A 230,686-nucleotide genomic window follows, 5' to 3' on the forward strand; every position below is an offset into this window, starting at 1 on the left:
CGCGGGCCCTTCGGCCCAGTGCGCGCCCCGTCCCGGGAGCGGACCGTGGGAACAGGCCGGCGAAAGGGGACGGACATGCCCTGGGAGACCATCCACAAGGACGCCGCTCCTCGCGTGCCGCCGCATCTGGACGACTACGGCAAGGCACGGGCGGCCTTCTCCTGGTCCGCGGCGCGTGCCGCGCTCGACGGGCTGCCCGACGGCCGGGGGCTGAACATCGCCCACGAGGCCGTGGACCGGCACGCCGCCTCGGCGCACCGGACGGCCGTGGCCCTGCGCTGCGTGGGCCGCGACGACTCCGTCACCTCGGTGACGTACGAGGAACTGGCACGGTCCACGTCCCGCTTCGCGAACGTGCTGCGCGCCCTCGGAGTCGGCCCCGGCGAGCGGGTGATGACGCTCCTGGGGCGCTGCCCGCAGCTGTACACCGTGGTCCTCGGCACGTTGAAGAGCAAGGGTGTGCTGTGCCCGCTGTTCTCGGCGTTCGGTCCGGACCCGGTGGCGCAGCGGCTGCGGCTGGGCGACGCGCGGGTGCTGGTCACCACCGCCGACCTGTACCGCAGGAAGGTCGCCGGGCAGCGGGACCGGCTCCCGGGCCTGGATCATGTGCTCGTCGTCGGCGAAGGCGCCGACGACCTGCCCGGCACGCTCTCCTACGACGCGCTGACGGCCGCCGCGCCCGACACGTTCACGATTCCCCCGACCTCGCCCGACGACATGGCTCTGCTGCACTTCACCAGCGGCACCACCGGCACCCCCAAGGGGGCCGTCCACGTCCACGAGGCGGCCGTGGCCCACCACGCCACCGCGCTGTACGCGCTCGACCTGCATCGGGACGACGTGTTCTGGTGCACCGCCGACCCCGGATGGGTGACCGGCATGTCCTACGGCGTCATCGCGCCGCTGATGCACGGTGTGACGGTCGTGGTGGACGAGGGCGACTTCGACGCCCGCCGCTGGTACCGGATCCTCGCCGAGCAGCGCGTCGGTGTCTGGTACACGGCGCCGACGGCGCTGCGGATGCTGATGCGGACGACCCCGCGGACGGGACCGTACGACCTGCCCGCCTCCTTCGACCTGAGCGCGCTGCGGTTCATCGCCTCGGTCGGTGAACCACTGAACCCGGAGGCAGTGCTGTGGGGGCGGGACGTGCTCGGTCTCCCGGTGCACGACAACTGGTGGCAGACCGAGACCGGCGCCATCATGATCGCCAATTTCGCCGGCTGCGACATCCGCCCCGGCTCGATGGGCCGTCCGCTGCCCGGTGTGGAGGCCGCGGTGCTGCGGCGCGGGGAGGACGGCCGGGCGGACGTCACCGACGGCCGGGTCACCGTACTGGACGAGCCCGGCGCCGAGGGCGAACTGGCGCTGCGGCCCGGCTGGCCGTCCATGTTCCGCGGCTATCTGCACGACGAGGAGCGGACCGCGGCGGCCTTCGCGGGCGGCTGGTACCTCACCGGTGACCTGGTCCGGCGGGACGCGGACGGCTGGTACTGGTTCGTCGGGCGTGCCGACGACGTCATCAAGTCGGCGGGGCACCTCATCGGGCCCTTCGAGGTGGAGAGCGCCCTGATGGAGCATCCCGCCGTCGCGGAGGCCGGGGTGATCGGGCGGCCCGACGCGGTCGCCGGGAACATCGTCAAGGCGTTCGTGTCGCTGCGGCCCGGTTTCGAGCCGAGCACCGCGACCCGGCGGGAGCTGCTGGCGTTCGCCCGGCGCCGGCTCGGCCCGGCCGTCGCCCCGCGCGAGATCGCGTTCGACCCGCATCTGCCGCACACCCGCAGTGGCAAGGTGATGCGCCGCCTGCTGCGGGCCCGGGAGACCGGCCTGCCCGAGGGCGACATCTCCACCCTGGAGGGAACGGAGGGGTCCGCATGAGCACGACCCGCACCCCGCGCGCGAGCGCGTCCCGGTCACGGTCCCGGTCGCGGCCGGACCGGCAAGCGGCGCACCGGCGGGACCTGCTGCACGGCATGCTGCGCGTCCGCCGGTTCGAGGAACGCTGCGTGGAGTTGTACAGCGAGGCGCGCATCCGCGGCTTCATGCACCTGTGCATCGGGGAGGAGGCGGTGGCCGTCGGCGTCACTGAGGCGTTGACCGCGGACGACGCCGTCGTGTCGACGTACCGCGAACACGGCCACGCGCTCGCCCGGGGCGTTCCGGCCGACGCGGTCATGGCGGAGATGTTCGGCAAGGTGACCGGGTGCAGTCGCGGGCGCGGCGGCTCCATGCACCTGTTCGACGCGGGCCGCCGCTTCTACGGGGGCAACGCCATCGTCGGCGGCGGTCTGCCGCTCGCCGCCGGTCTGGCCCTCGCGGACCGCATGACCGGCCGCCCGCGCGTCACCTGCTGCTTCTTCGGCGACGGCGCGTTCGCCGAGGGCGAGTTCCACGAGACCGCGAACCTGGCCGCCCTGTGGGGGCTTCCGGTGCTGTTCGTGTGCGAGAACAACCTGTACGCGATGGGCACCGCGTTGTCCCGCCACCAGGCGCAGACCGATCTGGCGCTGCGGGCCGCCGCGTACGGCATGGTGTCCTGGGCGGTGGACGGCATGGACGCGGCGGCCGTCGAGGACGCGGCCCGCCGGGCCGTCGAGGGGGTGCGTGCCGGGAGCGGTCCGCACTTCCTGGAGATGCGGACCTACCGCTTCCGTGCCCACTCCATGTACGACTCCGACCGCTACCGCGACAAGGCCGAGATCGAGCGCTGGCGGGAACGCGACCCCGTCGAGCTGCTCGCCCGGCTGATGCGGGAGCGGGGGGAACTGCCCGACGAGACGCTCACGGGCCTGGAGGACGAGGTCCGCGCGGAGATCGACGACGCCGTCCGGGCCGCCGAGCAGGCACCGGAGGAGCCCGTCGAGGATCTGCTGACCTACGTCACCAGCCCGCCGGCGGAGGTGAACCGGCCATGACCGCGACGAAGACGCCGCACGCCGATCCCGCCGAGCGGAAGACGACCTACCGGGAGGCGCTGCGCGAGGCCCTCAGGGACGCGCTGCGCGCCGACGACCGGGTGTTCCTGATGGGCGAGGACGTCGGCCGCTACGGCGGCTGCTTCGGCGTCAGCCTCGGTCTGCTGGAGGAGTTCGGCCCGGACCGGATCCGTGACACGCCGTTGTCGGAGTCCGCGTTCGTGGGCGCGGGCATCGGTGCGGCCCTGGGGGGCCTGCGGCCGATCGTGGAGATCATGACCGTGAACTTCAGCCTGCTCGCCCTGGACCAGATCCTGAACAACGCGGCGACGCTGCTGCACATGTCGGGCGGGCAGCTCCCGGTCCCGATCGTCATCCGGATGACCACGGGCGCCGGCCGGCAGCTCGGCGCCCAGCACTCGCACAGTCTGGAGGGCTGGTACGCGCACATCCCGGGCCTGCGGGTACTGGCCCCGGCGACCATCGCCGACGCCCGCCACCTGCTGGCGCCCGCGCTCGCCGATCCCGACCCCGTGCTGATCTTCGAGCACGGCGGGCTGTACAACACCTCCGGCGATCTGCCGGCCGACGCGGGCCCCGTCGGCCTCGGGCAGGCGGCGGTGCGCAGGCCCGGCACGGACGTCTCCCTGATCACGTACGGCGGTTCGCTGCCGAAGGCACTGACCGCCGCCGACGAGCTGGCCGGCGGCGGCATCAGCGCCGAGGTGGTGGACCTGCGCAGCCTGCGGCCCCTGGACGACGCGACGATCAGCGATTCGGTGGCGCGCACGCACCACGCCGTCGTCGTGGACGAGGCCTGGCGCAGCGGCAGCCTGTCCGCCGAGATCTCCGCCCGCCTCACCGAGCACAACTTCTACGACCTGGACGCCCCCGTCGAGCGGGTGTGCAGTGCGGAGGTGCCCATGCCCTACGCGCGCAGGCTGGAGGAGGCGGCGCTGCCGCAGCCCGGCACCATCGTCGCCGCGGCCCGGCGCGCGGTCGGCGACGCACCCGACGACGGGAGGGCGGACTGAGATGGCCGAGTTCACCATGCCCTCGCTCGGCGCCGACATGGACGAAGGGGTGCTGCAGGAATGGCTGGTGGCCCCCGGCGACCGGGTCGGCAAGGGCGACGCGGTCGCCGTGGTGGAGACCGACAAGGCGGCCATCGAGGTCGAGTGCTTCACCTCGGGCACCGTGGGGCGGCTGCTCGTCGAGCCCGGCACGCGGGTACCCGTGGGGACGCCGCTGGCGCTGATCGACACCGCGCAGGCGCCGGCGGCGCAGGCCGCCGAGAAACCCACGGCCGAGGCGCGGGCGCCGGGTGCCCGGACGACGCGCACGCGCGGTACCGGTGGCGCGGGGGCCGCCCGGAAGGGCCGTGCGGAGACACCCGCGGGCCGGGCCGCCGTCCACGCGCGCGTCCGCGCGCCGAAGGCCGCGGCCGTGCCGGAGGGGCTGCCCGCGCCGGAGCCCACCGAAAAGGCAGCGCCACCGCCCCCGTCGGCCCCACCGAGCCCGCCGCCCGCGCCGGCTCCGCCCAGCCCACCGTCCGCCGCCGGGGAGCCGGCCGCCGCCGTCGGTCCGCTGGTGCGCCACCTGGCGGACGGGTTGGGCGTCGACCTGGGATCCGTGCACGGCAGCGGGCCCGGCGGTCGGGTCACCCGCGCCGATGTCGCGCAGGCCGCCCGTCCGGCCCCGGCGCGGCGGCGCGTCACGCCGTACGCTCGTCGTCTCGCCCGTGATCTCGGTGTGGACCTGGAGGGCGTGCACGGCACCGGTGACGGCGGTGCCGTGCGGGCCGCCGACGTGCGCGCCGCCGCGCGGGCCGCGCAGGCCGCACCGGAGCGCTCCCGTCCCGCGGTGCCGGTCCGCGCGCGGGACGGCGGGCATGTCCCCGCAGCCGAGGCCGCAGCCGTGTCCGGCGAGGGCGCGCGAGACGACGGCCGGCAGCGCGAGGACGCGATGCGCCGTGCCATCGGTGAGTTGATGAGCCGTTCCAAGCGGGAGATCCCGCACTACTACCTGTCCACGGTCATCGACCTGGCGCCGGCCCAGGAGTGGATGCACCGGCGCAACCGGGGACGGCCGCCCTCCGCACGGCTCGTGACGGCGGCCCTGCTGCTGAAGGCCGCGGCCCTGGCGGCGCGCGAGGTGCCGCAGCTCAACGGTCACTGGCAGGACGGCGCATTCACGCCGGGCACCGGGGTGCACCTGGGTGTGGCGGTGTCGCTGCGCGGCGGAGGGCTGCTCACGCCGGTGATCCACGACGCCGACACGCTGACGCCGGAGGACCTGATGGCCACCCTGAAGGACCTGGTCCGGCGGGCTCGCCAGGGCCGGTTGCGTGGCAGTGAGCTGTCCGGGGCGACCCTGACCGTCACCAGCCTGGGCGAGCAGGGGGTGGAGGCCGTGTTCGGTGTCATCCACCCGCCGCAGGTGGCCCTGGTGGGCTTCGGCGCGGTCGTGGAGCGCCCGTGGGCCGTGGGCGGGCTGCTCGGTGTGCACCCGGTGGTGACGGCCACCCTGTCGGGCGACCACCGCGCCACCGACGGCGCGATCGGGGCGCGCTACCTCACGGCGGTCGACCGGCTGCTGCACGAACCCGGGGACATGCCCGGGTCGACGATCGAGGAACGCGAGTGAGCGACGAGGAAGTGCCCGAGGAAATGGAGGAGCCATGAGTGGGACGAGGTCCTTGGACAGCGCCGAGGCGCTGACCGTCGTCCGGGAGTCCATCACCGCGGTCGTCCCGGACGCCGACTTCACGCGGGTGCGCCCGCACGACAGGTTCCGCGACGTGCTGGAACTCGACTCGCTGGACTTCCTGAGCCTGGTGGAGATCCTCTCCGAGCAGGCGGGCGTACCGATCGACGAGGACGACTATCCGCGGCTGACCACCCTCGCCGACTCGGTGGAGTTCCTGGTGGAACGGACGAAGCAGTACGAACAGAGCCGCCGGTAGCCGTGGCGGTGCGTTTCGCGGGCAGGGCCGCGCGCCGGGGGACGGGGAAGCGCGGCCGGGGGACGGGGAAGCGCGGCGGAACGGGCGGCGGCCGTCACGGGCGCGGGCGGAGAGGGAAGGGCCGGCGCGGGAGGCGACCGGGGCGGGTGGGCCGAGAGCGGGGAAGGGCGCGGAGGCGCGGGAGGCAGTGGTGCCGCGGGCACGGGCAGGGCGGCGCCCGGACACGCGGGTCGCCCGCCCCGCCGACGAGCGGAGCGGGCGATCGTGGGCCCGGCCCGGAAGGTTCCGTCCCGGCCGTCCCGGGTCCCGGCCCGGCACGCGCCCGCGGGTCACACCGCGGTCAACCGGTCCTCCACCCCGGTCACGTCCGGAATGTCGGCCACGGCCCGCGTCAACCGCGGGATCAGTGCCTCGTCCAGCGAGCCGGTGAGCGTGACGGTGCCGTTGCGGACACCGACGGTCACCCGCGCGGGGTCGATGAGCAGTTCGTCGCGCAGGACGCGCGAGCGGATCTCCGCCCGGATCGCCGCGTCGTCGCGGACGAGCGCCTGGAGCAGCTCGTTGCGGCTGACGACCCCGGCCAGCCGGCCCTTGTGGTCGACCACGAACACCTGCCTGACCCGGCGGCGGGCGGCCATGCGCGCCGCGTCGACCACGCCGGTCCAGGGGTGGACGGTGAGGGGCGGTGTGGTCATCAGGGACGCGGCCGTCGTGCCCTCCGCGCCGGGGTGCTGCCGCCGGCCGAGCAGCCTGCCGAACAGGCCGGGCTCCTCCTCGGGGCCCGCGAGGGATGCGACCCGGGCGAGGAGATCGGACTCGGCGACGACACCGACGACGCGCCGGTCGTCGTCGACCACCGGCACGGCGCCGGTCCTGCGGCGGGCCAGCATCCGGGCGATGTCCGGCAGCGGAGTGTCCGCGGTCACCGTGACCACCGAGCGCCGCATCAGATGGTCGACCTGGAGTGCCGTGCCCGTCCGCGCCCCTTCGGCGGCGCGACGCGCCGCGCCGGCACCGGGCTGCCCGGCGGGCGTCGGTGTCGCGGTGTCCGCCGTGTGCGACGCCATCGCCTGGAGGTAGCGCACCATCAGCTCCTGGCGGAACTCGTCGGCCGGTCCCGGCGTGAAGGAGGGAAGCGCCCGGCGGGCCTCGACCGCCGCCGTGCCCCGTTCCCGTGTGTCTCGGTCGTCCATGGCAGCCTCCCTCGAAGCGGGCCGCTCCGGGCCCACCTCCACCATGGCGCCGCCCCGGGGACGCGGACAGGGCCGCCCGGCCCCGCCGCCAGGTCGACCGGCCCTTACCCGCTGCTCGGCGCCCTCCGTACGGTGAGAGGACGCCACCGCGGACACGTCGTCGCGCCGGGAGGTCCCATGCCTCGGTTCCGCGAGTTCCTCTCCCGCTTCCGGCCGGCCGGCTCGCCCGGCGCAGCCGTCGCGGGAGCCGTTCCCGCCGACCGGTCCGCCGAGCTCGCCGCGGAACTGCAGCCGGTGCTCGCCACGCTGGACGACGCCGTGCGGGAGGCGGCGGACCTCCGCGAGACGGCGGCCCGCGAGGCCACCGCGCGGACCCGGGCCGCCGCGGAGGAGGCGGACCGCATGGTGCGCACCGCACGGGCACGGGCTCCCCGGGTCCGGGAGGAGACCGCGGCCCGCCTCGCCCGGGCAGCGGAGGAGGAGACCCTGCGGGCGGAAGCCGCCGCCCGGACGGCCGTGCGGGAGCTGCGCGAGCGGGCCCGCGAGCGGACCCCCGACCTGGCGGCCCGGCTGGTGGCGCGGGTGGCCGGCGATCCGGCCGGTGACCGGACACCGCCCCCGAGCACCCCGGTGGACGCGCCGACCGACACGCCGCCCCACCCGGCGGACGGTCCGCCGGGCGACACGCCTCCCCACCCGGCCGACGGCCCACCGGCCGGCACGGCACACGACGCGCACGACGAGGTGGGGGACGTGGGCGGCGCCCGGGCGGCGGACGCACCGGGCGTCCCGCCGGCCGGCCATCGGGCGGACCCGGCGAGCGGCGCCCCGACAGATGCGGCCGGCTCGCCTCCGGACACACCTTCGGACCCGCCGCCGGACACGGCGGCCGACCCGCCGCCGGACCCGCCGTCGGACCCCGCCGCCGACCCGCCCGGCCACGGGTCGGCCGGGTCCCCGTCCCGGGAGGCGCCGTGGGCGCACGATGGGCCGCCGGAGTGACCCGGGCCAGGGCGATGGCGGCCGGGCGGGCCGGGGCCGAGGCAGCGCGGCGGATGGCTGACGGCCCGGCCCTGGCGGACTCCCTGCGCGCCCTGGCCGGCACCCCCTACCGTCGGGATCTGGACGTGCGGGCGGAGGCCGGCGAGGCCGCGCGGGCGGTCACCGCGTCCCTGGTGTGGCAGCTGCGGGTACTCGCCGGCTGGCAGCCCCGTCCCGGTGCCGCCGCCGTACGCCTGCTGGCCTCCCGGTTCGAGATCGACAACACCCGGGACCATCTGCGGACGCTGGACGGAACGCCGCAGCCGCCGCCGCTCCGGCTCGGAGCACTGTCGACGGCCTGGCCGCGGCTGTCCCGGACGACGTCCGCGGCGCAGGTGCGGGGCGTACTGGCGTCCTCCGTGTGGGGGGACCCCGGCGGCGAGAGCCCGGCGGCGCTCCTGACCGGGATGCGGCTGTCGGCTGCCGCGCGCACCGCGGCGAACGTACCGCCGGCCGCCCGCTGGGCGGCGGGTGAGGCGGCCCTGCTGACGGCGCGGGAGGTCTTCGTGAGCGGGGGCGTGCTGACCGCGGCGGCCTCCGCGCACGCCTCCCGGCTGCTGGGCCGCGCCGCGGTGCGCGCCGCGGACTTCGACGGCTTCCGCGGCCGGCTGCCGTCGGCGGCCCGCTGGGCGCTGGCGTCCGTCGACCGGCCCGAGGACCTGTGGCGGGCCGAGGCCCGCTGGTGGACGGAGGTCGAGCGGGACGGGCTGCGGCTGCTGCACGGGGCCGGCCTGGACCCGTCACCGGTGGTGGGAGCCACTGCCGTGCTGAGCGCCGACGCCTGGCGGGTGCGCGCCGCTCTGGAGTGCGCCGCACACGGCGGCCGGGCGCGGGAGGCGTTCGATGAACTCCTGGGCTGACTCCTGGACACCGACGCGGATGCGGCGGGTGGCGGTCGTCGCCCCGCGCGGCTCCCTCCGGGACGTGCTGGTGCGCGTCGCCGACGCGGGCTGCGTCGAACTGGACGGCGCCGGGGCCACCGAACGGGAGGGGCAGGGCCCTGCCGCCCGCCGCCTCCGCTCGCTGGGCACCGCGGCCGCCGGACCGCTGCTGTCCCCCGCGGCGCCCGACCTGGACGCCCTCGGAGCGGACGGCCGCGCCGATCTGCTGGCGGGCGAGGCCGAACTGGAGGCCTACCGGGACGCCGCGGTGGAGCGCGGCCCCCTGACGGCGCTGGCCGGCTGGTGCCCCGCGGCGGAGCTGCCGCGGCTGCGCGCCGTGTTGGCGGGCACCGAGGGCGCCGTCGTCACGCTGCGGGCGCCGCGCGGCATCGACCCGCCGACCCGTCTGCAGGACCGGGGCCCGGTCCGGCGCTCCCTGGTGCCTCTGGTGCGGACCTACGGGACCGTGCCGTACACCGACCTCGACCCCACGCTGCCCGCCGGTCTCGCCTACGTCGTGATGTTCGGGTTGATGTTCGGCGACGCGGGGCACGGCATCCTGCTGCTGCTCGGCGCGCTGCTGCTCCGCTCGGGGCGCCTCGCCCGATGGCCCGGCTTGCGTCCTGCCTGGCCGTTCCTCGCCGGTGCGGGCGTGGCGAGCATGCTGGCGGGTGTGGCGTACGGCGAGTTCTTCGGCCCGACCGGTGTCCTGCCGGTGCTGTGGCTCTCCCCGCTGGACGAGCCGCTGCGGCTGCTGGGCAGTGCCGTCGCGTTCGGGGCGGTGCTGCTGGCCCTGTCGTATGCGGCGGGCATCGCCAACCGGTGGCGCGAGGGCGGACCGGGCCGGGCACTGTACGCGGCCTCCGGCATCGCCGGTGCCGCGGTCTTCCTCGGGCTCGCGGCCCTCGCGGGCGGACTGGCGCTGCGCGCCCCGGTGCTCGCCGTGGCGGGCGCGGTGCTCACGCTGACCGGACTGGCGCTGGCGGGGACCGGACTGTACGCGGCATCGGGCGGCGGCGGGGCCGGGGTCATGCAGACCGGCGTCCAGCTGTTCGACGTGGTGGTGCGGATCGGTTCGAACACCGTGTCCTTCGCCCGGCTCGCAGCCTTCGGGCTCACCCATGCGGCGCTCGGCGGCATCGTCTGGCAGGGCACCACGGCCCTGGCCGCACACGGTCCCGCGGCGGTCGTCGCGGCGGGGGCCGTGTTCCTCCTCGGCAACGCGCTCGCGTTCGCGCTGGAGGCGCTGGTGGCCGGGGTGCAGGCACTGCGCCTGGAGTTCTACGAGCTGTTCTCCCGGGTCTTCGACGCCGAGGGCCGACCGTTCCGGCCCTGGCACGTGCCCACCTTCCACGGCACAGAGGTGACAACATGACCACTTGGCTGATCGCGCTGCCGATACTCGTCGCGGTCTTCGCCGCCACCCGCCTGCTTCTGCGGCGCCGCAGCCGGGCCGTGCTGCGGTCGGTCCTCGCAGTGGACGGCGTCCTGTTCGCCGGGGCCCTGGCCCTGCTGCTCGTCGCCCTCGACGGCGGCCCGGCCCAGGCCGACGCCACGGTCGCCGCCGCACAGAGTTCGGGGTCGAACTCGGCGGCCCTCATCGGCGCCGCCATCGCGGTGGCCGGGGCGTCCATCGGCGCGGCCATCGCCGTGGCCTACACGGGCGCGGCGGCGCTGGCGGCGCTCAGCGAGCGTCCCGAACTGTTCGGCCGGGCGATGGTCATCGTCGGTCTGGCCGAGGGCATCGCCATCTACGGTCTGGTGGTCGCCATCATCCTGATCGGGAAGGCCTGACCGTGGCCGGTGTGGCGGCGATCGGCGAACGGCTTCGCGTCCTCGGCCTGACGACGGCCGGTGTGCTGGTGCTGCCGGCCGAGGACCCGGACGCGGTGCGCGCGGCGTGGCGGGGGCTGCCCGGGGACACCGGGCTGGTCCTTCTCACCCCGGCGGCGGCCGATGCCCTCGGCCCGGAGCTGGTGGACGCCGGGCCCGTGCTGACCGCGGTGATGCCGTCATGAGGACCGCCCTGCCACCGCAAGCCGCCGCGGCGCTCGGCCCGGTGCGGGCCGGGCTGGTCCGGGACGCCCGCGCCGACGCCGAGGCACGGCTGGCCGCGGCGGACGAGGAGTCGGCGGCGCTGCTGCGCGAGGCGGAGTCCCGGGCGGCGGAGATCCTCGCCGAGGCACGGCGGCAGGGCGCGGCCGATGCCGACGCCGCCCGCGCCGCCGCACGGGTGCGCGCCCGCCGGGCCGCCCGGGCCGGGGAACTGGCGGCGCGCCGGGAGTGCTGGGAGGAACTGTGCCGGCAGGTCGTGCAGGGTGTGCAGGCGCTGCGCGGCACCGAGGCCTACCCGGCGCTGCGGGACCGGCTCGCCGAGCACGTGCGGCGCGAGCTGGGCGACCGGGCGCAGATCGTCGAGGCGCCCGGAGGAGGGGTGACCGGCCGGGCGCCCGGCCGCCGCATCGACTGCAGCCTGGCCGCGGTGGCCCGCCGGGCGCTGGAGCACGCCGGGGTGGAGGTGGAGGAGCTGTGGGCGCCTTGACGCACACGCCGCACGGCACGGGCCGCATCCTGCGGGTCGCGGGCCCGCTGGTGGAGGCGGAGGACGTGGGCGGCACCGCGATGCACGACCTGGTGGCCCTGGGCGAGGCGGAGCTGCCCGGGGAGGTCGTGGCCATCCGCGACGCGCAGGTCACCGTCCAGGCCTACGAGTACACCGGGGGCCTGGTGCCGGGGATGCCGGTACGGCCGCTGGGCAGGCCGCTGTCGGCCCCGCTGGGGCCCGGCCTGCTGGGCGGGATCTTCGACGGGCTGCTGCGTCCCCTGTCGAACGCGGGAACGTGGCTGGAACCGCGACCGGTCGGCGGGGACGCCGCCCCGGCGGACGACTTCGCGTACGTGCCCGTGGCCGCCGCGGGAGCGGTCGTGGAGCCGGGCGACGTGCTGGGCGAGGTCCGCGGCGCCGGCCCCGTACCGGTGCGGATCCTGGTGCCGCCGGGGTGCGCCGGGCCCGTCGGGAGGGTGGCCGGCGCCGGACGGCACCCGGCGGACGCGGTGGTGGCGACGGTGGCGGGCACCGAGGTCCGGATGACCGCGCACTGGCCGGTCCGCACGCCGCGGCCGGTCCGGGAGCGCCAGGGCGCCGGGCGGGCGCTGCACACCGGGCAGCGGGCCATCGACCTGCTCTTCCCGGTGGCCCTGGGCAGCACGGTCGCCGTGCCGGGCGGCTTCGGCACCGGCAAGACGATGCTGCTGCAGCAGATCGCGAAGTGGTGCGACGCCGACGTCATCGTGTACGTCGGCTGCGGCGAGCGCGGCAACGAGATGGCCGACGTGATCGACGAGTTCGGGGCGCTGACCGATCCGCGGACCGGCGGGCGGCTCGCCGACCGCACGGTGATCATCGCGAACACGTCGAACATGCCGATGATGGCGCGGGAGGCCGGCATCCACACCGGGGTGACCGTCGCCGAGTACTTCCGGGACATGGGGCTGGACGTCGTCGTCATCGCAGACTCCACCTCCCGCTGGGCGGAGGCGTTGCGGGAGTTCGCCTCCCGTACCGGCGACCTGCCCGCCGAGGAGGGCTACCCGGCGGGCCTGGCCTCGGCCGTCGCGGCGTTCTACGAGCGGGCGGGCGTGGTGACCACGCTCGGCGGACGCCGGGGTTCGGTCACCGTGATCGGTGCCGTGTCCCCGCCCGGCGGCGACATGGCGGAGCCGGTCACCGCGCACACCCAGCGCTTCGTGCGGTGCCTGTGGACGCTCGACCGCGACCTCGCCTACGCCCGGCACTATCCGGCCGTCTCCTGGGCGGAGTCGTTCTCCCGCGACGCGGAGAACCTGGGCACCCACCTGGCCGCCCACGGCGACCCCGCCTGGCCGGGCCGGCGGGCCCGGGTCGCGGCCCTGCTCGCCGAGGCCGACCGGCTCGCGGACCTGGTGGACCTCCTCGGCATCACCGCCCTGCCCGACCAGGAACGCGTCAGTGTGCTGGGCGGTCGGCTGGTCCGGGAGGGAGTGCTGCAGCAGAGCGCCCTGTCGGCCCGCGACGCGCACAGCGGGGCGGGCAAGACGGCGGCGCTGGCGGAGGCGGCGCTGGCGGTGGTCGACCGCTGCCGGGAGCTGGCGGACGCGGGCGTCCCGGCGGCCCGCATCGAGGAGGTCGACTTCTCGCCCGTGCTGCGGGCCCGCGAGGAGGCGGGCCCGGACGATGCGGCGGCGGTGGTGGCGCTCGGCGAGACCATGCTGGCCCGTCTCGGGGAGGTGGCATGAACGCGGACGGCGGGACCGGGGCCGTGGATCCGGGCCGGGTGGAGTTCACGTCGGTGCGTGAGCTGCGCGGCCCGCTCGCGGTCGTCGACAAGGTGGAGGGCGTGGGATGGGACGAGTTCGTGGTCCTCACCTGCGAAGGGGCCGGGCAGCGGCACGGCGTGGTGCTGGAGGTCGACCGCGGCACCGCCGTCGTGCAGGTCCTCCAGGGCACCGCGGGGATGGACCCGGCCCGCACCCGGGCCGCGTTCACCGGGTCGCCGCTGCGCATCCCGGTGGGCACCGGCTGGCTGGGGCGGGTGTGCAACGGGCGCGGCGAGCCCCTGGACGGCGGTCCGCCCGTCTTCGGGGCGGTCACCTCCGCGGTCGGCGGGAACCCCCTCAACCCGGTGCGCCGGGAGCCGCCGGCCGAGCCGGTGCTGACGGGCGTCAGCGCGATCGACGCGCTCACCACGCTGGTGCGCGGGCAGAAGCTCCCCGTGTTCTCGGCCGCGGGCCTGCCGCACCTGGAGCTCGCCGCCCAGATCGCGGCGCAGTCCACAGCGGGCGGGGAACCGTTCTGCGTGGTGTTCGCCGCCATGGGCGTCACCCACGCCGACGCCGGGTTCGTCCGCGACGCGCTGGAGGAGCGGTCGGCCGCAGGCGAGCTGGTGCTGCTGCTCAACACCGCCGACGACCCGGTGATCGAGCGCATCCTCACGCCGCGGATCGCACTGACCGTCGCCGAACACCTGGCCTTCGCCCTGGGCCGCCACGTCCTCGTCGTGATGACCGACATGACGAGCTACGCCGAGGCCCTGCGGGAGGTGTCCGCCGCGCGCGGCGAGATCCCCGCCCGCCGCGCCTACCCCGGCTACCTGTACAGCGACCTGGCATCGCTGTACGAGCGCTGCGGCCGGGTCCGCGGACTGCCGGGGTCGGTGACGGTGCTGCCGGTGCTGACCATGCCGGCCGGCGACATCACCCATCCCGTGCCGGACCTCACGGGCTACATCACCGAGGGCCAGGTGGTCCTCTCCCGCCCTCTGCACGCGCGGGGCGTGTATCCGCCGGTCGACGCGCTGTCGTCGCTGTCCCGTCTGATGCGCAAGGGCGCGGGGCCCGGCCGGACCCGCGCGGACCATCTCGACGTGGCGGCCCAGCTGCTGTCCGCTCTGGCACGGGCCCGCCAGGTCAGGGAACTGGCCGACCTGGTCGGGCTGGCGGCGCTCAGCGCCACCGACCGCCGCTACCTCGACCTCGACGAGGCGTTCGGCAGCCGGCTCGTGGACCAGCGGCGCGACGAGTCACGCACGCTGGAGGAGACCCTGGAACGCGCCTGGCAGGTGCTGCTGACGCTGCCGCGCAGCCAGCTGACCATGCTGCCGGCCGGGCTGCTGGACGCGCACGACGCACCGGAGAGCGGGTGATCCCATGGCGGACCTGCGGGTCACGCCCGGCCGGGCCGGCCGGATGCGGCTGCGCCGCAGCCTCGACGCCGCCACCCGCGGCGCGGATCTGCTCGACCGGAAGCTGCGCATCCTGCGTGCCCGTCACGAGGAGCTGCTGCGCGCCGAGCGCGACTGCGCGGAGCGGTGGCGGCGGCGGTTGCGGGAGGCGGAGGTCTGGCTGCGGCGGGGCCTGCTGCTGAGTGGGGAGGACGCGCTGGACGTGCCGGAGGCAGGACAGCATGCCACGGTCGACGTGGCCTGGACGTCCACGATGGGTGTGCGGCATCCGCTCTCCGCCGTGTGTGTGGTGCCGGAGCGGGACTCCGCGGCACCGGCACCCGCGAACACCGCGCTGGCCCGCGCCGAGTCCGCCTACGCCGACGCGGTGCGGGCCGCCGCGGAGTACGCCGCGGCCCGGGCCGCGGCCCGGGCGCTCGGTGAGGAGATCCTCACGACCCGGCGCCGGACGCGCGCCCTGCGGCGCCAGTGGATCCCCCGTCTGGAGAACGCCCTCGACCGCACCGACGCCCTGCTGGAGCAGGCCGAGCACGAGGACGCGGTCCGCCGACGCTGGGCCGCGGGGCTCTCCGACACGGACGGGACCTGAGGGTCCCGGGGGCGCTGCGCCGCCCGTGGCGGCGGCCTCGGGAGAGCGGGGTCGGGGGTGCTGCCGACCCGGAACCGGGGGCCGTCCCGGGTGACACGGGACGTGCCGGGAGACACGAGGAAGTGCCGGGAGACAAGGGGATCTCCCGCGGCCCCGGGAACAAGACGGCCTTCGCCGGCGCTGTCCCTGATACCCCGTCGGGTATGCCGGTCGCCGGTCGCCCACCGGGGACCACGATCGACCGGTACAGGAGCGTGAGAGTGATGACTGCCCGCGGACATGACCGGATCCCCTCGGACGGGGACGGCTCCCTCGTGACCACGTGCGGACGCAGGATCGCCGTGCGCTGCCTACGGCTCGCCCCCGCGGAGCGACCCATCGGGCGGGTCGCCCTCGACGTGGGCCGGGACCAGGGCGACGAGCCGGGCGTGTGGGCGTCGCTCACCGCCGGTGAGGCCCGTGACCTGGCGCGACTGCTCCTGGTGCAGGCAGGCTTGGCCGAGCGCGGCCCCGAACCTCCGGGACCGGCGCGGGACGGCGCTCCCGCCGACACCGACGGCTGACCCCCGCAGGCCGCGCCATGCGACGTCCGGCGCCCGACCCCCACCGGCCGCCGCGCGCGGGTTCCCCAGGAGGTTCGACCCCCACCGCCCGCGGCATGCGGTTGCCGCAGCCCCCGCCCTGGACCGCCCGCAGCATGCGGGCCTCCGGGACCGGCGCGGGACGGCGCTCCCGCCGACACCGACGGCTGACCCCCGCAGGCCGCGCCATGCGACGTCCGGCGCCCGACCCCCACCGGCCGCCGCGCGCGGGTTCCCCAGGAGGCTCGACCCCCACCGCCCGCGGCATGCGGTTGCCGCAGCCCCCGCCCTGGACCGCCCGCAGCATGCGGTTGCCGCCCCGGCCCCGGGCTGTGCCGAACGCCGTGTTCGACGCCATCGATCCGGGCGCCCGACGGCGGGCCGTCGAACAGCGGCCCGTCGTACGGCACCACGCCGCCCGTCCGGCCGCGGCGCCTCGCGTGCGGATCTCCCCCTCGGCCGTCCGGCCCCGCGCGGATGCGCCCCGGCACCCGGGCGGAACAAACCCGGCCACGCGGCGGTTGAACCGAGCAGATACCCCACCGGGTATAGGGAAGGAGAGGGAGCGCCATGCCGACCGTGGAACTGACCAAGGAGAACTTCGAGGAGACCGTGACCGGCTCCGAGATCGTGCTCATCGATTTCTGGGCCGCCTGGTGCGGGCCCTGCCGGATGTTCGGCCCGATCTACGAGAAGGCGGCCGAGGGCCACCCGGACATCGTGTTCGGCAAGGTCGACACCGAGGTCCAGCCGGAACTCGCCGGGGCGTTCCAGATCTCGTCCATCCCCACCCTCATGGCGATCCGCGACCGGACGGTGCTGTACGCGCAGCCGGGCGCCCTGCCACCGCAGGCGCTGGAGGATCTCATCGCCCGGATCCGGTCGGTCGACATGGACGACCTCCGCCGGCAGGCCGCCGCGGGAGCGGCGGGGCGGGGCTGACGCTCCGGCCACACGCGTCAGGGCACCCACGCGCATCGCGTGGGTGCCCTGACGCGTGCGTCGGACGCCGGGGTCAGCGGTCGCGCAGAGCGGCGAGCACCGTCTGGAGGTCGGCCGCGCGGGGGCGGTTGTGGGGCAGCTTGCCGAGGACGGCCGCCATGCCGCAGGTGTCGGTGAGGGCCGAGAAGACCAGGCCGCCCGCCACTCCTGCCGACAGCAGCTGGAACGCCGGATGCACGAGCAGGCCGAGCACGAGCCCGAGGATCACCAGGGCGCCGGCGGTGAAACGCACCTGGCGTTCCATGCTCCAGCCGGCCCGGGTGTCACAGGCCACGGGCCGGTGCAGGTCGTGGCCCGCGGCAGCCCAGGCTCCGGTGCCGCCGGTGAGGGTGGCGGTGGCGATGCCCTGCCCCGCCAGGACCCGGCAGGCGTTCTCCGAGCGGGCGCCGGAGGCGCAGACGACGAGGACGTCACCGAGCCCGGCGGCGTGCCGGATCTCCGGCAGGGCCCGGCGGAGGCTGTCGAGGGGGATGTTCAGAGCGCCGGGCAGGTGCCCGGAGGCATACTCGGCAGGCGTGCGCACGTCGATGACGGTGAGTTCGTGCAGTCGCGTACGGGCCTGGTCGGCACCGAAGGCGACAGGGGTGGGTGCGGGGGTCATGGCAGGTGTGATCCTTGTTGGTCGACGGCGTCCCGAACCGGGACGTAGAGTACCCCTCGGGGTATTTTCGGAGGAGTGGTCGTGGAACTGGAGCTCGAAGGCGCGAACCTGAAGGCCGTGCTGAACCGTTTGCGCCGCGCGCAGGGTCAGATCTCCGGCGTGATCCGGATGATCGAGGAGGGGCGTGACTGCGAGGACGTCGTCACGCAGCTCGCCGCCGCCTCCCGTGCGCTGGACCGGGCCGGTTTCGCGATCATCGCGACGGGGCTCCAGCAGTGTGTGGCGGACATCGAGTCCGGCCGCAAGAACGGCGAGGACAGCGAGGAGATGCGGGCACGCCTGGAGAAGCTGTTCCTGTCCCTGGCGTGAATCATGCGGGGCGGGTCCCTCAGGCCACCGCGTCGACGAGCATGAAGGCCGCCACGGCGAGCAGCACCAGGGCGAAGATCCGCTGGAGTGCGCGCCCGGACAGCTTGGTCGCCAGCCGCTTGCCGTCCCAGGCGCCGAGGATCGCGGCGCCGACGAAGGGGGCGACGACCGCCCAGTCGACGCCGTCGGCCGCCCCGGCGCGAGTCGCCAGCGCGGCCAGCGAGTTGACGGTGATGACGAGCAGGCTGGTGCCCACCGCCTCACGCATCCGCATGCCGAGGACGTTCACCAGCGCCGGTACGGCGAGGAAGCCGCCGCCGACGCCGAGGACGCCGGTGACGGCGCCGAGTCCGGCGCCCGCCGCCGCCGCGCGACCCGGCCGCACGGTCACGGGTTCCTCGGCGACGGGGCCGGATCGCAGCATGCGCAGCGCGGCGACTCCGGCGAGCAGGGCGAAGGCGGCCGTCAGGATGCCCGCCGGGATGCGGCCGGCGAGCGCGCCGCCCAGCATCGCCGGGCCGATGCCGGCCGCGGCGAACAGCAGCCCCGTACGCCATCGCACGTTCCCGTCGCGGGCGTGCGCGGCGAGGGCGGTGACCGAGGTGGCGGTGACGATGAGCAGGCTCGCGGTGGTGGCCGCGACCGGGGTGAAGCCGAGCAGGTAGATCAGGGCGGGGACGGCCAGGACACTGCCGCCGCCCCCGAGAGCGCCGAGGGCGAGGCCCACGACGGCTCCGGCGGCCAGGGCGAGGAGAAGCACGCTCACGCTATGGTGCCCGTCCCGCCGCGCCCGTCGACCACCGGCAGTCCCGCCGCGGCCCAGTCGCGCATGCCGCCGATCACGTCGACGGCGTCCGCGCCGCGCGCCACGAGCAGCTCCGCGGCTCGCTTGGAGCGGTTGCCCGAACGGCAGATGACCACGACGGGGCGCGCCTGCGCCTCACCGGGCAGTCCCGTCCCCGCCGCCAGTGCCGCGAGCGGCAGGTGGACGGCACCGGGAACGTGACCCGCCTGCCATTCGTACGCTTCCCGGACGTCGAGCAGGACGGCGTCCGCCCCCTCGACTGCGGGCTGCCCGTGGCCGGTGCGCGCGGCGGCCTCCTGGACGGTCACCCGCCCCGTTCCGCCCGTACGGCGTCGGAAGATGCTCATGGTGTTTCTCGCTCCTGTCGTTGTTGTCGTCGGGTGAGCCGCGGTGGGCGCCTCACGGGGTGCGGAGGGCGAGGCCCGCCTCGGCGGCGGCGTCGAAGGAGTCGTCCACGGCGACGACGTCGCGGGCCGCGGCGTCCAGGAGGCCGGCTGCGACGGCGGCGCGCATGCCGCCCGCGCAGTGCACCCACACCTCGCCGTCGGGGATCTCGTGCAGCCGCCGGGGCAGGGCGTGGATCGGGATGTGCACCGAGCCCTCCACGTATCCGCCCGCGCGCTCCGAGTCACGGCGGACGTCGAGCACGACGACGTCCTCGGCCTGCTGCCGGCGGGCGAGGTCGGCGAAGGTGCCGCGCGGGAAGGAGGCCGGGCTCTCGCCCGCCGGTACCCAGTCGGCCGGACCTCCGGTGGCCGCGGCGGCCGGGCGGTCGATGCCGACGCGCACCAGCTCGCGCTGAGCGGCGGCGAGCTGCTCGGGCGACTCGGCGAGCAGGGTGACCGGCCGGCCCCAGGGAATGAGCCAGGCCAGGTACGTCGCGAGTTGTCCCTCCGCCTCGAAGTTGAAGGACCCGGCCACGTGGCCCTCGGCGAAGGCGACGCGGTTGCGCAGGTCCACCACCCACTCCCCCGCGGCCAGCCGGGCGGCGATCTCCTCGGCGTCGGCGACCGCGGGCGGGGTGAGGTCCACGGGGCGGGGTCCGGCGGCGTTGACCGGGCCCATGTGGGCGTAGTAGGCGGGGATGTCGTCCAGACCGGCCAGCAGGTCGGCGACGAAGGTGTCCACGTCCCGGGTGAGGGCCTCGTTGGACACCTTCTCCTTGCCGATGGTCGTGGCGCTGCCCTCGGCCTGGGCAGAGGAGCAGAAGCTGCCGAAGCCGTGCGTGGGCAGCACCGCGGTCTCCTCGGGCAGTTCGTCTGCCAGCCGGTGGGCGGAGGCGTGCTGGGCCCGGGCCAGCTGCCGCGTCAGCCGCGGCTCGACGAGGTCGGGGCGGCCGACGGTACCGATCAGCAGCGAACCGCCGGTGAACACCGCGACCGCCGCGCCGCGCTCCTCCAGGACGTAGGACGTGTGGTGCGGGGTGTGGCCGGGCGTGGCCACCGCCCGCAGCTCCAGTCCGGCGCCGGTGTCGATGTCGGCGCGGTCTCCGTCGTGCACCGGCACGCGCGCGAAACCCACTCGGGCCCCGGCAGGGACGAGGTAGTCGGCGCCGGTGACGCGGGCCAGCTCCAGTCCGCCGGTGACGTAGTCGTTGTGCACGTGGGTCTCGACGACGTGGGAGATGCGCACACCGCGCCGGGCCGCCGCCGCGATCACCTGGTCGATGTCGCGGGGCGGGTCGACCGCCACGGCCGTCCGCTCGCCGCCCGCCAGATAGCTGCGGTTGCCGAGGCCCGGCACCTCGATCGTGTCGATGAAGAACACGGAGTACTCCCTTCCACTGAAAGATTACCCCGGGGGGTATGTCTTCGACGGTAACATGATTACCCCGGGGGGTATTTTTGCGGTCCGGGAGAGCCCCGGAGCACCTGTGAGAAAGGCCGTCACCATGCGTTACGACCGCACCGTCCGCCTCGACGCCGACTTCGCCACCGCCGTGGCCCGCACCCGCGACGCCCTGGCCGCTCAGGGCTTCGGGATCCTCACCGAGATCGACGTGACGGCCACGCTGAAGGCCAAGCTCGACCACGACATGGAGGACTACGTCATCCTGGGCGCCTGCAACCCGCCGCTCGCCCACCGGGCGCTGGAGGCCGACCGTTCCGTCGGCCTGCTGCTGCCGTGCAACGTCGTCGTCCGTGCCGACGGCGCCCGGACCGTCGTCCAGGCCCTCGACCCGGACACAATGGTCGCCCTGACCGGGATCGAGGCGCTCCGCCCGGTCGCCGAGGAGGCCACCCGCCGCCTCGACGCCGCCCTGGCCGCGCTCACCGCCGCGGACACGCAGGACTGAGACCGCGCCGGGCGGCCTCGGGCGCCCGGCACGCCGCCCCGGCACCCGCACCCGCCTGCGCACGGTCTCTGCCCGCGGGCCCGCCACTCGTCAGCGGTGGGCCGTCAGGAGGGGCTTGACGTCCAGGACGGGGGTGGCGTCCAGGGCCTCGAGGCTGCGGACGTGGACGCGGGTGCCGGCGATGTCGAGGATGTGGACGGTGTGCAGGCCGATCGGGTTGGGGCGGTCGGGCGCCCGGGTCGCGAGGACACCGGTGAGCGGCCGGCCGGTGTCACCGCGCGGGTGCACGGTGAGCGTGTCGCGGTCGGCGCGGTCGAGCCAGGTCAACACCAGGACGTCGGTGCCCGCGGCCAGACCGTCCAGGGCGGGCGCGTAGCGGTCGTCGAAGACGAGCCAGGCGTCGGGTGCCCCCTCGTCGGGCTGCCGGGGCGCCGCGGCGCGCTCGGTCAGCGGCGACTCGACGCGCCCGATCGGGCGCAGCATGTATGCGGTCATGGTGTCCGGCCCCTTTCCGGATCCGCGTCCGGTCACGTGTCGGCGGCGACGACGCACTCGTGGCCGGCGTCCGTGACCACGGCACACCTGTCGGCGGCGCCCGGAACCCCGTCGTCGGCCTCTCCCACCACCGTGCCCCCGATCCCCGCCCCGTGTCACCACCGTCGGCCCGCCATGTCCCGCGTCCCCGACACCACATCTGCGGCCACCGCCGACCGGGCCACCCGGTCACCGAGGCACCGTCGACGTCGCACGGCCGGTCGGCGAAGGGGGCCAGGTCGGATCGACGCGCCGGACGCCGCTGAGGAGGCTCCCCGTCACGGCTCGTCCCGGGCCACCGGCCCCACGCTGTGGTCCCCCGGCCTGCGCAGCCGTGCCGAGCCACCCGTAAGGTAACCGGCGAGACGTCCGCAGGCCGTGTCGAGGGGGGCTTCGCATGGGAACGACCGGGGCAGTGTGCGCCATCGCCACCGCGGTGCGGTTCCGCGCCGGGCTGCCGCGATGCCCGGACCGGAATCCGGACACCAGGACGCGGCGCACGTGACGGTGCCGCACGGCGGCCCGGAGCCACGGGACCGCCGTGTCCGCCCCGCAGCCTTGCGCCCACGCCATGCACCGAGAAGGGGAATGACGCACGCATGATCACGCTCACCAAGGAAGACGGTCCTGCGGACCTCGACGGAGTGACCCATCTGTCCATCGGAGTGTCCTGGGATCCCACCGCGGGCAGCAGCGGCGGGGTGCTCGGCAAGCTGCGCCAGAGGACCGGTACCGACCTCGACCTGATCGGCATCGCCATGCAGGGCGGGGATCCGGTGCGGCTCGCGGGCCTCGACTCGCTCGACCCCATGGGCAACGGCTCGCTGGTCCACAGCGGCGACAACCAGACCGGGCACGGGGACGGGGACGACGAGACGATCACCGTCGAATTCGCCCGCATCCCGGCGCACATCACGTCGATCGTGTTCGTCGCCGCCGCGTACAAGAAGGGCAGTTCCTTCCAGAAGGCGCGCAACATCAGCTTCAAGGTCTACGACGCGACCGGGGGAAGCACGCAGCAGGTCGCCGACATCTGGCCCAGCCTGCTCACCCAGGACAACGGCTGCGCGGTGGCCAAGGCGGTCCGCGTCGGCGGGTCGTGGAAGCTCGAGGTCATCAATGTGACGGGCCGTATCAAGCAGGGCGACGAGCACGCCCTGATGCGCTTCGCCGTCAGCAAGTAGGTTCCCGGGCTCCGTCGGGCCTCCCAAAGGCTCGCCGGAGCCCGACGCGCCCGCCGGCCGAGAGGGCGACGGTGCCGCGGGCGCGGCGGAAGGGGCCGGTTGGGGCCGGCTGCCCGCACCCCGGCTCCCGTGACCCGGATCCAACGCTGCGGACCGGCGCGCGGGCACGCCCGCTCCGCCGGCCGGTCGCCGGTCGCCGGTCAGGAGGGCGTACTGTGCGCGGTCTCCCGCGGCACGCCGACGACGACCGCGTAGCCTCCGACACCGAGAATGTCGGCACCCGGGATCTGCTCCTCGTCCGTCAGGAGGTGGCGGACGTCCCCCGACTGCTCGTCGAACTCGACGTCGATGACGGTGCCCCTGCGCAGGCCCGTCTCGGTGAACACCGCCTTGCCGAGGGGATCGTGGTCCGTGTGGGTGGCGTCGCCGCGGTCGGTGTCCTTGGCGTCACGGATGTGCCCGGCCTCCTCGACGGCGACGGCGTCCGGTCCGAAGGACGCGACGTGCGCCCAGTCCAGCGTGTCGTGTCCGCGGCCCCGGGTCTTCAGCCGCAACGCCGTGATGCGGGCCGGGGACGGCGCCACGGTGACCGCGGCGACCGTACCCACCGTCTCGGCGGACGTCAGCTCCATGACGGCCCGGCCCCGGGCCTCGCTGAACAGCATCGCCGTCAGTCCTCCTCGGGCTCGTGCCGTAGGCGGTCGCGCAGGCCTTCCGCGGCGGCTCCGAACCCTTCCAGATCGCCCGCGGTGTAGCGGGCGGCGGCGTCCGGAACCAGCATCCGATCCCGGGAGACGGTGACAGGACCGGCCACCGGCAGCAATACGCGGCGGTGCTCGGCGGTCTCGATCTCGTAGCCGGCCACCACCGGCGTCCTGCCCGTCTCCACGACCGCGTCGGTGACGGTGCCCAGCGTGGTGCCGCTGCGGGTGGTGACCTCGATGCCCAGGACGTTGCCCCCGCCCCGCTCGTCCGCCTCGGGCTGGGCGGCCGTGTCGTCGTCCTCCAGCGCGGACGCGTCGCGCACCATGACCGCGTCCGGCCCCAGGGCGTGGACGTTCCGCCACAGCAGGGCGCGGTGCAGCGGTCCCGCGAGCAGTCCCCGGCCGGCCAGCGTGAAGCATCCGATGCTGCCCGTCGACGGATCGAAGACGATGTCCTTGACCTGGCCCAGGTCCTCGCCCGCCAGGGTCACCACCGGCTTGCCGGTGATCTCGCCGGATCGCATACGGCCCGTCACGACTGCCGCCCTCCTCCCCCGCGAGGCCGACGGCCCTGCGCGATGACGCCGCCGGAGCGGCGCCGTGCCTGCACGGACATCAGGGAGGCGGCGACGCCCACGACGATCGCGACAGCGATGACGAGCCAGATCCACCAAGCCATCTCCGTGCCCCTTTGCTCACGCCGCCCCCTCTTCAGCTCCCGGAGTTCCCTGACTCGCCCCGGGTATGCACGGCACGTGCCGGCGAACCCGTCGCCCGGGCCGACACCGGACCACCGGTGCGCCGGATGTGCCGGGTCACCGTGCCGAGTCGGGCAGCGCCTGCTGGTCGGCGAGCGCGATGGCCAGTGCCCCGGCGGCCGTCGGATGCAGCGGTGCCCGGCCCGCCGACCCCTGCACGTACGGCTGCGCGCTGCACAGCCCGTGCCCGGAGAAGTCCGGGCGCGCGGTGGTGAACCCGGCCTCCTCGGCCCCCTGCCGCAGCACGGTGTTGAGCGCCGTGAGCCGCGAGCGCAGGACCTCCGCCTTCTGGCGGGTGATTCCTTCCTTGCGGAGGCAGTCCACGTCGGGGCCGAAGGGGTCGTAGTACTCGTTGACGAGGACGGTCGGATGCTGCGGAAGGTCGGACAGCTGCCGCAGGAGTTCCCGGTAGTCGAGGGCGAATCCGGCGAGACGGTGCTGGAAGAACGCGGTCGAGGCGCGGTCGTCGCAGGTCGGGGAGGCCGCGCAGAGCTTGACCAGGTCGGCCCAGCGCACGTCGTTCGCCCCGACGCCGACCACGACGACCGACGCCTGCGTGGCCCGCTGCGCCTGGGCCAGCTGCGGCGGGGCCACCTGGTCCCCGAGGATCTGCACACCCAGCAGGCCGTCGTGGACCGTGGCTCCCGCGCACGCGAGATCGAGCACCCGCCAGTCGTTGGTGCGGGCCAGGATCTGCGGGTAGGAGTCGGCGCTGCGCCGGCACGCCGTGTCGAGCGGGGTAGGGTCGGCCAGGGGACGGTTCCCGGTGCCCGCGGCGGTGGAGTCGCCCAGGAACACGGCCCGCACGTCGCCGAGGGCGGGCCCCTCCGCGCGGGGCACCGGGGCCAGGGTGCTGTGGCCGAGCAGGTCCTGCAACGACCGGACGTCGCTCAGTACCCGGGGCGTGTCGAAGGCCAGGAGATAGAAGCCCACGGCGTTGATCGAGGCGACCAGCACGACGCCTCCGGTCAGCACGAGCACGGTCCGGCGCACCGGCATGCGGCGCCAGCCCGTCCAGGCGGCCAGCGGCAGCAGGACCAGTCCGGCCGCCACAGCGGTCTCCCACGCGCCGTAGCGTGCCCAGCCCACCGCCAGCTTCCGGCCGACCTCCAGGGTGAGCCGGTCGTGTTCCCCGGACCGCAGCAGGCCGGCCACCTCGGCGTCCTCCTGGATGTGGGTCAGTTCCAGCCGGGGCCGGATCGGACCGTCGAAGAGGGGCCGGGTGGGGATCCGCTGACCGAACAGGTCGAGCTGCCCGGGACCGGAAAGGCTCCACTTCAACGGCGCGGCGCCCACCCGCATGGTCTGCCCGGCCGCCGACACCGATTGCAGCGGAGTGATCTGCACGGCCAGCGCGATCGCCGCCAGCGCCAGGGCCAGGAGCCCGAGGACGTAGGCGGCGGCGACCGCCAGCCTGCGCCGTAGATCTCCGGGTTCTCCTCGCAGCGGCCCCGTCCACCTCACCTTCGGCTCCCGTCGCTCGGCCCGTCCCGGGGCACGGCCGTCACCACCGGCCCCTGGTATGCATCATCCGCCCACATCACCGTCCACGGCGCGCGCCCCGCACGGCGGCGTACGCCGGACACCACCGGCGCGCTCACCCCTCCAGGCGCGGACAGAGGGACAGCAGGGCACCCGTCCGCCACGATGGAAGGGTCGGCCCCCGTCGCACCGGCCGACCGGTGCCGCCCGGCGTGACGCATGCCTGCCCATGCCCGTATCCCCCCTCACAAGGGAGAGGTATGACCCAGACCGACCCCGACGGGACCAGCAACGGCCATCGCCCGGAACGACGGGAGCGCGGCCCCGGCGTCGCCGACCTCAGGCGGGTCGGGGTGCACCCCGATTTCTGGTACCCGGTCGCGCTGTCCCGGAACGTCCGCGGCGGACGGGTGATCGCGGCCGCGTTCGCCGGTGAGCGCATCGCCCTGTACCGCGGCCGGAGCGGTGCCGTGCACGCGCTGGAGGACCGGTGCGCCCACCGCCAGGTCCCGTTGAGCATGGGCGTCGTGGAAGGCGACACGCTCCGTTGCTGCTACCACGCCTGGGCCTACCGCGGCGACGGACGCATCTCGCAGATCCCCTACCTGTCCAAGGGCGACGCCCGGCCGCCCCGGGGCGTGCGCGGCTACCCCGTCCGCGAGGCCTACGGCATGGTGTTCGTCTTCCCCGGCGACCCGGAGAAGGCGGCGGCGACCGCGCTGCCCGACCTGCCCGCCTTCGGCTCACCGCGCTACCGGACCATGACGTTCTCCCGGACGGTCCACTGCCACTACTCGTTCATGCACGAGAACCTGCTCGACATGAACCACCAGTTCCTGCATCGCGGCGTCGTCGGCAAGCTCCACCCCGAGCTGCTGGAGTACCGGACGAGCCCGCAGTCGGTGGAAGCGCGGTACCTGTTCACCCACACCGGGGGGAAGCGGAACCGCGGCGCCGGACTGCTGGCGTCCGAAGGCCTCACCGGCCGCGACAGCGCGGACGTCATGACCATCCGCACGGAGTACCCCTACCAGACCCTGGACCTCGTCCCGGAGCAGGCCGAGCGCCCGGCCTTCCGCCTCTGGGTCGCGTACGTGCCGGAGGACGCCGAGCAGCGCCGGTGCCACGCGTACGGCCTCCTCATGATCGAGAAGCCGCGGTTCGCGGGCGCCCTGCACCTGGCGTGGCCCCTCATCAGGCGCTTCACGGAGCGGGTGTTCGCCGAGGACCGCATGGCCGTCGAGGCGGAGCAGCGGGCGTGGGACGAGCAGGGCGAGGACCGCAACCACGAGGTCTTCCCGCTGATCCTGGACGTGCGCGAAGTCCTTCGCTCCAACGGCGTCCCGATCCGCCCCCGGGCGGCCGCCTGCGGCCCGTTCCCCGGCGTCGACGGCGTGGCGCCGCGCCACGCGTCCGCGGGAGCGGCCGCCCCCACCGGTGTCGAGGCCTCCGCCGAGCCGCCGGACGGGTGACCACCGGACGCGGAGCCGCGCCGCACGCGGCACAGGTGCACGCGGTACGGCCGGCTTGCACCGGCCGCGGCGGGCGGCGTCCCGCGGCCGTCACCGCTGGCGGCAGGACGCCCCCGGTACGCGCGAGGTGGAGCGGCGTCGCGCTCCTACTCCTCCGGTTCCCATGCCTGGAGCAGGTCGAACAGCCGCCGGTCGCCGTCGAGTTCCAGCGAGTCCAGCGGAACACGGCCGTACAGGGCGAGGACCAGCTCACCGGCTGTGCCCCGGACGGAGGCGTCGGCCGGGCCCGGGTCCTCGCCGGGAGCGGCGGTGGACACGGTGCCGGCCGCGGGGAGACGGGTGACCCGAGCGCCCTCGGCGGAGACCGAGAGGCGCCAGGAGCGGCCGTCGGTGGCGTGGAAGCCGACGGTCGCGGGATCGTGCGGCCAGGGACTCGTCGTGCAGCAGGTGGACAGGAACTCGTCGATGCCGTCGAACGCCACCTCGTCCGGCAGCGGTTGCGGGAGTCCCAGGGTGAGGTGGGCGTCGTAGGTGTGCACCGCGATCTCCTGCAGTTGGTGCCGGGCGACGGCACCGGCCGTCCGCGGTGACTGCGAGGTCCCCCACCACGTCCAGCAGCCGCGGTCCGGACCGGACTCCCGCAGTGCGCCGAGCAGGTGCTCCGTCGACTCGGCCAGCCAGGCCGACAGGGCCTCGCGCTCTCGGGGCGCGGCGGGCGTGTCCTCGCCTCCGGCCTCGGGCGGAGGCGCGCCAGCAGGCCCCGCTGCGACGGTCGCGGCCCAGAAACGGCGCACCTCGCCCAGATGGTGCACCAGGTCGAGCAGCGTCCACTCGGGGCAGGTCGGCACCTGGACGTCGAGGCTGGGTGCCGCGGTGACCGCGTCGCGGAACGCGATCGACCGTTCCTCGATCAGCCGCAGCAGGGCAGGGAAGTCAAGGGCGTTCTCCACCCCGGCTGTGTATCACCGGGCTCCGGTCACAGGACAGCGATTTTCACCGCCGCCGTGGCGGACGCGGAGCGGGCCCCGGCGACCCGAGTCGGTACAGGGGCAGAGGAACGAACGCTCGTCGCGGCAGGCACGGCCCGTGGGGGCACCGTGTCACGCCCCGTTCACGACGACACCCGTCGCGTCGGCTCCGTCCGCGTGCCCCGAAGGACTGCCGGCGGCGTACCCGCGCCCTTCGACGTCGCGGCCCGGCTCCCCACGGCGCCCGCGCCGACGTCCCCCCGCGGGGCATCGAGAGGCGGGGCGGTCCCGCCGTGACCGTGCGGTGGGACCGGGCCCGTGGCGGCACGGCGTGTTTGCGCCGCCGCTCGGGGGTGACCCCGGCTGGGAGAGGCCGCACCCTGACGGAGGAGTTCCCGCCATGGCCCGGTCCGCCCGTACCGCCCGCGCCTTCGGCACCAGGTCCGCAGGCCGTGCCGCACGGCTGATGGCCCCGTGGCTGGCGACGCTGCTCCTGGCGGGCTGCTTCGTCGACACGGGGGGCGCGTCGGGCGGCTCGGCGAGCCCGTCGTCCACGACGCAGGGACGACAGGTCCGGCTCACGGTCGTGGAGAGCGACGGGCAGGTCCTGGCGTTCGTGCCGGTGACCATCGACGGGCAGGGCCCCTTCCGGTTCGTGCTGGACACCGGTGCCGCCTCCAGCGTCGTCACCACCGACGTCGCGCGGTCGCTGGACCTGCCCCGTACGGGCGAGCGCCGGCTCGTCACCGGCGTCGTCGGCACGGAGAGGGTGCCTGTGGTGACGATCGACGACTGGAAGATCGACAAGGTCGCTCTCGACCCCGCCGACGCCGCGGTCGTCACCCTGCAGAACTCCGGGAGCGACCCGAACATCCAGGGGCTGCTCGGCTCCGACGTGCTGAGCCGGTTCGGGCAGATCTCCCTGGACTACGACCACGAGCTCCTGCGGCTGCCGTCCGGCTGACCCCCCGCTGCCGCCGCAGCCCGGCGCACCCCGCGGACTCCCTGCCGGTCGGCCGGTGCCTGACACGGGGGCCGCAGGCGGCCGGGGGCCCCGGCAGCCCGGTGCCGACCGGCGGCGCCCGGTCCCCGGCCGTTCCCTGCCGCCGACGGCAGCACGACGACGGCAGGCGGGTGAGCGGCCGGTCCCGTGGAACCCGGAGCCCAGTGGCGGAAGGGAAAGAGGCGTATCCGCGGTGAAGGCGACCTTCTCGCTCGGACACGTGGCCGGCATCCGGATCGGGGTCCACTGGAGCGCCCTGGTCATCACCGTCGTGGTCGCCGTCGGGCTCACGGACCGGCTCCCCGGCGCCCTGCCGGGGAGCCCGGCCTGGGAGTACTGGCTCATCGGCGCACTGAGCGCGGTGGCCTTCGTGCTGTCGCTGCTGGTCCACGAGCTCAGCCACGCGCTCGTGGCACGCCGCAACGGTGTGACCGTGGACGACATCACCCTGTGGCTCCTGGGAGGCATCGCCCGGCTGCGGGGCGAGGCTCCGACCCCCGCCGTCGAGACCCGGATCGCCGCGGTCGGCCCGCTGGTCAGCCTGCTGCTCGGCGGTCTCTTCGCGGCCCTGGCGGCAGTACTCGACACCCGGGCCCCGGGAGCACTCGCCGTCGACGCGCTCGCGTCCCTCGCGGGCCTCAACGTGCTCCTGGCCGTCTTCAACGCGCTGCCCGCCGCCCCGCTGGACGGCGGGCGGTTGCTGCGGGCGCTGGTGTGGCGCAGGACGGGCAGCCCGCTGCGCGGGACCGCGGCGGCGATCCGCGCCGGACGGGCGCTGGGATGGGTCCTGATCGGCGCCGGGCTGCTGCTCTTCGTGGTCGGTGCGTTCTTCAGCGGCTTCTGGCTCGCCGTCGTCGGCTGGTTCCTCGTCGCGATGGCCGGTGCGGAGGCCGGCCCGGCGCGGACGCGGAGGCTGCTGAGCGGGGTACCTGTGCGTCAGGCGATGACGCCCGACCCCGTCACCGTGCCGGCCTCCCTCACCGTGGCCCGGTTCCTCGCGGCGCCCGAGTTCCGCCACCGGCACTCCGCCTTCCCCGTCGTGGACGAGGAACTGCGCCCCGTGGGGCTGGTGCGGACGGCGACCGCGGCCGACGCCCCGAGCACGCGGCGGGACCTGCCCGTCACCTCGGTGATGATCCCGATCGACGAGATCCCCACCCCGCACCCCGACGATCCGTTGACGGGCCTGCCGGCCGCGCTGGACGGCAGCCCGGCGCACCGCGCCCTGGTCGTGGAGGACGGCCGGCTCGCGGGCATGGTCACTCCCTCGGACATCAGCCGGGTCTCCTCCTGGCTGGCGTCCTCGGCCCCATGGCGCCACCGGGCCTTCTGAACCCCCACGACCTGGGCTTCGTCTCCCCCCGCGGGGAGAGGGAGCGGTACGGACAGGACGGACGAGGGGTGTCCGGTCAGACGACGGTCTCGGGCCGCGCCGGATCGAGGTGGTGCACGGCGGTGCGGTCGGCGTGCGGGGCGAGCAGGCCTCGCAGTTCACCCGCCGCCGCGTCGAGAAGGTGCCCGTCGCGGGAGGCGATGACGGTTTCGAGCAGGAACAGGACGCGGGTGGAGTCCTCGGTGACACGCGTGCGGTGGGCGTCGCGGTGGTTCCAGTGGCGCGTGAGGACACCGGTCGTGTCGCTGTAGACGATCTCGCCGATCCCGGGAGTCTCGACGGTGCCGGGCTCGCCGAGCGGGGTGAAGGACTCGGTACCGTCCGCGCGGTGGATGACGACGTCGCCGGTGACCCGGTCCAGGTCGAAGGCGCCGGCGGGCAGGGCGTGGCGAACGGAGACGGCGTTGTACGAGTCGACGGCCGGGTTGATACGGGGCAGGGTGCCCTTCTTGGCCATCCGGCGGCCGAGCGCGTCGACGCTGGGGCGGACGCGGCGGGGGTTGGTCCCGAAGGAACGATAGGCGGAGTGCCACGCCTCGATCCGCGGGTCGGTCTCGTCGGCCGGCTGCCAACTGCCCTCCGCCAGGCACCGTTCCAGGTCCGCCAGGGCGGCAGCGGTGTGCGGCCAGGGTTCGCGGCCGCGCAGCCCGGTGGCGGTGACCAGGGCGATCAGCGTGTCGGGGAAGGCGTCGGCGACGGCCGGCGCGAGGCTGAGGGCGGGCATGGGCGGGACTCCGTTTCCGGTCGGCGGGTGCGGGTGCGGGTGCGAGTGCCGAGAGTACGTCCGAGCCGGATCGTGATCCCGGACCCCCTCGCACAGCGCCTTGACCCACGTCCGTGTCCCGGGCCCCGGAGGCGGCGCGGCGGCAGGCCCCGTCCGGCCGTCGGGCGGCCGGACTCCGGTCGCCGGATCAGCTTCGGGGCCGCAGCGGGACAGGAACGGCGTCGGCCGGAGCAGCCGCGGACCGGCCGTGAAGTCGCCGGTCGGCCGGACGTCCTAGAGGTCCAGGACGGCTTCCGTGACCGGTTCGCTGCAACAGACGAGGACGGTGCCGGCTTCGGGGGGCTGGAGGGGTGGTGTGGTGTACGTGACGGCGCCGGACACGAGAGGGGTGATGCAGGTGTGGCAGACGCCGGTGCGACAGGCCCAGCGGGTGGGGACGTCACAGGCCTCGGCCAGTTCGAGGAGTGAGCCGTGAGCCGGTGACCAGGGGGTGGTGATGCCGCTCCGGGCGAAGGTGACGAGGGGGCCGGTGCCCTGGGGTCCCGGGGGTTGGTGCGGCCGTGTCACGGCGGCGGGTGCGACGCCGGGGTTGATGGCGGGCAGGGCGCTGAACCGTTCTGTACGGATCTGCTCGGGGCGCAGGCCCTGATCGCGCAGGAGGCCCCCGAGGTCGTCCATGAAGGCGAGGGGCCCGCAGAGGTAGGCGTCGGCGTCGGCGGGGATGCGCATCGCCCGGACCGATGTCGCCGTCGGGCGGCCCCGGGTGATGTGGGGCTCGTCGGGACGTGGGGTCTCGGAGGTGTAGTAGATGTGCTCATGTGCGTGGGGGAGCTGCGCAAGAAGTGCGTGGGTCTCCCCCGCGAAGGCGTGGTGGGCGCGGTCGTGGGCCGTGTGGATCCACCAGACGGGGCGTGGGTCCCGTGTGGCGGCGAGTCGGTGCAGCATGGCGAGCAGGGGCGTGGCACCGATCCCCGCGGAGACGAGGGCGATCGGCCGGGTGCTCTCCTCGAGCACGAACGTTCCGTGGGGGCCGGCGATGTCGACGAGGTCCCCGGGGCGCAGCGCGGTGTGGATCCGGCTGCTGACCTTTCCGTGGGGCTCGTGCTTGACGCTGATGCGGTAGCCGCCGGCGGTGGGTACGGAGGACAGGGAGTAGGAGCGTACTGCCGGGGCGGCCTCGCCGACGGCGAGGCGGAGGGCGAGGTTCTGGCCGGGGAGGGCCTCGGGCAGGGGTGTGCCGTCGATGGTGTCGAGGTGGATCGACGAGACGGTGGGGGTCTCGGGGACGATGCGGGCGACGCGCATCGGTTTGAAGCCCGGCCATGCCGGTTCCGGCCCCGGCTGCTGGGTGCCGGGCCGTCCCGGTTCCTGTACGGGCAGGCGGGCGGCGGCGAGTTCGCGGAAGGACTGCTGCCATCCGGGGCTGAGGGCGGGGATGTTCAGTGCCTTGCGCAGCTTCGCGGGGTCGCCGTCGGGGAGGTAGAGCAGGGCGTCGGCCTCGGCGACGCTGAGCCCTTCCGGGCCCTTGCGGGTCAGGACGATCGCGTCGCCGGCCCGGACCCGCCCCTCGGTGATCACGCGCAGGTAGAAGCCGGGGCGGTGGTGGGCGACCAGGAGGGAGGCCATGGTGGGTTCGCCCAGGCGCATGCCGACGCGGTAGCAGGTGACGCGGGGCTGGGTGACCTCGAATTCGGCCTCGCCGATGCGGTACCGGTCGCCGATGCACACCTCGTCGTCGGGCAGGCCGTCGACGGTGAAGTTCTCCCCGAAGATCCCGAAACTCAGGTCGTCGCGGCCCAGCTGCTTCCGCCAGTACCGGTAGGACTGCAGCTGGTAGACGAGGACGGCTCGGATCTCGCCGCCGTGCCCGGCCAGATCCCCTTGACCGTCGCCCTCGACGTTCAGCCGCCCGACCAGGCGCGGACCCTGGACGGGGGACTTCCAGATTCCGGTGTGGACGGTCCTGCCCTGCCAGGGGACGTCCTTGGGCATTCCCACGTTGACGGACAGCAGCGTCGCCATTGCGGACCTCCTGCGGGACGGTCGGCCGGGGGCAGCCCCTCATGGCTCTGTGCTCTGTGCTCTGTGCTCTGTGCTCTGTGACTGAGCCTAGTTCTGCGCGGGCACCGGCGCATTCCGTGATCACGAAGCGGGGCGGAGGTGCGGCAGGAGCGCCGCCACAGGTGCCCGCAGTCATCCGGCCCCCGGGGACGCCGGTACGGCGAACGCGCATGCGGCCCCGCCCGGCCGCACGCGGGCGGCCGGGCGGGGCCGCTTCCGGACGGCACGTCACCCGGGCGGCACGGATGATCAGTTGTTCCCCCCGGTCAGCGAACCCTTCCCCGCGGCTTCAGGGGTGTCGCCGGCAGCGCGGGGGCGGGCAGCGGATCGCCGTCGTAGCCCTTCACCTCTCCGAACCGCGAGCCCTCCGTCCAGTCCCGGCGGGCCTGCTCGATCTCGTCTTGGGAGCGTCCGATCCAGTTCCAGAACATGACCAGTTCCTCCTCGAACGGCTCTCCGCCCAGAAGCATCAGGCCCGTGTCCGACTCGGCACGCAGGGGGAGTTCGGTGCGTCCGCAACCGAGGTAGAGCATCGATCCGGGCAGGACCGGGACGCCGTCGACGTGGGCCTCGCCGGACATGGAGAGGACGGCATACTCGAAGTCCGGCTCCAGCGGCAGGCGGACGTCCGCGCCGCGGGTGAGGGCCAGGTCGGCGCCGACGATCGGGGTGTAGGCGGTGCCGGGGGAGGTCGCTCCGTCGAGGGTGCCGAGGATCAGCGTCGCCGTCAGGCCGGGCGCGGTCACCGCGGGCAGGGCGGCGTGGTGTTCGAAGCGGGGCTCGGTGTGCCGGTGGCTGTCGGGCAGGGCGACCCACAGCTGGGCGCCGTGCAGGAAGCGCGCGTGGGAGCGGGGGCTCTCCTCGGAGTGGCTGATCGCCCGGCCGGAGGTCATCAGGCCCAGCTCGCGCGGGCGGATCAGCTGGAGGCTGCCGGTGGAGTCTCGGTGCAGCACCTCGCCCTCGTGCAGCCAGCTCACCGTCTGCAGGCCCATGTGCGGGTGCGGCGGCACCTGCATGCCGGGCTCGTCGGCGATGTCGTCGGGACCGTAGTGGTCGACGAAGCACCAGGCGCCCACCATCCGGCGGCCCAGGTTGGGCAGCAGGCGGCGCACCTCGGTGGACTCTCCGAGCGGGACGCGGCGGGGGCTGAGGAGTTCGCGGACCGGTTCCGCCACGACGAAGCCGCGGCCTCCGCACACGCTGGGCACCGCCTGGCGGTCAAGGTTGCTCATACTGCTCAACCTAGCGCCGCCCCCTTGCCCATGGCAGGCCAACTCCCCGGCCGTTCCTCCGGGCCGTCCACGGGCCGTCGGCCCCCGGACAGGTGCTGGAATATTCAACTGAGCTGCCGGGTTGCCGCACGCGAAGGAGGTTCCCCCCAGTGGAGACGACACACGAGACCGGCTACTACGCGCAGGGCACGCTCGCCGAGCGGTGGGACCGTGCGCGGCTCTTCTTCGCGGCCAAGGACTACGCCGGCGCGGCCCGGGTGCTGGACGGCCTGGTCGAGGAGGTGCCCGAGCAGACGGGACCGCGGCTGCTGCTGGCGCGTTCCTCCTACCACTCGGCGCAGTTGCGGCGGGCCGAGGCGCAGTTGCGTCTCATCGTCGAGCGTGACCCGGTGGAGCACCACGCGCGGCTGATGCTGGGCCGCACCCTCGAACGCCAGGGCCGCAAGGAGGAGGCCGGGACGCATCTGCGGATCGCCGCGGCACTCGCCGGGGACTTCGATCAGGACTGACGCACGACCGCGGCGACCGCGGCGACGGCCGGGCCCGGTCCCCTTCCGGGACCGGGCCCGGCCGTCTGCCCGCCCGTCGCCCGGTGGTGTCCCGGTCTCCCCCGCACCCCGCACCGGTCGCCCCACCGCCCCTTCGACCCGTGGGCCCCGCGGACCTCGTGGGCCCCATGGCCCCGTGACCCCGTGGCCCCGGTCGTCACGCCGCCCCGCCGCCCCGCCGTTGCCGTCCCGCCGGCCTGTTGCCCCGGTGCCCCCGCGCCCCGGTGGCGGAGTCCGTCCCGCGAGGTGGTCGCCGGTGGGCGGCGTGGCATGCCGGCGCGATGGCATCTCCCCCTGATCGTGCGCCGCTGACCGACCGGGTCGAGGAACTCCTCGCCGACGGCGGCCCGCTGGCGATCGTCGCGGCCGGCGATCCGGTGCCGCGTCGCGGCACCGAGCGCTACGACGGGCAACTGGGCCCGGACCTGCTGGCCCGCTTCGTGGCGGCCCTGCGGCTCACGATGCGCACGGCGCCCGGCGTGGGCCTGGCCGCCGTCCAGGTGGGTGTGCCGCTGCGGATCGCGGTGCTGGAGGATCCGGCGCCGGTGCCGCCGGAGGTGCGTTCGGCCCGGACGCGGGTGCCGCAGCCGTTCCGGGTGCTGGTCAACCCGTCGTACGAGCCCGTCGGGACGGCCCGTACCGGCTTCTTCGAGGGCTGCCTGAGCGTCCCCGGGTGGCAGGCGGTGGTGGCGCGTCACGCCGAGGTGCGGCTGCGGGGCGAGGACGAGCACGGCCGTCCGCTCGACGAGGTGTTCTCGGGGTGGCCCGCCCGTATCGTGCAGCACGAGACGGACCACCTCGACGGCCTGCTCCACCTCGACCGTGCGGAACTGCGTTCCCTCTCCTCGAGTGAGGCGATGACCGACCGCTGGAACCGGCCCACGCCCCGTGCGGCGGCCGGGGAACTGGGCTTCGACCTGCCGGAGTGAGCCCCTGCCGGCGTTCTGCGCAGGTCAGCCGCGGTAGGCCTCCAGCAGCCGCAGCCACACCTCGCTGATCGTCGGGTAGGACGGGACCGCGTGCCACAGCCGGTCGATCGGGACCTGTCCGGCGACGGCGACGGTGGCCGAGTGGATCAGTTCACCGACGCCGGGGCCGACGAAGGTCACCCCGCGCAGGATCCCGTCGTCCAGGTCGACGACCATCCGGGCCTGTCCCCGGTATCCGTCGGCGTACAGGCCCGCGCCGGATACGGAGGACAGGTCGACGTCGACGGCCCGCACGCGGTGTCCGGCCTCCTCCGCCTCCGCCAGGGACAGGCCCACCGCCGCGGCCTCGGGGTCGGTGAAGACGACTTGGGGGACGGCGTGGTGGTCGGCGGTGGCGGCGTGCGCGCCCCACGGGTCGGTCTCCAGCAGCGGCACCCCGGCGGCCCGGGCGGAGATGGCGGCACCGGCGATGCGGGCCTGGTACTTGCCCTGGTGGGTGAGGAGGGCCCGGTGGTTGACGTCGCCGACGGCGTACAGCCAGTCGGTGCCCGGTACGCGCAGGCTGTCGTCGCTCTCCAGCCAGGAGCCGGGTTCCAGGCCGATGGTGTCGAGGCCGATGTCGTCGGTGCGCGGGGCGCGGCCGGTGGCGAAGAGGATCTCGTCCGCCTCCACGGTGTCGCCGCGGTCGGTGACGGCCACCACGGTGCCGTCGACGCGTCGTACGGACTCGACGACGGTGCCGGTGCGGACGTCGGCTCCGGCCTCGGTGAGCCCGTCGGCGACCAGTTCACCGGCGAACGGCTCCATGCGGTTGAGCAGGCCCTTGCCGCGGACCAGGACGGTGACCCGGCTGCCGAGGGCCTGCCAGACGGTGGCCATCTCGGTGGCGACGACCCCACCGCCGACGACGATCAGGCGTGCGGGTACGTGCTGGGCGCTGGTGGCCTCCCTGCTGGTCCAGGGCCGTACGTCGGCGAGGCCGGGCAGGTCGGGCAGGCGGGCGCGGCTGCCGGTGCAGACGGCCACGGCGTGGCGGGCGGTCAGCACGTGCCGAACGCCGTCGGCGTCGGTGACGGCGACGGTGCGCGGGCCGGTGAGGCGGCCCTGGCCCCGGTAGAGGTCGGCGCCGATGCTCTCCAGCCAGCGGACCTGGCCGTCGTCCTGCCAGTGGGAGGTGTAGTCGTTGCGGTGAGCGAGGACCGCGGCCGCGTCGAGGGGGCCCTGGACCGCCTGACGCAGCCCCGGTACGCGGCGGGCGTCGGCGCGGGCGACGACCGGACGCAGCAGGGCCTTGCTGGGCATGCAGGCCCAGTACGAGCACTCGCCACCGACCAGTTCGCTCTCCACGACCGCGGTGGACAGGCCGGCCGCGCGGGTGCGGTCGGCGACGTTCTCCCCCACAGGCCCGGCTCCGAGCACCACGACGTCGTACGCGATGGATTCCGTTTCCGTCATGGGGTCAGTCTTCCGGGTGGTGTGCCGTGAGGGCCACATGGGTACGCGCGCCGGATATCGACGGAATAGCCGGTGGCCGGGCCGTGTTGTGCGGACGGCTACACCCCCTAGCCAGGAATGAGGATGCATCCGATGAGCAGCACCGTGGAGCTCACCAAGGAGAACTTCGACCAGACGGTCACGGACAACGGGTTCGTCCTGATCGACTTCTGGGCGTCCTGGTGCGGGCCGTGCCGCCAGTTCGCGCCGGTCTACGAGAAGGCCGCGCAGGACAACCCCGATCTGGTGTTCGGCAAGGTGGACACGGAGGCGCAGCCGGAGCTGGCGGCGGCCTTCGGCATCCAGTCCATCCCGACTCTGATGATCGTCCGCGACCAGGTCGCCGTGTTCGCCCAGCCGGGTGCGCTGCCCGCGGAGGCGCTCACGGACGTCATCGGCCAGGCTCGCAAGCTGGACATGGACGAGGTGCGGCGGACCATCGCCGAGCAGCAGGCAGCGTCCGGGCAGGACGGCCAGTAGTCGAAGCGTCCGACGGGCCCGCTCCCCTGCGCCGCGGGGAGCGGGCCCGTTCGTGTCCGCGACCGGGTTCGGCTCTCTTCCCCGCGGCCCGTGCCGGTGAGGCGGTTCGTGCGGGCGGGTGAGCCGTCCCGCGCGCCGGAGAGCCTGGCGGGTCGGCCCGTTTCTCAGCTGGATTCCCGGTGCACCACCGAGGCTCCCAGGACCGCGTGCGTCTCGGGTTCGGCGCCGGGGTTGCGGACCGCGCGGTCGACCAGTTCGGCGAGGTCGCGCCCGGAGGGCAGATCGATGTGGACGGTGCTCAGCCGCGGGCGCAGGAGCCGGCCGAGCACGAGGTCGTCGGCGCCGATGACGGCGGTGTCCTCGGGGATGCGGACGCCCGCGTCCTGGAGGGCGCGCATCAGGAGCATCGCGTACTCGTCGTTGTAGGCGAACACGGCGTCGAGGCCGAGGTCGGGCCACTGGGCGGCGAGCCGGGTGGCGGACTCCTCCTCGTAGGCGAGGGGCAGCGCGGTCACCTCGGCGCCGGTGCCGCGCAGAGCCGCGCGGGCGCCTTCGAGGCGGGGCCGGGAGAAGGTCTCCAGGCCCGCCTCCTCGGGGACCACGACCCCGATGCGGCGGCGGCCGCGGATGTGCAGGTGGGAAGCCGCGGCGTGGCCGACGGCGGTGTGGTCCATGAGCAGGGCGTGCGCGCCCTCGACGGACTCGGGGCCGAGGGTGACCACGGCGCGGGCGCCGGACCGCTTGAGGACGTCCACGCCCTGCGGGCCGAGCCCGGCGCCGGGCACCAGGACGGCCACCGGCCGCAGTTCGGCCCAGGCGCGGGCCGCCTCGTCGCCCCGGAGAGCGACGGTGCCGTACTGGACGACGGTGTAGTCGAGGCGGCCGAGGGCCCACTGGAGTTCGTTGATGAACGCGCTGTACAGCGGGCCGACGGGGATGGCCGGCGCGGGCATCAGCACCATGCGGCTGTGCCCGGCGCGCAGGCTGCGGGCGGCGGCGTGCGGGACGTAGCCGAGTTCACGGGCGGCCTCGTGGACACGGCGGCGGGTGGCCTCGCTGATCCGGACCGCGCTGGTGTTGTTCAGCACGTAGGAGACCGTCGCGCGCGAGACGCCGGCCAGGCGGGCGACATCGGCGCTCGTGGGCACGGAGCGGGGTGCGGGCGACGCGGACGGCGGCGTGTTCGGTATCTGCACCATGACACTGCGCATCTTGGCAGAAGCGAGGGACGGAATTCCGGTCGGGTGGGACAGCAAGCGCGCACTGTGGCGGACGAGATTTTCACGAACCCGTTCGCAAGCCGCGGTCCCTCTCGGGCAAGCCGGCTGCGGCGCGCCGGGCACGTGCCGGGCGACCTCGCCATGACGAACATGTTCGCCACGTACTTGTTCGTGACGAACATGTTCGCTACGGTCGACGCATGACCGCACAGCCCGATTCCCCGCGCAGCCGCCGTGAGCGGCCCGCCAAGCCGGCCCTGACCAGAGAGGGCATCGTGGCCGCCGCGCTGGGCGTGCTGCGCGCCGAGGGACTGCGCAAGGTGACCATGCGGCGCCTGGCGCAGGAGCTCGACACCGGTCCGGCCTCCCTGTACGTCTACGTCCGCAACACCGACGAACTGCACGCCGCCGTCCTGGACGAACTGCTCGGCACGGTCGCCCCGGCCCCGGCCGAGGGCACCTGGCGGGAGCGGCTGGAGCAGGTGCTCACCTCGTACACCGCGATGCTCTTCGCGCATCCGGAACTGGCCCGCTCCGCACTCACCGCCCGCCCCAGCGGCCCGCACTACCTGGACCTCGTCGAGACCCTGCTGGCGCTGCTCGACGAGGGCGGGGTGCCGTCCGCGCAGGCGGCGTGGGGCGTGGATCTGCTGCTGCAGCACGCCACGGCGACGGCCGCCGAGCACAGCGGCCCAGAGGCGGATCGCCCGGACGACCGGGACGCCCTCGCCCGCGCCCTGCACGACGCCCGCGAGCAGACCCACCCGCACATCGCCGCCCTCGCCGGCCCCCTGCTGTCCGGCCCGGCCGATACCCGCCTGTCGTGGGGGTTCCGGGTGCTGATCAGCGGCATCGGACAGACCGCCGTACCCGCCGGGGACGATGCCCCCGGGGCCGGGCCGGCGGAACCAGCGCAAGGAGACACGCCATGACAGCCCCTGCGGCACCCCCGCACCACCCCGTCGCCGTCGTCGGCGCCGGACTCGGCGGACTCGCCCTCGCCCGTGTCCTGCACGTGCACGCCGTCGAGGCGGCCCTGTTCGACCTGGACCCCTCCTCCTCCGCACGCACGCAGGGCGGCATGCTCGACATCCACGACGACTCCGGCCAGGAGGCACTGCGCGCCGCAGGACTGCACGACGCGTTCCGGGAGCGGGTGCACACCGGCGGCGAGGCACTGCGGGTCCTGGACCGGGAGGGCAGGGTGCACCGCGAGGAGACCGACGACGGGACCGGCGGGCGGCCCGAGATCGACCGCGGCGATCTGCGCGACCTGCTCCTCGGCTCCCTTCCCGCCGACGCGGTCCGATGGGGCGCGAAGGTGACCGGCGCCCGGCCGCTGGGCGGCGGACGGCACGAGGTGTCGCTCGCGGACGGCTCGTCGTTCACCACGGACCTCCTGGTGGGCGCCGACGGCGCGTGGTCGCGGATCAGGCCCCTGCTGTCCGACGCCGAGCCCGCGTACACGGGAGTGTCGTTCGTCGAGGCCGACCTGTTGGACGCGGACGTCCGGCATCCGGTGAGCGCCGAGGTGGTCGGCCCCGGGATGCTGTTCGCACTCGGGGCTGGTCGCGGCTTCCTCGCACACCGGGAGAGCGACGGGAGCCTGCACGTGTACACCGCCGTGGAGGCCGCCGAGAGCTGGCTCGACGGCATCGACTTCACGGACCCCCGGACAGCCGGGGCGGCCGTGCTGGAGCAGTTCGCGGACTGGGACAAGAGCTTGCGGGCGCTGATCGCCGACGCCGACGGCCCGCTGGTGCCGCGCCGCATCCACGCGCTGCCGGTCGGTCATCGCTGGCCGCGCGTGCCCGGGGTGACGCTGCTGGGCGACGCGGCCCATCTGATGTCGCCGTTCGCGGGCGAGGGTGCCAACCTCGCGCTGCTCGACGGCGCGGAACTGGGACTCGCTCTCGCCGCGCACCCGGGCGACACCGAGGCGGCCCTCACGGCGTACGAGGCGCGGCTCTTCCCGCGGAGCGAGGCCGCGGCGGCAGAGTCCGCCCGCGGCGGCGCGCTGCTGTTCCGGGACGACGCTCCGCGGGGACTGCTGGAGATGTTCGCCGCCCACGACTGACGGCGTCCGCCCCGCAGTCGCCCGGCGGAGCGCCTCAGCGCCGACCCGGGTGTGGTCGGCTCAGGTGCAGCCGGCCGGGCCGCGCGGTCCGGTCCCCGTGATCCGTGCGACGAGGTCCGCCCAGTTCGCCTCCAGCCGTTCGAGAGGCATCCCGCACTGACGGACGAGGTGGTGGACCAGGGCGGGGCCGAGCTGGGCCATCAGCACATGGGCGAGCAGGTCGCAGTCCGCGTCCGGGAGAGCCTGCCGCAGCAGGAGCACGACATGGCGGTGCTGGACCCGCCAGGCCGGCACGCCGAACCGGCGGTCCGGCCCCGGCTCGGCCGCCAGCTGCAGGTCCAGTTCCTCCACGGTGCGACGCAGCAGCGCGCAGCCGAAGGCGTGCAGCCGCTCCACCGGTGGAGCACCGGGCCCGAGCGGGGGCGGGCCGCCGAGGTAGGCGGCCTGGAACTTCCGCTCGGAGTGGTCGAGCAACGCCGTCAGCAGTCCGGTTCGGTCGCCGAAACGACGGAACACTGTGCCCTTGCCCACCTCGGCCGCGGCCGCCACGGCCTCCATCGTCACGCCGTCGGCGCCGTGCTCGGCGATCAGGCGGGCCGCGGCCTCCAGCAGCTTCGCCCGGTTGCGGGCGGCGTCGGCGCGCAGGCAGGAATCGTCCCCGGCGGTGCCGAGCTGGATCAGATCGGGGCCGAAGAGCTCGCTGTCGGGGGGCGGGAACGGCGGCTGGGCGGCGGGCATGAGGCCAGCGTAGAGCATCGGGAACAAAACTGGACCGCGGTCCGGTTACCTGGTACAAACTTAAACGGACCTCGGTCCGGATCGTATCGGCCCTGTTTCAGCCCTTGGAGTTCTCATGTCTGCTCGTATCCTCGCGCTCGTCGGCAGCCTTCGCGCCGGATCGCACAACCGCCAGCTCGCCGAGGCGGCCGCCAAGCTCGCCCCCGAGGGCGCGGAGGTCGTGCTCCACGAGGGCCTGGCCGACGTTCCCTTCTACAACGAGGACATCGACGTCGAGGGCAGCGTCCCGGCCGCCGCGGCGCGGCTGCGCGAGGCCGCTTCGGCCGCCGACGCCTTCCTGCTCTTCGCGCCCGAGTACAACGGCACCATTCCGGCCGTGCTGAAGAACGCCATCGACTGGCTGTCCCGCCCCTACGGCGCCGGCGCCATCGCGGGCAAGCCCGTAGCCGTCGTCGGCACCGCGTTCGGCCAGCACGGCGGCATCTGGGCGCAGGACGACGCCCGCAAGGCCGTCGGCGTGGCCGGCGGCAAGGTGATCGAGGACATCAAGCTCGCGATCCCCGGCTCGGTGACCCGTTTCGCCGAGAGCCACCCGGCGGACGACGCCGAGGTCGCCGCGCAGCTGACCGAGGTCGTCTCCCGCCTCAAGGGGCACGCCGGCGAGGCTGTGGCCGCCTGAGCCGTCCGGCCCGGCAGTCCGCCCGTGCACGAGGGGGCGGAGCGTTCGCGCTCCGCCCCCTCCCGGCTGTTCGCGGCCCTGGACGACGGCGGTACGGAAGCGACGCGCCCCGTCCGCCCGCGCCGTACTACCGGGCGCCCATCCGCAGGGCGCCGTCCATGCGGATCGTCTCGCCGTTGAGGTAGTCGTGCTCGGCGATCATGGTGACCAGGCGGGCGTACTCGGCCGGCCGGGCCAGGCGCTGCGGGAAGGGCACGCTCGCGCCGAGGCCGGCCCTGACCTCCTCGCTGAACCCCGCCATCATCGGCGTGTCCACGATGCCGGGGGCGATGGTGACGACGCGGATGCCGTGCTGGGCGAGGTCCCGGGCGGCGGTGACGGTCATGCCGGCGACGCCGGCCTTGGAGGCGGCGTAGGCGATCTGGCCGATCTGGCCCTCGAAGGCGGCGATGGAGGCCGTGTTCACGATGACGCCGCGCTGCCCTCCGTCGTCCGGCTCGTTGCGGGTCATGGTCGCAGCAGCGAGCCGCATGATGTTGAAGGTGCCGACCAGGTTGACGTCGACGACTGCGCGGAACAGGTCGAGGTCGTGCGGGCCGCGACGGCCGACGACCCGAGCGGAGGGCGCGATGCCGGCGCAGCTGACGGCGAGGCGGAGCCGGGCTCCGTCGGCCTCGATGCGGGCCAGCGCCTCCTCGACGGGCTCCTCACGGGTGACGTCGGCGGGCAGCAGCGTGACGCCGTCGGGCTGCGGGCCGGCCTCGGCGACGGCTTTCTCCAGGTCCAGGCCGTAGACGGTGGCGCCGCGGGCGGCGAGTGCGGCGGCGGTGGCGGCACCGAGTCCGGAGGCGGCGCCGGTGACGAGGGCGGCGGATCCTGCGATGTCCATGGAACTCCTCGGCGGTGAGGGGGCCGATAGGGCAAGGGTGGGTGGTCGGGCGCGGGGGCTCGTCAGGCGGCGAGGCCGCGGCTGATGACCAGCCGCTGGATCTGGTTGGTCCCCTCGAAGATCTGCATGATCTTGGCCTCCCGCATGTAGCGCTCGACCGGGAAGTCCCGGGTGTAGCCGTACCCGCCGAGCACCTGCACGGCGTCGGTGGTCACCCGCATCGCGGCGTCGGTGCACACCAGCTTGGCCACGCTGGCCTGCCGGCTGAAGGGCCGGCCGAGGTCGCGGCGGCGGGCGGCGTCCAGGTAGGTGGCGCGGGCGGAATCGACGGCGGCGGCCATGTCGGCGAGGAGGAAGCCGAGACCCTGGTGGTCGATGATGCGCCGGCCGAAGGTGGTGCGCTCGTTGGCGTAGGCGACGGCGGTGTTCAGGGCCGCCTGGGCCAGGCCGGTGGCACAGGCGGCGATCCCGAGGCGCCCGCAGTCGAGCGCGCTGAAGGCGATCTGCAGGCCCTGCCCCTCGTCGCCGATGCGCCGGTCCGCGTCGAGGAACGCCCCGTCCCAGTAGGCGGCGGCGGTGGGCACGGCGTGCAGGCCCATCTTGCGCTCGGGGGCGCCGAAGCCGAGCCCGTCGACGGCACCGGGGGCCAGGAAGCAGGAGATGCCGCGGCTGCCCGGGGCGGTGCGGGCGAACAGGGCGTAGAAGTCGGCCTTGCCGCCGTGGGTGACCCAGGCCTTGGTCCCGGTCACCCGGTAGCCGCCCTCGACGGGTTCGGCCTTGCAGGACAGGGACGCGGCGTCCGAGCCGGCCTGCGGCTCGGACAGGCTGTACCCGCCGATCTGCTCGCCCGCCAGCATCGCGGGGAGCCAGCGGTCCTTCTGCTCGTCCGTGCCGAAGGCGTTCAGGGGGTGGCAGGCGAGGGTGTGCACGCTCGTGGCGACGGCGACGGCGGCCCAGCGGGTGGCGAGCTCCTCCAGGACCTGGAGGTACACCTCGTACGGCTGGCCACCGCCGCCGTACTCCTCCGGGTAGACCAGGCCGAGCAGGCCGGCCCGGCCGAGGGTGGCGAAGAGCCCCTCGGGATAGGTCTCCGCGTTCTCGTGCTGCTCGACGCGGGTGGCGAGCTCCTTGTCGGCGATCTCCCGGGTGAGGGCGATCAGATCCGCGGCCTCCGGGGTGGGGAGCAGGCGGTCGACGTCCACGGTGACTCCAAGTGGTACTCAAAGAGGTACGTCAGTACCGCTTAGCGTAGCGCAAAGGTGGGCCTTGGAATACTGGCCGGGTGATCGAGACGTCAGCCGCCGAGAGCCCGAAGCCCACCGGTCGGGGCGCAGCACGCCGCTCCGAGCTGTTCGAGGAGTTGGTGGGCCTTCTGGTACGAGACGGTTTCGCCCATCTGACGCTGGACGGTCTCGCCGCCCGGCTGCACTGCTCCAAGCGCACCCTGTACGGCCTGGCGGGCAGCAAGGAGCAGTTGGTGCGGGCGGCCGTGGTGCACTTCTTCCGGCGGGCGACCGAGCACGTGGAAGCGGCCCTGGCGGCGGAGACCGAGCCCGCCCGGCGGCTCGCCGCCTACCTGCGCGCCGTGTCGGCGGAGCTGGCACCCGCCTCCGCCCGGTTCTTCGACGACGTGGCGGCCTTCGAACCGGCCGCCGAGGTCTACGACCGCAACACGCGGGCGGCGGCACGGCGCGTCCAGCAGCTCATCGAGGAGGGCACGGCGGCCGGCGCCTTCCGCGAGGTGCATGTCGCCTTCGCCGCCGACGTCATCACCTCGGTGATGGTCCGCATCCAGCGCCGGCAGGTGGCCTCCACGACCGGCCTGACCGACGCCCAGGCCTACGCCCACCTCGCGGAACTGCTGCTGCACGGGCTGACCCGCTGAACCGGACGCGCACGCCGGAGCGGGCAGCCGGAGCCCGCGCTCACCTCGGGTCGACGAGGGCAAGGCCGAGATCGGGACGGTAGGGGGCGGCGTACACGCCGGGCACCGGGGCAGGCACCGACGGCCGGGGCTGCCGGCGGGGGCGGTGGGGTGGGGCGGGACCGGGCCCCGCTGAGAAGCCCAGGGGAAGGACGGCGGGCGCACGCCGAGGAACGCGGGCCGGCGTGCGCGGACCGGCGCTGGCGGACCGGCGCTGGCGGACCGGTCGCTCAGCGCGCCGTGCACTGCAGGACGAGCAGGGCGACGTCGTCGACGCGCGGGCCCCGGGTCCCCGTGTTCGCCACGAGGGAGTCGATGAGCGCGTCCAGGTCCCGTTCGCTGGTGCGGGCCAGTTGCCGTGCCAGGTCGGCGATCGAGTCGTCGAGGTCGACGCCCGGCCTCTCGATCAGGCCGTCGGTGTAGAGGGCGAGCATGAGGCCGGGGGTGAGCGGGATCCCGGTCAGCGGGAAGTCGGCGTCCGTCTCGATGCCGAGAAGCGGCCCGGGCGGCATGTCGACGGGACGGGCCTCCCCTTCGAGTCGGCGCAGGATCGGCGGCGGGTGGCCGGCACCGGCCAGGGTCATGCGGCCGGCGGCGAAGTCGAGGCGGGCGTAGAGGCAGCTGACGAAGAGGTCCGCGCCCAGGTCGGTGAGGAGCCGGTTGGTCCGGGCCAGCACCTGGTCCGGAGTGGCGTCGAGGGCCGAGTGGGCGCGCACCGCGGTGCGGACCTGCCCCATCAGAGCGGCTGCGGCGACGTCGTGCCCCTGGACGTCGCCGATGACGGCGGCGACCGCGGTGTCCCCGAGGGGGATGAGGTCGTAGAAGTCGCCGCCGATGTCCATGCCCCGGGTGGCGGGCAGGTAGCGCGCGGCGACCCGAAGCCCGGGGACGGGGGGCAGGTTCCGCGGGAGCAGCGCCTGCTGGAGGCCGTGGGCCAGACCGAGTTTGGTGTCGTAGAGGCGGGCTCGGTCCAGGGCGTGGGCGACGAGGCCGGCCAGCGAGGTCAGCACGGCGCGTTCCTCTGCCGGGAAGGGGTGGGGGCGGTCGTACGACAGGATGCAGCAGCCGACGGGCCGGCCGGAGACGATCAGCGGCAGGAACGCCCAGGCCTGCTTGCCGCTGACCAGGGCCGCCTCGGGGTAGAGGCGCCGCATCTCCTCCAGGGTGGCGAAGAACGCGGGGATGCCGCTGGCGAGGACACGTCCGGCCGGGGTGAATCCGGTGTCGAGCGGCAGGCCGTCCAGGCGCTCGATGGCTGCGGGGGTGTAGCCGCGGTGGCCGGTGATCCGCAGCCGCCCGGCCTCGGCGGTGGACAGGACCAGGCCGTGGGCGCCGAAGGCGGGCATGATCTGGTCGGCCACCAGGTCGATGACGTCCTGGACGCCGACCACCTCGGTCAGGGCGGCGGCCAGGTGCGTGAGCTGGTAGAGACGGCCGGCGCGGGCCGGCGCCCCGGCGCCCGAGGTCCCGCGGGACACGGGTCCGGACGGGAGGCGGTCGCCGCTGGGCACGATCCGGACGCTGATGCCGCTGGCGTCGGGATACAGGTGGAAGTCGAGCCAGGTGTCGGGCGGGCGGCAGGCGGTGAAGACGACGTGCTGCCGGCTGATCACGGCGGCGCGGTAGCGGTCCTCGTAGGCGGGGTCGTCGAGCCAGCGCAGGGACTGCCACGGCAGGGTGCCCACGAGCCGGTCGGCCGCGCGGCCGAGCAGCTCGCAGGCGCCCGAGCTGAGGTAGGTGAAGCGTCCTGCCAGGTCGAGGGCGCAGCTGCCGCCCGGCAGCCGCTCGGCGAAGTCGGCGGCGGCCGACATCGGTCCCGCGGACGGGCCGCTCGGTCCGGCGGGCAGCACACGGGGCCGGTCGCCCGGTGCCGGGAGCGCGCCGTGGTCGGCGGACTCCTCCAGGAGCCGGGCCAGCCGCCCGCAGCTGGAGGCGATGTGTCCCCGCTCCCGCCGGGTCATGTGCGGCGGGCGGGTGGCCGGCCACACCAGCAGCAGGGCGCCCCAGCTGCGAACGCCGGTGATCGGTGCGGCGGCGAGCGCCAGCGGGTACGGCAGTGCCACCGCGGTGCGCGGATAGGCGGCGGCCAGCTCCTCGTGACTGCCCACCCACACGATGCGGTCCTCGCGGGCGGCGTCGGCCACCGGTGCCGGGGCGTCCACCGCGACCTCGGTCCACGGCGCGGCGAGTTCGGACGGCACCCCGTACAGGGCCTCCAGGGTCAGATGCCGTCCGTCGGGCGCGAAGAGGTAGAGCGCGCCGGTGGACGCGCCCGTCCGGCGCACTGTCTCCGCGAACGCGGTGTCCAGTGCTTCCACGTCCGTCGCCCCCTCGTGCACACCGGTCACGCTGCCGCTCCTCGTGCCGCGTACGTTGCCGGGTTCCCGCCGAACGAATTCGGCCACACCAGGACGGTACGCCCGTGCGCGGAGTGCGGCGCCCCCTGCGCCCAGCCGGTCGCCGAGGCCGCCGGACGCGGACCGGGGCGGATCACGCGCGACCGCCCTGCCCGCCGGCCCCGGGACCTACGGGGGTTCCGGTAGCCGAGGGACCACTGGGACCTCCGCCCCCCAGGACCTCCGGGGTCTCCAGGACCTCCGGAAACCCCGGGAGGACGCACCTGCCGACGCACACCCCAGGACGCGGCCCGGCGCCGTGTGGCCCCGTACCACCGGCGCGGCGTGTGCAGCCGGCCTTGTGCAGCGGTGGGACGGGCCGGGTCGCCCCGGGGACCGCCAGGTCCTCCGGGGGCCGGGATCGATTCCGGACCCCGGGCTCTCTCCGGCCCGGGCAGGGCGGCCCGCTACGGCTGCGGCTGCCGGCCGAGGAGCTCGGCGAGGCCGCGGCGGGTCGCGGCCAGGACGACACGGTCCTCGGGCTTGAGGACGTAGCCGGGGTGCAGGTCCCACACGAGGTTCGGGGTGCGACCCCCCGCACCGCGCACGGCAGCGGCCAGGTCGGGCAGCCGTTCCCCGGGGGCGGCGGTGTCCAGGGCGATGACGCGCCAGGACCCGGGCCGGAACGCCTCCGCGACGGTACGGCCCTGCAGCTGCGGGTGCCCGGCCACGTCCAGCGCGGCGAACAGCAGGACCTTCCGCTCGACGGGAACGGCCCCGAGGACCTGGCGCCCCATCATCGCCCCGGCGAAGGCGGGCGCCGCCAGGTGGGAGACGCTGCGGCTGCGGGTGAGGGCGTCGGGGTGCGCGGTGCGCAGGGTGCGGAAGACGGCGGTCGCGAACTCGTCGTCGTACAGACGCAGGGAGACCCGCAGGGCCGGGCCGAGCGAGCGGGCGTAGAGGGTCGCCTCCAGGTTGGTGGTGTCGGAGCTGGTGAGGGCGAGCAGCGCCTGGGCCCGGTGCACGCGCGCCGACTCCAGCACGCCCTCCTGGGTCACGTCCCCGAGGACGACCGGCACCCGCAGGCGGCGGGCGAGGGAGATGCCGCGCGCCTCGGGGCTCTCCTCCACGCACACGACCGGGATGTCCAGCTCGTGCAGGCGGGCCAGGACGCGGGTGCCGACCTTGCCCAGGCCGAGCAGCACCACGTGTCCGGACATGCGGCGGGAGACCCGTCCCAGGGCGGAGGCGGAGCGGAAGGTGCCGAGAGCCTCCAGCAGTCCGGCCACGAGCACCGGCAGCAGCAGGAGACCGGCGAGGCCGGCCAGTATCTGGAGGACCTTGCGGGTCGCGGGCTCGCCGATCGCGGGGTCGTTGATGGCGAAGATGTCGAGCAGGATCGTGTAGGCGGCGTGCAGCGGGTGGTCGTCGAGGGTGAGCATCGAGGCCACCGTCAGGGCCAGCACCGCGCCCACGACTCCGCCGATCGACCACCACAGGCGGCGGGAGAAGAGCGAGACGAGCGGTGTGAGGGCGGTGTCGAGTCGGCTGACGCGCGGTGGCGGCCCGGCGTACGTGACCGTCTCCAGCGCGATGGTGCCGCGGTCGCCGGCCGCCGCGACCTCCTCGTCGTCGGGCAGCAGCTGCGGCCCCTCCGGCCCGCTGTCGTCCGAGCCCTCCATCCCGGCCGGATTGCTGGCGGTGGAGGACAGCAGGGCGAGCGTGCACAGCCCGGGGTCCGGAACGCGTCCGTCGCCGGGCGGCGGGTGCTCGACCGCGCGCAGCAGCATGCCGTCCGCCTGAACGACCTTGCTGGTGCCCGCGACGGCCGTGGCGGCGAGCGCCGGCGCGGCCGTGTCCGCGTCCGACAGGACGGTGGTGGAGGTGTCCAGCGCGGCGGGGTCGACACCGGGTGTGGCCTGGTCGAGCAGTTGGGCGAGGTGCTGGCCCAGCTTGCGGTTGTAGAGCCGGATGACCAGCCGGAGCCGCGGGTTGAGCCGGCGGGCGGCCAGGGCGGCGCGGACGTTGGTCGCGTCGTCCTCGTACACCAGCGCCAGTGCGCTGGCCCGGCCCACGCCGGCCGCGTCGAGCGCCGTTTCGTCGGGGACCGGCGCCGACACCACGTCCAGGTCGTCCCCCGCGGCAAGGCCTTGGGTGCCGGGCGCGCGCTGCGCCGCGAAGGGGACACGCCCCAGAAGGGCCGAGGCGAGGGCGGCCGCGCGGGTGGGAGCGCCCGCGCCCTGTGTCTCGGGGACGACGAGGACGACCCGTTCCCGGTACACGTCGCGCAGCTCCGCGGCCAGGCGGCGCGCCAGGGCGTCGTCACCACAGACGACCATGTGGCCACCGGGGAACGGGGGTTGAGGCTGATGAGGGATGAAAGACACGTGTCACAGCCTGCCGCACGCCGCGCGACGGGTCGTCACCGGCGCCCGTCCCGCACCGGATCCGTTCCGCCGCTCCCACCACGGACGTCCCACAGGGCCGTCCCACGCTGCTACTGCCGCCGGGGGCACGACCATCCGGTGGAACTTGCGGGCAGCGGCCGTTGCGCTGCGCCGCCCGGGCCGTGGCGGCGACCATCCTGCTGTCTCGTCCGGGGCGCCGCCCGCCCTCCGCTTCGCCGTCGGGAAGAGGCCCAATGGACATCCTCCTCGTCGCCAGCGCCTTCAACAGCCTGTCCCAACGGGTGTACGCCGAACTCTCCGACCGCGGGCACCGCGTGGAGGCCGTGCTGGCCTCGCACGGTGACGACGCCGTCCGCACGGCGGTGCGGGAGACCGCTCCGGATCTGATCGTGGCGCCGATGCTGAGGACGGCGGTGCCCGAGGACGTGTGGCGCGAGCACACCTGCCTGATCGTCCATCCGGGTCCGCCGGGCGATCGCGGTCCGTCCTCCCTCGACCGGGCGGTCACCGACGGTGCCCGGCGCTGGGGAGTGACGGTCCTTCAGGCGGAGGCGGGCCTGGACGCCGGGGACATCTGGACCTCCGTCCCGTGCGCGCTGCCGCCCGTCGGCAAGAGCGACCTGTACCGGGGCGAGGTGGCCGACGCGGCGGCGGCCGCCGTCCTGATGGCGGTGCAGCGCTTCGCCGACGGCTCGTTCAAACCGCAGCCGCAGAGCGACCCTTCGGTCGAGGTGGTCTGGCGGGGCGCCTTCCGGCAGGAGTCGCGCCGCATCGACTGGCGGGCGGACTCCACCGAGACGGTCCTGCGCAAGCTGCGTGGCGCCGACTCCCGTCCCGGGGTCCTCGACACGGTGCTGGGCCGGGAGGTCTTCCTGCACGGCGGGCATCCCGAGGACACCCTGCGGGGCCGCCCCGGGGAGGTGCTGGCCACCCGGAACGGCGCGGTCTGCCGGGCAACCCCGGACGGCGCGGTGTGGATCCCGGAGCTCCGGCCGCGCCGCGGTTCCGGTGATCCCGCACCTTTCCGGCGGCCCGCGGCCGATGTGCTGGGCGGGCTGCTCCGGGACGTGCCGGAGGCGTCCGTGCCCGTCGATCTGCCCGCCGAACGGCGCACCTGGGCGGACGTCCGCTACCGGGAGCGCGGTGACGTCGGCTTCCTGGACTTCTCCTTCCCCGGCGGGGCGATGAGCTCCGCCCAGTGCCGCCGCCTGCTGGTCGGCTACCGCCACGCCCTCACCAGGCCGACGTCCGTGCTGGTCCTGGGCGGCGGGCGGGACTTCTTCTCCAACGGCATCCACCTCAACGTCATCGAGGCCGCGTCCGACCCGGCCGGCGAGGCGTGGACCAACCTCAGTGCCATGAACGACCTGGTCGAGGCCGTGCTGCGGACGACCGACCGGCTGGTGGTGGCCGCGCTGGGAGGGAACGCGGCGGCGGGCGGCGTGATGCTCGCCCTCGCCGCCGACGAGGTGTGGTGCCGAACCGGGGTCGTGCTGAACCCGCACTACATCCGCATGGGCCTGTACGGGTCGGAGTTCTGGACGTACAGCCTGCCCCGGCGGGCCGGGGAGGAGACCGCCGCGCGGCTGACCCGGCAGGCCCTGCCGGTGAGCGCGCACGCGGCCCACCGGACGGGGCTGGTCGACCGCCTCGTGCCGGCCTCCCCCGGCTGCTTCTCCCACGACGTCGACCGTCTGTCGGCGGCACTGGCCGGGGTGCCGGATCTGCACGAGCGGATCGCGGTCAAGCAGGCCGCCCGGGAGCGGGACGAGGCGCGGCAGCCGCTGGCGGTGTACCGGCGCGACGAGCAGGCCCGGATGCGCCGCATCCTCTTCGACCCCGCCGCCCCGTTCCACGCACTGCGGTCGGCCTTCGTACGAGGGCTTCCGGCCGGTTCCCCCCGACCGCTGGCGCCGCCCATGCCCTAGGTGCCGGCGGGCGAGCGCACCGTGCCCGCGCCCGGTTGTCGGGGCCCGCCGAGGCGGCCGGCCGCGCGCGGGCGCCGGACCGGCCGCAGCCCCGTCACCCGCCCGGCCGCCCGAACCGGCCCCCCGTCCGTGCGCGAACCGCCCCGCGCCGCGTCCGTCCCGACCCTGCCGCAGGAGAGTCCGTTGGCATCCACCCGTCTGCTCGTGGCCGGTATCGGCAACATCTTCCTCGCCGACGACGCCTTCGGCCCCGAGGTGATCTCGGCACTGCGCGAGGATCCGCTGCCCGCCGCCGTCGAGGTGCGGGACTTCGGTATCCGCGGCCTGGATCTGGCCTACCAGCTCCTCGACGGCTACGACGCGGTGGTGTTCGTCGACGCCGCGGCGCGCGGCCACCGCCCCGGCACGCTGTCCCTGGTCGACCCGGAGCTGCCCGATGCCTCGCGCGCCGCGCCGGAGGCGCACGGCATGGACCCGGTGAAGGTGCTGGCGCTGGCCGCGCGGCTGGCCGAGGGACCGCTGCCCCGCATCGTGCTGCTGGCGTGCGAGCCGGAGCACCTGCCCGAGGACGACACCGAACTCGTCGGCGGTCTCAGCGCCCCGGTGTGCCGGGCCGTGGCGGCGGCCGTGCCGCTGCTGCACACGGTGGTGCGGCAGCTGCTCGCCGACCCCGCCGCCCCGCTCGCGCTGGGCCGGCCGGAGGAATCCGCGGAACACGGCCCGGCCGGTCCCCCGGGGAACGCTCCCGCGTCCGACGAGGATCACCGCAATCGCCCCTACGCCAGCAAGGAGCACACATGATGTGCCGGTCCGTGGACGTGCAACAGGCCGTCATGGCGAAGAACGACTCACTGGCGGCGGCCCTGCGCTCCGACCTCGGCCGGCGGGGAGTCACCACCGTCAACCTGCTCTCCAGCCCCGGCAGCGGCAAGACGGAGCTGCTGACCGAGGTGCTCGGCCTGGCCGTGCGGCGCGGTGTCGCGGCGGCGGCGCTCACCGCGGACCTCGCGACGGAGAACGACGCCCGCCGCCTGGCCCGCTCGGGCGCACCCGTCAAGCAGCTGCTGACGGGAGGGCTGTGCCATCTGGAGGCCCGTCAGGTGCGCGGGCACCTGGAGGGATGGATGCCGCGGGACACCGCGCTGCTGTTCGTGGAGAACGTGGGCAACCTGGTCTGCCCGGCCGCCTACGACCTCGGCGAGACCCTGCGCGTGGTCCTGATGGCCGTGACGGAGGGCGAGGACAAACCGCTGAAGTACCCCACCGCGTTCGGCTCCGCCCACCTGGTGGTCGTCACCAAGACCGACCTGGCCGAGGCGGCGGGCTTCGACGCGGCCGTCTTCGCGGAGAACGTCGAGCGGATCAACCCGGGCGTCGACGTGGTGGGCACCAGCGCCCGCCGCGGCGAGGGCGCCGGCGACCTGCTGGACCGTGTGCTCGCCGTCCGGAACGGCACACCTCCGCACCGACCGGCCCTGACGGCATCGGCACACCACGAGCACACGGCGTCATGACGGCCCCCGCCACAGCCGCGGTCCGGCGCCGGATCGGCGTGCGCGGTGTGGTGCAGGGGGTGGGGTTCCGGCCGTTCGTGCACCGGCTGGCCACCGAGGAGGGGCTGTCCGGCTTCGTCACCAACCACTCCGGCGGTGTACTGGTCGAGGTGGAGGGCCCGCCGGACGGCGTGGAACGGTTCTGCGCGAGGCTCACCCGGGAGACGCCCGCCCTGGCCGCCGTCACCGGTGTCGACAGCACCGACCTGCCCGTCACGGGCGCGGCGGACGGCTTCACCATCCGCGCCTCGACGACGGGCGGCGGACGCACGGTGCTCCCGCCGGACACCGCCACCTGCGTCGACTGCCTGCGCGAACTCGCCGACCCCGGCGACCGCCGCCACCGGCACCCGTTCATCACGTGCACGCACTGCGGCCCCCGCTTCACGATCGTGACGGCACTGCCGTACGACCGCGCGAGCACCACCATGGACACCTTCCCGATGTGCCGGGCGTGCGCGGCGGAGTACACCGATCCGGGTGACCGGCGCTTCCACGCGCAGCCGGTGGCGTGCCCCGCCTGCGGCCCCCGGCTGCGTCTGGTGCCCGCGGCCGGCTCCGGAGTGCGGCCGGCGCGGGACGCCGAGGCTCTGGCCGCTGCGCGCGGTCTGCTGGCAGCGGGGCGGATCGTCGCCGTCAAAGGCGTCGGCGGCTACCACCTGGCCTGCGACGCGACCGACGCCGAGGCCGTGACGCGGCTGCGGTCCCGCAAACTGCGCGGGGGCAAGCCGTTCGCGGTGATGGCGGCCGATCTCGCGGCCGTCGACCGGATCGGCGAGGCCGGCCCCGCGGAGCGGGCGGAACTGACCGGCTCGCGCCGCCCCATCGTGCTGCTGCCCCGCCGCGACGGCGGCCCGCTCGCAGCCGGGGTGTGCCCCGGAAGCCCGCACGTCGGCGTCATGCTGCCCTACACGCCCGTGCACACGCTGCTGTTCGGGCTGCCCGGCGACCCGCCCGGACCGCGCCTGCTGGTGATGACCAGCGGCAACCGCTCCGGCGAGCCCATCGTCACCGACGACGGCGAGGCCGTGGCCCGGCTGGCCGGGCTGGCGGACGCCTGGCTGGCCCACGACCGCGCGATCTCCTCGCCCTGCGACGACTCCGTGCTGCGGGTCCGCCCGGACGGCTCCCGGCAGGTGCTGCGCCGCTCCCGCGGGTACGTCCCCCGGCCGCTGGCGCTGCCGTTCGAGGTGCCGCCGACGCTCGCGGTGGGCGGCGACCTGAAGAACGCGCCCTGCCTCGGCGCCGGCAGAGAGGCGTGGTTCGGGCCGCACATCGGGGACCTGGGCGACCTGGCCTCGCTGGACGCCCTGGAGTGCGCCGAGGCCACCCTGCGGCGTCTGACCGGCATCGGGCCCGAACGGATCGCGGCCGACCGGCACCCCGGCTACCACTCGGCGCGCTGGGCGCGGCGCCGGGCCGGCGGACGGGACCTGCACCTGGTGCAGCACCACCACGCGCACGTGGCGTCCGCCATGGCCGAGCACGCGCTGCCCGACGGCGCCCGCGTCATCGGGGTCGCCTTCGACGGCACCGGGTACGGCGACGACGGCACCGTGTGGGGCGGAGAGGTGCTGCTCGCAGGCTACGACGGCTTCCACCGCTACGCCCATCTGTCCCCCGCTCCCCTTCCGGGCGGGGACGCCGGCGTGGCCAACCCCTGCCGCCTGGCCCTGGCCCGGCTCCGTGCCGCCGGGCTGCCCTGGGACGCCGACCTGCCGAGCACGGCCGCCTGCACCGCTTCGGAACGCGCCCTGCTGGCCCGTCAGCTGGAGCGGAACGTGGCCTGCGTGCCGGCCTCCGGCATGGGGCGCCTGTTCGACGCCGTCTCCTCCCTGGCGGGCGTGTGCCACCGGGCCGGCTACGAGGCGCAGGCGGCGCTGGAGCTGGAGGCGCAGGCGGCACGGGCGTGGGGCGCCGACACGGGCGCGTACTCCTTCGGCACGGCCCGTGGCGACGGGGACGCCCTGCTGCTCGACCCGACTCCCGTGCTGCGCTCGCTCATCACGGACCTGCGCCGCGGCACACCCCGCCCGGTGCTGGCGGCCCGCTTCCACCGGGCCGTGGCGGCGGCGGTCGCCGAGGTGTGCCGCCGGGCACGCCGCGACACCGGCGCCGGCACGGTCGCCCTCACCGGCGGGGTGTTCGCCAACGCGCTGCTGGAGGGGGCCTGTTCGGCCCTGCTGGCGGCCGACGGGTTCACGGTGCTGCGGCACACGGAGGTCCCGCCGGGCGACGGCGGGCTCGCCCTGGGCCAGCTCGTGGTCGCGGCCCGCCGCCCATCCCCCGCCCACAACCCGGAGTGACCCATGTGTCTGGCAGTGCCCGGCCGCGTCCTGGCCATCGAGGACGGCACCGACCCCCTGACGGGACTGATCGACTTCGGCGGCGTGCACAAGCGCGTCTGCCTGGAGTACGTCCCCGACACGCAGGTCGGTGAGTACGTCATCGTCCATGTCGGCTTCGCCCTCCAGCGGCTGGACGAGGAATCCGCGCAGGCCTCCCTCAAGCTCTTCGAGGAACTGGGCCTGCTGGAGGAGGAGTTCGGTGACGCCTGGGGACGGGCGGCGCAGGAGGCGGGAATGCCCGAGCCCGCCGGCCGGGAAGGCGTGACCGCCGCGGAGGAAGGAGCCCGATGAAGTACATCGACGAGTTCAACGACCCCGAGCTGGCGCGGAAGCTGCTGGAGGACATCCGGGCCACCGTCACCCGGCCCTGGGCGCTGATGGAGGTGTGCGGCGGTCAGACGCACTCCATCATCCGGCACGGCATCGACCAGCTCCTGCCGGACGAGGTCGAGCTGATCCACGGCCCCGGCTGCCCGGTGTGCGTGACACCGCTGGAGGTCATCGACAAGGCGCTGGCGATCGCCGCGCGCCCGGGGGTGATCTTCTGCTCGTTCGGGGACATGCTGCGGGTGCCGGGCACGGACCGGGACCTGTTCCGGGTCCGGAGCGAGGGCGGCGACGTCCGCGTGGTCTACTCCCCCATGGACGCGCTGGAACTGGCGCGCCGTCACCCCGACCGCGAGGTCGTGTTCTTCGGCATCGGCTTCGAGACCACGGCGCCGGCGAACGCCATGGCGGTGCACCAGGCGCGCCGCCTGGGCCTGGCCAACTTCAGCCTGCTGGTGTCGCACGTGCGGGTGCCGCCGGCGATCGAGGCCGTCATGACCGCCCCGACCTGCCGGGTGCAGGGCTTCCTGGCGGCCGGTCACGTGTGCAGCGTGATGGGCACCGCCGAGTACCCGGACCTGGCCGAACGGCACCGTGTGCCCCTCGTGGTGACCGGCTTCGAGCCCCTGGACATCCTGGAGGGCATCCGGCGGGCGGTGCGCCAGCTGGAGCGCGGCGAGCACCGGGTGGAGAACGCCTACGCCCGTGCGGTGCAGGAGGACGGCAACCCGGCCGCGCGCCGCATGATCGAGGAGGTGTTCGAGGTCACCGACCGGTCCTGGCGCGGCATCGGGCGCATCCCGGACAGCGGCTGGCGGCTGACCGAGGCCTTCCGGGCCCACGACGCCGAGCACCGTTTCGACGTCACCGGCATCCGCACCGAGGAGCCCGCGGTCTGCCGGAGCGGCGAGGTCCTCCAGGGCCTGATCAAACCGACCGAGTGCCCGGCGTTCGGTACGAGCTGCACCCCGCGCACCCCGCTGGGCGCCACGATGGTCTCCAGCGAGGGCGCCTGCGCCGCGTACTACCTCTACCGGCGGATGGACACCACCACGCGCAAGGAGATGAGCCCCGTTGGCTGACTCGACCGCCACCGCACCCGTCGACCCGGCGAACTGGTCCTGCCCCGCCCCGCTGCGCGACCGGCCGGTCGTCGTGATGGGCCACGGGGGCGGCGGCGCCCTGTCGGCGGAGCTCGTCGACGGCGTCTTCGCGCCGGCGTTCGGCAATCCGGTCCTGGCGCAGCTGGCCGACTCGGCGGTGGTCCGGCTCGGCGCGGCGCGTCTGGCGTTCTCCACCGACTCCTACGTGGTGCGTCCGCTGTTCTTCCCCGGCGGCTGCATCGGCGACCTCGCCGTCAACGGCACCGTCAACGACCTCGCCATGAGCGGTGCGGTGCCCGCGTTCCTGTCCACGGCCTTCGTGCTGGAGGAAGGCGTGGCGATGGATGTCGTCGAGCGGGTCGCCGGGGCGGTCGGCGCGGCGGCGCGGGCGGCCGGTGTCACCGTCGCCACCGGCGACACCAAGGTCGTCGAGAGCGGCCACGGCGACGGCGTGTACATCACCACCTCCGGCATCGGCCTGGTCCCGGACGGGGTCGACATCCGGCCGCAGCGGGCCAGACCGGGCGACGCCGTCCTGGTGAGCGGGCCGATCGGCCTGCACGGTGTGGCCATCATGAGTGTCCGGGAGGGCCTGGAGTTCGGGGTGGACGTCGCGAGCGACACCGCGCCGCTGGCCGGACTGGTCGAGGCGATGCTGCGGGTCACCCCGGACATCCACGTGCTGCGCGACCCCACGCGGGGCGGGCTGGCGGCGTCGCTGAACGAGATCGCCCGCGCGTCGGGCACCGGGGTGCGGTTGACGGAGCGGGCGGTCCCGGTACCGGACGCCGTCGCCAACGCCTGCGCCTTCCTCGGCCTGGACCCGCTGTACGTCGCCAACGAGGGCCGGCTGGTGGCGTTCGTGGCCCGCGAGCACGCCGACGCCGTGCTCGCGGCGATGCGGGAGCATCCGCAGGGGGCGGGGGCCGCGCTCGTCGGTGAGTGCGTCGAGGACCATCCCGGCATGGTGGTGGTGTCGACCGGGCTCGGCGGCACCCGCGTCGTGGACATGCCGCTCGGGGAGCAACTGCCGCGCATCTGCTGACGGCGAGGGGCCCGCGGCGTCCGCCCTCCCCGGGGCGGACACCGCGGGCCGTTGCGTGTCCGGATGCCGTGCACGAGCTGCGGATCAGGCGGCGAGCAAGCCGCCCGTCGCTTCTGGTCGAGGAGTCCCCTCGCCGAGCTGCCCGGCCGCGGTGCCGGCGTCTCCTCCCTCCACGGCGTCCCGACCCGGCCTGAGGGGCGATCTTGTCCGGGCGCGCGGAGAATGGGCGCGAGGGATCCTGTCGCGGCTGCGGTGGGACACGTGGTTCTGCGGTCCGCAGGTCATGGGACGTGGGATGGGTGCGGTCATGACGATCGAAGAGCGGACTTCTCCCGTCGCAGGCCTTCCCGTCGAGGGCTTGTGTCACCGCCCGGAACCGGTGGAGCGCACTCATCCGGCCGTGCCGCCGGACCTCCCGTCACATGGCTCGCAGGACGAACTCGTGTCCGTCCGGATCATGATGGCGCGGCTGCGTGCCGCCTGTCCCTCGGTCGACGCGGTCACCGTCGAGGCGACGGTCAGGACCGCGTACGACTCGTTCCACGGGGCCAGGGCCAGGGCCTACGTCCCGATCCTGGTCGAACGCCGGTCCCGCAGGGTGCTCCATGCCGCCTGCCGCACCGCCCCGGGTCAGGCCGTCGACGGCGGCACGGCACCCGGGACGCGCCGTGCTCACGCCGGAGCAGCGGAGGGCTGATCGTGATGTCGGACGAGAGAGCCGAAAGAATTGCGGATTTCGTCGCGCCCCTCCGGGTGAAGCCAGGGTCGAAGGTGCGCCTGGACCGCGGCTTCGATCCCCGTTTCAAGGCCGGTCTGAAGAAGCGGGACGGGAAGGAACTGCTGCGGGCCGGAGTGTCGCTGCTGGCCGAGTACCAGGAGCGGCTGGCCGCCCAGGACACGTACGGGGTGCTGCTCTGCCTGCAGGCGCTCGACGCCGGAGGCAAGGACGGGACGATCCGTCATGTGATGAGCGGCGTCAATCCTCAGGGCGTACGGGTCAGCAGCTTCAAGGTGCCCTCCGCCGAGGAACTCGACCACGACTACCTGTGGCGGTACGCCCGGCGGCTGCCCGAGCGCGGCGAGATCGCCATCTTCAACCGCTCGCACTACGAGGAGGTTCTCGTCGTGCGGGTCCACCCCGAGAACCTGGCCCGGCAGCGACTTCCGGCCGACGCGCGCGGACCAGGCATATGGCAGCGGCGCTACCGGGAGATCAACCGCTGGGAGCGCTACCTCACGGACAACGGGTTCAAGGTGGTGAAGATCTTCCTGAACCTGTCCGAGGAGGAGCAGCGCACCCGCTTCCTGAAGCGGATCGACCGGCCGCAGAAGAACTGGAAGTTCTCCGCGGCCGACGTCCGGGAGCGGCGCCACTGGGACGAGTACCAGGACGCGTTCTCCGAGATGCTGTCGGCCACGAGCACGACGTGGGCGCCGTGGTACGTCGTGCCGGCGGACCGGAAGTGGTTCGCGCGGATCTGCGCGGCCGCGATCCTCGCGCACACCCTGATGGACATCGATCCGCAGTACCCCGACGTGGGGAATGCCGCACGGAGGGAACTGCTCGTCACCAGACGGGAGCTGGAGCGGGAGGCCCCCGCCGGGGCATCGGCCGATCCGTACGCCGACCGGCATCCGTCGGCCAGGAAGAAGCGCGGCTGAGACCCGTCGAACGAGCGCGCGACCGGCCGGGACGCATCCGCGGCCACGGCGCGGGGCACGGGGCGCGAGGCACGGACCGGAGGCAGAGAGATGACGGTGCGTTCGAGTTCCGCGGGAGACCGGCCCCGGGCTTCGCAGGACGAGTGGTACGCGCACGCCCCCGAGGAGGTCCTGGCGGCGTTCGACGTGGATCCGGCGGTCGGTCTCTCCACGGCACGGGCCGAGCAACTCTTGGCCTCGCACGGCCCGAACGCGCTGCCCGAGGAGAAGCGGCCTCCGGCCTGGCGCCGGTTCCTCGCGCAGTACCGCAGTTACATGCAGATCGTCCTCGTGGCCGCGGCGGTCGTGTCGCTGTTCGTCCAGGAGTGGGCCACCGCGATCCTGCTGTTCGTCCTGACCCTGCTGAACGCGGTCGTGGGTCTGCGCCAGGAGGGCAAGGCCGAGAGCGCGATGAACGCGCTGCAGTCGATGATGAAGGCGACGGCGCGGGTGCGCAGGGACGGCGCGGAGGCCGAGATCCCCGCCGAACGGATCGCCGTCGGCGACATCGTGCTCATCGCCGCCGGGGACCAGGTCGCGGCCGACGGACGCATCATCGAGGCCAGTGCCCTGCAGATCGACGAGTCGGCGCTCACCGGCGAGAGCGTCCCCGCCACGAAGGACGCCGGCACGTCGGCGGGCCCCCTCCCCTCGCCCGGCGACCGGACGAACATGGCGTTCAAGAACACCCCGGTCACCCACGGCAGCGGCGTACTCGTCGTCACCGCGACCGGCGCCACGACCGAACTCGGCAAGATCTCCGGGATGCTGTCGGCCACCGAGAAGGAAGTACCGCCGCTCACCAAGGAGCTCGACACCCTGACGCTGTGGATCATCGGGGCTGCGGTCCTGACCATGATCGTGATGTTCGCCCTGGGACGGCAACGGGACCAGGCTTGGGACGTCCTGTTCGTCAGCGCGGTCTCGCTGGCCATCGCGGCCATCCCCGAGGCCCTGCCGACCGTGACGCAGGCGATCCTGTCCGTCGGCAGCCTCAACCTGGCGGAGCGGAACGCCATCGTCAAGGAGTTGCCGTCGGTCGAGACCCTGGCCTTCACCTCGGCGATCAACTCGGACAAGACCGGCACCCTGACCATGAACCAGATGACCGCCGTCGAAGTCGTCAGTCCCACAGACCGGTACACCGTCTCGGGTACGGGCTACGGGCTCGGCGGGAGGATCCACCACGCCGCGGGCACGTCGGGTTCCGCCGCGGGCGTCGAGGACGCGATCTTGCCGTACGTGATGGCCAGCGACGCGAAGTTGGTGGACGGAGAGGTGGTGGGCGATCCCACCGAGGGCGCCCTGCTGGTGCTCGCGCACAAGGCCGGGCTGGACATCGACGCCACCCGCGAAGCCCTCCCCCGGCTCGCCACGCTGCCGTTCGACCCGGACTACAAGCTGATGGCCACCTTCAACCGAACGATCGGCGCCTCCGGACGGCCGGTCGTCCGGTGCTTCGTCAAAGGCGCGGTCCCGGCCGTGGTGGCACGGGCAGCCACCGCGCTCGCGGCAGGCGAGACCGTCCCGTGGAACGCCGAACTGATCGCGCGCGCCGACGCACAGACCCGGCGAATGGGCGGCGAGGGACGCCGGGTGATGGCCGCGGCCGTCCGTGATCTGGACCCGTCCGGCTTCGACCCGGACGGCGACCTGCTCGCGTACGTCACCGAGCTGCGGATGACCAGTCTCGTCGGCATGGTCGATCCGCCCCGCGAGGACGCCAAGGCAGCCGTGGCCGGCGCGCAGGCGGGACACATCCGGGTCCGCATGGTGACCGGTGACGACGTCACCACCGGTGCGGCGATCGCCCGGCAGCTCGGCATCCCCGGCGAGGCGGTCCTCGGCGCCGACTTCGCCGCCATGAGCGAGGGCGAGCGACTCGCCCGCATCGACGGCATCGGTGTGGTGGGCCGCGTCGCGCCGGAGCACAAGGTGCTGCTCGCCGACACCCTCAAGAAGAAGGGGGACGTCGTGGCGATGACCGGGGACGGCGTCAACGACGCGCCCGCCATCAAAGCCGCCGACATCGGCATCGCCATGGGCAGCGGCACGGACGTGGCGAAGAACGCCGGTCGCATGATCCTCTCCGACGACCGCTTCGCCACCATCGTCTACGCCGTCGAACAGGGCCGGCGAATCTACGACAACCTCACCAAGTACATCCGATTCGTCCTGCTCCTGCTCGTCGCCTTCGTCCTGACCTTCCTCGGGGCCACCGTCCTGAACATCGCCGCCGGTGAGCCCTTCACCCCACCGCAGGTGCTGTGGATCCACTTCGTGGTCAATGCCTCCTTCGGCTTCGCGCTCGGCTTCGACCGGGAGAGCCCCGGGCTCATGCGACGCAGGCCGCGTCCGCGCGGGGAGTCCGTCCTCACCCGGCCCGTACTGGTCACGGTCGGACTCGGCGGGCCGGCGATCACCGCCCTCCTGCTCGGACTGGTCAGGCTCGGTCAGGCCCGCTTCGACAGCGTCGAGACCGGTCGGTCGATCGCCTTCACCGCGTTCGCCCTCTGCCTGATCGTGGCCGCGTTCGAATGCCGCAGCGAGACGGACTCGGTGCTGACGACGTCCACCTTCGACAGCAGGCAGATGAACCGGGTGGCGCTGACCCAGTTCGTACTCGCGGTGCTGGTCACCCAGATGGACGCCTTCCGCCGCATCCTCGGCACGACCGCGATCAACGCGCGGCAGTTCGGCTGGGCCCTGCTGGCCGCCCTCGCGCTCCTGCTGCTGTGGGAACTGGGCAAGTTCCTGGCCCGTCGCTCAAGAGACACCTGAAGCCGAGAGACACCTGAAGCGTCGGCCCTTCACAGCCCGGTAGCGGAGGGGGCTGCGGCCCGGTCAGCCCGGTGCGTCGGCGGGCGCCGCGCCGAGGGGGCCGGGGCAGGCCGGTGCGTCGGCGAGTTCGACTCCCGTGATCTGCAGTTCCCGTCCGCTGCGGAGCCCTTCGGAAGGCCGGTCGCAGCGCGGGCACCAGAAGAACGGAGGGCTTCCCACCGGGAAGTCCTCGTCGCAGGGGCCGCAGTGGGCCACGGCGGGGATCTCCTCGACGACCAGTTCGGCCGCCGCGAGCGCCGTCCCGTCCCGGGCCACCTCGAAGGCGAAGGCCAGGGCGTCGGGGACGACCCCCGACAGTTCCCCGATGCGTACGTGCACGGCGGAGACGGGACCCGGGCCGTGGGCCCGGGCCACCTCGTCCGCCTGGTCCACGATGGCCGTGGCGATCGACAACTCGTGCACGGGCGTCACCGGGGGTGGCCGGAGCGGGACCGCACTCCGACCATCCGCCAGATCCTGATCTCCCGTACCAGCCCCGGCATCTCCCTGATCAACAGGGCCAGGGCCGCTCCTGCCAGGAGGGCCGCCTGAGCGGTCAGAACGCTCCGGCCCGTCAGCTGTGCCATCTGTGCTCCTCGTCTGCCTCATCCCGGAGGGATGTTCGGCATCACCTTCAGGATCGCGTTGTGCTTCTTGCTGTGGATACCGGTGGAGCGGCGCGCGTCGGCGGTGCCGTCCTCGTGGTGCCCGGCCTGGCATGCGTAAGGCCCCTTGTTGCCCTGGTGCAGGCCGAAGACGTGGGTGGGGGTGTCCGGCTTCACATCCGGGTGTCCGACCCTGATGGTTCCCATGGAGTGCTCCCTGTGCTGGTCAGGTCCGCGAAGAACCCGTCGACTGCGGGCCACACACGCGTGCCGCCCGACAGGCCGCGCCATTCCCGCCGTACGAGGGCCACCAGGCGGAAGCAGTCGTCGACGGGGACGATCCAGTGGTGCCGGGCGTCGCGTGCGGTGTTCATCAGCAGTGCCTCGACATCGGGGGTCACGCTCTCCACCAGTGGACACCCTGCGGCTACCTCCCGCCAGGCGGAGGCCTCCACCTGCCAGCGGACCGCACCGGCCGGCCCCGGGTAGTGGGCCGTGACGGTGCCGTCGGGATGGGGCACGAAGAAGGCCAGGCCGACGGGCACGCCCAGGGGCGCGGTGTCCAGGGGCGGCAGCCGCAGGCGGCGCTCGGGGACGAGCCGGTAGTGGCCCTCGCTCGCCTCGTCGCGCACGAACAGCAGCGCGCAGGGGCGGCACGCGCAGAGCACCTCCTGTCGCTCGCCGTCGTACACATGGCGGTGCTCCCCGGCGACGGGCGCCGCACACAGGTCGCAGCGCTCCTCGTCCGCGGCGCGCCGGTCGGCGGTCGAGCGGATGACCCGGGCGAGGGCGCCGCCCCCGGTCACGGCGCCCCCTGGGGCTGCGCCGCGGGCCGGGTGAGGGCGTCCAGGGGCACGAACGCCACCCCTTGCCCGGCGTCGGGTTCGCGCCGGACGTCGTCGAGTTCGGGGGCCACCGCGAGCAGCCTCTCGCGGACGGCGTCCAGCACGCCGGAGGCGGCGGAGCCGCAGCCGCCGGCGGTCAGGCGGACCCGGGCCACGCCCTCGTCCACGCCGGCCAGCTCGATGTCGCCGCCGTGCCGCCGCAGTTCGTCGCGCAGCCGTCCCACCGCGCGTTCCAGCCGGGGCAGCAGCGGCTCGGGGTGCACGTCGTGCAGGATCAGCAGGTGGCCGATGAGATCGTCGTCGGCGAGGGCCTCCGCCAGTGCCGGATCGGCGCGGTCGACGACGCGGGCCAGCGCCTCGCCGTAGACGTCGGTGAGGTCCCGTACCGCCTGCACGGCGTCCCGGGCCGTGGGTCCGGGGCTGTTCTCCAGGCGTTCCAGCAGGTCGTCGATGCGGGCCAGCCGCGCGCTGACCGCGGTGTCGTCGAGCCGCTCCGCGTCAGCCATTGCCGGCACCGTAGGTCGGCGTGTGCATCGTGGTGATCTCCTTGCCCTTGCCGAGGTACATGTGGACACCGCACGGCAGGCAGGGGTCGAAGCTGCGCACGGTGCGCATGATGTCCACGCCCTTGAAGTCGTCGGGGCCGTTCTCCTCGAAGATCGGCTGGCCCTGGACGGCGTCCTCGTAGGGGCCGGGCGTGCCGAAGCTGTCGCGGGGGCTGGCGTTCCACGGGGTCGGCGGGTAGGGGTGGTAGTTCGCGATCTTCTTGTCCTTGATCACCAGGTGGTGGGAGAGGACGCCGCGCACGGCCTCGTGGAAGCCGCAGCCGATCGCCTCGTCGGGCACCTCGAAGTTCTCGAACGTCTTGACCTCGCCCGCCCGGACCAGCCCCATCGCCTTCTCCACGAAGTCGAAGGCCATCGCCGCCGCGTAGGCGACGAAGTACGGGCGGGCCCGGTCGCGCTCGATGGTGTTGCTCCAACGGGGGATCTTCCACTCCAGCGTCTGCTCGGGCAGCTTCTCGCTCCTGGGCAGAGTGATGCGGACGCTGTTCCCGGTGGCCTTGACGTACGGCGTGTCGACCAGGCCGCTCAGCGCGGTCGACCACAGCCGGGCCAGGGGGCCTCCGCCGGTGTCCAGGGCGAGGTGCTGGTCGCTCTGCTGGTGGTACCAGCGCGGGCTCATCACCCAGCTGTACTTGTCGTCGAGCTTCCGCTTCTGCGGCACCGGGACGGTGGTCTGGTTCCACGGGTGGCGCATGTCGACGGGGTTGCCCAGCGGGTCGTGGGTGACGAACGGCTCCTCGTTCGCCCAGTCCTCGTAGTAGGAGCTGCCGAGCATGATGCGCATGCCGAGGTTGATGTCGACGAGGTTGTTGGTGACGAGCTCGCCGTCGACGACGATGCCGGGCGTGACGAACATCGCCTTGCCCCAGTCGTTCATCGTCTCGTAGCGGTAGTCGCAGACCTCGGGGTCCTGGAAGGCGCCCCAGCAGCCGAGCAGGACCCGGCGGCGGCCGACCTCCTCGTATCCGGGCAGGGCCTCGTAGAAGAAGTCGAAGACGTCGTCGTTCATGGCGACGGCCTGCTTGATGAAGTCCAGGGTCTTCATCAGCCCGGACAGGTAGTCGGTGAAGAGGGTCGGGGTCGGCACGGTGCCGACGCCTCCGGGGTACAGGGTCGACGGGTGGACGTGCCGCCCCTCCATCTTGCAGAACATCTCCCGGGTCAGCCGGCTGACCTTGAGGGCCTCCTTGTAGACCTCTCCCTCGAAGGGGTTGAACGCCCGCATGATGTCGGCGATCGTCCGGTAGCCGTGGATCTCCCCCCGGGGCGCGTCCGTGCGCTCGGCGCGGGCGAGCACGCCCGGGTTGGTCGCCTTGACCATGGCCTCGCAGAAGTCCACGAAGACCAGGTTGTCCTGGAAGATGGTGTGGTCGAACATGTACTCGGCCGCTTCGCCGAGGTTGACGATGTGCTCGGCCAGCATCGGCGGCTTGATGCCGTAGGCCATCTGCTGCGCGTAGTTGGAGCAGGTGGTGTGGTTGTCGCCGCAGATGCCGCAGATCCGCGAGGTGATGAACCCGGCGTCACGGGGGTCCTTGCCCTTCATGAACACCGAGTAGCCCCGGAAGATGGACGAGGTGCTGTGGCACTCGACCACCTCCCGGTTGGCGAAGTCGATCTTCGTGTAGATGCCCAGGTTGCCGACGATCCGGGTGATCGGGTCCCAGGACATCTCCACGAGCTGCCCGGGTTGGCGTGTCCCGGCCCGGTCCTCGGTCTGTGTCATGTCACTTCCTGCCCTAGCTCGTTGGGGGTGTGATGCGCCTCAGGCGCGCCAGTGCGGGTCGTATCCGCTGCTCAGTGCGGGCTCGTTGTGCCGCCACTTCGGTTCCCGGTTGACGGCGGCGCTGGTGATGCCGCGCATCCGCCGGATGAACGACCCGTAGGGCTTGATGAGGATCGACGACAGGCTGCCGCCCGTGGGCTCGTCCATGAACGGCATGAAGGCGTCGGGGAAGCCCGGCATGGTGCAGCCGATGCAGATGCCTCCCACGTTGGGGCATCCGCCGACGCCGTTCATCCAGCCCCGCTTGGGGACGTTGCAGTTGACCACCGGGCCCCAGCAGCCCACCTTCACCTGGCACTTGGGGGCGTTGTAGTCCTTGGCGAAGTCGGCCTGCTCGTAGTAGGCGGCCCGGTCGCACCCCTCGTGGACGGTCCTCCCGAACAGCCACTGGGGGCGCAGCATGTGGTCGAGCGGGGGCGGCGGGGCGGCGCCGGCGGCGTGGTAGAGGACCCAGACCAGGGTCTCCATGAAGTTCTCCGGCTGGATCGGGCAGCCGGGGACGTTGACCACGGGCAGCGCGCCCTGGCTCTTGTAGTCCCAGCCCAGGTAGTCGCACAGGCCCATGGAGCCGGTGGGGTTGCCGGCCATGGCGTGGATGCCGCCGTAGGCGGCGCAGGTGCCGGCCGCGACGACCGCCCACGCCCTGGGGGCGAGCTGGTCGATCCACCAGTTGAGGGTGTGGGGTTCGCCGGTCTCGGGGTCGTTGCCGAACGACGTCCAGTAGCCGTCGCCCTCGATGATGTTCTGGTTGGGGACGGAACCCTCGATGACGAGGATGAAGGGCCCCAGTTCGCCGCGGGCCGCGGCCCGGTAGGGGGCGAGGAAGTCCTCGCCGCCCAGGCTGGGCGAGAGCACCTTGTTGTGCAGGTTCACCTTGGGCAGGCCCGGCACGAGGCCCAGGACGAGGTCCTCGATCGAGGGCTGTCCGGCGGCGGTGAGCGAGACGGTGTCGCCGTCGCAGCTCATGCCCTCCGAGATCCAGAGGATGTGGACCTCGTCGAACCCGTCGCGCTGCTCGGCGCTGCCGGTGTCCTGGCTGACGTCGGTGGTGCCGCTGTCGGTGGTCATGTCATCGGCCTCCGTTGGATGCGGTCCCGGAAGCGGTCGTAGGCCGCGGCCAGCGGTCCGGCCAGGGTGAGTGCGGGGGGCTGTTCCGGGGCGTTGGGATGGGGGCGGGTCGGGGCGCCGTGCCCGGCCTTCGCCAGGTGCTGCCCGAGCCGGTCCAGTTCCTCCTGGGACACGGCCGCGCGCAACCGGGGCATGAACTCCTCTTCCTCCTCGCGCACGTGGTCCTCGACCTCGGCCCGTAGTTCGGCCACGAGGTCGTCGGTCCGCTCGTCGCCCGCGGGCAGCCGGTCCAGGGCGAGGAGGGTCTTCTTCAGAGCCATGTGGTCGGCGAGGTGCCGGTCGATCTCCTGTTCCCCTTCGGGGATCGCCTCCCTGGCCAGCGGATAGACGAGCATCTCCTCCAGGGCGGCGTGCCGGGACAGCTCACGGATCATCAGCTCCACGACGGCCCGCCGCTGCTGGTCGGACGCCGCGGCACGGTAGTTGCGGAAGAGCTGCTCCGCCCTGCGGTGGTCGTTGACCAGCAGGTCAAGGCCGTCCATCGCGCCCTCCGTCGTGGGTCGGGGTCAGGGGGACGAGTTCGTTTGGGCGGAAGTAGTGGAAGCGGCCGTACCAGCCGTTGAGTTCGGCCGCGGGGTCGTCGTCGAGGGTGACGGCGACGTGCATGCTGCCGTCCACGTCGTGCAGGACGGCCGCGACGCGGGCGGTGCGCCCGTCCAGGAACATGTCCTGGGCGTCGGCGCCCCGCGCGGCGGGGCGCAGTCGTACGGCACTGCCGGCGGCCACCGGGACACCGTCCACGAGGACGGTGTCGGTGGTCGGGGACAGCCCGTCGTCGGCGCCGTCCCCCCACCAGGGCACGCCGGCGGCGGGCCCGGGGGACGCCGAGTCGGCGGCTTCGGGGAAGGGCCCGCCGGGACCGTGCGCGGCGGACCACGCCGGTGCCCGCGCGGCAGGTCGGCCGAGTGGCTGGGCGGCCGGTTGCGCCAGTGGCTGTGCGGCGGGTCGACCAAGTGGCTGTGGTGCGGGGCGCCCGGGCGGCTGCGCCGCGGGTTCCAGGGAGCGGATGGCGCCGTGCAGCCGGGCGAAGATCTCCGGCGGCATCGACTCGACGCGGTCGAGGATGTCGGCGGCGCGCCGGTCGGTGGCCCGTGCCTCGCGTTTCTCCTCGTCGGTCAGGAGGAGGGTGCGCAGGGTGAGGATCTCGTCGATCTCGGCGGCGTCGTGGAGGTCGCCGGGACTCTCGGGAGCCACCTGCGGATGGTCGGGCAGGAGGATCGGCGACGACAGCACCACTTCGCCGCACCCGGGTTCGCCTCCGAGGACGGGGAAGGTGTGCACGTTCCGGCACGCGCGGGCGTGCTCCTCGCAGTCGTCCGGCGGGTCGGTGAGGGAGACGAACTCGACTCCCTCACCGCCGATCAGCGTGTGGGTGGCCATCAGCGCATGGGCCAGCGCCTCGCCGCGGGGTGCGGTGGCGCCGCAGCGCGCGGGCCCGGTGTTCTCCGTGCGCACCCGGAGCCGGTGGAGCGCGGGGGCACCCGGCGGGCCGTCCCGCAAGGGCTCGGCCCGAACGGTCGTCACGGCGTCCACCTGCTCGCGGCGGCGCACCACGCGTCCGGCTCCACCGGCCACGCTCTCGTGCTCCTCCCCCGGTGCCGACCCGGCCGGCAGGCACAGATCGCCGGTGAGGAGCCGGTCCAGGGCGACGGTGGCCTCGACCTCGCGGGGCACGGCCTCGTCGAAGGCGAGATGGACGTCGTCGCCGTCCGCCAACGACTCGACCTGCCGATGGGCCCCGTCGGGCAGCAACTCCTCGACCTGCTTGCGCTGGAGGTGGAGGTAGCGCACCCGCACCCGCAGCACGGCCCCCGGCACGGCGCGCACCAGGCATTCCGTCTGCTGGTACCAGGCGTCCACCGCCCCGGACAGGCCTTCGGCCACGGGGCCGTCGTGTTCGGCCCATTCGCGCGGGGCGAGGACGCCGAACTGCCAGCGCACCCGGTTCTTGGCGGAGGAGCGACGGTAGGGGTAGAGGAGGTATCCCTCGTAGAGGACGGCGTCGGCAACCGCGCGCAAACGCTCGAAGACGTCGTCGGGGAGCACCGTCCCGTTGGCGCATCCCTCGTGGGCACCGACCGCCATCTCGCCTCCTCGTCCGGCTGGCAAGGCCTACGTCCGCCATCCGTTCCACCACGCTCACACGGTTCACACCGCGGCGCCTCTTGTGGCGGAACGGGGATGCGCCGACCGGGGGTTCCGCTCAGGGCCCGGCGGCGGGAGGCGCGCGGGCCCGGTGAGGGGCAAGCAGGGGCCCGGGACGTGGAGCGGGGGTGGCGGCTCCGGCCGGGGGCGGCAACTCAGGCCGGGGCGGAGGCCTCGGGGCGTCGTCGTGCGTGTGCCGTCAGGCCGTCGGCGGCGAGCCGAGGCACTCCAGGGCGGCGGTGACCGTCCTGCTGAGCTCCTGCGCGTCGGCCCCGGCGCGTGAGCGCAGGTTCACACCGTGGGCGAGCAGCGCCAACACGTCCGCCGCCGTCGCGGGAACGGTCCCCGGGCCCAACTGGCCGCGGGCCTCGGCCGTCACGAGCGCGGCGTGCATCGCGTCGCGCAACTCCCGGTGCTGCGCGTCGAGGACGGCACGCACGTCGGCGTCGCCGGCCTCCGCGCCCGCCTGCGCGTTGGAGACCATGCAGCCCCAGCGGGCGTGAGCTCCCGAGCAGCGGTCCCGGATCAGGCCGTCGAAGAACTCGGCGACGGCGGGCAGACCCCGCTCGTCCTCGGCGAGTCGGCGCAGGACCGGCCGGGAGCGCTGCTCGACGTAGTGGCGCAGGGCGGCCCGGTAGAGCTCCTGTTTGCCACCGAAGGTGGCATACAGGCTGGAGCGGTTGAGGCCGGTCTCGCTCACGATGTCCTGGATCCCTGTCGCGGCCAGGCCCTGCCGCCAGAAGAGCCCGACCACCGTGTCCAGGGCCGCGTCCGGATCGAAGTGCTTGATGTCCGGCATGCCTCGTCCCGCTGTCTTGGAATCCCTGTTCCAAGATACCTCCGACCCGGTTAACCTGGAACGATCGTTTCAAGATAGTGGAGGGGGAACACCCCCCACGCCTGTCGCCATCAGGAGGAACCGCGGCATGACCAGCCTCAACGCCGAACTGCGCGCCTTCCACGAAGCCCGCGGCCAGGAGATACCCGCCGAGATCCGGCAGATCATGCAGCGCGCCGGCCGGGAGCTCGCCGACTCCGGGCAGGCCGAGCGCGCCCTCGCCGCCGGCGACTCGGCGCCCCGCTTCCGGCTGCCGTCGGCGACGGGCCGCACGGTGGCCCTGGACGACCTGCTGCACGACGGCCCCGTCGTGCTGACGTTCTACCGCGGTGCCTGGTGCCCGTACTGCAACCTCGCCCTGCACGCCCTCCAGCAGCACCATGCCGCCGTCACCGCCCGCGGCGCCCGTCTCGTCGCCGTGTCCCCGCAGGTCCCCGACGAGTCCCTCACACTCACCGAGAAGCACGGACTCGCCTTCGACGTCCTCAGTGACGTCGGCTCCGACACCGCCCGCCAGTACGGCCTGGCCTTCGACCTGCCCGACGATCTCGCCGCCGTCTACGACACGCTCGGCTTCGAGCTCCAGCGCGTCAACGGCGGCCACCCGCGCACCCTGCCGCTGCCCGCGACCTACGTGCTCGACGGGGCGGGCACCGTCCGCTGGGCGTTCGTCGACGCCGACTACACCGCCCGCGCCGAACCCGCCGACATCCTCGACGCCCTCGACGCCCTCGGCTGAACCGCCCGAACCCGCGGCCCGGTCGACACGGCGGGGCCCGGACCGCAGGCCGGACCCGGAGTGCCCGGACCGACGCCCTGGCCCTGCCGTCGGGCACCCCGGCACAGGTCAGGGCATCGACGACGCCGACCGGCCGGGCGAGCGGCGCGGGCCCCTGCCGGGGACGGCAGCGCAGCCGGGCCGCGGCCGGGCCCGCCCGGCGGCCGCGTCACGGGGCGGGTTCGATCACGGTCTTGACGTCGTCCGGCCGCCGATCGAAGGCCTCGGCCGCCCGCGCGAGGGGCAGGCGGCGGGTGAGGAGGCGGTGCAGCCAGGCGTGGTCGGCGCGGGCGAGGGCGTCGGCGGCCTGCCGGTAGTGCCGCAGGTTGGCGTTGACGGAGCCCACCACGACGTCGTTCTCCAGGACGATCTCGCGGTTCACCGTGCCCGCGTCCACGGTCAGCCGGCGGCCGCCGGGCGACACGCCGGTGAGGCAGACCACCCCGTAGGAGGCGGTGCCGCGGATCGCGTCGACCACCACCCGGCCTGCTCCCGTCGTCTCGACAACGACATCGGGTCGTACGGCGTCCAGCACCTCGTCCACAGAGTCGCTGTGGTAGGCCGCCCCCAGCTCCCTGACCAGGTCGGGCTTCGGCCCGTCCGTGACGCGGTCGAGGACGTGGACGTCGAGGCCGCGCTGACGGCCGAGCAGCGCGGCCAGCAGCCCGATGGGGCCGGCGCCCGTGACCAGGACCCGCTGCGGCTCGAACCAGGACCGGGAGCCCACGCGCTCGATCTGCTCCCAGGCCTTCGCGACGACGCTCGTCGGCTCCGTGAGGACGCCCGCGACGCCCAGTGCGGCATCGACCCGGACGGCGTATCCGGGGTCGACGCACCACAGCTCGGAGCCGTAGCCGTCGAGTTCCTTGATGCCGCGCTCCCGGTACCGGCCGTTGCGGCACATGTCGAATTCGCCGCGCGCGCACGCACCGCACGGCTCGGGATCGGGTCGCCGCACGACACCCGCGATCAGGTCGCCGGCCTCGAAGCCGCTGCCCTCGGGGGCCTCCTCCACCCGGCCCAGCGACTCGTGGCCCAGGATCAGCCGGTCGCTCCCCGTCGGAGCCCGGCCGTATCCGCCGGAGGCGATCTCGCGGTCCGTACCGCACACCCCGACGGCCAGGCCGCGGACGAGGAGGTCGGTGGCGGCCTGTTTCGGCTCCTCGACCTCACGCACGTCGAGGGAACCCTCGTGCCCGGGGCGGACGTTCAGTGCGCGCATACCTCATCCTCTCCATGGGTCGACGGGCGGCACGCCGCTCCCCTGCGGCGCGACCGCCGGGTGTGGAGTACCGCGGGACGGCGCGGTCACACCGGGCGCTGCACGGGCGAGCGGCGCCGAAGGGGAGCACAGGCCGGTGGGACGGCCGGAAACGCGTGCCGACTCGGCCCAACCCGTGAACCCCTGAATCGAAAGCCCACCGCGGGGACCGGGGCGCCACGGGGTTCCGGGGCCGGCGGGGAGCGGGGACGTCCGGCCGGGAACGCGCCCGATGCCGGGCCGGAACCGCACGGGGTTCGGGGCGGTGGACGGGCCGCGTGCCGAGTGCGCGCCGGTCGCTGCGCGGCGAGCGGGGAGCGCGACATCAAATTGGACAAAATGCCCGAAAAGTGAATAAAGGACACGTGAAGGGGACTCGTTGCACAAGGCACAAATCACTCCCGGAGAGGAGACGACGGCCATGTCGTATCCGCAACACACCGGCGAGATGGCTTCACATCCCGAGATCGCCGAGATGCGAGAGCGTCTCGAACGCACCGCTTCCAGCGGCCAGGCCATCGCCGTGGAGGGTTTGATCCTCCTCGCGGGTGTCTACATCGCGATCTCGCCGTGGGTCGTGCATTTCACCAACGAACCGAACATCACCGTCAACAACCTCGTCGTCGGCATCACCGTCGGCCTGATCGGCCTCGCCCTGACCCTCGCACCGGAGCGGATGTTCCGGCTGGCCTGGGTCGTGGCGCCGCTCGGCCTCTGGCTGCTGCTCTCGCCGTGGGTGGTGACGGCGAGCCACAGCGCGCGGGCCGGCATCGTCTGGAACAACTGCTGGGTGGGCGGTGCCACCATCGTTCTGGGCCTGGCCGCCATGGGACTGACCATCGGGGTCACCCGGCGCAGCGGCCAGCGCTGAACCGGGCCGGCCCCCACCGGGCCGGCACCAGCGCGGGCGCGCCTCGCCGCCTCGCCGGAGCGGGGCGAGGGGCGCCCGCAGGATCCGCGGTGAGCACGATGTCCGACGGCGGCCGAGAAGCGGTCGGCGTCATGAACGTCGATCCGACGGCCAGGATCCGTGTGCACCACCGTCCGCGCGGACGGCTGCCGTGCCCGGCTCCGCCGGCCGGCAGGCGCCCCCACCCCTTGCCACCCGAACCGACCCGGAGCCGGTCCTCACGCCGCCCCGGGCATACCGATCGGTATGCTCGGGGCGGCCGGCCCTCCGCCGAGGGCGAGGATCTCCGTGAAAGGGGTGTTACGTGGCCGTCGACCCCACGGGCGCCGATCTCAAGCGCCTGCTCGCCGAGGACCCCGGTGGCCCGGTGGTCATGCTCAACCTGCTGCGCTTCGCACCGGGCGGCAGGAGTCTGTATCAGGAGTACGCCGGTCACCTGGAGAAGACGTTCCTCCCCCGCTACGGCGGGCAGGTCCTGTACGCAGGTTCCGGCGCCACCGCGCTGGTGGCCGGGGACGGACAGGCCTGGGACGCGGTGATCCTCGTGCGGTACCCGAGCCGCGAGGCGTTCAGCAGGATGGTGGCCGATCCCGAGTACCAGAAGGTCACCGAACTGCGCACCAGGGCGCTGGAGGAAGCCGTGCTCCAGCCCACGACGCAGTGGCATCCGAGCACCGAGGCCTGACCGGCGGGCGCGCCGCAGCCCGGACGCGCACACAACTGCGCCCGGCACCGCGCGATCACCACGCGCGCGATCATCACGCCCCCCGGCGGAACGCCCGGGGGCGTCGCCGTTTCCGTCGAGCGCTGCCACCGGGTAGGCGCAGCGCACCCATCGGCCGAACGCCCGGACCCGTCCCGGGGCCCGGGCGCCCCGTCCCCGGCCTCGCCGCACTCGGCGTACATCGGCCCGGGCACCGGCCGGTGCGGTCGCCTCGACGGACTCCGTGCTCTCGGTGGGTTCGGGCGGCACGACGGTGGGGCCTGGTTCGGGAATCGAGAGACCCCCGCCGATCACCCGGACGGCTCCGACAGCGGGACCGTCCGGGTGATCGGGCCCCCGGTCGACGTTTCACCTCGGCGCAGCGGGTGACTTCACCACCCGAATCGGTGACCGGGGCCCGTCCCGGCCAACGGCTCGACGCCACACCGGCAACCGTGTGCGGACCGTGCGCACGGAAACGGCAGCCGCCCACCCCGAAAGGGCCCTGCGACCGGAACGGTCGCACGTCGACGAAGGGTCTGCTCGCAGGTGTGTTCTGCCGGTCCTCCGCCCCGCCGACACACCCGAGGTCATGTATCCCGCAGCCACCCCCACCGAGCCGCCGCCCGACCGCGCCGCGCCCCCGGCGCCGTCCTCGGATCACATCGACGCGTTGATGCGCAACCTCGCCGCACTCCCCCCGGGCCCGCACCGCCGGGCGGAGCGGGAGCGGGCGATCGGCCTGCTCGTACCGCTGGCCCGCCGTCTGGCCCGTCGTTTCCACGGCCGCAGTGAGGACGCCGACGACCTCGTGCAGGTCGCCTCCGTCGGGCTCATCAAGGCAGTCGACGGGTACGACCCCGGTCTCGGGCACGCCTTCCTGTCGTACGCGGTGCCCACGGTGGTCGGCGAGATCAAGCGGCACCTCAGGGACCGGGCGGGAGTCCTGCGGCTGCCCCGGCGGTACCAGGAGGCCCGCGGCCCCGTCCTGCAGGCCGTCGAGGAGCTCCAGCAGCGCAACGGGGGGCACTCGCCCACGCCTCAGGAGATCGCGGAGCACACCGGGCTGGAGCCGGACCGCGTCACCGGCACACTGCAGGCCGTCCACGCGTGCCGTCCGCGGTCCCTCGACGCGAAGAGCGACGTGGGCGGCGACCGTCCGCTGCTGTCCCTGATCGGCACCGAGGACCGGGAACTCGACCGGGTCCTGGACTCCCTGGCTCTGGCCTCCGCCCTGGAGCGGCTGTCGGAGCGGGACCGGCTCGTTCTGCATCTCAGGTTCTACCAGGACCGGACCCAGCAGCAGATCGCCGACGTCATCGGCGTCTCGCAGATGCAGGTCTCCCGCATCCTGGCGCGCTGCCTGCGGCAGCTGCGCGAGATGCTCGTGGCGACCGAACCCGAGCAGGAACGCGCGGCGCCGAAGACCGCGGACGCCGACGTCCTCCGGCCACCGGAGCCCGCCGAGCGGGTACCGCCCGAGGAGCCCGCCGACGGGGCGCAGACGCGCCGAGCGGCGCCCACGGGGAGCGGGGCCCGTGGGCGCCCGGCCCGCGTCCGGCGCCCGCCTCGCGCCCTCACCGCCGGGCGGGAGGCCCGGCGGCCCGGCGGGTCGGCTCCCTCCCGCCGCGGTGGCCCGGGCCGGTTCCGGGCCTCGGTGGGGAACCGCCGACCGCTCGGCACCCCGCCCCCGCGGCGGCGTGCGTGCCGCGCGGGGGCGTGCAGGCCCGGCCGGACCCTGCGCGCCCCCTGCTCCACGGGGTGCGGCGACCATGAACGGCACATGTCGCAGCCACGTCCGCCGCCCCCTCACCTCGCCGCACAACACCCCACCTCCCCGGTGAACTTCGCGCGCCCGCACGCCATGAACGCGGCCATCTCCTCATACCCCACCTGCACGAACTCCGGCTCTCCCCCGCAGCCCGATCGAACGCGCCCAGGAACCCGTTGATCCCGTCCCCCGGGTAGCCGTACACCCGCTCCACACCCCACTCGGTCAATCGCTGCAGCACATAGTCGGCGACGTCGGTCATGGGAGCCTCCCCAACGGTGGTCGCGAATCGGCGGACGGGTGCTGGGTAGCCAGGGTGGGGGCGGGGTGAACAGGCCGGTCCCCGTCGGACGAGGCGACCCGGGCGGTGAGGGCGCGGGCCTGCCGGCCGTCGGAGGCACGTTCACCCGGCGCCCGGCCGGCCGGTGCCGCAGCGCCGGACGTGCACGCCGGGCGGGGAGCGCGGCGAGGCTTCCTCCGGCGGCAGGCGGGCACGCCCCGGCGCCCCGGCGCAACGCGCGGGAGGCTTCGCCGTCGAGGGGGACCGAGTCCCGCTGCGGGCGTCAGTGCGGGACGCCGCGCAGTTGACGGGCCAGGTCGGTGAGGTCCGTCGCATCCCGGTCCGCGGCGTGCATCGAAGTGGGCCGGGGCAGGTCCGTGCGGTGCACCCAGGCGGTGCCGAGACCGGCCCGCGCGGCGCCGTCGACGTCCCATGGGTGGGCCGAGACCAGCATCGCGTCCGCGGCGTCGACCTCCGCGGTGCGCAGGGCGTGCGCGTAGGCGTCCGGTGCGGGTTTCCAGCGCCCTCCCGCACCCCGCACGTCGAGGTGCGTCTCGAAGTGTCGGGCGACGTCCGCGCGGGCCAGGGCCGCGCGCGTGGTGCCGGACGAGCCGTTGGTCAGGGTGAGCAGGCGGAGGCCCGCCTCGTGCAGGGCCCGGACGCCGTCGGGGACGTCGGGGTGGACGGGCAGGGCGGGGAGCGCGCCGAGGACGTGCCGGACGGCCCGTTCGGGGTCCGGCCCGTCCGGCTGCCCGACGGCCAGCAGCGCGCGCAGGCCGTCGCCGGCCACAGCGGCGAAGGGGGCGGGCGCGCCGGCCAGGGTCAGGGCGATGCCGTCGCGCAGGACGCCGGCGAACCAGACGGGCAGCAGGCGGGCGTGCAGTCCGACCTCCTCCAGACAGGCGCCGAGCGGCGCCAGGTCGATGAGCGTCTCGTTGACGTCGAAGATCAGCACCCGTGGGGTGTCGGCGGGCATGGGGTCCTCCTGTCCGCCCCGGCGTGCCGAGGACGCCGGTGGGCCGTGCGTTGCTCCACCTCCCGGAGTGCCCCCAGGTCCCCCGGCCACGCGTGTGCCGAAGCGCCCTGTGCGGGTGCTCCCCGGGCGATCGGCGACGGCCGGGCCGCACTCCCGTCGGACGTCCCCGCCGGGCCCGGGCGGCGGAGAGCGGCGCCGGCGAACGGCGGCCGACCGGTCGTTCCGTGTTTCCCGGGGGCCACATGCGGATACCCCGGTTGCTGCCCGAACCGCCTGTGAGGTGATCATGCGTCTGCTGCTCGTCCACCCCAGCGCCCTGATGTACTCGGAGATCTTCCTCCGGCTGGAGCCGCTCGGGCTCGAACGGGTTGCCGGTGCCGCCCGGGAGGCGGGGCACGAGGTCCGGATCGTCGATCTCCAGGTGCTCGACCGGCGCGAGCTCGACACGGAGATCGGCGCCTTCCGTCCCGAGGCCCTCGGGATCTCCCTCAACTACCTGGCCAACATCCCGGAGGCCATCGAGATCGCCCGCCGGGTCAAGGCGGCCGTGCCGGGCTGTTTCGTCTTCTTCGGCGGGCACAGCGTGTCCTTCGTCGCCCCGGACGTGCTGGAGCAGGCCGAGGGCGCAGTCGACGCGGTGGTCCGGGGCGAGGGGGAACCCGCCGTCGTCCCCCTGCTGGAGGCCGTCCGGGACGGCGGTGTGGACGACGTCCCCGGCGTCGTCACCCCGCACGGGCGCGGCCCCGCACCGCTGCTGATGCACGGCATCGACGCCCCCCGCCCGGCCCGGGACCTCATGCGGCGCCGCAACCGGTACTTCATCGGGGAGCTGGATCCGTGCGCCTCGATCGAGTTCACCCGCGGCTGCCCGTGGGACTGCTCCTTCTGCTCGGCCTGGACGTTCTACGGCCGCAACTACCGCAAGGCGTCCCCGGAGGCCGCCGCGGAGGAACTGGCGGGCATCCGCGAGCCCAACGTGTTCGTCGTCGACGACGTGGCGTTCATCCGCCCCGAGCACGGGAACGCGATCGCCGCCGAACTGGAGCGGCGGCGCATCCGCAAGCGCTACTACCTGGAGACGCGCAGCGACGTCCTGCTGCGCAACTCCGAGGTCTTCGAGCGCTGGGCGCGGCTGGGGCTGTCGTACATGTTCCTCGGCATGGAGGCGCTGGACGAGGAGGGGCTGGACCAGTTCCGCAAGCGGGTCAGCCCGGACGACAACTTCCACGCCCTGGAGGCCGCCCGCCGGCTCGGCATCAACGTGGCGATCAACCTCATCGTGGATCCGGACTGGGACGCCGACCGGTTCCGCCTGGTGCGGGATTTCGCCCTGTCGGTGCCGGAGATCGTGCATCTGACGGTGATGACGCCGTATCCGGGCACGGAGATCTGGCACACCGAGTCCCGCCGTCTGACCACCCGCGACTACCGGCTCTTCGACATCCAGCACGCCGTGGTGCCCACCCGGCTGCCGCTGGAGGAGTTCTACCGGGAGCTGGTGCGCACCCAGGCCGTGATCAACCGCAAGCACCTCGGGCTGCGCAACGCGATCGGGGCGGGCCGGGTGCTCGGCCGCAATCTGCTGCGCGGGCAGACCAACTTCGCGCGGATGCTCTGGAAGTTCAACGACGTCTACAACCCGCGCCGTCAGCTGGCCGACCACCGGCGCCCGGTCCGCTACGAGCTGCCACTCCCCCAGCCGATCGACGTCGGGGACCGGCAGCAGCTGTACATCCACGCCCGGCCGTCCCGCGACCGCGGCTGACCCGCCTCGGCCGTCCGCCGGGCCCGCGGCGAGCCCGACCGGGCGCGACGGGCATCCCGGGCGCTCCGGGTGGTACCCGGGGGATGTCCGGCGGCTCCCGCCGGGCTCGGTCATCGGGAGGCGCCATGGAGGCGCTGCGTCGGCTCGACGCGTTCCAGAGACGGCACCACTGGCTGGGCATGCCGCTGGGTGTGCTGTACAAGTTCGCCGACGACCAGGGCCTGTTCCTGGCCGCCCTGATCGCCTACTACGGCTTCGTGTCCCTCTTCCCCCTCCTGCTGCTGCTCGTCTCCGCCCTGGCGGTGCTGCTCCAGAACGACCCGGCGCTTCAGGAGCAGGTCCTGAACTCGGCGCTGCGGAAGTTCCCGGTGCTGGGCGACCAGCTGAGGGAGAACATCCACTCCCTGCGCGGCAACGGAGTGGCCCTGACCGTGGGGGTGCTGGGCAGCCTGTACGGCGGTCTGGGCGTGGCGCAGGCGGTCCAGCACGCGCTGAACAAGATCTGGGGCGTGCCCCGCCACGCGCGGCCCAATCCGCTGCACTCCCGGGTGCGCGGGCTGATGTTCATCGGGCTGCTGGCGGTCGGCCTGTTCGTGACCAGCGGGGTGCTGGCCACGGCCTCCTTCGACGAGGTGTTCGGACTGCGGGTCGGGAGCATACTCCGGCTGGTCGCGGTCCTGGCCGTGATCGTGGTGAACGCCGCCCTGCTGGTGCTCACGGTGCGGATCCTCACCCGCGCCCAGGTCACCCTGCGGTACGTGTGGGTACCCGCGCTGGGCGGGGCCTGCGCCTGGCAGTTGCTGCAGTGGGGCGGCACGTACTACGTGCGGAACTACGTGAGCGGTGCGGGCGCCACGTACGGCATGTTCGCCATCGTGCTCGGGCTGCTGGCCTGGCTGTACCTGGGAGCCCTGGTGTTCGTGCTGACGGTGGAGACCGCGGCGGTCCACTCGCACCGGCTGTGGCCGCGCAGCCTGCTCACACCGTTCACCGACGACGTCCGGCTCAGCCACGCCGACCGCCGCGCCTACCGGTCGTACGCCATGGCGGAGAGTTTCAAGGGCTTCCAGAAGGTCACCGTCGAGTTCCACACCGAGCCGTTCCCGGGTACCAACACCACGGACGGGCCTCCCGCCGTCGACGGCACGGGTCCGCCGGACGACCCCGCACGGCCCGACGCCGGTTGAACCGGCCACCGCACACCCACTGGAGCCGAGATGTGGAAGCCGTGGAAGCGCTTCAAGGGCGCCGCCCAGCAGCGGCCCGTCCCGCTGGAGCTGTGCGATCTGTGCGGCACGGCCTTCCCCGAGGCCGAAGCGGTGACCGCGGACGTCCCGGACTCCTCCTGCGCGCATCCCGCACACGACGGGTACGACGGGCTGCGGCGGATCACCGCCTGCGGTACGGAGCACGTCGAGGTCCTCCGGGAGGAGTACCTCCGGCGCCCGTTCGTGCAGGAGGAACTCTGGGCCGCCAAGATCGTCCGCGCGTTCGGTTCCGGTCCGCCCGTGCGCGGCCTGGAGGAGCTCGGCCGCCGGACGGGCCTGCACGGGCCGGAGATCCGCCGTGCGATCGCCTGGCACAACGAGCGGCTGCGGCGCATCGGCCCCGGCGGCCCGGAGGGCACGGCCGGGAGGAGGGGCTGCGGACGCTGAGGGTTCCGGGCACTGTCCCGGGTGGCCGCGGTGCGGGCGCCCGGGTGTTGCTGCCGGCGGCGGCGAATCCCCCACTGGACACCGCCCGCCTCGACGTCGTCCCGGCGGGCCTGTGGGGCAGGTCGGAGGCCGCGCGCACGCCGGTACGGTCCGGCTCCGAGTCGAGTGCTCCCCTGCTGTTCGGGGTCCTCGCCGCACACGTGCTCGGGGGAGACGGGCCGGCCGGAGGGCTGCAGGACGCGTTCCTGGTGTGCCTGGTGCCGCTGGCCGCCGCAGGGCTGCTGACCCTGGTGGCCCTGCGGACGTACCCGAGGGACGTGCACACGGCACTGGCGTCGAACCGGTACGCACGGCGCTTCGGGGAGAGCGAAGCCTCTTCCCGGCGCTGAGGGAAGCGGAGGGACAGCCGGGCACAGGACGGGTGACCGGATGCCGTTTGGGGAGGCGGGGGCCGGGTCACTCAGCCGGATGTGCGCGAACCCGGGACCAGCACCGTCGGGCGCCGCCTGCTGCGCGCCGTGCGCAACGGGGCCGGCTGGATCGGTGCCCACCCTCTCGTCAGGCGTGGCCGTGACCTGGAACTGATGCACCGGGCCACGGGCTTCGCCACCCTGGCCCTGGTCACCCTGGCGCCGCTGCTGATCGTGGTGGCGGCGGCCGACCCGTTGGGCCGCGGTGGCTTCGCGGCGTGGCTGGCGGACGGGATGGGGGCGTCCGGGAAGTCGGCGCAGAACCTGACCGGCATCATCAGCCCGCCGCCCGACGTGGTCGGCACCACCAGTGTCTGGGGCGGCATCGCGCTGGCGGTGTTCGGCGTGGCCCTCGGCGGCGGCGTGCAGAACGGCTACGAGCGGATCTGGGAAGTGCCCCCGGGGCCGTGGCACCGCGTCTGGCGGCAGGCCACCTGGCTGGTGATGCTCACCGGGTACCTGTACCAGGAGGTCCAGACCCGCAGCGCGCTCGCCGGACCGCCGCGGATCGCCCTGTCGTCCGCGACGGGCGTGCTGTTCTTCTGGTGGGGCCAGCGCTTCCTGCTGGGCGGCCAGGTCCGCTGGCGGCGGCTGTTTCCCGGCGCGGTCGCCACCATGGCAGGCCTGGTGGGCCTTCGGGGCTTCTCGTCCCTGTTCTTCACCCCGCTCATCGTCGACAACGCCATCAGCTACGGAACGGTGGGCATCGTGCTGGTCGTCGAGTCGTGGCTGATCGGCGTGGGATTCGTCGTCTTCGGCGGGTCCATGCTCGGCCGGTGGATCAGCGAGCACCATCTGCATCGGCACGAGGACGACCGACGGTGACGATGCTCGTGGTGACGCCGCCGGCGGGCCTGGCCCATCGACTGACTGACGTCTCGGACTGTGCCCGCTCCTGCGACTCGGCGTCCATCGGAGCATCCCCCCGAAGGGCCGCCCGGCAGCGCGGTTCCGGGCCGCCCGGGCCGGCCGCTCGGACCGTCCGGTCCGTGGGCACCAGGGGGCGTGTTCGGGTCCGGGCGGGCCAGGTGGGCGGGCCGGCCCGGGTGCGCCCCGGGGCACACCCGGGGTGTCGCTCCCCTGCTCCCAAGTGAGGCCCGGCGGCCCTGCGGCCCCGGGAGGACCGTCGCCCGCGCGCACGCGGGACAGGGCGGTTTCAGCCGGTGGCCCTGGCGGCCCGGGCGGCCTGCTCGACGACACGGAGCACGGCGTCGTCGTCCCGGAAGGCCGCGTGTCCCCGTGCGACGGCGCGGTCCCGGTCCGGCCCGGGCGCGGTGAGCCGGTGCAGGACGGAGAGCAGACCTGCCGTGTCCCGGGCGGGCCGGGTCAGACCGAGCGCGGCCATGGCGGCCACGCCCTCGGCGCCGTGGCCGGGCAGCGGGCGGTACGCCACCACCGGCAGTCCCGCGGCCAGGGCCTGGACGGCGGTCTGCCCGGCCGCGTTGTCCACCAGGGCACCGGCCGCCGCCATCAGCCCGGGCATGTCCTCGACCCAGGCCGGCGCGAGGACGCCGGGCACCGTCGACAGACGGCGGCGCAGGCGCTCGTTGCGGCCGCAGAGCGCCACGGGGAGGAAGCCGCCGTGCTCCGCCAGCAGCCGCGCGGTCTCGACGGGGCGCGAGGCCGCGCCCCAGGCCCCGGACGACAGCAGGACGGCCGTCCGCCCGGGAGCCCGCCCGTCGAAGAGCTCCCGCCAGCGCGGAGCGCCCCTTGCAGGGCGGAGGAACCCGGGGGCGACGAGCGGGCCGGTGACGTCGGCGGGCACACCGAGGTCCTGGCGCACCACGCGGGCGGCGTCCTCGGTGAGGCAGACGTAGTGGTCGTTGCCGGCGTGCAGCCACTGGCGGTGCACGGCGAAGTCGATCACGAACACGACGCTCGGGACCGTCAGCCGACCCCGTTCCCGCAGGTGTCCGGTCAGCTGCGCGGCGAGATGGAACACGGGCACCACCACGTCCGCGCCCGTGCGGTCGGCGATCTCCGTCAGGGCGTCGGCGGCGAGCCGGGCCAGCGGGACGCCGCTGGGGCGGTTGCCGGTGCCGCGGCGCAGGAAAGCGCGGTACAGGCCGCCGTAGGCCCAGGGGAAGTGCCGCACGGACGCCCGGTAGAAGTCGTGCAGTGCGCTGCCCAGGCCGTACGGCAGCAGTTGCAGGACGTCCGCGACGTGGGCCCGGTGGCCCGCTTCCCGGGCCCGGCGGGCGAGTTCGGCGGCCACCGTGTCGTGGCCGGCTCCCATGCTCGCACTGACGATCAGGACGCGCACGGGGCCGCCGGCACGGCCGGGCCGGGGGCGGTGCGAGGAGGAGGGGGCAGCCACGCACGCCCAGGTGTCCGTCCACGAAACCGCCCAAACGTGCGTCACCTCGCGTTTCGGGCGCATGCTGCAGGGATACTCCGTGCCTGCCCCGTCCTCACGATCCGGAAGGCGTCGCGCATCTGCTCGTTCCCGGAGTCCGCCGTCGCAGCCGAGGTCACCCACCATGTCGCACGCCCCGTTCTCCGCCCGGTCCGCGCTCGCACCCGGTTCGGCAGCGCCCGCCCCCGTCGCCGTCTCCCGCCGGGAGGCGGACGGCTCGGTTCCCCCGAGGACCGCCCTCGTCACCGGCGCCTCCTCCGGCATCGGCGCCGCCGTCGCCCGCCGGCTGGCGGCCGAGGGCCGCTGGCATCTGGTGCTCACCGGGCGCGATGCGGACCGACTGGAGCAGGTCGCGCCCCCGGGCCGAACCGCGCTGTTCCCGGCGGACCTCGCCCGGCGCGGCGCCGAGCAGGAACTGGTGGACTTCGCCCTGGACCGTGCGGGCGGGCTGGACGTGCTGGTGGCGGGCGCCGGCGTGGGCTGGGCCGGCGACTTCACCGCCATGCCGGGGCCCGCGATCGAGGAACTCGTCGACGTCGACCTGCTCGCCACGCTGCGCCTGGTGCGTTCGGCCGTGCCGCACATGGTGGCGGCGGGATCCGGGCGCGTGGTGCTGATCGGTTCCCTCGCGGGCTCCGTCGGGGTGCGCGGGGAAGCGGTGTACTCGGCCGTGAAGGCTGCACTCGGGCCGTTCGCCGATGCCCTGCGCTACGAGCTGCGCGGCACCGGCGTGGGCGTCACCCATGTGGTCCCGGGTGTGGTGGACACGCCGTTCTTCGAGCACCGCGGGGTGCCCTACCACCGGTCGAGGCCCCGCCCGATGCCGCCCGAGCGGGTGGCGGAGGCGGTCCGGGACGCGGTGCTGCGGGGCAAGGACGAGGTCTACGTACCCGGCTGGCTGCGGCTGCCCGTCCGGGTGCGCGGGGCGGCTCCCGGACTGTACCGGCGGCTCGCCGGCGTGTTCGGATAGGCGCCGCGTGCCCGGCCCCACCGTCGTCCTGGCCCTGCTGGCCGCGCTGTCGAACGCCTCCGCCTCGGTGCTGCAGCGCCGGGCCGCCACGGACGGGCCCGCTGGGGGCAGGGGGGCGCGCTCCGCACTGCGCCGGCCGGCACACGTGCCGGCCGGGCCGGCGTGGCCGGCCGGTGCCGCGCTGCTGGCCGTGTCGGCCGTGCTGCAGGCGTCGGCGCTCGCCGTCGGCGGTCTGTCACTGGTCCAGCCACTGCCGGCGAGCGAGCTTCTGTTCACCCTCGCGGTGGGCAGCGTGGTCTTCCGCCGGCGGCCGGGCGGACACACCTGGTACGCGTTCACTGCGCTGGCCGTGGGCATGGCGCTGTTCCTGGCGACGGCGGCGCCCGCCGAGGGCCGCTCCACGGCGCTGCCCGAACGCTGGCTGCCGGCGGGCGGGGCCCTGCTGGGGGCCGTGGTGCTGCTGCTCGTGGCCGCCCGCCTCGTGCGGGGCCCGCCGCGCGCCGCGCTGCTCGGGCCGGCGTCCGCGGTGCTCTTCGCGGGCACGGCTGCGCTGCTCAAGGAGGTCATGGGCAGGCTGCCCCAGGGCGTGGGGACGGTGCTGTCCCCGTGGCCGCCGTACGCCACCGCGGCCGTCGGGCTGCCGGCCTTCCTGCTGCTGCAGAGCGCGTTCCACGCCGGGAGCCTGACGGTGTCGCAGCCCGCGCTCACCCTCGGGGACGCGCTCACCGGCGTCGCTCTGGGGTGGGCGCTGTTCGACGAGCACGTGATGCTGGGGGCGCGGCTGGTGCCCGAGACGATCGGGGTGGCGCTCATCGGCCTGGGCAGCGTCGGTCTGGCCCGGGCCCCCTCGGTGGGCGGCGGGTGGGACGCCGCGCCGGCCGGGCCGCTGGATCCGTACACGGGTACGGCACGGGCGGCTTTCCCGGAACCGTGACGGCACAGCGGAGAGGCAGGGTGATGGCGAGGAGGTCCGGCCCGTCGGCGACGCGGCGTGCGGGGGCGGTGCTGGTGCCGTGCGCGGCGCTGGCCGCCGCCCACATCGGACCGGCGGCCACCTGGCTGCCGGCGGTGCGCCGCTGCTGCTTCCCGCGTCTGGCCGGGACGGGACGCCCGGACCACGTCGCGCTCACCTTCGACGACGGGCCCGACCCGGTGTCCACGCCGCTGTTCCTGGACGCACTGGACGAGCTCGGGGTGCGGGCGACCTTCTTCCTCCTCGGCGAGGCCGTCGTACGCCATCCGGCCGTCGCCCGGGAGACCGTCCGGCGCGGGCACGAACTCGCGGTGCACGGCTGGAGTCACGACCGCCCGTGGCTGCCGGCGCCGGCCCGGGAGCTGCGCGGCGTCGCGCGGACGGCCGATGCCGTGCACGACCTGACCGGCCGGCGCCCGTGCTGGTACCGCCCGCCCTACGGCATCCTGACGTCCGCCCGCTGGGCAGCCGCCCACCGGGTGGGGCTGCGGCCGGTGCTGTGGACGGCATGGGGCCGGGACTGGCGGGCGGACGCCACGCCTGCCACGGTGGAGGCCACGGCCGCGGCGGATCTGCGGGGCGGGGGGACGCTCCTGCTGCACGACACCGACCGCACCTCCGCGCCCGGCAGTTGGCGTGCCGCGCTCGGAGCGCTGCCCGGCCTCGTCGCGCACTGCCGCGCCGCGGGTCTGTCGGTCGGCCCGCTGGCCGAGCACGGGATTGCACGGATCCCCGACACACCTAGTTTGCACTGTGCAATGATGCCTCCGGGGGAGTCGGGCCGACGGTCGGCCGGACCGCTCGGCGTCCAGGAGTGAACGCGGCAGGGATCACCGGAGCGAGCGGCACGCCGGCCGTCGGCCGCTTCCACCGCCCGCCCGCGCCTCGCTGCCGACGACCGCCGCGCCGGGGGCCGTCGTGGCGGAGCGGGCCGTCGGCCCGGCAGCGGATCCTGCGAGGACCGGTGCCCCGCCGCGCAGGCCGCACACCGCCACCGCACCCACCTCTGACGCAACGCCCGGACGCAGCCCGGGCCGCCTCCCCCGTCGGGCGTCACCACCGCCGGGCGTTCCGATGCCGGGCCGGGGCGACGGCTGCGGGCACCCATCGAGATGTGCTGCGCCGCCGGGTGGCGGAGACTGGAGGGGGCAGCGCCTCTGCGCGTCGCACGTACCGACCGAGGCGCTAACGCATACCGCACACGCCCCGCCGCCCGCCCGGACGCGCGCCCCGCTGCCCCTCCGAGACCGTCTCTCGACAGGGGTGTTCGACCATGAGCGGCATCGACGACACCGCGCTGCAGAACCTGCGCGACACCATGCGGGGCCCCGTCCTCGCCCCCCAGGACCCGGGCTACGACGAGGCCCGCAGCATCTACAACGCGATGATCGACCGACGGCCGGCGGCCGTCGCCCGGTGCGTCGACGCCGCGGACGTCCGCACCGCCGTCGCCTTCGCCCGGGAGCACGGGGTGGAGCTGTCGGTGCGGGGCGGCGGCCACAGCGGTCCGGGGCTGTGCCTGGTCGACGGCGGACTGGTGCTCGACCTGTCACCCATGCGCGGGGTCCGCGTCGACCCCGAGGCGCGGACCGCGCAGGTCGGAGGCGGCAGCCAGCTCGGCGACGTCGACCACGCGACCCACTCGTTCGGCCTCGGCGTGCCGGCCGGCATCATGTCGACGACCGGCGTGGGCGGACTCGCCCTCGGCGGCGGGCACGGGTACCTGACCCGCCGGTACGGCCTGACGATCGACCACCTGCTGTCCGCCGACGTCGTCCTCGCCGACGGCACGTTCGTCACCGCCTCCGCGGAGCGGGACGCGGACCTCTTCTGGGCGCTGCGGGGCGGCGGCGGGAACTTCGGGGTGGTCACCTCCTTCACCTTCGGGCTGGAGCCGGTGGACACCGTCGGGGTGGGGGTGACCGTGTGGCCCGTCGACCGGACCCGGGACGTGCTGCGGTGGTACCGCGAGTTCCTGCCGGCCGCGCCCGAGGAGCTCTACGGCTTCTTCGCGTTGCTGGTCGTCCCGCCCGGGCCGCCCTTCCCGGAGCCCATCCACGGGCAGAAGATGTGCGGCGTGGTCTGGTGCTACACCGGTGACCCCGAGCAGAAGCCCCTGGAGGACGTGCTGACCGTGGTGAACGAGCCGGGGCCGCCCGCCTTCCACTTCACCACCCCCATGCCCTACCCGGCCCTGCAGAGCATGTTCGACGCCCTGATCCCCAAGGGCCTCCAGTGGTACTGGCGCGGAGACTTCTTCGACGCGATCCCCGACGAGGCCGTCGCGGTGCACGAGAAGTACGGCGAGAACCTGCCGACCGACCTGTCGACCATGCACCTGTACCCGGTGGACGGCGCCGTCCACCGGGTGGGCGCGGACGAGACGGCCTGGGCCTACCGGGACGCCGTCTGGTCGGGCGTGATCGGAGGCATCGACCCCGATCCCGCGAACGCGGACCTGATCCGCCGGTGGTGCGTCGACTACTGGACCGACCTGCACCCCACCTCCATGGGCGGCTCCTACATCAACTTCCTGGGCGAGCAGGAGGGCCCGGAGCGCGTCCAGGGCACCTACCGCGGCAACTACGAGCGGCTGGCCGCCGTCAAGCGCGCCTACGACCCGGACAACTTCTTCCACGCCAACCAGAACATCCCGCCGGCCGCGTCCTGAGCCCGGCCGCCCCGGACCCGGCCCGCGTGGAACGGGCGGCGGCGCGGGCCGGACCCGGGCCGCCCCTGCCCCGGCGCGTGGCGAGTGGCGCGGGCGCGCCGAGGGGTCGGGTCCGTCCCGGCGGCTGCCGGGACGGACGGCGCCGGGGCGCGGTCAGGGGGGACGTACCGAGGTGCGCGGGGTGGCGCCCCGGACGCCCCCGGTCACGGCACCCGCACCCAGCGGGCGACGGACGGCGTGCCCTGGTCGTCCGTGACGAACAGCATGTACCAGCCGGCCGGGACGAGGTCGCGGTTCTTCGGCACGGTGACCCGGATGCCCTTGCCGTCGGCCGTCCTCTTCACGCCGAGGGCGATGGAACGCTGCTCGACGTCGGTGACGTGTGTGGTGGAGCTGGGGTGGATCAGGCGGGCCGTTCTGATCACCGAGGCGTGCGGGGTCGAGAAGGTGGCGGTGGATCCCAGCCGGACGGTGGTGGGACCGCCGGTCAGTGACGGGCGCGCGTCCCGGTACAGGTAGGGCGGGGTGTAGATCTCCAGGCGCTGTTCGAACGTCCCGGGGCGGGTCTTGGCCCGGTCGGCGAAGAGCGAGTCGCCGCCGAAGGTGATGACCCGGCCGTCGGGCAGGAGGATCGAACCGGAGTGGTAGTTGCGGCCGACCTCCGGATCCGCCACCCGGCGCATGCGACCGGACCGCGCGTCGTAGATGCGCGCCTGGAGGATGTTCTCGGCGGCGGGGCCCCGGTAGTCCTGGGAACCGCCCGTGATCAGCACGGTGTCGTCGGGCAGGATCGACAGCTCCGGGTAGCGGGTGCCCTTGTCCAGTTCCGGGCCGTCCACGAAGGAGGGGCGGGCCTGTGAGAGGTCGATGACGCGGGTCTTCCTCGACGCCTTCGTCGATTCCCCGACCCCTCCGCCGCCGACGACCATGAACCGCTCGTCCTGGGCGGGCGGCAGCATCACCGTGCCGGAGGTCTCCATGAGGTCGGCGTCGTCCAGGCCGGGCAGTTCGGTGAACGTGTTGGTGTCGAGGTGCCAGATCCCCGGCGTGCGGCCCACGTCGTCCGGTCCGTATCCGGCGTTGGAGCCCGAGTAGAAGAACGAGCCGTCGGGCAGCTGGAAGACCGCCGGGTAGGTGGGGAACTGGCGGACCCTGCCGCTGTACGTCCAGGTCCGGGTCGCCGGGTCGTAGATCTCGCTCTTGCCCGGCACCACCTGGCCGATGTCGTCGAGGCCGGACAGGGCGAGCACCCGGCCGTCCGGGAGCCGCGTCAGGGTCGGGTACCAGCGGGCCTCGTGCATCGACCGGACCTTGGTGAACCGCTCGGTGGCCGGGTCGAACTCGTAGGCGTCGCGGATGCCCTGGAAATCCTTCTTGTCCAGGCCGAGCTTGTTGGCGATGCCGTAGACGTTGCGGGCGTCGGTGCCGGTCAGGCCCTTGACGCGGTAGTTCTCCTGGGTGCCGGTCTCGTACCGCTTCCCCCGTCGGGCGGCCTCGACGTAGACGCGGTCGACACTTGCCTCGGTGCGCAGGAACCGCCCGGTCCCCTTGTCGAAGACCTTCTTGGCCGGCGGGACGTGGGCGGCGTCCTTGGCGATGAACGTCTTGTGGTTGTCCCGGCCGACGAAGGCGGTGCCCGCGGGCAGGTCCACCGCCTTGTCGGGGTCCTCGTTGTGGACGATCATCAGGCCGCCGGCCTTGGTCACGTCACCCTTGAGCTTCTCGTAGCGCTTGGTGCCGCCCGCGAAGAGCAGCCTGCCGTCGGCCAGGTGGATGTGACCGGTGCAGAACAGGTCGTTCGGGGTGTGGATCTTCTTGAAGGTGTTCTTCACGGGATCCCACACCACGCTGGTGAAGCGCTTGGCGTCGAAGTTGTCGAGGTTGTTTCCCGACCCCGCCACCAGCAGCACCTTGCCCGTGTTCAGCAGGGCCCCGTGGATGGTGTTCTGCCGGAACTCCTCGGGGACGTCGACGACGTCCCAGTGACCGTTCGCGGCCTTGTACTCCGATCTGTTGATCTCGTACTGGTGGTACTTCTCACTGCCGAAGCGGTACAGCCACGGCCCGTTCGTCCCCGCCAACGCAAGGACGACGACCCCTGCGACGGCGAGACGTCGTGCGCGACGGCGCGCGACACGGTCACTCATGCCCCAGATCCCCCCGGATCGATTGCGTCATGCGCCGCCATCGTATTTTGCATGATGCAAAGATGGGTTCAAGTCCCGGTAAGAACAGGGAACTCACCCCTCGAACACCCTCTCGTCGAAGACCTCTTCGCCTCCCCGGCTCACTCGTGTGGCCCAGCCCCGGCGGGCCCCCGACTTGACTCGTTTTGCATAATGCAAAAGTAAGGGAGGAGAACCGATGACTGCCACACCGGCAACCGAGGACACGACCCGTGGGTTCACCACAGCGAGCGACAACGACATCCCACCCCGCCGCCGACTCATGGATTCACTGCGCGGTGCGCCCTGGGGACTGATGGTCTTCGCCGTGGTGATCGGCGCCGGAGCAGGCGCGGGGTCGATCGTCTTCCGCTGGTGCATCCAGACGTTCACACGCGTCTTCTCCGGCCACGAGGACTACGCCGCAGCCCCGGGCTCCGCCCATCCGAGCGTGCCGTGGCTCGGGCCGTACTTCGTACTGATCGTGCCCGTGCTCGGTGGCCTGCTGTACGGGCCGCTGGTGCAACGGTTCGCCAAGGAGGCCCGCGGACACGGCGTGCCCGAGGTGATGCTCGCGGTCGCCCAGCGCGGCGGCCGGATCAGCCCCAAGGTGGCGGTGGTCAAGACGCTGGCCTCCGCGCTCACCATCGGCTCGGGCGGCTCCGTCGGCCGCGAGGGCCCCATCGTGCAGATCGGCTCGGCGCTCGGCTCGACGCTCGGCCGGATGGCCCGGGTGACCGAGACGCGGATGAAGCTGCTGGTCGCGTGCGGCGCGGCGGGCGGCATCGCCGCCACGTTCAACGCGCCGCTGGCGGGGGTCTTCTTCGCCATGGAACTGATCCTCGGCACCTTCTCCGCCGAAGCCTTCGGCGCGACGGTGCTGGCCAGTGTGACCGCGAGCGTCATCGGCCGCGCGGCCTTCGGCGACACCGCCTTCCTCGAACTGCCCGACTTCCACGTCGACCACATCGCCCAGTTCGGCCTGTTCGCGCTGCTCGGTGTGATCGCCGCAGGCGTCGGCGTCGGCTTCACCCGCCTGCTGTACCTGATCGAGGACGCCTGCGACTGGGCCTGGCGCGGCCCCGAGTGGCTGCGTCCCGCGGTCGGCGGACTGGCCCTGGGCGTGGTGCTGCTCCTCCTGCCGGAGATGTACGGCGTCGGCTACCCCGTCCTGCAGAAGGCCACCGAGGGTGGGTACGCGGTGGCCTTCCTGCTGCTCCTCCTGGTGGGCAAGGTGGTGGCGACCAGCCTGACGATCGGCATCGGCGGCTCGGGCGGCGTCTTCGCACCCGGCCTGTTCATCGGGGCGATGCTCGGCGCCGCCTACGGCGCGGGCGTGCAGGAGGTGCTGCCCCAGCAGGCCGGCCCGGTCGGGGCGTACGCCCTGGTCGGCATGGGTGCCGTCTTCGCCGGCGCCTCCCGGGCACCCATCACTGCCGTGGTCATCCTCTTCGAGCTGACCGGCGAGTACTCCATCATTCTGCCGCTGATGCTGGCCATCGTGCTGGCCACCGCCACCAGCCGCCTGCTGTCCCGGGACACGATCTACACGCTGAAGCTGCGGCGCCGCGGCATCGACCTGGAGGGCCCGGCCCCCGGCGCCCGCATCGGCGGTCAGCGTGTCGAGGCGGTCATGGAACCGCTCCCCTCCCCCCTGTCCTCCACCACCCCGCTGACCGACGCCGCCGACCTGCTGAGCCTGTCCGGGCACGGTGCGCTCCCCGTGCTCGACGCGTCCGGCCGCTACCGCGGCGTCGTCACGGCGCAGGCGGTCGCGGAGAGCCTCGCCGAGCAGCCGGACGGTGCTCCGCTGGACGTCGGGCGGCTCGCCGACGTCCCCCAGCCCGTCACCGCGGACGAGCCGCTGGCCCAGGCCCTGCGCCAGCTGGTCACGGCGCCCGGAACCGGTGTACCCGTCCTGGACGGCCCCGGCGGGAAGCCCGTCGGCTGGCTCAGTCACCAGGCGGCGCTGCGCGCCCTGCACACGACAGGGTCGGAGCCGTACCGCAGGCCGTCCGTCCGCCGGACCCCCGCCCGGCAGGTGCACGGCACCGTCTGACGTCCCGGGGGACGCGACCCGCGCTCCGCTCCGGCCCCTCGGACCGCTGCCTCCCCGGGCGCAGCACGACGCCGCGCCCGGGGAGGCAGCGCTCTTCGGGCACCACCGGCACGCCGAAGGCGTGGGCACGGGAGGCCGGCGATGCCGCGCGGAGGCAGGCGCGGCAGGGGCAGCAAGGGCAGGAGGTCGGCGAGCCGGCGGGTGCCACGGGAGGGCCGCCCAGGCGCGGCGGCACGGAACGGCACGCGCCGCGCACGGGGCGGAGGCCGGGGTGACACACGCCGAACGCCCCCGGGCGGCGCAGGAACGCCGGTGGGCGCACCCTGCGGGCGGCGCAGGAACGCCGGTGGGCGCACCCTGCGGGCGGCGCAGGGGACCGGCGCCGCAGGAGGCCGCCAGGGCAGACGCCGCGGGCGGGCCCGGACCGCGAGGGACGCGGGCGCCCGTGGACGGCGGGCTGAGGTGCGTCAGAGGGCTGCGCACGAGACGCGGACGGCACACGCAGGCACAGAAGGCGGCCGACACACCCGACGGGCCGTACGGGCGCCACCGGCCGCCGGTCGCTCAGCCCGGCTCGGCCGGTGTGATCCGGCAGGATCGGACGACCGCGAGCACGCAGGCGGCGACCAGAGCGCCGGTCGTACCCGCCAGGCCCCTCAGCGGCCCCCGCCAGGACAGGTCCCCGCCCACTCCGCGCGGCGGGATCCGGCCCTTGGGGTCGTAGACCACGGCGACGGTGTCTCCGGGCCGTGTGGCGTCGTCGCAGCCGCGCCAGATGTGGACGTCCAGGGCGACTCCGCCGTCGGACACGGAGCAGAAGGTGCGTCCGTGTGCCGCCGTCACGCCGGGGCCACGCTGCACGGAGGTCACCTCGACCGCCTGCACGCGTCCACGTTCGGCCAGGACCACCCCGGCGGCGGCCTGGGGTGCCTGGAGGGCGAGGCAGACACCGAGGACCGCGGCGATACCGATCAGGGCCCGCCCCGCGCCGATCAGGGCCAGGTAGAGCACCGTCGCACCGGCACACACCAGGGCGCCCTCACCGGAGGCGAGCGACGGCAGCGCGTACCAGGCGCCCGCGACCGTCCCCCCGACGATCGCCGCCGCGCCCAGCAGTCCGGTCAGCAGCCCCTCTGCGACCAGTCGCCACGGGGGTGCCCCGACGAACTCCGCGGGTCCCCAGACGGTCTCCCTCAGGTGCGCCAGCAGATGCGGGGCGACCGTTTCCGGCCGTCGACGCCATCGGCGCATGCCCGTTCCGTCCTCACCGTCGTTCCGTCCGTGCAAGCCGCCCCGTCGTCACGACTCTCTTGCATTATGCAAAAGCCTCAGGCGGCCGCAGCGGGCGCGTCCTCGCTCCCGCCGTGGCGGTGGTAGCGCAGCAGCAGCATGGCGGCGTCGTCCCGCGGCGGTCCGCCGCAGTGCCGGACCACGTCCGCGCGCAACGCGTCCAGGGCGCTGCGCGCCTCCGGGTCCTTCAGCAGGTGGGCCCGCTCCTCCAGCGGGTAGAACACGCCCTCGGCGTCCCGGGCCTCGGTGACGCCGTCGGTGTACAGCAGGAGCTGATCGCCGGGCCGGAAGCCGACGCGGTACGGGTGCGGGGGCTCGACTCCGTGCGCGCCGAGGCCGAGCGGCAGCGCGCGGGCGGGTGGCTCGGGGTACTCCGCGGTGCCGTCCCGGTGGACGAGCAGCGGCGCCGGATGGCCGTGGTTCAGGAACACCACCTCGTGGCCCGACCGGACCTCGGCGAGGACGGCGGTGACGAACCTCTCCCCCTCCAGTTCTCGGGCGATGCTGCGCTCCAGCCGCTCGCCGACCCCCGCCAGTTCCGGTTCGTCGTGGGCGGCCTCCCGGAAGGCGCCGAGTACGACGGCGGCCGTCTCGACCGCCGCGAGACCCTTGCCCTGCACGTCACCCACGATGACGCGCACCCCGTGCGGGGAGGCGACCACCTCGTACAGATCGCCGCCGATCCTGGCATCGGCCACGGCCGAGGTGTACGACACGGCCGCGTGCAGCGGGCCGGCCGTGCGCGGGACGGGGCGCAGCAACACGCGCTGGGCGACCTCGGCGATGGAACGGACGTTGGCCAGCTCCGCCTCGCGCCGGCCCCGCATCACGGCGGCGGCGACGCCGGCGCAGGTCACCCCGGCGACCGAGGCCATGGCGGTGACCGCCCGCCGCCCCTCCAGCAGCCCGTCGTAGGCGCCGAGTGCCAGGCACAGCAGCAGGGCCGCCAGTCCGATGATCGCCGTGCGGCGCCATCCGCCGACCAGTCCGGCGAAGGCGGGGCCGAGGGACACCAGGGGAAGGAAGCCGATCTCGGGCCCGGCCAGGAGATCCACGCCGGCCACGACCGCCATGACACCGATCGGCATCCAGGACAGCACCTCGGTACTGGCCGGCTGTTTCTTCTCGGTCATGGCGTACTCCAGCACTCCTCGGGTTCCAGGAGCCGCCACCCGCTCGTCGAGCGGGCACCCCTCCCCTTCCTTTAGGCTATGCAAATGTTTCTGCAGGTCCGCGGCAGGCGCTCGGTCCGTTACTCGATCGATTCCTGCCGTCGGGGCCGGTGACCGGCGGAGGACAGATGGCGCCAACCGACACCTCGCACCACCGCCGCCCGCGGCTCCCCCGCGGCTGGCGCAGGACCGCCGCGCGCCTGCCGATCCTGGCGTTCCGGGCGGGGCTGGCGCCGCTGTTCCGGCAGCGGCTGCTGCTCCTGCACCATGTCGGACGCACGACCGGCATCGACCGGCAGGTGGTGCTGGAGGTCGTCACCAGGGATCAGGGCGGCGCGTCGTGGACCGTCGCCTCGGGGTTCGGCCCGTCGTCGGACTGGTACCTCAATCTCCGTCGGCAGCCGCACACGCTCATCCAGGTCGGCAACCGCCACATACCGGTGACGGCGCACTTCCTCTCCGCCGACGACGGCGCCGAGACCATGGCCGGCTACGCGCAGCGACATCCGGGCACGGCCCGCCGGCTGTGTGCGTTCATGGGGTTCCCGGTCGACGGCGGCGCGGCCTCGTTCCGCGAGGCGGGTCGGCGGATCCCGTTCGTGCGGTTGGCGGCGGCGGTCGGACACCGCCCGGCCTGACCGGCGCGGGACACCGACTCGGCACCCAGGAGGGGGACGGTTTGAGCACGAGAGAACCCGGCCGCGGCGACGATCCGGACAGGCGGGATCCGGTCCGAGGTCTGCCGGACGACCCGTGGGACCGGTTCCTGCGGGAGTGCGCCCACCCGCGCGGGGGCACGGCGCCCACCGAGCCGTCCGCCCGGGCCCGCACCGAAGGTGCGCCGGTGCGGCCGCCGTCCGCACCCCGGCCCGAGGTTCTGCGGCACCCGGTCGGCGACCTCTGGGAGCCGCACGAGACCCCCGTCACCGCGTGGCGCGACCTGGACGGTCCGGCCCGCCGGCGGCGTCTGGTCCGGGTCTGCGGAACGGCAGCGGCCGTGACCCTGCTGCTCGTCCTGTGGTCGGGTGCGCCCGTGGACGGGCCGGAGGAGTCGGGCACCTCCGCGGACGCCACCCCGAGGCAGTCGGAGGTGGCCCCGCCGGCTCCTCACGCGACCGGCCCCGCGGCGCTCCCCTCGGCGGACGGCTCCGCCGCCGCACCGCAGCCCGACTGAGCGGGCGTGGCACGGCGGCGCGGCGCGGGCCCGGTCGTCAGCCGTCGCGCCTGGCCGCGGCGTCCGCCCAGCCCAGCGGGAACATCTCCAGATCGTCGGCGGCCGGGACGGGCGGCTCGCCGCCGACCTCGTTGAACGCGGTCAGGGCCTCGACCAGGGCCGCCCGCCGGTCGGCGTCCAGCCGCTCCACGATCGCGGCGATCTCGGCCCGCCGCCGGGCGGTGACCTCGGCGACGGTGCTCCGCCCCTCCTCGGTCAGCTGCAGCAGCGTCTCGCGCCGGTTGTCCGGGTTGACCTGCCGGTCCGCCAGCCCGGCCGCGATCAGGCGGTCCACCATCCGCATGGCGGTCGACGGCGCCACCTGCAGCAGCTCCGCCAGCGCCACCAGCTTCGTGGCGCCCCGCGTCGACAGCACCACCAGCATCCGGAACTGCGGAAGCGTCACGCGCTCCTCGACGGCGGCCAACGACCGCGCCGACACCGCCACCAGCAGCCTGGACGCCGTCAGCACCGCACGGGTGACCGCGTCCACATCATCCACGCCCTCGGTCAGGGCCTCATGCTCCCGCATGACTCCTTTCTATCGCGCCGACGGGCCGATGCACGCGCCCCTGATGCAGCAACTGCGGGTCATGGTCATGACGCCGGCCGGATCGTCCCGGAGTGAGCGAGCTCCCGTTCGTACGAAAACGCCCGAGTCGGGCCCGATCCGCGCCGTGCGCCCATGTCTGCTCCTCCCCGCGGCAGCGGCGGGCCCGGGACGGCGAAGGCCGCCCCTCCCGGCCGTGGACGGCCGGGAGGGGCGGCCTCGCGGGTGGTCGTCAGTGGCTGCCGGCGAACCGGCCGGCCAGCTTCTCGTGCATCTGGGCGCTGGGCTCGTTCAGGCCGACGATGGTGACCTTCTTGCCGCGCTGGGCGTACTTGGTCTCGATCGCGTCCAGGGCCGCGACGGAGGAGGCGTCCCAGATGTGGGCGTCGGACAGGTCGATGACCACGTCGTCGGGGTCGTCCCGGTAGGCGAACCGGTGGACGAGGTCGTTGGAGGAGGCGAAGAAGAGCTCGCCGGTCACCGCGTAGACGACCTGGTTTCCGTCCGGGTCGACGACGCCGGAGACCTCGGCGAGGTGGGCCACACGCTTGGCGAAGATCACCATGGCGGTGACGGAGCCGACCACGACGCCGATGGCGAGGTTGTGGGTGGCGACCACGACCGCGACGGTGGTCACCATGACGACCGTCTCGCCCAGCGGCATGCGGCGCAGTGTCCTGGGCGCCACGGAGTGCCAGTCGAAGGTCGCGAAGGACACCATCACCATGACGGCGACGAGGGCAGCCATCGGGATGTCGGAGACCACCGGCCCGAAGACGATGCACAGCACCATCAGGAACGCGCCGGCGAGGAACGTCGACAGACGGGTGCGCGCCCCCGACACCTTCACGTTGATCATCGTCTGGCCGATCATGGCGCACCCGCCCATGCCGCCGAAGAAGCCGGTGACGATGTTGGCGATGCCCTGGCCGACGGCCTCGCGGGTCTTGCCGGAGCGGGTGTCGGTGATGTCGTCGACCAGCTTCGCGGTCATCATCGACTCCATCAGACCGACCAGCGCCATGGCGAGCGCGTACGGCGCGATGATCTTCAGGGTCTCCAGGGTGAACGGCACGTCGGGCAGACCCGGCACGGGCAGGGTCGAGGGCAGCGCGCCCTTGTCACCGACGGTCGGCACCGCGATCCCGGCCGCGACGGTGATCACGGTCAGGACGATGATCGAGACCAAGGGGGCCGGAACCACCTTCGTGACCTTGGGGAACAGCACCATCAGCGTCAGCCCGGCAACGACGAGCGGGTAGACCGCCCAGGGCACGTCGAGCAGCTCCGGCACCTGTGCCATGAAGATCAGCACGGCGAGGGCGTTGACGAAGCCGACCATGACGCTGCGCGGCACGAACCGCATCAGCCGGGCCACCCCCAGCGCGCCCAGGGCGACCTGGAACACGCCGGCCAGGACGACGGCCGCGACCAGGTACTGGAGCCCGTACTGGTGGTTGAGGGGGGCGATGACCAGAGCGACCGCGCCGGTCGCCGCAGAGATCATCGCCTTCCGGCCGCCCACGACGGAGATCACCACGGCCATGGTGAACGAGGCGAACAGGCCGACGCTCGGGTCGACGCCGGCGATGATGGAGAAGGAGATGGCCTCCGGGATCAGGGCCAGCGCCACCACCAGGCCGGCCAGCACCTCGGTACGGAAGACCTTCGGGGAGGAGAGCCAGTCGGGCCTGGACAGACGCAGCCCGGAGGCCGCGGACAGCGGTGAGGACATGCAACCGTTTCCGTGTGGGGCGCCCACGTCCATGCCGCTGCACGCGCGCGCGTCGTACCTGATTCCGCAGGGCGGGGAGACCGCTCCGGCGGCCCGGCCGTCTCGCCGGGAGCCGTGCCGGGCAGCGCGGCGGTCCGCGGACCGCCGATCGGGCATCATTGCCCGGAAGCCTTCGGGTGCCGTCGACCGTCGAAGGCCGGGCACGCCCCGGAACTCTACCCTGACGTAAGGGCAGAGTGCGACGTGCGGCTTGTGCTGCGCAGGCGAAGACCCAGGTCGACAGCCGTCGAGGACCTGTGATTGTTCTCACGTGGACCGAGTGCCTGCCCTGTTCGGAAAGTGTCGGAGACCCCGAGGAGACGGCCGGTGACGAGCGAGCGGCAGATGCAGATCGGCGAGGTCGCCGAACGGACCGGCCTTTCGCTGCGCACCATCCGCCACTACGAGGAGGTGGGTCTCGTGACCCCCTCCGCGCGCAGCAAGGGGGGCTTCCGCCTGTACACGGAGTCCGACGTCGAGCGCCTGATGGTGGTCCGGCGCATGAAGCCGCTGGACTTCTCCCTGGAGGAGATGCGGGACCTGCTCCAGGTCACCGACCGGCTGACCGGTGCCGACGGCCCGCCCGCCGGTGAGGAGCTCCGGCTGCTGCGCGAACGGCTGGACTCCTACCGCGCGGTGGCCGACGCCCGTTGCCGGACGCTGCGGGCCCGACTGGAGATGGCCGAGGACTTCGCCGCCACCCTGCGCCGGCTGAGGCCCGGCGCCTGACCCCGCTCCCGGCCGCAGCCACGACGACGGGGCGGGGGCTCGACGCGCACTGCGCCGCGATCGGAGCGCGAACGGGCCGCGAGAGGCGTTCCCCTGACGCACCACCAGAGGTTACCGTTCGGTAGACGACGGAGTCCCGGAGGTGCGCGCATGACCCTCGACCGCTGTGCAGGCCTGGCGGAGACCGCCCACGCGCTGGCCGTGGGCGAGGTGAGCTCCCGCCGGCTCGTCGAGGAGACCCTCGCGCGGATCGAGGCGACGCAGGGCACCCTCAACGCCTTCCGGATCGTGCGGGCGAGTGCCGCGCTGGCGGAGGCCGACGCGGCCGACACGGAGCTGGCCGCGGGGGTGCGGCGCCCGCTGCTCGGGGTGCCCGTGGCGGTCAAGGACGACATGGACGTGGCGGGCGAACCGACCGCCTTCGGCTGCGGCGGCGACCACCCGGCCGTCGCCGAGGACGGCGAGGCGGTCCGGCGGCTGCGCGCCGCCGGCGCGGTGATCGTCGGCAAGACCAACACCTGCGAGTTCGGGCAGTGGCCGTTCACCGAGGGGCCTGCCTTCGGCGCCACCCGCAACCCCTGGCACCACGGCCACACGCCCGGCGGTTCCTCGGGGGGCTCCGCCGCCGCGGTCGCCGCCGGGCTGGTTCCCGCGGCGCTCGGCTCCGACGGGGCCGGCTCGGTCCGCATCCCCGCCTCGTGGACCCACCTGGTCGGCATCAAGCCGCAGCGCGGCCGGATCTCCACCTGGCCCCTGGGCGAGTCCTTCCAGGGCATCACCGTCAACGGCACCCTCGCCCGCACCGTCGCCGACGCGGCCCTGCTGCTGGACGCCGCGAGCGGCAACGACCCCCGCGACCCGCACCGGCCCCCTCGGATCGACGCCGCCGCGGCCGCCGGCCGCGATCCCGGCCGGCTGCGCATCGCCCTGGCCCTGCGTCCGCCGTTCACCGCGGTACCCGCGCGCCTGCACCCCGCGGTGCGCGAGCGGGTGGTGCGCCTCGCCGAGCGGCTGGAGGGGCTGGGGCACGTCGTCGAGCGCGCCGACCCGCCCTACGGGCCGATCGGACTGACCTTCGTGCCCCGCGCCACCGCCGGCATCGCCGAGCGGGTGCGCGACGCGCCCCACCCGGCGCTGCTGGACCGGCGCACCCGGGACGCCGCCCGGCTCGGGCGGCTGCTCGGCGGGGCGCCGCTGCGTGCGGCACGCCGGGCGGAGGCGGTGCTGCACCGCCGTGTCGGAGGCTTCTTCGCGTCGTACGACGTGGTCCTCGCGCCCACGACGGCCGCTCCCCCGCCGCGGGTCGGAGCGCTGCGGGACCTCGGCGGGATGGCCACCGACCGGGCGATGATCGCCGCCTGTCCGTACGCCTGGCCGTGGAACGTGCTGGGCTGGCCCGGCGTCAGCGTCCCCGCCGGCTTCGTCGGTCCGGGGCTGCCGGTCGGCGCGCAGTTGCTCGGACCGGCGAACAGCGAGCCCCTGCTCATCTCGCTGGCGGCCCAGTTGGAGAGCGAGTTGCACTGGCACGAGCTGTGGCCGCCGCACCATGGGCAGGAGCCGGCGGCCGTCGCCTGACGGCGTTCGGGTACGCCGGCCCGTGACCGCCGCCGTCTGCGCCAGCGGAGGCCGGGTGCCGCCACCGCGCGCCCGACGAACGGCTCGACGGGGCCGGGGCTTCGGCGCGGGGTGGCCGGCGCCGCCGGTACCGGGAGGCCCGCGGTGGCGGCAGGCGTCGGGCAGGCCGGAGCGGACGGAACTCCCGGGAGGGGGACGAGGCCGGGGCGGGCGACTTCGACGCCGGCGCACTCACCGGGGAGCCGGCGTCGTTCCGACCGGCAACTCCGCGGCCGGAGGCGGAGATCGCCGGGCCGGTGCGCCGGGGGTCCCGGAGCGAGGGCGTTCGCGGTACCGCTCAACAAGGTTGCTTCCGGGGGGACTTCACCGCCGGACAGGCCGGCGGCACCGCCCGCGCGGGGTTCTCGGGCGGAGCGGGGCGAGGAGGCGGCACCCGACGCGGCCGACGCGGTCACGACAGGACCCTCTAAGGTGCCCCCCGTGACTGTGTTTACCGAAGAGGACAACCCCGGCCGCCACGGCCCCACCGCCACCGTCGAGGCCCACCCGCACGAGGTCGGCCAGGTGCGCACCGAGTACTCGCCCGCCCACGACGGCGACCCCGACCCCGGTGAGATCGTCTGGACCTGGGTGCCGTTCGAGGAGAACGACGGGCGCGGCAAGGACCGGCCGGTCCTGGTGGTCGCCCGCGAGGCGGCGGACACCTTCCTGGCCGTGCAGCTGTCCAGCAAGCGGCACGACGGTGACCGCGAGTGGGTGCCGATCGGCAGTGGCCCGTGGGACCGGTCGGGGCGCGACTCGTGGGTCGACGTGGACCGGGTGCTGCGACTGCACGAGGACGGCATGCGTCGCGAGGCGTGCGCGCTGGACCGAGGCCGCTTCAATCTCGTGCGCAACCGGCTCCAGGAGCGCTACGGCTGGAGCTGAGGCTGCGCGAACGCCCGGTCGAACGCCACCCGGACGGTCTGCCCGCGGGTGCGGTCCAGGATCCCGAACACCACGTGTGCGAAGGTCTCCTCGAAGCGCCCGCGGGGGCCCAGCAGGCCGCGGAACGCCTCCGCGACCTGCGCGGGGTCGTTGCGGAAGACCCCGCAGCCCCAGGCGCCCAGCACCAGGCGCCGGTATCCGTGCGCGGCGGCCGCCTCCAGCACGCGCTCGGCGCGGACCGCCAAGGCGTGCGGCAAATCGGCGGCGCGCTCCGGCGCCGTGCGCAGCACGACGCCGGCGTTCGGCGCGGCGGCCGTCAGGAATCCGACGTCGTAGGGCTCGTCGAGCAGCCGGGCCCGGTCGTCACGGAAGACCGGCACGGCCGGCGCGTGGATGACACGGTCGGTGTAGAACGGGTCGCGGTGGGCGCGGTGGTGGTCGTAGAACTCCCGGGCCCCCGCCAGGCAGGTGTACAGGGCGGAGGCCCGGCACAGGGCCTCCTCCTGGGCCTGGGCGCCGTTCAGGTAGCCCCCGCCGGGGTTGCGGGCGGAGGCGAAGTTCAGGACGGCGACGGGCTCGGCGGCGAGCCGGCGCGCGGCCTCGAGACTGCTCTCCCTCGTGACCTCGATCAGCATCGCCGCCCGGCCGGCTGGGGCGGCCGACAGGTCCGGGGGCGACGGGATCGGGTCCGGCCCGATCATGCGGGTTCCCGCCCGGGCGGCCTCGATCCGCGCGGAGAGGGACACCTGGCGGCCGTCGGCGCGCCGATAGGCGCCCGCCGCCACGATCTCCTCGGTCTCCTGTGCGATCGCACGCAGCCGGGCGCTCATGGCGTCTCCCCCGTGCACGCCATGAGCGCACCGTCCACGCGCACCCCCCGCTGTCTCCCCGTGGTGCTCATGAACACATCGTGAGCGATGCTTGACGTGCGGTGCAACGGAGTTTTCCGGTGCACGAAAAACTGGACAGCCGGTCCTGCCCGTACCGAACGCGCCGTTGTGCACTCTTGTGCGAAACGGTCGCAGCGTCTTGGGTGGGACGAGTGCCGCTCCCGGGACGACCCGTGCCGGGAGCGGTGGCATGGTGGACTCTCAGGAGGATCCCGACATGTCCGATTCATCCGCCGCCGCGGCGGGTGGCTGCCCGCAGCCCCGCACGGCAGTCACGGAACCCGAGGTGGAAGCCCTGGTCCGGGGCATCTGCTTCAAGACCGGCCCGCCGCGCACGCTCGGGGTCGAGGTGGAATGGCTGGTCCACGAGCTGCGTCAGCCGGAGCTCCCGGTGACACCGGCACGTCTCGCAGCCGCGTACGCCGACCTGCGTGCCGTGTCCCTCAGATCGGCACTCACCGTCGAACCCGGCGGGCAGCTGGAGCTCAGTTCGCCGCCCGCCGCCTCCCTGACGGAATGCGTCGGCATCGTCTCCGCCGACCTGGACACCGTCCGCGCGGTCCTGCGCGGCCACGGTCTCGGCCTGCTCGGCATCGGGCACGACCCGAGGCATCCGCCGCGCCGGTACCTGCACCAGCCGCGCTACGACGCCATGGAGGCGTATCTCGACCGCAGCGGCCCGTCCGGCCGCCGCATGATGTGCTCCTCGGCCTCCGTGCAGGTGTGCCTGGACGCCGGGTACGAGGAACCGGGCCCGCTGGGGCACGGGCGGCGCTGGTGGCTGGCGCACACCCTGGGTGCGGTCCTGGTGGCCGCCTTCGCCAACTCGCCGATCGCCCTGGACCGGGCCACGGGCTGGCGCTCCACGCGGCAGCTGATGTGGGCGCAGATCGGGCCGGGCCGGGCGGGCGCCCCCTCACCTGACGGCGACCCGCGCACCGCGTGGGCCCGGCACGTGCTGGACGCCCCGGTGATGTGCATCCGCCGGGAGAGCGGCCCCTGGGAGGTGCCGGACGACCTCACCTTCCGGGAGTGGATCCGGACGGGCGCACCGAGACCTCCGACCCACGAGGACCTGGACTACCACATCTCCACCCTGTTCCCGCCGGTCCGACCGCGCGGCCACCTGGAGCTGCGCATGATCGACGCGCAGCCGGGTGAGGACGGCTGGATCGTCCCGCTCGCCGTGACGGCAGCCCTGTTCGACGACGCACAGGCCGCGGAGACCGCCTACCGCACCGTGAAGCCGCTGGCCGAGCGGTCGCTGGGCCGGCCCGCGCCGCACAATCCGCTGTGGGCCGCGGCGGCCCGCGACGGGCTGGCCGACCCCGAGCTGCACGAGGCCGCCGTCGTCTGCTTCACCACGGCCCTGGACGCGCTGCCTCGGCTCGGCGCCGGACCGGAGGTCCGGGACGCCGTCGCGGGGTACCTGGAACGCCATGTGCTCCCGGCCCGCAGTCCCGCCGACGTACTGCTCGACCGGCTGACCGCCGAGGCCCCCTCCGCGCACGGGAAGGACATCCGCTTGTGACCGAGTCCGCCATCGACCCGAAACCCGCCGGTTCCGCGCCCGACCCGGACGCGGAGACGCTGCGCGAGCGCGCGCTGACCACCCTCACCGCCGCCCGCGAGCGCACCACCCTGCTCACCACCTGCGTGACGGACCACGACCTCACCGCGCAGCACTCCCCCCTGATGTCACCGCTGGTGTGGGACCTGGCGCACATCGGCAACCAGGAGGAGCAGTGGCTGCTGCGCACGGTCGCGGGGCAGGAGGCGATCCGGCCCGAGATAGACGGCCTCTACGACGCCTTCGAGCATCCGCGCGCCGAACGGCCGAACCTGCCGCTGCTGCCGCCGGACGAGGCCCGTGCCTACGCCGCCGACGTGCGCGGGCGGGCGCTGGACGTGCTGGAGCGGACCGCGCTGCACGGGACTCGGCTGACCGAGGCGGGCTTCGCCTTCGGGATGATCGCGCAGCACGAGCAACAGCACGACGAGACGATGCTGATCACCCATCAGCTCCGTCCGGGCCCGCAGGCCCTGACCGCGCCCGACCCCGGCCCGGCCCCGCTGCTCACCGGACCGGCCGAGGTCCTCGTCCCCGGTGGCCCGTTCACCATGGGCACCTCGGGCGAGCCGTGGGCACTCGACAACGAGCGGCCCGCGCACGTGCGCGAGGTGGCCGCGTTCCACATCGACACCACTCCCGTGACGAACGCCGCCTACCAGGCCTTCATCGAGGACGGCGGCTACGACACCGAACGCTGGTGGGCGCCGGAGGGCTGGGCCCACATCCGCCGCCGGCGCATCACCGCGCCGCTGTTCTGGCGGCGGGAGGGCGCCCAGTGGCTGCGCCGCCGGTTCGGCGTCACCGAGGTCGTCCCGGCCGACGAGCCGGTGCTGCACGTGTGCTGGTACGAGGCCGACGCCTACGCGCGCTGGGCCGGGCGCAGGCTGCCCAGCGAGACGGAGTGGGAGAAGGCGGCCCGCTTCGACCCGGCGACCGGCGGCTCGATGCGCTACCCGTGGGGCGACGCCGACCCGGCACCCGAGCACGCGAACCTCGGCCAGCGGCACCTGCGCCCGGCTCCGGCCGGCAGCTATCCGGCCGGCGCGTCCCCGCTCGGGGTACGGCAGCTCATCGGCGACGTCTGGGAGTGGACGGCGAGCGACTTCCTGCCGTACCCGGGCTTCCGGGCCTTCCCGTACAAGGAGTACTCGGAGGTGTTCTTCGGGCCCGAGTACAAGGTCCTGCGCGGTGGTTCGTTCGCCGTGGACCCGGTGGCCTGCCGGGGCACCTTCCGCAACTGGGACTACCCCATCCGGCGGCAGATCTTCTCCGGCTTCCGCACCGCGCGCTCGGCCGAGGAGTCCTGATGTGCCGTCACCTCGCGTGCCTGGGGCCCGAGGAACCGCTGGGGCGGGTCCTGGTGGAGCCGCCGCACGCACTGTACCGGCAGTCGTGGGCACCCCGGCACCAGCGCCACGGAACGGTGAACGCCGACGGTTTCGGCGTGGGCTGGTACGCCGAGGGCGATCCGGTGCCGGCCCGCTACCGCAGGGCCGGACCGATCTGGGCCGACGGGTCCTTCGCCGATCTCGCCAGGGTCGTCCGGACGGGCGCGCTGCTGGCCGCCGTGCGGGACGCGACGCTGGCGGGTGCCGACGCGGAGGCCGCCGCCGCCCCGTTCGCGGGCGACCGGTGGCTGTTCAGCCACAACGGCGCCGTCACGGGCTGGCCGAGCTCCCTGGCCGCGGTCTCCCGCACCCTGCCGCCCCAGGACCTGCTGGAACTGGAGGCCCGCAACGACTCGGCGCTGGTGTGGGCGCTGGTCCTGGCCCGGCTGCGGGCCGGGGACGGCGAGGGGCAGGCGCTGGCGGACACGGTCGCCGAGGTCGCCGCCGCGGCCCCCGGCTCCCGGCTCAACCTGCTGCTCACCGACGGCACGTCGATCGCCGCGACCGCCTGGGGCGACACGCTCTGGTACCTGCACGAGCCCGGCCACCGCATCGTCGTGGCCTCCGAACCGTACGACGACGATCCGCGCTGGCGACCGGTCGCCGACCGCACCCTGCTCACGGCGAACCGGACCGACCTGCTGCTCACCCCGCTGAAGGACCCGCACGCCGACGCGGCGCCCCACCCCCCTCTCGGCTCCGGCCGAGCGGGGGCGCCCCCATCCCCCGAGGAGTCCCGTACGTGAGCCCGTTCCAGATCACCCGCACCCTGCCGGAGCACGCCACGGACGCCGCCCTGCGCGACGACGTGCTGCACGGCCTGACCGCGACGCCCAGGACGCTGCCGCCGAAGTGGTTCTACGACGCCCGGGGCAGCGAACTGTTCGAGCAGATCACCGAGTTGCCCGAGTACTACCCCACCCGCGCCGAGCGCGAGATCCTCGTCGACCGGGCGGTCGACATCGCCGCGGCGGCGGGCGCCCGCACTCTGGTCGAGCTGGGCTCGGGCTCCTCCGAGAAGACCCGGTACCTCATCGACGCCCTGTCCGGCCTGCACACCTACGTCCCCGTGGACGTGAGCGAGAGCGCCCTCACCCAGGCCGGCAAGGCGCTGGCGGCCGAACGGCCCGGACTGGCCGTGCACGCCCTGATCGCCGACTTCACCGGCGACCTGGTGCTGCCGGACACCCCCGGCCCGCGGCTGGTGGCGTTCCTCGGCGGCACGATCGGCAATCTGCTGCCCGCCGAGCGGGCCGCGTTCCTGTCCTCCCTGCGGGCGCTGCTGGCGCCGGGCGACATGCTCCTGCTCGGCACGGACCTCGTCAAGGACGAGGAGGTGCTGGTACGGGCGTACGACGACGCGGCCGGGGTGACGGCCGCGTTCAACAAGAACGTCCTGGCCGTCATCGACCGCGAGCTCGGCGCCGACTTCGATGCGGACGCCTTCGACCACGTGGCCCTGTGGGACGCCGAGCGCGAGTGGATCGAGATGCGGCTGCGCTCCCGCACGGCGCAGACCGTCAAGGTCCCCGCGCTCGGCCTGGCCGTGGACTTCGCGGCCGGCGAGGACCTTCGCACCGAGGTGTCGGCGAAGTTCCGCAAGGAGGGCGTGCGCCGCGAACTGGCGTCGGCCGGGCTGGAACTGACGCACTGGTGGACCGACGCCGCGGGCCGCTTCGCGGTGTCGCTGAGCACGGCCGGCTGACCGGGGACCGTCAGGCGAGCGGGATCTGGAGCTGCTCGGTGATGCGGCGCGAGGCCCGGCCGGCCGCGGTCTCGGGGTCGGTTCCGGCGAGGACCTCGGTCATGTAGGTCTTGATCGGGTTGTCCGCCTCGACGACCGCCCACTCCGGTGTACTGGGGGTCGCCCGTCCCTGGGCGGCCCCCGCCGCCATCGCGGCCACGCCCTCCTCGCCGGAGACGGCCCGGGCGAGTTCCGCCTTGTTGGGCACGTAGTCCATCGTCCGGGCGAGGTCACTGTCCCACCGGGCGCCGGTGAGCGCGCCGACGACGGCCACGGCGCCCGCGCGGTCGTCGGTGTTCTGCGGGACGACGAGGTCCGAGCCGCCGGTGAAGACGGCACCGGGCTTGTCGGCGGTGGGACCGGGCACGGGGAAGAAGCCCAGCTTGCCCTCCAGGTCGGGATTCGTCTCCAGAACGGCGCGGACGAGTCCGGGCACGGCGATGATCTGCGCCACCTTGCCGCCGGCGAAGACGCCCGCCTGGGGCGGGTGTTCCTCGTCGGCGTCGGCCGGTCCGTCGCCGAGGGCCTGGAGCCGGCGGTAGAAGTCCATGCCGCGCAGCGCGGCCGGGGTGTCGAGGGTGCCCTTCCAGGCGCCGTCGTCCTCGCGGGCGAGGTCGCCGCCCTCGTCCCAGATGAAGCCGGAGAGGGTGTACCAGTCCTGACCGGCGAGGTAGATGCCCTGGTTGCCGCCGGAGTCGAGCTTCTCGGTGGCGTCCAGCCACGCGTCGCGCGTGCGCGGCGGCTTCGTGATGCCGGCCTCGGCGAAGAGGTCCTTGCGGTAGATGACGACACGGTTGGCGGCGTACCAGGGGATGCCGTACTGAGTACCGCGCTGCCGGCCCGGTTCGGCGAGGCCGGGCAGCCAGTCGTCGGAGCCCCAGTCCCGCATCGACTCCAGCGTCAGGTCGAGCAGCCCGCCCCGGTCGACGTACTGCGGGACCTGGGTGTTGCCGACCTCGATGACGTCCGGGAGGTCCTCCTCGCCGGCCTTGCCTGCTTCGCTCTTCAGCGCGGCCTGGACCTTCGGGCCGATGCCCGTCCACTCCTGGATGCGGACGTCCAGATCGAGGTCGGTGTGGGTGCGTTCGAAATCCTCGGTGAACCGGCGCAGGAACGCCGGGGAGGCGCTGTCCTTCATCAGCCACACGGTGACGGTGCGCCGTGCGCCGCCACCGCCCTGCGGCATCAGGCCGCAGCCGGTGAGCAGAGAGGCGGACACGCAGACGAGGGCGAGCAGACGGCGGCGCACGAAGGGTCTCCCGGGGTCCTGAACTGGTCCTGCGGACAGGGGCGTAGGGCCCGACATGGGGGGACGAGCACAGGGCTCGAACGGGTGTGCTGGATTTTGGTATGGACCAATGCCGAGGTCAAGGGGTTCCCGGCAGGAGCGCCGACGCCTCGCGCTCCGCCGCAGCTTGGGGCACGGTGGAGTGACGCGTACCACACGCACCGTGACCGTCCCCGCGGAGAGGAGCACCCGCATGTCGAATCACACCTACCGGGTCACCGAGATCGTCGGCAGCTCGCACGACGGCGTCGACCAAGCCGTCCGCAACGCCATCAGCAGGGCCTCGCAGACACTGCGCAACCTGGACTGGTTCGAGGTGACCCAGGTCCGCGGCCAGCTGGAGGACGGGCAGATCGCGCACTGGCAGGTGGGAGTGAAGGTCGGGTTCCGCCTGGAGGAGTCGGACTGACGCTCCGTCCCGACGCACCGCCCAGACTCGGGCGCGCCCTCCACGGTACGACGCCCCGATCGGGCACCCCGTACCGGCCGACGCCCCGTCCGGGAGCGCGACGCGGGCTGCACCCGGGTCCGGTCGCACCGTTCCGGCCGAGCCCCGTCCGGGAACACCGCACGGGACGACCCCCGTACCGGCACACCGTTCCGGTCGGGGCAGGGCCCGGGCGCAAGTGCGCGGCCCGGGCGCCGGCGACGGCTCAGGTGCGCCCCTCCCGCTCCTGCGCGTCCCGCAGATCGGGGGACGGGGCGGACCAGCGCGCCCGGACGACGGTGAATCCCGCCCGCTCGGCGTCCACGCACACCAGTTCGTCGTCGTCGACCAGCATCCGCACCTCCCTCGTACGGGCGAGCCGGCGCAGGACGGCCAGCTTGGTGAAGCGGGCGGGGCGCCGGTCGTCGTTGCGGCGCATGTGCAGTCGTCCCTCGGGCAGCCCGTGCGCGGCGAGCCATTCCAGGGTGTCGTTCCGGCAGCGCTCGGGCCGCCCGGTCAGGTAGACCACCTCGCACTCGCGGGCACTGTCCACGGCGAGCGCCACGCCCTCGGGGATCGGCGGATCGTGCGGCGCCGCCGCGAAGAACGCGTCCCAGTCGCGCGGCCTGCGCTCCAGGAACCGCTGCCGGTGGGCGGTGTCGGCAAGGGTGTTGTCGAGGTCGAACACGGCGAGCGGGGGCCGGCTGTTGTCGGTCACGTCGCCCACCCTAGGGCGTGTTCGCCTGGCTTCACGGCAAAGGGGCGGGCACCGTCCGGCACGGCACGGGAGCCTGCCGCGACCTGGTGGCACGCGCCTCCGCGCCCCTCGCTCCCCGGGTCGGGAAATGCCGTGGTGCCGGGGCGGAGCGACGTGCTTGCATGACCGGCATGGTGTCCCCCGACCGGCTGACCGCCTTCGCCGCGCTGTCCCTGCTGCTGATCGTCGTGCCCGGCCCGAGCGTGCTGTTCGTCGTCGGGCGGGCGCTGTCGCAGGGCCGTCGCGCCGCGCTCACCACGGTCGCCGGCAACACCTCGGGCGCGTACGTCCTCGTGGCGGCCGTGGCGCTCGGCATCGGGTCGGTCCTGGAACGCTCGGCCCTCGTCTTCACCCTCCTCAAGCTCGCGGGCGCCGCCTTTCTCGTGCACCTGGGGGTCCGGGCGTGGCGGGAACGGAGCGGGCTGCGGGCGGCGTTCACCGCGGCGGAAGGCGCGCGCGGCGGCCGGCGCACCTTCTGGGAGGGGTTCGCGGTCGGTGTCTCCAATCCCAAGACCATCGTGTTCTTCGCCGCGGTCCTGCCGCAGTTCGTCGACCGCGGGCAGGGCGGCGCGGCCACCCAGATGCTGGTGCTCGGCCTGGTGTTCAACCTGATCGCGCTCGTCTGCGACAGCGCGTGGGGACTGGCAGCCGCGACCGCGCGCGACTGGTTCGCCCGCTCCCCGCGCCGGCTCTCCCTGATCGGCGGGGCCGGCGGACTGACGATGATCGGCCTCGGGGTGACGGTGGCCGCGACCGGCGGCAGGGACCGACCCTGACGACGGCTGCGGCTCCGCCCGGGACCGCCCATTACCTTCCAGGTAGGGCCCGAACCGGGCTCGTGGCCTTTGGGGCCGGTATGGCTCTTTGCCCCTGTCGTTGATGATCCGGGGGGTGCTGCCGCCGGACCTGGCGGCACCGGGCCTTTGGACGTCCCGACGCCGGCAACCGGTCCCCCGGGGGCCTGCCGGTCACCCGAATGGATCATGCTGCCTCCATGAGAAGCACCTCGCCCGTCGCGCCCACCCCTGCCTCCGCCTCCGCCGCCGGCGCCGGCGCCGGCGCCCCGACGCCGTGCACGCTGGTCGTGTGCCGCGGCTGCTGCTGCGGTGATGCCCGCAAGAATCCCGGCACGGACCACGCGGGGCAGCTCGACCGGCTGCGGTCGGCCGCGGCGGAGCACGGGTTCCGGGTCCGTACGAGCGACTGCCTCGGCCCCTGCGACCAGGCGAACGTCGTCGTCGTCCAGCCCTCCCCCGCGGGCCGCCGGGCCGGCGGGCGTCCCGTGTGGGTGGGCTTCGCCACCGACGACGACAGCACCGAGGAGGTCGTCGCCTGGGCGGTGGCGGGCGGGCCGGGCGTGGCCCCGCCGCCGGTGACGCTGGAACTGCAGTTCGTCGGCCCGCGCCCGCCCCGCGCCTGAGCCGTCCCGGGTCCACGGGGGCGGGCGGAATCCCTGGGCGCGCGGGGTGTTGAACGGTGTATGGGCTCCCTGATCGCGCAGACACGTTTCTCGATCCTCGACCGCTCACGCATCCGCGAGGGCCGCACGGCCGGCGAGGCGCTGCGCGACACCGTGGCGCTGGCCCAGGAGGCCGAACGGCTCGGCTACCACCGGTTCTGGGTGTCGGAGCACCACGGGGTGCCCGGCGTGGCGGGCTCGGCGCCGACCGTGCTGGCCGCCGCAGTCGCCGGGGCGACGCGCACCCTGCGCGTCGGCACCGGCGGGGTGATGCTGCCCAACCACCGGCCGCTGGTCGTCGCCGAGCAGTTCGGGGTCTTGGAGTCGCTCTTCCCGGGGCGGATCGACATGGGCCTGGGCCGCTCGGTCGGCTTCACCGACGGGGTGCGCAGGGCACTAGGCCGGGACCGGGACGACGCGGAGGACTTCGCGGACCAGCTCCGGGAGCTGCTCGGCTGGTTCCGGGGCACCTCCCCGACCGGCGTCCACGCGCGGCCCGCCGAGGGGCTGACGGTCCCGCCGTTCGTCCTCGCCATGGGCGAGGGTGCCTCGATCGCCGCCCGCGCGGGGCTGCCGATGGTCATCGGCGATCTGCGGAACCGGGAACGGATGCGCCGCGGCGTGGACCGCTACCGGGCGCTCTTCCGTCCCTCCGAGTGGGCGCGGGAGCCCTACGTGGTCGTCTCCGGCACGGTCGCGGTGGCCGGCACCCCCGAGGCCGCGGGCAGGCTGCTGATGTCCGAGGCCTGGTCGATGGCGCATTCCCGCACCCGCGGCACCTTCCCGCCCCTGCCGCCCGCCGAGGACGTCGAGGCCCGCGTGATGACGGCCAAGGAGCGCGCCCTGTACGAGTCCGGGCTCGCGGGACACATCGCCGGCACCGAGGAGCAGGTGGCCCACGCGGTGGAGACGGTGCTGAAGGAGACCGGTGCGCAGGAGGTGCTGGTGACGACGAGCGCCTACGACCGTGAGGCGCTCACGGACTCCTACCGGCGGCTCGCCTCTGTCGTGTCCGGGCGCGTCGACGCGCCCTGAGCCGGAGCCCTCGGCCGGTGGGGCCGGACACCCGTGCCTCCGCAAGGCCGGTCCGGGACGCGGTGCGCGTGCGGTGGCGCCCTTCCGGCCGGGCCCGGTCCGCCGCGGCGCCGCCGGTCACATCGCCGACGCCGCCCGGGGCCCGACCGGTGGTTCCCCCTTCCCCCGGGCGCGGGTCAGGTGTTCTGCACGGCGTCGACGGGAAGGACCGTGATCGTCCCGTCCGTGGCGTCGACGCGTGCCCGGTCACCGGGGCGCAGCTGACCGGCGAGCAGCAGATCGGCGAGGCGGTCGTCGACCTCGCGCTGGATGGTGCGGCGCAGCGGGCGGGCGCCGAAGTCGGGCTGGTGACCGATGGCGGCGAGCAGGTCGGCGGCGGCGTCGGTGACCTCCAGCGAGACGTCCTGGGCGTGCAGGCGGCGCCGGGTGTGCTCCAGCAGCAGGTCGACGATCTGCCGCAGCTGGACGCGGTCCAGGCCGCGGAAGACGATGATCTCGTCGATGCGGTTGAGGAACTCGGGCCGGAAGTGCTGCTGAAGCACCGGCATGACCGACGCGCGCACGGCCGCGTAGTCCTCGACGCCGGCGGCCAGGATCCGGTCGGCGCCGATGTTCGACGTCATGATGACGACGGTGTTCTTGAAGTCGACGGTGCGGCCCTGGGAGTCGGTGAGGCGCCCGTCGTCCAGGATCTGCAGCAACGCGTTGAACACGTCCGGGTGCGCCTTCTCGATCTCGTCGAACAGGACGACCGAGTAGGGCTGGCGGCGCACCGCCTCGGTGAGCTGCCCGGCCTCCTCGTGACCGACGTATCCGGGGGGCGCGCCGACGAGGCGGGAAACGGTGTGCCGCTCCTGGAACTCGCTCATGTCCAGGCGGATCATGCGGGCCTCGTCGCCGAACAGGGTGGTGGCCAGGGCGCGGGCCAGCTCCGTCTTGCCGACGCCGGTGGGACCGAGGAAGAGGAAGCTGCCGAGCGGCCGGTTCGGGTCGCTCATGCCCGCCCGGGCACGGCGGACGGCCCGGGCCACGGCGGTGATGGCCTCGTCCTGGCCTACGACCCGCTCGTGCAGGTGCCCCTCCAGCTTGATCAGCCGGTCCCGCTCCTCCTCGGTGAGCTGGGCGACGGGGATGCCGGTGGTGCGGGAGACCACCTGGGCGATGTCGTCGGCGGTGACCTCCGGCGTCCGCTCCTCGCGCGTGCCGCCCTCGGCGAGTTCGGACTCGGCCTCCTGGATCCGGTCGCGCAGGTCGCGGGCGCGCTCGTACTCCTCGTCGGCGACCGCTTGGTCCTTCTCCCTGTTCAGTGCGGCGATGCGGTCCTCGATCTCGCGGGTGTCGGCCGGCGAGGTCCTGGCGCGCAGCCGCACGCGGGCGGCGGCCTGGTCCATCAGGTCGATCGCCTTGTCGGGCAGGAAGCGGGAGGTGATGTAGCGGTCGGACAGTTCGGCCGCGGCGACGACCGCCTCGTCGGTGATGCGGACCTGATGGTGCGCCTCGTACCGGTCGCGCAGTCCGCGCAGGATCTCCACGGTGTCGTCGACGGTCGGCTCACCCACCAGGATCGGCGCGAAGCGGCGCTCCAGGGCGGCGTCCCTCTCGATGTGCCGGCGGTACTCGTCGACGGCGGTCGCGCCGATGAGGTGCAGTTCGCCGCGGGCCAGCGCCGGCTTGAGCATGTTGCCGGCGTCCAGCGCGCCGGCGCCGCCCCCGCCGGCGCCGACGACCGTGTGCAACTCGTCCAGGAAGAGCACCAGTTCGTCGCCGTGCTCGCGGACCTCGTCGAGCAGCTTCTTCAGCCGTTCCTCGAACTCCCCCCGGTACTTGGTACCGGCGACCATACCGGCGAGGTCCAGGGAGACCAGCCGTTTGCCCTTCAGCGTGGCGGGCACGTCGTCGGAGGCGATGCGCTGGGCGATGCCCTCGACGACGGCGGTCTTGCCGACGCCGGGATCGCCGATGAGGACCGGATTGTTCTTGCTGCGCCGGGAGAGCACCTCGATGGTCTGCTCGACCTCCTCGTCCCGCCCGATGACGGGGTCGAGGCGCCCGGAGCGGGCGTCCTCGGTGAGGTCGCGGCCGTACTCGTCGACGGTGGGCGTGGTGCTGTGCCGGTTGCGCTCGGGTGCGCTGTCGGCGGGCAGCTTCGCGCCCTCCCATCCGCTGCCGGCGAGCGCCTGCCCGGCGGACGACTCGGGGTGGGCGGCGAGGGCCCGCAGCAGGTGCTGAGGGCCGATGTAGGAGGCACCGTCGGCGCGGGAGACCTGGTAGGCGTCGAGGAAGGCCCGTTTGGCGGCGGGGGTGAGTGTGGTCGGCTCCGACGTCTCGCCCCCGCCGGCCGCGCCGAGCCGTTCGCGGACGCGGTCGGGGTCGACGCCGGCCTCGGCGAGCAGGCGCCGGGTGGAATCCTGCTCGGTGGCGGCGGCGAGCAGGTGGCGGGCGTCCAGTTCCTCGCTGCCCTCGACGGCGGCGATGTCCCTGGCCCGGCCCACCAGTTCCCGGGCACGCTCCGACAGCAGGCTGCCGATGTCGACGCGCTGCACCCGCCGGGAGGGCGAAGCCGGCGCCTCGCCGAGGAAGCGGGACATCAGGGCGTCGAACTCCTCGAACGGGCTGCGCCCGAAACCGAAACCGGGAGAACTCATGTGCGGGCGCCTTCCTGAACCGACCGGCCGAGCTTCCCTCCAAACTGACACAGGTCGGTCACTCGTGCATCCGCCCCGGTCACCGAGCGTGACACTCGGCTCTCGCATAGGATCGCGGGGTTTGCCCCCGAGAGCGAAGAGCGGTGCCAAGGCCCCATGCACAGCCCCCACGACCCGTACGTGCGGGTCCGCGGCGCCCGCGAGCACAACCTCAAGAACGTGGACGTGGACATCCCCAGGGACGTCGTGGCCGTCTTCACGGGCGTGTCCGGATCGGGCAAGTCGTCGCTGGCGTTCGGCACGATCTACGCCGAGGCGCAGCGGCGCTATTTCGAGTCGGTCGCACCGTACGCACGGCGTCTGATCCACCAGGTCGGTGCGCCGAAGGTCGGCGAGATCACGGGCCTGCCGCCCGCGGTCTCCCTGGAGCAGCGCCGGTCGGCGCCGACCTCACGCTCGTCGGTCGGGACGATGACGCATCTGTTCTCCTCCCTGCGGATGCTGTTCTCCCGTGCCGGGGACCGTCCGCCGGGCGCACCGCGTCTGGACTCCGACGCCTTCTCCCCCAACACGGCCGCCGGGGCCTGCCCCGAGTGCCACGGGCTGGGCCGGGTGCACCGCACGGCCGAGGAACTGCTGGTGCCCGACCCGTCGTTGTCGATCCGCGGGGGTGCGATCGCCGCGTGGCCGGGGGCTTGGCAGGGCAAGAACCTGCGGGACGTCCTGGAGGCGCTCGGCCACGACGTGGACCGGCCCTGGTGCGAGCTTCCCGCCGCAGAGCGGGAGTGGATCCTGTTCACGGACGAGCAGCCGGTGGTCACCGTGCACCCGGTGCGTGACGCGGACCGGATCCAGCGGCCCTACCAGGGCACGTACACGAGCGCCCGGCGCTGGGTGATGAAGACGTTCGCGGAGTCGAAGAGCGCCGCCCTGCGGGCGAAGGCGGAGCGCTTCCTGACCAGCGCGCCCTGCCCGGCGTGCCGCGGCAGCAGGCTGCGGCCCGAGGCGCTCGCCGTCACGTTCGCGGGCCGCACGATCGCCGAGCTGGGAGCGCTGCCACTGGCGGAGCTGGCCGGGGTCCTGACGGGCGGGGACGCGGTGGCACGGGTGCTCACCGACGACCTGAAGGCACGTATCGCGCCGGTCGTCGAACTCGGTCTCGGCTACCTGAGCCTGGACCGCGCCACGCCGACCCTGTCGGCGGGTGAACTGCAGCGCCTGCGCCTGGCGACCCAGTTGAGGTCCGGACTGTTCGGCGTGGTGTACGTCCTCGACGAACCGTCGGCGGGACTGCACCCGGCGGACACGGAAGCGCTGCTGGCGGTGCTGGCGCGGCTGAAGGCCGCCGGGAACACGGTGTTCGTGGTCGAACACCACCTGGAGGTCGTGCGCGGCGCCGACTGGCTGGTGGACGTGGGCCCGCACGCGGGCGAGCACGGCGGACGGGTCCTGCACAGCGGCCCGGTGGCACAGCTCGCGGGCGTCGCGGAGTCGGCGACGGCCCGTCACCTGTTCGACGTCTCCCCCGCTCCCGCCCGCGAGGTGCGCACAGCGTACGGGCATCTGCGGGTCGGCCCGGTCACCCGTCACAATCTGCGGGGAGTGACGGCGGACGTCCCTCTCGGTGTGCTCACGGCGGTCACCGGGGTGTCCGGCTCCGGCAAGTCGACGCTGATCGGCGAGATCACCGAGGACCTCGACGGGGTGAGCCGCCTGGTGGTGGTCGACCAGAGGCCGATCGGCCGCACCCCGCGCTCCAACCTCGCCACCTACACGGGCCTGTTCGACGTCGTGCGGAAGCTCTTCGCGGCCACCGGGGAGGCACGGCGGCGCGGCTACGGCGCGGGCCGCTTCTCCTTCAACGTGGCCGGGGGCCGCTGCGAGACCTGCCAGGGCGAGGGCTTCGTCAGCGTGGAGCTGCTCTTCCTGCCCAGCACGTACGCTCCCTGCCCCGACTGCGGCGGGGCGCGCTACGATCCGCGGACGCTGGAGGTGGCGTACCGGGGCCGGACCGTGGCCGAGGTCCTGGACCTGACCGTCGAGGCCGCGGCGGACTTCTTCGCGGACACCCCGGCCGCCGCCCGGCCCCTCGGCGCCCTGCTCGACGTCGGCCTCGGGTACCTGCGGCTCGGCCAGCCCGCCACCGAGCTCTCCGGTGGCGAGGCCCAGCGCATCAAGCTCGCCGCCGAACTGCAGCGCGGCCGGCGCGGGGACACCCTCTACCTTCTCGACGAACCGACCACCGGCCTCCACCCCGCCGACGTGGAGGTCCTGATGCGGCACCTGCACGGTCTGGTGGACGGCGGGCACACGGTCGTCGTCGTCGAGCACGACATGTCGGTGGTGGCGGGCTCGGACTGGGTGATCGACCTGGGCCCCGGGGGCGGCGCGGCGGGCGGCCGGATCGTGGCGGCGGGGGTACCCGCTCACGTGGCCCGGGCGGAGGGGAGCGCGACGGCGGCGTATCTGGCCCGGGCACTGCGCCCGCGTCCGGCGGCCTGAGCAGGGCAGGCGGCAGAACCGGTGACGTCGGCCGAACGGCATCCGCCCCGTCGGCCGCCCGCCCCGCCGACGCGTGCACCGGCGGATGCGTGACCCGCCGATTGCCTGCGCCTCCGGGCACGGTCGCGGGTCCGTGTGCCCCGGTCGCGGCACCGCGGACCCGGCCATGGCCGCCGTCCAGGGACCGACAGCGGTGGCCGACAGCCGCCTGCCCGGCCTTGTGCCCGGCCACAGCGGATTCGGCGGATGCGGCGGATGCGGCGGCCAGGGGACGTCGCGTCGGGAGCGCCTCGCTCGGCGGAACCCCGGCCGGGCCGCCTGGGGCACGGACGACCGTCGCTCACCGCTGGCACGGGCCAGACGCCGCACACCGCCTCACGGACCGACCGCGGCCGCGGCGGGGTGTCCTGACCCGTGGCACGGACGACCGTCGCTCACCGCTGGCACGGGCCAGACGCCGCACACCGCCTCACGGACCGGCCGCGGCCGGCCGCGGCGGGGTGTCCTGACCCGGGTGGGACAGCACCCGGGCGACCGGGACCGGATGCGCCGGGGCGAGGTACGGCGGGGCGGATTGTGCGGCGCGGGCCAGGGAGCGTCGGTCGGCGTGGGTGCCCGGAGTGATCACCGTACACACCTCCACGTCGGCCACCAGCCCGCGCGCCGACACCACCCGCCACACCGACGCCGGCAGCGAGTCGTCACCGACGAAGGCCGCGGCCGTGCTGCCGGCGCCGCCGGTGAGCCGGTAGCGGAGTCGGACCGGCTGCACGGGCGCACCGGCGTCCAGTGCCGCCTGGAACACGGCGCTTCGGAAGCGGCCCTGGGCCCGGCCGCACCAGGTACTGCCCTCGGGGAAGACGGCGACCGCGCCACCGGAGCGCAGCACGGCGGCGACTCGGGCGACCGTGTCGGGCAGCGCGCGCAGGCGGTCGCGGTCGATGAAGAGCGCGCCGCCGCGGGCGGCCAGCGGGCCGGCGACCGGCCAGTGCCGGATCTCGGCCTTGGCCAGCATGCGGGCGGGGCGTACGGCGGCCAGCAGCGGGATGTCCAGCCAGGAGATGTGGTTGGCGACCAGCAGCAGTCCGCCGTTCCGGGCGGCGGCGCCGGTGATGCGGACGCGTACGCCCGCCGCTCGGACGATCCACCGGCACCAGTGGCGGGTGGCGACGGCCGGGATCCGGTGGCCCAGCGGGGACAGGGCGATCCCCGTGAGCAGCAGGGCCAGCACCGCCGTCAGCCGCAGCAGCGCCCCCGGGGCGGTCCGGGCGGAGCCTGCGGGTTCCACGCACGCCCCGGGGGTGCAGGGCGCGGCGGGCAGCCAGGCGCTCATCAGGCCGGGACGAGGGAGAGGAAGTGGCGCAGGTAGCGGGGGTCGACCCGGCGCATCGACAGAAGCACGTAGAGGTCGGCGACCCCGAAGTCCGGGTCGTGGGCGGGCTCGCCGCAGACCCAGGCGCCCAGGCGGAGGTAGCCGCGCAGCAGGGCGGGCAGTTCGGTGCGGGAGGCCGCGGGGCCGGGACGGGACGGGATCCAGGGGAGCAGCGGCCGCACCCGGAACTCCTCCGGGGCCAGGTGCTTGGCCTGCACCCGGCTCCAGGTGGCGCTCGCCAGGGTGCCGCCGTCGGCGAGCGGGAGGGAGCAGCAGCCGGCCAGCCACTCGTGGCCGCGGTCGACCATGTAGCGGGCGATGCCTGCCCAGATCAGGCCGATCACCGCGCCGTCGCGGTGGCCGGGGTGCACGCAGGAGCGGCCGACCTCGACCAGACCGGGGCGGATCGGGTCCAGCGCGGCGAGGTCGAACTCGCCCTCGGAGTAGAGGCGTTTGGCGATCGCGGCGCGCTGCGGCGGCAGCAGGCGGTAGGTGCCCACCACCTCGCCGGTGGCCTCCTGGCGGACCAGCAGGTGGTCGCAGTGGGCGTCGAAGGCGTCGACGTCGAGGCCGGGCTGCGGAGTGTCGAGCAGAGCCCCCATCTCGCCGGCGAACACGTCGTGCCGCAGACGCTGCGCGGCCCGCACGTCGTCCTCGTCCCGGGCCAGGGTGACGGTGTAGCGGGTGGGGGCGAGGCCGAGCGGGGGACGGTCGAGGGTGGAAACACCGGTCATGGCACTCTCCAGGTCACGGGCCGGTTCGGGGACGGCACCCGGTGGGCCGGTCCGGCCCACCGCCTCTGTTCTTCCGATCGCGGTTGGCGTGTACGTGACGGGTTCCGGGAGTACGGGTGTGCGGCGGCTGAACGGCTCACGCCGGGTGTCCGACGTCCCCGGCCCCGTGGACGAGCCGGTGTCGGACGGGTGACGGTCAGGAGGCGACCGGGGGGAAGAGGCCGCCTCCCCTGGGGGAGCGATCACCGGGTCCGGGGTGGGGGCGTGGGGCGGCCGTCGGCGGAAGGCGCTGGGCGCGGCGCCGTGGGAGCGGCTGGAGTCGGCGGAGACGTACCGCGGAACGAGGAGCGCCGGGTGCCGCGGCGGGCAGTTCCGGACGGGCCGGGAGCCGGCGATGCGCCGGGAGGCGGTCATGGGCGGGGGGCCTTGGCGGGACCGGGGTTGAGCACCGCCCCCGGTCCCGCCCGTCCGCACCTGTCGGCGAACGTTCCGCTACCGCCTGGCGACCTTGCGGGTCGCCCGCAGCCACTCCTTGTTCATGCCGGTGATGGACTCGAGCGGGATGCCCTTGGGGCAGGCGGTCGCACACTCGCCGGCGAGGGTGCAGCCGCCGAACCCCTCCTCGTCCATCTGGGTCACCATGTCCAGCACGCGGGTCTCCCGTTCGGGCGCCCCCTGCGGCAACACGTTGAGGTGGTTGACCTTCGCCGAGGTGAACAGCATCGCCGCGCCGTTCGGGCAGGCGGCCACGCAGGCGCCGCAGCCGATGCACTCGGCGTGCTCGAAGGCCTGGTCGGCGTCCGGCTTGGGGACCGGCGTGGCGTGGGCCTCCGGCGCCGAGCCGGTGGGCGCGGTGATGTAGCCGCCGGCCTGGACGATCCGGTCGAACGCGGAGCGGTCGACCACCAGGTCCTTGATCACGGGGAAGGCCGCGGCGCGCCACGGCTCGACGTCGATGATGTCGCCGTCCCGGAAGGACCGCATGTGCAGCTGGCAGGTGGTGGTGCGTTCCGGTCCGTGCGCATCGCCGTTGATCACCAGGCTGCACGCGCCGCAGATCCCCTCGCGGCAGTCGTGGTCGAACGCGACCGGGTCCTCGCCCCTGACGATGAGTTCCTCGTTGAGGGTGTCGAGCATCTCCAGGAAGGACATGTCCGGCGAGATGCCGTCCACCTCGTACGTGGACATGGCGCCGTCGGCGTCGGCGTTCTTCTGCCGCCAGACGCGCAGGGTGAGCTTCATGCGTAGCTCCGCTGGGTGGGGTGGACGTACTCGAAGACGAGGTCTTCCTTGTGCAGGACGGGGGCGCTGCCCGTGCCGGTGAACTCCCAGGCCGCCGCGTAGGCGAACGCATCGTCGTCGCGGGCCGCCTCGCCCTCCGGTGTCTGCGACTCCTCGCGGAAGTGGCCGCCGCAGGACTCGGTACGGTGCAGGGCGTCGAGGCACATGAGCTCGGCGAGCTCCAGGTAGTCGACGACGCGGTTGGCCTTCTCCAGGGACTGGTTGAACTCCTCTCCCGCGCCGGGGACCTTGATGCGCCTCCAGAACTCGTCGCGGATCTGCGGAATGCGCTCCAGCGCCTTGCGCAGTCCGGCGTCGGTGCGGGCCATGCCGCAGAACTCCCACATGAGCTCGCCGAGTTCGCGGTGGAAGGAGTCGGGGGTGCGGTCGCCGTCGACGGACAGCAGCCGGTCCAGGCGGTCCCGGGTCCCGGCCAGCACGTCCCGGACGTCGGGGTGCTCGTCGGTGACCTCGTCCTGGTGCGGGTTGCGGGCGAGGTAGTCGTTGATGGTGGCCGGCAGCACGAAGTAGCCGTCGGCGAGGCCCTGCATCAGGGCGGACGCGCCGAGCCGGTTGGCGCCGTGGTCGGAGAAGTTGGCCTCGCCGATCGCGAACAGGCCGGGCACGGTGGTCCGGAGGTCGTAGTCGACCCACAGGCCGCCCATCGTGTAGTGGACGGCCGGGTAGATCCGCATCGGCACCTCGTACGGGTCCTCGTCGGTGATCCGCTGGTACATGTCGAAGAGGTTGCCGTACTTGGCCTCCACCGCCGCGCGGCCCATTCGCTCGATGGCGTCGGCGAAGTCGAGGTACACGCCCTGTCCGCCGGGGCCGACGCCGCGGCCCTCGTCGCAGACGTTCTTCGCGGCACGGGAGGCGATGTCGCGCGGGACCAGGTTGCCGAAGGAGGGGTAGATCCGCTCCAGGTAGTAGTCGCGCTCGTCCTCGGGGATCCGGTGCGGCGGGCGGGTGTCGCCCTTGGCCCTGGGCACCCAGATCCGTCCGTCGTTGCGCAGCGACTCGCTCATCAGGGTGAGCTTGGACTGGTGGTCGCCGGTGCGGGGGATGCAGGTGGGGTGGATCTGCGTGAAGCAGGGGTTGGCGAAGAGGGCGCCGCGCCGGTGCGCCCGCCACACGGCGGTGGCATTGGAGTTCATGGCGTTGGTCGACAGGTAGAAGACGTTGCCGTAGCCGCCGGAGGCGAGCACGACCGCGTCCGCGTAGTACGTGTCGATCCTGCCGGTGATCAGGTCACGGGCGACGATGCCGCGGGCCCGTCCGTCGACGACGATCAGGTCGAGCATCTCGGTCCGCGGGTGCATCTCGACGTTGCCGGCCGCGATCTGCCGGCTGAGCGCCTGGTAGGCGCCGAGCAGCAGCTGCTGGCCCGTCTGGCCGCGGGCGTAGAAGGTGCGGGAGACCTGGACGCCGCCGAAGGAGCGGGTGTCGAGCAGGCCGCCGTACTCGCGGGCGAAGGGCACGCCCTGCGCCACGCACTGGTCGATGATCTCGACGGAGATCTGGGCGAGCCGGTGGACGTTGGACTCGCGGGCGCGGAAGTCGCCGCCCTTGACGGTGTCGTAGAACAGCCGGTGGACGGAGTCGCCGTCGTTGCGATAGTTCTTCGCCGCGTTGATCCCGCCCTGCGCCGCGATGGAGTGGGCGCGGCGCGGGGAGTCCTGGTAGCAGAACTGGACGACGTGGTAGCCCTGTTCGGCGAGGGTGGCGCCCGCGGACCCGCCCGCCAGGCCGGTGCCGACGACGATCACGGTGTGCTTGCGCCGGTTGGCCGGGTTGACGAGTTTGGCCTCGAAGCGGCGCTTGTCCCAGCGCTCGTGGACGGGGCCGGACGGCGCCCTGGTGTCGGCGACCGGCTCGCCGGTCGTGTAGCTGGTGTATGCAGCGGTCATGTCAGCTCACCACTCCGGTCATGACGCCCACGGGTACGGCGACGAAGCCGGCCGTGAGCAGCAGCGCGAGGACGTCGGCGACGGTCTTCAGGACACGGTCCCGGGTGCGGCTGCCGACGCCGAGGGTCTGGGCGGCGCTCCAGAAGCCGTGCCGGACGTGCAGGCCGAGGGCGAGCATCGCGACGATGTAGATGACGTTGCCGTACCAGGTGGAGAAGGTGTCCACGACGTTCTGGTACGGGTGGCCCTCCTGGAAGTCGCCGGAGTGCACGGTGCCGGTGGTCAGGTCCAGGATGTGCCAGACGATGAACAGGCCGAGGATGATGCCGCCCCAGCGCATGGTGCGCGTGGCGTAGCTCGCCCGGGGCCTACGGTGGACGTAGCGGGTGGGACGCGCCCGGATGTCGCGGCGGCTGAGCTGGTACGCGGAGACGGCGTGTGCGACGACCGCGACCACGAGCACCGCGCGGACCAGCCACAGCGTCCACTCGTAGTGCATGAAGGGCTCGCCGACGGTGCGCAGCCAGTGCGCGTAGTGGTTGAACTCCCCCGCCCCGAAGAAGATCTTCAGGTTTCCGATGACGTGTGCGACCAGGTACAGCAGCATGATCACGCCACTCACGGCCATCACCGTCTTCTTTCCGACGGTGGAGTTCCACACAGTGCGCGCCATGGACGGCCGCCGGTCCGTCCGCGTTGCCAGAGCCATGGGACAGAACGCTAGGGCCGAAGGTCCTCATCGGTCCAAGACATGGTGCACCTCGTTTCGATAGGCAACGCCTATGTCACTGCCTATGCTGGGACGATGCAGTTCCAGCAGCTCCAGTACTTCGTGGCGGTCGCCGAGACCCGGCATTTCACCCGGGCCGCGGAGACGGTCCATGTCGCGCAGCCGTCACTGTCCCAGCAGATCAGGGCGCTGGAGCGGGAGCTGGGCGCCGACCTGTTCCTGCGGGCGCGGGGCAACATCACGCTCACCGACGCGGGCGAGGCGCTGCTTCCGCTGGCCCGACGGATCCTGGCGGACACCGAGACGGCCCGCCAGGAGGTGCAGGAGCTGGTGCAACTGCGCCGCGGCCGGGTACGGCTCGGCGCGACCCCGAGTCTGTGCACGGGCCTGCTGCCCGATGTGCTGCGCGCCTTCCACGACCGCTACCCGGGCATCCGGCTGCTGATCGAGGAGGGCGGTTCGCTCGACCTGGTCCGCCAGCTGGCCCGCGGCGCCCTCGACCTCGCGCTGGTCGTGCTGCCGCTGCCGACGCCGTCCCCGGCGCTGACGACGGTGGAACTGCTGCGCGAGGACCTGGTCGTGGTGTCCTCACCGGAGGTGCCGAGCCCGGGCGGCGGTCGCCGCAGCGTGCGGATCGCGGACCTGGCGGGCGAGCGCCTGGTGATGTTCCGGCACGGCTACGACCTGCGGGAGCTGACGGTTGCCGCGTGCCGTTCGGCCGGCTTCGAGCCGGAGTTCGCCGTGGAGGGCGGCGAGATGGACGCGGTCCTGGGGTTCGTGCGGGCGGGACTGGGGGTGGCGGTCGTTCCGCGCATGGTCGCCGCCCGGTCGGGCCACGGCCTCCGCGTCACCGCGCTGACCCGGCCGGGCCTGCACCGGACGATCGCCCTCGCCCATCGCAGTGACGTCGCGCCGCCGCGGGCCGCCCGGGAGCTGCAACGGATGCTGCTGGAGCGGTGAGGACGACCGCCGCGCACGGGGGCACGCGCCCTTCCGGGCGCGATCGGCACGGACCGCCCTGACTGGAAGGGGCAGGACCGGCGCGGAAGGGACACAGGACCGCGGGGGAAGGCCGCCGGTCCGGCCGCCCGGGTCCGGAGGGCGCCCCGGGAGAAGCCCCTCGGTGGGGCCGCTCCTCACCCCGTCGCGTCGGCCAGGGCCAGTTGGTGCAGCCGCTCCGGCGGGCCCGGGCGGGCGTAGTACCAGCCCTGCGCGGTGTCGCAGCCCAGTATCCGCAGTTGCTCGGCCTGTGCGCCGGTCTCCACCCCCTCCACGGTGACCGCGAGGTCGAGGCTGTGAGCCAGTGAGACGATGCCCTCGACGATCTTCAGGTCGACGGGGTCGGCCGGGAACTGCTGCATGCTCTGGGTGAAGGAGCGGTCCAGTTTGAGGATGCTCACCGGCAGTCTGCGCAGGTTCGCCAGGTTCGAGTACCCGGTGCCGAAGTCGTCCAGGGCGATGTCCACGCCCATCTCGGCCAGCCGGCGCAGGGGTTTGAGGAGGTCGTCGTCGGCGCCGATCAGGGCGGACTCGGTGACCTCCAGGCACAGCGCGTCCGGCTCGACGCCCGCCCGCTCCAGGATGTCGACGGTGTCCTGGACGAGCGCGGGGTGGGTGAGCTGGCAGGGCGAGAGGTTGACGTTGATGCGGAACCGCTCGGCGTCCGCGTGCCGGGCCCGCCACTCCCGGGCCTGCCTCACCGACTGCTCCAGCACCCAGCGGCCCAGCGGGACGATCAGGCCCGTGTGCTCGGCGAGCGGGATGAACCGGTCCGGGCCGAGCACGCCGTGCTGCGGATGGAGCCAGCGCACCAGGGCCTCCGCGCCGCGCACGCTGCCGTCGCCGAGGTGGACCAGCGGCTGGTACTCGATGAAGAACTCACCGCGGTCCAGGGCGGCCGGCAGCGCCGTGGTGAGCCCGTGCCGGGTGATGGCACGCGCGTCCGCCTCCGGGTCGGCGAGCTCGAAGCGGTTGCCGCCCGCCGACTTGGCCCGGTACATGGTGATGTCGGCGCTGCGCAGCACCTCCGCCGCGTTGCGCTCGCCCGCCGCGCCCTCGACGATGCCGATGCTGCCGCGCACGGTCAGCTCACGGCCGTCGATCCGGACCGGTGCGAGCAGCGCGTTCATGATGCGGGCGGCCAGTTCGTCCACCTCGCGCTGCGCGTTCGGTCCGGTGGTCAGCGCCACGAACTCGTCGCCACCGAGGCGGGCGACCATCTCGCCGGGCGCGGTCGCACACGACTGCAGACGGTCGGCGACCTCCACCAGCAACCGGTCGCCCGCGGCGTGGCCGAGGCTGTCGTTGATGGTCTTGAAACCGTCCAGGTCGAGGTAGCACAGGCCGAAGCGCTGATCCTCGCCCGCGCCGAGGACCTTCTCCAGCCGCTCGAAGAACAGCGTGCGGTTCGGCAGTCCGGTGAGGGCGTCGTGCGTGGCCTCGTAGCGCAGCCGCAGGTTGAGCAGGCGGCGCTCGGTGGTGTCCTCCATCAGCGCCAGCTGGTACTGGGGGTCGCCGTCGGCGTCGCGCAGCAGGGAGACCGTCAGATTGGTCCACAGGACGGTGCCGTCGGGCCGGTAGAACGCCTTTTCCACGTGGTAGTGCTCGCGTTCGCCCTGCACCAGCTCGTCGTACAGGCGCCACACCTGCGGGGCGTCGTCGACGTGCGTCCAGTCCTTGACGTTCCGGCCGCGCACGAGCTGTTCACCGCCGCCGAACATGCGCATCAGGGCTCCGTTGACCTGCAGTATGTTGCCCTCCAGATCGGCGATGCCGATCCCTATGGCGGCACCCTCGAAGACCGCGCGGAAGCGGGCCTCGGTGGCGTGCAGCGCCTGGGCGACCACGCCTTGGGCGCGCAGGGCGGCCTGCGCGACGGCCTCCTGCTCGGCGAGGGTCCGCTCGCGCAGCGCCTGCGCGTACCCCGCGGACATCGCGTGCTGCAACCGTGCGCTGCGCGAGCGCAGGGCCTCCCGGTCGCCGTCGCCGCCGCAGTACAGCACGAGGTAGGCGTCGACGCAGTCGAGGCTGCGGCTGAGTGCCTCGGGGTCGGTGCAGTGCGCGGCGACCAGGGCGGCGCCGACCGCCCGGCCCTCGGCCGCCTGGAACGCGGGGGCCCGCAGGGCGCGGCTCAACCGTTCCGCCAGCGGCAGCAGTTGCGCCTCGAACTCGGTCCGGGTCGACGACGTCGGTGTGAGCGGGAACACTGCCCGGCTCCAGATGGCTGCGAACCGTCGCAGTCTGTCCTCGAGCCCGTCCGGTTCCCCGCTCACGCCGTACGCCCCACGCCGGCGAAACCGGAGAAGGCATAAGGATCCTCGTCCTCGGGCGCCGTCTCCGGCCGCCACCGCGGCATCGGCACCAGTCCCGGTTCCACCATCTCGTACCCCTCGAAGAACCGCGCGATCTCGTCACGCGAGCGCATGATCAGCGGGTTGCGAATGTCCTTGTACACATCCACCGCACCCTCCGCCCGCCCGGGCGGCAGCGGGATTCCCTCGTACGAGGCATGCGTGAGCAGCAGCAGGCTGCCGGGCGCGAGCGCGTCGCGCAGTTCGGCCACCGCCCCGTACGGGTCGTCCGCGTCCTCCACGAAGTGCAGTATGGCAACGAGAAGCAGCGCCACTGGCCGATTCAGGTCGATCAGCCGCTGCACCTGAGGGCTCGCCAGGATCTCCTGGGGCTTGCGGAGGTCTGCGGCGAGCACGTCGGCGGCGTCGTTGCCCTCCAGCACCGCCCGGCTGTGCGCGACGGCCACCGGGTCGTGGTCGACGTAGACGACACGGGCGCCGGGGGTCGCCTTCTGGGCCACCTCGTGGGCGTTGCCGAAGGTGGGGATGCCGGAGCCGATGTCGAGGAACTGGGTGATGCCCTGGTCCGCGGCGAACCGCACGGCGCGGCGCATGAACGCGCGGTTCGCCTGCATGATCTTCGGCAGCCCCGGCAGGTGTTCCATGGCCTTGCGGGCGGCTTCCCGGTCGACCTCGAAGTTGTGCGAACCGCCCAGGTAGTAGTCGTAGATGCGCGAGACGCTCGGCACCGAGATGTCGATGCTCCGTGGAGCCCAAGCGGGACGCTCCATCTGCTCTCTCCAAGGCGTAGGCGATCCGGTGTTCGAGCTGAGGCTACTGATCGCCCGGCAAAGGAGCGAGCAGAAACGGAAATTGACCGTCCGTTCCCGGTCACTGCCACCGGCACGTGCCGCTCGGGGGACGACACGCGCACGCACACAGGTCCGCCCCCTCCGTGCGGTGCGGAGGGGGCGGACGTTCGGCCGGGCACGCCACCGCGGCGGGGGCGATCGACCCTGGGGCGGTGATCTTCTACTGCTTCGGCGCGCCGACCGGCTTTCCTTCAGGGGTCACGGCGTACCAGGTGCCGCCGACGCCCTGACCGTTGATGTCCCCGGGGGTCTTGTCACCGGAGAAGGTGTAGATGGGCCAGCAGTTGACCGTCTGCTGCTTGACGCCGTCGGGCCGGGTGAAGCTCATCAGGCCCTTCTTCTGCACGTCCTTGGTGTCGTCCGTGGCGACGGGCGACACGGCCGGCCACTTCTCCAGGCAGCCGCCGGTGCAGGCGGAGACCGGCTTGGGCCAGGCCTTGTCCTTGAGGAAGCGGTAGACGGTCATGCCGTTCCTGTCGACGATGATGTCACCGAGGTTGGTGTCGTGCCGGACGGACAGCCCGGGCATGTTGCTCAGCTTCGCCTTCTTCCCGTCGGGGGCGAGCGCGTACCACTTGTCGCCGACACCCTGGCCGCGCACGTCACCGGCGGCGGTGTCCTTGGCGTAGCGGTACGCGGGCCAGCCGCCGATGGTGAGCTGCTTGGTGCCGTCGGACCGGGTGATCTCGCCGAGCAGCTTCTTGTCGACGCCGTCGCCGGCCGTGGCGTCGTCCGCGGGCACCGGAGGCCAGGCCTTGGCGCAGTCGCCGTCGCAGTTGGACTTGGGCGGCTCGGCGGTGTCGGAGTCGAAGCGGTAGAGCGTCATGCCGGCGCTGTCGGTGAGCACCTTGCCCAGTTCGGGATTGTCGGCGACGGCCAGTTCGCCCGCGGTCTGGGCCGCGGTGTCCTGTCCTTCCTTCGCGGCGGCGTCGGATCCCGGGTTGCCGAGCCCGCTGTAGTCGCCACCGGCCGGGGCGGTGGCGCCCACGTTCTGGCTCGCGGCCCGGGTGCCGCCGCCGTCCTGACCGCACGCCGTCGTCAGTGCCAGCACAGCCACGGCGCCCACCGCGAGCGAGGCGCTCCGCCAGGAGGTCTTCATCGTCCAACTCCCCATGTCAGCAAGGGTGTTGCAGCGCCCTGCTGCGCCGCCGCACGGCCATGGGTACGCATGGGGACGGGTGATGTGTTCAATGTCCGCGCGGATTTCTTTCCGGGACCTGTGGCACACCCGCCGCACGGACGTACGCCTCGCCGGACACACGAGCGTCACCGCGCCCGGTCCACCGGGCCCGCTGTCCCTCCTTCGGGGGCAATCCCCCGGCGGTGGGCGTCACCGGCCGGATCAGGCCTCAAGATCTTCTTCGTGCATGGACCCGAACCGACCCGATCACCCGCCGCCGTAAGGGCATTGGCCATGACGGCGCTGATATGGCTCCTGGTGGGGGTGCCGGCCGGGACGGCGTCGGCCGACGCGTGCGCCTACGCCTCCACCGGCCCGGACGGTGTCGACGCGGTGGCGGTGGCCGGGAGCGTCCCCTGGCCGACGGCGTGCCCGCCACCCAGCCCGACGCCCACGCCGACGCCCACGCCGACGCCCACGCCGACCCCCTCCCCCACCCCGACGCCTCACCCGGCTCCCCCGCCTCCGCCCGCCCCCTCGAAGCCCCCCGCGCCCCCGAGTCCCGTGCCCGAGCCGGTGCCGCCGCAGCGCGCTCCGGTACCGGAACCGCCCGCGCCGCCCCGGCCCGCGCCCCCGCCGAGCCCGACACCCACGCCACCCCCCGCACCGACCCCGTCGCCCGCACCGCGACCGTCCGCGAGCCCGGTCGGCTACCCGCGCCACCATGCGACGCCACCCCGGCGGCGGGTGCGGCGCACCGTCTCGCCCGTCATGTACGTGCTCCTGATCACGGCTCCCGCGGTGATCGCCGTGGCCGCGCTCCGTCCGCGCTGACCCGCCGGCCCGCCCCACCACATCCCTCTTGTCCCATACCTGGAGGTATCTCCTTTGCCGGAATGGCTTGTTCTCACCCTCGCGATGCTGGCCGCCTGTGTCGTCGTGGTCGTCATCACCCTCGTGCGGCACCGCAGGGCCGCCGTCGACGAGGACCCCAGTGAGACTCCGGACGTCATCGAGTACATGACCATGTGGATCGGGGTGGTGTACGCCATCGTCCTCGGCCTGGCCATCGCCGGTGTCTGGGAGGCCCGCAGCGCGGCCCAGGACCATGTGCAGGCGGAGGCGCAGGCGCTGCACGAGATCGACGAGCGGGTCCGGGTCTACCCCGTCGACGTCCGCGACCGCGTGCGCGCGGATGTCAACGCCTACGTCGGACATGTCGTCACCGCCGAGTGGAGGACGATGAGGGACCACGGCAGCGTCACCGCCCGCGGCACCCAACTCCTCCAGCGCGTCCGCGAGGACGTCACCGACTACGAACCGGCGAACGACTTCGAGGCCCAGGCCTACCAGCCGCTCCTCGACCAGGTGGCGGCGGCCGACCAGGCGCGCACCGCGCGCGCGGACGCCACCGGTCCGACGATGCCGGGCGTGGTGTGGTTCGGACTGATCACCGGGGCGGTCATCACCATCGGCATGGTCTTCGCGCTGCAGATCCGGCGCACGCCGCGCGAACTGGTCCTCGCCGGGCTGTTCTCGGCGCTCATCGCCTTTCTGCTGTTCCTCATCTGGGACTTCGACGCGCCCTACAGCCGGGGTATCACGGCGTCGATGGAACCGTTCGTGCGGCTCTTCCCGCACGCCGGCGGCTGAGCGACGGGGCGGGGCCGGAAGAGGGCGCTCGCCGCACCACCCCCTTCGCCACGGTTCCCCGCGTCGTCCCGGCGCCCGTGCCCCCGGTGTGCCGAGGCCGTGGGGCCGGCGGCGCAGACGGACCCAGCAGCGGGCCGACGGGCGTCCCGACGGCGCTCTTCCGCTCGTCGAAATCCCGGCCGGCGGGAGCACCCGCCCGATCGGACGTCTCACGCACGGAGCGTGGAGTGCGTCGCACTCGTCCCGCAGGACCGATGCCCCCAAGCGCTCATCGCGTCCCTCCCCCGTCCGGCGGACGCCGTGGGGCGCGCTGTCGCACCGCACCCGCACCGCGGACCCCGAACGGCCGGCGGCCACCCGGGACGGTCTCCCCCGGGTGGCGCACAGCGGTGACCCGTTCGCGCGACTGCGATCGCGGGGACGCACACGTGTTCCTAGCGTGTCGCTCATCGAGGTGCATTTCTGGCGCAAGCGGAAACAGGTCCGCAGCTGCTCCTCGTGGACCCGGAGGATTCACATGCACGCGATACGCGTTGCCACGGCCGCGCTGCTGGGCGCCGGCGCTCTCGCCCTGTCCGCGCCGGTCGCCGTCGCGACGGGCGACTCGGACATCACCCCGTTCGGCTTCTCCGTCACCCCCTCGACCGTCGCGGCCGGAGGGAAGGTCAGGCTTCAGGTGGAGCGCGACCACGGCGGCTGCAAGGGCGCCGTCACCGTCACGTCGGGTGTCTTCGACACGGTCACGATCCGGCGGGGCCACTCGTCCGCCACGGCCACCGTCGACCGGGACGCCCGGCCCGGCGCGGAGTACCGCGTCACCTTCACCTGTGACGGCGTCAGCGGATCCACCGCCCTGACGATCGCCGGCGGGCGGACCGGTCCGACACCGGAGCCCCTGGTGCCGCGGGGCGTGCACGCGGGTGAGGGCGGCAGCATCGCCGGGTTCGACCTCAAGCAGATCGGGCTGGGCGCCGCGCTCATCGCGGGCTCGCTCGGCACCGCCTACCACTTCGCGCGGCGCCGCACCGGCGAGGACGGCGCCTGACGCACGCCGCACGGAAGCCGGCCCCGGAACCCGAGGAGAGGGTTCGGGGGCCGGCTTCCGTGCGGCGTGCGAAGGGGAAGCGGGAAGGTCAGACCCGCCGCTCGGCCCGGCGGCGCATCCAGAACAGGCCGCCGCCGACCAGGGCCGCGGCGACCAGACCGCCGCCGATGGCCATGTCGGTGGGCGTCGCCCCGCTGGAGCTGCTGCCGCCCAGGCCGCCTCGGACGCCGCCGATGACGGTGAAGGCGGACGGGTTGGTCAGGGTCCGGCCGTTGCAGTTCACGGTGATGCTGTGGGTGCCGGGCCGGGCGTTGGAGTTGACGGTGGCGGTGCCCTTGGACGTCCGGTTGGCGCCGTTGATCGGCGTCAGTGGCGTGCTCGGGAAGACGTCCGAGGTCGCCGTGCCGCCGGCCGGGCAGCCGTCGACGGTGATGGTCAGCTGACCGCCGCGGGCGATGACGCTCGGCAGGGCGACGATGTTGCTGGGGTTGACCCCCATGCCGTCCCGGGCGACGGCCGCGGGGGCGGCGAGGCCGAGGAGGGCGACCGCGGCGGCCGAGACCGCAAGGCCACGAGAATTGCGCATGTGATCCTCCGCGGAAGGCGCCCCGGGACCCGTCCCCGGTCGATCGGCGAGAAAGCACCTCCCGGAAAGACACTCAGATGATCAGCACGCCCCCGCATGTCGGGAATGGTCCGTCCCGGTGAGCCGACACGCCCGCACGCCGCCGCGCGTCGCGACATCTGCGCAGGTCACGCACCGTCAGAAAATTCCTGGCAGCGGCGACCCCGGATGGCGCACTCCCCGTGGCACGGGCCACCCGTTCGCCGCTGCCTTGTCGCCGGTTGCGCGCGCCGGACTTAGCGTTCTGCGTATGCGCGAAGTGACACGGCGACGGCCGTGTCGAGAGGGGATGGCGAATGTCTGCGTCCGAGCTGTCCGAGCTGGCCGAAGAGGAGGAGCGCCGGAAGAGGCGCGCCCCCTGGGGGGTGATAGCGCTCGTCCTGCTGACCGGTCTCGCGCTCATCCGGAACGGATCGGGAGAGTTCGACATCGGGCCGCCGCAACCCGCCTCGGCGGCAGCGGCGGACAGCGGAAGTGCCGCGGGCGCCCTGCACCGGGCCCCGGCGCCGATGCCGTTCTCGGTGGCCGACCGGGTGCGGATCCCGGCGATCCAGGTCGACGCGCCGCTCATGCCGGTCGGACTGGACGCGGACGGCTGGGTCGACGCTCCGCCGCCCGAGGACCCGAACCTGGCCGGGTGGTTCACCGGCGCCGTCGCCCCCGGCGAGAAGGGCACCGCGGTCGTCGTCGGCCATGTCGACAACCTGAGCGGCCCGGCCGTGTTCTACGGCCTCGGGGCGCTGAAGAAGGGCAACCACGTCGAGGTCCGGCGCGAGGACGGCAAGACCGCCGTCTTCGAGATCTACGGCGTCGAGGTCTTCGCGAAGAACGACTTCCCGGGCGACCGCGTCTACGCCTCCAAGGGCAGCCCGGAGCTGAGGGTGATCACCTGCGGGGGCGGTTTCTCCAAGCAGAACGGCTACAACGGCAACGTCGTGGTCTTCGCCCGCCTGGCCGAGGTCCGCTGACGGATCCCCGGCCGGGCGGGCCCTCCCCGGTCAGGCGTACCGCCGCCGGGGGACGGTGAGGTGGTAACCGGAGTCCAGCAGCTGCGGCAGGTAGGTACGCAGGGCCTGGACGCTCTGGGAGCGGTCGCCCCCGGCGTCGTGCGACAGGACCACGACGCCGGGGCCGGCGCCGCTCTCCACGCTGCGGACGATGCTGCGGGTGCCGGGGGTGGTCCAGTCGAGGGTGTCGACGGTCCAGGCCAGCGAGTCCATGCCGAGGTCGGCGCAGATCTGGAAGGTGGCGCGGTTCCAGGCTCCGTAGGGTGCGCGGAACCACTGCGGGGGCTCGCCGTAGGCGTCCTCGATGATGTCGCTGGTGCGTTCGATCTCGGAGCGGATGCGGGAGCGGCTCAGCCGGGTCAGCAGCGGATGCGTCCAGGTGTGGTTGCCGACGATGTGGCCCTCGTCGGCCATCCGGGCCAGCAGGCCCTTGTTCCATTCGGCCTGCTCCCCGCACACGAAGAACGTGGCGCGCACGTCGTACTCGCGCAGGGTGTCGAGGATGTCGGGGGTGTAGCGGGGGTCCGGGCCGTCGTCGAAGGTCAGCAGCATGGTGCGGCCGCGGCCGGACATCTTCAGCAGCGGCTTGCTCCGGACGGGGGTCCGGCGCTGGACCGTGGGCGGCGGACCGTATCCGGTGACCGGACGCAGGCGGTAGGTGGAGGGCTTCTGCGGGACGCGGTGCGGCGCGGCTCCCGCGGCGGGGCCCGCAGAGCGGGCGGTTTCCCCTCCGGTACCCAGCGCGAACACCCCGGCGGTGCCGGCGGCACCCACGGCGACGGCCCCGGCGACCAGGAGGCGGCGCCGGGTGAGCAACTGATCCTTCGTCATGAGTCATCCCTCGCCCCCCGGGGAGGCGACGCACCACGGCGACACCGGTGTGGCGGCCGGAAACCACCCGCGCGGGCCAAGCAGTCGGGTCGTCCCACCGGCGTTCGAGGGACGCCCCGCGGGCGGCCACCGGGCCCCGCGGAGGGCCGCAGGGGCCCGCGGAGGACCGGTCAGCGGCGGCGCACCAGCGGGAACGGCAGGGTCTCGCGGATCGTCAGGCCGGTGAGGAACATGACGAGGCGGTCGACGCCGACGCCGAGGCCGCCGGTGGGCGGCATGGCGTACTCGAGGGCGTCGAGGAAGTCCTCGTCGAGTTCCATCGCCTCCGGGTCCCCGCCGGCCGCGAGCAGCGACTGGGCGGTGAGGCGGCGGCGCTGCTCCACCGGGTCGGTCAGCTCGGAGTAGGCCGTGCCGAGCTCCGTACCGAAGGCGACCAGGTCCCAGCGCTCGGCGAGCCGCGGGTCGCGCCGGTGCTGCCGGGTGAGCGGGGAGACGTCGGTGGGGAAGTCCTTGTAGAAGGTGGGCAGCAGGGTCTTCTCCTCGACCAGGCGCTCGTACATCTCCAGGACGACGTCACCGCGGCCGTCGTCCGCGGTGTACGGCACCGAGGCGCGGTCGCACAGCAGGTGCAGCCGCAGCAGTTCGGTGCCGGCGTCGATCTCCTCGCCGAGCGCCTCGGAGAGGGCGCCGTACACGGTCTTGACCGGCCAGGGCCCGGAGATGTCGTGCTCGGCGCCGTCCTTGCGGGCCACGGGGCTGCCGAAGGCGGCCGTGGCGGCGCCCTGGATCAGTTCGCGGGTGAGGTCGAGCATCACGTCGTAGTCGGCGTGGGCCTGGTAGGCCTCCAGCATCGTGAACTCGGGGTTGTGCTTGTGGGAGACGCCCTCGTTGCGGAAGGTGCGGCCCATCTCGAAGACCTTCTCCAGTCCCCCGACGCAGAGCCGCTTGAGGTACAGCTCGGGGGCGATGCGCAGGTACAGGTCGAGGTCGTAGGCGTTGATGTGGGTGGTGAAGGGCCGGGCGTTGGCGCCGCCGTGGATCTGCTGGAGCATCGGCGTCTCGACCTCCAGGAAGCCGCGGTCCAGCAGTCCCTGGCGCAGGGCCTGGACAGCGGTGGAGCGCGCGCGGACCACGTCGCGGGCGGCCGGGCTGGTGACCAGGTCCAGGGAGCGCATGCGGACCTTGGCCTCGGGGTCGGTCAAGCCGCGCCGTTTGTCGGGCAGCGGGCGCAGGCACTTGCCGGTGAGCTGCCAGTCGGTGACGAAGACGGTCGGTTCGCCCCGGTCGCTGACGTCCGCCCGGCCGGTCGCGAGGATGTGGTCGCCGATGTCGGTGTCGGCGCGGAAGCGGGGCAGCGCCGGTCCGGAGCCGCTGCGGGTGAGGGCGAGCTGGCGATCGCCGGACCAGTCGCGCAGGACGACGAAGACGATGCCGCCGAAGTCGCGGACCAGCATGATCCGTCCGGCGACGGTGACCAGGTCGCCCGTGCGGACCTCGGCGAGGGTGTGGCTGCGGGACGGGACGCCGACCGGGTAGGGGTCGACGCCGTCGGCCCGCAGGCGCTCCAGCTTGCGGTGCCGCACGCGGACCTGCTCGGGGCGGCCCGCGCCCGGGCCGGCCGCCCCGGCCTCGTGCCCTCTGTCGAGGCCGAGCGCCGCGAGCGGCGGCAGTCCCTCCGTGGTGGCGGGCCGCCGTGCGCCCTTGGAGTGCCCTCGGCCCCAGAGCGTGCGCAGCGAGGGTACGGAGACGAAGCCCTCGGCGATGGCGGAGGCGAGGCCGGTGCGGGCGAGGGCGGCGGCGTCGCCGTAGCACAGGAACCGCGGGTACCACTCGGGGTGGTACTTGGCGTTGGACCGGTACAGGGCCTCCAGCTGCCACCATCTGGACAGGAACAGCAGCAGGCGGCGCCAGAGCCGGAGGACCGGTCCGGCGCCGATGCGGGCGCCCTCCTCGAAGGCCGAGCGGAAGACGGCGAAGTTCAGCGAGACCCGGCGTACGCCGAGTTTGGGGGCGGCGGCGCACAGTTCGGCGACCATGAACTCCATCACGCCGTTGGGGGCGCTGCGGTCCCGGCGCATCAGGTCCAGGGAGATGCCGTCCCGGCCCCAGGGCACGAAGGAGAGCAGGGCGAGCATGCGGCCGTCCGCGTCGGAGGCCTCCACGAGCAGGCAGTCTCCGTCGGCGGGGTCGCCGAGCCGGTCCAGTGCCATCGAGAAGCCGCGTTCGGTCTCGGTGTCGCGCCAGGCGTCGGCCTTGTCGACGATCTCCTCCATCTCGGCGTCGCTCAGGGTCGCGTGGCGGCGGATGCGGCAGGTCGCACCGGTGCGGCGCACCCGGTGCACAGCCTGCCGGGTGACGCGCATGTCGCGTCCGTCCAGGTCGAAGGCCATCACGTGCAGGATCGCCTCGTCGCCGAGTTGGAGGGCGCCGAGTCCGGCGCGGGCGTAGGCGGTGGCGCCGTCCTCGGAGGCGCCCATCACGGCGGGGGCCCAGGCGTGCCGGCGGGCGATGCCCAGCCACGCCGCGATGGCGTGCGGCCAGGCCTCCCGGTCGCCGACCGGGTCGCCGCTGGCGAGGCAGACACCGGCTTCGACGCGGTAGGTGACGGCCGCCTTGCCGCTGGGCGAGAAGACGACGGCCTTGTCGCGGCGGGTGGCGAAGTAGCCGAGGGAGTCCTGCTCGCCGTAGCGGCCGAGCAGGGCGCGGATGCGCAGTTCCTCGTCGTCGTGGAGGGCGGCCTCCAGGCGCTGGGAGCGGAAGAGGGTGGCGGCGGCGTTCAGCAGGGCGAGCGCGCCGAACAGGCCGAGCAGGAAGTACAGGGCGCGCGGCGGGCGGCCGTCGAAGGAACCGCCCGAGACGAGGCCGCCGAGGACGCGGTTGGCGGCCCAGGCCAGGTGTTGGCCGGACGGCAGGGTGCCGGGGAACAGTTCCACCAGGCCCCATCCGAACAGGACCGCGAGGGCCAGCCCGCCCACCAGTACGCCGACCGCGCGCCGTACGGCGCCGCGGCGGGACGCGGCGTAGAACTCGCCCCGGGCCGCGATCAGCAGCGCCAGGGCGAGCAGGCAGACGACGAGTGACGGCAGGGACTCGGCGTACAGCCCGAGCGCCACGCCGAGGACGTCCGTGAGGACGAGCAGTCCCAGATAGACCACGACCAGCCACCAGGCGACCTTCTTGCGGGCGGCGGTGGCGCCGGCCAGCAGGAACAGGAAGACCGCGTAGGCGAGGTTGGCGCTGACCGGGACGATGAGCAGGTCCAGGACGCGCACCACCGGGCGCAGCAGCCTGCGCAACGGCGGGATCAGCGCGAGCAGCAGGCACAGCAGGCCGAGGGCGCCGAAGAAGGCGCCGAACCCCTCGGGCACCCGGCTGAGGAAGCCGCGCCCGGGCGCGGGTATCGCCCCGCGGCCGTCCCGTTCCGCGGGGGCTTCCACCGTGGCACTCATGGTTCCGACTGTAGGAACACACCGGCGGCCCCGCCCGTCGAGCGTCCGGGGGCGGCGCCTTGGCCGCGCCCGGGCGGTGGGCGGCCGCGGCGGTTCGATAGCCTCGGTCCGTGACGCAGGAGCATTCCCAGGGGTTCGAGCGGGGTACGGACGGCCCGAAGGTCATCGTCGTCGGGGTGGACGGCTCCGAGTCGTCGCTGCGTGCGGCGGCCTACGCGGGCGGCCTGGCCCGGCGCCAGCACGCGCTGCTCGCCGTCGTGTACGTGCAGCCGGTGATGGCGGCCGGCGCCGCACTCGGTGCGCCCGTGGCCGAGACGACCGACGAGATCGCCAAGGACCTCGTCCGGCAGATCCGGGAGGCGGCCGAGCGGGTCAAGGGGATGTTCGAGGTGCGCTGGGAGTTCCACACGCTGCGCGGCGACCCCTACAGCGGCCTGGTCGAGGCCGCCGACGAACTGCGCGCCGACGCCGTGGTGGTGGGCGCGTCCGAGCAGGCCGGACACCGGCTCATCGGCTCGGTGGCGGTCCGTCTGGTGAAGGCGGGGCGCTGGCCGGTGACCGTGGTGCCGTAGCCACCGGACCGCACGGGCCCCGTCCCGCGCCGCTCCCCCACCGGTCACTTCCCCATCACCAGCCCGTCCTTCGCCGCGCCCCGGCTGAGCACCACGTCGCGGATGCGGTCGCGCACCCCCCGCACCTCGGCGCCCCGGGCGAGCGCGCGATTGAGGTTCATCACGCGGCCGGCGTCGATGTCGAACAGCTGCGGGACGAACTCGGCCTTGGCCACCTCCCACCGGCCGCCGGGCCGGCGCGGCGGGGCGAAGGTGAAGCGCGCCACGGTGGACTGGTTGCCGCGCGGGTCCTGGGCTCCCTGGTGGTTGAACATCGCGCCGGCGATCTGGTCGCCCATGCCGTACACCACCCAGGTCCCGTTGACCTTCTCGTACGCCTGCGGTACGTGGGCGTGGGTGCCGAGGATCAGGTCGATGTCGGGCCGGTCGCCGGTGCGGGAGGCGGTCAGGCGGCGGGCCAGATCGAGCTGCTGCTGGTCGGGGGCGTCCTGCCACTCGGTGCCCCAGTGCACGGAGACGACGACCACGTCCGCGCCGGCGCGGCGGGCGGCCCGGGCGTCGGCGACGATCCGGCCCTCGTCGATCAGGTTGACGGCCCAGGGCTGCCCGGGCGGCAGTGGGTAGCCGTTGGTGCCGTAGGTGTAGGCCAGGTGGGCGACGACGGCGGGGCCGGCCCGCATGATGGTGACGGAGTCGCCCTCGGCCTGGGTGCGCGCCGATCCGGCGTGCCGTACACCGGCGCCGTCGAGGGCGTCCAGGGTGCGGCGGATGCCGTCGGCGCCGTCGTCGAGGGTGTGGTTGGAGGCGGTGGAGCAGCCGTCGTAGCCGGTGGCGGCGAGCCCGGCGGCGATCTCGGGCGGGGACTTGAAGACGGGATAGCCGGTGTAGTCGCCGTTCGCGCCGTAGACGGTCTCCATGTGACAGAGCGCCAGATCGGCATGGGAGACGACGGGTTCGATACCGGCGAGCATCGGCCGGAAGTCGTAGCCCGTCCCGCCCGCGTCGAAGCGGGCGCGCTCGATGATCGAGGTGTGCGGCAGGACGTCGCCGGAGGCGACGAGGGTGAAGCCTCGTCCGGCGCCCGAGGGGGCCGGCCGGCCCGGTTCGCCGGATGCCGCGTGGTCGTGGGCCTGGCAGGCGGCGGCCGCGGCGAGCACTGCCGTCAGGGCCAGGGCCACCTGGTGTCTGCGTGCGATCATCACTCACCCCACTGTGGTCATATTTACCCACGAATAGGTACGAGCTTGGGTCGCTCCGCAAACGGTCTCCGCCCGCCTTTGACCCGTCCGGTGTGCGCCAACGGGAGGTCCCGGCCGGATCACGACCGTTCGTCGAACCGTTCGTCGACGCGATCGACCGTCCGCCGCACGACCGCGCGCCCGCCCTGTCCGAAACCCGGGCTCTGCGCTGCCATACGGGCATGACGGCCGGAACCACCCTCACCACCGTGACGACGACCGCCGAGCACGAGCTCGCCGCGCTCCAGCGGGAGCACGGCAGGCCTCTGTTCGCACTGCTGCTCAGGCTCTGTGACGGCGACCGGCAGCGCGCCGAGGACCTCGTCCAGGAGACGCTGGTGCGTGCCTGGCAGCATCCCGAGGCACTGCGCGCCGACGCCTTCGACTCCGTACGGCCCTGGCTGATGACCGTGGGGCGTCGCCTCGCGATCGACGCGCGGCGGGCCCGGCAGGCCCGCCCCGCGGAAGTCGGCGACGCGGTCCTCGACGGGGCGCACGCGCCGGTGTGCGCCGACCACGCCGAACAGTCCGCCGCCGCCCTCGACGTCCGCAGGGCTGTGAAGACTCTCACTCCGCAGCACCGTGAAGTCCTGGTGCTCGTGTACTTCCAGGGGGCGAGCGTGGCGGAAGCGGCGCAGACCCTCGGCATCCCGCCCGGTACCGTGAAGTCCCGCGCATACTACGCACTGCGCGCCCTGCGCAGGGTTCTGCCGGGATACGCGGCCGACCTGCGATGAAACCGGCAGCACGGTCAAGCCTTCGCAAAGCGCCTTGCTGAGGACCATGGTTGAGTAATCGGCTGTCCTCATCCGTGTTCCGGATGGGGTCCGGCGATCGGTCCCCCCGGCCCGGCATCGGGCGACGCGCACGCACCGGAGGAAGGCAGGAAGGGATGCTGCACAGAGGTCATCAGAGCACGGACGGCACCGGCGGCGGGGAGCTCACGGTCCCCATGGCCTGGCTGTACGCCGAGTACATCGCGGACGAACTCCTGCGCACCGGCGACCTCATGCCGCCGACGTCCTTCGAGTTCCGGGCCGGCCGGGACGCGCTGGCCCTGACCGTCTTCCTGTCGGACACCGACGGCGAGCTGTCCGGGATACGGGTCGTGACCCAGCTGGAGAACTGGCTGTCGCTGACCGCGTACGACCAGCCCTGGCAGGACTGGGTGTGCGAGCGGCTGGCCGAGATCGCCGCCGAGGCGGCCTCGGCGGGCCGCCCCTCGCCCGACCTCGCACTGGCCGAGGCGGCCTGGCGCTGGCTGGAGGAGACCGAACTCCTCGCGCCCGACCTCGACGCGGTACCGGGCGGCACCGCGGCGTTCGGCGAGGACGACGGCCCGAAGGTGTGGACGCCGGCGTGGCGGCTCGGCCTGCCCCTGGGGCACCTGGCCATCCACCTCTTCTGACCCGCTCCGGCCGCCACCGGCCGCCTCCTGCGGCCGGGCCGCCCGCCTCGTCCAGCCGTACCGTCACGCCGTCCGGCCGTCCCGTCACGCCGCCACTTCCGGCCGTTCCGAAAAAAGTCTCCCGGAGACCAAACCGCCGGCCGCTCCGCTCCGAATCCGTTGGTTGGGATTCTCTGCGGGACTTGAGTGATTCGGCTGTCTGCTGCGTACGGGTGGGAGCAAGGAGTAACCCCACCCCCACTCAACGGCACGAGGATGCGCATGAGGTCCCTGGAAAGGCATCGCGATGTCGCCGCGTACGCGCTCGGCGTGCTGGACGAAGCGGACACGTTCCGCTTCGAGGACCACCTCATGGAGTGTGCCGGCTGCTCGGCGCAGGTGACCGAGTTCGGGCCTGCGGCGCGGCAGTTGATGCTCTACCGGCAGGCCACGCCCCGCCCGGTGCACCCCATGGCTCAGCCGGGGCCCCGGCTGCTGGACCGGCTGCTGGAGGCGACGGCGGCCCGGCACCTCAGGGCGCGCCGGCGGATGCTGTACGCCGTGGCGGCGTCGGCCGTCGCCGCGCTCGCCGGGCCCGCGCTGGTCCTGATGGCGGGCGGTGGCCACGGAGCTGTCCGGGTCGCGGCGACCGACGAGCGCTCAGGGGTGTGGGCGCAGATCACGACCGAGGACGAGGCATGGGGCAGCCGGGTCGAGCTCACCGTCAAGGACGGCGCCGGGCCGCGCGTCTGCCGGCTCGTCGTGGTCGGCCGCGACGGCTCGGAGCAGACGGTGACCAGCTGGCGGGCCCAGGTGCACGACGCCCGCCCCGACACCGTGCAGGGCGGCGCCGCCCTGCACCCGAAGGAGATCGCGCGCTACGAGGTGCGCACGTCGGACGGCGAGCATCTGGTCACGCTCCAGCCGTAGGACCCTCCGGCTGCCCCCGCCCTACCCGCGGGTGGACGGCGGCAGGCACCCGGTGCCGCGGCGGCCCCGGCCGGCAGGTGCCGCTGCCCGCCACCGAGGGGGCGGAAGGTGCCCGGGGGCGCCTCACTTCAGCAGGCGCGACATCCTCCGGTCCGCCAGCGGCTTGCCACCCGTCTGGCAGGTCGGGCAGTACTGGAGGGAGGAGTCGCTGAAGGAGACCTCGCGGATGGTGTCGCCGCAGACCGGGCACGGCTCGCCGGTGCGGCCGTGGACGCGCAGGCCCGACTTCTTCTCGGCCTTCAGCCGGCCGGCGGCGATCCCCCGTGAGCGTTCGACGGCCTCGGAGAGGGTGCCGCGCAGGGCCTCGTAGAGGCGATGGGTCTCCTCCGGGGACAGCGCCGAGGCCAGTTTGAACGGGGACATCCGCGCGGCGTGCAGAATCTCGTCGCTGTAGGCGTTGCCGACGCCGGCGAGAAGACTCTGGTCCCGCAGTGCACCCTTGATCCGGCGGCGTTCACCGGACAGCAGGTCCGCCAGGCGCCGTTCGTCGAAGTCCTCCGCCAGGGGGTCGGGGCCGAGCCGGGCGACCCCCTCGATCTGCCGGGGGTCGTCGACGACGTACACCGCGAGGCGTTTCTGCGTGCCGGCCTCGGTCAGGTCGAAGCCGGCGCCCGTCTCCAGGGCCACCCGCAGGGCGAGCGGGCCCTTGCCGGGCCGCGGCGGGCCGTCGGGCAGGCGGTCCCGCCAGTGCAGCCAGCCCGCGCGGGCCAGATGGGTGACCAGGTGCCGGCCGTCGCCGGTCGCGACGTCGAGGAACTTGCCGTGCCGCCGCACGGCGGTGACCTCGCCGCCCTCCAGGGCGGTGACCGGCGGGTCGTACGTCTTCAGGACGCTGACCGCGACCGGCAGCACCCGGACGATCTCATGGCCGACCAGGTGCTCGGTGAGGAAGTCCTTGAGGGCCTCGACCTCGGGAAGTTCCGGCATACGACCAGAGTGCCCGCTCGGCGCTCCCGCCGCAGGGGTGGGCCGGGGTTCAGCCGTGGCCCGGCACGATGAACTCGCACCACACGCACTTGCCGCCGCCCCGCGCCTCGACCCCCCACACGTCCGAGAGCAGGTCGACCAGGAGCAGGCCGCGCCCGGAGACCCCCGACTCGCCCGCCTCACGGCGGCGCGGCAGGGCGCTGGAGGTGTCCTCGACCTCGACCCGCAGCCGTCGGTCGGAGTCCGTCAGGACCCGCAGGGTGACGATCGCGGCGCCCTCGGTGTGCATGAGGGCGTTGGTGATCAGTTCGTCGGCGACGAGTTCGATCTCGTCGGCGCGGTCCCGGGCACCCCAGGCGCGCACGGCGGCACGGATCATGTGCCGGGCGCCGGTGAGGGCCTCGGGGTCGCCGGGTGCCACGTGCTGCTGGAGCCGGCCGCCGGCCCGTGCGGCGTGCGCGCTGCGGCGGCGCAGCAGGAGCAGGGCCACGTCGTCGTCGCCGCCGCGCTCCTCGAAGACCTCGATCAGCTGGTCGGCGAGTCCTCGGACGTCCTCGGGGCCGGCCGCGACCAGGGCGGTCAGGGCCCGCATGCCGTCGTCCAGGTCGAAGCCGGGCTGTTCGACCAGGCCGTCGGTGCACAGCAGCAGTGTGTCGCCCGGGTCGAGTTCGACGGTGGCGGCCGGGTAGTCCAGACTGCCGAACTCTGCGGACAGCCCCAGCGGCAGCCCGCCGGGGACGGGAGCGCGGCGGCAGGTGCCGTCGGCCGAGCGCACCAGCGGGTCGATGTGCCCGGCCCGGACCACCTGGACGACGCCGGTGGCCAGGTCGGCCTCGGCGTACAGGCAGGTGGCGAAGCGGTCGGTGTCCAGCTCGTGCAGGAAGACGGAGGCGCGGGCCATCACCGTGGCCGGGGTGTGCCCCTCGGCGGCGTAGGCCCGCAGCACGATCCGCAGCTGGCCCATGACGGCGGCGGCGTGGGTGTCGTGGCCCTGGACGTCACCGATGACGGCGCCGACCCGGCCCCCGGGCAGCGGGATCAGGTCGTACCAGTCGCCGCCGATGTCGCGGCCCTGCGATCCGCCGATGGTGGCGGCCCGGTAGCGGACGGCGACGTCGGCGCCGGAGACGCTGGGGATGGTGCGCGGCAGCATCGCCTGCTGGAGGCCCTGGGCGATGTCCTTCTCCTGCTCGTAGAACATCGCCCGCTGCAGGCTCTGCGCGATGCTGCTGCCCAGGGCGAGGAGGATGTTCCGCTCCTCGGTGGTGAATCCGCGCCGGTCGCTGTAGAGCAGGCCCATGGCACCGATCGGGCGGGCCTGGACGATGAGGGGCAGGTAGGCCGCGGCGGTGATGTTCAGGTCGGTGAGGTGCGGCCACAGGATCGGGTAGCCGGCGGCGAACTCCTGCGGGGACTCGATGAAACGGGGGGTGAGGGTGCGGACGACCTCACTCATCGGGTACGGCTCGTCGATCCGGGTGACTCGGGTGCCGGGTACGAAGCTGCCTTCGGGGCCCTCGGCGATCAGCCGGATCCGCCCCGCCTCGACCAGGCCCATGACGAGGCTGGTCGCACCCAGGTGGGTGAGGCCGTGGGTGTCCTTCAGGACGTCGATGACGTCCCTGACGGTGCGGGCGTGGGCGAGGGCGGCCGTGGCGAGCTGGACGACGTTGGTCTGCTGCCGGCGGAGGTCGTCCGGGGCAGCCTCCTCGCGGCGAGCGGCGAGTTCGTCGAGTTCCTCGGTGGCGTCGCGGACGATGCCGACGATGCGGCGGGGGCGGCCGGTCTCGTCGCGCCGGATGTAGCCCTGGGTGTGGGTCCAGCGAAGGTTGCCGTCACGGCACCGGATGCGGAAGTAGGCGCCGTAGTTCTCGCTGCCGTCCTTGATGGCACGGGCCACGAGGGCGTCGAGGCGGTGGGCCTCGTCGGGCGGGACCCGGACGGCGAGGCCCTCGGGGCTGCCGTCGTACTCGTCCGGGCGCATGTCGAAGGCCTCGTGGGCCTGGTCATCCATGTGGAACAGACCGGCGTCCAGGTCCCAGTCGAAGCTTCCCATGCGGTTGAGCGCCAGGATCGGCTCCGGATGGGCGGGCCAGTCGTCCGGGAGTGACAGGGCGCTCGCTCCCCGATCAACCATGGGGACACCTTGCCAGGGTTTGTCCGATTATTCGACCCGTGAGGCGGGCGGAACCGGGCTCCGGGGGTCCTGCGCGAGGGCCGGTCCGCCTTCCGGGGTATCGCGCCCGCGACCCCTCTCGCCTCGTCACGCACCGGAGCGGAGGCGTACGTTCTGCGACGGCGGGGGCGGCGTCAGAATGGAGGAGAGGAGCGCACGGCCGTGGACTGGTTCACCGCACCCGGGTACTGGCTGAGCCGGCTGGTCTTCCAGCGGGCCCTGGCCGGCGTGTACCTGGTGGCGTTCCTGACCGCGGCCCTGCAGTTCCGGGCTCTGCTGGGCGAGCGGGGCATGCTGCCCGTCCCGCGTTTCGTGGCGCAGGTGCCCGCCCGGCGCGCGCCGAGTCTTTTCCGGTTCCACTACACGGACCGCTTCTTCGCGGCCTGCGCCTGGACCGGGTGCGCGGTGTCGGCCGCGCTGCTGGCGGGCCTGGACGGGCATCTTCCGCTGTGGGGCGGAATGCTGCTGTGGCTGGTGCCGTGGGTGCTGTACCTGTCGATCGTCAACGTGGGGCAGACCTGGTATGCGTTCGGCTGGGAGTCGCTGCTGCTGGAGACCGGCTTCCTGGCCGTGTTCCTCGGCAACGACGAGGTGGCGCCGCCGGTCGTCGTGCTGTTCCTGCTGCGCTGGATCCTGTTCCGGGTGGAGTTCGGCGCGGGGCTGATCAAGATGCGCGGGGACGTCTGCTGGCGCAGGCTCACGTGTCTGGAACACCACCACGAGACCCAGCCGATGCCGGGGCCGCTGAGCTGGTTCTTCCACCACCTGCCCCGGGGTCTGCACCGTGTGGAGGCGGCGGCGAACCACGTGACGCAACTCGCCGTTCCCGTTCTGCTGTTCGCGCCGCAGCCGATCGCGACGGCCGCCGCGTCCCTGATGATCCTCACCCAGCTGTGGCTGGTGCTCTCGGGCAATTTCTCCTGGCTGAACTGGATCACCGTCGTGCTGGCCCTGTCCGCGATCGGGTTCCCGGGCGGCGGAGCCCCGGCGTCCGTCGCGGACACCGCCCCGGTGTGGTTCGAGGTCGTGGTCCTCGCGGTCGCCGCCCTGCTGGTGTTCCTCAGCCATCACCCGGTGGTCAACATGGTCTCCCGCCGCCAGGTGATGAACCGCACCTTCGACCCGCTCCACCTCGTCAACACCTACGGCGCGTTCGGCAGCGTCAGCCGCGTGCGGTACGAGGTGGTGCTGGAGGGAACGGCGGACGACGTGCCGCGCGAGGACTCCGACTGGCGGGAGTACGAGTTCAAGGGCAAGCCGGGTGCTCCGCGACGGTGGCCGCGCCAGTTCGCGCCGTACCACCTGCGGCTGGACTGGCTGATGTGGTTCGCCGCTCTGTCGCCCGCCTACGCGGAGCCGTGGTTCGGCGCCCTGGTGGAACGACTCCTGGAGGGCGACAGGGACACCCTGAGGCTGCTGCGCCGCTCGCCGTTCCCGCCCGGCGCGCCACCGCGCCACATCCGCGCCCGCCTGTACCGCTACCGCTTCACCACCTGGCGGGAACTGCGCGAGACGGGCGCGTGCTGGCAGCGGGCGTACGTCCGCGAGTACCTGCCGCCGATCCGGCTGGCGGACGACGTCCACCGGGCCTGACGGCGGCGCCCTCGCGCCTGCGGGCACCGCGCGCCACGGGGAGCGGCCGGGCCGTGGGCACGGCCGGCCCCGCACCGGAGCCGCAGCCCCCGGCGTGCCCGCCCGGCCAGGCGGCGCCCGCCGGGCCGCCTGGCCGGAAGCGCCCCGGCGCGGGCATCCGTGCGGGGCCGGCCGGCCATACTGCTCGGCCTCCCGTCCTCCTCGGCCGCGGGCGCCACTCGGCCGTGCCCCGCCGCGTTCGGCCGGACGCCGGCGCCGGACGGGTGACAGTGCGGCGCCGGGTCGGTGGCGGGCGGCTGGACCGTGCCTCAGGCGCGCCGCAGCCGCAGCGTCACCAGCTCGAACGGCCGGAGCCGCACGTCGATCCGGTCACCGTCCACGGTCGGGGCGGCGGCCTCCGGCAGGGCGCGTTCCAGCAGGTCGGTGGGGGTCGCCCCGGCGAGTGGGAACCCGGCCGCCAGGGTGGCCCGGGCGCGACCGCCGTGGGCCTCGTGGAAGCGGACGACGACGTCCCCGCTGCCGTCGTCGGCCAGCTTCACGGCGGTGATCACCACCGCGTCGTCGTCCACGGTGACCAACGGGGCCACCTCGGTCCCGCCGGTCACCCGCCGACGCGGCAGGTTGATCCGCCAGCCCTCGCGCACCGCGTCGCCGATCCCGGCCCCGGGCACCAGGGCGTGCCGGAAGCGGTGCACGCCCTGGTCGGTCTCGGGGTCGGGGAAGCGGGGGGCGCGCAGCAGGGACACCCGGACCGTGGTGGTCGTGCCCCGGCCGCCGTCGGTGCGAACGGCGCGGGTCACGTCATGGCCGTAGGTCGAGTCGTTCACCAGTGCGACGCCGAAGCCGGGCTCCTCCAGGTGCACGAAGCGGTGGTTGCAGGCCTCGAACTTGGCCGCCTCCCAGGAGGTGTTGGTGTGGGTGGGGCGGTGGAAGTGCCCGAACTGGGTCTCCGAGGCGTACCGCTCGGCGTGCAGGTCCAGCGGGAAGGCCAGCTTCAGGAACTTCTCCGTCTCGTGCCAGTCGACCTCCGTGTCGATCTCCAGCCGCCGCTCCCCGGGCGGCAGCGACAGCACCTGGGTGACGCGCGAGGCGCCGAAGGACCGGACGACCCGCACGGACGCACCGTCCTGCCCCGCGGTGACCGAGTCCGCGCCGGTGAGGTCGGTGACGGTGTTCCGGTAGAACGCGTCGACGTCCCAGGCGTCCCACATGTTCGGGAAGTCGGGGTGCAGCTGGAGCAGGTTGGCGGCGTGGCCCGGCGCGACCGTCTCGCGGTCGGCGGTGAGGTCGTGGGCCGAGCGGACGAGTCCGTCCGCGTCGATGCCGACCCGCAGCAGCCCGTTGTCCAGCACGAATCCGCCGCCCTCACGCGGGGTGAGCGTGGTGCGGCCGGAGGCGGTGGGCGCTCCGGCGCCGCCCGCGGCGATCCCGGCGCGCGCGTGCGGGGCCGCGTTGAACTCCAGCTCGGTGTCGCCGTCCCCGGCCAGGGCGTGCTGCGCGGCGTCGATGATGCCGGTGAGCTCGGCGGCGATCCGGTCGTAGGTGGCCCTGGCCTCGCGGTGCACCCAGGCGATGGAGGAGCCGGGCAGGATGTCGTGGAACTGGTGCAGCAGCACCGTCTTCCAGATCCGGTCCAGTTCCTCGTGCGGGTAGGGCGCGCCGGTGCGCACCGCGGCGGTGGCGGCCCACAGCTCGGCCTCGCGCAGCAGGTGCTCGCTGCGCCGGTTGCCCTGCTTGGTCCTGGCCTGGCTGGTCAGTGTGGCGCGGTGGAGTTCGAGGTACAGCTCGCCGACCCAGACCGGCGGCTCGGGGTTCTCGGCCTCGGCCCGGGCGAAGAACGCCGAGGGCGTCTCCCACACCACCGTCGGGGAGCCCTCCAGGTCGTGGACCCGGGCCGCCTTGGCGACCATCTCGCGGGTGGTTCCCCCACCGCCGTCGCCCCAGCCCGTGGGGGCCAGGGAGTGCCGGGCTACCCCCTTGTCCTTGAAGTTGCGTGCCGCGTGGGCGAGTTCGCTGACCTTCATGGAGCAGTTGTAGGTGTCGACGGGTGGGAAGTGGGTGAAGACGCGCGTACCGTCGATGCCCTCCCAGCGGAAGGTGTGGTGCGGGAACGTGTTCGTCCGCGACCAGGAGATCTTCTGCGTCAGCAGGTACTTCGATCCGGCCGCGCGGATGATCTGCGGCAGGCCCGCGGCGAACCCGAAGGTGTCGGGCAGCCACGCCTCGTCGTTGTCGATGCCGAACTCGTCGAGGAAGAACCGCTTGCCGTGGACGAACTGCCGGGCCATCGCCTCCGAGCCCGGCATGTTGGTGTCCGACTCCACCCACATACCACCGGCGGGCACGAACCGCCCCTCGGCGACCGCCTCCTTCACCCGCGCCCACACCTCGGGCCGGTGCTCCTTGACCCATGCCCACTGCTGGGCCTGCGACATGGCGAAGACGAACTCCGGCTCGTCCTTGAGCAGCGCGGTCATGTTGGACGTGGTGCGCGCGACCTTGCGCACCGTCTCCCGCAGCGGCCACAGCCAGGCCGAGTCGATGTGCGCGTGCCCGACCGCGCTGATGCGGTGCGCGGAGGGGACGGCCGGGGCGGCGAGGACCCGCTCCAGCCGGGCACGGGCGGGGGCCGCGGTGCCGTTCACGTCCTGGAGGTCGACGGCGTCCAGGGCCCGCTCCACCGCCCGCAGGATCTCCCACCGGCGCGGGGAGTCGACCGGTAGCTCGGCCATCAGCTCGCCCAGCACCTCCAGGTCGATCACCAGCTGCCACACGGTCTCGTCGAAGACGGCCAGATCCATCCGGGTGAGCGTGTACTGCGGCTCGCTGCCGGCGGTCTCCTTGTCACCCAGTCGGGTCGGGCGGAAGGGGTGGTAGTCGAGGATGACGGGGTTGGAGGCGGCCTCGATGTGCAGGCGGACCTCCTCCCCGCCCGCCGCGGGGGCACCGACGCGCACCCACTGGTTGCGCGGGTTGAGGCCCTTCACCGGAGTGCCGTCGGGCCGGTAGACCAGGCCCTCGCACTGGAAGCCGGGCATGTTCTCGTCGAAGCCGAGGTCGAGGACGGCCTCGACGGTCCGCCCGGCCCACTCCTCAGGGACGGTCCCGGTCACACGGAACCAGCTGGTGCCCCAGGGGGCGCCCCAGCGGGTGCCCACCGCGATCGGCTCGGGCTCGGCCGACAGGCCCTCGTCGACCGGTACGGGCTCGCCGGGCGCGTGCCACACCGCCACGTCCAGCGGCACGGACGCGGGATGGACGGCTGGCCGGATGCGCTCCTCCAGGACGCGCTCGAGGCGGGCCTCGACCAGGGTGCGGTCGTCATGCATGCGGGGTGCTCCGTTGTCGTCCGGGGTGGGTGGTGGTCAGGGGTGCCGGCGGGTCTTGTGTCGGGCGGGGCGGGGTCGGGTGGTCACCAGCGGTGGGTGACGGTCGCGAGGGTGGGCGCGATGTACAGCTCCCCCACCGCGCGCTTCTCGAACCACGCCGCCTGCTCGCCCCGTTGGGGACGCAGTCAGCCGGTGAGGCGGACGCGCTGCCCGGTGGCGTCCGGGCGGCGCCGGGTGCCGTCGGTCCGATGGGTGAGCTCGACAACCGTGTCGGCGGCGATCGGCAGCGGGGCGCGTACGGCTCCGGCGCGACGGGGGCGTCCGGTTCACCGTCGACGAGCGCTGCCGCCTCGGGTGGGGTTCACGTGCGGGCGCCTCCTCGTCGTCCGTGCGGGGTGAGGACCTGGTCGGGGTGGACGACCTCGGTGATGCCGCGCGCGGCGAGGTGGGCCGGGTCGTGCGCGCGGGTGGCGAGGACGGCGGTGGGGCGGGCCCCGACGGCGACGAGCCGGAAGAAGGCGTCGTAGACGGGCCCGCCGGGGGCGCAGCGCGAGCGTGCGCGGAGGTCGGAGGGGACGGCCAGCGCCGTCGTACGGGGCGCGGGCGCCGGACGCGGGGCGCGCGCGGCGCGGGCCAGTGCCCGGGCGGTGTCCTTGGGTCGGCGGTCGTTGGTCAGCAGGCCGAGCCCGTACTCGAGTTCGGGGAAGTCGGCCAGGTCCCGCGACACGTCGTGCGAGCACCACCACGTGACGCCCCACAGGCCGGGGCAGTCCAGGGCGTGCGCGACGGTGGCCTCGGTGAAGGCGGCGGCGTGTCCGGGCGGGATCAGGGGTGCCGGGGCGCCGACCTCCTGGAGCCATACCGGCCGGTGCGGGTCGTCGGCCCAGGCCTTGCTGAGCTCGATCAGGTAGGCGGCGTGGTGCTCGGTGGGCACACCGGTGGGGCCGTGGCGCTGGGCGGTGCCGTTGAAGACCCAGGAGTGCACGGCCGTGACGGCGCCGTGCCGGGCGGCCTGGGCCGGGGTGAAGGGCTGGTCGTCCTGGTACCAGGTGGCGTCGTACTCGGCGTGCAGGTGGATCCGGCCGGGGGCACCCGCCTCGCAGGCGGCGAGCATGCGTTCCAGCCAGGCGTCGATCTGGCCCTCGGTGGCGCGGTCGGGGTCGGGATGGGGGCCGGTGGAGAACTGGTTGATCTCGTTGCCGAGGGTCATGCCGAGGAAGTTGGGGCGGTCGGCGAGCGCGGCGGCCAGGGTGCGCAGGTAGGCGGCCTGGCCGTGCACGAGGTCGGGGTCGGTGAACAGGTTGCGCCGGTGCCAGGTCCGGGTCCAGGCCGGCAGGAAGTCGAAGCTGCTCAGGTGGCCCTGGAGGCCGTCCACGTTGACGTCCAGGCCGCGTTCGGCGGCCGTGTCGACGAGGGCGCCCAGCTGCTCCACCGCGCGGGGTCGGATCAGGGCGCGGTCGGGCTGGAAGTAGGGCCACAGTGCGAAGACGCGGATGTGGTCCAGCCCGAGTGCGGCGACGGAGTCGAGGTCGGCGCGGACGGAGTCGAGGTCGAAGTCGAGCCAGTGGTGGAACCACCTCTCGCTGGGGGTGTAGTTGACGCCGAAGCGGGGGGCGGCGGGAGGCGGGGCAAAGGAGCCGGAGGCGGACAGGTCGGCAGGGTGCATGGAGGAGGTCCTTGACAGGGGTCAGCCCTTCACCGCTCCCTCGCCCACCCCGCGGAAGAAGTACCGCTGGAGGCAGGCGAAGAGGGCGATGAGCGGGGCGACGGCGACGACCGTGCCGGCGGCGACGAGACGTTCGTCGTTGGCGAAGGTGCCGTGCAGGTAGTTGAGGCCGATGGTCAGGGTGAACCTGGAGGGGTCGCTGAGGACGATGAGCGGCCACAGGAAGTCGTCCCAGGCGCCCATGAAGGAGAGGATGGCCACGACCGCGAGGGTGCCCTTGACCGACGGCAGCGCGATCCGGCGGAACCGCTGCCAGACGTCGGCTCCGTCGACGTAGGCGGCCTCCTCGATCTCGTAGGGCAGGTTGCGGAAGGCGTTGCGCATCAGCAGGACGTTCATGGCGCCGACGGAGCCCGGCAGGAGGACGCCGACGAGGGTGTTGTTCAGGCCGAGCTCCCGCATGGTGGTGAACTGGGCGATGACGATGCCCTCGACGGGCACGAGCATGGCCAGGACGAAGGCCAGGGTGGCCGCGCGCCGGCCCCGGTAGCGCAGCCGGGCCAGGGCGTAGCCGGCGAGCGCGGAGCCCGCGCAGTTGGTGACGACGTTGGCGGTGGCGACCTGCAGCGAGTTCAGGGCGTAGTCCCAGACGGGGATGGTGTCCGCGACCCGTGTGTAGTTGTGCAGGGTGGGGTGTTCGGGCAGGAACGAGGGCGGGGAACTGAAGATGTCCTCGGTGGGGCCCTTGAGCGAGGTCGACAGCTGCCACAGGAACGGGCCGACGGTGAGGGCGAGGACGGCGAGCAGCAGCAGGTAGCGCCAGACCAGCTCCCCGGCGCGGAGGCGGCGGCCGGGCCGCTCGGTGCCCCGGGGCGCGCGGGCGACGGCCGCCTGCGGGTCGCGGACCTTCTCGGCGAGGCTCACGTGTCCTCCCTCCGGTCGGCGCGCAGCACGAGGAGCATCAGGGCGACGGTGACGGCGAAGACGACCAGGGAGAGGGCGGAGGCGTAGCCGACGCGGCCGGTGAGGCCGGTGCCGGTGCGCTGGACGAGCATGACGAGGGTGGTGTCCTCGCCGGCCGGGCCACCGCTGGGTCCGGCCATCAGGTAGACCTCGGAGAACACCTTGAACGCGGCGACCGAGGACAGGGCCCCGACCAGGACCATCGTGGAGCGCACGGCGGGCACCGTGACACTCAGGAAGCGGCGCAGCGCACCCGCTCCGTCGACGGCGGCGGCCTCGTGCAGCTCGCGCGGCACGTTCGCCAGCGCCGCCAGGTAGATGATCATGTAGTAGCCGAGGCCTTTCCACACGGTGACCGCCATGGCGCTCAGCAGGAGCAGCCACTGGTCGCTGAGGAAGCCGATCCGGCCGATTCCGGCGCTCTCCAGCAGGGAGTTGATCAGTCCGCGCTCGTCCAGCAGCCACACCCAGATCAGTCCGACGACGACGATCGAGGCGACGACCGGGGTGTAGAAGGCTGAGCGGAAGAAGGTGATGCCGGGGATGTTCTTCTGCACCAGCAGGGCGAGCAGCAGCGGCAGCACGACGAGTGCGGGCACGACGCCGGCGACGTAGAGGGCGCTGTTGCGCAGCCCGGTCCAGAACATGTCGTCGTGCAGCAGCTCGCGGAAGTTGGCGAGGCCGACGAACCGCCCGGCCACGAGGGTGCGGCGGTCGGTGAAGGCGTTCGCGACGGTCGAGGCGAAGGGGTACAGCACGAAGGTGCCCGTGATCAGCAGTCCGGGGGCGGCGAACAGCCAGGGGCTGGTGGGCAGTTGCCGTCGCACCCGGGCGACGGGGGTGGAGGGGGCCATCGACGCCTACCCCTGCTGCCGTAGGAGGGTGTTGCACTCCCTGACAGCGTTGTCGAGAGCTTCCTGCGGGCTCTCCTTGCCCTGGAGCGCCTTGGCGACCTCGTTGCGCAGCGCGGTCTTCATCTGCTCGCTGAACAGCACGGGGGTGTAGTTCACCGCGGTCTTCAGCGACTTGGCGGCCGCGACCCGCACCCGGGTCTCGTCGGTGCCGTCCTCCTTGGTGAAGTAGGGGTCGTCGAGCGATCCGGCGGTGCTCGGGAAGATGGCGACCTGCCGGGCGAACGCCATCTGGTGCGCGGCGTCGGTGACGTAGTGGGCGAAGGCGACGGCGGCGGGCTTCCTCGCGGTGCGCGCGTTGACCATCACGCCCATCACGTACATGTTGACGTGCCCGGTGCTGGTGATCTGGTCGGTGATGCCGATGTTGCGGTACAGGTCGGGGGCCTGCTTCTTGAAGTTGCCGAGGTCGAGGGCGCTGCCGGGGTTCATGGCGACGGCACCGGTGAGGAACTTGCGGCCGGACGACTCCGGGGTGGCGGTCAGCGCCTGCGGGTCGAGGGCCCGCGCGTCGTACAGCTCCTTGTACTTGGCGAGCAGTTCGACCCCCTTGCCGTCGTCGAAGGTGAAGGCGGTGCCCTTGTCGTCCATCAGGGGGACGCCGTAGCGGCCGAAGTCCTCGATGGTGGGGACGTTGGCGAGGGTGGCGACCTTGCCGCCGCTGCGGTCGGCCATCCGCAGGGCGTCGGTGAAGAGTTCGCCGTACGTGCGGGGAGGCTGCTCCGGGTCCAGCCCGGCCTCGGTGAACAGGGACTTGTTGTAGAAGAGCGGCCCGGTGTTGAGGTACCAGGGGAAGGCGTAGGTCCCGCTCATGCCCGGTATTCGGTGCGCGTCCCAGGCGCCTTCCAGATACTCGCCCCGGTACCGGGAGGCCGCCTTGTCGAGGTCGAGGGCGAGGCCGGCCCCGGCCAGCGGGGCGACGAGGTCGGGCGAGACGTTGACGACGTCGGGGAGGGTGCCGCCGGCCGCGTCGGCGCTGATCTTGTCGGCGTAGCCCTCGGCGGGCTGGTCGATCCACTTCACATGGGTGCCGGGGTACTTCTTCTCGAAGTCGGCCACGAGGCCCTCGAAGTACGGCTTGAAGTTGGCCCTCAGGTTCCAGGTCTGGAAGGTGATGTCGCCCTCGATCCTGCCCGAGGCGCCGGCGGAGGCGTCGCCGCCGCCGGAGCCGCAGGCGCTGAGCGGCAGCAGGACGACGGCGGCGGCAGCGGCGAAGGTTCTGCGGGACATGCGCACGGCGGTGTGCTCCTTTGCGGGGACGGCGGCCGATGGTGCCGCGCCGACCTTGCCCGCCGTTCTTCGACAAAGTCAATCGATGAACGGCGACTAATGACATTAGTTCGACGAAATCGCAGGTCAACACCTCACGTCCACCCTCTTGCAGCAGACCGCTAATGCGCTTTAGTGTTTTACTGCTCAAGCGCATTAGTCGTCTGTGTCGACCGAAGGGCGGGACGCCGTGACGGGAAAGCGGTCGCCGGCGCGCCGGCCGACGATGAAGGACATCGCGCGCCGCGCCGGTGTCTCGGAGAGCGCGGTCTCCTTCGCGCTGAACGGCCGGCCCGGCGTCTCCGAGGTCACCCGGGACCGCGTGCGCCGGGTCGCCGAACAACTCGGCTGGCGGCCGAACACGGCGGCGCGCGCGCTGTCCGGGGAGGGCGCGGCGACGGTCGGCTTCGTGCTCGCCCGGCCGGCGCACACGCTGGGGGTGGACTCCTTCTTCCTCCATCTGGTCTCCGGCATCCAGGAGGTGCTGGCCGAGCGGCACCTCGGGCTGCTGTTCCAGATCGCACAGGACATCCCCGACGAGTGCGCGGTCTACCGCCGGTGGTGGGCCGAGCACCGGGTGGACGGCGTCCTCGTCGTCGATCCGCGCACCGACGACCCACGGCCCGCGCTGCTCGACGAACTCGGCCTGCCCGCCGTGGTGATCGGCGGCGCGCCCGACGCACGGCATCCGGGACAGTCCACGGTGTGGGCGGACGATGCCGGGGCGATGGCGTCGGTGGTGGATCGGCTGCACGCGCTCGGGCACCGGCGCATCGTGCACATCGCCGGGCTGCCCGGCCTCGCCCACACCGAGCGCCGGATCCGCACCCTGCGGGCCGAGGCCGGACGCCGCGGCCTGGCGCAGGTGGAATCGGTGACGACGGACTACTCCGACGCGGAGGGCGCGGCCGTCACCCGCCGGGTGCTCGGCGGTGCCGTTCCCCCGACCGCCCTGATCTACGACAACGACGTGATGGCCGTGGCCGGCATGGCTGCCGCCGCCGAGTCGGGCCACGCGGTGCCGGGGGACGTGTCGGTGGTCGCCTGGGAGGACTCCGCCCTGTGCCGGATGGTCACCCCGCGACTGTCGGCCCTGTCCCGGGACAGCGTCGAGTTCGGCCGGACCGCCGCCCGCGAACTGGTCGCGCTCGTGGACGGCGGGCCGCCCCGCTCGGTGCGGGTTCCGGTGCCGGAGTTGATCGAGCGGCACAGCACCGGGTCGGCGCACCCAGGACGACCGGCACGCGGGCCACTACCCTGAGCGTGTCCGGCCGGACCCCTGGAGGCGCAGAATGCCCGTACGCCGTGTCGTCCCCGACATCCGCACCGAGGCGCTGGAGCAGAGCACGGAGTTCTACGCCGCGCTGGGCTTCGAGGTGGTGATGAACCACGGCTGGATCAGGACGCTCGCCGCCCCCGGGAACCCCGCCGCGCAGATCAGCCTGATGTCCGAGGACCGCACCGCGCCGGTCACCCCCGATCTGAGCATCGAGGTCGAGGACGTCGACGCCGCCCACACGGCCCTGCGGGAGTGCGGTGCGGAGATCGTCCACCCGCTGACCGACGAGGAGTGGGGCGTGCGCCGGTTCTTCGTCCGCGACCCTTCGGGCCGCGTGGTGAACATCCTCGGCCACCGTTGACGTCCCGCCTGCCTCTCGACGCGGCGGCGGCCCGCGGTGCACAGTTCTCCCTGCGCACTACTCACCGGTAATCGCCGCAGCCGCACCACTTCCGAGGAGCGCCCGTGACCAGCTGGGTCGGTTCTACCGCCACCGAGATCGCCGCCGCCGTCCGCGAGGGCCGGGCCACGCCGCGCGAGGTGGTGGCCGGCCACCTCGCCCGGATCGAGCGGCTGGACGGGCGGGTCGGCGCCTTCCGCGCGGTGCGGGCCCGGGCGGCTCTGGCCGAGGCCGACGCCGTGGGTTCGCGGGCCGATCTCGCCGACCTTCCGCTCGCCGGGGTGCCGGTGGGGGTGAAGGACAACCTCGCCGTGCGCGGCGAGTCGATGCGCGTCGGCTCCGCGGCCACCCCGGACACGCCCGTGCGCGCCGACCATGTGACGGTGGCCCGGCTGCGGGCGGCAGGCGCGGTGGTCGTCGGCCTGACCAACGTCCCCGAGCTGTGCGTCTTCGGCACCACCGAGGGCGTGCACGGCACCGCCCGCAACCCGTGGGACCTGTCCCGCTCGGCGGGCGGCTCCTCCGGCGGCAGTGCGGCCGCCGTGGCCGCGGGCTTCGTGCCGCTGGCCCTCGGCAACGACGGCATGGGTTCACTGCGCATCCCCGCGGCCAACTGCGGGCTGGTCACGATCAAGCCGGGCCACGGGCTCGTGCCCGCGGGGATCGGCGACGGCGACTGGTTCGGCATGTCCGAGAACGGCCCGCTGGCGACGACGGTGGAGGACGCGCGGCTGATGCTGTCGGTCCTCGCGGACGCCAAGGTGCCCCGGGGCCGGGAGCCGGCCGTGCGCACCGTGGCCGTCTCGCTGCGCAGTCCACTGGCCGGGGTGCGGATCAGCAGGCCGTACGCGACCGCTGCGCGGCAGGCGGCCGGTGTGCTCGCCGAGGCCGGGCACCGGGTGCGGCACGCGGAGCCGCCGTATCCGCTGTCGCTGGGGGTCACGGCGCTCACGCACTGGACGGCGGGCACGGCGGTCGACGCGCGCGGCCTGGACAGGCGGCTGCTGACCCGCCGGACCCGGGTCCACGCCGCCCTCGGACAGCGCTTCGTGTCCGGGGTGCGATCGGGCCACGGCCGTGAGCAGTTGCGCCGGCGTCTGGAGCCGTTCTTCGCCCAGTACGACGTCCTGCTCACACCGGCGTTGGCGCGCCGCTCCCCCAAGGCCGCGCCCTGGCACGAACGGGGCTGGTTGCGCAACATGGCCGCCGACTCGGCCTACTCGCCGCTGACCCCGCCCTGGAACCTGACGGGCTGGCCGGCGATGGCGGTGCCGTTCGGCAGGCTGGCGTCGGGCGCCCCTTGTGCGGTGCAGCTGGTCGGTCGGCCCGGCTCCGAAGCGCAACTGCTCGACATGGCCGCCCAGTTGGAGGAAATGCGGCCGTGGACTCGGACGGCGCCGCTGGACTGACCGGACCACCGTCGCGGGCCCGTGGACGGAGCCGGGCCCACCGGACGCAACCGCGGGCGCCCCGGCGGGCCACCCGCCGGTGCCGCGGCACGGGCGACTCCCGTCGCCCTGCGCAGGCGGCTCCCGTCGGACGGTGCGGGCGGCTCCCGGCACGTTCCCCGCCGCCCCGCGTATCGCGGCACCGGCGGAGGCGATACGGGGGCCCGGCGCCCCCTCGGACGGGCGCTGCCGCCGTTTCAGGGAAGAGGCGCGGGCGGGGGTGTTCCGGGATACCGGCGCAGGATGTGCCGCGCCACCGGGCGGCGCCGGGGAGGATCGCGGACCGCGGGGAGGGGAACGCTCCTCGGGACGACGCACGCGAGGGACGGACACAGCCGCGGGCCCGGATCCGCCACGAGGACGGCGTCGGCGATGCGGAGGCGGGCGCAGAGGCAGCCGGCCCGTGGCAACGGGGCACCGGGCGCGCGGAGGTGGGCCCATGAGGAGGAGGACGGCCCTGTGAGGATGTCGGGGCGGTCGGGTCGGCGTGCACCGGTTCGACCGAGCACCGCCACCGGTTCGCCCGAGCATGTTCACCGGGCGCGGGTCACTTCCCCGGAGGGGTCCAGCGTCTCCTGAGCGGGTCGCGGCGGCGACGGGGCGGTGCCGGAGCGGCGGGGCGGTGCCGGAGCGGCGGGGCGGGCGGCCAGCGGTCGGCTGCGGTCCGGCTGAGCGGCATGGGCGTGAGTCCGGCACGCCCATGCGTCCGGCGATCGCGGCAGTGGGGCCCGCGGGTCAGTCCACGCTGGGCAGGATGTGGGGTTCGGCGAGGTCGTCCTCGTAGCCGGCCAGGCGGATGGGGGCGGACCGGGCCCACACGTCGAGGCTGCCGATCTCCCCGGGCCGGCGGCCCGCGCCCTCCGTGCGTTCCTTGGGGCGCTGCTCGCGATTCGTCTTCTCTGGTGTCACCGCGCACTCCTTATGTGTCGGTCACCCTCGGGACGTCGCGGTCCGCTGTGCGGCCCTGAGGTCGACGCCCGCTCGGGTCTGTCTCGAAGCGGTTCGGACGCGGTGGCGCCGGCAACTGGTGTGGAGAGCAGGCCGTGGTGGACCGGCTTGTCCCATGACGGACCGTGGGTGTGGGTGGGACCCCGTGCTGCTGTCCGTCGGACACAGATTAACCAAATGAGCGGGGGTGCGCTCGATGGGGCTGCAAGATTTAGGGAAACCATGGCAAGTCACCCGTATACCCTGCTAGGGAATTGAACCCTTTCATGGCGTCATGCGCCTTTTCGACATCACCCCAACGGCCTACACGCCTGCACGGCCCTTGGACGAGAGCTACGTCACGGGCGGCACATCGTCGCCTCGTTCAAGCGCCGTTGGCCGACTCGCAAGCTCGTCATGATCTGCTGGTGCACCGCAACGGCTGTCTCGCGGGAGGACCGACGCATGGAGCTGCGCAGCGTCGAGGAGCTGATGGACCTGCTGTACGCCTGCCGGGGCGTCACGGACACGCCCGTGCCCGGCGGCGCCGCCGTCGACCTGCACGACCACGCGCTCCGGAGTGCCGCGCTGCTGCGCCGAAGCCGCCCTGCGGACAAGGAGCTCCAGGTGACGGCGCTGGTGCAGCCGATCGGGCGGCTGCTGCGGCCCGGGGATGCGCACGGGCGGGCCGACCGGGCGGCGGACGCGCTGCGGGGCCTGCTCGGTGAACGGGTCGCGGGCCTGGTGCGCCGTTACCCCTGGCGCGGCGGGCCGGCCGACGACGACGTCCTCAGCCTCCGGCACGCCGAGGAGGAGAGCCGCTCGGCCGGGTTCGACGCCGGGGTACTGGAGGACTGGCGCACGGTGCTGGAGCTGCTGGCGGCACGCAACTCCCGGCTGGGCGCCGTCGATTGACGCCCGCGCCCCGTGCGCTCAGGCGTCCCCGCCGCCCCATGCACCCCTGCGTCACCATCTGCCCGGCGCGTAGTCCTTCAGGAAGACGCCGTACAGGTCCTCGCCCGCCTCGCCGCGCACGATCGGGTCGTAGACGCGGGCCGCGCCGTCGACCAGGTCGAGCGGGGCGTGGAAGCCGGCCTCGGCGAGGCGCAGCTTGTCGTAGTGGGGGCGCTCGTCGGTGATCCAGCCGGTGTCGACCGAGGTCATGAGGATACGGTCGGTGTCGAACATCTCCTGCGCGCTGGTCCGCGTCACCATGTTCATGGCGGCCTTGGCGGCGTTGGTGTTGGGGTGGCCCGCGCCCTTGTAGCCACGGTCGAAGACGCCCTCCATGGCGGAGACGTTCACGACGTAGGCCCGCTTGCTCTCCGCCCTGCGGGCTGCCTCGGCCATGGCCGGGCGGAGCTTGCTGATCAGGATGAACGGAGCGGTGTAGTTGCAGAGCTGGGTCTCCAGCAGCTCCACCGGCGAGATCTGCTCGATGGTCTGGACCCAGGTGTTGGTCTCGACGACGTCGGGAACGAGACCTCCCGCGTCGATGGCGGTGCCGTCCAGGTGCCGGGCGACGCTGGCGTGGCCGGCGACCAGGGCGAGGTCGGCGACCTTCTGCGCGTCGAGGCCGCTGGCGCCCACCGGCAGTGCGGCCAGGCCGTCGACGGCACCGGAGTTGAAGGCGCCGATGACCTGGTGGGCGGGCAGCTCCCCGGCGGGCAGGGGCGCGCTCTCGCCCTCGACCAGGGCGGCGTAGGCGGAGGGCAGGCGGCGCACGGTCTGCGTCGCGTTGTTGACGAGGATGTCGAGCGGGCCCGCCTCGGCGACCCGCTCGGCGAGGGCGACGGCCTGGGCGGGGTCGCGCAGGTCGATGCCGACGACCTCCAGGCGGTGCAGCCAGTCCGCCGAGTCGTCCATGGCCTTGAAGCGGCGGATGGCGTCCTTGGGGAAACGGGTGGTGACCGTCGTGTGGGCGCCGTCGCGCAGCAGCCGCAGCGCGATGTACATGCCGATCTTGGCGCGCCCGCCGGTGAGCAGGGCGCGCTTGCCGGTGAGGTCGGCGCGTACGTCGCGCTTGGCGCGGTTCTCGGCGGCGCAGTTCTGGCAGAGCTGGTGGTAGAAGTAGTCGACCTCGACGTAGCGGGTCTTGCACGTGTAGCAGGAGCGCGGGCGCTGGAGTATGCCGGCGATGTGCCCGGCCCGGACCTGCGAGGTGGGCAGCAGTCCCTCGGTCTCGTCGTCGATGCGCTGCGCGGAGCCCGTGGCGGTGGCCTCGGTGACGGCGCGGTCGTGCGCGGTCTTGGCGGCGCGGCGCTCCTGCCGGCGACGCTGCTTGACCGCGCGGTAGATGTGCGAGGTGGCCCGGCGGACCCGGACGGCGTCCGGGTGGTCGACGTCCAGCTCGTCCAGTTCCTCCAGCACGCCGAGGCACACGGCCAGGCGCTCGGGATCGATGCCGGGGCCGTACGACTCCTCGGGCGCGTCACTCGTCGTCGCCGAGCCGTCCTCAGTCACCGTCATCGCGCTGCCGTTCCCTGGAATCCCGTCGCGGCGCTCCGACCGCGCCCGCTCGAACGCGGCATTCTACGAAGCGCCGCGCCCGGCGTCCAAACCGGTGGCGGTCAGTCGGCGCACACTGTGAGCAGGGTCTCCACCTCCCGTTCCAGGGCCGCCGCCAGCCGGTCGAGGTCGGGCACGGCCCGGGCGTCGGCGACGAGGCCGTAGTGCACGCGGCCGCGGTAGGTCGAGACGGCGACCGCCAGGGACTGGCCGCGGGCGAGCGGGGCGAGCGGGTAGACGGCCGTGAGGGGGTTGCCGCCGAGCTTCAGGCCGAGACTGGGCAGCGGCACGCTGGTGACGAGGATGTCGAACCAGAGCCGGGCAGCCTGCCCGACCAGCGGCCCGCCGAGCCGGTGGCCGAGGGCGGGCACGTGGTCGGCGAGCAGGGCGACGGCACCGGCACCCCGGTTGGGCCCGGCGTCCTTGTTGCGGTCCATCGCGACGCGCACCGCGGCGAGGCGGCCGCGCGGGTCGGGGTCGCCGACGGGCAGCTGTATCAAGTAGCCGGACAGCCGGTTGCCCTGCGGGTGCGCGGTGCGCGGGCGGCGTTTGGAGACCGGGATCAGGGCACGGGGTGTGACGCCCTCGCTGCCGTCGCCGCGCTCGTCCAGCCAGCGGCGCAGGGCACCGGCGACGACCGCGATCAGGACGTCGTTGACGGTGCCGCCGACGGCCTTGCGGACCATGTGCACGTCGTCGAGGTCCAGGACGACGCCGGCGGTACGGCGGGTGCCGGTGGGTTCGGCGGTGAGCGCCGGGATGGTGCGCGTGCCGAGCGTGGACACGGCGACGGAGGTGCCGATGTCCAGGGCCCGGCCTGCGTCCGACAACACACCGCGCACCAGATCGGGCAACCGCCGCACCTCGGGCAGCAGGCCGCGCCGCGGCTCCTCGGGGCGGGGGCGCGAGGCGGGCAGATCCACCGGGTCGAGGATCGCGGCGGCCAGGCCGAGCGCGCGCAGCCCGTCGGCGAGGGCGTGGTGGAACTTGAACAGCACGGCGAAGCACTCGCCGTCCGCACCGGGCAGTACATGTGCCTCCCAGGGCGGCCGGGCACGGTTCAGCGGTCCTTCCATGAGCCGGCCCGCGGCGGCGTGGAAGTCGGCGGTGGGGGCGTGCAGGCGGACGTGCCTCAGGGGGTCGAAGGCGGGATCCGTTTCCCGGGCGGCGCCGCCGAAGCCGAGTGGCCGCCGCAGCGGCTGCCAGGTGTCGCGGATCCGCATGCGCAGTCCGGGCACGACGGCGGCACGAGCGGCCAGGAGGTCTGCGGCATGGGCACCGGCCGAGGGCGAGGAGGCCGAGAAGACGCCGAGGGCACCGAGGTGCATGGGGTGCTCGGCGGACTCGATGTTCCAGAACGCCAGATCGAGCGGTGCGAGCAGGTCAGAAGTCAAGGGCTTGCCTCGCGTCGGCGACGGGTGAGCCAGCAGTCAACCGCCTCTCGGCGATTACGGTCAAGTACGATCAGACCACGCACAGTTAACATCAGATTAAGTCCGGCCGCATCGGCAGGGGTGAGGCACGGGGCGGCTCGGGGTACGGCAGGGGGCAGCGGGCGGGGAGTGACGCAAGGGCCGCACGTGGCCTCTCGGTGGCCGTGAGCAGCGAGAATCCCGTCCGCCCGGCTTCCCGGGCGGACGCCGGGAGTCGGGCCACGAGCACGCCGGCGACCCGTCGGACCGCCACTCGGGGTAGCCCGTACGCACCAGGGCGCGGCTGCCGCGCCCCGGACGGTGTGTCACCTGAGCGGACGCGTGCCGCCGGTGCCCGGCCACGGCCGGAGGGACCCCGAAGGCGCGTCTCACCGGCGCCCTCGTACCGCGCGGCGCGACCGGGCACGTCGAACGCCGGGGCCCGGCGCGCCGGGGGCGGGGCGAGGCGGCGCCTACGACACCCGCTGGCCCTTGCCCAGCGCGATCACACCGTTCTTGGAGACCGTGTACAACGCGCCGTCGCGCTCCGGATTGACGCCGATCGTCGCTCCCGGGGGCACCTCGACGTTCTTGTCCAGGACGGCACCGCGGACGACCGCGCCGCGGCCGACGTGGACGTTGTCGTGCAGGACCGAGCCCTGGACCACGGCGCCGGGATCGACGACGACGCCCGGCGAGAGGACCGAGCGGGTGACCTGGCCCCGGATCAGGCAGCCCGCGCTGATGATCGACTCGCTGGCGATGCCGCCGGCGTTGAAGCGGGCCGGTGAGAGCTGCCCGGAGTGGGTGTAGATGGGCCAGCCGCGGTTGTAGAGGTTGAAGACGGGACGCTCGGCGATGAGGTCCATGTGGGCGTCGTAGTAGGTGTCGAGGGTGCCGACGTCCCGCCAGTAGCCCTGGTCGCGGCTGGTCTCGCCGGGCACGTGGTTGTCGCTGAAGTCGTACAGCGCCGCCTCGCCCCGCTCGGTGAGCTGGGGCAGGATCGAGCCGCCCATGTCGTGGACGGAATCGGCGTCCTCCGCGTCCCGCTGGAGGGCCTCGACCAGGGCCTTGGTGCTGAAGACGTAGTTGCCCATCGAGGCGAACACCCGTTCCGGGTCGTCGGCGAGGCCGGGCGGATCCGCCGGCTTCTCCAGGAACCCCTTCACGGCCCGCCCGTCCGAGCCCGGCGTGATCACTCCGAAGGCCGCGGACTCGGTGCGCGGCACCCGGATGCCGGCCACCGTCACACCGGCGCCGCTGTCGATGTGCTGGGCGAGCATCTGGCGCGGGTCCATGCGGTACACGTGGTCGGCGCCGAAGACGGCGACGTACTCGGGCTGCTCGTCGTGGATCAGGTTCAGCGACTGCAGGATGGCGTCGGCGCTGCCCAGGTACCAGCGCGGGCCCAGCCGCTGCTGGGCCGGGACCGGGGTGATGTAGTTGCCGAGCAGGCTGGACATGCGCCAGGTGGTGGTGATGTGGCGGTCCAGCGAGTGCGACTTGTACTGGGTGAGCACACAGATGCGCCGGATGTCGCCGTTGACGAGGTTCGACAGGACGAAGTCGACCAGACGATAGGTGCCGCCGAAGGTGACCGCCGGTTTCGCGCGGTCCGTCGTGAGGGGCATCAGACGCTTGCCCTCTCCGCCCGCCAGCACGATGCCCAGCACCGAAGGTCCGCCACGCCGCATGGCTGCTCCCCTCACCGCGATTGCCCCATGCCTGCCCCTGAGCAGGGCCGACTAAGCCTGTTTGAGGATCTCCTCGTAGAGCCGCACGGTGCGCCGGGCCACGGCGTCCCAGCCGAACTCGCCCACCGCTCTCTCACGCCCGGCCTCACCCATCCGCCGGGCGGTCCCCGGTTCGCCGATCACCGTGTCCAGCGCCCGGGCGAGACCTGTCTCGAAGTCGTCGTCCACGGGGACGAGTACCCCGGTGCGCCCGTCCTCGACGACCTCGGGGATGCCGCCGACCCGGGAGGCCACGACGGGGGTCCCGCACGCCATCGCCTCCAGATTGACGATGCCGAGGGGTTCGTACACGGAGGGGCAGACGAACACCGCCGCGTGCGTGAGCAACTGGATCACCTCGGGGCGCGGCAGCATCCGCGGGATCCAGAAGACGCCGTCGCGGGTGTGGCTGAGCTCCTCGAACAGGGCGCGGAACTCGCGGTCGATCTCGGGGGTGTCCGGCGCGCCCGCGCACAGCACGACCTGGGCCGCCGGGTCGATGCCGCGCACCGCGCGCAGCAGGTGGTCCACGCCCTTCTGGCGGGTGATGCGGCCGACGAACAGCACGTAGGGACGGTCCGGGTCGATACCGGTGCGGGCCAGGGCCTCGGTGCCGGGGTCGGGACGGTACAAGGCGGTGTCGATGCCGTTGTGCACGATGTGCACGCGATCGGGGTCCAGCGACGGGTAGCACGAGAGGATGTCCTCGCGCATCGCGCCGGAGACGGCGATCACCGCGTCCGCCGCCTCGATCGCGGTGCGCTCGGCCCACCCGGAGAGCGCGTAGCCTCCGCCGAGTTGCTCGGCCTTCCACGGGCGCAGCGGCTCCAGCGAGTGGGCGGTCATCACGTGCGGGATGCCGTGCAGGAGCTTGGCGAGGTGGCCGCCCAGGTTGGCGTACCAGGTGTGCGAGTGGACCAGGTCGCGGCCCTGGAGCGCGGCGGCCATGGCGAGGTCGACGGAGAAGGTGCGCAGGGCGTCGTTGGCGCCGTCGAGACTGGACCAGGGGCGGTGGCGCAGCACGCCGTCGGTGCGGCCCTCGCCCCAGCAGTGCACGTCGAGGTCGACCAGGGGCCGCAGCTCGCGGGCGAGGAACTCGACGTGCACGCCCGCCCCGCCGTACACGTCCGGGGGGTACTCCCGGGTCAGCAGTCCCACTCGCACCCGCAACCCCTTGCGCTCGGCGGCCGTTCCCCCTCATGGTCACCCAGATGAGGCGCCCGGGGAAGACTGCGGGGGACTGACGAGGCAACAGTCGCCGCACACGCCACCCCCGGGCACCCGGTAGTACAGGCAGCAGCTGCGGCGCCGGAAGGCCGTGCCGGTGAGGGTGCCCGCCCCCGCGAGACGGGGGTGGCGGAGCAGGCCGGCGGTCAGGGCCCGGGCCCGCTCCGCGGCGTCGGTGCGGCCTGCGGCCCGCGCCCACCGGTCCAGTTGCCCGGCGGCGCCCGCGAGCGCGGAGGCGGCGTTGCCGCGCAACAGGCCCGGTGCGATGCGGTACCGGGCCCGCAGGGCGTCCTCCAGGGGGGCGAGGTGCTCGTCGACGATCTGGGACGACAGGCTGTCCGCGGGCCGCGGGCGCACGGCCGCCGGCCGCAGCTCGTCGGGGGCGCTGCCGTCGGGGTCCCAGTGCAGCAGCCGCGGGTCGAGGTCGGGGATGCAGTCGTAGAGCACGGCGCAGGCAAGGGCGACCGACCACAGCCGCGCGGCGAGACCGAGGTGGGCCACCGACGCGGCGACCCGCACCTCGGTGGCCTGGATTCCCACGGCCACCTTGGCGACGCGGAAATTCAGCGGATCTCCGTAAACATCAGTTCTTTTCCCCTCGTACGCCTGAGCGAGGGTGGGCAGCCGCACGGGCGGAGCTCCGGTCGTGCGCAGGAGGAAGAACCCGCCGAGCGGGCGGAGGGCTGCGAGATCGGGGTCGAGGTCCACGACGGGCAGTAGTACCAAGCCCGGTCCGGGGCCCGAACAGGGACCCCCTACGGGTGTCGCCCGCCGGGGGGAGGACGGCCCGCAGGGCGTACTCCATCGGCAGTAGGACCTATTGCGTGCTCAGGTACGACGACGGGAACAGCGCGAGAGGGCATCGTGTTGCCTATGAGAGCCGACCGTTCGACGCGCCGGGCCCTTGGCCCCCGCCTGACGCAGAGGAGCCGCCGATGAGCGCCCTCGCGTTGTCCGTGCTGCTGTCGCTGATCTCCGCCGTCGCCTACGCGGCCGGGGCGATCGTGCAGGAGCAGGTCGCGCTGTCCTCCCCCGGTGCGCAGTTCGCACCGGTGCGCCGGCCCGGCTGGTGGGCGGCGGTGGCGCTGAACGGACTCGGCGGGCTGCTCCACGTGGTGGCCCTGGCGTACGGCCCTCTCAGTCTGGTCCAGCCGCTCGGCGCGCTGACCATCGTCTTCGCGTTGCCCATGGCGGCCCTGTTCGTGCGCCGCCGGGCCGGGGCCGCCGCCTGGCGGGGCGCCGTCATGGCGACGGTGGGCCTCGCCGGTCTGCTGTCACTCGTCGGCGCGGCCGACGCGCAGTCCCTGAGCACCTCGCAGCGGGTGGGCGCGGCCCTGGCCACCGGTGCCGCGGTCGCGGCCCTGATGGCCGCCGGCCGGGCCGCACACCGGCATCCGGCGGTACGCAGCGTGCTTCTGGCCACCGCATCCGGCATCGCGTTCGGCATGGCCTCGGTCTTCACCAAGACCGTCGCCGTCGACTGGACCGGCGGTACGGCGGTCGCGGACCTGCCCTCACTGGCCGTGATCGGCGTGTTCGCCTCGGCGGGCGTGCTGCTGTCGCAGGCCTCCTACCGGGGCGGCGGGCTGGCGGCCCCGCTGGCGACACTGACGGTCGTCAATCCCGTCGTCGCGGCGGCGGTGGGCATCACGATGTTCGGCGAAACCTTCCGCTACGGCCCGACGGGCACCGTCCTCGCCCTCGGTTGCGGGGTCGTCGCGGCGGGCGGCCTGATCCTGCTGACCACCGAGCGCATCGAGCGGGCGCCGGCACCCGGGACGCGCCCGTCGCCCGGGATCCCGGCGGGCGCGGCCCCCGAAGGGCTTCCGCCGGAGCTCGACGACGCCGGGCTCGCACACCTCGGGGGACTGCCGGCGGCGGGACGCCGCGCGGGGCTGTCGCTCGCGGCCGCCGCCACGCAGGCGGGCCCCGGAGGGCAACCGGCCCTGCCCGCCCTCCCCCGGCAGCCCGTCACGCCGCGGGGCGCGCAGGCCCTCGTCCCGGCCGCCGCGCAGGCGCCCGCACCCGACCGCTCCCCGCCCTCCGGCGGCCCGGAGTCCGCCGGGGGCGACGACACTGCGCCGACCCTGATCTTCGGCCCCTTCTACGGTGGGCCGTTCGTGGCGGTGGCCGTCCTGGACCGCCACCGCACGCGTGTCAAATCCTGACCCCGCCGGCACGCAGGTAGGCCAGCGGGTCGACGTCGGAACCGAAGCCGGGCCCCGTCCGCACCTCGAAGTGCAGATGCGGGCCTGTGCTGTTGCCCGTGGAGCCCGAGCGCCCGATGCGCTGCCCGCCGCCCACCGCCTGCCCTTCCCGCACCGAGATCGCGGACAGGTGCGCGTACTGCGTGTAGCGCCCGTCCGCGTGCCGGATCACCACCTGGTAGCCGAACGAGCCGCCCCAGCCGGCGTCGACGACCGTGCCGGGCGCGACAGCCTTCACCGAGGTGCCGGTGGGCACGGGGAAGTCGACTCCGGTGTGGTAGCCCTTCGACCACGACGAGCCCGCGGCGTGGTACGGCGTACCGACGGCGCCGGCGGTCACCGGCGCGACGAGCGCGTGCCCGCCGGTCGCGGCCTTCCGCGTGCTGCTGTCGCTCTCCTTCTTCGAAGCGGACGTGCCGCCCCTCGGTGAGCTCTTCCCGGTGCGCGACGGCGAGGTCTTCCCCGGGTGGGACCTGGTGGCACGGTCCGCCGCGGGCGCCGGCGCGGTCCGGCCCGCCAGATTAAGCCGCTGCCCCGGCAGGATCAGGTCGGGGTCGGCCCCGATCGTCTCCCGATTGGCGTCGTACAGCCGCTGCCAGCCGCCGCGGACGTGCTGGGTGGAGGCGATACCGGACAGCGTGTCGCCGTGGACGACCGTGTACATCTCCGTCCGGCCGGCGCGCGACTGGGGCGTGGTCTGCGGCTGGACGTCGCGCACAGAACTCGCGGTCGCGCCGGCCGCCCCGCCGGGCGCCCCGTCGAGGTGGACACCGGAAGTGTCGCCGTCCCGGGCCAGTCCGGTGCGCACCGAGCAGGCCGGCCAGGCCCCGGGCCCCTGCCCGTCCAGGACCTGCTCGGCGACGGCGATCTGCTCGTCCCTGGTCGCCAGGTCGGCGCGGGGCGCGTACCGGGTACCGCCGTACTCCTCCCAGGTGGACCGGGTGAACTGGAGTCCGCCGTAGAAGCCGTTGCCGGTGTTGATGCCCCAGTCGCCGCTGGACTCGCAGGCGGCGACCTTCTCCCAGGTTCCGGCGTCCGCGGCGTGGGCGGCACCGGCGCCGATGAGGGGCAGCGCCATTCCGGCACCGCCCGCGGTGACGGTGAGTGAGGCGCGGTTGATCCTGTTCGGCTGGTACCGGCGGTGCCGGCCGCGTACGGCCATGTCCGAAGTCCCCTCGCCATGCGTCAGAGGGGCCAAAAGTAAGTGCCGCGAACAGGCCATGACAAGAAGACAATCGGACGCACACGCACACCAAGTGGCCTGTAGTCGGCGCTTCTTGGCCGGAACCTCGGCCCGGCTTGAGGCACTGGGCCGTTCCGGTGCGTACTGAGATCCGGCGGGTCCGCTGTGCGCTCGCCGTAGCCGCACGTCAGGATGGTCGCCGGAGGACCGCCACAGGGCGCACGGCCGACGACGCCGGCGCGCGACGGGCAGCACAGGCGCACTACCGGGCACGACCGGCACCATCGATGCACAACCGGCAGGACACCGATCCACGACGGGACACCAGGACGAGCGACCAGGACGAGGACCACCGACAGCCCGACCGGCGCCACCGGCACCCGACCGGCGCCACCGGCACCGGCCCCGCAGCCCGGGCACTCCGCGGCGGCAGCCGGCACGGAACCACCTTCCAAGATCCATATTCCAAGATCCACCTTCGATCACAGGATCCACGGGATCCTCTAGGAGCAGGCGGTATGAGCACTTCAGCGCAGATCGGCGTCACAGGTCTGGCGGTCATGGGCCGCAACCTCGCCCGCAACTTCGCCCGCAACGGCTACACCGTGGCGGTGCACAACCGCACCGCCGCGCGCACGCACGCGCTCGTCGAGGAGTTCGGGCAGGAGGGGACCTTCGTCCCGGCCGAGACCGCCAAGGAGTTCGTGGCGGCGCTGGAGCGCCCCCGGCGACTGGTGATCATGGTCAAGGCCGGTGAGCCGACGGACGCCGTGATCCAGGAGTTCGCCCCCCTCCTGGAACCCGGCGACATGATCATCGACGGCGGCAACGCACACTTCGCCGACACCCGGCGCCGGGAGCGGGAACTGCGCGAGCAGGGCATCCACTTCGTCGGCACCGGGATCTCCGGCGGCGAGGAGGGCGCGCTGCACGGGCCGAGCATCATGCCCGGCGGCTCGACGGAGTCGTACGACTCGCTGGGCCCGATGCTGGAGAAGATCTCCGCGAAGGCGGCGGACGGGGCACCCTGCGTGACCCACGTCGGCCCCGACGGCGCCGGGCACTTCGTGAAGATGGTGCACAACGGCATCGAGTACGCCGACATGCAGCTGATCGGCGAGGCGTACCAGCTGCTGCGCGACGTCGCCGGGTACTCCCCCGCGCAGATCGCCGAGATCTTCCGGACGTGGAACACCGGCCGGCTGGACTCGTACCTCATCGAGATCACGGCCGAGGTGCTGTCGCACGTGGACGCGGCCACGGGCCGGCCGTTCGTGGACGTGGTGGTCGACCAGGCCGAGCAGAAGGGCACGGGCCGCTGGACCGTGCAGATCGCCCTCGACCTCGGCGTCCCCGTGTCGGGCATCGCGGAGGCGGTGTTCGCCCGCTCGCTCTCCGGGCATGCGGCGCTGCGGGAGGCGTCCCGCGGCCTGGCGGGTCCGCGGGCCTCCGCGCTCGGCGGCGACGAGGCCGCGGCGTTCGCGGACCGGGTGGAGCAGGCGCTGTACGCCTCGAAGATCGTGTCGTACACGCAGGGCTTCCACGAGATCGCCGCGGGCAGCGAGGAGTACGGCTGGGACATCGACCTGGGCGCCGTCTCGTCGATCTGGCGCGGCGGCTGCATCATCCGCGCCGCGTTCCTGGACCGCATCCGCGCCGCGTACGACACGCGCCCGGACCTGCCGAGCCTGCTGTCGGACGAGACCTTCGCGCGGGAGATCGCCGACGCCCAGGACGACTGGCGCGAGGTGCTGGTCGCCGCGACCCGCCAGGGCGTGCCCACCCCCGGTTTCGCGGCGGCCCTGGCCTACTACGACGCCCTGCGCGCCGAGCGCCTGCCCGCCGCCCTCACCCAGGGGCAGCGGGACTTCTTCGGAGCCCACACGTACCGGCGTGTCGACCGCGACGGCTCGTTCCACACGCTGTGGGGCGGTGACCGGTCGGAGGTCTCGGCCTGAGACGCTCCACCGGAGGCCCCGCGACGCGCTGACGATCGCCCACCGCGCGCTTGGGGCGGGCGCGCAGATCCCCCGCACCGTCCGAGGGGCCGCCGACCCGCAGCGGGCTTCCCCCGCCCCACCGGGTGCCGTGACCGGCTCGGCGGGCGGCTCGTCCAGGGCCGCCCGCCGAGCACCGCGGCCGCGCCGACCGGCCGCCGTACGCGCGGGGCGCGGCCCGGCGTACGGCGGCGCAGGCCCAAGCCCCTGGCACGACCCGCCTCAGGGCGACGCTGCCGTGGGCCCCGGGGCTCAGGACCCGGCACAGGGCGACTACGGCACAGGCCCCGGGTACGACCTGGCCGGCTCATCTGCGGCCCCCGGGCATGCCCGGCGTACGGCGACCCAGGTGCGGGCCCGGTGCACGCCGCTCAGCTGAGCGGCGGCCCGGGCTCCGGGTTCGGCACCGGCTCCGGACCCGGAGGGATCGGGGAGGGGTCGGGCTCGGGAACGGGACCGGGACCGGGACCGGGCGGAGGCTGCGGCACGGGGCTGGGCGGAGTGGGACTCGGCGGAGGCTGCGGCACGGGGCTGGGCGGAGTGGGACTCGGCGGAGGCTGCGGCACGGGACCCGGCGGACCGGGTGCCGGCGGGGGCTGCGGCACCGGTCCGGGTGGTTCCGGGGCCGGGGGCGGGGGCGGGGGCTCCGGGGGCGGTTCCGGGGGCACGGGATCCGGGCCGGGCGTGGGGCCCGGCTGGACGGGGTCCGGGAAGGGGTGCGTCATGGTGTCCTCCAGCCGGCGGGGCGACCTTGGCTCTGGACTACTCCCCCACCTACCCGGGTGCCGTGCGGCCAGTCACCCGGGGGAGGCACCGCACCCGGCCGGGTGGGCGCAGGTCCGGCCCCCTCCCGGACTGCTCCGGGTCCTCTCAGAACCGACCGGGATGAGCGACGAGCCACGCCTTCGCCGCCCGCAGCAGCTCGGGGTCCGCCTGAGGGGCCTCCTCGGGGTGACGGGCGGCCCACTCGACGACATACGGGCACAGCGGCGCGACCGGGACCTGCTCATGGGCCGACATGGCGTACAGCTCCCGGGCCAGCGAGCCCGCGATGCCCCGGCCCTCGTGGGCGGGCTCGACGATGGTGTGCACCGGGACCAGGGCACGCCGCGGGGACTCCAGGACGAAGTACTCGATGTGGCCGACGACCTCGCCCTGCCCACCCAGCGCCTCGAGCCTGCCGCCCGCCCGGTCGTCGCGGATCTCGATGTCGCTCACGGGCACGCTCCTGGTCCGTCGGTGCTGTCAGGCCGAGACGGCCTGCGGGCTGCGCTCCTGGTCCGAGCCGGGCACCGGCTCGGACGGGTCGGCGCCGAGGGCCACGATCCGGTTGTCGCCGTCCACGTGCACGACCCTCGGCTTCAGCGCCCGCGCCTCGGCGTCGGTGACCTGGGCGTAGCTGATGATGATCACGAGGTCGCCGGGGTGGACGAGGTGGGCGGCGGCACCGTTGATGCCGATGACACCCGAGCCGCGCTCGCCCTCGATGACGTACGTCTCCAGGCGGGCACCGTTGGTGATGTCCACGATGTGCACCAGCTCACCGGGCAGCAGATCGGCGGCGTCCAACAGGTCGGCGTCGATGGTCACCGATCCCACGTAGTGCAGGTCGGCCTGGGTGACCGTGGCGCGGTGGATCTTGGACTTGAACAGAGTACGCAGCACTTTGGACTCCTGGGAAGACGGCTCCCTGCCTGCTTTTTGCAGGTCAAGGGCGGTCTTCACTGTACACCGGCACGCGTCGGAGTCGATGATTGTGTGGAACATCGCTTCTCGTTGGGGATAGGACTCCCTGCCTGGGTTTCGGCGCCGGCCAGGCTGTTGTGACGCCATCGACCAAGCGCCTGCCGGACAGCCGTATCAGGCTGTTCGGGAACTGATGCCGACTTACCTGACGTTGCGTCAGGCACGCGCTTCGTCGAGCCCGGAGCCACTCTCCGCATCGACCTGGAAGTCGTTCAACGCGCCCGGCAGCCCGGGGCTTCATCCGGTCCCGGAACAACAGGCGGTCGAATAGACCTACGACTGATGCCCCACCGGCACCTGTGGAGCATACGATCCGGGCAGCCCTGCGGTTCGAACCAAGTCGGGCTCCCCACCGTGACCGATCGATCGCGACCACTACCACCTGGTGGGCAGTTGCGTTCCGGCCGCCTGCCCAGACTGCTACTCCAAGCCGCAAGGCGACGAAAAGCCCGCCACCAGCAGCCCGGGCCCGCCGGGATCCGCCGGGAGTGGCAGTGATGCCCGGTCCGGCCTGACTCCGCCCCCACCGTGCAGCCACCGCACTCGCTCGGAGGTTGCCCGAGGCCCGCACGCCGGACGTCACCGTCAGCGGACATCGATCACGATCTTGCCGTCTGTGTCGCCGCTCTCCACTGCCGCGTGGGCGGCGGCGACGTCGGTGAGGGTGAAGTGCCGGGGGTCGACGACGGGCTCGAGCGCTCCCGCGTCGGCGAGCGCTGCTGCCGCCCCCATGATCTCGCCGTGGTGTTCCCGTCCGCGCCCGGTCAGCAGGGGCAGCAGAGTGAAGACACCGGAGTAGGTCGCGCCGCGGAAAGAGAGCGGCGCGAGGCTGTGCGTCCCCCAGCCCAGAGCACTCACGACGTGGCCCGTGTAGGTGCGGACCGCCGTGAAAGAGGCATCGAGCACGGCGCCGCCGACGGTGTCGAAGACGACATCGAAGCCCTCGCCGCCGGTGTGCTCGGCGACGTACTGGTCCGCGGGGGTGGTGGTGTAGTCGATCGGGGTGGCCCCCAGACGCCGGACGGACTCCAGCCGGGCGGGCGACGCTGTGGCGAAGACCTCGGCGCCTCGGGCCCGGGCGATCTGCAGGGCCACATGGCCGATCCCGCCCGCTCCGCCGTGGATGAGGACCTTCTGCCCCGCGCGGACCTGCGCACGGTCGACCAGTCCCTCCCAGGCCGTGATGACGACCAGGGGCAGGGCCGCGGCCTCGCGGTGGGTGAGCGAGCGCGGCTTGTGGGCGAGCAGGCGGGCGTCGACGGCCGCGTACTCGGCGAGCGAGCCCTGTACGTCGCCGACGCCGCCGGTCATGCCGAAGACCTCGTCGCCCGTGGCGAAGCCGCGGACGTCCGCGCCGACCTCTTCGACGACGCCGGCCAGATCCAGGCCGAGGACGGCCGGCAGTGTGCGCTTGGCGTGGGCCGCCTTCCCGGCCCGGATCTTGGTGTCCAGCGGGTTGACACCGCTGGACACCACCCTGACCAGAACCTGGTCGGGAGCGACGGCCGGCTTGTCGATCTCACGGGGGACCAGCGGGGTGCCGAACTCCTCGAGGACCACTGCGCGCATGACGGTCTCCTTGCTGTCTTGCCTGGTGGACAAAGGCTCTGTCTTGCCTGGTGAACACGGGGCCGGAAGCCGCGGCGCCGGGCCTGCGCATGTGCTCGAACGCGGTCAGGTGCGGTCGGCGACGAGCCGGCGTGCCGCGGACTTCGCCTCCTCCACGACGGCACGGTCCTGGAGCAGCCGCCCCGATGCCAGTGCGCCGTCGATCAGGAGACCGATCTGCCGTGCGAGTGCGTCGGGTTCAGCGGCGCCGGCCCTCTCGCCCAGCTCGGTCAGCCACGACTGACGGCGCCGCGTGTGACGCACGGTGACGGCCCTGGCCTCCGAGTCCAGGTCGGCCTCGACCGCCGCACTGACGAACGGGCATCCGAAGAAGCCGTGCCGGTCGAAGGCGTCCGTCAGCGCGTCGAACAGCCCGACGAGCTGCTCGCGGGGGCCGCCCCCGGTGCGTGCGGCAGCGTCCTGCAGCTGCGCCATCCAGGAGTCGTCGGTCCGCCGCAGGTATGTCGCGACGAGTTCCTCCTTGGTGCGGAAGTGCGCGTAGAGCGTCGACTTGGCGACACCGGACGCTGCGATGACCTGATCGATGCCGACTCCGCGCAGCCCGTTCGCATAGAACAATTCGGCTGCCGCCTTGAGGATCCTCTCCTCCGATTTCGTCTTCCTGATCCGCGTCACCATGACCGCACCTCCTTAATCGAACAGACTAGTCCGTCTGATTAAGAAGGGCAATCGTGAGCGCGGTGGAACGGCGTCGCGTCCTCCTCCGAGGCGCCGGGCCGCCCCCGCCTCCGCTCGGTCCACCAGGTGCGCTGCGGCACCGCGCTCCTCTCCGGAGCCGACGGGTGGAAGGGAACGCCCGGACCGGACCGATGGCCGCGCGGAGCGCCGGCCACACCTGCCGGCGTCGATCCGGCGGGTGTACGGGCACGCCGCGACCGGCTGAGCTGCACAGCGACGGGCTCCGGCGCGGGGGAACCGCAGGCGTCAGGGAGCGGTCACGGATCTGCGCTGCTATGGCCGGAGAACCGCATGATCGCCATCGCACTCGGCGAGGTCACGGCCCTGCCGCCGGCCCCGTCCCGGAGCCGGCGGCGTACGGTGGCGCGGATTCCCGCTCGCTGCCGCAGCCTTCCGAGGTCCTTCACGCCCCCGTCCTCGCGAGCAGGGTCCCGACCTCGAGTTCGATGTCCCGCGCGAACGCATCGACATCGGAGACGGCTCCCGGATCGGCACACAGCCCGGTGAAGAGCGTGCCGGTGAGCGAGACGGCGGCGACCCTCAAGGCGTGCCGCGGCGCGATCTCCGCGATCGAGCAGAGGCTGTCCACCCGGCGGCCCAGCACGTGCACCGGCACGGACGGGCCCGGCACGTTGGACACGTTCAGCGAGTACTCGTGGGGACTGTGCACCAGGTGCTGAACCATCCGGCGCACCGGCGACGGCGTCCGGGCGGCGGCTCGCCCGAGCGCGTAGACCGCCCGTGCATCGTGCCGGTTCTTGCGCAGGCCGGTCGCGGCGGACACCGCGTGCAGGCGGGTGAGCGGATCGGGCTCCGCGACGGGCAGGCTCACCAGCAGGAAGGAGTCCCGGTTCCCGGCCGCTTCGGCAGTGACCGGACCACGGTGCATGCTCACCGGGACCTCGGCCTTGATCGCCGCGCCGGGGGCGCACGTGAGCAGCCAGGTCCGCAGCGCACCGGCAACGGCGGCGAGCAGCACGTCGTTGACGGTGGCGTGCGGCGCGACAGCCCGGCCGATGCGGTGGAGATCGGCGAGTTCGCAGCGGGCGAACGCGACGACACGTCGGCCACCCACGGGTGCAGCCAACGGAGACAGCCGGCCCAGCGGCCCGAACTCGCGCAGCAGCAGCCCTCGGTACCCCACCGCCCGGGCGAGGCGGGCACCTGCCCGTACCTGCGCGGGCAGGCCCGGCGCGGACCGCCGGCCCGGTTCCGCGCCCCCGGGCAGGGGTGCTTCGGGTGCGCCTCGGACGGCGGACTGCGGCGCCTCGGGCGGGTCCGATGTCCAGATCAGGCGGCTTCCCGCGTGCATCGTCGTGACGCCATCCGCCAGGCAGTGGTGCACCTTCCAGATCAGCGCCCATCGTCCGTCGGCCAGGCGGGGCACGACGTCGAGGGTCCACAGGGGTTCGGACCGGTCCAGGGCTTCGGTCATGACGGCGGCCACGATCCGGCGCAGACCGGCCTCATCCACCGGGCTGCCGCCGCCCACCTCGCGCACATGCCGGTCGATGCGGAACCGCGCTTCGCCCTGCCAGGCCAGACCGGCCGGAGACCCGGGGGAGGACACCAGGTGCTGCCGCCAGCGCGGCAGGCTCTCCAGGCCGGATCCGACCCTGTCCCGCAGAGCGGGGAGGAGCGAGCGGCCCGGTGCGTCCCGGATCAGGAGGACTTTGAGGGTGTGACCTCGGATCGGCCCGGATTCCAGCGCCAGGACCTGTGCGTCCTCCAGCGTCATCGGTTCCGGGGTGGCAGTGAGCGCGCCGCCCATCGGGGCTCTCCTTCGTGGATACCCCGGCTCCGGGGCCGGGCGGGAACGAAGCTCCTGCGGAGCATCGTGAGGGCGCCGGTCGGCCGCAGGGGCATGTCGGCAACCACCACACGAACGCCCAGCAAGTCGCAGACGGACGGGGCGGCCCGTGAGTGGTGATCGCTCACGTGAGACTGCTCCTGTCCCGACCGGTATGCGGCCCGCCGGGCTGTCGCGCACGTTCGGGTGCGTGCGGAAGGTCCACAACCAGCCTCCTCCTTCACGCGCCGGGGGCCAACTCGATCACGGCCCCTTCGCCTTCGCCGGCGCGGGGCGGCCGCCTCCGCTCCCCCGGAACCCTGGACCGGCTCATGAGGCCCTCGGACGCGGCAGGGTGTGCGGGGCGAGGTCCCGGTCAGGTTTCGCGCAGTGCCTGCAGGGCGCGTACACGTTGCCGTTGCACCATCGTGCCGGTGTGGTTCACGGCCCCCTCCTGGCGCGCAGCACCTTCCGCTGACGCACGGTCCGGTCGCCCCCGACGCCGACGTCCTGTTGGACCTGAAGTCAACACCGTTGCATTAGGGATCTTGAGTCGTTCGCAACCCCTGCCTGAGCAGCAGGAACGGGGCTCCTGGCAGATCAGCTTGTGTCGAGCAAGGTGATCATCGAGTCCGGGAGCCCCGTTGCAGGAGAAGTCTGTCATTACGCGCACAGTCGAGGCGGCCGGGGGTGTGTACGCGCCCGGCCACCTGGGCGAGTTGACCCAGATCGTGGACTTCGCGCCGGTGGACGCGGTGCTGGAGGAGACCGGGACACTCGAGCCGCGGCTGCGGCTGCTGCCGTCCCGGGTCATGGTCTGTTTCGTCCTCGCGCTGGCTCTGTTCGAGAACTGTTCCTATCGGGGTGTGTGGGGCAAGGCGACGGCGGGGCTGGAAGGGCTGCCGCTGGTGCGTCCGGCGGTCTCCTCACGGTCCCGGGCCCGACGGCGCATAGGAGCGGCACCGCTGCGGCGGCCGTTCGAGATCCTCGCCGGACCCGTCGCCCACCTCGGGCAGATGGGTTCGTTCTCTCGAGGGCTTCGGACCGTGGCCGTGGACGGCACCTTGCTGCACGTGCCCGACGAGGAGGCGCTCACCTGGCGCTACGCCAAGCGGGTGGGCGAGCGTGTGGAGTTCGGTTACCCGCTGCTGCGACTCGTGGTCCTGGTCGAGTGTGGCACCCGTGCCGTCCTGGCCGCCGACTTCGGCCCGGAGAGTGACGGCGAACTCACCTACGCAGGCCGCCTGTTGAGTGTCCTGGACCGCACGATGCCCCTGCTGGCCGATACCGGCTTCGACGGAGCCGGGTTCGCCCGGGATGTTCACGCCACCGGCGCGCAGTTCCTGGTGCGCTCCTCCGCCCGCCGGATACCCACCCCCTTCCGGCACCTGGGCGACGGCTCCCACCTGGCCCGGATCGGTCCGGCGGGGGTCGGCTTCCACACCTTCAGTCGGTCCTACGTTGTTGATGGGTCGATCAAGGCCGGTCCTATGGTCTTGGAGATCCAGAGACGCCGGGTATGACTTTCAGTCTGTTGCACAGCAGCGGCTTGACAACCTCATGAGGAGGTGGGTGAGGCCCGCCACCGGCATCGTCACGAACATCGCCACGGTCAGCAGTCGATGGCGCTTTGTCGTCTGGAACCGCGGGCCGTTCCGACCACCAGGCTCTTCGGCGTGATACGACTACACGCTATGGGGGATTTGCGTACACATGTAACGTCATGGCCGGGTCAAGGTTCCCCGGCGTCCGTCCTGAGGGGAGTCGGATCCTGTTTGCCGCCACGCCGAGTGGAGAATCAGGAACTGGCGGAGCGCCTGGGCCGGTCGCCGGAATGGATCTTCCAACGTTCCGGCATCCGGTACCGGCACGTCGTGGAGCCGGGTACCACCAGCGGGGATCTGGCGGTCGCTGCCGGCCGCGAGGCACTGGCCCGGTCGGCGCTCAGCGATGTCGGAGCCGTGGTCGTCGCCACGACATCACCCGACAGACCGTGCCCCGGCACCGCCCCGAGCGTCGCCTCACGCCTGGGAATGACCGGGGTGACCGCGCTCGACGTCCAGGCCGTGTGCGCCGGCTTCGTCTACGCGCTAGGGGTTGCGCAGGGCCTGATCGCCGCGGGCACGGTCGACAGCGCCCTGGTCATCGGTACCGACACGCTGTCGCTGAGCGTCGCACCGGACGACCCCACCAGCATGCTCTTCGGTGACGGGGCCGGTGCCGTCGTCCTGCGTTCGGGCGACCGCGGGGACCCCGGCGCCCTTGGGCCCTGCGTGCTGGGCAGTGACGGCGGTGGCCGTGACCTGATCACCGTACGCGGTGGTGGATCCGAGGAACGCTCTGGAGCCGGTGCCGGTGGTGCTCCGGCGGACCCGTATCTGCGGCTGGAGGGGCGGGAAGTGTTCTGGCGAGCCGTGGAGTACATGGCTTCCGCCTCCCGTGAGGCGTTGGACGCCGCGCGGTGGAAGCCGCAGGAAGTGGACCGGATCGTCGCGCACCAGGCGAACGCACGGATCCTGGCCATGCTCGCGCAGCGGCTGGGCACCACGGCCGACCGTACGCTGTCCAATATCGACCGGGTCGGCAACACCTCGGCCGCTTCCATTCCGATTTTGCTTGATCACGCCGCTCGCACAGGGAGCCTCGAGCCCGGACACCGCATCCTGCTCACGGCCTTCGGTGGCGGTTTGACCTGGGGTGCCATGACCTTCGTGTGGCCACACTTCGCATCTTCGTCCTGACCCGTCCCGGAGAAACCGCATGTACGACACTTTGGTGAGCATCCTGATCGACAGGTTCCGGGTCGAGCCCGAGGCGGTGTCGCCCGCGGCCACCCCAGCTGCCCTGGGACTGGACTCCTTGTTCGTGGTGGAACTCTCCTTCGTACTGGAAGAGGAGTCAGGACTGAAGATCAGCTTCGATGAACTCTCGGAGGCGCGCACGCTTGCCGACGTCGCGCGGTTGATGCAGGAAAGGCAGAGCGCGTCGATCTGAGGTCCGTGAGGGAGCGGACCGAGCCGAGTGGGCCTTCGTCGAGGCCGCCGGGTACGGGCCTGGGGCGTCCGCCATGCGGCGGGCGCCCCGTTCCGTTGGTACGGGACGGTGTCGGGAAGCCCTCAGCGGCTGACGGGACCCGGTGGGCGCCGGAACAGCAGGGCGTGCACCGCGAAGCGCGATCCGTCGAATTCGGCCCGCCCCGCCGCTCGCAGTTCCTTGAGACGGGTCTGCAGGGTCTCCATGTGCTCGGCGTACGCCAGCAGCGGGATGTCCATCTCGAAGATCTCGATCGTCTCGGTCTCATAGCCACGCGAGGTGAGTTCCGCGACGGTCCGCGGGATGTCGGCGAGAGAGGAGTGCGCCATGAGCAGGGAGCCGCCCGGCGCCAGGAACCTGTCCACGCGGTCGATGACGGCGTCGTACACGGCTCGGCCGCCTCCCCGGGCGACGAGGGCCGTTTCCAGTCCGTCCCCTCTGGCATAAGTCGGATCGTAGGGAAGGTGCGGCGGATTCGTGATCACCAGGTCGAACCGCTCATCCGGCGTGTACTCCTCCAGCGGTGCAGTCACACACGTCAGCCGTGTGCCGTCGAGCCCGTTGGCCGTCACGTTGGCAACGGTCTGGGCCACGGAAGCGGGGTTGACGTCCAAAGCGGTCACCCGCTCGGCGCCGGCCGCGAGCAGGGCGACGCTGTAGATGCCGGATCCGGCTCCGAGGTCCAGGGCGTTGACACCCTCCAGTACGGGGGCGTCGTCGCCGTTGAGCGCACTGAGCAGGCTCAGTCCGCAGTCGGTGGGGAACAGGATCTCCGCGGGGTCCTCCACCATGAGCCGCAGACGCACGCCACGGAACTCGAAGATTCCGCACGAGGGCCGGGTCTCCCACAACGAGCCGTTTTCGCCGGCGGGCAGGACACGGCGCCGTTTCGGCGTGCGGTCAGGAGCACTGGTCATCGGAACGAAACCTTTCAAACGGGAGGGAGACAGCCGACAGGGTCCGAGAAGCGGAAACCACGAGGGGTCCGCCACGTCCGGCGCGCGTCCGGCCCGGCCGGTCATTCGGCGAGGGCGGACAGCACGATGCGCACGGAGTCGTCGGCGATGCGCTGTGCGCGCGACGCCGGAACCAGGCCCTCGACATAGCCGAAGTTCCATGAGAGCCGGCCGTGGCAGGTGGTCGCCGCCGCCACGATGGCGCCCATCACCGAGACACCGGTGAGGAACTGGGCGCCGTCGACCCGCCAGGGACCCGTCTGCTCGGGAAAGTCGTAGCGGCCGACGTTGGACAGGCACAGGTTGACCGGCCCTTCCTCGTCCATGAACCGCATGAACGACTCGCTGTCGGCCAGCGACCTGGGGCCTGCAACGCGCGGCAGGCTGATCGTGGCCAGGTGCTCCTTCCTCTTCCGGCGCCGTACCAGGTCCTGGCTGATGGCCCGGGCCATGGGCCACAACGGTCGGCCCGGCTCGTATCGGACGCGGGAGGGAACCGTGGCCACGTAGGTGCCGACTTCGTCGGGGAAGACGGGTGGTTCGAGGTCGGCGCGGAAATCGACCGGCGAACCGATCGAGAAGCGTGCGGCGGCCGGGGTGCCCTCGTCCCGGGCGATCGCCGACACGATCGCGGCGGCCAGGGCCCCGTGGACCGTGGTGCCCTGCCGCTTGGCAGTCCGCACCAGGAGATCCAACTGGCCGGCGGTGAGGGACCGGTATGTCATCCGGGTACGCCGCTGTTCGAACGGGACGGGTTCGCTGGGGACGACCCGCTGCGCGGGGCGGCTTCGGGACGTCTGTTCTTCCCGTCGCATCATGGCTCTGAAAGCGGCGACACCCGCCGCACCCCGGTGACGGCGCGGGAGCAGGTCGTCCGTCGCGGGAAGGACCCGCCGTGGAGCGGCCTGCGGCGATGCGCCGCGATCGAGCTGTGCCGCGATCTCGATCCACTCACGGACCAGGGACAGACACGTCTTGCCGTCGGCGATGACGTGCGAGACCGTCAGCAGCAGGTCGTGGACGTCGCCTCCGTCCGCGTCCCCCGTCCCGCCCGATGTGATCACCACCGCGCGCAGCAGTGGCCCGGTGCGCCAGTCCAGGCCCTCCGCGAGCTCGCGACCGTCGATCTCGTGCTGCCACCGGGCGTCGGCCGTGGGATCGTCCGGTCGCGCACGGACGTGCCGAAGCGGAATCTGCCGCCCGTCCAGGGGGACGAAGGCGGGATGTGCACCGGTGCCGTCATCGATGATCGCGACGTGCAGCAGGGGGTGCCGTAGCTGGAGGATGTCCAGGGCGCGGCGGTGCAGCGACGGGGACAGGCGCCCGTGGACCCGGGCGCGGGCGATGACGTTGAGCGGCGAGGTCCGGTCGGCGATCCAGTAAAGGCGTTCCAAGGGGCTCAGGTCCCGTCGGACGCTGCCGGGTACGGCGGCCGGCCCGTCCGGGTAGGCGAGGGCTTGGACGGTCTGCCGGACGAGGACGCGGCGGGGCACCAGCCGGAAATAGGTGTCGCGGATCAGTCGCCGGTGCGGGCGGGCACCCTGGGTCAGTCTGTTCATGCTGCGGGATCCGGCCACCATCGCCCGTGTGCGGTCGCGGCGCCGTTCCTCGTATGCACGCAGGGCCTGTACGGGATCGTCGGCCGTCGGCTCGGTCAGCGTCCGGGCCAGCACGACGGCGTCCTCCATTGCCATGCCGGCCCCTTGGGCGAGCGTGGTCAGCATGGGATGGGCGGCGTCACCGAGAAGGGTGATGGGACCGTCGCCCCACCGTTCCAGGAAGGCCCGGTCGCGTGAGGGAGCGGTGAGGATGTCCGCCTCGGGGGTGGCGTCGATCACCGCTCGCACCTCGTCGGCCCACCCCTCGTACGCCTGGCGGACGGCTTCCTTGACGTGGCTTGGGACAGGCGACCCGGAGGTGGTACTCATGGCGGCCCACCAGTAGCACCGGCCGTGGCCGATGTCGATGAGGCCGAAACGCTGTCCGCGGCCCCAGTAGTGGCGTACGGCGCCCCTGGTGAGGCACGGGTGCCGGAAGGGGACGACACCGAGTCGGAACAGGTGGCCACAGTCCTGTGGCTGCTCGGGGCCGACGAGGTGGCGCCGTACGGCCGAGTTGAACCCGTCGGCACCGATGAGGACGTCCCCCTTCGCCGAGCGGCCGTCCCTGAAGCGGACGGTGACCCCCGGGCCCTGTGTCTCCAAGCCGACTGCGGTAGCCCCCAGGTGGACCGGGCAGTCGCCGGCCTCCGCCGACAGGGCCTCCTGGAGATCAGTGCGGCTGAGGCAGAAGCTCGGCGCGCCCACCTGCTCACAGGCGTCCTGGAACGGCAGGTCCCTGATGAGCCGTCCGCACTGGTCCATGATCCTGAACGACTCCACGGCCTGACCGCGCTTGTCCAGGCCCAGGTCGATACCGAGGCCGGCGAGGGCGGTGACGGCGTTGCTCATGACCGACAGGCCCGAGCCGGCCTGACGCAGCTCGGTGGCGCGTTCGTACACCTCGACATCGACGCCGACGCGCCTGAGCGCAACCGCGCACGTCAAGCCGCCGATACCGGCGCCGATGACGAGGGCTTTCACAGGGTGTCCCGATGACATCGCGTCAGCCCACCCGCGCGCTGAGGGCGGAATCGTCGGTCAGTTCGGCGACTGTGCTCGCCAGCTGGGCCACGTGCGGCTGTTCCATCATCGTCAGGTGGTCTCCAGGGACATGGACCGTGTGGATCCGCCCGCTGGTCATGGCACTCCATCCGTTGCAGGGGTCCTGGTGACGGGTCCGGGCGGCGCCGTGCATGGCGGACAGGACGGCGGGCAGTGGTTCCGCGGCGCGGATCAGTGTGAGGTCCTGGTCCTCGCGCGCAGGGCGGTAGGCCAGTGTCGCGCGCCAGTTCGCCCGGTAGACATCGAACAGACGTCGGATGACGGCCCCGGAGCTGCCGGACGGCAGGACGCCCCGCTCGCTCGCGACGCGGGCCATGTGGGTGAACCTCTCCTCCGGCGACGCGAGTCCGCCCGGGACGGTCCGGGCGGGTGCCGTGCCGCCGTCGCGCGGCCGGAGCAGTTCGTGGAAGAACCAGTCGAGCATGGACTCGTCGTCGTGAGGGGAGCGCGGTCCCTGGTCCAGGGCGGTGGTGTCCACCACCAGCAGCGTCACCTGTTCGCCCTCCGCCCGCAGCCGGCGGGCGATCTCGAAGGCGACGAACCCGCCGAAGGACCATCCGCCGATGGTGTACGGGCCGTGCGGCCGCACCGTCCGCAGCGCGGCGATGTAGCTGTCCGCGAGGTCCTCCACGCTGCTCAGCGGCGTGGTGCCGGGGTCGGCTCCGGCGGCCTGGAGTGCGTACAGCGGCAGGTCGGCCGGGAGGTGCCGGGCGAACGCGACGTAGCACAGCACCGTGCCGCCCATCGGGTGGACCATGAACAGCGGCGGGCGGGAGCCCTGCGGACGGATCGGCACCAGGGGGTCGAACGCGGCCTGCGCCCCGCCGTCGCGCAGCCGTGCCGCGATGCCGGCGGGGGTGGGCGTCGCGACGAACTCGGCCAAGGGGATGTTCACCTGGTAGCGCTGTTCGATCCGGACCACCAGCCGCATGGCGGTCAGGGAGGTGCCACCGAGGTCGAACAAGCTGTCGTGCACCCCCACGGTGTCCAGCCCCAGCATGTCCGCCACCATCTCGGCGAGTGTCCGCTCGTACGCGTCACGCGGTCCGCGCTCCGGAGCACGGCCGGGGGCGGTCAGCGGGGCGCGGCGCAGTGCGGCGTCGTCGCGCTTGCCGCTGGGAGTCAGGGGCCACGTGGAGACCCATTGCCAGCGCGAGGGAACCATGTGGGCGGGCAGGGTGGCACGCAGTCGTTCACGGATGCCGGCCAGGTCCTCGTCCGTGCCTTCGCCGAGAAGGAACGCGGCGAGGAAGGTCTCGCCGTCCGCCCGCTCGCGGGCCACGACCGCGGCATCGCGCACGCCGGGACAGCTCTGTGCCAGGCCGGTGACGGCCAGTTCCACCTCGGCCGGCTCCACCCGGAAGCCCCGTACCTTGACCTGTGCGTCGTCACGTCCGAGGAAGACGACGTCGCCGTCCGGAAGCACCATGCCGACGTCGCCGGTGTAGTAGAGCCGGTGGTCCCCGTCCCCGAAGGGATGCGCGAGGAAACGCTCCTTGGTCAGGTCCGGCCGGCCTTCGTATCCGTCGGCCAGGAAGTTGCCGCCCAGGTAGATGTCGCCCCGCGCACCGGCCGGCACCGGGCGCATCCGCTTGTCCAGGACGTGTACCTCGGCCCCGTCGACGGCGCGGCCGATCGGCGGCAGCGCGGGGAAGGCCGCGGGGTCTCCGGTCATGGGGAAGGCGGTGACCACGTGGGTCTCGGTGGGGCCGTACTGGTTCTCCAGGACGACGTGCGGGAGCTTGGCGCAGAACGCGCGGATCTCCGGGGTGACACGCAGCTGCTCGCCACAGGTGATCACCACCCGCAGGGCCGGCGGTGTGATGTCCAGCGTGCCGGCCGCTTCAGCGAGTTGCTGAAGGGCCACCGGGGGAAGGAAGACCTGCTCGACGCGTTCACGGTCGAGCAGGTGCAGCAGTGCGGGCATGTCACGCCGCTGTGCGTCGCCGGCCAGGCACAGGGTGCCGCCGAAGGACAGCGTGGAGAAGATCTCCTGGAAAGAGATGTCGAAGCTCAGCGGGGCGAATTGCAGGGTGACGCCACCCGGCACCGCGCTGGGCGCCACTGCCTGCCAGGCCACCAGGGCGGCCAGGGTGCGGTGCGGCATGGCGACGCCCTTGGGGCTCCCGGTGGAGCCCGAGGTGAACAGGACGTAAGCGGTGCTCGCCCCGTCCGTTCCGCCCCCTGCCGGACACCTCGGTGCGGGCGCGGCCACCGTCTCGGCGGGCAGCAGCAGCGCCGGGTCACCGGCGAGATGGGCGTAGGACGCCTCGGCCACGACGCGGAAGGGCCGGGCCTGCTCCACCATCGTGGCCAGCCGGGCAGCGGGGTAGCCGAGGTCCATCGGGACGACCGCGCATCCGGCGCGCATGACACCCAGGAGCACCGCCATGGTCAGTGGGGACCGGTTCATGGCGATCCCGATGCGGGCGCCGGCCGGGGCCCCCAGCGCGTGCAGCCGCCCGACCACGTTCTCCGCGGCCTCGGCCAGCCGGGCGTAGCTCCACCGTTCCTCGCCCATCACCACGGCGGTCGCGTCCGGGGTGCGCGCCGCCTGTTCGAAGAAGCGGGAGACGACCGTCGGGTGCTGCGCGCGTGGCGCGAGGACGGGGCAGGGGGCCAGGAACGCGAAGTCCGGCGCTTCGTCCGGTTGTTCGACCAGGCGGCGCAGGATGCTCAGGTAGCCGGCCATGTAGAGGTCGCCCTGCTCGGCCGGGAATGTCGTTCCGTCGCAGTCGACCCGCAGCCACATTCCGGTGCCGTCCGGTTCCGTGACCACGTTCACCAGGAGGCGGAAGTCGTTCTCCTCCCAGGTGCGGAACTCGACGAGGCGCAGGCCGGGCAGATCGAGTACGCGGGAGAGCTGGTGGAAGTGCACGTAGTTGAAGGCGGTGTCCAGGACGGGACCGCCGTGGTCCTCGTGGATGGCGCTCAGCGGGTAGCAGCGGTGCGGGTGGCCGTCCTGCTCCTGGTGAAAGGCTTCGCGTGCCACGTCCAGCCACGTGTCCCGCGCGGTGTCGAGCCGCACGGGCACGGTGTTCAGGAAGAGCCCGGCGATGCGGTCCGCCCCGGCTGCTTCGGGCCTGCCATGGGTGATCAGACCCGTGGTGACGTCATGGGCGCCGGCGAGCGCGGCCAGTGTCAGGCCGTGCGCCGCGAAGAGTACGGACTTGACCGGCAGGGTGTGTTCGGCCGCGAAGTGCCGTACCTGTTCGACGAGGGCGGCGGGCAGGTCGACCCTCCGGGAGGCCGGGCGGTGGCTGGCGGCGGGCAGGTGGGGCGCGAACGACTGGATCGGCGTGGGCTCGCAGCCGGCCAGCTTTTCGTGCCAGTAACGACGGGCCTCACGCGAACGCAGGGCGGCCTGCTCCAGTCGTACGTGGGCCGCCGGGGACGCGAGCGCCGCGTCCTCGACGGGATCGGTGTCCAGCCCGAGGCCGTGTGCGTAGTCCTGGAGCAGTTCCTTGAGCAGGGTGGCAACACTGCCGCCGTCGAGGAGTGCGTGATGGAAGCTGAGGACCAGGTCGACGGCGCTGGGCCGCACATGGACGCGGAACAGGTACAGCGGCGGCCGGTCGAAGACGTACGGATGGTGGCGGCGTTCCTCGATGTGCGCGCACACCTCGGCCTCGGCCACCGTGTCGTCCAGCGGACGCAGGTCGGCGATGTCCAGGCCGCCGTGCACGTAGGGCCGGACGACCTGCAGCGGTTCGGCACCGTTCAGGTCGAAGGCCGACCGCAGCGCCGGATGCCGTCCCGTCAGCCGGTCGAAGGCGCGGCGGAACTCCTTCTCCTTCCACGGCATTTCCAGGGTGTACCGGAAGACGTCCCGGTAGGTGGCCGAGGATTCGTGCCTGCGGCTGTGGTAGAGCAGGCCGAGCTGGAGCCGGTTGAGGGGGTAGGCGTCCTCGGCGTCCCGCAGCCGGGCCCGGTCCACATCGGCCACGAGGGCGAAAGGGGCCGGGGCGGCCTCGGCGTCGGGCGTGTCGCACTCCTCGGCACATGAGCCGAGACCGGCTACCGTCGGGTTGCGCAGGAGATCGGTGAGCGAGAAGCGCAGGCCCCTGGCCTCCGCCTCGGCGCGCACCCTGAGCATGGTGATCGAGTCACCGCCGAGGGCGAAGTAGTCGTCGTGCACCCCCACGGCGTCATGGCCGAGGACACGGGCCCAGACCTCGGCGAGGACCGCCTCGGTACGGTTGCGCGGCTGCCCGCCCCCGGTCGCCCTCAGGGTGTCGCCCGGCGGGGGAAGGGCACGGCGGTCGGTCTTGCCGTTCGGGGACAGCGGAACCTCGTCGATCCGAGTGAAAGACGCCGGAACCATGAACGCCGGCAGGGTCCGCCCGAGCGCCTCGCGCAGCACTGCCGTGTCGATCGGAGTCTCGGCGACGTAGTAGCCGGCCAGGGCGGTTCCCCGATCGGTGGTGTCACGTCCCACCACGACGGCGTCCCGCACCCCGGGGACCGCGCGCAGCGCGGCCGCCACCTCCCCGGGCTCGACACGTTGGCCGCGGATCTTGACCTGGTCGTCGATCCGGCCCAGGTACTCCAGGGTGCCGTCCGCGAGCCACCGGGTCAGGTCCCCGCTGCGGTAGAGGCGACCGCCCGGCACGAACGGGTCGTCGCCGAACTTCTCGGCGGTCAGCTCCGGACTGCCGAGGTACCCCCGGGCGACACCGGCCCCGCCGATGCACAGCTCACCGGCGACGCCGACGGGCTGCGGCAGGTCGTCGGCGCCCAGCACGTACAGGCTGGTGTTGTCGATCGGTCGCCCGATGGGAACCCGTGCGACAGCGCCCGCGGGGTCGGGCGGGCAGTCGTAGGACGATACGTCGACCGTCGCCTCGGTCGGACCGTACAGGTTCACGAGCCGGGTCGGCTGTTCACCGCCGCTCTCACGGCGGGACCGGTCCGCGAGGCGGATGAACCGCTCGGCCTGCGGCCCGGACAGGGCCTCGCCGCTGCAGAAGACGTACCGCAGGGAGGCGATGCCCCGGCGTGCCTGAGCCGACTCCTCCAGCAGGTCGAGGAACGGGCCGAGCATCGAGGGGACGAAGTGCACGGCGGTGACCCGGTGCTCGCCGATCGCCTGGAGCACCTCCTTCGGGTCCCGCTGGCCGCCTGGCGGCAGCAGGGCCACGGTCGCGCCCTCGACGGCCCACCAGAACAGCTCCCACACCGAGACGTCGAAGGAGACCGGCGTCTTCTGCAGGAGCACATCCCCTTCTCCGAGCGGGTGGCGGCGCTGCATCCACGCGAGGCGGTTGACCACGCTGTGGTGCTCGACCATGACGCCCTTGGGCTGCCCGGTGGAACCGGAGGTGTAGATGACGTAGGCGAGATCACGGGAGGTGGCGACCGGCTCGACCGGCGCTGCGCTGCCGGTCAGCAGTCCGTCGATGTGCCGGACCGTTGCGTCCGGCGGGAGGCCGGCGGGGGCGTCGTCGACGATCACCAGCCTGGCGCGGCTGTCGCGCAGCAGGAAGTCCACCCGCCCGGCCGGGTGGCCGCGGTCCACGGGTACGTAGGCGCCGCCGGACTTCAGGATGCCGAACAGCGCGACCAGCAACCGCGGTCCCCGCTCCATCATCACCGCGACGCGGTCGTTCGGGCCGATGCCCTCCGCCCGCAGGGCCCGGGCGGCGCGGTTGGCCTGCTCGTCGAGCTCGGCGTAGGTCAGGATCTCGCCGGACGCCGTGAGGACGGCGGTCCGCTCCGGGTGGCGGGCGGCCCGGGCCTCGAACAGCTCGTGCAGCGTCGCCCGGTCCGCGTAGGGCACCCGGGATCCATGTGCACGTCCGGCGGTGAGGTCCTGGTACTCGGCCGGCGTCAGCATGGGGACGTCGCGAAGCGGCCGGTCCAACAGGTCCAGACCGTGCTCCAGAAGCGTCGTGAGGTGACCGGCCACGGCGTCGATGGGGAAGTCCCCGTCGAAGACGTCGCGGGCGTAGTCCAGGTCGACGCGGATGCCGGTGGTGTCGTCGAAGGAGGAGACCAGGACGCCCAGTGCCTCCTGGTCGTGTGAGCGTGCCATCAGGGCGCTGCGCCGGACGACTCCCGGAATGTCCGGCCGGGACCAGTTCATGTAGGACAGCGTCACGTCGAAGAGCTGCCGCGGGGTCCCGGCCGCCGGGGAGGTCTCGCGCAGGATGTCGCCGAGGGCGAGCCGCTCATGGCGTCGGAGCCGGCGGGTCGCGCCGTGGATCTCGGCGAGGAGTTCCCGGACGGTCAGCCCGCCCGGCGCCGCGACCCGCAACGGAAGGGTGTTGGCGAACTGGCCGAGGACGTCCCTGTGCCGCTTCGTCGGACGGTTCAGGAAGGGGACGCCGAGGATCACCTCCTCGCTCCGGTGCAGACGCGTCAGGCAGGTGCCGAGCACGGCCGCGACGTAGGTGAAGGGCCAGTGGCCCGCATCGCGGACCCGGTCGACCAGGGAGCCGTCGATCGTGAACGAGTGGCGGCCTCGCTCGCGCGGGCCGCCGCCCGTCGTACGGGTGAACAGCGCGGGTGTCACGTCCGCGAGGTAGTCCCGGTAGAAGGCGCGGTCCTGGTCGCTGTCGGCTCCCGTGCGGTAGGCCGCGTCCTCCTCGACGAATGCCAGGTAGGAGGGAGCCTCGCCGGTGATGCTCCGCTGATCGCTCTCCGACGCCCGGGCGTATTCACGGAGGATCCGGTGGCTCAGCTGGTCGAGGGTCCAGCCGTCAGCGACGATGTGGTGTGCCTTGACATACAGGTGCGTGACGTCCGCGCTTTCCAGGAGCACCGTGGCCTCGACCAGGGAGCCGCTGTCGAGCGGCAGGGCACCTGCCATCGATGCACGCATCCACTCGGCGCAGGCGGTGCCCGGTTCAGGCGCGTGGGAGAAGTCGACCGAGGTGACCGGAACCGTCTCCTGCGCCACCCATTGGAAGGGAACGCCGGCACTGTCGGCGAACCGCAGCCGGAACGTCTCGTGGCGGTGCAGAACGAGTCCCGCGCAGGCGGCGAGCCTTCGATGGTCGACACGGCCGTGCAGGCGCTCGTGGAGCACGCAGTTGAACTGCGGTGACTGTGGCGCACGGGATCCGATGGACCAGACGTCTCGCTGGTACGACGTCAGCTGGTGCGTTGATCCGGGGTGGGTGCTCAACTGTGCTTGTTTCCTTCGAGCCGTACCGGGATCTCCCGGTGGCCGTTGAAGATGAGTGAGGGCAGCGGAGCCAGACGGTCTGTGCCGACGGCGAGTTCGAGGGACGGGAACCGGGAGAAGAGCGCGGACAGCGCGATACGGCCTTCCAGACGGGCGAGTTCGGCTCCCAGGCAGTAGGTGGGGCCGTGGCTGAAGGCCAGGTGTTCGCGGACGGTGGGACGGGTGACGTCGAAGACCTCGGCCCGCGAGCCGTGTACCGCGGGATCGCGTCCGACTGCGGCATAGTTGACGACGAGGGCCTCGCCCCGCTCGAAGGTCAGCCCTGTCGGTTCGTCGTACACGTCCTCGGTGGGGAAGCGCATCATGAAGTTGGCCACCGGGGCCTGGTGGCGCAGCGTCTCCTCCACGACTCGGTCCCAGCCGACCCGGCCCGATACGGCCAGGTCCAGTTGATCCGGATGAGTGAGCAGGTTGACCACGGCATGGTCGATCAGGTTCGCCGTGGTCCCGTAGCCGGCGCCCAGCACCATCCAGATGTTGTCGGCCAGCTCCCGCTCGTCGAGCAGGCCCTCGCGATGTGCGTCGACCAGTGCGGTGGCGATGTCGTCGCCGGGCTGATCGGACTTGAGCACGATCAGGTCCGCTAGGAGCCGCGCGGCCTCCGCCTCGGTGTCGCTTGCCTGCTCCGGGCTCAGGTCGGTGGTGAAGACCATGTCGTTGACGCCCTGGAAAGCGTCGTGCATGGCCTCCGGTAGCCCGACCAGCGTGGTGACCGTCCGCCACGGCAGCTGTGTGGCGAACCACGTCCGCAGGTCCACGACTCCGTCGGGGGCGAGAGCGGCCTCCCGCGCGAGGTCGTCCAGCAGCGTGGCGGCGGTCTCCTCGATCCGCGGGGCGAGCGCCCGTACGCGGCGGGTGCTGAACGCGGGCACCAAGGGATGGCGCAGCCGGCTGTGGTCGGGCCCGTGAGCTGTCTGTACGGTGCGGATGTCTACCCAGATCCGCAGTGGCCAGTCGGCGGGAAGGTCACCGTTGACGAAGGCGGGCCAGTGCTGGTGGGCGTCCTTGGAGATCCAGGGGTGGACCAGTAATCGCCGGACGAGGCCCGGGTCGGTCACCGACCACGCCGGTACACCCCCGGGCAGTTCGACCCGGGCGGCGGGCCCCAGCGCACGCAGTGCCCCGGCTTCGCCGTGGACGTCCGCGGCGCTGCCGTCCAGGCGGTGGGGGCAGCGGTTCCGGAAGGGCGGGGAGGGCATGGCTGACGACCTCGGCGTCGGTAGTGGGTGCTCAGTGACGAACGGCGGTAAGGAGTCCGTAGCGCAGTTGGGGGACCTTGCAGAAGAACCACTCGCCCAGGTCGGCCGCCGTCGCCCATTCACGTGACGTCTCGTCACTGGAGTTGTCAGCGGCGTCCCGCCAGCCGCTGATCATGCCGTCGTAGCAGCGCCGGACGTTGTCGGTGATGTCGGTGTGGTCCACCACCTCCAGCCCAGCCTCCCGCAGCAACTCCCCGTACATGTCGGTGGTCAGCGAGAACTTGAAGTACGCGTACGCGTCGGCCATTCGGGCCGCGTCCGGGGCTTCGAGCTCGCCTGCGAGGCTGTGTTCGGCGATGACCAGTCGTCCGCCCGGACGCAGGACCCGCGCGATGTGCCCGACGGCCGCCTGCTTGTCCTTCATGTGCATCAGGGATTCGATGGCGTACGCGCCGTCGAAGGTCTCGTCGTCGAAGGGGTTTTCCATGGCATCGGCCAGCTGGAACGTGGCCCGTCCGGGAAGGGACGACGGCAAGGGACGGCTGTTGGCCAGGTCCACTTGGTAGTCGCTGACGCTGATGCCGGTGATCCGTACGGCGTGGTGGGCGACGATGCGCGCCGCGGTGCTGCCGTGGCCGCAGCCCACGTCGAGCAGGTGCTGTCCCTCGGCCGGGACGAGGCGTTCGGTGACGAGGTCCGTCAGCCGGTCGGTCGCCGCCTGCACGGAACTGTCGTCCTTGTCGTCGTCCCAGTAACCGACGTGGATGTTGCCGCCGAGGGCCTGGTCGTACACATCTGTATGGCGGTTGTAGAAGGTCCCCACGTCGCCGGACGTATGACGGGGTTGCGTCAGCATGAAGGTGATCCTTGGTGGTTCGTCGGGCCACACGCTGTGGCTTCGGAAAGGGGGGCCGGCCTGCACGGCCGGCCCTGTGGACGCAACGGTGAGTACGTCGATGGGACCAGCACGGGGAGGCGGGCGGGACGTGTCGAACGAGCGGCGGACCAGGGCAACGCCAGGCCGGGCCGTAGAAGTCCTCGGGCTCCGCGGCTGAACGCCGCGGGATGCGCCTGCCGCCCGGTCGGGAGCCGAGATCGCATGCCCAGGTGCCACCGGGGCACGGCTCACGGCTTCCGCCCCGCGAGGCCGGGCACACGCCCTCCCTGGAGGAGGGCGCAGCGCCGGCCTGGCGGAGCAGAGGCGGAAAGTGCCGTCACGGCATCAGATGGGCCGACCAGGTCCGCTCAGACGTGACCGAAGAAGAGGCTGCCCGGCGCGTCCGGGTCGTTCGACAGGAAGTGTTCACGGACCGCGCGGATGAACTCGTGGCGGGAGATCGCACCGTCCCCGTCGGTGTCCAGCTTGGTGAACATCTCCATCGCGTCGGGTGCTTCGCTCTTCCAGACATCGCGCAGGAAACGCGCGAACTCGTCCTTGCTGATCTCGTTGTCGCCGTCGATGTCGATGACGTCGAAGATGGCGTGGCCGCCGCCCTCGGTGATGTTGAGCCGGCTGGTGTCGATGACCGCGAGGCGGTTGGCCGTGACGAACTGGTCCTTCGTGAGCCTGTCCCCGTCCACACCCGCGTGGCGCAGCAGCTCCAGCCAGTAGATCTGGCAGAAGGTCTGCAGTGCCCTGGCCCGGCGGTCGTCCTTGGAGAGGCCGTACGCCTGGATGTAGCGGTCGGCGAGCTTCTGGTAGTCCGACCAGTCCAAATAGCCGTCGCGGTTGGCATCCATGGTGTCGAAGGTACGTTCGAGCTTGGTGGTGATGACGTCCTGCGCAGCAGCAGTCACACGTCCTCCTCAGGGACGAAGGGGGATGATCACCACAAAGATTCCCCTGGGGCACCTCCGCACAGGAACACTTACCTCCGCTTCTCACCCAATCGATCCAAACGCGCCACCCGCAAGAGTGCATTCGGTGCAAGCCGCCCTGCGTACCGAGGACCCAGCTTGCCGACAACACGAACGCGCTCCAGGCTTGCCGGACACCGCCGATCATGGACTCTGCGGACAAGGACGGCACATGCCTGCCTGCCGAGTCGCCCAAGAACACGCTCTACTGTGGGACGGCCACCACCGATCCCGAGCGGGCGAAGCGACGCCGACACCGCCTCGACGGCGAGCACACGGAGCGGCACGCCGACAGATCGCCGGGGCACGGTCCTGCCCGCCTTCCTATCCTCAACTGGAGTGCATCTGTGTCGACATCGCCGGTCCCGACGTCACCTGCAGGTCGGGCTGTACTGATCACCGGTGCCTCCTCCGGTCTCGGAGAAGCCTGCGCGCTCCACATGTCCAGAGTCGGTTTCCACGCTCTGGCCGGAGTCCGCCGGCCCGAGGACGGAGAACGACTGCGAGCGGCAGCCACCGGCCGCCTCACCCCAGTGATCATCGACGTGACGGACGAGAAATCCGTCCTGGCAGCCGTGCACGAGGTCACCGAGCTGATCGGCGATGCCGGGCTGTGGGGATTGGTCAACAACGCGGGCATCGCGGTCACGGCCCCGCTGGAATGCGTTCCGGCGGAGCAGATGCGCCGGCAGCTCGACATCAACGTGATCGGTCACGTACAGGTGATTCAGGGGTTCCTGCCGCTGTTGCGAGCCGGCGCAGGGCGGATCGTCAACGTGTCTTCGGGCCTCGGAAACGTCGCCCTTCCCTACCTCGGCGCCTACGCCGCCTCCCAGTTCGCCAAGGAGGCGCTCAGCGATGCGCTCCGCCGCGAGCTCGCCCCACAGCGCATCCCCGTCGTGGTAATCCAGCCGGGCGCCGTCCTGACCCCGCTCTGGTCCAAGATGTCCGATACAGGCCACCAGGTTCTGATGGGTGCCCCGGAGCCGGTTCAGGAGCTCTACCGTCGCCCGTTCCTCGGGTTCATGGAGGCCAACGAGACCTCGGCCCGGAGCAGCCGCACAACCCCCGACGACGTCGCCCGGGTGATCTTCCGCGCGCTGGTCGCCAAGCGACCCAGAACCCGGTACACGATCGGCCGGGACGCGACCGGCAGCCGCGTGCTGTCCCGGCTGCTGCCCGACCGGGCTCTGGACCGGATTTTCGGCGGGACATCGGTATGGACGAACCTCAGGAACTGAAGCGCAGGACGGCGCCGTCCGTTGCCGAGGCCCGACGCGCCGGCCCGTTGTCGAACTCGCGGCCAGTGCACCGGTAGCGGTTCCATCGGCGGTCGAACGCCCCCTTCGGGCCGTCTGTCCATGTTCCGGACGATCCACCGGCGGCGGGCCCATGGGGAGCGGCCTGCCGGGGCGCTCGCCATCACGGCCACCCCTGTCCTAGTCTTCTGAAGCATGACGCTGATCCGGGCAAGGGGCCCGGTGGCAAGGGGTTGGTGGGCATGGTTACCGGTCGTGTGGTGCGGTTCGACAGTGTGCGGGGATTTGGTTTCATCGCTCCCGACCATGGAGGGGACGACGTCTTCCTGCACGTGAACGATCTCCTGATCCCCGAGCACTACCTCCGCTCGGGCCTCGCGGTCCAGTTCGAGGTGGAGGAGGGTGACCGGGGACTCAAGGCCTCGGCGGTCCGGCTGACGGAAGGGGCCGACGCCAAACCTCCGGCCTACCAGACGCCCGCCGGCGCCGCCGCGGCCCTGGCGTCGGAGTCAGCCAGGCAGGCGGACAGTGACGACTCCCTGTGCGACGTGCTGTCCGCGAACGAGTACCTGCACGAGGTGACCGAGGTGCTCCTGTCGACGACTCCGTCACTGACGGGGGATCAGATCGTGCAGATCCGGGCGGGATTGCTCCAGTCCGCCAAGAATCACGGCTGGACCGAGGGCTGATCGGCTGTGAGGAGGGCGCTCCGGCTCCGGCCCCTTGGAGCTCCGGCACGCACGTGAGGCCAGAGAAAGGCAGGCAGGCAGTTGGCGGTGCGGGCGGAGAGCGACATGTGACGCAGGCTTGTCGACTCTGTGCGGTCATGACCGAAGCGCAGCGACCTCTCTCTCCGAGCGCGGCACCCTGCCCGGGGCGCCGGTCGAACCATCAGCAGAGTCCGGATGGACGGTTCGTCCGGTATCGATCGGGGCGACCGCACGATGCATCGTGGATGTCACCGTCTTCTCCTCATGGAATGCTTCGCCGGCAAGGCCGCCAAGTCCGCGACCTGGCGGTCGAGTTGGGCGTCCGGGGTCGGTTGCCGCCCATCATCGTCACCATCCTCACGAGGGTGGGGTGAGCAGGGCCGTCAGGGAACGCGACCCCGGGCTCCAGCCCGAACGGACGCGGCTCCAGCCCTTCCACGGAGGTCTCTCGCCTCCACCCTGCTTCGAGGGGTTTCGTCCCGTGGCAGCGAATGACGCTGCCACGGGACGGAGATTCGGCCGCTCGTCCGGTGCGTCTCTGCACCGCCCGGTCCGTCCCCCTCAAAGCTGCCACGCCCCCGACGGACTCCGGAACGGAGCCGTCCAGTTCGCCCCTGAACACGCTGCGTCGTGACCGTCTTGCCATCCCGCGGAGAACCGCGCACTCCAAGGAGCCGCCGTGAACGCCGGTCCGGCCGGCCGGAGGGCGACCGGATACAGTGCGCGGGACGGCAGCATGGTCTGTGAGGGGAAGCGTGACCGACACCAGCGACACCCGACCAGCCGACAGTGAAGCGCCAGCGCCACGGCGGAGCCGGAGCCGGAGCCGGCTGCACCGGCTGATGCGCTACATCCCCCTGATCGCCCCCGTCCTGCTGTGGGCCGTGCCCTGCTGGATGCTCCTGTACGCCGGCCAGCACTGGACACTGCCCGTCACGCTCGCCGGCACCGCCCTGCCCGCCCTCGGCCTCGTCGGCATGCCGCTCGCCATGGCGCGCGGCCACGGTCGGCGCCAGCAGGACCGCGCGGCGGTCGTCGGTGACATCTTGCTGGGCATCAGTTGGGTTCTGTTCACCTGGTCGGTCCTACTCGGCGTCTTCCTGCGGCTCGGGCTGACCGTGGCCGGCGTCGGCGAGAGCCAGGACCGGGCCCGAATCGTCACTTGGGCCGTCCTCGGCGTCTCCGCCGTACTGCTCGCCCGGGGGCACGCCGAAGCCCGCCGCGTACCACGCGTGCGCAGCCTCGACGTGGAACTCCCCCGACTGGGCGCCGGGCTGGACGGCACCCGCGTGGTCCTCATCACCGACACCCACTACGGCCCACTCGATCGCGCCCGCTGGTCGGCACGGGTATGCGAGACGGTGAACACTCTGGAAGCCGACCTGGTCTGCCACACCGGCGACATCGCGGACGGCACGGCCGAACGTCGCCGCGCCCAGGCCGCCCCACTCGGAACCGTGCGGGCCACCCATGCCCGGATCTACGTCACCGGCAACCACGAGTACTACAGCGAGGCCCAGGGCTGGGTCGACCTGATGGACGAGCTGGGCTGGGAGCCGCTGCGCAACCGCCATCTGCTGCTCGAACGCGGAGGCGACACCCTCGTGGTCGCCGGCGTGGACGACGTCACGGCCGAGTCCTCCGGCCTGGCAGGTCACCGCGCCCACCTCGCCGGGGCCCTGGCCGGCGCCGACCCCGACCTACCCGTCCTGCTTCTGGCACACCAGCCCAGATTCGTCGACCGGGCGGCAGCCGCCGGCATCGACCTCCAACTTTCCGGCCACACCCACGGCGGCCAGATCTGGCCCTTCCACCACCTGGTCCGGATCGACCAGCCCGCCCTCGCCGGCCTCAGCCACCACGGCACCCGCACCCTGCTCTACACCAGCCGCGGCACCGGCTTCTGGGGCCCGCCGTTCCGCGTCTTCGCCCCCAGCGAGATCACCCTCCTCGTGCTCCGCAGCCCGCACCTGCCCAGCTCGCCGTAGCATCGGGCGGGCCAACACATCCGCTTGGAGCAGTCCGCAGGCCGAGGGCTGCGGCGTCGACAGATGACCAGGCCCGTCTCACCGGCGACAAGATCCGGGCCGTTCCCGGGCAACGGCTCCGACACACCGTACGCGGCCACGCCCTCGCAGCTCAGCGACGTTCGGCGCCCGCACCACCAGCAGACGAGGAATCTGCCGGCCCCAGCGGCATCGCATCAGGCCTTCTCGTGGCGTGGGAGCCGCTGGAGGCGACGCGGGTCGGCAGTGAAGCGTGAGGACGGTGAGCACCTCGGGCGGTCCGTCCACCGGGGCGAGACCGAGATGTACGGCGCCGGGGTGGCGCCGGAGCAGCCGCTTGCACGCAGCCGGTTCCACCAGAGCGCGGCAGTCCGGGCCCCGAGCCGACCGGCGAGCTGTGCGGCGATCGACGCCTGGCAACGCCCGATGAGGCGTCGGGTCACCTCGTCTGCGGTGAGCGGCCGACCCGGCTCTGCCTCAAGGGCGGTCCGGAGACGCAGAGCGAGGCGTTCGGTCGACCGGGGCGCCGCCGCAGCCGGAGGTGACGGGTTCCCGGCTTCTTTCGCGCGGTCGGGTGCCGGGATGCGAGGGGATCACGGCTGGTCGGCCGCGAGCGGTGACGGGGGGCGCTCGAAGAAGGTCTCCAGGACCACGGTCGCCTGTGTTCCGCTGACCCCGTCGATGGCGTAGATCCGGCGCAGCACGTCCTGCAGCTGCTCGGTGGTAGCCGTCCTGACCTTCACCAGCACCGAGGCACTGCCGGCGATGACGTGCGCCTCAAGGACCTCGGGGAGCGCGGCGAAGTCCGGCGCCGAATCACCCATCCAGGACGTCGAGTCGACCATCACGTAGGCCAGGACGGCGCTGCCCACGGCGGCCGGGTCCACGTCGACGGACGTACGCCGGATGACCCCGCGCTCCCGCAGCTTCCGCACCCGCTCGTGGGCGGCACCGGCGGACAGGCCGACGGCCTGTCCGAGCGCGGCGTAGGGCTGGGTGGCGTCCCGCTGGAGCTCCGCCAGCAACACACGATCGATGTGATCCACAACTCTCCATTCGGAACTCACTGGCTATGACCATATCTCATCTTGCAACATGAGCTGCAGGCCGATCCACATTCGACGAATGATGAGTTGTGTAAGGAGTGGACTCCATGAGCGGCGACCGCCCGGGGCTGTACGAGGCGTTTGACGACCGGTTCCGTACCGGGCGATGCATGAACGGCGATGACGCGCTGGAGGTCCTGTTCACCGGCTGTCGTTGGGCCGAGGGGCCGATCTACGTGCCCGCCTGGCGCCAGGTGGTCTGGAGCGACATCCCCAACGACCGGATGCTGCGGTGGGACGAGGAGACCGGCTCGGTCACCGTCTTCCGCCGCTCCGCCGGGCACACCAACGGCAACACCCTCGACCGCGAGGGCCGGCTGATCACCTGTGAGCAGGGCAACCGCCGGGTGAGCCGGACCGAACACGACGGCACCGTCACCGTCCTGGCCGACCAGTGGGAGGGAAAGCGCCTGAACAGCCCGAACGACGCGGCTGTGAAGTCCGACGGTTCGATCTGGTTCTCCGACCCGGACTTCGGCATCACCAGCGATTACGAGGGGTACCGCGCGCAGAGCGAGATCGGCTCCCACAACGTCTACCGCATCGATCCGCGCACAGGTGACGTGCGACGGGTCGCGGACTGCTTCGGCGCGCCGAACGGGCTGGTCTTCTCGGCCGACGAGCGGCAGTTGTTCGTCTCCGACACCCGGGCGGGCTGCATCCGGGTCTTCGACGTGCGCGACGACGGCACCCTGTCCGACGGCAAGGTCTTCGCCGAAGCGGGGGCCCGCGAGAAGGCCCGCTTCGACAACCTCCGCTTCGACGACGGCGGTCGGCTCTGGGTCGCCGCGATGGACGACGGCGTGCACTGCTACGACCCCGACGGCACCCTGATCGGCCGGCTGAACGTTCCCGAGGCCGTCTCCAACATCTCCTGGGGCGGCGCCAAGCGCAATCGTCTCTTCATCACCGCGGAGACCAGCCTCTACTCGGTGGTCATGAGCAACACCGGCACCCACCCGACCGGACCGGGACACCGGCCCTGGCTGGCCCCGTCGCCTCGGTGACCCACGGCGAGCTCTGAAGCGTGTTCCTGAAGCGCGTTGCAGAAGGCTGTGATCGGGCCGCTCAGCGCCCCGCTCTCAGGTGTGGGAGACCGCGCAGCGTGCCCGGGACCGCCAGGCCGGGTGAGCAGCCGTTCCAGGGCGCTGTGGCGCCCTTGCCCGGCCGGATTCAAGCGAGGCAAGGGCGCCAGCGTGTCACATGCCTGCTGACATGCACTGCCGCAGCAGCGGCTCAAGACACAGCTGTGCCTCGTCCGTCCGGTCGAACACCTGAAGAGCATCGAGGCAGCTGACGATCCACCGTGCCTCGTCCTCGTCCTCGATCTTGAGTGCCACGGCGGTCACCGCGCCCTCGACGTCGAACGAGCCGTCCTTGAACCCGTCGTCCAGAGCCCGGTATCCGGTGGCGAGCAGCGGGTCCGTGTACACGCCGGTCGCCTCGGCGAAGGCGCGGGCCTCGCCCCGGTCCGCGCGCAGGCCGGCCAGACGGTGCAGCGCCTCATCGGGGTCGCCGAGTTCATTGTGCAGGCGGTGGGCACGGCCGACCAGGAGCGGCCAACCGCCGGTCAGCGCGTGAAGTCGGTCCAGGCGGTCGTCCGTGTGGAACACGTTGACCCGCTGGGCCCAGCCACGCAGGCTGCGTCGGTCGTGGCGGCGCAGCACCACAGGGGCCGCCGAGGTGGGCTCCGCCCCCGTCAGCAGGGAGCGCCAGAGGCTCAGCTGGGTCGGGTCGGTGACGAGGACGACGGCACGGGTGACCCCCGGTGTGGCGGGCAGCAGTGTCTCGGCGAGGTCGACGGCCTCCCGGCAAGCCTCCGGACGCACCGGGTATCGGGCGAAGTCGCTGATGACGACACGCCGTTCACGCGGCACCCCGCCCGTGAGCTCCTGCCGGTAGACGCCGACCTTTCCGACCGGCGGCAGCTTCCAGTCGGCGATGCGCCCGGCAACCGTACGCAGGGTGTCGCCGACGTCGGTCACGCAGGTGGCGGTCGCACCGAGGACGACCCTCGTCTGGTTGGACCGCTCGCCGAGGAGATCGTCGAGCTGAGTGATGGTGAGCGGCGCGGGCTGGCCGTCGGGCAGCTCGGGCCGACCCTCCTGCACGATGCTCTCCTGGAGTTCGCAATCCTGTTCGGCCCTGAGCAGGCGGGCGTCCACCTCGTGTGAGGTGCCGATCATGCGCAGGGCGTTCGGGCCGCGCAGATGCCAGCCCTGACCGTCGTGGTTGGGGGCGAGGATGCCGAGGCCCACCATCTCGGAGAGATAGGCGCGAAAGCCCTCGGTGTCGAGCTGCTCGAAGCCCTTGCGCCAGAACGTCTCGCACTCCTCGCGCAGTTCGGCGTCGCTCAGCCGGACCTCCAGGCCGCGGTGGCGGGCCTGGTACGCCAGCACGTTGGCGATCACGTCGTAGCGGTGATCGAGGCTCAGCGTGTCCTTGAAGGCCGCCGAGATGCCGTCCCTGAGTGCGGCATCCGACTCCACCACCTCGATGTCGGATACCTCCACCCGGTACGGCGGCCCCTCCGGGCCGCGCCGCGCCCGCTTGCGGTGCATGAGTTCGACCAGCCGGTGCCCGAACATCTGCAAGAGGAACGGCTGGTAGGAGCAGTAGCCGAGTACCCGGTTGACGAGATCGAGGTCCAGGAACTCGAAGCCGAGCGCACGCATCGGCTCGACCAGCAACTCGGCGGCGTACTGGGGAGCCAGCGGGCCGATCACCTTCGGGGTCTGGGCGAGGTGGCCGAAGGGTCCATTGCTCGCGAGTCTGGAGAAGCGCTGCACGGAGTGGAGTCCGGCGAAGACGACCTTGGCGCGGTCCTTGGTGTCGGACCCGAGGCCCTTGAGCTTCTTGGTCTGGTCGAAGCGGGGAGCGTCCGCCTCGAAGAACTGGTCGCACTCGTCGAGCAGGATCAGCAGACGGCGGCGTGAGTCCCCGTCGAGCCAGGTCCGGATGCCGGCGCGCACCCGACCGGAGATCTCCTGCCGCGCCTTGCGCCCCTGCAGCCGGTCGAGTACCTGTGCCTCGATCAGTTCCCTCTCCAGCACGCTCCACAGTGCCTCGGGCCCGAGTGAGCTGCCCTTACCGATGTTCTCCTGGTCGAGATTGACGTACACCGCATGGTGGTAGCCGGGGCGCTGCTCCGCGAACTGTTCCCCCGCATCGGCGAGCAGGGCCGACTTGCCCAGACCCCTGCCGCCGAAGATGACCTGGGTCCCGCGCGGGTCGAGGATGCTCTTGCGCTCGGCGTCGCGGCCGTAGAACATCTCGCCGCCGATTCGACCGCGTTTCTCCCTGATGTACGGGTTGACGCCGGAGAAGGGCAGCAGTGTCTGCGTGGCAGTGCTCACCTGACGGTTTCCACGGGCGGCGAGATAGGCGAGGGCGGCGTCGTCGACGACCAGCAGCGGCTGCAACCGGCCGGATCCGACGGCGAGTTCGACACGGGCCTCACGGCTGAGGGTGCCGAAGTAGACGACGAGGAGGCTCGCTCCGCTGGTGTCGCGCTCCGCCCAACTCATGACGACCTTGGCGGGCGGCTTGCCCCAGACCATCATCACCCGCAGATTGCCGCCCTGCTCCCTGATCTGCGAGCCGAACGCGGGCGCCTTCGCCCTGCCGTTGATCTCTACCCCGGTTGCCTCGAAGAGACGGTATTCCCGCCGGTGCTGGGACCGGTCGTCGAGCGGCCTGGCGCTCTTGGCGTCGTAACCGAGGAGCTTGAGAAGCGGCGGCACCTGCCGCGTCGGCGCCACCTGGAGCCGGTCCTTGCGCTCGGCGGCGGCCAGCGCACGCCACTCGTCGAGGACGTCGGCCGCCAACGCCGCCTCGTCGGTGGAGAGACCGCCATAGTCCAGGACAGGGAGCGTGGGGTGTTTGCCGCCGGACCGGGCCAGATGGACGAGATCACGGTCGATGCCTCCCGGGAGGCCGTCGGGCACGGCCGGGAAGAACTCGGTCAGGTGGGACTCGCCGGTCTCGATCTCCGGGACCGGCTCACCGATCTCCAGGAAGTAGACCAGGTCGGCGGCGGTGGCCAGACCTCCGGTGTCCAGGTGCCGCAGCACCTGGGCGCGCTCCTCCGCGGTGGGGTCCAGGACGTCGAGCCGGGCGCGGATCCGGTCGGCTGCCTGCCGGCGGAAGGCGGGCAGGCCGCTCCGTACCGTGTCGTGCGCGCGCCGGACCCCCAGCAGGTCGTGCAGGTCGGCGTCTTCGAGGCGGTCATGGGCGTCGGCCAGCAGTTCCTGAAGACGCAGGTCCTGATCGTCGGTCACGGCGCCGTCGGCCTGAGCGCGATGCAGCTCGGCGACGAGTTCGCTGTGCTCCTTCCGCAGCTCCCTGCGCCGGGCGGTCTCCCGGTCATCGATCTCGGCGACCGTGGGTGGGTCGAACTCCCCGTCCCGGGCGGCGGGCAGCAGCCCCCGCCCGGCCAACTCGACGATGTCGCGGGCCGCGGTGAAGGCGTCGTGGGAGAGCCGTCTGTCGAGGGCGTCCTGCCAGCGCCCGTCGACGGCGGTCAGCAGTTCGTCGAGCGAGGGCCAGTCGTCGTGGGTATCGCGCACCTTCAACAGTTCCGCGTCCAGCACCAGTTCGGGGTCGAGCGCCCCGCCGGAGCGGATGCTCCCGGCGTCTCCGGCCAGCAGAGCGAACAGCTCCTCCATCGAGGCGTGGGCCGCCCAGGCCGCCGCCGCCGAGACGGCATCCGAGCGCCGTGCGAGCTGCCGCAGTTCGGCCAGGGCCGCCTCCTTGCCGTCCAGGAGGGACTGGCGCAGGGCGGAGATCTCCTTGGCTGCGCGGTTCCCGTCGGACCGGTCGGCGCGACGGGCACCGTCGACCGCCAGGCACCACTCCCTCACCGGAGCGACGGCTCGCTCCACGAGATGCACCAGGTCCTGCCGTCCGGCCCCCTGGAGGGGCTTGCCGCTGGACGAGCGGTGCCTGCGGTCCATGCGGTCGATCTCATTGTTGATCTCGGCCGGCTTCAACAGCCGCTCCGCCTGCTCCCGGGTCCGCTGCACCGCGTCGCGGTCGTCGCGGACCACAGCCCAGAGCAGCGTTCCGAGCATCCCGTCGTCGGTCGCGAGCCACAGCTTGGCGATCTGTGTGGCCCGTGCGAACCGCAGCTTCTGTGGCGCGAGCAGGGCACGGCACTGCTCGCCCAGCTCCCGCAACCGGGCTTCCGTGTCGAAGACGTCGGCGACCAGCGGAGAGGCGGTCATCAGGGCGCCGCTGAGAGCGCGGTTGGCGACGGCGGCCGCCGCTTCCCCAAGCCGGTCCGGGAGGCGGGGCACCAGTACCTTGAGCTGAGCGCCCGCCGAGTGGTCGCCGGTGATCAGCGCGGTGCGCAGCAGGGCAGGCACCAGAAGGAGCTCGCTGCCCTCGGTGTCCGGGCCCGCGTACCCGCCGTACTCCTGGAGCAGGTCCACGGTCAGCCGGGCGACCTGGCTGTCACCGGAGGTGAGCAGCGTGGCGGCACCGGCCAGGCGGAGCGCCGCCACCTGCGGCTCGGGGTGACCGGCGGCGCGCGCGACATGGTGGGCGAGTCCGAACCGCCGCTCCGCGACCAACTGCGCCAGGGCCCGCTCGGCCGCGGACTCGCCGGGGAGGTCGCCCACGGCCGTGTCCCGGGCCGGCGCATCCCCGTCGTTCGGTGCCGTGGGAGTGAGCACCCGGGCAGGGGCGACCGGCTGCGTCCGGGGCGCCGGCTCGCTGTCGGTCCGTGTCGCGGTCGGTGCGTCGGGGCCGTTGGCCGACTCGGGGGCCGTCTGCCCAGCGGGGGCAGCAAGCAGGGAGACCGCCTCGGACGTGGAGTCTTCCGTGGGCCGACCGACGGTCTCCCCCGTCCGCTGGGTCGACTGTGCGTTGCGTTGTTCCGTGGTCGCCTCGGGGCCGGAGGGCCCGGCGGTGCTGTTCGCCCCGACCCCCGCGGTTTCGCGGCTGGTGTCCTCCTGCTGGGCCAACGTCAGTTCGGGCGCCATGATCGCCGCCATGGCACACGCCGGCAACACCCGCACCACCTGCTCCTGCAGCACCAGGATCTCAGCCGCGGCGTCCGGCTGCCGCCTCAGCCCGACGAGCCGGAGCAGGGCGGCGAGCGCTGCGCTCTCCTCCCGTTGCGACTGATCCCACACGGGTGCGTCCAGCAGGCGGCGGGCCGCGTCTCGCACAGCCTCGGCGGCAGCGGCGGCCGGGCTGTCCGGGCGGCAGGTGACGTGCAGGAGTTCTCGGAGCGGCTCCCGTGCCCGGACGGCACGTTCGTACTCCGTCCGGTGCGTGCGGGCCGCGCGCCTCATGTCCTCCAGACGGCGGGGCACGCCCTCGATCCCCGCCGCGATGAACACCGTGTCGACGCTGTCGAAGACGGCGGCCAGCGTCGACAGCGCGGCGAGGTCCGCGTCCTGCGGCGGGCGGCCGTCCGCCACCGAGCCGGTCACCCTCTGCGCAGCTTGCCGGGCCTGCGCGAGGGCCGATCCCAGCTCTCGGCAGGCAACCTCCGGTTCCGTCCCGTCCTCGTCGCCGGCACCGGCGAACACCGTAGCGGTCATGTCGTGAGAGGTGTCGACGTCACGTACCACGGTGTCGGGGGCGGGGGCCCTCGTGCCCGGCGGGCCGGCGGCGGGCCCGTGCTTCCCCTCGCCCGCGAGCAGCGGCTCATCGTCTTCCGCCGCTCCGGCGGCGAAGTCCGGGTATGCCTCTACGACGGACCGCGCCGCGACTTCGACGGCATGGAACTGTGCCTTCTCCTTGTCGTCGGCCGGCGCCGCGAACCAGTCGTGGTCCGCCGCCCAGGCGATGATGTGGGCGTCCCCGACGGAGGCGTTGCACCACGCGAGCACAGTGGCCCGGACCAGGGTCCCACCCCAGCGGGCGACGGGGTCGGGCACCGTCTCACCGCCACGGGCGAAGACGAAACGGCCGACCTGGTTCATCACGGTGACCGTGAGCCCCTTGACCCCGCGGGTGCAGGCGTGCTGCCGCGACTCACGGCGGAGCCTGGCGAGAACATCCCTGCAAAGGGTGCGGCTGACGCGTCGAGGAGCCGCCATCCGGATGCCCAGGCTGCCGAGCAGCTCCTGCCGGTCCCTGGGCGGAAGGGAGTTGAAGGCGAGCTCCACCATGTCGGCAGTGAGGTCGTTCAACGCGGCGGTCGCCGGGTGTTCCAAGGCGTTGAGCGCGGCGGCCAGGCCTTCCAGGTCCTTGGTCGAGGCGCTCGGCGGAGACAACGGTGGCTCCGTGACGACGCGGTAGCGGTCCTGCATGGACGCGTACTCCGTTTCTGATGCTGGTCGGGTTGCGGTGCGGGGATCGGCTCACTCGACGCGGAGGAGCCTTGGAGGAGGAGACCGGAGGAGAAGAGGCACAGGGGACGAACGGACCGAGCTCGTCGGAGCGGCGAACGATCAGCGGCCGCGCGTGTGCTCGGTGACGAACGTGTAGCCCTGGGGCAGTTCCCAGCCATCCGCCTTGCCGAGTCCGCTGCAGTGCTCTCGGAAAGCCGCCCGCTGTGCGTCACTGGGCGAGCATCCCGGCCGCAGCCGGCGCAGATGACCGGGGACGAACTGGACGGCGAGCAGCCCTTCACCGCCCGGTTCCGTGCCGCCCCAGGGGCGGATCACCCGCCGTCGTGCCGGGCGGTAGCCGATGAGCGGGATGGTCAGCTCCCTGTCGCGCGCCGGGAAGTGCGGCTGCCCCCACGGGTCCCGGCTGCCGAGGGCCGGTTGCAGAAGCCGTTCGGCGAGCAGTTCCGCAACCGCCGATTCCAGGGCGGCGGCCTGCGACCGCGCCGGCCGGCACCCGTAGACGGCACTCGGCAGGACCGAACGGTCCATCAACGCGTGACCGTCCAGAGTGAGCAGACCGCACCGGCGCACCGTGCGCATCACCAGCTGCCGGGGGCCGAGCCCGCCCGCACTGTCACCGTGACGGTCACTGCCCGGCGTGTCCTCCCTGGTGAGCACACGAGGGTCGTAACGGTGTCCGGTCTCACGGTCGCCGACCTGGACCCGCTCCGTGAGTAGGGTCGTGACCAGGCGGATCACCGTATCGCCGCGCAGCTGTCGCAGTTCGAGCAGAAGGCCGGGAAAGAAGTCGCGGGGCCAGGTGATGCCCACCAAACGGCCGGCTTCGTCACCGAGTTCGGCGGTGACGTCCTGTGTCGCCTCCTTCTCGTCCAGCACCTCCCCGGCGTGGTCGATGTCGAGGCGCACCGTGGGGTGAGCGCGGTGGGACGGGCGAAGATCCTCTACCACCAAGGGATGCAAGGGGAACCAGCCGTCCCTGAGATGGGCCAGCCGCAGGGGCGTCCGCCAGACGATCTCCATCACGTCGTCGCGCAGAAGTTCGCCGGTGTCGAGGGAGGCGTCATCGGTCAGGGGGAGATCGACCGGGTCCAGTTCCGCTTCCGGCTCCGACGACGCGGGCAAGGTGGACACCCAGCCGAGTCCGGCCGGGATCAGGGGGTCTCCGGGTGGCTCCGCGTCACCGGGATGACGGGACCGCCACACGCCTCCCCCCTCGAACGCGTCGTCGAGGGTGATCCGGGAGCCGTTCTCGAAAAGGCCCTGCTCGCTGTCTCCTTGGACGACGTCGGCGAGCGCCACGTTCGCCCGGCACACCGCGGATGCGTACCCCACGCCCGTCAGCTGTGCCGACGCTCCGGGGAAGGCGCGCAACCGCGGTCCCACCGCTGTGTAGACGGTGAGGGGTGCGGCGAGCCCGTAGCGCCGCCTGGCCGGGGTGGCCGCGCGCTCCACCGCCGCTGCCAGGGATTTCAGGTCGCCTCCGCCCAGGGGTCCGGTGTCCCGCCAGCAGTCCGCCAGAGACGTCCGGGTCATGGCGTAGTGACCCCAGAGGCGCAGCGCGGTGCTGGAGTGGAGGACGCCTCGTACCGTATCGAGAAGACCGGCCAGACCCGCCCGCAGGCCGTCTTCGTCCGTGCTGCCCACCAGCGCGGCGAGGGACACGGGGACGACGGGACTGAGCAGCTGCTCGCGTGCCGTCGTCAGGAGATGCCGGGCGTAGGCGTTCAGTTCGTCGCGCTGGGCCGCTTCCCCGGACGGGTAGCACACGTCGACCACGAGATGCCCGTCCTCATTGATCCAACGACGGCGCGTGCGTAAGCGATGATGCTGGGCCGGCGACAGGCTCAAGGCCGGGCCGAAGGCGTGCAGGTCCGGGACCAGCAGCTCCCTACGCCGGGGCGCGGCGCCGCTTCCCGGCCTCGCCGGCCCCTCGGCACCCGCGGGCGCCCCCGACAGCCAGGCCGGCACGTCACCGAGCGCACCTGTCTCCGGGTGGGCGCCCTCCCGGTAGACGATCTCGGCGTAGAGCGGATCCGACCCGGTGGCGACGCACACCATGGCACCGACCGGGAGCACCGGAGCGCACTCTCCGAACGTGATCACAGGAAAGTCGTCGAGACGCAGCGGGCTGCCACCGTAGCCCTCGCCACCCAGGTCGTACCCGAAGTAGACGGCGTTGAAGGCGACGGCGGTATGCACCGGGGCCGTTCGGGCTGCGACAACCGCTTCGAGGTAACGCCGCAGCCGGTCCCGTTCCTCGTCGGGTACGGACTCGTACCCCCTGGCCATGGCGGACGTCAGCAGGGCCCTGTCACCGTACGGATCCGGTACCCCCGTTCCATCGTTGTCACCGGCCGTTGCCTGCACATACGGGTCCCCACCCATGACACCTCCGCCGCACACGGGTCACCCCGGCCCGACTGCGGTAATTCCGCAGACTATGCCCGCGCCTGGGGTTCCTGCGGCACTTTCGTCACTTTGCGACGGCTGGCAGCGGTGGGCGCCGAGCACTACGTGTCGGCGCCACCTGGTCACAGCACGTGGAGATGCCGCACAAGCAGGAGCCGCCCACGCCGAGGACAGGCCCACGCCGGGCAGCAGCCCCGTGGCCTCGGGCCCGCCGCCGTACCCGGGTCGGCTGCGCGGATCACGTGCTGCCGTTCCGGGCCCGGGTCAGCTGCTTCAGTTCGATGATGGTCGCGACGGCGCGCAGCCAGGTGGCCGCGGTGTCGTCGACGGCGATCCCACCGGCGAGTTCGGCGCCGGCCCGCAGCCACTCCCGTACGAGGACGGCCGCCTCCCGGCGGGGCAGGGGCTCGGGCAGTTCCGCGGCACGGACGAGTCCGCCGGCGCGCACGGTGTCGGCGAGGAAGGCGACCGAGCGCGGCTCGGTACCGAGGCGGTCGAGGACGACGGCTGCGGCCGCGGCGCCGTCGCCGAACAGGGCGGTGCGCCGTGGGCCGGGCTCGGCGGCGAGGCCGTAGCGCAGCAGGACGGTGATGTCGAGCCGGGCCAACTCGTCGTCCGTGCGGTCCGGCGGGTACGGGGCGTCGTCGTTCATGGCGGGGCCTCGGGTGTCTCGTCTGGTCTGTCTGGTCCGCTGCGGCTCAGTCGACGGTGACGGTGTAGGTGATGCGCTCGGGGGCCGGGGAGGGGCTGGCCGTCCCCGTGGCGGGGGTGGTGGGGGTGGCGGAGGGGCCGGTCGTCTCGGGGGGCCGGGAGGAGGTGTTGCCCTGGCAGGTGGTGAACGTGCAGTGCAGCAGGGTGAACCGGGTGGTCCCCCTGCCCTTGGCCTCGAAGGTGAAGGTGAGCCGCCCGCCGGAGCCGGGCGCCGGCTCGTCGCCGGAGTCCGGCGCGTAGTCCCGGCCGCGGCTGACCAGCACCGCGCTGTCGGGCCGGGGGTCGACCAGGTACCAGTACTCGCGGGTGGAGGCGTTCTGGTCGACGGTGAGGGTGAAGCGCTCGCCCGGCTCGGCGGTGATGCTGGTGTCCTGCAGCGAGTGGCTCGTCGGTCGGCTCGCGGTGTTCGTGGAGCCGGCGGCCGGTTCGTCGGTGCCGGAGCCGCAGCCCGTGGTGAGAGCGAGGAGCGCGGCCGCCGCGATCGCGGCACCGCCCCGGCTACCGCGGAAGATAGACGCTGTACGCGTTGGGGAGTTCACTGTTGGATGCCTTGCCCATGTGGCCGTTGATGAAGTCGTCCTCGCTGACCCAGGTGGTCGAGCCCCAGGGGTTGTACACCTGAAGCATGTCACCCTCCTGGGCGATGATGGTCATCGCGTGGGCGCCCTCCTTGCCCGAGACGTCGACCGGCACCGGCCGCCCCTGCGCCACCGACTTCTCGACCTCGGTGAGGACCGCCCTGCGGTCGGCGGCGCTGTTCAGGTCCTGCCGCTCGTAGTCACTGCCGGTGGCGCTGCCGACGGTGCTGTCGTAGATCCGTTCCTGCCCCTCGGGCCCCATGCCGCTCCATTTCTCACCGCCGTCGCCCGCGGTGTGCAGCCGGTGCTGTTCGGCCACCAGGCGCTGCTTGAATGCCTCGGGGTCGTCCTGCTGCCCGTCGGGGCCGCCGGTGAGGTCGAGCGCGTACAAGGGGTCGACCATGGCGCGGGACGTGACGGTGGACGAGGCCACACACGTGCCCTCGGAGCCGTCGCCGCCCTGGATCCACCGCTGGCCGTCGAACGTGACGTAGTCCGTGTTGTAGTTCGAGCCGTTCGGCGCCAGACCCTCGTCCCTCATGCTGTCCGCGTCGGTGACGACCGGAGTGAGGTGACGGCGCAGCCAGTCGGGATCCTTGCCGTGGATCTTGTCCTGGAACCTACCGATCTCGGCGACGCTGTGGCCGGCGGCCAGGGCCTTCATCAGGTAGGCCCGCTCCTGCGGACTGTCCGACCTCGCCAGCATCCGCTCCATGGCCGTCTCGTCGTCGAGGCTCAGCAGGTCCATGCGGGTCGAGGCGCGCTTCAGGTCGTCGGCCGTGAGGATCTCGTTCAGCTCGGTGTCGGCGCCCGCGACGCCGGTGTCGGCGAGCATCAGCTTGTCGACGGCCGCGAGTTCGCTGGTCTCCATCTTCCCGGCCCGCGCCTCGGAGGCCCACTTGTTCAGGTCCCGGGCCGCGACGCGGGTGGCCTCCTGCGCGTCGGAGACGGCTTCGTGCATCAGGTCGACCGCGTGGGAGCCGTAGTGGGCGGCGTTCTTGCGGTCCCACTCCTCGTCGCCGTTCTCGTACAGGTCGTCGAAGAAGCCGTCCTTGCCACCGAGCATCGTCTTCTGTTCGAGCAGCAGTCCGCGGCCCTGCTCGTCCTTGCGCTGCGCGGCGCCGATCGCGTCGGCCAGCGTCAGCAGCACCGACGTGCACCCCTGGAACGCCTCGCTCATCCGGGTCACGGAACGCCCGGCGGCGTTCACCACGTCGGAGGCGAGGACGCTCGTGTCGCCGACCCACACCTCCGGAAGGCCCTTGCGGCCGACCCGGTCGACCTGGTCGAAGACGCTGCCGACCTGGTTCACCTGGCCGCGGTAGAGCTGTGCCAGGCCCTCCAGCACACCCTGGTCGCCGCCCGGAGCGGGTACCGAGAGGGCGTCGTCGATCAGGTCGAGGAGGTCGTTCTTGCTGCCGGCGCCGAGCATCTTCTTGGACAGCCCGGCGAGCCAGTCGAGGCGGAGGGAAGGAGAGTCGAGGGGAGAGGAGAAGAAGGACACCGGCCCGTTCCTCAGTAGCTCGACAGGGCCGAGGTGCGCCCGCCGTGCGTCGATGTGTCGGTGAGGGCGCTCGTGCCGCCGGTGCGGACGCTACCCGCGTGCGTCTTCACCAGCCCGTCGGTGCCGTGGTACGTCTTCTTGGCCAACTGCACCTCGTCACCGAGCTCGTGCAACGCCGACGCCAGTGTCTTGGCCTCCGACTCCCAGGCCGTGACGAACGCGTTCAGCGCCGACGCGGCGTCGTGTCCGCCGACTTCGCCGTACGAGTAGCTCGTGCGGTGCTTGACGGCCGAGCTGACGCCGTCCATGTCCGTTCCGGCGTCGTCGAGTTGCTGGGCCTGGCCTGTCATGCCGGCCTTGACCTGGTAGCCGTCCGAGCGCACCGTGCCTCCCCCGTATGCATTCGATCATGACCGGCAGCAGGCTAACACGCGGCGTTCATATGGAGGATCACATGTCGTCCGCCACACACGCCCCCTCCACATCACCGCTCATGCCAGGTCAGGACTGGGTGCCTGTGGCCCCCAGGGTCTCGGCTGCAGCTCCCCGCAGGCGTGCGGTGTGCAGGATGCCGTGCGCAGGAAAGGACGTCGCACCGCTGCCGTTCCGGCTCTTCCTCGGCCTCCCCGAACGTCGCGGGCGCCGGTGTTCACGCCGGCGCCGCTCGCCCGAAGCCACACGGCTGTCCGCAGGGCTCGGGGCGAGTTCGCGTGACCGGAGCTCGCCCGCCAGGGCGTGACGCGGAAAGCCGGCGAGAGCTCAGGCCGCCGGCGTGCGGAAGCCGGTCGCCGCTGCGGTGGGGCCCGGCCCCGCGTCGGCGTGGACCTCCCAGCGGGCATGCCTGCCCGTGCGCAGGCACTGAGGTGGTGCCGCCCGGGCCTGTTCACGCCCTGTGCTGCAGGGAGCGCCGTGCGGGGTTGCCCTGTTCGGCGGCCTTGGGGTCCTTCTCGTCGGCCTTCGCCCGGATCTCGCCGTCGGCCGTCCAGCTGGGCGGGGAACCGTAGCGCTCGGGATCGGCCGAGGGGCCGCCCCTGGAGTGCGGGGCGCAGACCGGGTCGGTCGTGTTCCGGTAGGCCATCGCGCCGCCCTTGGAGTACGTGTGGACGTCGACGACGGGAGCGTTCACCGGCAGCTGCTGGTGGTTGGTGCCGATCGGTGGCGGAGGGCGTCCGCGTAGGAGAACAGCCGGGCGAGCAGCATGCGGTCCGGGCTCGGTCCGATGCCGGGGACGAAGTTGTCGGGCTGGAAGGCCGCCTGTTCGATCTTTCTACGTCGTCACTTGCCCAGTGCCTGGCGCAGTTCGTCCTTGTTCATGGTGGACCGGCCGTCGATGTTCTTCCTCTTGGCTTCCTCGTACAGTTGGTCCCTGGTCGGTCCCTGAGCGCCGCGGTGTGAGCGCTCGCCCCCGCGCTGCGGGGCCGACTTGGGGTCCTGGGTCGAGACCTTGCCGGCGCGCTCCGACTCACCGGACCGCGCGCGCTGCTTGTTGACGGTGCGGGCCGCGATTTCCTTCGCCCTCTCGGTGGGGGTGCCGCGTTTCTCGGCCTCCTCCTTGATGTGCTCGTACTGCCGCTCCCGCTTGCGTGAGGATCCGGCCGGCATGGCGATCTCCTTGTTCGTGGTGTGCATGCGCCGTCCGGGAAGCGGCGGCGCCGAGCCCTCAGCGCCCGGCGGACGGGGTGCGGGGCCGGGTGTGTCCACGCGGCGATCGTCCCGCGTGCCCCCGAGGGCGTGACCGGAGGCGGTCCGGACGGCTCTTCCCACCCGCCCGCTGCCGGACCTCACCGCCGTGTCCCATGGCCCTTCGCCTTTCCGAGAATGCTGCACGCCGTCCAGGGTCACGCCACGGGTTCCCGGCACGTCGTGGGCCTAACGTCTCGGCCGCCTCTCTCCGGCCTTCGGCCGAGTGGGGCTCGCCCGCACCCTCACACACCTCGAAGCCCGGGCAGCAGTCCCGCGCCGGCCCATTCCAGGACGTCGTGTCGGGTGTCGCCTCCGATCTGGACGAGTGCGACATCGGTGAAGCCCGCGTCGGCGAACTCCCTCATCGCCTCGACGACGGCTTGACGGTCGTCGCCGCACGGGATCGTGGTGGCCATGTCCTCGGGGCGCACGAGTCGTGGGGCCACCTCGAAGGAGAAGGAGTCGGGATGCGGCAGCTGCGCGTTCACCTTCCAGCCGCCTCAGAACCAGCGGGGCTCCTCGTGTGCCCGCTCGACGGCACGGTCGCGGTCCGTGTCGCAGCAGAGGGGAAGCTGCCCGGAGCGGGGCCTGCCCGCTCCGCCGGCCCCGTCGAATTCGTCGAGCAGGCCGCGCCGGGGCTCGGCCCGGACGCGGAAATCGGCTCGTTCGCCCGCGAGTCGGCAGGACCGGGCGCCGGAGACGTCGGCACCGAGGGGCGGGGACCGGTCGCGACGACGAACGGGCAGACAGGACGGGCCGAGTTCCCCGTGGCGGGCTGCGACGCTCTGTGGCCGGGGGAACTGCAGCGCCGCATGCCCGGCCTGCGCCGCTCGGACGTGTGAGCTGCCTCACCCGGCGCTGCCGGATCGACGGACGAAGTGCCTTGCCGGCGCCCTCCCGCCCTCCGGGCGCCGCATGCTTGGCCGGATACGTCAGTAATCCGTCATTGCAGCCAGTGCGAGGTTCGATACAGGCTGTGACCGTGTTGGAGCGACGTGTTGTTGTGGTGGTGTACGCAGGCGCGATGGCCCTGGACATCACCGGACCGATTGAAGTGTTCGATACGGCGAATCGGCTCCTGGGCCCTTCGGGCACCCCCTACCGGGCCGACTTCGTCTCGGCCGACGCACCACTGGTGCGCACGAGTTCGGGGGTCGTGGTGGGGGCTTCGCCGCTGGAGGCGGGACAGGGGCCGATCGACACGCTCCTCGTTCCGGGCGGCTGGAGTCTCGACCACGCGCTCCGGGACCGGGCACTGGTGTCCTGGATCGGCCAGGCCGCGTCCCGGTCCCGCAGAGTCGCCTCCGTCTGCGGCGGATCCTTTCTGCTGGCCGAGGCCGGCCTCTTGGACGGCAGGCGTGCCACCACGCACTGGGCGTACAGCGAGGCGATGGCGTGCCGCTATCCGAAGGTGACGGTGGACGCCGAGCCGATCTTCGTCTGGGACGGCCCCTTCGTGACCTCCGCGGGCGTGTCGACGGGCATCGACATGGCTCTGGCCCTGGTGGAGGCCGATCACGGGTCGGCGCTCGCTCTGGAGACGGCACGGTTCCTGGTGCTGTTCCTCAAGCGGCACGGAGGGCAGTCCCAGTACAGCGCCGTCCTCGACGCCCAGTTGGCCGACCATCCGCCGATCCGGGCGGCGCAGGAGTGGATTCACGACCACCTGGACCTCCGGCTACCGGTGGCCGAGATCGCGCGGCAGGCCAACATGAGCCAGCGCAACTTCGCCCGGGTCTTCCGGCGCGAGGTGGGCATGACGCCGGGCCAGTACGTCGAGCGGACGCGCATCGCCCGCGCACGCGACCTGCTGGAGAGCACGGACCTGACGATCGGGCAGATAGCCGGCCGCTGCGGGTTTCCCGCCACCGAGACGTTCTTCCGGTCCTTCGGACGCACGCTGGGTCTCACCCCCACCGAGTACCGGCACCGCTTTCAGGTCATCTCGCCCTCCGGCCTCATCGACCGGCACCACCAGAGGGAGGGGAGCCCCGCATGACCACCACGGCTCCGGAACCACGCACAGCGGAACCGTTACGCCTGGTCGACCATCTGGCCTCGGAGCTCGCCAGGGCCGGCGTCACCCACCTGTTCGGCGTGGGCGGCGCGAACATCGAGGACCTGTACGACGCCGTGCACCGCGGTGGCGCCGTCCGGGGCGTCGTCGCCAAGCACGAGTTCTCCGCCGTCACCATGGCCGACGGATACGCGCGTACCACCGGGCGCCTCGGCGTCGTCGCCGCCACCTCGGGCGGCGGGGCGATGAACCTCGTGCCGGGCCTGGCGGAGGCCCATGCCTCGCGGGTGCCCGTGCTGGCCCTGGTGGGCCAGCCACCGACGGGTCAGGAGGGTCTCGGGGCGTTCCAGGACTCCAGCGGAAAGTCGGGCTCCTTCGACGCGAAGGAGATCTTCGCGCCCCTCTCCCGGTTCTGCGCGCGGGTCGACGACCCGCACTCGTTCGCGGAGTTGCTGCCCCGGGCAGTCCGGGCGGCACAGACCGATCCGCGCGGTCCGGCCGTGCTGCTGCTGCCCAAGGACGTGCAGCAGGCACGGATCCAGGTACCTGCCCGCGCCGCCGCCCCGCCCCCGGACGAGCCCTCGACGGCATCCGCGGCGCGACTCGACCCCGTTGCCGTGAGCGCCGTGTCGAACGCCCTCCGCCGGGCCGGTCGCGTCCTCGTCATCGCCGGTGAGGGCGTCGCCGCCGCCGACGCGCGGGGAGATCTGGCCGAACTGGCCCGGCGCCTCGGGGCATGGGTGGCGGTCACTCCGGACGCCAAGGACGTCTTCGACAACCGTGATCCCCGGTTCGCCGGAGTGGCCGGTGTGATGGGCCACGCCAACGTCGAGGACTGCCTGCGGCAGGCCGACCTGTGCCTGCTCGCCGGTACCCGGCTTCCGCTCCTGGCCCGCGGCGGCCTCGACGGGGCCCTGGCCGGCACCGACGTCGTCTGTCTCGGACCCGAACCGCCGTTCGTGCCGGGCACCGCACTCGGTGGGAACCTGCGGGACGCGCTGCGCGCGGTGGCCTCCGGGCTGCCGTCGTGTTTCCGTCCCTGCCCGCCGCACTCCGGCCCCCTTCCCACCCCCACGCCCGCTCCGCCCGTTCGGTCCCTCGGGCGAACCGTCCCCCATGCCCGGGCAGTGGCCGCGGTGGAGGCGGCGCTCCCCGAGGACGCACACGTCTTCGTGGACGCCGGCAACGCGGGGGCCAGCGCGATCCATCTGCTTCCGGCACCGCGCCAGGGCCGCTTCGTGGTGGCGGTCGGCATGGGCGGCATGGGCTACACCTTCGGTGCCGGTATCGGTGCCGCGCTCGCCACCGGCCGACGCACCTACGTCCTCGCCGGCGACGGGTCCTTCTTCATGCACGGGATGGAGGTGCACACGGCCGTGGAGTACGGCGCACCCGTCACGTTCGTGATCTTCAACAACAACGCCCACGCCATGTGCGCGCTGCGCGAGGAGTTTCTGCAGGGCGGGGTCCGCGACGACGACGTGTTCGCCCGGACCGACCTCGCCGCCGGACTCGCCGCCGCCTTCCCGTCCCTGCGGGCCACGGAAGCCACCGACGCGGCACACCTGCGCACGGCGCTGCTGCGCAGCAACGCGGGCGGCGGGCCGGCGCTGGTCTCGGTGGCCTGCGACCCGCGGGAGGTTCCCCCGTTCCTTCCCTTCCAGTCCTTCACCGAAGCCGTCAAGAGCAAGGAGGGTTCAGATGAGCGACACGTCGTCCACGTTGGCTGACATTCCCGGTCTGGTCCGGATCGAGAACGCCGGCAAGGAGGAACTGACCGCCCACTGCATGGAGCTCACCCACGCGGTCTACCCCCACCATCAGGTCTACGGGCAGTACTGCACCATCCACGAGTACGTCGACTGCCCCCCGGAACAGGCCTACGACTACCTCCGCCGGGGACACCACCTGGAGGAGTGGACCTGCAGCCTGCGGGACTTCGCCCCCACGGACACACCGGGGCTGTGGGTGGGGCACGACCGGCTGGAGGACGACACCAGGATCTACTGCAAGGTGGTCGCGAACCCCGAGGCCATGACCGTGGACTACCACTGCTCCTGGGACCAGGGCGAGAAGCTGTGGATGATCTACCTGATGCGTGTCGTCCCGGCCCCGCTGGTGCTCGACAAGCCGGGTTCCGTGATCACCTGGACCAACTGCCGGCACCCGTACTACGACGACAACCCGCACCCCGATCTGGCTCCACGCCCGGACCGCCCCTGGGTGGGCGACTACTGGGACCTCTTCTACGCCGGGCACACGGTGGAGATGCGCAACCTCAAGGCCATCCTGGAGCACCGCCACCGGCGCGGTCTGCCGATCGGTTCGGCTCCGGCGAGGGCGGTGGCGCGGTGACGACGGTCAGCCTCACCGACGTCGCCGCCTACCTGCCCGGCGAGCCGGTCCCCGCGGAGTACTACACGGACTACCCCGGAGCCGAGGACAAGCTCCGCGACAACCCCATGTTCAAGGTCCCGCCGTTACGGCACCACGTGGCCGGCGACGAGACCAACGCGGACATGGTGGAACGCGCCGTGCAGCCCCTGATCGACCGGCACGGCGCGGCGGAGATCCGGGGCGTCGACGTGCTGTTGGTGCACAGTCAGCTGCCGGACCTGCCGTTCGTGGGAGCCGGAACCGAGGTCGCGCGCCGGCTGGGCCTGCATCCGGAGTGGCTCGTCGACGTGGCCAACGCGGGCTGCGCGTCCTTCGTGCACATGGTGAAGCTGGCGCGGCAGATCCTCACCTCCACCGACGCGAGGACGGCGCTGATCTGCAACGCGCAGAGCGCCGCCGGGCAGTGGTTCACCCAGTCCGAGGTGCGCAGGCTCGCCCAGGCGGCGATCCCGGGCGACGGGTGCGGTGTGGGGTACGTGACGACGTCGGCGCGGTCGCCGATCCTCGATGTGGAGACCCGGCACATCGGGGAGTACGCCGGTGACATGACCGTGGCCGTCGACGACGGGCGCAAGTACTGGGAGCCGGGCGAGTCCCAGCTGCGGATCGGGTTCACCGACGCCAGTGTCGCCAAGGTCCTGGCGCGCGGTAACCGCCTGGTTCCCGAGGTGGTCACGGATCTGTGCCGCCGACTGGGCGTGGCGAGCTCCGACATCGACGTCCTCATCACCAACCAGCCCAACCGCACCTTTCTGCGGAACTGGCGGGAGGCGCTGCAGCTGCCCGAGGAGCGGCACCTGAACACCTTCGACGAGTACGGGAATCTGTTCGGAGCTGCGATCCCGGTCACCCTGGACCGCGCGATCGGGTCCGGTGAGGTGGAGGACGGGGACCTGGTGGTGCTCGGGGGGTTCGCCCACGCGGGCGACTTCGCCGGTGCCGTCGCGGTCCGCTGGCACGGTGGACGGGACTGAGCCATGGACGTCCCCGTACTCCACCGGCTCGCCCTCAACGAGAGCCCGTATCCCCCGCTGCCCACGGTCCGCGCGGCCATGCGGCAGGCCGTCGCGCAGGCCCACCGCTATCCGCAGTTCCGTCCCGACGACCTCACCGAGACGATCGCCGCGTGGTGCGGGGTTCCCTCGGAGCAGGTCGCGGTCGGCAGCGGCTCGGTCGGCGTGGCCCTGCAACTGCTCCGGGCGGTGGTCCGGCCCGGCGACACGGTGGCCTACGCCTGGCGCACGTTCGACGCCTACCCCCTCCTGGCCTCCATGGTCGGTGCCAGGTCCGCCCCCGTACCCCTGGCGCCGGACGGGCACCAGGACCTGGACGCCCTCCTCGCCGCGGTCGACGACCGTACGCGCGTCGTGGTGCTGTGCAGTCCCCACAACCCCACCGGAAGCCTCGTCACCGCCGATGCGCTGTCGGCGTTCCTGCGCCAGGTGCCCCACCGCACCACCGTGCTCCTGGACGAGGCGTACGTGGAGTTCGCCCGCGACACCCACCTGCCCGACGCGCCCTCGCTCCTGGACGCGCACCCCAACCTGCTGGTCCTGCGCACCTTCTCCAAGGCATACGGCCTCGCCGCGCTGCGGGTGGGCTACGGACTGGGGTCCCCCGGGTTGGTGGAGCGGATCCGGCGGCAGCAGCTGCCCTTCGGGATCAACGCGGTGGCGACGGCGGCGGTGAAGGCCTCGCTGCGGGCCGAGAGCGAGCTGCGCCTGCGGGTGGACTCCGTCGTCTCCGAACGCGAACGCCTCGGGGGTGAACTCGCCGCCGCCGGCTGGTGCGTGCGCCCCGGCCACGCCAACTCCGTCTGGCTCGCCGCCCCCGATCCGGTCGACGAGGGCGCCGCTGCGCTCGCCGACGCCGGTGTCCAGGCCCGCCACTTCCCCGGCGAGGGAATCCGACTCACGGTGGGCAACCGCGAGGCCAACGACGCGGTGCTGACGGCGCTGGTGGGACTGCGCGCCCGGCGGAGCGCGTCGCGGGCGTGAAGCGCGCCCCTGCGGCGGCCGGGCAGGTGGTCGACCGCCGGGCCCCCTCTGGGCGAGTTGGTGCAGAGGCGCGCCGCGGAGCCGGTCGACGGGGCGCCTGAGGACACGCCCTGGGGCGCTCGCACTGGTCCTCCTCCGCCTCTTCGGAGGCGGCGCTTCCAGGGGACGCAGGAAGGCCGCCGAGGACCCGGGGCCTCCGAGGGCCTGAGGGTCCGGCGCCCCGCCGGCGCGGCGCCGATGGATCCGGCATCCTGCCGAAGGGGCTACCGCCCCATCCCGGCACCCGGATGTCCGGCACCCTCGCCGAGGATCGACACGACCGCCCGTGCCACCTGGCGCGGGCGGTTGCGCATGACCGGTTCGACGGTGCCGGGCCGGTGCACGCGGCCCGGCTGCGCTGCCCGGCACCGGACGGAACGGTCCGGACGACGGTCCTTGCCTCGCTGTCTCCGACGCGGCCGACGCGGCCGACGCGGCCTGCGCAGGTGCCGCTTCCCCGCGACCGGGCGGGTCGCGGCACGCCCCTCCGCCCCGCCCGCCGGGCGACGGGGCCCCGCGCGTCGGGCGGGGCCCCGGAGCGGCCCGCCCTTCCCGTATCCCTCGCTCGGGTGGGCGCTCGGAGGGCCGCTGTCGCGGACCCTCACCGGTCATCCGTCACGGTCGGCTCGGCGGATGGGTCGAGCCGTGTCCGCCGTGGTGGACGGGTGGGACGCGGCTGCTCCCGCCTGCGGCTGCAACCGTGGGTGGCATGCGGACGGAAGCATGCACACAGAGGTGCGGCGCGTCGGACGTGCGGCGGGCGAAGGGAGTGCGGGTCATGGGCCGGTGGAGAGTGGCACCCGACGGTGGACGGCCCGAGGGCCGCGACTGCGCGCATGTCGACGGGATCGGTCCGGCCCCCGAGGTGGGGGAACCTCTGTGCCGGGAGTGTGCGCGCAGGGGGTGGGCGTGGGTCGGGCTGCGGCTCTGCCTGACCTGCGGGCACCTCGGCTGCTGCGACAGTTCACGCGGAGCGCATGCGACCGCGCACTACGAGTCCACCGGGCATCCGATCGCCCGCTGCCTCGGAACGGGGTGCGCGCGGCCGGGCCGGAGGTGGGCGTGGTGCTATGCCGACGAGGTGTACCTGTGGCCGCGGTGAGGAAACCGGACCCGGCCCCCGGGCGTGCGGGCTCGGTCCCCGGCTGCCCGGACGCGGTCCCGGGGTGTGCGACCACGGTCCCTGTCCGGGCCGGAGTTCCCCGGTCGCGCCGGTGCCTCGCCTTCGAGGCCACGGCGAGGAACGCGCAGGGTCATCGGCGGCGGCGCGGGGCGGACAGAGCGGCGGTGAAGTCGTCCAGGGCGGCGAGGCTGTGTGCGCTGACGACGGCGTCGCAGTAGGGCAGGGCCGCGGCCATGCCGCCCACGAGGGGACGGTAGCGCGGGCTGGCCGTGCGCGGGTTGACCCAAACGACGCGGTAGGCGACCCGGGACAGCCGTGCCATGTGCGTGGCGAGGTCGGCGGGCGCACCGGTGTCCCAGCCGTCGGAGATGATGGCGATCACGGCGCCGTGCGCCATGCCGCGCCGGCCGAACCGCTCGTTGAACTCCGCCAGGCAGTCCGCGATCCGGGTGCCCCCGGACCAGTCCGGGGCCGCCCGTCCCGCCTGGGCCAGGGCGTCGTCCGGCCCGGACCTGCGCAGGACGGGGGTGAGGCGGGTGAGCCGGGTGGCGAAGGTGAAGACCTCGGCGCGGGAGGCACGGGAGGCGCAGTAGAGCAGTTGCAGCATCGCACGCGCGTAGGGCTCCATCGACCCTGAGATGTCGCAGAGCACGACGAGGTCGCGGGGGCGGGTGCGGGGGACGAAGCGGCGCAGCCGCAGCGGGTAGCCGCCGGTGCGCCTGCTGGCGGAGAGGGTGCGGCGCACGTCGATGCGCGCACCGCGCTGGGCTGTGCGGTGTCGCCGGGACGGCCGGGTCGGGGTGCGCAGGACGAGGGTGTGCATCGCCTGGGAGAGCCGGGTGAGTTCTTCCGGGGACAACTCCGCGAAGTCGCGGCCCGCGAGCCGGTCGAGCGGACTGGCCGCGAGGGGGACCGGCGCCTTCCCGGACTGTGGGCCGGCCTCCCGGTGTCTGTCCGCGGTGCCGGGCCGGGTGCCGGGGACTCGGCCGGGCACGGTGTTCAGCAGATCGCGGGTCGGATCGCCGGGCTGCCCGCGCTGTACCGGAGAGTCGGCCCGGGCGCCGAAGACCTGGCGGAAGACCGCGTCGAACGGCTCGATCTGCTCACGCTCGGACACCAGGGTGGCGAGCGCGCAGTGCCGCAGTTCCCGCGTCGTCGACGGCGCCAGCACGGTGACGGCCCGGGCGAAGCTCCGGGTGCGGTCGGGGCCCACCGCGATGCCCGCGTCCTGCAGGGCGGCGGTGAAGGAGGCGGCCAGTTCCGGCAGGTCAGGCATCGGTCCCCGGCTCCGCGTCGACCAGCTCCGCCAGCCCGTCCCGGCGTACGGCCTGAAGGTCCTCGGCGTACTTGAGCACCGCCCCCAGGGTGCGGTCGGCGGTGTCGGCGTCGAGCACGTCGAGCCCCAGGGCGTGCAGCGCGCCCGCCCAGTCGATCGCCTCGGCGATGCCGGGCGGCTTGGTGAGTCCCTGCCGGGCGCGCAGGCGCGTCACTCCGCGGGCCACGCGCGCGGCGAGCCATTCGGCCGTCTCCGGCACCCGCCTGCGGATGATCGCGGCGACCCGCGCGGTGTCCGGGTAGTCGATCCAGTGGTAGAGGCAGCGGCGTTTGAGCGCGTCGTGCAGATCGCGGGTGCGATTGGAGGTCAGGACGGCCACCGGCGGCACGGCCGCCGTGCGGGTGCCTAGTTCCGGGATGGTGACCGCGGCATCGGCCAGCAGTTCCAGCAGGAACGCCTCGAACTCGTCGTCGGCGCGGTCCACCTCGTCGATGAGCAGCACCGCCGGCCGCGGACCCGGGTGGCAGAGCGCGGCGAGCAGCGGTCGCGGCAGCAGATAGTCCTCGGTGAACAGGTCGGCGTCCCGCAGCGGCTCGCCGCGGGACTCGGCCAGCCGGATCGCCAGGAGCTGCCGCGGGTAGTTCCACTCGTAGAGCGCCTCGGCCGAGGACAGTCCCTCGTAGCACTGCAGCCGGATCAGGGGGGTGTCGAGCACGGCGGCGAGCGAGCGGGCCGCCTCGGTCTTGCCGACGCCGGGCTCGCCCTCCAGCAGGATCGGCTGCCGCATACGCACGGCCAGCAGCAGTGCCGTGGTCAGCGCGTCGTCGGCCAGGTAGCCCGTCGTCTCCAGACGCGACCGCAGGGCGGGGACATCGGGGACGAGGGCGTCGGGGTCAGGCATGCGCGTAGCGGGAGGGGTCGTCGGCGTAGGCGTGCTGGCATCCCGGCCCGCAGAAGTAGACCCTGCCGTCGGCGCGGTCCAGCGACAGGGTGCCGGGTGCGATCGCCACGGTCATCCCGCACACGGGATCCACGCTCTCGGCGACGGGGTGCGGTACGGCGGCCTCGGCTGCGGGGCGCCCTGCCGGGGTCGCCTGCTGCCGCAGGGCGATGATCTCGGCGAACACCGACAGGGCGATCTCCGCCGGGGTCCGTGCGCCGATGTCGAGCCCGGCCGGGGTGTGGATGCGCGCGCGTTGTTCGTCGGTGAGGTCCAGCCCGGCGAGTACCGCCGTGCCCCGCTTCGGACTGGCCACCAGCCCGATGTACGGGATCCCGGCGCGGGCGGCCTCGGTCAGCGCGTCCTCCTCGTCGCGGCCGTGCGTGGCGACGACGACGACGCCCAGATCGGGCGGCAGGGGCTGCCCGGGAGCGGCCGGCCGGGCGTCGACGCCGAGCGCACGGCCGACGTCGAGCAGTGCGCGCGCGATGGGGGCGTCTCCGTGGACGAACGCCAGCGCCGGGGGGAGGTTGGCCTCCAGGAAGATGTCGAGCGTCCCGCCCGACAGGCAGGGATTGGCCACCGTGAGGAGGCCCTCGGCGGGCTCCCCGGCGCCTTCGGCGCCGGCGTCCGCGGTGGGGGTGATCCGCAGCAGCAGCGACTCGCCCGTCTCCAGTACCCGCAGGCCCTGCAGTTGCACCGTCGTCTCGGCGCACGTGCCGCCCACGAAGCCCTCGACGGTGCCGTCGGGCAGCACCAGCGCGCTGTCCCCGGGCTTGGCGCTCGTGGGCCGTTCCGCATGGACGACGGTGGCCAGGACGAACGGCGTACGGCCGTGCCGGAGGACATCCGCGCGGGCCAGCAGTTCGGTGTCCGTCATCGTGCGACCTCAGGTGATCGCCAGGTCGGTGCGCAGCGGCCGGCCCTGGGCTGCCCGCCACACCGCGGCGGGAGTCAGCGGCATGTCGACGTGGTGGACGCCGAGCGGCTTCAGCGCGTCGACGACGGCGTTGACCACTGCGGCGGGCGAGCCCACCGTGGCGGATTCGCCGATGCCTTTGGCACCGATGGGGTGGTGCGGGGACGGGGTGACGGTTTCACCGAGCTCCCAGGACGGGCACTCGACCGAGGTCGGCAGGAGGTAGTCCATGAACGATCCGCCGAGGCAGTTGCCTTCCTCGTCGAAGGCGATCACCTGCATGAGCGCCATGCCGAGGCCGTCGGCGAGTCCGCCGTGCACCTGGCCCTCGACGATCGTGGGGTTGATCCGGTTGCCGCAGTCGTCCACGGCGACGAACCGGCGGACCTTCACCACCCCGGTGTCCGGGTCCACGTCGGCGACGCAGATGTACGCGCCGAAGGGGAAGGTGAGGTTCGGCGGGTTGTAGACGCACGTCGCGTCCAGCTGTCCCTCGACGCCCTCGGGCAGCTCCAGGTCGGAGTGGGCCGCGAGCGCGATCTCGGTCATGTTCCTTCCCTGGTCGGGGTCGCCCGCGACGTGCCAGCGGCCCTTCTCCCATTCGAGGTCGTCCGGGCTCACCTCGAGCATCGCGGAGGCGACGATCTTCGCGCGTTCCCGTACCTTGCGGGCGACCATCGCGGTCGCCGCGCCGGACACCGGCGTGGAGCGGGATCCGTAGGTGCCGAGCCCGAACGGGGTCTGGTCGGTGTCGCCGTGCACCACTTCCACGTCCTCGGCCGGGATGCCCAGTTCCTCGGAGACGATCTGTGCGAACGTCGTCTCGTGGCCCTGCCCCTGGGACTGCACGGAGATCCGCAGGACGGCCTTGCCCGTCGGGTGCACGCGGAGCTCCGCGCCGTCGGCCATGCCCAGTCCCAGGATGTCCATGTGCTTGCGGGGGCCCGCTCCGACGGCTTCGGTGAAGAAGCTGACGCCGATGCCCATCAGCTCGCCGCGCTCGCGCTTCTCGGCCTGCTCCCGGCGCAGGTCCTCGTAGTGCGCGATGTCCATGGCCTGCCGCAGGGCGCGTGGGTAGTCACCGGAGTCGTACTCCCACCCCGTCTGCGTGTGGTACGGGAACTGCTCGGGCCGCAGCAGGTTGCGCATGCGCAGCTCGGCCGGGTCCGTTCCGAGCCGGTCCGCGAGCAGGTCGACCATCCGCTCGACCAGGTACACGGCCTCGGTGACGCGGAACGAGCAGGCGTAGGCGACGCCTCCGGGGGCCTTGTTGGTGTAGACGCCGGTCACGGCGCAGTGCGCGGCGGACAGGTCGTAGGAGCCGGTGAAGACGCCGAAGAAGCCGGCCGGGAACTTGGTCGGTTGTGCGGTGGCGTTGAACGCGCCGTGGTCGGCGGTCACCTGGACGCGCAGGCCGAGGATCTTCCCGTCGTTGGTCGCCGCGATCCCGCCGTGCATGTGGTAGTCGCGGGCGAAGGAGGTGCTCATCAGGTTCTCCGAGCGGTCCTCCACCCACTTCACCGGCTTGCCCGTGACGATGGAGCCGACGACCGCGCACACGTACCCGGGGTAGATGCCGACCTTGTTGCCGAAGCCGCCCCCGATGTCCGGGGAGATGATCCGGATCTTGTGCTCCGGGATGCCGGCCACCATGGCGTAGATCGTGCGGTGGGCGTGCGGGGCCTGGGTGGTGGACCAGACCGTCAGTTTCCCGGTGATGGCGTCCATGTCCGCCACGGTGCCGCAGGTCTCCAGCGGCGCCGGGTGCACCCGCGGGTAGAGCATGTCCTGCTCCACCACGACGTCGGCGGCCTCGAAGACGGCGTCGGTCCGCTCCTCGTCGCCAGCGGACCAGTCGAAGATGTGGTTGTCGGTCTGGTGGTCCTTGTCGTCGCGGATCAGCGGCGCGTCCGGGTCGAGCGCCCTGCGGGCGTCCACGACCGCGGGGAGCGGTTCGTACTCCACGTCGATCAGTTCGAGGGCGTCCCGGGCGGCGTACCGGTCCTCGGCGACGACGAAGGCGACCTCCTGGCCCTGGAAGCGCACCTTGTCGGTGGCGAGCACCGCCTCCGTGTCGTACGACAGCGTGGGCATCCAGGCCAGCCCGAGACCGGCCAGGGTCTCCCCGGTGATCACGGCCTTGACCTTCGGGTGGGCCTCTGCGGCACTGGTGTCGATCGACACGATGCGGGCGTGCGCCAGCGGGCTGCGCAGGATCGCGCCGTGCAGCATCCCGGGCAGCCGGACGTCGTCGACATAGGTGCCGTGGCCGCGGACGAAACGGGCATCCTCCTTGCGGGCCATCCGTCCGAATCCGACCGGCCGTTCATGGGTGGTCGTCATGCCCGCACCTCCTCCTCGCGGGCGGGCGCCGGCTCGGTGGCCGTGTCCGTGGTGCGTGCCCCGCCGCCGTGCTCGGCGGCCCAGCGGATGGAGCGCACGATGTTCTCGTATCCGGTGCAGCGGCACATCTGTCCGGAGACGGCCTCGCGGATGTCCTCCTCGGAGGGATCCGCGTTGTGGTCGAGCAGCCAGCGGGCGGTCATCATCATCCCCGGTGTGCAGAAGCCGCACTGCAGACCGTGGCAGGCGACGAAGCCCTGCTGCACCGGGTCGAGTTCGGCACCGTGCGCCAGGCCCTCGACGGTGCTCACCTCGTGACCGTCGGCCATCACCGCCAGCACGGTGCAGGACTTCACCGGCGTCCCGTCCAGCCAGACCGTGCAGACCCCGCAGTTGGAGGTGTCACAGCCCCAGTGGGTGCCGGTGAGTCCGAGTTCGTCGCGCAGGAAGTGGACGAGCAGCAGTCTGGGTTCCACGTCCCTCGTGCACTGCTCGCCGTTCACGGTGACGGTGATCCGCATGTCACGCCTCCTGCCCCTGGGCGCGTGCGGCGGCGGTGCGCAGCGCCCGCGTCGTGAGCTCCCCGGCCAGATGCCGCTTGTAGTCGACCGGGCCGCGCTGGTCCGCGGTCGGCCTGCACTCCTGCGAGGCGATCCGGCCCGCCTCGGCGAAGACGTCTTCGTCCGGCCGCCTGCCGCGCAGGAAGTCCTCGGCGCCCTCGGCCACGAACCGCGGGGCACCGACCGCGGTCAGTCCGATCCCCGCCTCGGTGACGACACCGCCGGAGATCTCCAGCACCGCTCCCGCCGCGACGACGGCCCAGTCGCCGACCCGGCGCTCGACCTTGCGGTACGCGCTGGCGTGCGAGCGGATGGGCACGCGGATCTCGACCAGGAGTTCCGCGTCGTTCAGAGCGGTCTCGTAGGGCCCGAGGAAGAAGTCCCTGATGCCGATGGTGCGCCTGCCGCCGGGGCCCTGGGCGACCAAGGTCGCCCGCAGCGCCGAGAACGCCGCGGACAGGTCCTCCGAAGGATCGGCCTGGCACAGCGAGCCGCCCACGGTGCCCCGGTTGCGTACGAGCGGATCGGCGATGACCCGTTCCGCGTCCCGCAGGATGGGGAAGTGCTCGCCGACCACCGGCGAGGCGAGCAGCTCCGCATGGCGGACCATGGCGCCGACGGCCAGGTCGTGCCCGTCCACGCGGATCAGCGCCAGCTCGCCGAGGCCGTTGATGTCGATCAGGGCTTCGGGCTGAGCCAGACGCAGCTTCATCATGGGCAGCAGGCTGTGTCCACCCGCCACCACCCGTGCCTCGGGGCCGTACCGGGTGAGCAGCTCGATCGCCTGCTCAAGGCTTGCGGCCCTCTCGTACTGGAATGCAGCCGGAACCTGCATCGGGCCTCCTCGCACGCTGTTCCCCGTCGCTGTGCCGATGCTGCGCCTCACCGCACCGGAGAGGCAATGGGTCGATAAGCCTTCACTTATCCAGACATCAGGAGAAGAATCGGACTGTGACCGTGACGCAGCTCAGCTCCTTCGTGCTGGTCGCCCGGCTCGGTTCGGTGAGCGCCGCCGCGCGCACTCTGGACGTGAGCGAGTCCGCGGTGTCACAGGCCCTCGCCGCGCTGCGCAGCCACTTCGGCGATCCGCTCATCCGCCGCGCGCCCGGCGGTGGGATGCGTCTGACGCCTGCCGGGGCGCGGCTGCTGCCGGTCGCGTCGCGGATGGTCGCGCTGAGCGCGGACGCCGAGGTCGCCGTGCGGGCGGCACGGGGCGCGCCCGACGAGCTGCGGATCGTCGCCACGAGCACGCTGGCCGAGTTCGTCCTCCCGTCCCTCGTGGAGGCCTTCGCCTCTCGCTCGGGGCGCAGGACCGCGACCTCGTTCGGGGTGGTCTCCGGCAACGAGATGCGCGTGCTGGTGGAGAACCGGCTCGCCGACATCGCGCTCGGACCCCGCCCCGGTGCCGGCGACCGGGGCGAACCGGTCAGCGAGCCGCTGTTCCGCACCCGGCTGGTCGTGGTGATCGGCGCCGGGTCGCCGCGACCGCCCGGTCCGCCGCCGCAGTGGTCCTGGCTGGTCGACTCCTCGGGGACCGATCCGGACGCGGACTCCGGGCGGCTGCTGCGCCGGCTCGGAGTCGCCGAGGACCACGTGTGGGTGTTCCCCAACCAGGCCGCGACCTGGGCGGCCGCCGCCGAGGGCGCGGGGGTGGCGCCGGCGCCGGCCCATCTGGTGTCGCCCCGCGTACGGCGTGACGAGCTCCGCATACTGGAGACGCCGGCCACCCCGTCGGACGTCACGTGGTATGCCACCGTCCTGCAGGCCGAGCTCCGCTCCCCGGCCACCGACGCGTTCCTGCACTTCCTGCGCACGCCTGCGGCGACCCGCATCATGCGCGCACCCGGCGTGGGCGTCCCACCCTCCCGGTTCCGCCCCCCGGTGTACGTCACGCTCTGGGGGGCGTGAGGGCCGTTCCTCGCGAACGCGGAGAGAGCGGCCCCTCCCCACGGCGGCCCGGGCAGGCTCGTCGAGAGCGCGGGAGACAGGCCCGCCCCGAGGCCGGGCTCCGTGCGCCCGCCACCCGCCACCCGTCCCCCGGGCGGCGGGCCCCGGCCTCGCGCCCTGCGACCGGCCCCGACCGAGGCAGTGGCCACGGGGCGGCCCTCGACGGCCGCGCGCGGCCCTCGACGGCCCTGCTCACCCGGCCCTGCTCACCCGGCCGTGTCCGGGGCGCCGCCGGGCCCGGCGAGGCCCAGTTCACGGTCGCCGAGCGGGGCGAAGAAGCGGTCGACGTCGGCGCCGGTGACCTCGCCGAGGGTCTGCGGCGACCAGCGCGGACGGCGGTCCTTGTCGACGACCTGGGCACGGATGCCCTCCACCAGGTCGGGCGTGCCGAGCGCGGCGCAGGAGACGCGGTACTCCTGGTCGAGGACCTCCTCCAGCGACCCGAGGCGGCGGGCACGGCGCAGCGAGGCGAAGGTGACCTTCAGTGCGGTCGGTGATCGCGTGAGCAGGGTGGCCGCCGCCTCCTTGGCGGCGGGATCGCCGTGGTCGAGCAGCCGGTCCACGACGTCCTCGACCGTCCCGGCGGCGTAGCAGGTGTCGATCCACTCCCGCTGCGTCGCCGGCGCCGCCTCCGGCGCGGGCCGCACATGCCGGGCGAGGGCGTCCGGCAGTGGCAGGACGGCGAGGTCGTCGAGGAAGGCGCCGAGGGCGGCAGACGGCATGCAGTGGTCGGCCAGACCGCACATCAGGGCATCGCCGGCGCCGATCTCCGATCCGGTCAACGCCAGGTGCATGCCCACCTCGCCCGGCGCCCGGCCCAGCAGGTGGGTGCCGCCCACGTCGGGGACGAACCCGATGCCGGTCTCCGGCATCGCGATCCGGGAGCGCTCCGTGACGATCCGGACGCTGCCGTGCGCCGAGACACCGACGCCGCCGCCCATCACGATGCCGTCCATCAGGGCGACGTACGGCTTCGGGTAGCGGGCGAGACGGGCGTTGAGGCGGTACTCGTCCCGCCAGAACGCCGCGGAGGCGGTGCCGTCGCCGTCGCGGGCGTCGTCGTGGACGGCGCGGATGTCCCCGCCCGCGCACAGGCCGCGCTCCCCCGCGCCCGAGACGACGACGGCCTCCACGGCCGGGTCGTTCTCCCAGGCGGTCAGGGCCTCGTCGATGCGGCGCACCATCTCGTGGTTGAGGGCGTTGAGGGCCCTCGGCCGGTTGAGGGTGATGCGGGCGGTCCGGCCCGAGGTACCGAACAGGACGGGTTCGCCGGTGGCGGTCATCGGGATTCCTCCGTGGACACCCCGGCCTTCCGGCCGGGGAGGAAACGAACCCCTGCGGAGCAGGGCAGGGCACACCGGGTCGCCGTCGAGGCGATGACCTGCATGATCTCGTCGCTTCCTTCACTGATGGGCACATACGTCACGACCGGTCCCGCAGTCCGCTCCACGGGGCCGGCGCACTCGTCCCGCCAGGGTGACCGCGCCGCACGGGAACCGCCGATCCGGGACGGCGGGTCCGCCGCACAGCCGTGGCGGGTGGTCCGCCGTCGCGGCGGGGGCCGGTGCCATGCGTGCGGGCTCCATCCTGATGGACCGCTCGGACCGCCCCGCGGCCGGGGTCCCGGCTCCCGGTCGCCTGTGGAGCGCGCGTTGCACGGGCCTTCCTGCGCCTTCGGGGTTTCGTGGACGCCGATCCGGTGCGCCTCGTCGTCGTGGTCGACCCGGCGATAGCCTGGTACACCATGACGCGCGCCTGGATCTCGCCCTTGTTGTTCGTGCTCGGCGGCGCGACCGCTGCGGCCGGGTTGTTCTCCACGGGGAGCCCCGGTGCGGCCGGAGCGGTCCTGTTGGTGTTCCTGCTGCTCGCGGGCGTGAATTCACCGCTGATGTTCCCGAGGTCGATCGGTGCGCTGGAGGCGCGGAGCCGCAGCGCGGTCGACGGCCGCCCGATCGTCTTCTGGCGGCCGGGCTGCGCCTACTGCCTGCGTCTGCGCATCAGGTTGGGTCGCAGCGCCCGGCGGGTGCACTGGGTCGACATCTGGCGCGACCCGGCTGCTGCGGCGGCGGTGAGGGCGGTGAACGACGGCAACGAGACCGTCCCGACGGTCGTCGTGGCGGGCCGGTCGCACACCAACCCCGATCCTGAATGGGTGCGCGAGCAACTCGCTTCGTCCGCCTGATCAGGTGCGGCGCTCCGCCGGGGAGGGCGCGCAGGTGAC

The 230,686-nt window shown here is 73.2% G+C and carries 194 protein-coding genes and 3 pseudogenes (1 of these 197 only partly in view); 98 read left to right on the forward strand and 99 right to left on the reverse strand.

What is annotated here, in order from left to right:
• Positions 1-75: 75 nt before the first annotated feature.
• The 5 genes from acsA to JS756_RS01295 are packed head-to-tail and all read left to right on the forward strand — an operon-like array spanning position 76 to position 5,880.
• A complete protein-coding gene (gene acsA / locus JS756_RS01275) occupies positions 76-1,878 on the forward strand; it encodes an acetate--CoA ligase (RefSeq protein WP_205380992.1) in 1,803 nt (600 codons plus the stop codon).
• Positions 1,875-2,915, forward strand: coding sequence for a pyruvate dehydrogenase (acetyl-transferring) E1 component subunit alpha (gene pdhA, locus JS756_RS01280; protein ID WP_205380993.1), 1,041 nt, complete (start codon positions 1,875-1,877; stop codon positions 2,913-2,915). Before acsA ends, pdhA begins: the two co-directional genes overlap by 4 nt.
• Positions 2,912-3,949, forward strand: a complete 1,038-nt coding sequence (locus JS756_RS01285; protein ID WP_205380994.1) for an alpha-ketoacid dehydrogenase subunit beta — start codon at positions 2,912-2,914, stop codon at positions 3,947-3,949. Before pdhA ends, JS756_RS01285 begins: the two co-directional genes overlap by 4 nt.
• Before the next feature lies 1 nt (position 3,950).
• Complete coding sequence (locus tag JS756_RS01290; protein ID WP_205380995.1) at positions 3,951-5,561, forward strand: dihydrolipoamide acetyltransferase family protein; 1,611 nt, start codon at positions 3,951-3,953, stop codon at positions 5,559-5,561.
• Positions 5,562-5,595: 34 nt separating this feature from the next.
• Positions 5,596-5,880 (forward strand): acyl carrier protein, encoded by a 285-nt coding sequence (locus JS756_RS01295; RefSeq protein WP_205380996.1) that lies wholly within the window; start codon positions 5,596-5,598, stop codon positions 5,878-5,880.
• Positions 5,881-6,209: 329 nt separating this feature from the next.
• Here JS756_RS01295 and JS756_RS01300 read toward each other — a convergent pair whose 3' ends face one another.
• A complete protein-coding gene (locus JS756_RS01300) occupies positions 6,210-7,073 on the reverse strand; it encodes a CBS domain-containing protein (protein WP_205380997.1) in 864 nt (287 codons plus the stop codon).
• Between the two features lie 177 nt (positions 7,074-7,250).
• Between JS756_RS01300 and JS756_RS01305 the strand changes: the two genes are divergently transcribed.
• The 11 genes from JS756_RS01305 (at position 7,251) to trxA (JS756_RS01355) (ending at position 16,827) form a co-directional block, all read left to right on the forward strand.
• Positions 7,251-8,075 (forward strand): hypothetical protein, encoded by an 825-nt coding sequence (locus tag JS756_RS01305; RefSeq protein WP_205380998.1) that lies wholly within the window; start codon positions 7,251-7,253, stop codon positions 8,073-8,075.
• Positions 8,048-8,974 carry a hypothetical protein gene (locus JS756_RS01310; protein WP_205380999.1) on the forward strand — a complete coding sequence of 309 codons (927 nt, stop codon included), beginning with the start codon at positions 8,048-8,050 and terminating at the stop codon, positions 8,972-8,974. Before JS756_RS01305 ends, JS756_RS01310 begins: the two co-directional genes overlap by 28 nt.
• The gene (locus tag JS756_RS01315) at positions 8,958-10,370 is read left to right on the forward strand and encodes a V-type ATPase 116kDa subunit family protein (protein WP_205381000.1); all 1,413 of its coding nucleotides are present in this window, start codon (positions 8,958-8,960) and stop codon (positions 10,368-10,370) included. The genes JS756_RS01310 and JS756_RS01315 overlap by 17 nt, the downstream gene beginning before the upstream one ends.
• The gene (locus tag JS756_RS01320; protein ID WP_205381001.1) at positions 10,367-10,789 is read left to right on the forward strand and encodes an ATP synthase subunit C; all 423 of its coding nucleotides are present in this window, start codon (positions 10,367-10,369) and stop codon (positions 10,787-10,789) included. The genes JS756_RS01315 and JS756_RS01320 overlap by 4 nt, the downstream gene beginning before the upstream one ends.
• A 2-nt stretch (positions 10,790-10,791) precedes the next feature.
• Complete coding sequence (locus JS756_RS01325; protein WP_307790199.1) at positions 10,792-11,013, forward strand: hypothetical protein; 222 nt, start codon at positions 10,792-10,794, stop codon at positions 11,011-11,013.
• A complete protein-coding gene (locus tag JS756_RS01330) occupies positions 11,010-11,537 on the forward strand; it encodes a V-type ATP synthase subunit E family protein (RefSeq protein WP_205381309.1) in 528 nt (175 codons plus the stop codon). Before JS756_RS01325 ends, JS756_RS01330 begins: the two co-directional genes overlap by 4 nt.
• The gene (locus JS756_RS01335) at positions 11,525-13,270 is read left to right on the forward strand and encodes a V-type ATP synthase subunit A (RefSeq protein ID WP_205381002.1); all 1,746 of its coding nucleotides are present in this window, start codon (positions 11,525-11,527) and stop codon (positions 13,268-13,270) included. Before JS756_RS01330 ends, JS756_RS01335 begins: the two co-directional genes overlap by 13 nt.
• Entirely contained in the window at positions 13,267-14,676 is a 1,410-nt protein-coding gene (locus tag JS756_RS01340) for a V-type ATP synthase subunit B (RefSeq protein ID WP_205381003.1), read from the forward strand. Before JS756_RS01335 ends, JS756_RS01340 begins: the two co-directional genes overlap by 4 nt.
• 4 nt (positions 14,677-14,680) lie before the next feature.
• Positions 14,681-15,304: a V-type ATP synthase subunit D gene (locus tag JS756_RS01345; RefSeq protein WP_205381004.1), complete on the forward strand. Its 624-nt coding sequence runs from the start codon at positions 14,681-14,683 to the stop codon at positions 15,302-15,304.
• A gap of 263 nt (positions 15,305-15,567) precedes the next feature.
• Positions 15,568-15,867, forward strand: coding sequence for a hypothetical protein (locus JS756_RS01350; RefSeq protein ID WP_240203092.1), 300 nt, complete (start codon positions 15,568-15,570; stop codon positions 15,865-15,867).
• A 588-nt stretch (positions 15,868-16,455) separates the two neighbouring features.
• Positions 16,456-16,827, forward strand: coding sequence for a thioredoxin (trxA, locus tag JS756_RS01355; RefSeq protein ID WP_205381005.1), 372 nt, complete (start codon positions 16,456-16,458; stop codon positions 16,825-16,827).
• A 73-nt stretch (positions 16,828-16,900) separates the two neighbouring features.
• On the opposite strand, the gene JS756_RS01360 is transcribed toward trxA (JS756_RS01355), so the two are convergent.
• A complete protein-coding gene (locus JS756_RS01360; RefSeq protein WP_205381006.1) occupies positions 16,901-17,488 on the reverse strand; it encodes a rhodanese-like domain-containing protein in 588 nt (195 codons plus the stop codon).
• Between the two features lie 81 nt (positions 17,489-17,569).
• Between JS756_RS01360 and JS756_RS01365 the strand changes: the two genes are divergently transcribed.
• Positions 17,570-17,857, forward strand: a complete 288-nt coding sequence (locus tag JS756_RS01365) for a metal-sensitive transcriptional regulator (protein WP_205381007.1) — start codon at positions 17,570-17,572, stop codon at positions 17,855-17,857.
• Positions 17,858-17,876: 19 nt separating this feature from the next.
• Here the strand turns inward: JS756_RS01365 and JS756_RS01370 are convergent, their stop codons facing one another.
• From JS756_RS01370 to JS756_RS01380, 3 genes are read right to left on the reverse strand one after another with little or no spacing between them, the layout of a single operon-like run.
• Positions 17,877-18,623 carry a sulfite exporter TauE/SafE family protein gene (locus tag JS756_RS01370; RefSeq protein ID WP_205381008.1) on the reverse strand — a complete coding sequence of 249 codons (747 nt, stop codon included), beginning with the start codon at positions 18,621-18,623 and terminating at the stop codon, positions 17,877-17,879.
• Positions 18,620-19,009: a rhodanese-like domain-containing protein gene (locus JS756_RS01375; RefSeq protein ID WP_205381009.1), complete on the reverse strand. Its 390-nt coding sequence runs from the start codon at positions 19,007-19,009 to the stop codon at positions 18,620-18,622. The genes JS756_RS01370 and JS756_RS01375 overlap by 4 nt, the downstream gene beginning before the upstream one ends.
• A gap of 52 nt (positions 19,010-19,061) precedes the next feature.
• Positions 19,062-20,429 carry an MBL fold metallo-hydrolase gene (locus JS756_RS01380; protein WP_205381010.1) on the reverse strand — a complete coding sequence of 456 codons (1,368 nt, stop codon included), beginning with the start codon at positions 20,427-20,429 and terminating at the stop codon, positions 19,062-19,064.
• Positions 20,430-20,553: 124 nt separating this feature from the next.
• Between JS756_RS01380 and JS756_RS01385 the strand changes: the two genes are divergently transcribed.
• Positions 20,554-20,958, forward strand: coding sequence for a DUF302 domain-containing protein (locus JS756_RS01385; RefSeq protein WP_205381011.1), 405 nt, complete (start codon positions 20,554-20,556; stop codon positions 20,956-20,958).
• A gap of 90 nt (positions 20,959-21,048) precedes the next feature.
• On the opposite strand, the gene tsaA is transcribed toward JS756_RS01385, so the two are convergent.
• A complete protein-coding gene (tsaA, locus tag JS756_RS01390; protein ID WP_205381012.1) occupies positions 21,049-21,453 on the reverse strand; it encodes a tRNA (N6-threonylcarbamoyladenosine(37)-N6)-methyltransferase TrmO in 405 nt (134 codons plus the stop codon).
• A 638-nt stretch (positions 21,454-22,091) separates the two neighbouring features.
• On the opposite strand from tsaA, the gene JS756_RS01395 reads away from it, so the two are divergent.
• On the forward strand, positions 22,092-22,676 hold the full coding sequence (locus JS756_RS01395; RefSeq protein ID WP_205381013.1) for a TerD family protein: 585 nt from the start codon (positions 22,092-22,094) through the stop codon (positions 22,674-22,676).
• Positions 22,677-22,876: 200 nt separating this feature from the next.
• On the opposite strand, the gene JS756_RS01400 is transcribed toward JS756_RS01395, so the two are convergent.
• The 4 genes from JS756_RS01400 to JS756_RS01415 all read right to left on the reverse strand — a co-directional run bounded on the left by JS756_RS01400 (position 22,877) and on the right by JS756_RS01415 (position 25,602).
• Positions 22,877-23,341 carry a PRC-barrel domain-containing protein gene (locus tag JS756_RS01400; protein WP_205381014.1) on the reverse strand — a complete coding sequence of 155 codons (465 nt, stop codon included), beginning with the start codon at positions 23,339-23,341 and terminating at the stop codon, positions 22,877-22,879.
• Positions 23,342-23,346: 5 nt separating this feature from the next.
• Complete coding sequence (locus JS756_RS01405) at positions 23,347-23,916, reverse strand: PRC-barrel domain-containing protein (protein ID WP_205381015.1); 570 nt, start codon at positions 23,914-23,916, stop codon at positions 23,347-23,349.
• Positions 23,913-24,059: a hypothetical protein gene (locus tag JS756_RS01410; RefSeq protein ID WP_205381016.1), complete on the reverse strand. Its 147-nt coding sequence runs from the start codon at positions 24,057-24,059 to the stop codon at positions 23,913-23,915. Before JS756_RS01410 ends, JS756_RS01405 begins: the two co-directional genes overlap by 4 nt.
• A 136-nt stretch (positions 24,060-24,195) precedes the next feature.
• The gene (locus JS756_RS01415; RefSeq protein ID WP_307790204.1) at positions 24,196-25,602 is read right to left on the reverse strand and encodes a GDSL-type esterase/lipase family protein; all 1,407 of its coding nucleotides are present in this window, start codon (positions 25,600-25,602) and stop codon (positions 24,196-24,198) included.
• Positions 25,603-25,880: 278 nt separating this feature from the next.
• Here JS756_RS01415 and JS756_RS01420 point away from each other — a divergent pair, with 278 nt between their 5' ends.
• Positions 25,881-27,092, forward strand: a complete 1,212-nt coding sequence (locus JS756_RS01420) for a Rieske 2Fe-2S domain-containing protein (RefSeq protein WP_205381017.1) — start codon at positions 25,881-25,883, stop codon at positions 27,090-27,092.
• Between the two features lie 146 nt (positions 27,093-27,238).
• On the opposite strand, the gene JS756_RS01425 is transcribed toward JS756_RS01420, so the two are convergent.
• Positions 27,239-28,042, reverse strand: coding sequence for a maleylpyruvate isomerase family mycothiol-dependent enzyme (locus JS756_RS01425; protein ID WP_205381018.1), 804 nt, complete (start codon positions 28,040-28,042; stop codon positions 27,239-27,241).
• A 418-nt stretch (positions 28,043-28,460) separates the two neighbouring features.
• Between JS756_RS01425 and JS756_RS01430 the strand changes: the two genes are divergently transcribed.
• Both JS756_RS01430 and JS756_RS01435 read left to right on the forward strand, forming a co-directional pair.
• Positions 28,461-29,024: a retropepsin-like aspartic protease gene (locus tag JS756_RS01430; protein WP_205381019.1), complete on the forward strand. Its 564-nt coding sequence runs from the start codon at positions 28,461-28,463 to the stop codon at positions 29,022-29,024.
• 232 nt (positions 29,025-29,256) lie between these two features.
• Entirely contained in the window at positions 29,257-30,396 is a 1,140-nt protein-coding gene (locus JS756_RS01435; protein ID WP_205381020.1) for a site-2 protease family protein, read from the forward strand.
• A 76-nt stretch (positions 30,397-30,472) separates the two neighbouring features.
• Here JS756_RS01435 and JS756_RS01440 read toward each other — a convergent pair whose 3' ends face one another.
• The 3 genes from JS756_RS01440 to JS756_RS01450 form a co-directional block, all read right to left on the reverse strand.
• Positions 30,473-31,180 carry a B3/B4 domain-containing protein gene (locus tag JS756_RS01440; RefSeq protein ID WP_205381021.1) on the reverse strand — a complete coding sequence of 236 codons (708 nt, stop codon included), beginning with the start codon at positions 31,178-31,180 and terminating at the stop codon, positions 30,473-30,475.
• A 273-nt stretch (positions 31,181-31,453) separates the two neighbouring features.
• Positions 31,454-33,202, reverse strand: a complete 1,749-nt coding sequence (locus JS756_RS01445) for an MOSC and FAD-binding oxidoreductase domain-containing protein (RefSeq protein ID WP_205381022.1) — start codon at positions 33,200-33,202, stop codon at positions 31,454-31,456.
• Between the two features lie 305 nt (positions 33,203-33,507).
• A complete protein-coding gene (locus JS756_RS01450) occupies positions 33,508-34,473 on the reverse strand; it encodes a pirin family protein (protein ID WP_205381023.1) in 966 nt (321 codons plus the stop codon).
• A gap of 149 nt (positions 34,474-34,622) precedes the next feature.
• Here JS756_RS01450 and JS756_RS01455 point away from each other — a divergent pair, with 149 nt between their 5' ends.
• Both JS756_RS01455 and JS756_RS01460 read left to right on the forward strand, forming a co-directional pair.
• Entirely contained in the window at positions 34,623-34,982 is a 360-nt protein-coding gene (locus JS756_RS01455) for a tetratricopeptide repeat protein (protein ID WP_205381024.1), read from the forward strand.
• A gap of 320 nt (positions 34,983-35,302) precedes the next feature.
• Positions 35,303-35,950, forward strand: coding sequence for a peptide deformylase (locus JS756_RS01460; RefSeq protein WP_205381025.1), 648 nt, complete (start codon positions 35,303-35,305; stop codon positions 35,948-35,950).
• 24 nt (positions 35,951-35,974) lie between these two features.
• Here JS756_RS01460 and JS756_RS01465 read toward each other — a convergent pair whose 3' ends face one another.
• Entirely contained in the window at positions 35,975-37,405 is a 1,431-nt protein-coding gene (locus JS756_RS01465) for a dihydrolipoyl dehydrogenase family protein (protein ID WP_205381026.1), read from the reverse strand.
• Between the two features lie 132 nt (positions 37,406-37,537).
• Between JS756_RS01465 and trxA (JS756_RS01470) the strand changes: the two genes are divergently transcribed.
• Entirely contained in the window at positions 37,538-37,924 is a 387-nt protein-coding gene (gene trxA, locus JS756_RS01470) for a thioredoxin (RefSeq protein WP_205381027.1), read from the forward strand.
• A 164-nt stretch (positions 37,925-38,088) separates the two neighbouring features.
• Here the strand turns inward: trxA (JS756_RS01470) and JS756_RS01475 are convergent, their stop codons facing one another.
• On the reverse strand, positions 38,089-39,123 hold the full coding sequence (locus JS756_RS01475; protein WP_240203093.1) for a LacI family DNA-binding transcriptional regulator: 1,035 nt from the start codon (positions 39,121-39,123) through the stop codon (positions 38,089-38,091).
• Positions 39,124-39,344: 221 nt separating this feature from the next.
• Between JS756_RS01475 and JS756_RS01480 the strand changes: the two genes are divergently transcribed.
• Positions 39,345-40,076, forward strand: coding sequence for a TetR/AcrR family transcriptional regulator (locus tag JS756_RS01480; protein ID WP_205381029.1), 732 nt, complete (start codon positions 39,345-39,347; stop codon positions 40,074-40,076).
• Positions 40,073-41,221 (forward strand): FAD-dependent oxidoreductase, encoded by a 1,149-nt coding sequence (locus tag JS756_RS01485; RefSeq protein WP_205381030.1) that lies wholly within the window; start codon positions 40,073-40,075, stop codon positions 41,219-41,221. The genes JS756_RS01480 and JS756_RS01485 overlap by 4 nt, the downstream gene beginning before the upstream one ends.
• 60 nt (positions 41,222-41,281) lie before the next feature.
• On the opposite strand, the gene JS756_RS01490 is transcribed toward JS756_RS01485, so the two are convergent.
• On the reverse strand, positions 41,282-41,959 hold the full coding sequence (locus tag JS756_RS01490) for a TetR/AcrR family transcriptional regulator (RefSeq protein WP_205381031.1): 678 nt from the start codon (positions 41,957-41,959) through the stop codon (positions 41,282-41,284).
• 115 nt (positions 41,960-42,074) lie between these two features.
• Between JS756_RS01490 and JS756_RS01495 the strand changes: the two genes are divergently transcribed.
• Positions 42,075-42,638 carry an NAD(P)H-dependent oxidoreductase gene (locus JS756_RS01495; protein WP_205381032.1) on the forward strand — a complete coding sequence of 188 codons (564 nt, stop codon included), beginning with the start codon at positions 42,075-42,077 and terminating at the stop codon, positions 42,636-42,638.
• 127 nt (positions 42,639-42,765) lie between these two features.
• On the opposite strand, the gene JS756_RS01500 is transcribed toward JS756_RS01495, so the two are convergent.
• Positions 42,766-43,527, reverse strand: a complete 762-nt coding sequence (locus tag JS756_RS01500; RefSeq protein ID WP_205381033.1) for an SDR family NAD(P)-dependent oxidoreductase — start codon at positions 43,525-43,527, stop codon at positions 42,766-42,768.
• A 62-nt stretch (positions 43,528-43,589) separates the two neighbouring features.
• On the reverse strand, positions 43,590-44,729 hold the full coding sequence (locus JS756_RS01505; RefSeq protein WP_205381034.1) for an acyl-CoA dehydrogenase family protein: 1,140 nt from the start codon (positions 44,727-44,729) through the stop codon (positions 43,590-43,592).
• A gap of 80 nt (positions 44,730-44,809) precedes the next feature.
• Between JS756_RS01505 and JS756_RS01510 the strand changes: the two genes are divergently transcribed.
• Positions 44,810-45,412 (forward strand): TetR/AcrR family transcriptional regulator, encoded by a 603-nt coding sequence (locus tag JS756_RS01510; RefSeq protein ID WP_205381035.1) that lies wholly within the window; start codon positions 44,810-44,812, stop codon positions 45,410-45,412.
• A gap of 269 nt (positions 45,413-45,681) precedes the next feature.
• Here the strand turns inward: JS756_RS01510 and JS756_RS01515 are convergent, their stop codons facing one another.
• The gene (locus JS756_RS01515) at positions 45,682-47,799 is read right to left on the reverse strand and encodes a SpoIIE family protein phosphatase (protein ID WP_205381281.1); all 2,118 of its coding nucleotides are present in this window, start codon (positions 47,797-47,799) and stop codon (positions 45,682-45,684) included.
• A gap of 455 nt (positions 47,800-48,254) precedes the next feature.
• Positions 48,255-50,126, reverse strand: a complete 1,872-nt coding sequence (locus JS756_RS01520) for an NAD-binding protein (protein ID WP_205381036.1) — start codon at positions 50,124-50,126, stop codon at positions 48,255-48,257.
• Positions 50,127-50,428: 302 nt separating this feature from the next.
• On the opposite strand from JS756_RS01520, the gene JS756_RS01525 reads away from it, so the two are divergent.
• The 10 genes from JS756_RS01525 to JS756_RS01570 all read left to right on the forward strand — a co-directional run bounded on the left by JS756_RS01525 (position 50,429) and on the right by JS756_RS01570 (position 62,981).
• Positions 50,429-52,123 carry an enoyl-CoA hydratase-related protein gene (locus JS756_RS01525; protein ID WP_205381037.1) on the forward strand — a complete coding sequence of 565 codons (1,695 nt, stop codon included), beginning with the start codon at positions 50,429-50,431 and terminating at the stop codon, positions 52,121-52,123.
• Positions 52,124-52,306: 183 nt separating this feature from the next.
• A complete protein-coding gene (locus tag JS756_RS01530) occupies positions 52,307-52,924 on the forward strand; it encodes a hydrogenase maturation protease (protein WP_205381038.1) in 618 nt (205 codons plus the stop codon).
• The gene (gene hypB, locus JS756_RS01535; protein ID WP_205381282.1) at positions 52,924-53,637 is read left to right on the forward strand and encodes a hydrogenase nickel incorporation protein HypB; all 714 of its coding nucleotides are present in this window, start codon (positions 52,924-52,926) and stop codon (positions 53,635-53,637) included. The genes JS756_RS01530 and hypB overlap by 1 nt, the downstream gene beginning before the upstream one ends.
• Positions 53,634-55,982, forward strand: a complete 2,349-nt coding sequence (hypF, locus tag JS756_RS01540) for a carbamoyltransferase HypF (RefSeq protein ID WP_205381039.1) — start codon at positions 53,634-53,636, stop codon at positions 55,980-55,982. Before hypB ends, hypF begins: the two co-directional genes overlap by 4 nt.
• A 3-nt stretch (positions 55,983-55,985) precedes the next feature.
• Positions 55,986-56,315 carry a HypC/HybG/HupF family hydrogenase formation chaperone gene (locus JS756_RS01545; protein WP_205381040.1) on the forward strand — a complete coding sequence of 110 codons (330 nt, stop codon included), beginning with the start codon at positions 55,986-55,988 and terminating at the stop codon, positions 56,313-56,315.
• Positions 56,312-57,433 (forward strand): hydrogenase formation protein HypD, encoded by a 1,122-nt coding sequence (hypD, locus tag JS756_RS01550; RefSeq protein ID WP_205381041.1) that lies wholly within the window; start codon positions 56,312-56,314, stop codon positions 57,431-57,433. Before JS756_RS01545 ends, hypD begins: the two co-directional genes overlap by 4 nt.
• The gene (gene hypE / locus JS756_RS01555) at positions 57,426-58,499 is read left to right on the forward strand and encodes a hydrogenase expression/formation protein HypE (protein ID WP_275892632.1); all 1,074 of its coding nucleotides are present in this window, start codon (positions 57,426-57,428) and stop codon (positions 58,497-58,499) included. Before hypD ends, hypE begins: the two co-directional genes overlap by 8 nt.
• 307 nt (positions 58,500-58,806) lie before the next feature.
• Positions 58,807-59,196: a three-helix bundle dimerization domain-containing protein gene (locus tag JS756_RS01560; RefSeq protein WP_205381042.1), complete on the forward strand. Its 390-nt coding sequence runs from the start codon at positions 58,807-58,809 to the stop codon at positions 59,194-59,196.
• Positions 59,197-59,201: 5 nt separating this feature from the next.
• Positions 59,202-60,161, forward strand: a complete 960-nt coding sequence (locus tag JS756_RS01565) for a polyphosphate kinase 2 family protein (protein WP_205381043.1) — start codon at positions 59,202-59,204, stop codon at positions 60,159-60,161.
• Between the two features lie 90 nt (positions 60,162-60,251).
• On the forward strand, positions 60,252-62,981 hold the full coding sequence (locus JS756_RS01570) for a cation-translocating P-type ATPase (protein WP_205381044.1): 2,730 nt from the start codon (positions 60,252-60,254) through the stop codon (positions 62,979-62,981).
• 63 nt (positions 62,982-63,044) lie between these two features.
• Here the strand turns inward: JS756_RS01570 and JS756_RS01575 are convergent, their stop codons facing one another.
• The 10 genes from JS756_RS01575 to JS756_RS01620 all read right to left on the reverse strand — a co-directional run bounded on the left by JS756_RS01575 (position 63,045) and on the right by JS756_RS01620 (position 70,894).
• Positions 63,045-63,443, reverse strand: a complete 399-nt coding sequence (locus JS756_RS01575) for a hydrogenase maturation nickel metallochaperone HypA/HybF (RefSeq protein ID WP_205381045.1) — start codon at positions 63,441-63,443, stop codon at positions 63,045-63,047.
• Between the two features lie 5 nt (positions 63,444-63,448).
• The gene (locus tag JS756_RS01580) at positions 63,449-63,607 is read right to left on the reverse strand and encodes a hypothetical protein (RefSeq protein WP_205381046.1); all 159 of its coding nucleotides are present in this window, start codon (positions 63,605-63,607) and stop codon (positions 63,449-63,451) included.
• Between the two features lie 18 nt (positions 63,608-63,625).
• Positions 63,626-63,832, reverse strand: a complete 207-nt coding sequence (locus tag JS756_RS01585) for a hypothetical protein (RefSeq protein WP_205381047.1) — start codon at positions 63,830-63,832, stop codon at positions 63,626-63,628.
• Positions 63,799-64,431 carry a DUF5947 family protein gene (locus JS756_RS01590; RefSeq protein ID WP_205381048.1) on the reverse strand — a complete coding sequence of 211 codons (633 nt, stop codon included), beginning with the start codon at positions 64,429-64,431 and terminating at the stop codon, positions 63,799-63,801. Before JS756_RS01590 ends, JS756_RS01585 begins: the two co-directional genes overlap by 34 nt.
• Entirely contained in the window at positions 64,428-64,976 is a 549-nt protein-coding gene (locus JS756_RS01595; RefSeq protein ID WP_205381049.1) for a NifU family protein, read from the reverse strand. The genes JS756_RS01590 and JS756_RS01595 overlap by 4 nt, the downstream gene beginning before the upstream one ends.
• Positions 64,969-66,762 (reverse strand): nickel-dependent hydrogenase large subunit, encoded by a 1,794-nt coding sequence (locus tag JS756_RS01600; RefSeq protein WP_205381050.1) that lies wholly within the window; start codon positions 66,760-66,762, stop codon positions 64,969-64,971. The genes JS756_RS01595 and JS756_RS01600 overlap by 8 nt, the downstream gene beginning before the upstream one ends.
• Positions 66,763-66,801: 39 nt before the next feature.
• Positions 66,802-67,890 carry an NADH-quinone oxidoreductase subunit B family protein gene (locus tag JS756_RS01605; protein WP_205381051.1) on the reverse strand — a complete coding sequence of 363 codons (1,089 nt, stop codon included), beginning with the start codon at positions 67,888-67,890 and terminating at the stop codon, positions 66,802-66,804.
• Entirely contained in the window at positions 67,887-68,432 is a 546-nt protein-coding gene (locus JS756_RS01610) for a hemerythrin domain-containing protein (RefSeq protein WP_205381052.1), read from the reverse strand. The genes JS756_RS01605 and JS756_RS01610 overlap by 4 nt, the downstream gene beginning before the upstream one ends.
• Positions 68,419-70,035 (reverse strand): hypothetical protein, encoded by a 1,617-nt coding sequence (locus JS756_RS36465; RefSeq protein ID WP_240203094.1) that lies wholly within the window; start codon positions 70,033-70,035, stop codon positions 68,419-68,421. The genes JS756_RS01610 and JS756_RS36465 overlap by 14 nt, the downstream gene beginning before the upstream one ends.
• Before the next feature lie 259 nt (positions 70,036-70,294).
• Entirely contained in the window at positions 70,295-70,894 is a 600-nt protein-coding gene (locus tag JS756_RS01620; protein ID WP_205381053.1) for a TetR/AcrR family transcriptional regulator, read from the reverse strand.
• Positions 70,895-71,021: 127 nt separating this feature from the next.
• Here JS756_RS01620 and JS756_RS01625 point away from each other — a divergent pair, with 127 nt between their 5' ends.
• Complete coding sequence (locus tag JS756_RS01625) at positions 71,022-71,672, forward strand: peroxiredoxin-like family protein (RefSeq protein WP_205381054.1); 651 nt, start codon at positions 71,022-71,024, stop codon at positions 71,670-71,672.
• Positions 71,673-71,880: 208 nt separating this feature from the next.
• On the opposite strand, the gene JS756_RS01630 is transcribed toward JS756_RS01625, so the two are convergent.
• A complete protein-coding gene (locus tag JS756_RS01630; RefSeq protein WP_205381055.1) occupies positions 71,881-72,933 on the reverse strand; it encodes a glucose 1-dehydrogenase in 1,053 nt (350 codons plus the stop codon).
• Positions 72,934-73,393: 460 nt separating this feature from the next.
• On the opposite strand from JS756_RS01630, the gene JS756_RS01635 reads away from it, so the two are divergent.
• The 3 genes and pseudogenes from JS756_RS01635 to JS756_RS36470 form a co-directional block, all read left to right on the forward strand.
• Complete coding sequence (locus JS756_RS01635; protein ID WP_205381056.1) at positions 73,394-73,843, forward strand: SPW repeat protein; 450 nt, start codon at positions 73,394-73,396, stop codon at positions 73,841-73,843.
• A 343-nt stretch (positions 73,844-74,186) separates the two neighbouring features.
• Positions 74,187-74,567: a DUF1330 domain-containing protein gene (locus JS756_RS01640; protein WP_205381057.1), complete on the forward strand. Its 381-nt coding sequence runs from the start codon at positions 74,187-74,189 to the stop codon at positions 74,565-74,567.
• Positions 74,568-75,261: 694 nt separating this feature from the next.
• A pseudogene (locus JS756_RS36470) lies at positions 75,262-75,960 on the forward strand (sigma-70 family RNA polymerase sigma factor); the annotation flags it as partial.
• Positions 75,961-76,400: 440 nt separating this feature from the next.
• On the opposite strand, the pseudogene JS756_RS36475 reads toward JS756_RS36470, so the two are convergent.
• A pseudogene (locus JS756_RS36475) lies at positions 76,401-76,618 on the reverse strand (thiamine pyrophosphate-binding protein); the annotation flags it as partial.
• A 301-nt stretch (positions 76,619-76,919) separates the two neighbouring features.
• Positions 76,920-77,612: a haloacid dehalogenase type II gene (locus JS756_RS01650; RefSeq protein ID WP_205381059.1), complete on the reverse strand. Its 693-nt coding sequence runs from the start codon at positions 77,610-77,612 to the stop codon at positions 76,920-76,922.
• Between the two features lie 286 nt (positions 77,613-77,898).
• On the opposite strand from JS756_RS01650, the gene hpnR reads away from it, so the two are divergent.
• From hpnR to JS756_RS01675, 5 genes are all read left to right on the forward strand, one after another.
• Positions 77,899-79,377: a hopanoid C-3 methylase HpnR gene (gene hpnR / locus JS756_RS01655; RefSeq protein ID WP_205381060.1), complete on the forward strand. Its 1,479-nt coding sequence runs from the start codon at positions 77,899-77,901 to the stop codon at positions 79,375-79,377.
• A 125-nt stretch (positions 79,378-79,502) separates the two neighbouring features.
• Positions 79,503-80,564, forward strand: a complete 1,062-nt coding sequence (locus JS756_RS01660; RefSeq protein ID WP_205381061.1) for a YihY/virulence factor BrkB family protein — start codon at positions 79,503-79,505, stop codon at positions 80,562-80,564.
• Positions 80,565-80,594: 30 nt separating this feature from the next.
• On the forward strand, positions 80,595-81,032 hold the full coding sequence (locus tag JS756_RS01665) for a hypothetical protein (protein ID WP_205381062.1): 438 nt from the start codon (positions 80,595-80,597) through the stop codon (positions 81,030-81,032).
• A gap of 44 nt (positions 81,033-81,076) precedes the next feature.
• Entirely contained in the window at positions 81,077-81,421 is a 345-nt protein-coding gene (locus JS756_RS01670) for a hypothetical protein (protein WP_205381063.1), read from the forward strand.
• A gap of 117 nt (positions 81,422-81,538) precedes the next feature.
• Complete coding sequence (locus JS756_RS01675) at positions 81,539-82,327, forward strand: YhjD/YihY/BrkB family envelope integrity protein (RefSeq protein WP_205381284.1); 789 nt, start codon at positions 81,539-81,541, stop codon at positions 82,325-82,327.
• 331 nt (positions 82,328-82,658) lie between these two features.
• Here the strand turns inward: JS756_RS01675 and JS756_RS01680 are convergent, their stop codons facing one another.
• Complete coding sequence (locus tag JS756_RS01680) at positions 82,659-83,738, reverse strand: MGDG synthase family glycosyltransferase (protein WP_205381285.1); 1,080 nt, start codon at positions 83,736-83,738, stop codon at positions 82,659-82,661.
• Positions 83,739-83,982: 244 nt separating this feature from the next.
• On the opposite strand from JS756_RS01680, the gene JS756_RS01685 reads away from it, so the two are divergent.
• The 4 genes from JS756_RS01685 to JS756_RS01700 all read left to right on the forward strand — a co-directional run bounded on the left by JS756_RS01685 (position 83,983) and on the right by JS756_RS01700 (position 88,472).
• Positions 83,983-84,828, forward strand: a complete 846-nt coding sequence (locus JS756_RS01685) for an SDR family NAD(P)-dependent oxidoreductase (protein WP_205381064.1) — start codon at positions 83,983-83,985, stop codon at positions 84,826-84,828.
• A gap of 7 nt (positions 84,829-84,835) precedes the next feature.
• The gene (locus JS756_RS01690) at positions 84,836-85,762 is read left to right on the forward strand and encodes a DMT family transporter (RefSeq protein ID WP_205381065.1); all 927 of its coding nucleotides are present in this window, start codon (positions 84,836-84,838) and stop codon (positions 85,760-85,762) included.
• 23 nt (positions 85,763-85,785) lie between these two features.
• Positions 85,786-86,619, forward strand: coding sequence for a polysaccharide deacetylase family protein (locus JS756_RS01695; RefSeq protein WP_205381066.1), 834 nt, complete (start codon positions 85,786-85,788; stop codon positions 86,617-86,619).
• A gap of 455 nt (positions 86,620-87,074) precedes the next feature.
• Positions 87,075-88,472, forward strand: coding sequence for an FAD-binding oxidoreductase (locus JS756_RS01700; protein ID WP_205381067.1), 1,398 nt, complete (start codon positions 87,075-87,077; stop codon positions 88,470-88,472).
• A 203-nt stretch (positions 88,473-88,675) separates the two neighbouring features.
• On the opposite strand, the gene glxA is transcribed toward JS756_RS01700, so the two are convergent.
• A complete protein-coding gene (glxA, locus tag JS756_RS01705) occupies positions 88,676-90,619 on the reverse strand; it encodes a radical copper oxidase GlxA (RefSeq protein ID WP_205381068.1) in 1,944 nt (647 codons plus the stop codon).
• Positions 90,620-90,953: 334 nt separating this feature from the next.
• Between glxA and JS756_RS01710 the strand changes: the two genes are divergently transcribed.
• Entirely contained in the window at positions 90,954-92,696 is a 1,743-nt protein-coding gene (locus tag JS756_RS01710) for a chloride channel protein (protein ID WP_205381286.1), read from the forward strand.
• Positions 92,697-93,260: 564 nt separating this feature from the next.
• Here JS756_RS01710 and JS756_RS01715 read toward each other — a convergent pair.
• Both JS756_RS01715 and JS756_RS01720 read right to left on the reverse strand, forming a co-directional pair.
• Positions 93,261-93,947: a hypothetical protein gene (locus JS756_RS01715; protein ID WP_205381069.1), complete on the reverse strand. Its 687-nt coding sequence runs from the start codon at positions 93,945-93,947 to the stop codon at positions 93,261-93,263.
• A 77-nt stretch (positions 93,948-94,024) separates the two neighbouring features.
• A complete protein-coding gene (locus JS756_RS01720) occupies positions 94,025-95,119 on the reverse strand; it encodes a PP2C family protein-serine/threonine phosphatase (protein WP_205381070.1) in 1,095 nt (364 codons plus the stop codon).
• Between the two features lie 167 nt (positions 95,120-95,286).
• Here JS756_RS01720 and JS756_RS01725 point away from each other — a divergent pair, with 167 nt between their 5' ends.
• Together JS756_RS01725 and JS756_RS01730 are read left to right on the forward strand one after the other, a co-directional pair.
• Positions 95,287-95,796 (forward strand): nitroreductase family deazaflavin-dependent oxidoreductase, encoded by a 510-nt coding sequence (locus JS756_RS01725; RefSeq protein ID WP_205381071.1) that lies wholly within the window; start codon positions 95,287-95,289, stop codon positions 95,794-95,796.
• 41 nt (positions 95,797-95,837) lie between these two features.
• Positions 95,838-96,332 (forward strand): hypothetical protein, encoded by a 495-nt coding sequence (locus JS756_RS01730; protein ID WP_205381072.1) that lies wholly within the window; start codon positions 95,838-95,840, stop codon positions 96,330-96,332.
• 37 nt (positions 96,333-96,369) lie between these two features.
• Here JS756_RS01730 and JS756_RS01735 read toward each other — a convergent pair whose 3' ends face one another.
• Positions 96,370-96,903: a MarR family winged helix-turn-helix transcriptional regulator gene (locus JS756_RS01735; RefSeq protein ID WP_205381073.1), complete on the reverse strand. Its 534-nt coding sequence runs from the start codon at positions 96,901-96,903 to the stop codon at positions 96,370-96,372.
• A gap of 250 nt (positions 96,904-97,153) precedes the next feature.
• A complete protein-coding gene (locus tag JS756_RS01740) occupies positions 97,154-98,656 on the reverse strand; it encodes a SulP family inorganic anion transporter (protein WP_205381074.1) in 1,503 nt (500 codons plus the stop codon).
• A 384-nt stretch (positions 98,657-99,040) separates the two neighbouring features.
• Between JS756_RS01740 and JS756_RS01745 the strand changes: the two genes are divergently transcribed.
• The 3 genes from JS756_RS01745 (at position 99,041) to JS756_RS01755 (ending at position 101,926) form a co-directional block, all read left to right on the forward strand.
• Complete coding sequence (locus tag JS756_RS01745; protein WP_205381287.1) at positions 99,041-99,424, forward strand: MerR family transcriptional regulator; 384 nt, start codon at positions 99,041-99,043, stop codon at positions 99,422-99,424.
• A gap of 150 nt (positions 99,425-99,574) precedes the next feature.
• Positions 99,575-100,999, forward strand: coding sequence for an amidase (locus JS756_RS01750; RefSeq protein WP_205381075.1), 1,425 nt, complete (start codon positions 99,575-99,577; stop codon positions 100,997-100,999).
• A 480-nt stretch (positions 101,000-101,479) separates the two neighbouring features.
• Positions 101,480-101,926: a type II toxin-antitoxin system PemK/MazF family toxin gene (locus tag JS756_RS01755; RefSeq protein WP_205381076.1), complete on the forward strand. Its 447-nt coding sequence runs from the start codon at positions 101,480-101,482 to the stop codon at positions 101,924-101,926.
• Here the strand turns inward: JS756_RS01755 and JS756_RS01760 are convergent.
• Complete coding sequence (locus JS756_RS01760) at positions 101,911-102,756, reverse strand: TIGR02452 family protein (protein WP_205381077.1); 846 nt, start codon at positions 102,754-102,756, stop codon at positions 101,911-101,913. The genes JS756_RS01755 and JS756_RS01760 overlap by 16 nt on opposite strands.
• 277 nt (positions 102,757-103,033) lie before the next feature.
• Between JS756_RS01760 and egtA the strand changes: the two genes are divergently transcribed.
• From egtA to egtD, 4 genes are read left to right on the forward strand one after another with little or no spacing between them, the layout of a single operon-like run.
• Entirely contained in the window at positions 103,034-104,347 is a 1,314-nt protein-coding gene (gene egtA, locus JS756_RS01765) for an ergothioneine biosynthesis glutamate--cysteine ligase EgtA (RefSeq protein WP_205381078.1), read from the forward strand.
• Positions 104,344-105,696, forward strand: coding sequence for an ergothioneine biosynthesis protein EgtB (egtB, locus tag JS756_RS01770; RefSeq protein ID WP_438817276.1), 1,353 nt, complete (start codon positions 104,344-104,346; stop codon positions 105,694-105,696). Before egtA ends, egtB begins: the two co-directional genes overlap by 4 nt.
• Positions 105,696-106,523, forward strand: coding sequence for an ergothioneine biosynthesis protein EgtC (gene egtC, locus JS756_RS01775; RefSeq protein ID WP_205381079.1), 828 nt, complete (start codon positions 105,696-105,698; stop codon positions 106,521-106,523). Before egtB ends, egtC begins: the two co-directional genes overlap by 1 nt.
• The gene (egtD, locus tag JS756_RS01780; protein ID WP_205381080.1) at positions 106,520-107,482 is read left to right on the forward strand and encodes an L-histidine N(alpha)-methyltransferase; all 963 of its coding nucleotides are present in this window, start codon (positions 106,520-106,522) and stop codon (positions 107,480-107,482) included. Before egtC ends, egtD begins: the two co-directional genes overlap by 4 nt.
• Before the next feature lie 10 nt (positions 107,483-107,492).
• Here the strand turns inward: egtD and JS756_RS01785 are convergent, their stop codons facing one another.
• Entirely contained in the window at positions 107,493-108,770 is a 1,278-nt protein-coding gene (locus JS756_RS01785) for an extracellular solute-binding protein (protein ID WP_205381081.1), read from the reverse strand.
• Positions 108,771-109,002: 232 nt separating this feature from the next.
• On the opposite strand from JS756_RS01785, the gene JS756_RS01790 reads away from it, so the two are divergent.
• Positions 109,003-109,218, forward strand: coding sequence for a dodecin (locus JS756_RS01790; protein ID WP_205381082.1), 216 nt, complete (start codon positions 109,003-109,005; stop codon positions 109,216-109,218).
• Between the two features lie 244 nt (positions 109,219-109,462).
• On the opposite strand, the gene JS756_RS01795 is transcribed toward JS756_RS01790, so the two are convergent.
• Positions 109,463-109,954: a phosphatase domain-containing protein gene (locus JS756_RS01795; RefSeq protein WP_205381083.1), complete on the reverse strand. Its 492-nt coding sequence runs from the start codon at positions 109,952-109,954 to the stop codon at positions 109,463-109,465.
• 170 nt (positions 109,955-110,124) lie between these two features.
• Between JS756_RS01795 and JS756_RS01800 the strand changes: the two genes are divergently transcribed.
• The 3 genes from JS756_RS01800 to JS756_RS01810 all read left to right on the forward strand — a co-directional run bounded on the left by JS756_RS01800 (position 110,125) and on the right by JS756_RS01810 (position 112,487).
• A complete protein-coding gene (locus JS756_RS01800; RefSeq protein ID WP_205381289.1) occupies positions 110,125-110,769 on the forward strand; it encodes a LysE family translocator in 645 nt (214 codons plus the stop codon).
• 218 nt (positions 110,770-110,987) lie between these two features.
• A complete protein-coding gene (locus JS756_RS01805) occupies positions 110,988-111,413 on the forward strand; it encodes a (2Fe-2S) ferredoxin domain-containing protein (RefSeq protein WP_240203095.1) in 426 nt (141 codons plus the stop codon).
• A 60-nt stretch (positions 111,414-111,473) separates the two neighbouring features.
• Positions 111,474-112,487: an LLM class flavin-dependent oxidoreductase gene (locus JS756_RS01810; RefSeq protein ID WP_205381084.1), complete on the forward strand. Its 1,014-nt coding sequence runs from the start codon at positions 111,474-111,476 to the stop codon at positions 112,485-112,487.
• 176 nt (positions 112,488-112,663) lie between these two features.
• Here JS756_RS01810 and JS756_RS01815 read toward each other — a convergent pair whose 3' ends face one another.
• The gene (locus JS756_RS01815; protein ID WP_205381085.1) at positions 112,664-115,132 is read right to left on the reverse strand and encodes an ATP-dependent Clp protease ATP-binding subunit; all 2,469 of its coding nucleotides are present in this window, start codon (positions 115,130-115,132) and stop codon (positions 112,664-112,666) included.
• A gap of 156 nt (positions 115,133-115,288) precedes the next feature.
• Here JS756_RS01815 and JS756_RS01820 point away from each other — a divergent pair, with 156 nt between their 5' ends.
• The gene (locus tag JS756_RS01820) at positions 115,289-117,634 is read left to right on the forward strand and encodes an excinuclease ABC subunit UvrA (RefSeq protein WP_205381086.1); all 2,346 of its coding nucleotides are present in this window, start codon (positions 115,289-115,291) and stop codon (positions 117,632-117,634) included.
• 469 nt (positions 117,635-118,103) lie between these two features.
• On the opposite strand, the gene JS756_RS01825 is transcribed toward JS756_RS01820, so the two are convergent.
• The 5 genes from JS756_RS01825 to JS756_RS01845 all read right to left on the reverse strand — a co-directional run bounded on the left by JS756_RS01825 (position 118,104) and on the right by JS756_RS01845 (position 123,604).
• Positions 118,104-118,967, reverse strand: coding sequence for a lysophospholipid acyltransferase family protein (locus tag JS756_RS01825; protein ID WP_205381087.1), 864 nt, complete (start codon positions 118,965-118,967; stop codon positions 118,104-118,106).
• Positions 118,967-119,740, reverse strand: a complete 774-nt coding sequence (locus JS756_RS01830) for a GNAT family N-acetyltransferase (RefSeq protein ID WP_205381088.1) — start codon at positions 119,738-119,740, stop codon at positions 118,967-118,969. The genes JS756_RS01825 and JS756_RS01830 overlap by 1 nt, the downstream gene beginning before the upstream one ends.
• A 492-nt stretch (positions 119,741-120,232) precedes the next feature.
• On the reverse strand, positions 120,233-120,982 hold the full coding sequence (locus JS756_RS01835) for a succinate dehydrogenase/fumarate reductase iron-sulfur subunit (RefSeq protein ID WP_205381089.1): 750 nt from the start codon (positions 120,980-120,982) through the stop codon (positions 120,233-120,235).
• Positions 120,979-122,931, reverse strand: a complete 1,953-nt coding sequence (locus tag JS756_RS01840) for a fumarate reductase/succinate dehydrogenase flavoprotein subunit (RefSeq protein ID WP_205381090.1) — start codon at positions 122,929-122,931, stop codon at positions 120,979-120,981. The genes JS756_RS01835 and JS756_RS01840 overlap by 4 nt, the downstream gene beginning before the upstream one ends.
• A gap of 1 nt (position 122,932) precedes the next feature.
• Positions 122,933-123,604 carry a succinate dehydrogenase gene (locus JS756_RS01845; protein WP_205381291.1) on the reverse strand — a complete coding sequence of 224 codons (672 nt, stop codon included), beginning with the start codon at positions 123,602-123,604 and terminating at the stop codon, positions 122,933-122,935.
• 132 nt (positions 123,605-123,736) lie between these two features.
• Here JS756_RS01845 and JS756_RS01850 point away from each other — a divergent pair, with 132 nt between their 5' ends.
• Positions 123,737-124,621: a LysR family transcriptional regulator gene (locus tag JS756_RS01850; protein WP_205381091.1), complete on the forward strand. Its 885-nt coding sequence runs from the start codon at positions 123,737-123,739 to the stop codon at positions 124,619-124,621.
• 176 nt (positions 124,622-124,797) lie between these two features.
• Here the strand turns inward: JS756_RS01850 and JS756_RS01855 are convergent, their stop codons facing one another.
• From JS756_RS01855 to JS756_RS01865, 3 genes are all read right to left on the reverse strand, one after another.
• Entirely contained in the window at positions 124,798-126,933 is a 2,136-nt protein-coding gene (locus JS756_RS01855; RefSeq protein WP_205381092.1) for a putative bifunctional diguanylate cyclase/phosphodiesterase, read from the reverse strand.
• Complete coding sequence (locus tag JS756_RS01860; RefSeq protein ID WP_205381093.1) at positions 126,930-127,742, reverse strand: SAM-dependent methyltransferase; 813 nt, start codon at positions 127,740-127,742, stop codon at positions 126,930-126,932. The genes JS756_RS01855 and JS756_RS01860 overlap by 4 nt, the downstream gene beginning before the upstream one ends.
• A 241-nt stretch (positions 127,743-127,983) precedes the next feature.
• A complete protein-coding gene (locus JS756_RS01865) occupies positions 127,984-128,922 on the reverse strand; it encodes an SCO0930 family lipoprotein (protein ID WP_205381292.1) in 939 nt (312 codons plus the stop codon).
• Between the two features lie 909 nt (positions 128,923-129,831).
• On the opposite strand from JS756_RS01865, the gene JS756_RS01870 reads away from it, so the two are divergent.
• Together JS756_RS01870 and JS756_RS01875 are read left to right on the forward strand one after the other, a co-directional pair.
• Positions 129,832-130,596, forward strand: coding sequence for a bestrophin-like domain (locus tag JS756_RS01870; protein ID WP_205381094.1), 765 nt, complete (start codon positions 129,832-129,834; stop codon positions 130,594-130,596).
• A gap of 517 nt (positions 130,597-131,113) precedes the next feature.
• The gene (locus JS756_RS01875) at positions 131,114-131,641 is read left to right on the forward strand and encodes a hypothetical protein (protein WP_205381095.1); all 528 of its coding nucleotides are present in this window, start codon (positions 131,114-131,116) and stop codon (positions 131,639-131,641) included.
• An 88-nt stretch (positions 131,642-131,729) separates the two neighbouring features.
• Here JS756_RS01875 and JS756_RS01880 read toward each other — a convergent pair whose 3' ends face one another.
• Entirely contained in the window at positions 131,730-132,227 is a 498-nt protein-coding gene (locus tag JS756_RS01880) for a hypothetical protein (RefSeq protein ID WP_205381096.1), read from the reverse strand.
• Between the two features lie 335 nt (positions 132,228-132,562).
• Between JS756_RS01880 and JS756_RS01885 the strand changes: the two genes are divergently transcribed.
• Positions 132,563-133,234, forward strand: coding sequence for a class F sortase (locus JS756_RS01885; protein WP_205381097.1), 672 nt, complete (start codon positions 132,563-132,565; stop codon positions 133,232-133,234).
• Between the two features lie 30 nt (positions 133,235-133,264).
• On the opposite strand, the gene JS756_RS01890 is transcribed toward JS756_RS01885, so the two are convergent.
• The gene (locus JS756_RS01890) at positions 133,265-134,104 is read right to left on the reverse strand and encodes a polysaccharide deacetylase family protein (protein WP_205381098.1); all 840 of its coding nucleotides are present in this window, start codon (positions 134,102-134,104) and stop codon (positions 133,265-133,267) included.
• Positions 134,105-134,274: 170 nt separating this feature from the next.
• Positions 134,275-137,553 carry a bifunctional lysylphosphatidylglycerol synthetase/lysine--tRNA ligase LysX gene (gene lysX / locus JS756_RS01895; protein ID WP_205381099.1) on the reverse strand — a complete coding sequence of 1,093 codons (3,279 nt, stop codon included), beginning with the start codon at positions 137,551-137,553 and terminating at the stop codon, positions 134,275-134,277.
• Positions 137,554-137,663: 110 nt separating this feature from the next.
• Between lysX and JS756_RS01900 the strand changes: the two genes are divergently transcribed.
• Positions 137,664-138,125 (forward strand): universal stress protein, encoded by a 462-nt coding sequence (locus JS756_RS01900; protein ID WP_205381100.1) that lies wholly within the window; start codon positions 137,664-137,666, stop codon positions 138,123-138,125.
• Positions 138,126-138,169: 44 nt separating this feature from the next.
• Here the strand turns inward: JS756_RS01900 and JS756_RS01905 are convergent, their stop codons facing one another.
• Positions 138,170-139,324: a CapA family protein gene (locus JS756_RS01905; protein WP_205381101.1), complete on the reverse strand. Its 1,155-nt coding sequence runs from the start codon at positions 139,322-139,324 to the stop codon at positions 138,170-138,172.
• A gap of 221 nt (positions 139,325-139,545) precedes the next feature.
• Here JS756_RS01905 and JS756_RS01910 point away from each other — a divergent pair, with 221 nt between their 5' ends.
• From JS756_RS01910 to JS756_RS01920, 3 genes are all read left to right on the forward strand, one after another.
• Positions 139,546-140,100 (forward strand): sigma-70 family RNA polymerase sigma factor, encoded by a 555-nt coding sequence (locus JS756_RS01910; RefSeq protein ID WP_205381102.1) that lies wholly within the window; start codon positions 139,546-139,548, stop codon positions 140,098-140,100.
• Between the two features lie 155 nt (positions 140,101-140,255).
• Positions 140,256-140,771: a hypothetical protein gene (locus JS756_RS01915; RefSeq protein WP_205381103.1), complete on the forward strand. Its 516-nt coding sequence runs from the start codon at positions 140,256-140,258 to the stop codon at positions 140,769-140,771.
• A 261-nt stretch (positions 140,772-141,032) separates the two neighbouring features.
• Positions 141,033-141,680, forward strand: coding sequence for a zf-HC2 domain-containing protein (locus JS756_RS01920; RefSeq protein WP_205381104.1), 648 nt, complete (start codon positions 141,033-141,035; stop codon positions 141,678-141,680).
• A 123-nt stretch (positions 141,681-141,803) separates the two neighbouring features.
• On the opposite strand, the gene JS756_RS01925 is transcribed toward JS756_RS01920, so the two are convergent.
• Positions 141,804-142,667, reverse strand: coding sequence for an Fpg/Nei family DNA glycosylase (locus JS756_RS01925; RefSeq protein WP_205381105.1), 864 nt, complete (start codon positions 142,665-142,667; stop codon positions 141,804-141,806).
• Between the two features lie 49 nt (positions 142,668-142,716).
• Positions 142,717-144,804, reverse strand: coding sequence for a SpoIIE family protein phosphatase (locus JS756_RS01930; protein WP_205381106.1), 2,088 nt, complete (start codon positions 144,802-144,804; stop codon positions 142,717-142,719).
• Positions 144,805-145,005: 201 nt separating this feature from the next.
• Between JS756_RS01930 and JS756_RS01935 the strand changes: the two genes are divergently transcribed.
• The gene (locus tag JS756_RS01935) at positions 145,006-146,436 is read left to right on the forward strand and encodes a lipase maturation factor family protein (protein ID WP_205381107.1); all 1,431 of its coding nucleotides are present in this window, start codon (positions 145,006-145,008) and stop codon (positions 146,434-146,436) included.
• 308 nt (positions 146,437-146,744) lie between these two features.
• Here the strand turns inward: JS756_RS01935 and JS756_RS01940 are convergent, their stop codons facing one another.
• The 5 genes from JS756_RS01940 to JS756_RS01960 form a co-directional block, all read right to left on the reverse strand.
• A complete protein-coding gene (locus JS756_RS01940) occupies positions 146,745-149,765 on the reverse strand; it encodes an alpha-mannosidase (RefSeq protein WP_205381108.1) in 3,021 nt (1,006 codons plus the stop codon).
• 361 nt (positions 149,766-150,126) lie between these two features.
• A complete protein-coding gene (locus JS756_RS01945; RefSeq protein WP_205381109.1) occupies positions 150,127-151,431 on the reverse strand; it encodes a glycoside hydrolase 5 family protein in 1,305 nt (434 codons plus the stop codon).
• A gap of 21 nt (positions 151,432-151,452) precedes the next feature.
• A complete protein-coding gene (locus JS756_RS01950) occupies positions 151,453-152,355 on the reverse strand; it encodes a carbohydrate ABC transporter permease (protein ID WP_205381110.1) in 903 nt (300 codons plus the stop codon).
• The gene (locus JS756_RS01955; protein ID WP_205381111.1) at positions 152,352-153,248 is read right to left on the reverse strand and encodes a carbohydrate ABC transporter permease; all 897 of its coding nucleotides are present in this window, start codon (positions 153,246-153,248) and stop codon (positions 152,352-152,354) included. The genes JS756_RS01950 and JS756_RS01955 overlap by 4 nt, the downstream gene beginning before the upstream one ends.
• A 6-nt stretch (positions 153,249-153,254) precedes the next feature.
• Entirely contained in the window at positions 153,255-154,541 is a 1,287-nt protein-coding gene (locus JS756_RS01960; protein ID WP_205381112.1) for an ABC transporter substrate-binding protein, read from the reverse strand.
• A 223-nt stretch (positions 154,542-154,764) separates the two neighbouring features.
• On the opposite strand from JS756_RS01960, the gene JS756_RS01965 reads away from it, so the two are divergent.
• From JS756_RS01965 to JS756_RS01975, 3 genes are all read left to right on the forward strand, one after another.
• The gene (locus JS756_RS01965) at positions 154,765-155,835 is read left to right on the forward strand and encodes a LacI family DNA-binding transcriptional regulator (RefSeq protein WP_438817277.1); all 1,071 of its coding nucleotides are present in this window, start codon (positions 154,765-154,767) and stop codon (positions 155,833-155,835) included.
• A 31-nt stretch (positions 155,836-155,866) separates the two neighbouring features.
• Positions 155,867-156,214, forward strand: coding sequence for a VOC family protein (locus JS756_RS01970; protein ID WP_205381113.1), 348 nt, complete (start codon positions 155,867-155,869; stop codon positions 156,212-156,214).
• Between the two features lie 104 nt (positions 156,215-156,318).
• Positions 156,319-157,662: an amidase gene (locus JS756_RS01975; protein WP_205381114.1), complete on the forward strand. Its 1,344-nt coding sequence runs from the start codon at positions 156,319-156,321 to the stop codon at positions 157,660-157,662.
• Between the two features lie 774 nt (positions 157,663-158,436).
• Here JS756_RS01975 and JS756_RS01980 read toward each other — a convergent pair.
• The gene (locus JS756_RS01980) at positions 158,437-158,610 is read right to left on the reverse strand and encodes a hypothetical protein (RefSeq protein ID WP_205381115.1); all 174 of its coding nucleotides are present in this window, start codon (positions 158,608-158,610) and stop codon (positions 158,437-158,439) included.
• A gap of 483 nt (positions 158,611-159,093) precedes the next feature.
• Here JS756_RS01980 and JS756_RS01985 point away from each other — a divergent pair, with 483 nt between their 5' ends.
• Positions 159,094-159,543 carry a hypothetical protein gene (locus tag JS756_RS01985; protein ID WP_205381116.1) on the forward strand — a complete coding sequence of 150 codons (450 nt, stop codon included), beginning with the start codon at positions 159,094-159,096 and terminating at the stop codon, positions 159,541-159,543.
• A 51-nt stretch (positions 159,544-159,594) separates the two neighbouring features.
• Here the strand turns inward: JS756_RS01985 and JS756_RS01990 are convergent, their stop codons facing one another.
• The 5 genes from JS756_RS01990 to JS756_RS02010 all read right to left on the reverse strand — a co-directional run bounded on the left by JS756_RS01990 (position 159,595) and on the right by JS756_RS02010 (position 166,234).
• Complete coding sequence (locus JS756_RS01990) at positions 159,595-161,097, reverse strand: SDR family NAD(P)-dependent oxidoreductase (protein WP_205381117.1); 1,503 nt, start codon at positions 161,095-161,097, stop codon at positions 159,595-159,597.
• A 101-nt stretch (positions 161,098-161,198) separates the two neighbouring features.
• Positions 161,199-162,530 carry a wax ester/triacylglycerol synthase family O-acyltransferase gene (locus tag JS756_RS01995; protein ID WP_205381118.1) on the reverse strand — a complete coding sequence of 444 codons (1,332 nt, stop codon included), beginning with the start codon at positions 162,528-162,530 and terminating at the stop codon, positions 161,199-161,201.
• A 491-nt stretch (positions 162,531-163,021) separates the two neighbouring features.
• A complete protein-coding gene (gene glgC / locus JS756_RS02000) occupies positions 163,022-164,242 on the reverse strand; it encodes a glucose-1-phosphate adenylyltransferase (protein WP_205381119.1) in 1,221 nt (406 codons plus the stop codon).
• 51 nt (positions 164,243-164,293) lie between these two features.
• Positions 164,294-165,445, reverse strand: a complete 1,152-nt coding sequence (gene glgA / locus JS756_RS02005; RefSeq protein WP_205381120.1) for a glycogen synthase — start codon at positions 165,443-165,445, stop codon at positions 164,294-164,296.
• A 39-nt stretch (positions 165,446-165,484) separates the two neighbouring features.
• The gene (locus JS756_RS02010) at positions 165,485-166,234 is read right to left on the reverse strand and encodes a (2Fe-2S)-binding protein (protein WP_205381121.1); all 750 of its coding nucleotides are present in this window, start codon (positions 166,232-166,234) and stop codon (positions 165,485-165,487) included.
• Between the two features lie 209 nt (positions 166,235-166,443).
• On the opposite strand from JS756_RS02010, the gene JS756_RS02015 reads away from it, so the two are divergent.
• A complete protein-coding gene (locus JS756_RS02015; RefSeq protein WP_205381122.1) occupies positions 166,444-167,676 on the forward strand; it encodes a DMT family transporter in 1,233 nt (410 codons plus the stop codon).
• Here JS756_RS02015 and JS756_RS02020 read toward each other — a convergent pair.
• Complete coding sequence (locus JS756_RS02020; RefSeq protein WP_205381123.1) at positions 167,666-168,877, reverse strand: transglycosylase family protein; 1,212 nt, start codon at positions 168,875-168,877, stop codon at positions 167,666-167,668. The two genes, JS756_RS02015 and JS756_RS02020, sit on opposite strands and share 11 nt — an antisense overlap.
• Before the next feature lie 539 nt (positions 168,878-169,416).
• Here JS756_RS02020 and gnd point away from each other — a divergent pair.
• Complete coding sequence (gnd, locus tag JS756_RS02025) at positions 169,417-170,856, forward strand: NADP-dependent phosphogluconate dehydrogenase (RefSeq protein WP_205381124.1); 1,440 nt, start codon at positions 169,417-169,419, stop codon at positions 170,854-170,856.
• 909 nt (positions 170,857-171,765) lie between these two features.
• Here the strand turns inward: gnd and JS756_RS02030 are convergent.
• From JS756_RS02030 to JS756_RS02050, 5 genes are all read right to left on the reverse strand, one after another.
• A complete protein-coding gene (locus JS756_RS02030) occupies positions 171,766-172,113 on the reverse strand; it encodes a GNAT family N-acetyltransferase (RefSeq protein WP_205381125.1) in 348 nt (115 codons plus the stop codon).
• Between the two features lie 27 nt (positions 172,114-172,140).
• Entirely contained in the window at positions 172,141-172,560 is a 420-nt protein-coding gene (gene panD / locus JS756_RS02035) for an aspartate 1-decarboxylase (RefSeq protein WP_205381126.1), read from the reverse strand.
• Positions 172,561-173,226: 666 nt separating this feature from the next.
• On the reverse strand, positions 173,227-174,210 hold the full coding sequence (locus JS756_RS02040) for a zinc-dependent alcohol dehydrogenase family protein (RefSeq protein WP_205381127.1): 984 nt from the start codon (positions 174,208-174,210) through the stop codon (positions 173,227-173,229).
• A 105-nt stretch (positions 174,211-174,315) separates the two neighbouring features.
• Positions 174,316-174,888 (reverse strand): TetR/AcrR family transcriptional regulator, encoded by a 573-nt coding sequence (locus tag JS756_RS02045; RefSeq protein ID WP_205381128.1) that lies wholly within the window; start codon positions 174,886-174,888, stop codon positions 174,316-174,318.
• Positions 174,889-175,351: 463 nt separating this feature from the next.
• Positions 175,352-176,719, reverse strand: a complete 1,368-nt coding sequence (locus JS756_RS02050; protein ID WP_205381129.1) for a wax ester/triacylglycerol synthase domain-containing protein — start codon at positions 176,717-176,719, stop codon at positions 175,352-175,354.
• Between the two features lie 662 nt (positions 176,720-177,381).
• Between JS756_RS02050 and JS756_RS02055 the strand changes: the two genes are divergently transcribed.
• From JS756_RS02055 to JS756_RS02065, 3 genes are all read left to right on the forward strand, one after another.
• On the forward strand, positions 177,382-178,260 hold the full coding sequence (locus JS756_RS02055; protein WP_205381130.1) for a transposase domain-containing protein: 879 nt from the start codon (positions 177,382-177,384) through the stop codon (positions 178,258-178,260).
• A 171-nt stretch (positions 178,261-178,431) separates the two neighbouring features.
• Positions 178,432-179,478 (forward strand): beta-ketoacyl-ACP synthase III, encoded by a 1,047-nt coding sequence (locus tag JS756_RS02060; RefSeq protein WP_205381294.1) that lies wholly within the window; start codon positions 178,432-178,434, stop codon positions 179,476-179,478.
• A gap of 34 nt (positions 179,479-179,512) precedes the next feature.
• Entirely contained in the window at positions 179,513-179,731 is a 219-nt protein-coding gene (locus tag JS756_RS02065) for an acyl carrier protein (protein WP_307790226.1), read from the forward strand.
• 122 nt (positions 179,732-179,853) lie between these two features.
• On the opposite strand, the gene JS756_RS02070 is transcribed toward JS756_RS02065, so the two are convergent.
• The 6 genes from JS756_RS02070 to JS756_RS02095 form a co-directional block, all read right to left on the reverse strand.
• Positions 179,854-180,687 (reverse strand): methyltransferase, encoded by an 834-nt coding sequence (locus tag JS756_RS02070; RefSeq protein ID WP_205381132.1) that lies wholly within the window; start codon positions 180,685-180,687, stop codon positions 179,854-179,856.
• Positions 180,688-180,788: 101 nt separating this feature from the next.
• A complete protein-coding gene (locus tag JS756_RS02075) occupies positions 180,789-183,308 on the reverse strand; it encodes an FAD-dependent monooxygenase (protein WP_307790228.1) in 2,520 nt (839 codons plus the stop codon).
• Between the two features lie 22 nt (positions 183,309-183,330).
• Complete coding sequence (locus JS756_RS02080) at positions 183,331-190,518, reverse strand: non-ribosomal peptide synthetase (RefSeq protein WP_205381134.1); 7,188 nt, start codon at positions 190,516-190,518, stop codon at positions 183,331-183,333.
• Positions 190,515-191,777 (reverse strand): cytochrome P450 family protein, encoded by a 1,263-nt coding sequence (locus JS756_RS02085; RefSeq protein WP_205381135.1) that lies wholly within the window; start codon positions 191,775-191,777, stop codon positions 190,515-190,517. The genes JS756_RS02080 and JS756_RS02085 overlap by 4 nt, the downstream gene beginning before the upstream one ends.
• Before the next feature lie 31 nt (positions 191,778-191,808).
• Positions 191,809-192,633, reverse strand: a complete 825-nt coding sequence (locus JS756_RS02090; RefSeq protein WP_205381136.1) for a methyltransferase domain-containing protein — start codon at positions 192,631-192,633, stop codon at positions 191,809-191,811.
• Positions 192,634-193,022: 389 nt separating this feature from the next.
• Entirely contained in the window at positions 193,023-193,574 is a 552-nt protein-coding gene (locus JS756_RS02095) for an EF-hand domain-containing protein (protein ID WP_205381137.1), read from the reverse strand.
• A 407-nt stretch (positions 193,575-193,981) separates the two neighbouring features.
• On the opposite strand from JS756_RS02095, the gene JS756_RS02100 reads away from it, so the two are divergent.
• The 3 genes from JS756_RS02100 to JS756_RS02110 all read left to right on the forward strand — a co-directional run bounded on the left by JS756_RS02100 (position 193,982) and on the right by JS756_RS02110 (position 197,591).
• Entirely contained in the window at positions 193,982-194,875 is an 894-nt protein-coding gene (locus tag JS756_RS02100) for an SDR family oxidoreductase (protein ID WP_205381138.1), read from the forward strand.
• A 260-nt stretch (positions 194,876-195,135) separates the two neighbouring features.
• Positions 195,136-195,582, forward strand: coding sequence for a cold-shock protein (locus JS756_RS02105; RefSeq protein ID WP_205381139.1), 447 nt, complete (start codon positions 195,136-195,138; stop codon positions 195,580-195,582).
• Between the two features lie 776 nt (positions 195,583-196,358).
• Positions 196,359-197,591 carry a metallophosphoesterase gene (locus JS756_RS02110; protein ID WP_205381140.1) on the forward strand — a complete coding sequence of 411 codons (1,233 nt, stop codon included), beginning with the start codon at positions 196,359-196,361 and terminating at the stop codon, positions 197,589-197,591.
• A 611-nt stretch (positions 197,592-198,202) separates the two neighbouring features.
• On the opposite strand, the gene JS756_RS02115 is transcribed toward JS756_RS02110, so the two are convergent.
• A complete protein-coding gene (locus JS756_RS02115) occupies positions 198,203-198,655 on the reverse strand; it encodes an Lrp/AsnC family transcriptional regulator (protein ID WP_205381141.1) in 453 nt (150 codons plus the stop codon).
• A gap of 107 nt (positions 198,656-198,762) precedes the next feature.
• Between JS756_RS02115 and JS756_RS02120 the strand changes: the two genes are divergently transcribed.
• On the forward strand, positions 198,763-199,722 hold the full coding sequence (locus JS756_RS02120) for an SMP-30/gluconolactonase/LRE family protein (RefSeq protein ID WP_205381142.1): 960 nt from the start codon (positions 198,763-198,765) through the stop codon (positions 199,720-199,722).
• A gap of 192 nt (positions 199,723-199,914) precedes the next feature.
• Here JS756_RS02120 and JS756_RS02125 read toward each other — a convergent pair whose 3' ends face one another.
• The 9 genes and pseudogenes from JS756_RS02125 to JS756_RS02165 all read right to left on the reverse strand — a co-directional run bounded on the left by JS756_RS02125 (position 199,915) and on the right by JS756_RS02165 (position 213,395).
• Positions 199,915-205,980: a hypothetical protein gene (locus JS756_RS02125; protein ID WP_205381143.1), complete on the reverse strand. Its 6,066-nt coding sequence runs from the start codon at positions 205,978-205,980 to the stop codon at positions 199,915-199,917.
• 141 nt (positions 205,981-206,121) lie between these two features.
• Positions 206,122-208,407, reverse strand: a complete 2,286-nt coding sequence (locus JS756_RS02130; RefSeq protein WP_205381144.1) for a hypothetical protein — start codon at positions 208,405-208,407, stop codon at positions 206,122-206,124.
• Positions 208,408-208,669: 262 nt separating this feature from the next.
• Positions 208,670-209,083: a hypothetical protein gene (locus JS756_RS02135; RefSeq protein ID WP_205381145.1), complete on the reverse strand. Its 414-nt coding sequence runs from the start codon at positions 209,081-209,083 to the stop codon at positions 208,670-208,672.
• 46 nt (positions 209,084-209,129) lie between these two features.
• Positions 209,130-209,681, reverse strand: a complete 552-nt coding sequence (locus tag JS756_RS02140; protein WP_205381146.1) for a protease inhibitor I42 family protein — start codon at positions 209,679-209,681, stop codon at positions 209,130-209,132.
• Positions 209,641-211,224 (reverse strand): peptidoglycan-binding protein, encoded by a 1,584-nt coding sequence (locus tag JS756_RS02145; protein ID WP_205381147.1) that lies wholly within the window; start codon positions 211,222-211,224, stop codon positions 209,641-209,643. The genes JS756_RS02140 and JS756_RS02145 overlap by 41 nt, the downstream gene beginning before the upstream one ends.
• 11 nt (positions 211,225-211,235) lie before the next feature.
• Entirely contained in the window at positions 211,236-211,607 is a 372-nt protein-coding gene (locus tag JS756_RS02150; RefSeq protein ID WP_205381148.1) for a hypothetical protein, read from the reverse strand.
• Between the two features lie 500 nt (positions 211,608-212,107).
• Positions 212,108-212,490 (reverse strand): annotated as a pseudogene (locus JS756_RS02155) (catalase); the annotation flags it as partial.
• Positions 212,491-212,499: 9 nt separating this feature from the next.
• Entirely contained in the window at positions 212,500-212,826 is a 327-nt protein-coding gene (locus JS756_RS02160) for a plasmid stabilization protein (protein ID WP_205381295.1), read from the reverse strand.
• A 323-nt stretch (positions 212,827-213,149) separates the two neighbouring features.
• On the reverse strand, positions 213,150-213,395 hold the full coding sequence (locus tag JS756_RS02165) for an LLM class oxidoreductase (protein WP_205381149.1): 246 nt from the start codon (positions 213,393-213,395) through the stop codon (positions 213,150-213,152).
• A 33-nt stretch (positions 213,396-213,428) separates the two neighbouring features.
• On the opposite strand from JS756_RS02165, the gene JS756_RS02170 reads away from it, so the two are divergent.
• From JS756_RS02170 to JS756_RS02200, 7 genes are all read left to right on the forward strand, one after another.
• Positions 213,429-213,749 (forward strand): hypothetical protein, encoded by a 321-nt coding sequence (locus JS756_RS02170; RefSeq protein WP_205381150.1) that lies wholly within the window; start codon positions 213,429-213,431, stop codon positions 213,747-213,749.
• Between the two features lie 140 nt (positions 213,750-213,889).
• Positions 213,890-214,906, forward strand: coding sequence for a GlxA family transcriptional regulator (locus tag JS756_RS02175; RefSeq protein WP_307790231.1), 1,017 nt, complete (start codon positions 213,890-213,892; stop codon positions 214,904-214,906).
• Positions 214,903-216,654, forward strand: coding sequence for a thiamine pyrophosphate-binding protein (locus tag JS756_RS02180; RefSeq protein ID WP_205381152.1), 1,752 nt, complete (start codon positions 214,903-214,905; stop codon positions 216,652-216,654). The genes JS756_RS02175 and JS756_RS02180 overlap by 4 nt, the downstream gene beginning before the upstream one ends.
• Positions 216,626-217,279, forward strand: coding sequence for an SRPBCC family protein (locus JS756_RS02185; protein WP_205381153.1), 654 nt, complete (start codon positions 216,626-216,628; stop codon positions 217,277-217,279). Before JS756_RS02180 ends, JS756_RS02185 begins: the two co-directional genes overlap by 29 nt.
• Positions 217,276-218,295, forward strand: a complete 1,020-nt coding sequence (locus JS756_RS02190) for a 3-oxoacyl-ACP synthase III family protein (RefSeq protein ID WP_205381154.1) — start codon at positions 217,276-217,278, stop codon at positions 218,293-218,295. Before JS756_RS02185 ends, JS756_RS02190 begins: the two co-directional genes overlap by 4 nt.
• A 3-nt stretch (positions 218,296-218,298) precedes the next feature.
• Complete coding sequence (locus tag JS756_RS02195; RefSeq protein WP_205381155.1) at positions 218,299-219,318, forward strand: histidinol-phosphate transaminase; 1,020 nt, start codon at positions 218,299-218,301, stop codon at positions 219,316-219,318.
• An 817-nt stretch (positions 219,319-220,135) separates the two neighbouring features.
• Positions 220,136-220,459: a UBP-type zinc finger domain-containing protein gene (locus JS756_RS02200; protein ID WP_205381156.1), complete on the forward strand. Its 324-nt coding sequence runs from the start codon at positions 220,136-220,138 to the stop codon at positions 220,457-220,459.
• Positions 220,460-220,610: 151 nt separating this feature from the next.
• Here JS756_RS02200 and JS756_RS02205 read toward each other — a convergent pair whose 3' ends face one another.
• Genes JS756_RS02205 through JS756_RS02230 form a run of 6 tightly spaced genes read right to left on the reverse strand, consistent with a single transcriptional unit; the run spans position 220,611 to position 227,353 of the window.
• Positions 220,611-221,756, reverse strand: a complete 1,146-nt coding sequence (locus JS756_RS02205) for a vWA domain-containing protein (protein ID WP_205381157.1) — start codon at positions 221,754-221,756, stop codon at positions 220,611-220,613.
• Positions 221,749-222,657, reverse strand: coding sequence for an AAA family ATPase (locus JS756_RS02210; protein WP_205381158.1), 909 nt, complete (start codon positions 222,655-222,657; stop codon positions 221,749-221,751). The genes JS756_RS02205 and JS756_RS02210 overlap by 8 nt, the downstream gene beginning before the upstream one ends.
• Positions 222,650-223,576 carry an XdhC family protein gene (locus JS756_RS02215; RefSeq protein WP_205381159.1) on the reverse strand — a complete coding sequence of 309 codons (927 nt, stop codon included), beginning with the start codon at positions 223,574-223,576 and terminating at the stop codon, positions 222,650-222,652. Before JS756_RS02215 ends, JS756_RS02210 begins: the two co-directional genes overlap by 8 nt.
• A gap of 9 nt (positions 223,577-223,585) precedes the next feature.
• Positions 223,586-225,958, reverse strand: a complete 2,373-nt coding sequence (locus JS756_RS02220) for an aerobic carbon-monoxide dehydrogenase large subunit (protein WP_205381160.1) — start codon at positions 225,956-225,958, stop codon at positions 223,586-223,588.
• The gene (locus JS756_RS02225) at positions 225,955-226,479 is read right to left on the reverse strand and encodes a (2Fe-2S)-binding protein (protein WP_205381161.1); all 525 of its coding nucleotides are present in this window, start codon (positions 226,477-226,479) and stop codon (positions 225,955-225,957) included. Before JS756_RS02225 ends, JS756_RS02220 begins: the two co-directional genes overlap by 4 nt.
• A 1-nt stretch (position 226,480) precedes the next feature.
• Positions 226,481-227,353 carry an FAD binding domain-containing protein gene (locus tag JS756_RS02230; protein ID WP_205381162.1) on the reverse strand — a complete coding sequence of 291 codons (873 nt, stop codon included), beginning with the start codon at positions 227,351-227,353 and terminating at the stop codon, positions 226,481-226,483.
• A gap of 116 nt (positions 227,354-227,469) precedes the next feature.
• On the opposite strand from JS756_RS02230, the gene JS756_RS02235 reads away from it, so the two are divergent.
• Positions 227,470-228,426: a LysR family transcriptional regulator gene (locus JS756_RS02235; RefSeq protein ID WP_205381163.1), complete on the forward strand. Its 957-nt coding sequence runs from the start codon at positions 227,470-227,472 to the stop codon at positions 228,424-228,426.
• Positions 228,427-228,671: 245 nt separating this feature from the next.
• On the opposite strand, the gene JS756_RS02240 is transcribed toward JS756_RS02235, so the two are convergent.
• On the reverse strand, positions 228,672-229,748 hold the full coding sequence (locus JS756_RS02240; RefSeq protein WP_205381164.1) for an enoyl-CoA hydratase/isomerase family protein: 1,077 nt from the start codon (positions 229,746-229,748) through the stop codon (positions 228,672-228,674).
• A 461-nt stretch (positions 229,749-230,209) separates the two neighbouring features.
• Here JS756_RS02240 and JS756_RS02245 point away from each other — a divergent pair, with 461 nt between their 5' ends.
• Positions 230,210-230,647: a glutaredoxin domain-containing protein gene (locus tag JS756_RS02245; RefSeq protein WP_205381296.1), complete on the forward strand. Its 438-nt coding sequence runs from the start codon at positions 230,210-230,212 to the stop codon at positions 230,645-230,647.
• Here the strand turns inward: JS756_RS02245 and JS756_RS02250 are convergent, their stop codons facing one another.
• Positions 230,648-230,686, reverse strand: the end of a protein-coding gene (locus tag JS756_RS02250) for a hypothetical protein (protein WP_205381165.1). It continues 99 nt past the right edge of the window; only the last 39 of its 138 coding nucleotides appear in the window; the start codon falls outside the window, past its right edge — the gene reads right to left on this strand; the stop codon is at positions 230,648-230,650. It abuts the gene before it with no gap.

This window comes from Streptomyces actuosus (assembly GCF_016921115.1).
Lineage (GTDB): Bacteria > Actinomycetota > Actinomycetes > Streptomycetales > Streptomycetaceae > Streptomyces > Streptomyces actuosus_A.

Coding starts and splice junctions, on each gene's coding strand:
- acsA (WP_205380992.1), top strand. CDS start 76: ATGCCCTGGGAGACCATCCACAAGGACGCCGCTCCTCGCGTGCCGCCG.
- pdhA (WP_205380993.1), top strand. CDS start 1,875: ATGAGCACGACCCGCACCCCGCGCGCGAGCGCGTCCCGGTCACGGTCC.
- JS756_RS01285 (WP_205380994.1), top strand. CDS start 2,912: ATGACCGCGACGAAGACGCCGCACGCCGATCCCGCCGAGCGGAAGACG.
- JS756_RS01290 (WP_205380995.1), top strand. CDS start 3,951: ATGGCCGAGTTCACCATGCCCTCGCTCGGCGCCGACATGGACGAAGGG.
- JS756_RS01295 (WP_205380996.1), top strand. CDS start 5,596: ATGAGTGGGACGAGGTCCTTGGACAGCGCCGAGGCGCTGACCGTCGTC.
- JS756_RS01300 (WP_205380997.1), bottom strand. CDS start 7,073: ATGGACGACCGAGACACACGGGAACGGGGCACGGCGGCGGTCGAGGCC.
- JS756_RS01305 (WP_205380998.1), top strand. CDS start 7,251: ATGCCTCGGTTCCGCGAGTTCCTCTCCCGCTTCCGGCCGGCCGGCTCG.
- JS756_RS01315 (WP_205381000.1), top strand. CDS start 8,958: ATGAACTCCTGGGCTGACTCCTGGACACCGACGCGGATGCGGCGGGTG.
- JS756_RS01320 (WP_205381001.1), top strand. CDS start 10,367: ATGACCACTTGGCTGATCGCGCTGCCGATACTCGTCGCGGTCTTCGCC.
- JS756_RS01330 (WP_205381309.1), top strand. CDS start 11,010: ATGAGGACCGCCCTGCCACCGCAAGCCGCCGCGGCGCTCGGCCCGGTG.
- JS756_RS01340 (WP_205381003.1), top strand. CDS start 13,267: ATGAACGCGGACGGCGGGACCGGGGCCGTGGATCCGGGCCGGGTGGAG.
- JS756_RS01345 (WP_205381004.1), top strand. CDS start 14,681: ATGGCGGACCTGCGGGTCACGCCCGGCCGGGCCGGCCGGATGCGGCTG.
- JS756_RS01350 (WP_240203092.1), top strand. CDS start 15,568: ATGACTGCCCGCGGACATGACCGGATCCCCTCGGACGGGGACGGCTCC.
- trxA (WP_205381005.1), top strand. CDS start 16,456: ATGCCGACCGTGGAACTGACCAAGGAGAACTTCGAGGAGACCGTGACC.
- JS756_RS01360 (WP_205381006.1), bottom strand. CDS start 17,488: ATGACCCCCGCACCCACCCCTGTCGCCTTCGGTGCCGACCAGGCCCGT.
- JS756_RS01375 (WP_205381009.1), bottom strand. CDS start 19,009: ATGAGCATCTTCCGACGCCGTACGGGCGGAACGGGGCGGGTGACCGTC.
- JS756_RS01385 (WP_205381011.1), top strand. CDS start 20,554: ATGCGTTACGACCGCACCGTCCGCCTCGACGCCGACTTCGCCACCGCC.
- tsaA (WP_205381012.1), bottom strand. CDS start 21,453: ATGACCGCATACATGCTGCGCCCGATCGGGCGCGTCGAGTCGCCGCTG.
- JS756_RS01395 (WP_205381013.1), top strand. CDS start 22,092: ATGATCACGCTCACCAAGGAAGACGGTCCTGCGGACCTCGACGGAGTG.
- JS756_RS01400 (WP_205381014.1), bottom strand. CDS start 23,341: ATGCTGTTCAGCGAGGCCCGGGGCCGGGCCGTCATGGAGCTGACGTCC.
- JS756_RS01410 (WP_205381016.1), bottom strand. CDS start 24,059: ATGGCTTGGTGGATCTGGCTCGTCATCGCTGTCGCGATCGTCGTGGGC.
- JS756_RS01420 (WP_205381017.1), top strand. CDS start 25,881: ATGACCCAGACCGACCCCGACGGGACCAGCAACGGCCATCGCCCGGAA.
- JS756_RS01430 (WP_205381019.1), top strand. CDS start 28,461: ATGGCCCGGTCCGCCCGTACCGCCCGCGCCTTCGGCACCAGGTCCGCA.
- JS756_RS01440 (WP_205381021.1), bottom strand. CDS start 31,180: ATGCCCGCCCTCAGCCTCGCGCCGGCCGTCGCCGACGCCTTCCCCGAC.
- JS756_RS01445 (WP_205381022.1), bottom strand. CDS start 33,202: ATGGCGACGCTGCTGTCCGTCAACGTGGGAATGCCCAAGGACGTCCCC.
- JS756_RS01450 (WP_205381023.1), bottom strand. CDS start 34,473: ATGAGCAACCTTGACCGCCAGGCGGTGCCCAGCGTGTGCGGAGGCCGC.
- JS756_RS01460 (WP_205381025.1), top strand. CDS start 35,303: ATGGCATCTCCCCCTGATCGTGCGCCGCTGACCGACCGGGTCGAGGAA.
- JS756_RS01465 (WP_205381026.1), bottom strand. CDS start 37,405: ATGACGGAAACGGAATCCATCGCGTACGACGTCGTGGTGCTCGGAGCC.
- trxA (WP_205381027.1), top strand. CDS start 37,538: ATGAGCAGCACCGTGGAGCTCACCAAGGAGAACTTCGACCAGACGGTC.
- JS756_RS01475 (WP_240203093.1), bottom strand. CDS start 39,123: ATGGTGCAGATACCGAACACGCCGCCGTCCGCGTCGCCCGCACCCCGC.
- JS756_RS01480 (WP_205381029.1), top strand. CDS start 39,345: ATGACCGCACAGCCCGATTCCCCGCGCAGCCGCCGTGAGCGGCCCGCC.
- JS756_RS01485 (WP_205381030.1), top strand. CDS start 40,073: ATGACAGCCCCTGCGGCACCCCCGCACCACCCCGTCGCCGTCGTCGGC.
- JS756_RS01490 (WP_205381031.1), bottom strand. CDS start 41,959: ATGCCCGCCGCCCAGCCGCCGTTCCCGCCCCCCGACAGCGAGCTCTTC.
- JS756_RS01495 (WP_205381032.1), top strand. CDS start 42,075: ATGTCTGCTCGTATCCTCGCGCTCGTCGGCAGCCTTCGCGCCGGATCG.
- JS756_RS01500 (WP_205381033.1), bottom strand. CDS start 43,527: ATGGACATCGCAGGATCCGCCGCCCTCGTCACCGGCGCCGCCTCCGGA.
- JS756_RS01520 (WP_205381036.1), bottom strand. CDS start 50,126: ATGGTCGTCTGTGGTGACGACGCCCTGGCGCGCCGCCTGGCCGCGGAG.
- JS756_RS01525 (WP_205381037.1), top strand. CDS start 50,429: ATGGACATCCTCCTCGTCGCCAGCGCCTTCAACAGCCTGTCCCAACGG.
- hypB (WP_205381282.1), top strand. CDS start 52,924: ATGTGCCGGTCCGTGGACGTGCAACAGGCCGTCATGGCGAAGAACGAC.
- hypF (WP_205381039.1), top strand. CDS start 53,634: ATGACGGCCCCCGCCACAGCCGCGGTCCGGCGCCGGATCGGCGTGCGC.
- JS756_RS01545 (WP_205381040.1), top strand. CDS start 55,986: ATGTGTCTGGCAGTGCCCGGCCGCGTCCTGGCCATCGAGGACGGCACC.
- hypD (WP_205381041.1), top strand. CDS start 56,312: ATGAAGTACATCGACGAGTTCAACGACCCCGAGCTGGCGCGGAAGCTG.
- JS756_RS01560 (WP_205381042.1), top strand. CDS start 58,807: ATGACGATCGAAGAGCGGACTTCTCCCGTCGCAGGCCTTCCCGTCGAG.
- JS756_RS01565 (WP_205381043.1), top strand. CDS start 59,202: ATGTCGGACGAGAGAGCCGAAAGAATTGCGGATTTCGTCGCGCCCCTC.
- JS756_RS01570 (WP_205381044.1), top strand. CDS start 60,252: ATGACGGTGCGTTCGAGTTCCGCGGGAGACCGGCCCCGGGCTTCGCAG.
- JS756_RS01580 (WP_205381046.1), bottom strand. CDS start 63,607: ATGGCACAGCTGACGGGCCGGAGCGTTCTGACCGCTCAGGCGGCCCTC.
- JS756_RS01585 (WP_205381047.1), bottom strand. CDS start 63,832: ATGGGAACCATCAGGGTCGGACACCCGGATGTGAAGCCGGACACCCCC.
- JS756_RS01595 (WP_205381049.1), bottom strand. CDS start 64,976: ATGGCTGACGCGGAGCGGCTCGACGACACCGCGGTCAGCGCGCGGCTG.
- JS756_RS01600 (WP_205381050.1), bottom strand. CDS start 66,762: ATGACACAGACCGAGGACCGGGCCGGGACACGCCAACCCGGGCAGCTC.
- JS756_RS01605 (WP_205381051.1), bottom strand. CDS start 67,890: ATGACCACCGACAGCGGCACCACCGACGTCAGCCAGGACACCGGCAGC.
- JS756_RS01610 (WP_205381052.1), bottom strand. CDS start 68,432: ATGGACGGCCTTGACCTGCTGGTCAACGACCACCGCAGGGCGGAGCAG.
- JS756_RS36465 (WP_240203094.1), bottom strand. CDS start 70,035: ATGGCGGTCGGTGCCCACGAGGGATGCGCCAACGGGACGGTGCTCCCC.
- JS756_RS01620 (WP_205381053.1), bottom strand. CDS start 70,894: ATGCCGGACATCAAGCACTTCGATCCGGACGCGGCCCTGGACACGGTG.
- JS756_RS01625 (WP_205381054.1), top strand. CDS start 71,022: ATGACCAGCCTCAACGCCGAACTGCGCGCCTTCCACGAAGCCCGCGGC.
- JS756_RS01630 (WP_205381055.1), bottom strand. CDS start 72,933: ATGCGCGCACTGAACGTCCGCCCCGGGCACGAGGGTTCCCTCGACGTG.
- JS756_RS01635 (WP_205381056.1), top strand. CDS start 73,394: ATGTCGTATCCGCAACACACCGGCGAGATGGCTTCACATCCCGAGATC.
- JS756_RS01650 (WP_205381059.1), bottom strand. CDS start 77,612: ATGCCCGCCGACACCCCACGGGTGCTGATCTTCGACGTCAACGAGACG.
- hpnR (WP_205381060.1), top strand. CDS start 77,899: ATGCGTCTGCTGCTCGTCCACCCCAGCGCCCTGATGTACTCGGAGATC.
- JS756_RS01660 (WP_205381061.1), top strand. CDS start 79,503: ATGGAGGCGCTGCGTCGGCTCGACGCGTTCCAGAGACGGCACCACTGG.
- JS756_RS01665 (WP_205381062.1), top strand. CDS start 80,595: ATGTGGAAGCCGTGGAAGCGCTTCAAGGGCGCCGCCCAGCAGCGGCCC.
- JS756_RS01680 (WP_205381285.1), bottom strand. CDS start 83,738: ATGGGAGCCGGCCACGACACGGTGGCCGCCGAACTCGCCCGCCGGGCC.
- JS756_RS01685 (WP_205381064.1), top strand. CDS start 83,983: ATGTCGCACGCCCCGTTCTCCGCCCGGTCCGCGCTCGCACCCGGTTCG.
- JS756_RS01695 (WP_205381066.1), top strand. CDS start 85,786: ATGGCGAGGAGGTCCGGCCCGTCGGCGACGCGGCGTGCGGGGGCGGTG.
- JS756_RS01700 (WP_205381067.1), top strand. CDS start 87,075: ATGAGCGGCATCGACGACACCGCGCTGCAGAACCTGCGCGACACCATG.
- glxA (WP_205381068.1), bottom strand. CDS start 90,619: ATGAGTGACCGTGTCGCGCGCCGTCGCGCACGACGTCTCGCCGTCGCA.
- JS756_RS01710 (WP_205381286.1), top strand. CDS start 90,954: ATGGTCTTCGCCGTGGTGATCGGCGCCGGAGCAGGCGCGGGGTCGATC.
- JS756_RS01715 (WP_205381069.1), bottom strand. CDS start 93,947: ATGCGCCGATGGCGTCGACGGCCGGAAACGGTCGCCCCGCATCTGCTG.
- JS756_RS01720 (WP_205381070.1), bottom strand. CDS start 95,119: ATGACCGAGAAGAAACAGCCGGCCAGTACCGAGGTGCTGTCCTGGATG.
- JS756_RS01725 (WP_205381071.1), top strand. CDS start 95,287: ATGGCGCCAACCGACACCTCGCACCACCGCCGCCCGCGGCTCCCCCGC.
- JS756_RS01735 (WP_205381073.1), bottom strand. CDS start 96,903: ATGCGGGAGCATGAGGCCCTGACCGAGGGCGTGGATGATGTGGACGCG.
- JS756_RS01740 (WP_205381074.1), bottom strand. CDS start 98,656: ATGTCCTCACCGCTGTCCGCGGCCTCCGGGCTGCGTCTGTCCAGGCCC.
- JS756_RS01745 (WP_205381287.1), top strand. CDS start 99,041: ATGCAGATCGGCGAGGTCGCCGAACGGACCGGCCTTTCGCTGCGCACC.
- JS756_RS01750 (WP_205381075.1), top strand. CDS start 99,575: ATGACCCTCGACCGCTGTGCAGGCCTGGCGGAGACCGCCCACGCGCTG.
- JS756_RS01760 (WP_205381077.1), bottom strand. CDS start 102,756: ATGAGCGCCCGGCTGCGTGCGATCGCACAGGAGACCGAGGAGATCGTG.
- egtA (WP_205381078.1), top strand. CDS start 103,034: ATGTCCGATTCATCCGCCGCCGCGGCGGGTGGCTGCCCGCAGCCCCGC.
- egtC (WP_205381079.1), top strand. CDS start 105,696: ATGTGCCGTCACCTCGCGTGCCTGGGGCCCGAGGAACCGCTGGGGCGG.
- JS756_RS01790 (WP_205381082.1), top strand. CDS start 109,003: ATGTCGAATCACACCTACCGGGTCACCGAGATCGTCGGCAGCTCGCAC.
- JS756_RS01800 (WP_205381289.1), top strand. CDS start 110,125: ATGGTGTCCCCCGACCGGCTGACCGCCTTCGCCGCGCTGTCCCTGCTG.
- JS756_RS01805 (WP_240203095.1), top strand. CDS start 110,988: ATGAGAAGCACCTCGCCCGTCGCGCCCACCCCTGCCTCCGCCTCCGCC.
- JS756_RS01810 (WP_205381084.1), top strand. CDS start 111,474: ATGGGCTCCCTGATCGCGCAGACACGTTTCTCGATCCTCGACCGCTCA.
- JS756_RS01815 (WP_205381085.1), bottom strand. CDS start 115,132: ATGAGTTCTCCCGGTTTCGGTTTCGGGCGCAGCCCGTTCGAGGAGTTC.
- JS756_RS01820 (WP_205381086.1), top strand. CDS start 115,289: ATGCACAGCCCCCACGACCCGTACGTGCGGGTCCGCGGCGCCCGCGAG.
- JS756_RS01825 (WP_205381087.1), bottom strand. CDS start 118,967: ATGAGCGCCTGGCTGCCCGCCGCGCCCTGCACCCCCGGGGCGTGCGTG.
- JS756_RS01830 (WP_205381088.1), bottom strand. CDS start 119,740: ATGACCGGTGTTTCCACCCTCGACCGTCCCCCGCTCGGCCTCGCCCCC.
- JS756_RS01835 (WP_205381089.1), bottom strand. CDS start 120,982: ATGAAGCTCACCCTGCGCGTCTGGCGGCAGAAGAACGCCGACGCCGAC.
- JS756_RS01840 (WP_205381090.1), bottom strand. CDS start 122,931: ATGACCGCTGCATACACCAGCTACACGACCGGCGAGCCGGTCGCCGAC.
- JS756_RS01845 (WP_205381291.1), bottom strand. CDS start 123,604: ATGGCGCGCACTGTGTGGAACTCCACCGTCGGAAAGAAGACGGTGATG.
- JS756_RS01850 (WP_205381091.1), top strand. CDS start 123,737: ATGCAGTTCCAGCAGCTCCAGTACTTCGTGGCGGTCGCCGAGACCCGG.
- JS756_RS01860 (WP_205381093.1), bottom strand. CDS start 127,742: ATGGAGCGTCCCGCTTGGGCTCCACGGAGCATCGACATCTCGGTGCCG.
- JS756_RS01865 (WP_205381292.1), bottom strand. CDS start 128,922: ATGAAGACCTCCTGGCGGAGCGCCTCGCTCGCGGTGGGCGCCGTGGCT.
- JS756_RS01875 (WP_205381095.1), top strand. CDS start 131,114: ATGCACGCGATACGCGTTGCCACGGCCGCGCTGCTGGGCGCCGGCGCT.
- JS756_RS01880 (WP_205381096.1), bottom strand. CDS start 132,227: ATGCGCAATTCTCGTGGCCTTGCGGTCTCGGCCGCCGCGGTCGCCCTC.
- JS756_RS01885 (WP_205381097.1), top strand. CDS start 132,563: ATGTCTGCGTCCGAGCTGTCCGAGCTGGCCGAAGAGGAGGAGCGCCGG.
- JS756_RS01890 (WP_205381098.1), bottom strand. CDS start 134,104: ATGACGAAGGATCAGTTGCTCACCCGGCGCCGCCTCCTGGTCGCCGGG.
- lysX (WP_205381099.1), bottom strand. CDS start 137,553: ATGAGTGCCACGGTGGAAGCCCCCGCGGAACGGGACGGCCGCGGGGCG.
- JS756_RS01905 (WP_205381101.1), bottom strand. CDS start 139,324: ATGATCGCACGCAGACACCAGGTGGCCCTGGCCCTGACGGCAGTGCTC.
- JS756_RS01910 (WP_205381102.1), top strand. CDS start 139,546: ATGACGGCCGGAACCACCCTCACCACCGTGACGACGACCGCCGAGCAC.
- JS756_RS01915 (WP_205381103.1), top strand. CDS start 140,256: ATGCTGCACAGAGGTCATCAGAGCACGGACGGCACCGGCGGCGGGGAG.
- JS756_RS01920 (WP_205381104.1), top strand. CDS start 141,033: ATGAGGTCCCTGGAAAGGCATCGCGATGTCGCCGCGTACGCGCTCGGC.
- JS756_RS01925 (WP_205381105.1), bottom strand. CDS start 142,667: ATGCCGGAACTTCCCGAGGTCGAGGCCCTCAAGGACTTCCTCACCGAG.
- JS756_RS01930 (WP_205381106.1), bottom strand. CDS start 144,804: ATGGTTGATCGGGGAGCGAGCGCCCTGTCACTCCCGGACGACTGGCCC.
- JS756_RS01940 (WP_205381108.1), bottom strand. CDS start 149,765: ATGCATGACGACCGCACCCTGGTCGAGGCCCGCCTCGAGCGCGTCCTG.
- JS756_RS01945 (WP_205381109.1), bottom strand. CDS start 151,431: ATGCACCCTGCCGACCTGTCCGCCTCCGGCTCCTTTGCCCCGCCTCCC.
- JS756_RS01955 (WP_205381111.1), bottom strand. CDS start 153,248: ATGGCCCCCTCCACCCCCGTCGCCCGGGTGCGACGGCAACTGCCCACC.
- JS756_RS01970 (WP_205381113.1), top strand. CDS start 155,867: ATGCCCGTACGCCGTGTCGTCCCCGACATCCGCACCGAGGCGCTGGAG.
- JS756_RS01985 (WP_205381116.1), top strand. CDS start 159,094: ATGGAGCTGCGCAGCGTCGAGGAGCTGATGGACCTGCTGTACGCCTGC.
- JS756_RS01990 (WP_205381117.1), bottom strand. CDS start 161,097: ATGACGGTGACTGAGGACGGCTCGGCGACGACGAGTGACGCGCCCGAG.
- glgC (WP_205381119.1), bottom strand. CDS start 164,242: ATGCGGCGTGGCGGACCTTCGGTGCTGGGCATCGTGCTGGCGGGCGGA.
- JS756_RS02015 (WP_205381122.1), top strand. CDS start 166,444: ATGAGCGCCCTCGCGTTGTCCGTGCTGCTGTCGCTGATCTCCGCCGTC.
- JS756_RS02020 (WP_205381123.1), bottom strand. CDS start 168,877: ATGGCCGTACGCGGCCGGCACCGCCGGTACCAGCCGAACAGGATCAAC.
- gnd (WP_205381124.1), top strand. CDS start 169,417: ATGAGCACTTCAGCGCAGATCGGCGTCACAGGTCTGGCGGTCATGGGC.
- JS756_RS02040 (WP_205381127.1), bottom strand. CDS start 174,210: ATGCGCGCAGTGGTCCTCGAGGAGTTCGGCACCCCGCTGGTCCCCCGT.
- JS756_RS02045 (WP_205381128.1), bottom strand. CDS start 174,888: ATGGTGACGCGGATCAGGAAGACGAAATCGGAGGAGAGGATCCTCAAG.
- JS756_RS02050 (WP_205381129.1), bottom strand. CDS start 176,719: ATGGGCGGCGCGCTCACTGCCACCCCGGAACCGATGACGCTGGAGGAC.
- JS756_RS02060 (WP_205381294.1), top strand. CDS start 178,432: ATGGGGGATTTGCGTACACATGTAACGTCATGGCCGGGTCAAGGTTCC.
- JS756_RS02070 (WP_205381132.1), bottom strand. CDS start 180,687: ATGACCAGTGCTCCTGACCGCACGCCGAAACGGCGCCGTGTCCTGCCC.
- JS756_RS02085 (WP_205381135.1), bottom strand. CDS start 191,777: ATGCCCTCCCCGCCCTTCCGGAACCGCTGCCCCCACCGCCTGGACGGC.
- JS756_RS02090 (WP_205381136.1), bottom strand. CDS start 192,633: ATGCTGACGCAACCCCGTCATACGTCCGGCGACGTGGGGACCTTCTAC.
- JS756_RS02105 (WP_205381139.1), top strand. CDS start 195,136: ATGGTTACCGGTCGTGTGGTGCGGTTCGACAGTGTGCGGGGATTTGGT.
- JS756_RS02120 (WP_205381142.1), top strand. CDS start 198,763: ATGAGCGGCGACCGCCCGGGGCTGTACGAGGCGTTTGACGACCGGTTC.
- JS756_RS02125 (WP_205381143.1), bottom strand. CDS start 205,980: ATGCAGGACCGCTACCGCGTCGTCACGGAGCCACCGTTGTCTCCGCCG.
- JS756_RS02130 (WP_205381144.1), bottom strand. CDS start 208,407: ATGGGTGGGGACCCGTATGTGCAGGCAACGGCCGGTGACAACGATGGA.
- JS756_RS02135 (WP_205381145.1), bottom strand. CDS start 209,083: ATGAACGACGACGCCCCGTACCCGCCGGACCGCACGGACGACGAGTTG.
- JS756_RS02160 (WP_205381295.1), bottom strand. CDS start 212,826: ATGCCGGCCGGATCCTCACGCAAGCGGGAGCGGCAGTACGAGCACATC.
- JS756_RS02180 (WP_205381152.1), top strand. CDS start 214,903: ATGACCACCACGGCTCCGGAACCACGCACAGCGGAACCGTTACGCCTG.
- JS756_RS02185 (WP_205381153.1), top strand. CDS start 216,626: ATGAGCGACACGTCGTCCACGTTGGCTGACATTCCCGGTCTGGTCCGG.
- JS756_RS02195 (WP_205381155.1), top strand. CDS start 218,299: ATGGACGTCCCCGTACTCCACCGGCTCGCCCTCAACGAGAGCCCGTAT.
- JS756_RS02200 (WP_205381156.1), top strand. CDS start 220,136: ATGGGCCGGTGGAGAGTGGCACCCGACGGTGGACGGCCCGAGGGCCGC.
- JS756_RS02205 (WP_205381157.1), bottom strand. CDS start 221,756: ATGCCTGACCTGCCGGAACTGGCCGCCTCCTTCACCGCCGCCCTGCAG.
- JS756_RS02210 (WP_205381158.1), bottom strand. CDS start 222,657: ATGCCTGACCCCGACGCCCTCGTCCCCGATGTCCCCGCCCTGCGGTCG.
- JS756_RS02215 (WP_205381159.1), bottom strand. CDS start 223,576: ATGACGGACACCGAACTGCTGGCCCGCGCGGATGTCCTCCGGCACGGC.
- JS756_RS02220 (WP_205381160.1), bottom strand. CDS start 225,958: ATGACGACCACCCATGAACGGCCGGTCGGATTCGGACGGATGGCCCGC.
- JS756_RS02225 (WP_205381161.1), bottom strand. CDS start 226,479: ATGCGGATCACCGTCACCGTGAACGGCGAGCAGTGCACGAGGGACGTG.
- JS756_RS02230 (WP_205381162.1), bottom strand. CDS start 227,353: ATGCAGGTTCCGGCTGCATTCCAGTACGAGAGGGCCGCAAGCCTTGAG.
- JS756_RS02240 (WP_205381164.1), bottom strand. CDS start 229,748: ATGACCGCCACCGGCGAACCCGTCCTGTTCGGTACCTCGGGCCGGACC.
- JS756_RS02245 (WP_205381296.1), top strand. CDS start 230,210: ATGACGCGCGCCTGGATCTCGCCCTTGTTGTTCGTGCTCGGCGGCGCG.